Origin of the sequence: uncultured Erythrobacter sp., from assembly GCF_947502395.1 — a bacterium.
In the GTDB taxonomy this organism is placed as follows: domain Bacteria; phylum Pseudomonadota; class Alphaproteobacteria; order Sphingomonadales; family Sphingomonadaceae; genus Erythrobacter.
In genome coordinates, this window is record NZ_CANMZM010000003.1 from 627,924 (window position 1) to 856,215 (window position 228,292).

Sequence of the window (228,292 nt, forward strand, 5' to 3'; positions counted from 1 at the left end):
GGCCTGAGTCGCGTCGATGAGTTCGATGAACAGCTCGAAAAAGAAGAGCAGCGCGCGATTGCGATGGGCAATAGGGATTTTGACCCCGACGCGCGCGCGGGTCAGCTTTATGGCTTTGAGCAGGTGCCCTTCGATGACAGTGGTCGCTTCGTCATGCCGGAGCAGTTCCGCGATCTCGATCTGGCGGGCGATGGCCTTTACTTCCATGGCTCTGGTAAGTTCTTCATGGTTTGGAAGCCCGACGAGCTTGGGCAGATGGGCAATGATTTCCGCGGTGCGAAGGCTGCGTGCAAATCGCAAATGGCCAAAGTGGCGTCGAAAGGGGGCAAAAAATGAATGCGCCCCATATCCCCGTTCTGCTCGATGAGGTTGTTGCCAGCCTGAATCCGATGCGGGCGATGTCGATCATCGATGCGACCTTTGGTGCGGGCGGCTATTCGCGCGCGCTGCTGGAGCGTGGTGCCCGCGTCTTTGGCTTCGATCGCGACCCAAATGCCGTCCGCGATGGTGCGGCCATTGTTGCTGAATTCGGTGGCCAATTGTCGCTTCATCAAGAGCGTTTTTCGCATATGCGTGAGGAGATGGTGCGCATCGGCGTGCCGCAAGTCGACGCGGTCGTCATGGACATCGGGGTCTCCTCTATGCAGCTTGATCAAGCTGGCCGAGGCTTTGCCTTCAGTAACGATGGTCCGCTCGATATGCGGATGAGTCAATCAGGTGAAAGCGCCGCCGATTTCCTCAATACCGCCGATGAGGGCGCGATTGCGGACGTGCTGTACCAATATGGCGAAGAGCGCCAGTCGCGCCGTGTAGCTCGCGCCATTGTCGCTGCGCGCCCGCTCGAGACGACGGGCGAATTTGCCCGCGTGGTGCGCCGCGCTCTGGGTCACAAACCGCATGATAAGAAAGACCCCGCGACGCGCAGCTTTCAGGCGGTCCGTATCCATGTGAATGATGAGCTGGGCGAACTTCGTGCTGGCCTTGCTGCTGCAGAGCTGCTCCTCAAAGCAGGCGGTGTTCTGGCCGTTGTCAGCTTTCACAGCCTCGAGGATCGGCTGGTTAAGCGCTTCTTTAAGTCCGCATCGGGCGCTGGCAAAGCGGTTTCGCGCCACCTTCCTGGAGAGGTTCCCGGCCCTGCGCCGACCTTCACCAAGGTATCCAAGGCCATTCGTCCATCCGAAGCCGAAATCGCGCGCAATCCTCGCGCGCGCTCTTCAATCCTTCGCCACGCCATTCGCACCTCTGCTCCCGCTCAAGAAAGGATGGAAGCATGATCCCTAACGGTTCCCGCATTCGTCAAATGGGTTGGGCTGCGGTTCTCGCCGCCTGTGTTGCTCTGTTCGCGCTTCTCAGCTTTCAGGTGCAGACCGTGCGCAGCGAAGTGCTGCTTGCCGAGCGTGAGATCATTGCGCTTGAACGTGATGTGCTGATGCTGGAAACTGAGTTCCAAACGCGTGCAAGCCAAAGGCAACTTGCCGAATGGAACACGATTGAGCTTGGCTATGAAGCGCCGCGCGCAGACCAATATCTTGAGAGCAACCGTCAACTTGCAAACCTGGGTCAGGATGTCAGGCCTGATGCGCCTGAGCCAATACGTGTGGCGCGCGCTGAGCTCTCGGCTGCGGATGCTGGGCCAAGGGATATGGTGTCACCGGTGACCGGTGCGCCGGTGACGCTGGCCTCGGCAAGCGCTGGTGAGGATGCTGGCGCGATCTTTGCTGATGCTTTTGGTGAGTTCTTGATCGATGCCTCTCCGATCCGGGCAGCCAATGCGCAAACTCCCACGATGCCGTCGGCGGAGCCTGCCGTTTTGCTTGGTGAGGTGCGTGAATGAACGCGCTGGCCCTTTCAGGAGGGCAAGGAAGCTCGACAAGTCGCGCGTCCGCCTTCTTCAGTGGCTCAGATCAAGTACAACCTGACACGGCCGTGCCAACCGGCAGGGTTCATAGTGCGCATCGCCGCTCGTACTTTTTGGTGACGGCGCGCTCACGCCTGCTTTTGCTTATGGGCTGCTTTGCGCTTGTGGCGGTAATTGCGGTTTTGCGGATTGGTTATCTGGGCTTTGTCGGATCAGCACCGACGCAGCCGAGCCTATCCGAAGCGCTCCTGCCTCCGCGCGGTGAGATCGTTGATCGCAATGGCACTCCTTTGGCGCGCAACTTCCCTGCCTACGCCTTGTGGTTCAATCCGAAGGCGATGGGCGATGATGGTGCACCTCTGGTGCGAGAGCCTTCTGAAGTCGCAACTCAGCTCAAAGCAATCTTCCCGGACTTGAATGTTGAACGCACCATTAAGATCCTGTCGTCCGAGCGTGGTGGTTATCTTTTGCGCCGCATCCTGCCGGAGGATGCAAATCGGGTGCTCAATCTGGGCGAAATTGCCCTCGAAGTACCGCGTGAGTTCGACCGCCACTATCCGCAAGGGCGGCTTGGTTCTCACGTGCTTGGCTTCGTCCGCGAGAATGACGAAGGAAAGAACGAGGGCGCATTCGGCATGGAACAGGTGCTTGATGCGCAGCTTTCCTCGGCTGAGCTTCGCGCTGAACCCGTTCCCCTGTCGATCGATCTGAGAGTTCAAGGCGCGCTGGAAGATGAGCTAGGCAAGGGGATGCTCGCAACCGATGCCAAGGGTGCGGCGGGTATTGTGCTCGATGTTGACACCGGAGAGGTCCTGGCCATGGCATCGCTCCCGGCGTTTGACCCCAACCTTTCCGACGCGCACCGTTCGCCCAATATCTATAACCGCGTGACCAATGGGGTGTATGAGCTTGGCTCCACCTTCAAGCCGATCACGATTGCGGCGGCCATTGATGGCGGTGTGGTGCGCAACCTTCGCAAAGAGTGGGATGCGTCGAATGTCGAGATTGCAGGGCGCACGATCCGCGATCTGCATCCCAAGGGCGCAACGCTCAACGTACCGGAATCGCTCGTCTATTCGTCAAACACCGTGACCGCCCGTGTCGCGGATGAACTGGGTGAAGAGACCATGCGCAAGGTCATGCTCGACCTGCAAATGAACGAGCGCCCGCAGATTGAATTGCAGGCCAAGGGTCGTCCACTGTGGCCGCAAGAACTACCCAATGGGAAATGGTCGCGCATCACCAATATGACGGTGAGCTATGGCCACGGTATTGCTGTGACACCGCTCCACCTCGCCAATGCCTATGCGGCGATGGTCAACGGCGGAATATGGCGACCCACGACCTTGCGCAAGCTCGAACCGGGCGAAGCGCCTAAGGGCAAGCGTGTGTTCAAGGCTTCCACCTCCTCGCGTATGCGCCAATTGCTGCGCATGATTGCTATGTACGGCACGGGCCGCAGCGCCGATGCGCCGGGTTACCGCGTTGGCGGCAAAACCGGTTCTGCTGAGAAAGCAGGGCGGGGCGGATATCGCCAAACCTCGCTCATCACATCCTTTGCCGCCGCCTTCCCGATGGATCGACCGCGCTATGTGGTGGTGACGGTGCTAGACGAGCCGCGCGCGACCATTGCTGCTCGCGCACAGCGTACCGCTGCCTTCAACGCGGCTCCCATCGTCAAGGAATTGGTTCCACGGATTGGCCCCATGCTGGGCGTGAAGCCCGATGCCAATCGAGATGTAGACATCTCTGACCTTCGCTATCTGGTGGAGGGTCGCCGGTGAAGCTGGGGGCGCTGATCGAACAGGCGGGGCTGGGAATTGAAGTGCGCGAGGATATCGCGGTCACCGGCTTTGCTATCGATCACCGTAAAGTGGCACCCGGCACCGTTTTTGGCGCGTTTCGCGGCGCAAGGTTTAACGCCGAGGATTTTATTCCTGCTGCGATTGGAGCTGGAGCAGTCGCCATTGTGGCGGCTCCTGAAGCACGAGTGGACGGGGCGCTTCATATCGTGAGTGATGAACCCCGCCAGACTTTCGCAATGCTGGCTGCACAATTCTTCACACCTGCGCCAGAGACCATCGTCGCGGTGACAGGGACGAATGGAAAGACAAGCGTTTCCGAAATGACCCGACAGATCTGGCGCATGTGTGGTGAGCGCGCAGCCAGCATCGGGACACTTGGTGTCACGACACCGGATGGCAGTGTCTCAACCGGGCTCACGACACCTGATATTGTCACATTTCTTTCGAATATGAGCGGTCTGGCGCGCGAAGGTGTGACCCATGTCGCGTACGAGGCTTCGAGCCATGGCCTCTCGCAATATCGCAACGAAGGACTGCGTGTGGGAGCAGGGGCCTTCACAAATCTGAGCCGCGATCACCTCGACTATCACGGCACGATGGAAGAGTATTTCGGGTGCAAGATGCGACTGTTTGCAGAAGTCGTCGAAGACGATGGCCACGCCGTGATCTGGAATGGTGCCGATGCAAGCGAGTGGGCCGCAAGCGCTATCGATAGCGCCAGAGCACGAGGATTGAGTATCTTCACCGTTGGCGAACGAGGCGAGGACTTGCGCCTTCTCAGCCGTGAGGCCACTCAGTTGGGCCAGGTGCTTGAGATCGAACATGCTGGCCAGACCCGCGCGGTTAAGCTTCCACTGATCGGGGCCTATCAGGCGGCCAATGCTCTGGTTTCTGCGGGGCTCGCGCTTGTTTGTGGTGCAGACCCGTCCCAAGTTTTTGACGCGGTTTCGCGGCTTCAACCGGTTCGAGGACGGCTGGAGCGTGCAGTCATGACCGCGTCCGGTGCGCCCGTCTATGTCGATTACGCGCACACGCCGGATGCTTTGGAAGCGGCTATCGCCGCCCTTCGCCCGCACATTGTTGGGCACAAAAACGGTCGTCTGATCGTTGTGTTCGGAGCAGGCGGTGATCGCGACAAGGGTAAGCGCGCCCCAATGGGCGAAGTCGCGGCGCGCAACGCGGACTTCGTCGTCATCACAGATGACAATCCGCGCGGTGAAGAACCTGCGGACATCCGCGCCCAGGTGCTTGCTGGCGCGCAAGGAGCTGCCAATGTGCGCGCAATATCAGGGCGGCGAGAGGCCATCGCAGAGGCCATTGCCGAGGCGGGCGAAAACGATATCATTCTCATCGCCGGCAAAGGCCATGAGCAAGGACAGATAATCGGATCTGGAGACACAATGCAGGTTTTGCCGTTTGACGATGTGGAAGTGGCCCGGGAGTGCGCTGCGGTGCCTGTGCAAGGAGATGCCGCATGAGCGCCGTCCACGCCCTTCTGCGCCAGTGGCCTTCTGATCCGCGAGATGCACTGCCGCTTGCCCTGTGGGATGCCGCTTCGATTGAAGCGGCGACAGGTGGACGCGCAAGCCATGCATTTCAGGCTTCAGGCCTTGAAATGGATAGCCGTGATGTGCGGCCCGGTGATGTCTTTGTTGCTCTCAAAGGCGAAGCAATGGATGGCCACAAGTTCATCCCCGCCGCCTTCGCGAAAGGCGCGGTTGCTGCACTTGTCGACCGACCAGTCGACCATCCCCATGTGCTGGTCAAGGATACGACTGAAGCACTCCATGCCCTCGCCCACTACGCCCGCAACCGGGCTGACGCTGTGCGTATTGGCGTAACGGGTTCGGTCGGCAAAACCGGCGTAAAAGAGGCGATCTTTGCATCGCTCGACCGGTCCAGTCGGGGCGCTGCCCACCGCAGCGTTCGCAGTTATAACAACCACGTCGGCGTGCCGCTGAGCCTTGCCCGCCTGCCTGCACGTTCGAAGTATGGCGTGTTTGAAATGGGCATGAACCATGAGGGCGAGATTGCGCCCTTGTCCGCACACGTTCGCCCTCATGTGGCGCTTATCACCACGATCGCTCCCGCTCATATTGAGAACTTGGGTTCCATGGAGGCGATTGCCGATGAGAAGTCGCAAATCTTCACTGGGCTGATGCCCGGCGGCACCGCAATTATTCCAGCCGATAGCGACTATACTCCGCGCATGATCACCAATGCGCGCAACATGGGTGTGAAGGTGGTGACCTTTGGTCGCAGCGCCAATGCGGATGTGCGCCTGATCGATGCTATTCCGGGTGCCAACGGTGGTTCGCTCGTCACCGCGCAGCTAGGGCCGGGGCACGGCAATGCTAGGGTCTGTTACTCGGTGGCAGAGCCCGGTGAGCACTGGATTTCCAATTCGCTCGGCGTGATCGCCGCAGTTCGAGCTGCGGGCGGTGATTTGGGGGCGGCAGGACTAGCTTTGGCCGAAATGGGCGGGCTCAAGGGGCGCGGCGCTAGGCACAATATCAATGTTTCTGGCGGCACAGCTCTGCTGATCGATGAAAGCTACAACGCCAATCCTACCTCTATGCGGGCGACTCTGAAAGCGCTTGGTCAAACACCTGCACTTCGCCGGGTCGCCGTGTTGGGCACGATGGGTGAATTGGGCGAGTTTTTCGAACGCTTTCATAGGCAATTGGCGGAGCCAATCACTGATGCTCAAATTGACCATTTGATCCTTGTCGGCGAGGGAATGAGTGATTTGGCAGCTGAGTTGAGCAAGAGGCACGCGAAATCACTTGGATTCGTTCCAAGTTTCGAACATTGCGCGACCACCAAAGACGCCATCTCCGTTCTTGGGAAGTTCGGCTTGACAAATGGAGATGTAGTTTTGGTCAAAGGCTCCAACTTCATGGGCCTTGGCGCTCTTGTCACACATTATACGAAGGCGGCCTCATGAAGAGGGCCCAAGGGATCTGAATGCTCTATTGGATCGCAGAATGGTTAGGATTTGAAGGCGCGCTGAACCTCGTGCGGTACCAGACGTTTCGTTTTGGCGCGGCGCTGATGACTGCTCTGATCCTTGGCCTGATCGTCGGCCCCCGCATGATCAATATGCTGCGCGTGCGGCAGGGAAAAGGTCAGCCGATCCGCGAAGATGGGCCGCAAAGCCACCTCGCTAAGCGCGGCACGCCTACTATGGGCGGCCTATTAATCCTCGTGTCACTCGCTCTGTCGCTGCTCTTGTGGATGGACCTCACCAATCCCTTCGTTTGGGCCTGTTTGGCTGTGACACTGGGTTTCGGTGTGATCGGCTTTATCGATGATTATGACAAGGTCACGAAGAACAGCCATGCAGGGCTTTCGGGCAGGGTCCGGTTGCTGTTGGAATTCGTGGTCGCGGGCATCGCGAGCTACATCATTGTCAGCCAGATCAGCACCAGTCTCTACATCCCCTTCTTCTCGTTCGTGGAGATACCGTTGGGGCCGTTCTACTATGTATTTGCTGCCTTTGTGATGGTCGGCGCAGGCAATGCGGTGAACCTTACAGACGGGCTAGACGGTCTGGCGATCATGCCGGTGATCATTGCTAGCGGCACTTTTGCGATCATCGCCTATCTTGTGGGCCGCCCGGACTTTAGCGAATATCTCGGCATTCCGCATGTGCCGGGTGCGGGAGAATTGGCGATATTCTGTGCTGCAATCATGGGAGGGGGGCTGGCCTTCCTCTGGTTCAACGCGCCCCCAGCGGCAGTGTTTATGGGCGACACCGGCAGTCTTGCATTGGGTGGCGCCTTGGGAGCTATCGCAGTCGCTTCTCACCATGAAGTGGTGCTCGCGATTGTTGGTGGGCTGTTCGTGCTCGAGGCGGTCTCAGTGATCGTTCAGGTCTTCTGGTTTAAGCGCACGGGCAAACGTGTCTTCCGCATGGCACCGATACATCACCATTTCGAACAACTCGGCTGGTCTGAGAGTAAGGTCGTGATCCGTTTCTGGATCATCGCCATTGTGCTCGCACTGGTCGGTCTTTCCACTCTTAAGCTGAGGTAGAAAGCCAGACGTGATCACCTCGCCCGCCTTTGCTGACAAACGCTACGCGGTCCTCGGGCTCGCGCGATCAGGTGCGGCAGCGGCGGAGGCGCTTCTGGCAAGCAGGGCGAGCGTCACGGTGTGGGACAGGCAGGATGTTGCGCGCATTCCTTTCGAGGGGCGCTGTGAAATTGCTGATCCGTTGGAGATGGATTTGACTGGGTTCGATGGTCTCGTGGTTTCACCCGGGGTACCTCTCAACACCCATCCGATTAAAGACCATGCCGCCAAGTTCGGCGTGCCTATCATCGGCGATATTGAGCTGTTCACGTTGGCCCGTGAAGACCTTCCTGCCCACCGCGTTGTTGGGGTGACAGGCACCAATGGGAAATCGACCACCGTTGCGTTGGTCCACCATATCCTGCGCTTGGCGGGAATTCCTTCGCTTTTGGGTGGAAACATCGGTGAGCCGATCATGGGGCAAGAACCGCTTGTCCCAAACGAGAACGGAGAGGGTGTCTATGTGCTTGAGCTATCGAGCTACCAGATCGACCTAAGTCATACCCTCGACTGCGAAGTGACTGCGCTTTCCAACATCACACCCGATCATCTCGACCGCTATGACGGCTTTGCTGCATACGCTGCATCCAAAGCGCGCCTGTTTGAGATGCAATCCGCAGATCGCCTGGCGGTCTTCGGATCGCTTGAAGAGCCTGCCGGTGCGATTCATGAGGCCCAGCGCGTTCGCCGCCCCGAAGGCCGCGCCATTGCCGCCAATCTTAAGGCACTTGCCCCGCTTCAAGGCGAATGGCCAAGTCTCCAGGGACCACATAACCTTGAGAATGCAGCCGTAGCGGTGGCGATTGTCGAGGAATTGGGCGTGACGCGCGGACAGTGGGAGCATGCTCTCAAACTCTTCCGTAGCCTGCCGCACCGGATGGAGCTCGTGTGCGAGGAGCACGGCGTCACCTTCATCAATGATAGCAAGGCGACAAACACGGCCTCCTCCGCTCCTGCTCTTGCAGCCTATCCGCCTCGCGCGGATATCCGCCATGGCGCAGCGCGTGTGCATTGGATCGTCGGCGGACTGGCCAAGGAAGATGGGCTGGGTGCGTGTGAAGATATGCTGAGCAATATCGCTGCCGCCTACACGATTGGCGAAGCCGGGCCCCGCTTCGCCGAATTGCTCGAAGGTAAAATCGATAAGGTGGAACGCTGCGAGCTCGCTTGTGAAGCGGTAAGCCGGGCTCGCGACGCTGCACAGCCCGGCGATGTCGTGCTGTTCTCACCGGCCTGCGCCAGCTTTGACCAGTTTCGCGATTACGAAAAACGCGGCGACCACTTCCGTCAGCTTGTCGGCGTGATCGCAGAAGAAGGCGATTGCGAGCCTGCCACATTTCCCAACACCGATGAGGAATACCTCAAGGGAGAGATTGCGTGAGCCTCTCTTATAACGGCACCAATGTTACTTCCGTGCGCGGCGATGCGCGCTTCCATGCACCCGTTGCTGCACCGCGCGGGTTTACGGATCGCGTACTCATCTGGTGGCGCGAAGTCGACAAATGGCTTCTGGGCCTTGTCATTCTTTTGATGGCTCTGGGCACCATTGCGGTTGCCGCGGCATCACCTGCTGGTGGCAAGCAATATGGTGTTGAGGAATTTGCTTTCCTCAAACGGCATGTCGCTTTCCAGGGCATGGGGCTTGCGATGATGATCGGCATATCATTTGCAAGCCGAGAGGATGCGCGAAGGCTGGGCATATTGCTTGCTGTCGTGATGCTGTTCCTGCTTCTGTTGGTACCGCTTATCGGGGCAGAGAAGAACGGGGCGCGCCGCTGGCTCAATGTCGGTATGTCGTTACAGCCGAGTGAATTTCTGAAGCCTGGATTTGCGATCCTGCTAGCGTGGATGCTCTCTTGGCGGATGCGCGACGCGAGCCTACCAGTGCTGGGATATGCGACGCTTACAATGGCGTTGGTTGCCGCGCTTTTGATGCTTCAACCGAACCTTGGGGCGACAATACTCTTCGGCGGGGTCTGGTTCGTTCTGGTGCTGTTGTCAGGCGTTTCGCTTGCCAAAATGGGCGCATTGGTTGCCACGGGAATGGGCGGGCTTACTGCGACCTATTTCCTTTATGACAATGCTCGGCACCGGATCGACAGCTTCCTTGGTGGTGGTACTGCCTATGATCAGGTCTATCTCGCAGAGCGCACTTTGACCGCAGGCGGCTGGACTGGAAGCGGCCTGTGGCTCGGCACACGCAAGATGCAATTACCTGAAGCGCATACGGATTACATCTTCTCTGTCATAGGAGAAGAGTTTGGCTTGCTTGCATGTGCGGTGATTCTGCTCCTTTATGTCGCGATTATCACGCGTGCACTTGTCCGTCTGGTTGATGAGGAGAATCTCTTCGCGCTGCTCGCCAGCGCTGGCCTTGCGACCTTGATTGGGGGGCAAGCCTTCATCAATATGGCGGTCAATCTTCAGCTCTTCCCTTCCAAGGGCATGACCCTGCCGCTTGTGAGTTATGGGGGATCATCCACTTTGGCGGTTTGCCTAACCTTCGGTCTGCTCTTAGCGATTACGCGTCGTAATCCCTTCCTGAAGCGGGAGAGGCCGGGCCTGAAAGACCTGCTCGGCCGCTCTGCGAAGGCTAGCAATTCCAAGGTGCGTACATGAGCAGCGAGACACCAACTGGAGCAAGTCGCCATTTCGTTTTGGCCGCTGGAGGCACCGGAGGGCATTTGATCCCGGCCTTTGCATTGGCAGAGGAGCTGCACGCGCGCGGACATCATGTGGCTCTCATCACGGATGAGCGCGGTGCGAATATTCCGGGCAAGCCCGACTTTCTGACAGCGCACGTTTTGCCGGCGGGTCGCTTTGGTAAAAACCCGCTCAAATGGATCGGCGGCGTTCGCGCGGTCCTCGAAGGGCGCAACATGGCGCTGCGTTTGTTTGAAACGTTTGAACCGGCCGCGATTGTCGGCTTTGGCGGATACCCAGCGTTTCCTGCTCTGCTCGCGGCCAGTGCGGCGAAACTGCCTAGCGTTGTGCACGAGCAGAATGCGGTACTCGGCCGCGTAAACCGATTATTGGCGCGCAGCGTTGACGCAATCGCGACCTCCTATCCTGGGGTTCAGCGGCTAAAGCCCAAATATGCGGATAAGACGCATCTCGTTGGCAACCCGGTGCGCGAAGAGGTGCTTGCCCTTCGCGATGAGGATTTCCCGACGCTGACTGAAGAGGGGTTATTGCGGGTGCTGATCACCGGCGGCTCTCAAGGTGCAAGCGTGCTTTCCGAAGTGGTGCCAGATGGCCTTGCGATGCTGCCGCCGGCGTTGCGTTCGCGCTTGCAGGTGACGCAGCAATGCCGCCCTGAGGATCTGGACGCGGTGCGCGAACGCTACACCAACCACGATATTCCAGCAGAGCTTGGCACATACTTTGAGGATATGAACGAAAGGCTTGCGGGTACGCATTTGTTTATCGGACGCGCGGGTGCATCGACCATTGCAGAGCTAACGGCCGTGGGTCGCCCTGCGATCCTCATTCCGCTCCCCATTGCTACCGACGATCATCAAGCGGCAAACACGGTCGAGATCGTTAAGGCAGGCGGCGCGCGTATGATCCGGCAAGACAAGTTCACCCCAAAAGAGCTCGCCAAGCAAATTCAGGCGCTCGCGCAAAATCCTGGCAGCCTTTCCAACGCTGCCCATGGCGCTTGGAATTGCGGACGGCCCAAAGCGGCCAAGGAACTCGCCGATCTTATCGAAAGCATGGGCGGGATCGATCTGATGGATGTGATCCGTGTGGGTGAGGGCGCTCCCAAGGCGGCAGCCGATGCGACCAAAGCCCAAACCGCCACGCGTGAGAGCGCGGAGGATAAGGCCGCGTGAAGGGGGTCGGGACCGATATCGGCACGATTCACTTCGTTGGCATTGGCGGGATCGGCATGTCAGGCATTGCCGAGGTTATGTGCAATCTGGGCTATGCTGTTCAAGGCAGCGATATTGCCGAAGGGCCAAGTGTTGAGCGCTTGCGCAAACGCGGGATCACGGTCCACATCGGGCACAGAAAAGAGAATGTAGACGGATCGGCGGTGGTCGTGACATCCACCGCTGTGCGCCGCACCAATCCGGAAGTGGCTTGCGCTTTAGAACAGCGCATTCCGGTGGTGCGGCGCGCTGAAATGCTGGCTGAGCTGATGCGCCTAAAATCCACCGTTGCGGTGGCGGGCACGCATGGCAAAACCACCACCACGTCCATGATCGCCAGCCTGCTGGACAAGGGTCAGGTTGACCCAACCATCATCAATGGTGGGATTATCGAGCAATATGGTTCAAACGCGCGTCTGGGTGACAGCGATTGGATGGTGGTCGAGGCCGATGAGAGCGATGGCAGTTTCCTGCGTCTCGATGGGACCATTGCGGTTGTCACCAATATCGACCCCGAACACCTCGATCACTATGGCGATTTCGACGGGGTGAAATGCGCCTTTGTCGAGTTCATTCACAATGTGCCCTTCTACGGCGCGGCGATCCTGTGTGTGGACCACCCAGAGGTTCAAGCGGTCATCGGGGAAGTGCGCGACCGTAAGGTTGTGACCTATGGCTTCTCGCTCCAGGCGGATATCTGCGGGGTCAATGTTCGTCCATCTGATGGCGGCAACACGTTCGATGTGATCGTGCGTCAGCGCGGAGAAGAAGATCGCCGGATCGAGGGTGTGCATCTCCCGATGCCTGGTCGCCACAATGTCCAGAACGCTCTTGCTGCGATTGCGGTGGCGATTGAGATGGGTTGCTCGGACGATGTGATCCGCGAAGGCTTTGGCGGTTTTGGCGGGGTGCGTCGCCGGTTTACCAAGGTCGGTTCGGTTGAGGTCGAGGGCGGCAGTGTCGCAGTGATCGACGACTACGCCCACCATCCAGTTGAAATTCGCGCCGTGCTCGAAGCTGCCCGTGAGGCCGTCGAAAAAGGCCGCGTCATCGCTGTGGCTCAGCCGCACCGATACACCCGCCTGCGCGACCTCATGGAAGACTTTCAAACCTGCTTCAACGAGGCCGATATGGTCTTTGTGACACCGGTTTATGAGGCAGGCGAGGAGCCGATTGAGGGAGTGGATGCCGAGACGCTCGCCGCAGGTCTTAGGTCGCGTGGACACCGTTCGGCCCGGACAACCGCCAGCCAAAGCGACCTTGCAGCCACACTCGCGGAAGAAATTGCACCGGGAGACATCATTGTGTGCCTCGGCGCGGGGGATATCACCAAGTGGGCCGCTACCCTTGGGAACGCTATCTCAGCGATAAGAGAGGCATGAGCTCTCAGATGAATAGCAATCAGCCCTATAAGCAAGCTGGCGACTGGAACGATATGGACGATGGTCGCGCGCCGACTTGCACGGTCGAGGGCAGCGTGGCTGCGCCAGTTCCCACCGACATCGTTCGTGGAAAGCTCACCAAAGATGCGCCATTGGCCAAGCACGTGTGGTTCAAGAGCGGGGGCAATGTCGATTGGTTGTTTGAACCCGCCGATCTGGAGGACCTTAGAACCTTTCTCGAAGCGCTCGACCCCAGCATCCCCGTGATGCCATTGGGCGTGGGCTCCAACATGATTATTCGCGATGGCGGAGTACCCGGGGTGGTCATCAAGCTGGGCGCGCCATTTGCAGACGTCAAAGTGACCGGCGAGACCACTTTGCAAGCTGGTGCTTTTGCTCCTGCGAGCGTGCTCGCCCGGCGTGCTGCGAAGGCCAGCATTGATGGCCTGCGCTTCTTTATCGGCATTCCCGGCTCTGTTGGTGGCGTGACCAGGATGAACGGCGGATGCTATGGCCGCGAGACGTGTGATGTGCTGGTCGATTGCGACGTAATCCTGCCCGGCGGCGAGTTTGTGACGCTTACCAATGCCGACCTCCAATATTCCTACCGCCATTCGGCCCTGCCAGAAGGTGCAGTGGTCGTCGCAGTGCGGTTTGAGGGTTTTCCCGGAGACCCTAAAGAGATCAAGACCGACATGGCTCGCATCTCGAACCAGCGCAAAGAATCGCAGCCCATCGGATCGATGACCGGCGGCTCGACCTTCAAGAACCCGGAAGGCCATTCGAGCTGGAAGCTGATCGATGATGCTGGGCTTCGCGGGTTTACCCACGGCGGGGCACAGGTCAGCGACAAGCACTGCAATTTCCTCATCAATACGGGTACAGCAACCTCGACGGATATCGAGGAGCTGGGCGAGCTGGTGCGCGAGAAAGTCTACGCCAATTCGGGCATTCAGCTAGAGTGGGAAATCCGCCGGGTTGGGCGGCCATGATGGCCCTGAAAGACCCATTGCACGTCGTCGTCCTAATGGGTGGCTGGGCGAATGAGCGGGAAGTCTCTCTCATGTCCGGTGCAGGCATTGCCGATGCGTTGGAGATGAACGGGCACCGTGTGACCCAGGTCGATATGGACCGCGATGTGGCGCAGCGGATTGCCGAGGCCAAGCCAGATGTGGTGTTCAACGCCCTTCATGGAGTGCCCGGAGAAGATGGCAGCGTGCAGGGCATGCTCGACTTAATGGGTATTCCCTATACCCACTCCGGGCTCGCAACCTCTGTCATTGCCATCGACAAACAGCTTACCAAACAGGCGCTCACCCCGCATGGTATTCCTATGCCCGGCGGACGGATTGTGCCTTGTGAGGAATTGCATGCGCGCGATCCGCTACCGCGCCCCTACGTGCTCAAACCTGTCAATGAAGGCTCTTCGGTAGGCGTTGCCATCATCACCGAGGACAGCAATGTCGGCAATCCGATTGCCCGCAGCGCAAAGGGCCCATGGCAGGAGTTTGACAAGCTGCTCGCTGAACCTTTCATCAAAGGGCGCGAGCTGACCACGGCGGTGATCGACGGAGCTTCGGGGGCAAAGGCTTTAGGCGTGACCGAACTCATCATCGAAAGCGGTTTCTACGACTACGAGCACAAATACACCGAAGGGCGTACGCAGCATGTGTGCCCAGCGAAAGTCCCGCCCACAATTGCAGCATTGTGTGAAGACTACGCTCTCAAGGCGCACAAAGTCCTTGGATGTCACGGCACCAGCCGCACCGATTTTCGCTGGGATGAGGAGCTGGGCGAAGAGGGCCTTTTCGTTCTCGAGACCAACACGCAGCCAGGCATGACTCCGTTGAGCCTGGTGCCTGAACAGGCGCGGGCGGCCGACATTGGATATGCTGAACTGGTTGAGCTGATCGTGATGGAAGCTCTGAGGGTTCATGCGGACAAGCTCAAACAACGGGAGGACGCTCATGGCTAGGATCAAGCGTTCGAGCGGCAAGGGCGTTCGCCGCGCGGCCAAGTCGCAGAGCCGTGCCGCCAGCGCGCGCCGCGCCAAGGCAACTACGGGCGGCATAATCGACTCAATCATGGGCGTGCTGCCTTTCACAGAAAAGCAGTGGAGCACGATTTGGCTCACGATGATCATCGGCGGCGCGGTCGGCCTCGCCTTCGTGATAGCCAATCTTGCAGGTGTCCCGGCTATGGCTAAGGCGCAGGTCGCCGTGCTTGCTGCTGACGCAGGCTTCGAAGTCAAACATGTGCGCGTAACCGGCACGGACCGCATGGATGAACAGCAAATCTATGCCCGCGCGCTGGCGCAAAAAGATCGCCCTATGCCAACAGTCGAATTGGAGGCATTGCGCGAGGAACTGCGTGAGCTTCCATGGGTCAAAGACGCGCGCGTTTCGGTCCAGCTTCCCGCAACACTCGTCATCGATATTGTCGAGCGAGAGCCTCATGCAGTGCTTGAAAAGCCCGATCGGCTGATGCTGATCGATGCCGAAGGGGTCGAGTTGGAGCCAGTAGCCAAGGGCAAGACCGGTGACAAGATGCGAATCTTGGGGCCGGGCGCGTCAAAACAAGTCGCGCCGTTAGAGACATTACTCGCGGCGGCTCCTGCCTTAGGCCCTCAGATCGTAGCGGTTGAGTGGGTTGGCAATCGTCGTTGGAATCTAACCTTCAAAAGTGGACAAGTGCTGGCCCTGCCGGAAGGCGCTGAAACCTCTGCCAATGCTTTGGTCAAGTTTGCGCGCATGGATGGTCAGAACCGCTTGATCGGTGGGCAAGTGGCGACCTTCGATATGCGTAGCCCGCCACGGATATACATGCGCGTGCCGGGCCGTGCCGATGCGGTTGAACTGGCCGATAACAGCACAGGGAACCCCTAATGGCCCGCAACAAGACAGCCGCCAAATCTATCCCTTCAAAGGCGCGCCTTGCCAAGGTGCTTGGCGCGGTCAACGTCGGTTCATTCCGGATCTCCGCGATGATCATGGGTGAGACTGAGACAGGTGATCTGGTTGTACTGGGCTCTGGCCATCGAGCCAGCAATGGTGTGAAGCGGGGCTACATCACCGATATGAACGCGGCCACCTACGCCATTCGCGATGCAGTGGAGAGGGCCGAAAAGAATGCGGGCACCAATGTCCAAAGCGTCTGGATCGCCTGTGCTGGTGCAGGTCTCAAGAGCCAGATTTCCAAGGTTGAAATTGATATCGGCGGTCGCCGGATTGAGGAGGAGGATATCGAACACCTCTTGCTCGAAGCGCGCGATCGGATCGACCCGGACGGACGCAGCGTGCTGCACGCAATCCCAGCACATTACACACTCGATGGGGCGCATGGCGTGGCCAACCCGCTTGGCCTTCACGCCGAGCGATTGGGCGTCGATATCCATGTCATGCTCGCCGATGGCGCACCGGTTCGCAACCTCATGGAAGCTGTGCAGAATGCGCATCTTGAGGTTGAGGCAGTGGTCGCGGCACCGCTTGCCTCGGGCTATGCTTGTCTGACTGAGGAAGAACGCGATTTGGGCGTGGCTTTGGTGGAGATCGGTTCCGATGTTACCAATGTTTCGGTTTTTGCCGCGGGCATGCTGTTGGGCCTGAGGTCCATTCCATTGGGTTCTGGTGACATTACCGATGCGGTTGCGGGTGCCTTTGGCATTCGCCGGTTCCAGGCTGAGCGTCTTAAATGCGTCTCTGGTTCAGCCATTGCATCACCCAGCGATCACCGTGAAATGATCCCCGTTCATGGTCCCAACGAAGCCGAAGGCGGCGCTGTTGGAGGGGCCAATGCTCGCGGTGCGGACGATAAGAACCGGATCGCGCGCGCGGACCTTATCTCGGTCATCACCCAGAGCCAATCGCAACTCACCCGCGAGATCGGCAAGGCCCTTAAAGAGCTTGGTTTCGCAGGTGTTCGTGGAGGACAGGTCGTATTGACCGGTGGCGGCGCGGAGCTCGCGGGGTTGGCTGAGTTTGCGCAGAGCGCACTGGCCATGCCCGTGCGCATTGGCCGAGCCTCTGAGCTTACGGGATTGCCCGAAGCCCACGCGACCCCGGGTTTCTCCGGTCTTGCGGGTCTGTGTCTTTATGCAGCAGTGGACCCGGTGGATATCCGCGCCGTGGGCTCCCGCTATAGCAATACGCACGAATTCAGCGGTTCTGTTAATCTGTTCGCCGGGATTTCAAGGCTCTGGCGTGCACTCAGAGAGAATTTTTAGAAATGGCACCGCATTTCAAAGATTTGGCACTTGTTCGTGTAAAAAGATGAAACTTGGTTTTTACATGCACACTGTGGATAATGAAGTATTAACTGTAACGGACGCATCACGAATGTGTCACACACATCTAACCTTGGGGCGGACGTGTATGGATTACACCCTGAGGTCTGGAGGATTAAGGCCATGAGCATCAATATCGGACCAGCTGCGACGGACGAACTCCGCCCACGGATCACAGTGATCGGAATTGGAGGCGCGGGTGGAAACGCGATCTCCAATATGATCGAGAGTGAGATCGAGGGCGTTGAGTTTCTGGTTGCCAATACGGACGCACAGGCGCTCAGCACTTCTCCGGCAGAGACCCGCATTCAACTCGGTCCGGATATCACTGGCGGCCTTGGTGCTGGTGCGCGTCCCGAAGTGGGTAAGGCAGCGGCGGAAGAAACTGTCTCCCAGATCGAAGAGGCGCTCGAAGGCGTCAACATGGTCTTTATCGCAGCCGGAATGGGCGGCGGCACCGGTACAGGCGCAGCGCCCGTTATTGCGGAAGCTGCGCGGCGCAAAGGCGTGCTCACCGTTGGCGTAGTGACCAAGCCCTTCCTGTTCGAAGGTACACGCCGCATGCGTGCAGCCGAAGCTGGCATTGCCGAGCTTCAAGAACACGTCGACACGCTGATTGTAATTCCAAACCAGAACCTGTTCCTTGTCGCCAAGCCAGAGACGACCTTCAAGCAGGCGTTCCAACTGGCTGATGAAGTGCTCCAGCAGGGAGTACGCTCGATCACCGATCTGATCGTCAATCCGGGGCTGATCAATCTCGACTTTGCTGACATCCGCGCTGTGATGAGCGAAATGGGTAAAGCGATGATGGGCACAGGCGAGGGCGAGGGTGAAAACCGCGCACTTAACGCCGCCGAACAAGCCATCGCCAACCCGTTGCTCGACGGTGTGAGCATGCAGGGCGCGCGCGGTGTGATCATTTCGATCATCGGCGGCGAAGATATGACGTTAATGGAGCTCGACGAAGCGGCCAACTACATTCGTGATTTGGTCGATGAAGACGCAAACATCATCTGGGGCAGTGCGTTTAACCCAGACATGGACCAGAAAATCCGCATTTCTGTTGTCGCTACAGGCATTGAACATGCCGCGGGTGCGGAAGCTCCGCGCGCTGTGCCGGCTGCCTTCACAGCCTCACGTCCTCCCAAGCGGCCAGTGCTCGACCTGGTTGGTGAATGCGAAGCTAGCGATGATGCGGCTGAAAAAACGGCTTCTGAATCGCAGGAAGTGCCAACACAAATGGCTTCGCGCATTCCGGCGGTTCCCAGCTCGGCTGCGGGTTTTTCTGAGCCAGAGGCGGAGGAACCAAAGGCATCCGAAGATTCAGAATCAGAACCGTTTGATCTCTCCGGCATGCAGGCTGGGGATGACATGGGCGATTCGGGCGATGACGTTGATGAGATTATCGACCCATTAGCTGGATTGCGCGGTGCCGACGATGAGGACGCGGATTTGATCGTTGGCGGCGGCGACGAAACACTCGACCTAGGCGCTGAATTCCAAGAGGAAGCGGCGCCCGAGGAGGGAACTTCCGTACAGTGGGCGGCCGCTCAAGACTCGACCGACAAATCTGGCGGCGATGATCTTCTTGCTGATGCGGACCGCCTTGCTGAGCGCAATGAGCCAGTTGAAGCCAAGAACGGTGACAGCTCAGTTGATTCCGCACCATCTGGCAGTGATTCAGGCGGCGGCAATTCTGGTGGCGATGGAAATGGTGGTTCTGGCGCGGGTGCGACACTGTTTGAGCGCATGGCCAATCTCTCACGCTCTTCAACCTCTTCTGACGATGAGGAAGATGACGATGATGATGGAGATGACGCGCCCGCCTTGTCGATTCCGCGTTTCCTCGGACGTCAAAACAACCAGTAATGACGAGCGACTGTGTGGTACCCGGTACCTCAGTCCATCGGCTGAGCGATACCATTTGTCTTGATCGCGCCGCGTGATAAGTGAACAGGGCTTTTCGAAGTTCTCCTTCTCCTGTTAACGCCGGTTCCCGTGACACGTTCTCTTACACCTGTTTTTGGCAGTGCCTTTGTTGCCTCGCTGGCTTTGCTATCGTCTCCCACCGTCCACGCGCAAAACTCGACTTCGCGCGAGGTGGTGCAGCCTCTGCCATCTTCCGAAGTGCAAAGGCTCAACCGCGCTCTGTTGGAGCTAGCCCGGAGCCCAAGAAGCGTTCCAGCTCTTCTCGAAGCAGGAGATGCGTCACTCGCAGTCCAAGACCTTGACGCCGCGATTGGCTTTTATGGGAGCGCCGCCGAGTTGGATCCGTCGGACTCGCGCATCAAACTTGGATTGGCGCGCGTGTATCTGCGCTCGGGACGACCGGTAGAGGCGCTTCCGCTCTTGGAAGAGGCACAAAACGCGGGTGCTGCGCGGAGCGATGTTCTGGGCCCGCGCGCCTTGGCCTATGACTTGGTCGGAGATCAGGAGGCGGCACAATCAGCTTACGCTGCCGCGCTTGAGCTCAGCCCGCAAGACGATGAATTGCGCCGCCGCCTTGCCATCAGCCAGGCGATTTCGGGCAATTCGGCCGGATTTCAGGAAACGCTTGCCCCGCTCCTTGAGGCGCGCGATGTAGCGGCATTCCGCGCCCGCGCTTTTGGCCTTGCGATTCTTGGCGAGCAGGAGCGTGCGGAAGGCATCGTCAACAGCGTCATGCCGCCCGATCTGGCGGCACGGATCAATCCGTATCTGGCCTATATGCCGCGACTGACCCCTGCTCAGCAAGCGGCTGCTGCCAATCTGGGCATCTTCCCACGTGCTGCAGATATTGGCCGCGAAGATCCGCGCATCGCTCGTTTTGCTCGTGAGGGCGCAAGTGGGTCTTTGTTGGAGCCCGTAGGTGAACCGCTGGGTGCCCCAGTATCGGAAGTGCCACCCGAGCCAACGCAAACCGTTCAAGACGCAAGTCTCCCTCAAGTTGCGACCCGCGAGACTGGTCAGCCAACAGGAGCAGCCGCACCAGAAACGAGCTCAACTCAGCCTTCCAGCAGCGTTGTCGATGCGTTTGCTGATTTGAGCGGTGCGGAGATGCCGGAAGCGGGACGACCGCAAGATGCGGTCAATATCGCTGAGCTCGATGTTCCGCGCGAGGCGGCGCCGGAACCAGCTGAACCCGAACATCCTCGCCGCATCTGGGTACAACTTGCCACTGGCCGAGATGTAGATGCGCTGGGATTTGACTGGCGACGTTTTTCGCGCCGAGCCCCTGATTTGCTCGGTACCTTTGAGCCGCACGTGACGCCATGGGGTCAAGCCAACCGCTTGCTCGCAGGGCCGCTTGAAAACAACCGTGAAGCGCGTCGTCTGGTCAACGCTTTGAGCGAGAAGGGCATTGAGACTTTCACATTCACAAGCCCAGAAGGTACTGAAATTAAAGTACTTAACTGATATTTTACATTCTTCCCCGGCTTTCTGTGCACAGGGTTTGAACAAGGCAGAGCGGTTCTCCCCAAGACTTGGGGCTGCGGCGGATTGCCAAGTGGGTGTGCGTGCGTGCATTTGTCCATTCGATGCAAAGAAAACCCCCTCTTCCCCTAACCCACGTCATGCGCGCATTTGGATGTCGCCTGTGAGACCTCGCGAACCAGAATTCATCTCTGACGATGATGCGGCACCGATTGAGATGCTCGCCGCTCTTTTTGAAGCGCGCGGATGGGAAAGCGAGGTCGTTTCCGAAGACGAACTTGTCGGAGAGGTTCAGGGCAGCTGGGCAAAATATCAGCTGCGTGCGATCTGGCGGGCAGCGGACAATGTGCTGCAGTTTCTATGTTTGCCCGACATTCGAGTGACTTCCGAAAAGAAACACAGCGCGTATGAGCTCTTAAGTCTCGTCAACGAACAGGTTTGGCTAGGGCACTTTGACATTTGGTCACAAGGTGATGTGCTGATTTATCGACATGGAGCGCTTTTGGGTGATGATGGCATGCTCTCAATCCAGCAGGCACAATCCCTGGTTGAGAATGCCATTGATGAATGCGATCGCTTCTATCCGGCGTTCCAATTCGTACTGTGGGGTGACAAAAGCCCGCGAGCGGCGCTTGATGCGGCGATGGTTGACGCAGCGGGTGAGGCCTGACCATTTTGGGCCCATCAGCCCGGCGCAATTGAAAGGGCTATCATGGGACAGATCAATCACCTTCTGATTATTGGCTGCGGCAATATGGGCGGAGCAATGCTTGCTGGATGGCTTGCGGCTGGCCTCGATCCGGCGCGTTTTTCGATCCTTGATCCGGCGCTTGAAAGTGCTCCTGATGGTGTCGCGCTTTACCGGGATGTGGCACAAGCCGAGGCGACCGGAGGGCACGATGCTGTCCTTTTGGGCTTCAAACCACAGCAGTTGAGTGCGCTCGCTCCGGGGCTCCAAAGCCTTACGGGTGAGGGTGTTGCGGTCTATTCACTGCTTGCAGGGCTGACTCTCGCACAGCTTGAGAGGGCATTCCCAAACGCCCCTGCGCACATTCGGGTGATGCCTAATCTCGTGGCCCGCATAAACAAGTCACCGATCATATTGATTGAAACGGGTCTCTCGGCTGTTGGGCGTGAAAATGCCTTTGTTCATTTCGATCAACTTGGCACAGCGATCTGGCTTGAGAATGAGGCAAAGTTTGACCTGGTGACGGCGCTAGCGGGGTCAGGACCTGGTTTTGTCTATCGCTTTATCGACGCTCTTGCTGAAGCAGGGCGAAGCCTGGGACTCGACGCAGACCAAGCAACTTCGCTTGCTCTGGCCACCGTTGATGGTGCGTCATCATTGGCCGCAAACGCCGAGGTTGCTCCGGGCACGCTCGCTGATCAAGTCGCAAGCCCTGGCGGGATGACCCGCGAAGGATTAAACGTGCTGGACGACGACAAGGCGCTTGTAGAGTTGCTCACCAAAACCCTAAAAGCCACTGCAGAGCGGGGCACTCAACTATCTGCGAGTGCAGATTGATACGCTTTGTTAATTATTAATCGGCCAAATATGAACAACATTCGTCGAATTGGTACTGGTTTCGCTTGAAAACCGCTCGCAAACTGCCAATATTGTGACGTAGAAGGCGCGTATCTCCGCGCTACCATTGGAGACAAAAGGGATCCAAAATGTCTGATTGGAAAGACACGCAGCAATCTCGTTCTGCTTTCGGCTCTGTGCCGCGAGCAGGCGGTGATGTTGCAGGACGCGAAACCTATGATGAAGGTCTGCGTTCCTACATGCTCTCAATTTACAACTACATGGCCTCGGCTGTGTTGCTGACCGGTATCGTTGCGGCGGGCGCCGCGGCAACGGGTCTCGCTTATGCGTTTGCAAGCGGTCCGCTGATGTGGATTGTGTCGCTCGCACCGCTAGGCTTCATCCTTGCGATGAGCTTTGGTCTGCACAAGATGAGTTACGGCACGCTCCAAATCGTGTTTTGGGCATTCGCAACCGTAATGGGTCTGTCAATGTCGACGATCTTCCTGGTGTTCACCGGGGAGTCCATCGCAGTAACCTTCTTCGCAACCGCTGCGGCTTTCACTGGGCTTTCGCTGTTTGGCTACACTACCAAGAAAGACCTGTCGGGCTTCGGCACTTTCTTGATCATGGGTGTGATTGGTCTAATCGTTGCAAGCATCGCCAACATGTTCATTGGTTCGGGCCCGTTGGCTTTCGTGATCAGCGGCCTTGGCGTGCTGATCTTCGCAGGTCTTACCGCCTACGACACTCAACGCCTGAAGAACGATTATCAGTACCTGCGCGGCACGGAGTTCATGGGTAAGGCCGTGATTATGGGCGCAACCAGCCTCTATCTCGACTTCGTGAACATGTTCATGTTCCTGCTCAACTTCCTGGGCAGCCGCGAATAGTGGCCTAACCCAGCACATATTTGTCGAAACACCGGAATGCCCGGAGCCCTACCATAGGCTCCGGGCATTTCTTTTGGCATAGCAAGGCGCGATTAATAGGGGGTTTGGCAAGCTCGTTTGAGCCCAAGTGCATTGAACTCGCGGTGCTGACAGAGCATTATGTCGTGGGTGCTATAAAAGACGGGCAAGGGACAATAACAAAGATATGAAAAAAAAGACCTCCACTTCCGAACTGGCGAAGACAGTCTGTTCACCTGTAAAGATCACCATGGTTGCCGCTGCCGTCTCACTTTTGGGAGCCTGTACAACACCAGCACCTTTGCCTCCTCCTCCGCCGCCCCCTCCTGCTCCGGTGGCGGAGCGTATCCCATATCGTCCATTGCCTCCTGGCGGTGCATCCTATGTGATGCAGATGCCAGAAAAGGATCAATACGGGCAGAGAATGACGATCATCAGCGGCGTTTCAGATGACGAGCAAGTCTGGCACTTCCGTTCTGCCTGGAACGTTGCTGCCTTGAATTGCACAGCGCCACAATATCAACCTATCCTTACTGCTTACAGCGCCTATATCAGCGACCATGCTCGCGGCCTCAAACGCGTTAATGACCGGATTGAGCGCAATTATCGCAACAAAATGGGTGCAAGGCGCGCCGGAATCCTTGAGCGCGAGGAGCGCATGACGGCGGTTTACAACTATTTTGCTCTTCCGCCCGCACGTGCTGGATTTTGCCGCGCGGCTCTTGACGTATCGAACCGAGCTCTTGCGGCACCGCCAAGCGATCCTGTTGCATTCGCCAATGAGAATTTTGATCTACTCACCGCCCCGTTCGAGGCCTTCTTCTCTGATTACGAGCAGTATCAGAATCTTTCTGCGCGCTGGGATGCAGAATATGGCGACCGTTACGGTGCTTCCCAGCCCGGCTGGGTTGCGGTTCAAGAAGCCAGGAGGAACGGTGTGGTCGTGCCGAGCGCGGAAAGCGATCCCGCTTCGACGCTTGCTGAACCGACCTCTGCGGTAGGAGCTGTGTCCGACCACGCGACAGGTGCAGATGTTCCTGTCGTCCCGGTCGAAGAGAATTTCGTTTCGCAGCCCGTCACACAACCAGTCGTTAGCGATGCGCAGGGAAGTGGGTCAAGCTAGGCTGATCCTGCGACGGTCCGATCGGCTTGTCCCGTAGGCCTTATCGGCCTAATGGGAGCCTGTTGTCAGCCCGAGGGGCAGATGCTCTTCGGGTTTTCGAGGCTTTTCTCACATGCACTTTCTTGATCAGGCCAAAGTTTATTTGCAATCGGGCGCGGGCGGACCGGGCGCGGTCTCTTTCCGGCGCGAGAAATACATCGAATATGGCGGCCCGGATGGCGGCAATGGCGGCAAGGGTGGTGATATCGTTCTTGAGGCCGTGGCCGGCCTCAACACGCTGATCGACTTTCGCTATTCGCAGCATTTCAAGGCCAAGCGCGGCGCACATGGTCAAGGAAAGGACAAGACAGGTGCCAGCGCCAAGGATCTCGTGATCGCGGTGCCCGTGGGCACCCAGGTTCTGTCTGAAGATAAGGAAGAGGTGCTCGCCGATTTCACCGAGGTGGGTCAGCGCGAAATCTTCCTGGAAGGTGGAATGGGCGGGCGCGGCAATGCGTCTTACAAAAGCTCCACTAATCGCGCGCCGCGCCAGCATCAGCCGGGCGAACCTTCTGAAGAAATGTGGGTTTGGTTGCGTCTGAAATTGCTTGCCGACGTGGGGCTGGTGGGTCTTCCCAATGCAGGTAAGTCGACCTTTATCAACGCAGTTTCGAACGCGGGCGCTAAGGTTGGACATTATGCCTTTACCACCCTCATTCCTAAGCTTGGCGTGGTGCGTCACAAAGGGCGCGAGTTTGTTCTTGCGGACATTCCGGGCCTGATTGAGGGTGCGGCGGATGGCGCAGGTATTGGTGACCGTTTCTTGGGCCATATCGAGCGTTGCAGAGTGCTCATCCATCTGATCGATATCGCGGGCGAAGATCCGGTTGAAGCCATGCGTGTCGTGCGCGAAGAACTTGCGGCCTACGGTGCTGAACTTGAAGACAAGCCGCAACTGGTGGCACTGAACAAGCTGGACTTGGCAGATGCTGAATTGGCTGAGGCCTTCTCCGAAGAACTCCTCAGAGCCGGTGCGGACAAGGTCTTTACCGTATCAGGTGCAAGCGGGGAGGGGATTGAGGGACTGCTCGACGCAGTGCTTGCGTACCTGCCCGAACGCACTTCGACTGAGACCAAAGCTGTAGAGGTGGAGGAAACGGCTGAGGACGGCGGCGAATGGTCGCCGATCTAAAGCTAATGGCAACAGAGTCATTAAGTGATATTTCTAGGGCCAAGCGACTGGTCCTCAAAGTCGGCAGCGCGCTTTTGGTGCGCGATGGAAAGCCGGACACCGCTCTGATAAGATCGCTTGCCAAGGACTTGGCACAGCTTCGCCTAACCGGTGCTCAGATTATTGTTGTAAGTTCAGGCGCAATTGCTCTGGGGGCATCACGCTTGGGGCTTCCTAAAGGCGGGCGTGCGAGCCTTTCAGATGCGCAAGCGGCGGCTTCGGTTGGGCAAGTGGCGCTCGCCCAGCTTTGGGCCGATGTGCTGGGTGAGCATGATCTGGTGGCGGCACAAATGCTCGTCACATTGGACGATCTCGAAGACCGCCGCCGCTATCTCAATGCGGCTGCCACGCTGGACCGCCTGTTGGAAGCGGGCGCGGTGCCAGTGGTGAATGAAAACGACAGCGTTGCGACAGAAGAAATCCGTTTTGGCGACAATGACCGGCTCGCCGCCCGTGTGGCGCAGGCGGGCAATGCCGATGCGGTGCTGCTGCTTTCGGATGTCGACGGGCTTTATGACAAGCCACCCAACGAAGAGGGTGCGGTTCTGATTGAACGGGTCGAGGGCGTCACACCCGAAATCATCGCTATGGCGACCAGCGACAGTTCGTCAGGCATGGGTTCGGGCGGTATGCTTTCCAAGCTTCAGGCCGCTCGCATTGCTGAGCGTGCCGGGATTGCTTTGGCGATTATCAACGGCACTGAGCCGTCGCCCATCACCCGCGCGGTTGAGGCGAACCGGGGTACGATCTTTCTGCCCGTGCGCAGCGACAATGCGCGCAAGAGCTGGCTAGGCGGACGATTGGCACTGGAAGGCGTGCTGACGGTGGATGCGGGCTGTGTGAGCGCTCTCCAAGATGGGGCGAGCTTGCTTGCTGCTGGCCTTACAGAGGTCGAAGGTGAGTTTGCACGTGGCGCTTTGGTCAGCCTTCACGGTCCCAAGGGCGAACGGCTGGGGCAGGGACTTGTCGAGTATTCTTCTGAAGAATGCCGGGCTATTCTGGGCCTTCAAGGTGGTGAACAAGAGGCAAAGCTAGGCTATGCCCCGCGTGCTGCTGTCGTCCACCGTGATCATATGGTGCATGAATGAGATTGGGCGAATGACTAAAGTAGCAATCACCGGAGCCACTGGATTTGTCGGCAAGGCAACGCTCGATGTCGTTTTGCACAAAGCGATGAAGGTTCGCGCGCTGACGCGCCGTCCTGCTGCGCCCCGCGATGGGGTGGAGTGGGTTTCGGGGGCGCTCGACACCGCCTCTTCTTTGGAAGAGCTCGTCCAAGGTTGTGACGCGGTGATCCATATCGCGGGGCTCACCAACACGCCAAATCCAGGGCGGTTTGAAGCGGCGAATGTCACTGGCACTGCCAACATGCTCAACGCTGCGCAGAATGCGGGACTAGAACGCTTTGTTTTCGTCTCGTCACTATCGGCGCGCAAGCCCGATCTCTCAGCCTATGGCGCCTCTAAGGCTCGCGCGGAGAAGCTGGTGGAGGATAGTGGCCTCAACTGGACCATTGTGCGCCCCCCCGGAGTCTATGGTCCGGGCGACAAGGATTATCTCGACCTCTTCAAAGCGGCCAAACTGGGCGTTGTCCCGGTTCCGCCTGAAGGCGCAAGCTCGCTTATCCATGTTGAGGATCTGGCGCGACTTTTGGTGGCGCTCGTGCCTGCCGATCCTAAGACAAAGGGGCAGATGTATGAGCCATGGGATGACAACGCCTATGGTTATACTCACAAGGAACTGGCCAAGATGATCGGCGAGGCAGTGGGCAACCCCCATGCGATAGCCGCGCCGCTTCCTCCTGCCATCATGCAATGGGGCGCAAAGCTCGATGGATTCCTTCGCGGCGGCAAGGCGAAGCTCACCGAAGACCGTGTCGGCTATATGCTCCACAAGGATTGGGTGTGCGACCTGCGCAAAGCCCCGCCGATTTCGGTTTGGCAAGCGGTTTGGGACGGCGAAGCGGGCATGAAGATGACGGCTGAATGGTACAAAAGCCAAGGCTGGCTTTAACGACGAGCGCGCGCCTTAAAGGAACGGTTCCTCGCCCGGCTTATGGATGCCGCATTCGGTCTTGTCCCAGCCTTTCCAGCGGCCTGAACGTGGGTCCTCTCCGGGCGCGACCTTGTGGGTGCATGGTTCGCAGCCAATGCTTGGGAAACCGCGCGCGACCAGTGGGTGGCGGGGGAGGTTATGCTCTTCGAGGTAAGCGGCGATATCTTCGGCCGACCAATCGATCAGCGGGTTGATCTTGAGGCGACCAGCTGCATCGGAGGTGTCCACCTCAAAACGGGGCAGGTTTGCGCGGGTTGCTGATTGAAAACTCTTGCGACCGGTGACGCTTGCATCGAACTTGGCAAGCGCCTTTTCCAGCGGCTTTACCTTGCGAATTTCGCAGCAACCATCAGGGTCGTAGGACCAGCGAAGGCCCGTTTCATCCTTTTTGGCAAGGTCCGCCTCATCAGGCGTCAGCACTTGCAAATTGGTGAGGCCAAGGCGCTCCACCACCGCATCGCGATATTCGATTGTTTCGGCAAAATGCTTTCCGGTTTCAAGGAAGAGCACTGGGATATTGCGGTCAACTTCGGCCAGAAGGTGAAGCAAAACAACGCTTTCTGCACCAAAGCTGGAGACAGTGGCAACATCGCCAGCCAAAGATCCCTCGATCACCCCCTTGAGCATTTCCTGCGTTGAAGAGCCGCGGAACATGCGATTGAGGCGCACGGCATCGTGCTCGGTAAAGCGGGGGGACACATCGAGAGTGTCGATCTTCCGCTCTTCCATGGCGGCGGGGGATTCTTGCTTGGTCATGGTTCAGCCTCCGTGCCGGATTTGGGGGATTGTCTGGCGGCCATCGATTGTTGCCTGATATACGTTTTCCCAAGTGGCAAAGGCGCGCTTCGCGTCTTCTTCATTGAGGGGTTTGTCGGGCGCAAAGGCGTCAAAACCGCAACGGCGCATGTGGCTGAGTTGGTCGATCCCAACATCGCCCACCGCGCGCAGTTCGCCGGTGAAACCTGCTTCGCGCAGGATGCGGGCTGAGGAATAGCCGCGTCCATCACCAAAGGCGGGAAAGTTGACCTCGATCAGGGCAAGACGATCAAGGAAGGGCAACAGCACACGCGCATCATCGCCTGGTTCAATCCGGACGGCGGTCGCATTGGTCTGATCACAGCAGGAATCGACGGTGACAGCGGCGTGGTCCACCATCTCGTCATTGCGGAAGCGGAATTGCACCTCATCCGGGCTTTTGCCGAGTGCGTTATCCATAAAGCGCCTCCTTAAACGGGGCCATGCCGATGCGGCGGTATGTGTCGAGGAAACGTTCTTCGCCCTCGCGTTGATCGAGATAGACGTCGGTCACTTTGTCGACGGCTTCGATTACACCGTCTTCGGTGAAGCCAGGTCCGGTGATCTTGGCGAGCGAAGTGTCTTCTGCCTCAGAGCCACCGAGGGACAACTGGTAGTTTTCCAGACCCTTCTTATCGACACCCAGAATGCCGATGTGCCCTGCGTGGTGATGCCCGCAGGCGTTGATGCAGCCGGAGATCTTGAGCTTCAATTCGCCTAGCTTTTCAGTCTTGCCCGATGCATCGAAACGCTCAGAGATACGCTGTGCCAGCGGGATTGAACGCGCATTGGCGAGCGCGCAATAATCGAGGCCGGGGCACGCGATCATGTCTTCGATGGTGTCGAGGTTGGGCGAACCTAGGCCAGCGGCCTCAAGCTCAGTCCAAAGCGCGTGGAGATCACCGATCTTCACATGCGGTAGCACCACGTTTTGCGTGTGCATGATGCGCAATTCGTCAAAGCTATACTGCTTGGCGAGCTTCGCCATCAGACGCATTTGATCGCCCGTCGCATCACCTGGAATGCCGCCAACGGGCTTCAATGAGATCACCGCGCTGACATAGCTGTCATGCTTGTGGCGATTGGTGTTGCGATCCACCCACAGAGCAAAATCGGGATCCGAACGGTCCACCTGCTTGGGGCCGTCTTCAAATGCTGGATCGGCGAAGAATGGCTTTATACGCGCGATTTCTTCAAGCGGGGGCTCAACGCCTTGCTCGAGCATATGCGCAAACTCTTCTTCGACCTGACGGACGTATTCGTCGCGGCCCAGCTCATGGACGAGGATTTTGATGCGCGCTTTGTACTTATTGTCGCGGCGGCCATAGCGGTTGTAGACGCGCAAACACGCCTCAGCATAAGTGATCAGCTGATCCAGCGGCACAAACTCGCGGATCATCGGTGCGATCATCGGGGTGCGGCCCATGCCGCCACCGGCATAGAAACGCGCGCCGATCTCGCCCGTCTCATTCTTCACAATCTGCACGCCAATATCGTGAAGGCGCATGGCCGCGCGGTCTTTCTCAGACGCGATCACGCAGATTTTGAACTTGCGCGGGAGGTAAGTGAACTCCGGATGGAAACTCGACCATTGGCGCATAAGCTCGGCATAGGGACGCGGGTCTACCAGCTCATCGTGGCTCGCGCCTGCGAAGTGATCGGATGAGATGTTGCGGATGCAATTGCCGCTTGTTTGGATTGCATGCATCTCAACCTTGGCGAGGTCTGCCAAGATGTCGGCGGTGTCTTCTAGCTTGATCCAATTGTATTGCAGGTTCTGACGGGTGGTGAAGTGGCCATAGCCGCGGTCATATTTGTCCGCGATATCGCCCAGCACGCTCATCTGCTCACTGTTCAAAGTGCCATAGGGGATGGCAACGCGCAGCATATAGGCGTGAAGTTGCAGATAGAGCCCGTTCATCAAGCGCAGCGGCTTGAACTCGTCCTCTGAAAGCGAACCTTCAAGGCGCCGGCGGGCTTGGTCGCGGAATTCCTCGACACGCGCATCGACCATCGCTTGGTCATATGAATCGTATTTATACATTCAGATAATCCAATCCAAAGCTTCGGGGTCTTTGGGTTTGAGAGTGAGGTCAGGCCGCACCGTGGGGCCAAGGGCGCGGATGCGGTCCTTGATATGGGCCGGGCGCACACTGCCATCGGCCTCGCGGGCAGCGTCGATCACGTAGGGCACATTGACGCGAAGGGCGGCTTCTTCTGCGGCGAGCACTTGCTCGGCCGTTTCGCCCGCGTCGGCGGCTGCATCGACATGGCGCGACCAGCCTTCGCCGGTCCACCAGATGACATCGCCGGTTTTCAGATCGTTTCCGGTGAGCACTCTCATTGATGCGTCTCCACTACAATTTGCGCCAAATGCGCGTCTTCGCGCGCCGTCACGTCACCTATGACGATAATGGCTGGGGACTTGATCTTGTGGTCCGAAACGAGGTTAGGGAGACCGGCCAATGGTCCGCGCACAACGCGCATCTCCTTGCGTGCGGCATTCTCGACCACAGCAACGGGAACATCGGGGGTGAGGCCGTCAGTCATAAGCTTTTCAGCGATCTGAGGCGCGGTTTTGACCCCCATATATATCACCAACGTGCGCCCTTTGCCCGCAAGGCCCGACCAATCCTGATCGGAGAGCCCTTTGCACTGGCCCGCAACAAAGCTGACAATGCTGGCTGCGTCGCGGTGGGTAAGGGGGATGCCCGTGGCCGCCGCCATGCCATTGGCCGCAGAAATACCCGGCACAATCTCAACCTTCACGCCGTGAGCCTTGGCAAGTTCGGCTTCTTCGCCGCCGCGCCCAAAGATCAGCGGGTCACCGCCTTTAAGGCGCACTACATCCTGACCATTTTGCGCCAAACGTACGAGCAGCAGGTTGATGTCATCCTGCGGTAAAGTGTGCCGGGCGCGCTTCTTCGCAACCGAGATAAGCCGTGCATCAGGGCGTGTCATGGCCATGACCTCAGGGCTGATGAGGCCATCGTGGACAATCACCTCAGCGCTCTCGATCAAGCGCGCCGCGCGCAGGGTCAAAAGGTCGGGATCACCCGGGCCAGCACCCACAAGAAAGATGGTTCCAGTTTCCATGCCAACCAAATGGCTGGGACATGGAGCGAGTTCCAGCGAGAATGGATTGGGGCGAGCGAAGGAAAGCTTTCGCCCGTAAATTGAAACTCTACTGGGAGGAAGCTTTCCCGCCGCTCATCAGCTCAACAAGCTGGTCCAACTGCTTCGATGAGCGTAAGTGCAGATCGCTTTGCGGGAATGGAATTTCGATATTGTTCTCTTTGAACAACTGCCAAATCCGCATGTAGACCGCAGAACGAATGTTGGCGAGACCGCCCTCTGGGTCCTGAATCCAAAATCGCACCTCAAAATCCACGGAACTGTCGCCAAATGCCATAAGGTTTACGCTCGGCTTAGGATGAGCGAGTACGCGACTTGTCTCGTCTACCGCTTGATAAAGCAGCTTTGTGACCAGATCCAAATCGCTGTCATAGGAAACGCCGACAGGTGCCTTCACCCGAACATCGCGGCTGGAATAGGACCAGTTGACCACTTGGTTGGTCATGAGCAGCTCATTGGGGATGAGATATTCTGTCTGATCACGAGTAATGACCGAGATCGCACGGATGCCGATCTTGCGGATTTGACCAACCGCCTCATTGCCGGATTGGTCGGTGACTGAGATCACGTCGCCGGGCTTTATCGATTTGTCTAGCAACAGCAGGATGCCCGATATCAGGTTACCAAAGGTCTTTTGCAGACCAAAACCAATCGCCAGACCAAAGGCCCCGCCAAAGATCGCAAGCGCAGTTAGGTCGATGCCGATGAGGTCAATCGTAATGAAGAAAGCGACGGCCCAAATGATGATGGTCGCAAGCTTTTCCGCAAGCAGTTGCTGACTGCCATCAAAGGCGGTGACCCGTCCGATCAGGTTTCGCGCCAGCCGGCTGATGAACCACGCGGCTGTGATGACCATGCCGATTGTGGCCAACAGGAACACCACGTCGAACACCGAGATTCGTACATCGCCAACAACCAGGGCCCAGCTATCGAGGGTGCCGATGACCGCTCCGAGCGTGTCGTTTTGTGCCGCGAGCCCTTCTTTCGCTCCTTCCGCAACGCTCACGACGTCTGCTTCGGGAGGAGCTTCCTCTGCAAGGCTCCAAGCCTGAGTTGGGGTTGCTTCCAATTCGGGCGAGGCCTCAACATCGGTATCGGTTGGCGGAATTTCAGGCAAAATGGCGGTCATTAATTGTCCAGTTGGCCGAGTGCTTGTTCAAGATCGGCGATCAGGTTCTCAGGGTCTTCGAGACCAATCGATAGGCGAACCGCCGACTTTGCGCCACAGTTCGTCGGTGGTTTCATCACTGAGCGATCATTGTCGGGATAGATCGGTAGCACAAGGCTCTCAAACCCGCCCCAACTGTATCCTATTCCGAAAATGTCGAGCGCATCAGCGACTTTGCCGCTGGCTTCTGGATCATCGCTTTTGAGCACGAAGCTGAAGAGTCCGCATCCGCCTGTGAAATCTCGCTTCCACAAATCGTGGCCAGGTGCTCCAGGTAACAGGGGGCAGAGGACATGCTCGATCTTTTCGTGGCCGCTGAGCCATTGAGCGATCTTCAAAGCGCTCTGAGTGCTTTGCTCAAGCCGCACCTTCATTGTGCGGAGGCCGCGAGCGGCAAGCGCTGCATCGTCGGGCGAGACAATTTGGCCGAGCTGTTGGGAGGTGAGGCGCAAGGCATTGTACCACCGCTCGCTGGCGCTTGCTGAACCCATCATGAGATCAGAGTGCCCCCCCACGTGCTTGGAGAGGCTCTGCATCACGATGTCGCAGCCGTTCTCGAGAGCAGCAAAGCCAAGACCGCTCGCCCAGGTGTTGTCCATCAGCGTAACGGCTTTCGCATCACGTGCGATGGCAGCCAATGCAGGAACATCGCACACTTCCATAGTCAGGCTGCCAGGACTCTCAAACCATACAGCGCGCGGTTTGGTGTCGGCAACCAGAGCTTCAAAGCCTGCCATATCAAGCGGATCGAAAAAACTGTGAGTAATACCCATCCGCTTAAGCAGGCCTGTCGCCATGCTGCGGGTCGGGTCATACGCGTTGTCGCTCATCAGCAGGTGATCGTCTGGACGCAGCACGGCGAGCAAACACCCCGCGATCGCAGCAACGCCGCTGGGGTAGAGCACGGTCCCGAACGCACCCGGTTCAATCTCGGTCAAAGCGTCTGCTAGAGCCCATTGTGTAGGGGCACCGCGCCTGCCGTAGAAGAACTGGCCATCGTGATTGGCTCCAATCGCGGCTTTGCGTTCTGCTTCGCTTTCGTAAAGATGAGTGGAGGCGCGCCAGACGGGCGTATTGACCACGCGCCCGCTCCACTCTGGCCTCCTGCCAGCGTGAGTGACGCGTGTGCCAGCTCCTTGTGGTCTCTTGTCATCCGAAGTGCTCATTCGGGCCCCTGTTCTTTGGGAGTGTCCGGATCGGCTTCCCATTCCTGCCAACTACCATCATAAAGTCGCACATCGTGCTTGCCTATGAGATGGGCTGCAAACAGCAATACCGATGCAGTGATCCCACTGCCACATGTCGTCACAAGTGGGCGTGCAAGATCGACACGAGCGGCCTTGAACGCGGCGCGGATATCCTCAGGCGACTTGAACGTTCCATCCGCGTTTAAAACTTTACCAAAAGGCAGGTTGAGTGCACCGGGAATGCGGCCATTCTGGCCGCCGTGCACCGGATCGATGCCCGAGCTGAACACGCGATCAGCCGCCCTTGCATCGAGAACTTGAAACTCGCCACTTTGACAATTGGCAAGCATTTCAGCTTTGGTCACCACCTTTGTAGTGTCCTTCAGCGTGCTCGCTTCCGCTGTAATTTGATCGCTAATCCCACAATCAAGCTGTCGCCTTTCGACCCGCCATTTGTTGAGCCCGCCGTCCAGGATTGCCACGTCTGTAAGTCCGGATTGAGTGAGCGTGAACCAGGCACGGGCTGAGGATCTGAGCGCGCTGTCGTCGTAAAGAACGATGCGCGCGCCCGGCTCGGCGCCAAGCTGCGCCAGTCGATCCGCCACTTGGTCCGGACGTGGCAGCGCTGCGGGAACGGGTGATGCGGTGTCGGTCAAAGTCGCGAGATCAAGAAACCGCGCTCCCGTGATATGTCCGATTTCAAATTCGACGTGCGCATCACGACCAGCGGCTGGCAAATGCCGCGAGGCATCAAGCACGAGCAGATCGGTCGCGCCCAATCGATCCGCCAACCAATGCGTTGAAACAAGGCTATCCATCTGCATTTGCATAGGTGTCTTGCTAGACGCACCCGCCTCGTGCGCCAAGCCGCCTTGCGTATTGGGCGGGCTCAACTTTGTTTGATCAGTTGCGCTCGCAAGGGAGGAAGCCCGCCGGGCGGTCCATCAAACATCAGTGGATGCACCCGCGTGATGCTTGATGCGCTAGGCATGCCCACCACGAAAGTCCGTTTCATCGCCGGATGGTCTTGTGTGCCAACTCTGAAATGGATGAGCGGAATCACCACCGGAGTGTTGTTCTGCCTGATCGCGGAAATCTCGCTCATTGGCAGTTGCAGTGTGCCTGTCACCCGCCGGGATTGCTGAGGCGCGAGGCGGTCGATCGTGGTGATGGCGTGCGTTTTGTCGATCGGTGCAGGGCCTGTGGCGCCCTCCTGAGCGCTTGCGAGCTCGCCAGCGATGTTGATTTGTCGTGCGGCAATAGTAGCGCGATTTGTGACCTCCAGGCTGAACTCAACAGACAAGCGCATCAGGCTGCGGCTGGCGTTGATGATGTCGAGGGAAAGGTCGAGTTTGAGTGGCCCGGCTGGCGTAACCGATGGCGCTGGGCTTGAGCTTGAGCGCTGGGGAGGCGTAGGAACGGGAGTGGAAATCGGAGCCGTTGAAGCAACCGCTTGAGCAGGTGCGGGTAAAGTAGGTTCCTTTTCAGCCGGCTGTGCGCTTGTAAAATGCGAATTCTCGCTATTGTCCGCTGCGGGCTCTGGCTCAGGGGTGGACTCTTCTTTATTGGCCGCTGCGTCCTCGCCCATTGAAGCTCGCACGCCTGCAGTCAAGACTGTGGCGGGTGTCTCCAGAGTGCCTTCGGCGGCTCGCTTGCGACGGGAATAGACCCAACCCAGCATGGCTGCGAAAACAGCCATAAGGGCTAACAGTGCGGCGAACACCCCTGACCGTGCACTCAGTCCTTCTAGGATGGGATTGGCGTTGTCTGGCGCACCAGGCGTGGCCGAGGGAACAGGCGAAGCAACCTCGCTTCCCGCCTCATCCACGCTGTACCATCCATCGGCGCTTCGAGGGGCGGTGCCTTCAAGCTCATCTGCGAGCGATTCAAACCCAGGGCCCGCCGCTTCGTCTACCGCTATTCTTGCCCCCCGTGCATCGGCATTGCTCACGTTGGGTTCAACCGGACTCACCGCAGGCAGTTGAGAGGGGGGGGCGTCTGTTTCAGGTTGAGTCTGAGAGGGCGGCACAATTTGACCGGGAGGTGCCTGCGTTGTTCCGGCAGGCGCATTGGTCGCTGTCGGGCTGGGTGCCGGTGCTTGGGGTGTTGCTGGGGGCGTTGCAGGCTCAGAAGTGCTTTCCTGAGACTGTTGCTCTGGAATCACTCGCGGCGCAATTGGCACACCTACGCTCTCATCAATCGGGCCTTGGGGGGCAGGAGTTGGGCTGGGTGTTGGAGTAGGTAGAGTGAAGGTCTCTGCCGGCTGATCTTGTGCCACAATCTGCGTCGGAACTGCAAAGCCATAAAGAGAAGCGGCGCACACTCCAGCTGCCAGCAAGACACGCTGTGAAGCCGAGAAGCGAGACGGCGATGCAAATGAGAGGTTCCGGCGCGTCATTTCATGATCAACTTCATCAAAGTTGCTACATTCGACCTTACTGCGAGCTTAAAAGGAGCCATGCCAAGCGGAGTGAGGCATGGCGCTCTTCTGCCAAGACATAAGCCGCAATGCCCGCGCGTCCAGCTAGCGGCTTGCAACCTGACGTCTTTCGCGGCAACAGCGCGGCATGGAAAGCACACCTCAATCAGACCCGAACGCACCCGCGTTTCTCGGCAAGCAGACCGATCTCCCAGCTTCTCCAGAAGAGGCCGTTCTCGATTACGTGCCCAATCCAAGGACTGGTGCCCTTTACATGGTGCGGTTTGTCTCTCCTGAGTTCACATCGTTATGTCCGGTCACCAACCAACCCGACTTTGCACATTTGGTGATCGATTATGCGCCCGGCGATACGATTGTGGAGTCAAAGAGCCTCAAGCTGTTTCTCGGATCATTTCGCAATCACAATGGCTTTCACGAGGATGTGACCGTTGGGATCGGGCAAAGGCTTGCCGAAGAGATGAAGCCCCAATGGCTGCGTATTGGAGGCTACTGGTATCCGCGTGGCGGCATTCCGATTGATGTGTTCTGGCAAACCGGCGCGCCGCCCGCTGACCTTTGGTTGCCTGATCAAGGTGTCGCGTCCTATCGCGGTCGCGGTTGAACGCTTGAAGGATTAGCCCGCGCGCAGTTCTTCGGCGAGTAGCTTGAAATCCGCCTCCCGCGGTGAGTTTTTGCGCCATACCAACACTATCTCTCGCTTGGCCGTGTCTCCTTCCACGGGGCGCGCCACAACTTCGGTACCGGTCAGAATCCCTGCATCGATTGCCATTTCGGGCAGCATTGTGAGGCCGAGATCATTGTCTACCATCTGCACTAGAGTGTGCAGGGAAGTACCAATCATGCTTGCACTTGCACGCAACTCGCTGCGGTTGCAGGCGGCCAATGCATGGTCGCGCAAACAGTGGCCGTCCTCCAATAACAACAGGCGCCCCTGATCGATCATATCGGGTGGAATCGACGCTGGCGGATCGCGCGGATCGTCTTTGGGGAAGGCGACAAACAGTCGATCATCGCTGATATGCACCCAGTCCGCTTCACCCGTATCAAAGGGAAGAGCGAGCAGCACACAATCAACCCGGCCATGTTGGAGAGAGTCGATTGCATCCTGACTGACCTCTTCGCGCAGCATCAATTGCAGGTCCGGTCGCTCTTTCTTGAGGCGTGGCAACAGGCGGGGGATCAAAAACGGAGCGATTGTGGGGATTACTGACATGCGCAATTGGCCCGAGAGCGGCTTCCCCGCCGCTTGGACGAGGTCCGACAATTCTTCTGCTTCGCGCAGCAGTTTGTTGGCCTTTGCCACCACTTGCTCACCCAGAGCGGTGAAACGCACCACTCGGCGTGAGCGCTCGACCAGTGTCACGCCCAACAGCGACTCGAGCTCGCGAATCCCGGCTGACAGCGTGGATTGTGAGACGAAGCTTGCATCAGCAGCGCGGCCGAAATGACCAGCTTCGTGCAAAGCAACGAGATATTGCAGCTGTTTGATGGTGGGAAGGTAAGTGCTCATGACCCGATCACTCCGCTGCCTGCGATTCTTCCATGCTCGCCTGCATATCGTCGATATGGGTCATCACAAGCTTTCCGTTCTTGACCGCGAAGGCTAGCCTGCCCTCGACCAGTTCAAGCGCATCCTTGCCAAAAACATCATACCGCCAACCGTCGAGCACTTTGAGTTCGCGAACGCCCGCCGCAAGCGCTTCCATCTCGTCAGCGCGGGTGAGCAGTCTTGCCGCCACATCGATCTCACGAGCACGAATTTTTAGGAGCAACTTCAGAAGGTCAGCAACCAAAGCGCCTTCTTTGCCAAGCGGTGCGCCGCGCTTCATCTTTTCAGGCATTTCCGATTTTGGCAGCGGTTCCGCCTCGGCAATGACCTTCATCAGACGTTTGCCAATGTCGTTGTCACGCCAAGCGCTGGAAAGACCGCGGACCTTGGCGAGATCACCCTGTTTTTTGGGTGGGTGAGACGCGATATCAGCGAGCGTTTCATCCCGCATGATACGACCACGCGGGATATTCTTGTGCTGCGCTTCGCCTTCGCGCCACGCCGCCAGCTCTTTGAGACGTCCCAAAACCTGCGGATTGCGCCCCGGTTGACGGATCTTCTTCCAGGATCGGCTGGGGTCAATGATGTAATTGTCGGTGGTCGCGAGCTTTTCCATCTCTGCATCAAGCCAGTTTCCACGGCCTGTTTTGATGAGCTTTTTGAGAATCTTGGGAAAGATTTTGGAGAGGTGAGTTACGTCGCCAATTGCATATTCAATCTGACGCTCGGTCAGTGGACGGCGGCTCCAATCGGTGAAGCGCGCACCCTTGTCGATCTGGATGCCGAGCCAATGGTCAACCAAATTTGCATATCCAATCTGCTCTGATTGACTGATTGCCATCATTGCAATCTGCGTGTCAAACACAGGCTGCGGCGTCTTGCCGGTCATATTGACAATGATTTCAACATCCTGCCCACCAGCATGGAAGACTTTGAGAACTTCATCATTCTCGGTGAGCAAGTCCAGAAGCGGGGTAAGGTCAATGCCGTCAGCGAGCGGATCAATCGCAGCAGCTTCTTCGGTGTTGGCGATCTGCACCAGGCACAATTCCGGCCAATAGGTGTTCTCGCGCATGAACTCAGTGTCGACTGCAACGAATTCGGATTTGGCAAGGCGCTCGCACAATTCAGTCAGCGCCTGAGTGGTTGTTATGAGATCGTGTATTTGCATCGTTCTTCTTGTTTTTGTGAGCGGAGTGCCGCTCTCGGCCCGGTGTGAGCCAAAAATCCATGGGCCTTCGCGACTTGACAAAGTCGAGGCCATGCCCTGTTAGCGCGCCCATATCGCAAGCGGCATTTCACCGCAGGCTCAAACGCCACGCGCCCATAGCGCTATACACGCAAATAGGACAATAATTTAGATGCACGCCTATCGTACCCACAATTGTGCCCAGCTTTCCGCTGACAATGTTGGTGAAACCGTCCGTCTTTCGGGCTGGGTCCACCGCAAGCGCGACTTTGGCGGCGTTCTGTTCGTCGATCTTCGCGATCACTTTGGCATTACCCAGATTGTAGCTGACGAGGATTCGCCCGCTTTGGAGGTGCTTGACCGTCTGCGTGCCGAGTCGGTTGTCACCATCGATGGCGAAGTGAAGGCGCGTAGTGCTGATACGGTGAACCCCAAGCTTGAAACAGGGGACATCGAAGTGTTCGCCCGCGCGATCACATTACAAAGCGCGGCTGAAGAGCTGCCACTGCCGGTTGCTGATGAGCTGGATTACCCAGAGCACATTCGCTTAAAGTACCGCTTCCTCGACTTGCGGCGTGAGACGATGCACCGCAACATCATGCTGCGCAGCCAGGTGATTACATCGCTTCGCAAACGCATGACCGACCAAGGTTTCACCGAGTTTCAAACGCCGATACTGACGGCGTCGTCGCCAGAAGGCGCGCGCGACTTCTTGGTGCCCAGCCGTATGCACCCGAACAACTTCTACGCGCTTCCCCAAGCGCCTCAGATGTTCAAGCAGATGTTGATGGTGTCGGGTTTTGACCGGTATTTCCAAATCGCGCCGTGTTTCCGCGATGAAGACCTTCGCGCAGACCGCAGCCTCGAATTCTACCAGCTCGACTTCGAAATGAGCTTCGTAACGCAAGAAGATGTGTTCCAGGCGCTTGAGCCAGTCCTTGCGGGGACCTTTGAAGAATTCGCAGACGGCAAAACCGTCACCAAATCAGGCGAATTCCCGCGCATCCCTTATGCCGAAGCGATCATGAAGTTCGGCACCGACAAGCCTGACCTTCGCAACCCGCTTATCATCTCAGATGTGACCAGCCACTTTGAAAAATCAGGCTTTGGCCTGTTTGAAAAGATCGTTGGCGGCGGCGGTGTTGTTCGTGTGGTGCCTGCACCAAACACAGCCGATAAGAGCCGCAAGTTCTTCGACGACATGAACAATTGGGCGCGTTCTGAAGGTTTCGCTGGCCTTGGTTATGTCACCCGTAAGGGCGGTGAATTTGGCGGTCCGATTGCCAAGAACCACGGTCCAGAGCGCATGGAAGAGCTTTACAATGAACTCGGTCTTGGTCCGGACGATGGCCTGTTCTTTGCCGCGGGCAAGGAAAAGGACGCAGCCAAACTCGCAGGCGCAGCGCGTACCCAAGTGGGTGAGCAATTGGAGTTGATCGAGCAGGGTTGCTATAAGTTCTGCTGGATCGTCGATTTCCCGATGTTTGAGTATGACGAAGAGGCCAAGAAGGTCGACTTCAGCCACAACCCATTCTCAATGCCGCAAGGCGAGATGGAAGCGCTGGAGACGATGGACCCGCTCGAAATCAAAGCATGGCAGTACGACATTGTTTGCAACGGCTACGAATTGAGCTCAGGCGCAATCCGGAACCACCGCCCGGACATTATGTATAAAGCGTTTGAGCTTGCTGGCTACGACAACGCGACCGTCGACAAAGAGTTCGGCGGCATGATCGAAGCGTTCAAGCTGGGCGCACCTCCGCATGGTGGTTCAGCGCCGGGAATCGACCGCATCGTGATGCTGCTCGCTGGCGAAGAGGCCATCCGCGAAGTGATTGCCTTCCCGATGAACCAGAAGGGCGAGGATCTGATGATGGGGGCGCCGTCCAAGGCAACCCTGGCGCAGCTTCGCGAGCTGGCCCTGCGCGTGGTGGAACAGCCCCAAAAGCCAAACTCGCAAGAGGGCTGAAGGTAAGCCTTCTTCCCCATTCACTGAGGATACACTGCCCCCTATTCAGATTGTTATGGAAACTGAATAGGGGGCAGTGATGTTAAAATGGGCTGGTTTTCTGAAGGCGGCGACGGCGGCGGCTGTGTCGCTTGGTGTGACGCAAGCTGTTCATGCAGAGACGATCACAGTTGAGGGCGTATATGCCGCGCGTGTCGATATGCCCGCCAGCATCGAGCTTGTTCTGATTGATCGCTTTGAGGGCGAGCTTGGACAGGATTTGGAGATTGCCCTGATAGACGCGCTTGGCAACGTCTTCATCCGAGGCGAGCCCTATCTTGACCTGATCACTCCCAATGCTCTCTCCATCGCCGTGGTCGAGGTTGAGGGCAATGATGGCATCGTCACTACCCGATCGTTGGCCCCAGATGCAGAGCTTCGCGGCACGGTTCGCAGTGAAGTGATCGAACAGTGGAGCGATCCCAAGATTGAGCGCGAATGCGTTGCGCGCGATGAGGACGACAAATGCATCGAACGGCGTGAGATAAAGATCGAATGCCGCAAGCTTTCTGTGCGGGTTGATCCTCGCCTACTGCTCACTGGCTCGGGTGGAGAACAGCTCTACTCACAAACAGAATCGCGATTTATTGAGGAGCGATTCTGTGCCGATCACGATGATGTCCTATCAAGCCTTGATATGGAAAATCGGCTGATCAACGACCTCGCAGATGACATTCGCCGCGATTTGGCACCTAGGGAATCTCGCCAAGAGATCCGCGTGATGGAACGCCGGAAGAACCTCCGCAAAGAGGATCGCAGACTGTTTCGAAATGCGGTGAAAGCGACTGATGAGAGTGTCACGGCCGCTTGTGAGGGCTTTCAAGCGCTCGAAGCGACCAATCCTGAGCACGTCTCGGTCCTGTTCAACATCGGCCTTTGCCACGAAAGCTCAGGTGAGCTGAACGCGGCGCTTGATTACTATGCCCGCGCCCTCACTGCGGATCCTGGGCGCGATTATCCCACAGATGGCCTTCGCAGGGTCCGCAGCCGGATCCGCGCCGAAGATCACTTGGCGCAGCGCGCATCGGTCTAGCCGCTCTCTAATCCTGCCAGGAAGGCCTCCACGTTGCGGCCAAGAGCGTCGATATTGTAGCCGCCCTCCATCACGGTGACTGCGGGGAGATCGAGCGTAGCTATGAGCGAGCCGATGCGGCTCATGTCAATAGTAGTCAGTTCGAATGCCGAGATAGGGTCCGCCTCAAATGTGTCGGCGCCGTAACTGATCACGAGGAACTTCGCTCCGAAACCTGAAATCACCTCCAAAGCTCTCTCCAAAGTTGGTCCATACTGCTCCCAAGTCGTCCCACGCGCCAGCGGCTGGTTGAAGGTTGTCCCTTTGCCGTCACCCTCGCCAGTTTCGTCAGCGTGTCCCCAAAAATAGGGGTAATCCGTCTTTGGATCGGCGTGGATCGAGGCAAACAGCACGTCGCCGCGATTGTAGAATATGTCCTGCGTTCCATTGCCATGGTGGTAGTCGACGTCGAGCACAGCCACCGGACCGAGCCCCCGATTGATCGCCGCTTGCGCAGCGATTGCGGCATTGTTGAGGTAGCAATACCCGCCGTAGTAGTCGGTGCCGGAGTGGTGGCCGGGCGGTCGGCACAACGCGAAGGCCTGGTTCTCGCCGACTGTTACCGCATTCAATGCACTCAAGGCGGTCTGTGCGCCCCAATACGCTGCCTCCCAAGTACCGCTAGCAATCGGCGTCGCTGCATCAAAACCATAAGCGCCGAGCTTTCCATCGATCCGCGTAAGATCGAGTTTGCGACGGTGCACGGCTGGGAAGGCATAGCCGATCGCGTCCCCCTCCCGGCCCGCAGCCAGCCAATCGTCATACGCGGTCTGCAAAAACGCGACGTAGTCAGTATCATGCACAGCCAAAATCGGCTCAATCCCTTGATCGTTCGGTTCTTCGACCGCACCAATCGCGTCGAGCATCGAGTCTACCCGAGCAGGACTCTCGGCAAAGTCCGTCCACTCGCCATTGTTGAGCTCGCGTAAAGGGGCATGGGCGGTTTGACGTTTGGAAAAGAAGCGTTTCATGTAGGTTCTGCTCGCATTGAGGGGGCTCGGCCCTAGTAACCACTATGAATGCCCACGCGAAAGAGAGATTATGAGCCTCAACCGCCGATTGTTTCTCGCCGCCAGTCTTGCGATTTCACTCGTGTCGCCGTCACTGCTGGGATGCTCCGCGGAAGCAGAGCCAGGCCCTCCCAAGACCAAGCTTTATGTAATGGGTGTGCTCCATTCGACGCACTTGGAATCGGAAGATTATTCGCTCGAAGTGCTCGAAGCAGCGATCCGCAGGGCCGCGCCCGACGTAATCCTCACAGAAATCCCGCCGGATCGGATCGATCAAGCGATCACAAGCTTTCAGGAGACTGGCGAAATCGACGAACCCCGTACGCGGGTCTTTCCTGAGTACACTGAGGTTGTGTTTCCATTGAGCCGGGAACTGGACTTTCAAATTGTCGGAACAGCTGGCTGGACCCGAGAGATCGCTGACAATCGCCGGGTTGCTCTCCAACGCATTCAGGGCAACCCTGCCCGCGCTGAGGAATGGGCCGAACATCGCGCCGCCAGCCGCCAGTTTGGGCGAGACTTGCGGGGCAGGGGGCGCGACCCGCTGTTTATCCATACGCCGGAATACGATGCTCTCGTGAAGGCGGGGCGCACACCGTATCAGGAGCACTTCGATGCCGATCTTGGACCCGGCGGTTGGACGCAGATCAACAAGGCCCACACTGACCTGATCAACGCCGAGCTCGACAAAATCAGCGGGCAGGGATTCACCGCTCTCGTTACCTTTGGATCAGCGCATAAATACAAGATATTAGAGAGTATCGAGGCGCGCGACGATATCGAATTGCTTGATACACGCGTGTTGTTTGAGTGAGGGGCACATGTAATGCGCTTGATTGAGAATGTTACCTACTGGATTGCCACTGCCTTGATGGGCGCACTGATGCTGTTCGCGGTGCAGATGTATCTTCGTAACCCAGGGGCCATTGCCAGCGTGTTCGAGAGCTATTCCTACCCTGGATATGTTGTTTATCCGCTTGCAGGTGCCAAAGCGGTCGCCTTTCTGGTGATTGCTCTCAACCGCTGGCGCAACCTCAAAGACATCGCTTACGGCGCGTTCTTCATCAATCTGGTGATGGCGACTTACGCTCATATCAACGCGGGCGAGACACCGATCCATGCCTATGTCGGGCTGATCGCGGTGCCATTATCCTACATCTTGAGCAATCGTGTTCGCGGTGAGCCTTCGCGTGATGCTTTCTTGCTGCGAGCCCGTGATGTGGATCGATAAATACCAAAGTCTGCATCTTGACTTGCGCTCATTACAACCGACCTCTAGGGGCAAAGGATAAGTTTCAAACCCCACAGTTTAAGAGGGATAAACATGAGCGATACTGCAACCCGCGTGCAGAAGATTGTCGTCGAGCATCTCGGCGTCGAAGGTGATAAAGTTACTCAGGAAGCAAGCTTCATCGATGATCTGGGCGCAGACAGCCTCGATATCGTTGAGCTCGTAATGGCTTTCGAAGAAGAGTTTGGTGTGGAAATTCCCGATGATGCGGCTGAAAAGATCGCAACCGTTGGCGATGCGACCAAATTTATCGAAGAAACACAGAGCTAAATTTCAACAGGGTTAAGCCCAGAGGGGCTGATGCCTTCAGATTGCCTGTCGGATGATAGGTGACTGACCGACAGGCCCGGGCCCTTTTCAAAAGGGCCGCCGGGCCTGTAGTGTTTTTGGGATCAATTTATGCAACGCCCTTGGACGGGCATGGAGTGTTGAATGCGCCGTGTTGTTGTCACCGGTCTGGGTCTTGTCACACCGCTTGGCGGGGATGTGGAGACCTCTTGGAAAAACCTCATCGCGGGCGAAAGCGGGGCGGGTCCGATCACCCGTTTTGAGCCTGAGGGGCAGAAATGCACTATCGCTTGCGAGGTAAAGGGCGAGGACCACCCATGGGGTTTTGATGCGGACAAGCGCGTTGATGGCAAGATTCAGCGCCAAGTGGACCCCTTCATTGTCTTTGGCATTGATGCAGCTGGACAGGCTCTAGAAGACGCTGGCCTGACCGACCTTTCAGACGAAGAGAAGGAGCGCGTTGGCTGCTCCATCGGTGCTGGCATTGGTGGTCTGCCAGGGATCGAGAAAGAATCGGTCAATCTGCATGAGCGTGGCCCGGGCCGGGTTTCCCCGCACTTTGTTCACGGCCGGCTGATCAATCTGGTCACGGGTCAGGTGCAGATCAAATACGGCTTTATGGGCCCCAACCATGCGGTTGTGACGGCGTGCTCAACCGGTGCACACTCAATCGGCGATGCCGCGCGCATGATCGCAATGGATGATGCAGACATTATGGTCGCGGGCGGCGCAGAGAGCACTGTGAATCCACTCGGGATCGCTGGCTTTGCACAAGCACGCGCGCTCAACACCAGCTTTAACGACCGCCCGACCGAGGCGAGCCGTCCCTATGACAAAGACCGCGAGGGCTTTGTGATGGGCGAGGGAGCTGGTGTTGTGATCCTCGAAGAATATGAGCACGCGAAGGCACGCGGCGCGAAAATCTATGCCGAAGTGACCGGTTATGGCCTGTCGGGCGATGCCTATCATGTCACTGCACCGCATCCTGAGGGCAAAGGTGCTGAGCTGGCGATGCGCATGGCTTTGAAGAAGGCAGGGCTTGGTCCGGGCGATATCGATTATGTGAACGCGCATGGCACCTCGACCATGGCTGACACGATTGAACTTGCCGCAGTGAAGCGCGTTCTGGGTGAAGGGCTCTCCGGTGCCTCGATGAGCTCTACCAAGAGCGCGATCGGTCACCTTTTGGGCGGTGCTGGCGCTGTGGAAGCGGTGTTCTGTATCCTTGCCATGCGCGATCAGATCGTTCCGCCCACGCTCAATCTGCACAATCCAGATGAAGGCACTGAAGGCATCGATCTTGTGCCTTTGAAAGCGAAGAAGCGTGAAGTGAAAGCTGTGCTCAACAACAGCTTCGGGTTTGGCGGGACTAACGCTTCGATCATCATGCAGAAGGTCGACTAGGCGCATGAAAGCGCTCGGCTGGGTCGTCGGGCTGGGTCTTGCGGTTTTCGCCGCAGGGGCTCTCCTGCTTGGCACCACGCTGATGGGTCAAGCCAAGGTAGAGGCGGAAACGCCCTTCCTGATCCCCGCAGGCTCATCGCTGACCTCTGTGGCGCAAAATTTGGAAGAGGCAGGTCACATTACGTCGGCGGACGGGTTCTTGCTCTCTGCGCGTATCTTCGGCTCTTCCGACCCCATTCAGGCGGGCGAGTTTGAGCTAAAGCCCGGTATGAGCCAAGGTGACATCTTGAAGATGTTTCAATCCGGCGATGTCATCCGCCGCTTCATCACGATCCCCGAAGGCATGCCCAGCGTGCTCGTGTGGGAGCGGTTGATGGCAGAGGAATTGCTCACGGGCGAGGTGGACGTGCCTCTCGAGGGTTCGATCTTGCCCGATACCTATTCCTATGAGCGCGGCCAATCACGCGCGAGCCTCATCGAGCAGATGCAAGGCGCGATGGATCTCTATTTGGCGGAAGCTTGGGTAGAGCGCAGCGAGAACACCGCAGTCGACACCATGCGCGACGCACTGATCCTTGCAAGTGTGGTTGAGAAGGAAGTGGGCACTGCTGCGGAACGTCGTACTGTCGCAGGGTTGTATTCGAACCGGGTGCGTACCGGCATGATGCTTCAGGCCGATCCCACCATCATCTATCCCATCACCAAGGGTAAGCCGCTGGGCCGCCGCATTCGCCAGTCGGAGATCGCTGCGGTGAACGGATATAACACCTACACCAAGGTTGGCCTGCCCGATGGTCCGATCACCAATCCGGGACGCGAGACCATTGCAGCGGTGCTCAATCCGGAGGTTCACAACTACCTCTTTATGGTGGCCGATGGCACCGGCGGGCATGAGTTTAATGAGACGCTGGCCGGGCATAATGAAGCCGTGGGCCGCTGGTTCGCCTTGCGCAGGCAACGCGGCGAGATGGATTAGCTCTGGCCGTGGCGAGACCCTTTATTGTCGCTGCGACGCTTCCTCCCGACATCCAAAGCTGGGCAGAGGGTCTGCGCCGTGCGCACTACCCGCCCGAGCGCAATCATTTGCATGCTCACGTGACCATGTTCCACTCCTTCGCGCCTTCGCTGTTTGAGGAGCTCAAGGACTACCTCCCCATGGTGGCTCGCGAGTTCGCGGCACCTGATGGGGCGGTCACCGGGGTAATGGACCTTGGCAAGGGCACCGCTATCGCGCTTCAGAGCGAACCCCTGCTTGCCTTGCGTGCGTTAATCGCAGAGCACTTTCACGGCAATCTTACGGCCCAAGACCTCTACGAACCGCGCCCCCACATCACGATCCAGAACAAGGTAACCAAAAGCGAGGCGCGCGCGCTTCAAGCTAAGCTCGCCCCGACAATCGAGCTGCGCCGCTTTGCTTTTCCAGCTTTGGAGTTACACCTGTATCAAGGCGGCCCTTGGGATCTAATCAAGACTTGCGCGTTTCGTGGAAGCGAGTGTTTGTAGTATAACTAGGAAATCGGTTGGACCTCAATAGAGGGTTTAGGGGTAACTGCATGGAATTGAGCGCCGTTTTTGGTTGGATGGCAGCGGCCACGCTGATTGCCGCAGTGCTGGCCCATCAGGTGCGCTCGATGCGCATTTTCCTATTGGCTGGTGGCGTGTGTGCTGCTGTACATTTTGTGGTTACTGACGGGCAGGGTCCTGAATTCTACGCAGCGATCGCATTTGTGGCTGTGAATGCGGCGCGCCTGTACCAATTGTGGGCGCGTGCGCGCGGTGGATCAATGACCCGTGAAGAGCAGGAATTGTTCGACCATGTGATGCGGATCGAGGATCCGTCGAAACAAAATCGGCTGCGCGACCTGATGCAATGGCGGGATGTCGAAGCCGGTGAGGTCCTCATCGAGCAGAACCAGATTGACCCGCCGCTGATCTACATTGCAACGGGCCGGGCCTCAATCAAGCGCGACGGGCAATTGGTCAATGAATGCGGCGCGGGCGAATTTGTGGGTGAGATAAGCCATATTTCGGGTGAAGGGGCAAGCGCCACCGTGGCGGTGGTTCTGCCTATGCGCATGGCTCAACTTGACCGTGATGCACTTGCGCAATTGACTCAAAGTCTGCCTGAGATCGGCCGCGCGGTGGACAGCGCTTTTAACCGCAGTTTGGCTGTCAAAGTCATCCGAATGAATGAAGCGATCGAAGAAGCGCAAAACTGAGGTTGACCAAGGGGACCACCCGCCCTAAATCGCGCGCTCGCTTGAGGCGATAGTCTCGCGATTCCTGTTTGGTGTTGAACCAATGGGAACCCTTTTTGGGGCGGAGTAGCTCAGGTGGTTAGAGCAGCGGAATCATAATCCGCGTGTCGGGGGTTCAAGTCCCTCCTCCGCTACCACATTTCGTCGTCGAAATAAGCCAAGCGTCCTTTGGACCTCCCGGCGAAGTAGGAGCTCAAGGTTTGACGTTTACATTTAGTTCGTATAGGAACAAAATAGTTCGTATGTGAATTAAATGTGATGACTTCTCCAAAAGTCTTTTACCTGCTGCAGAAAGCGCATAGCGCGTTATTCCGAGCGTCCGATGGTTTCCTCAAAGAACACACTGGACTTTCCTCGTCACAACAAGCTGTCCTGCTTTTGCTGCGCAAAGAGGGTGACCTTCAAATTTCGGTCATCGCCGACCATCTTGGCATGAGCAGGTCGAGCCTAAGCGGCCTCATCGATCGCATGTCGGCGAAGGGCCTCGTCACAAGGCGACCCAATGACGCTGACGGCCGAAGCTTTGAAATTCACATCGAGGAGGCGGGCCTGCAATTGGTTGGTGCCACTGTACTCGATACCAAGCGAATGAATGCTGCGCTGCTTGAGCCTTTTTCTAACGAAGAGCGCGAGACCATAGAAAGATTCCTCACGCATGTGGCCATTAACGCCGAAACGATTGTGAAATCCAACAACTCCCATCCGACAAAGGAAACAGCCAAGTCATGACCGATCATATTCAGATATCCACCCAGGACCGCGTTACGTTTCTGACGATTGCGCGGCCCGACAAGAAGAACGCGATTACGCAAGACATGTACGCGGCAATGGCAAAGGCCATTGAGGACTATGATCGCACAGACGACGCGCGTGCTTTTATCATCACCGGCGAGGGCGATATGTTCACAGCCGGGAACGATCTTCAGGATTTCTCGACCGACGATTCCGGCGATGCAGAGCCGCCCGTTGCCCGGTTCTTGCGCGCTGTCCGAGATTGTGAAAAGCCGCTCATTGCAGCAGTCAATGGCCCGGCAATCGGTGTTGGGCTGACGATGCTCCTGCATTGTGACCTCGTGTACGCCGCGCGCTCAGCGACGTTCGGAGCGCCGTTCGTCAAGCTAGGTCTCGTGCCTGAAGCAGCCTCGTCATTATTGCTCCCGGCTGCTGTCGGGATGGCTGTGGCGAACGATATTCTGCTTGCTGGGCGGACGCTTACTGCAGATGAAGCGGTAAGTTTCGGTCTTGTCGCACGCGTCTTTGCTGACGATGAACTGGCAAGTGCGGTTCAGAAGATTGGGCAACATGTCGCCGCGTCTGCGCCCAATGCGCTTAAATTCTCGAAACAGCTGATCCGTGGCAATCGCACAGAGATTGAACAACAAATGGAGGACGAAGCGAAACTGTTTGTGGCTCAGCTCAAGTCGCCCGATTTTCGAGAAAGCGTTGCGGCGATGATGGAAAAACGCCAACCTGTATATGCGTGAACGTTTCGCTTGAGCGGACAAATAACTCACTAAAAGGTGAATGATGACCAAACATATCCTCGTTACAGGCGGTTCTTCCGGGATAGGTGAAGCCTGCGCGCATGCAGCCGTGGCTGCGGGCCATAAGGTGGCACTGGCTGCAAGGTCGACCGACAAGCTTGACGCTTTAGTAGGCAAGTTGGGCGAGGAAAATGCACTCGCAATCAAATGCGATGTGACTAAGGTTGAAGAGCAGCAGAAGATGTTCGACGCGGTGGTGGACCATTATGGTTCGCTTGACGTGGTGTTTGCCAATGCTGGTCTGGGAGCGGCAGCGGTAGGCACTGAAAACGGCATCATCGACAATTTTCACGAGATGATCATGGTCAACAACTTTGCAGTGACTGTTACTGCAAAGCTGGCGATCCCTCACCTTCGAAACAGCAAGGGGCATCTGGTGCTCACGGGGTCGCAGGGCGGGCATGTTGCACTTGCCGGGTCCGTTTACAGCGCGACGAAGTGGTTCATTCGCGGGTACGCAAAAAACCTCGCCAATGAACTTGTTCCGCATGGCGTGCGTGTAACGAGCATCGATCCAGGAATGGTTGAGACACCATTTTTCGACAACCCGCAGCCGCAAGCGTTGCGCCCGGAGGATATCGCGAAGGCATTTCTCTATGCGATCGAAGCACCGGAACATGCGCGGATCGCCGAAATTGAAATAAATCCGATGGTCGGCGCCCACAATGCATGATGAGGGCCTGATAGCGGAGTGTGCGAAGGAGTGACATGAATGACTGGAACCGAGAAGTCCTCTCTAGTCGTTGTCGATCCCTACAACGACTTTCTCTCGGTCGGTGGCCGCGCATGGCTGCTCAATCGTGCCACGCTGAACGCTCACAATACCAATGCAAATATAGGGCAACTGCTCGAGCATGCCCGTTCGATTGGTGTCCCGGTCTGTTATGCGCCGCACGCCCGGTATCGTAAGGGATTGTTCGACCATCGCAAATATCTCAATCCTTCACTTTATCTGGCGCGGTTCTTCCGGACGTTCGATGCCAAAGGGTGGGGAGGTCGCTTCAAAAAAGGTCTGGAACCGCGGCCCGGCGAATTCGTCGCAAAGGAGCACCTTGTGTCGAGTGGCTTCGTTGGAACAGATTTGGACGATCATCTGAAACACGAGGGTGTCGATCACATCATCTTGTGCGGATGCCTATCAAATACATGTATTGAATCGACAGCACGCAGCGCAATTGAGCTCGGTTATCGTGTCACGATCATTGTTGATGCGCTCGCGGCGATGTCTGAAGCAGACCACGATGCGGCGGTTACATCAGGTTTCCCAATGTGCGCGCATCATGTGACGAGCGCTGAAGATTGGATAAGTGAGAAACGGCAATGATTGCTCGTTTCGTTGATTGGTTCGGTCGCGCGCTGACCAATCGGAATACTCGCAGCTATGGGCCGCATTCCGAATCTGACACAGCCGTCCTTGTCCTGTGTCCGCAGGTGGATGTCTTCGCCGAGAACGGGGCATTGTCTCAGCTTTGCGAGGTTCGGCCAGACGTGAATGAACTTACTGAATTCCTGAAGGTTAGTCGAGAACGAGGGTGGCTGATCATTCACTCGCCACTGTCATGGGGTGAAGCGACCGAGAACACGTCGGTTGGTTCGACACACTACATCAATGAGATTCGGCGAGCCGGTATCTTGAAAGCAGGAGAAGTCGGCACTGAGCTGGCCGATCAATTGTGCGAGGAAAGCGATATAGTCTTAGCTGAGCGTCACGGTCTCAATGCCTTCTTCAATTCGAAATTGCTGGAGGTCTTGCGGCATAACGATCGAAGCCGTCTGATCGTCGTGGGCGGGGTTGTGAACGCAGATGTCGATTCTTCTGCTCGTTCGGCTGTTGAATACGATCTCCATACGACCGTGGTTGGCGACCTTGTCTCGGCATTTGATAGGACGAGCTATACGGCGACTTTGGAAACGACGCTTCCCCGTATCGTGCACTGTGTGCTCAACCGAAATCAGGTGTGCCAATCATAGGAGAGAAGCAGAGAGCAGTCCGTCTGCTCCCTGCTTTATGTCCCCGTTATTCGTGCAGACCGAGGCAGCGGTCCTTCTTCGCCTCATCGACTTCGGATTGCTCTGAGGGCAATGTGCGAAGAATGCTGGTCAGGCGTGTTCGATCCATGAGCTCGCCGCCGAAAATCACCGCGCTGATGTCGCGCGTAGCCGATATATCTTCCAGAGGGTTGGATGAGAGCAGCAACAAATCTGCGATCTTGCCCGTTGAAACGCCGCCGAAGTCATCTTCGCGATCGAGGTAGGTGGCTGGAGTGCTAGTCGCGGCGCGCAAGATGTCCATCGGTTCAATCCCGGCCTCCGCAAATCTAGCCATTTCCTCGTGAAGCGAAATGCCGGGTATGATCATTGTGTCGTTGGCATCGGTGCCAATCATGACAGGTACATCAACATCAATTGCACGCTTGGTGAGCTGAAGACCATGCTGATAATACGCTTCATATTCGGGAAGCCGCTCGGCGTTCTGACCAGCCGTTTTGTCGAGATCGCGCTGCCAATCGTTGAGGACAAATGCGCTCATCAACACCATGCAGGGGTTGTTTCTGTATTCATCTTGATCCGCGCGAAAATCGAGTTCGCGTGTACCGTGGGTCGGCACATAGTGCGTGGCATTGTTGGCCAGTTTCGAGAGCAGCGCATCGCAACGCTCAGGATTGAAACCAGTTACAGACTGGACGCGCAGATCATCTTGCTTGGGCCAGCCGGCTTCTGTTTCACCATTCAACATGGCCATGTTGCCTGAGCGATAAACAGGGCCGAAATCGCTGCAATCAGTTAGAATGTCTCGCGCATGCTCGATGGATCTCTGGCCAAGATCCGAAGCCTCAGCGGTGCTGACAAAAATCGGCAAATGTCCAGAAACCTCAAGGCCGAGCAGCGATGCTTCTTCGAGCATTGCCCGATAGGCATCGGGGTGAAATCTGTCGTATGTCTTGATGAGGTCGACCCCGCGTTGGTGGAGACTATTCGCGATTGAACGGCCTTGTTCAGCTGTGATCGGTGAGTAGGCCGGATCGGGGTCTTCGGGCAGCTGCCAAGTGGGCGCACTCTGGACGATTGCACTGGACAGGCGCAGCAACCGCGGGCCGGTAATCTCACCTGCCTCGATCCGGCGCGCATAGTCTCGCATTTCATCGATGCACAGAAAGAGCTCACCGCGCGGCTCCCAGCAATCCGCGCTCATGTCGCGCACGCCGGTTACACCATTGGCTATAAGGAGTTTGAAGGTGTCCTCTGTCACGGGACGGACGGCCGTGTGCACATGCATGTCCATGAGGCCGGGGATGAGAAATTTCCCGGACCCGTCCACGACGTGCTTTGGTTCCAATGCATTCGCCCGGCTGTCGCCTTCTATCGCAACAATCCGGCCGGCATTGATGGTCACGTTGCGGTTAGCGCTCACGCTTCGCTGCTCAGGATCTATGACGGTCACGTTCTCGATCACCAGATCGACCGGCATCGGTGCCGGAAGGGTCGAAACCACGCTCGGTTCCCGGTCGGAGCACGACGAAAGCACCAGAAGAGCTGCGATAGTGATGATTTTTAGGTGCAATCTAAATTCCTTCGGTCTTTATGGTGATAGTTGGCGTTGACGGGGTTCCCGCGTTCTATTTGTTGTTCAGATTGTCTTTGAATTTGGCACCGACAGGCAATGTTTCACCGGTTTCCAGCTCGATTTCGCACTTGCCCTGGCCCAGTGTTCTAACACCGCGGATTAGCTTCCGTCTCACCAGATACGATCGGTGAATACGCACGAAATCCACAGTGCCAAGCTCTTCGGTCAATGCCGATATGGTGTGCCGCAAGTGTAAGACCCTCTGTCCGGTGACAATCTCGAGATAGTCCCGATCGGCGCTCGCATAATTGATCTCATCGGCGAATACTCGCACCTGCTCATTGCCGGACTTGAACCACACGACACGCCGCTCTTCAGTTTGTTCACGCTCGGCTCTAAGTCGCTCGACGAGCTGTTGCAGCCGCGCCGTGCGTTCGTCTAGCGACTTTAATCGGATGCGCTCACGCGCACGGGTCAGTGCGTGGGAGAGCCGTTTCTCAGAAAAGGGTTTGAGCAGATAGTCTGTGGCTCCATGCTCGAACGCTCGAGCAGCATAGCTGCTGAAGGCGGTAACGAAAATTATCTCTGGCAGTTCGGGCAGCTCAAGCAAGCGTGAAGCGACGTAAAAACCGTCGCCGTGAGGCATTTCTATGTCGAGTAGTACAACAGACGGAGTCTTGTTCCGGATCCTTTTGATAGCCTGTTCGCCATCTGATGCCTCGCACACAATTTCCACCTCGGGAATCATCTCGATCGCGTTGGCGATACGGGTCCGCGCAAGGCGTTCGTCATCCACAATTGCAACTCTAAGCATGATCGGTCGAGCCTGCGGGTAGCCATATCGCGACCGCTACTCCGTATGGGTCACGGTCAGTTACAGTCATCTTTGCATCATTGCCATACAGCAGTTGGAGCCTTCGTCGAAGATTGCGAAGGCCGGTTCCCGTGCCCCGTGGGTCAGGTTTACTCATCCCTGGGCCGTCGTCTTCAACGATCAGGACGAGCTTGTCCTGCTTCACAGCGCACTCAAGAGAGACGTGCACGGTGCGGCTGACCTTCGCCACCGCATGTTTGATAACGTTCTCTAGAAGAGGTTGCAGCAGGAATGGCGGGACCGGGACTGATTTGGCATTGTCGTCGATTGTTTCGGCAATCTCTAATCGATCCTCATACCGCACATATTCGATAGCAATGTAAGCGTGAACCGATCCCAGCTCCTCCTCAAAAGGAATCAGATCGCCATCTTCGGTTTCAAGCGAAAAGCGCAGAAAATCGCTTAGCATGAGGACCGTTCGCTCAGCTTCTGCACGACTTCCTTCTGAAATCAATGCGGAGATCGAATTGAGGGTGTTGAACAAGAAATGCGGGCTGAGCTGATGACGTAGCGCCGCAAGCTGCGCATCTCGAGTAGCGCTTTCACGGGCGAGCGCAAGACGCTGCTGTTCGGCGAGCTCCCGTCCAAAGTGGATAGCAATGAATCCCATAAAAACCGAACTCACGATGGGACTGTCATAGATGATTCCATTGCGGAAAAGTGGCAGGAATTCCGCCGCTGCAAGACCAGGGTAGGGCGGGAAAGCCAAATAGACCGAGACACCTACAGCCGCATGAATGAGCAGGGTCAAAAGACCGATGCAGAATACCAGCAGCCAACGAAATCTTGGCAAGCGGCCAATGACCAAGAAGGAGAGCACCCCGGCGCCAAAGCTAAGGCTCGCTGAAAACACATAGGTCGAAACGCGTTGTGGCAAGTCCAGAGGCAAAGAGCCTTCGAACATCGAGATACCGACATAGATCGCGAGCATGCCAGCCCAAACAGCAAAGCTAACCAGCATCAGAGGTCTGAATAGAGACTTTTCGATCATCGCAGATATTTCATGCACAGCCCTGAATCGATCAGCGGCGAGACGAGGTGCCATGCCTGATCTTGTACTGCTTTTCCAACGATTAGGTCGCAGGTTTCCGAGATTTGGTCGCATGATCCAACCATGCGCAGCTACGGCGCGCGGCTTGTTTGTCGCAGCAAAACGATTGTTTGTCGCCACGCTCACACAGCCATCAAGCTCTAGTCGCATTTCATCTCGCCTTTATCGCAGCGCGAATAGCGTAGGCTTTCCAATCAGAGATCTTGAGGCCCAAGCGATCAGCCGCAACGTAGTGGCCAGATCGTCGGATCTGAAATGAGGATGGGTACCATGATGAAATCGACGAAGCTTCTTTCGACCGCGCTCAGCGCAAGTTTTGCACTTTTTGGGCAAGCGGCCTTGGCTCAGGTAGTTCTGGATGAGGCTCCCGAACCTCCGGCGCAAATCGATCCGGACCAGATGATCGAGAGCCAGTTCATCTCTGACCCAGATGCCGCGCTTGTTGTTGAGGATGGAACACTGGTCGTGACAACACCGTTCTTCCCAGGCTTTGAATTCGGTGTCTTTCTGGCGGGTGAGAATAACTCGGCAACTCTAGAGCAGGGTGGTCAGATTTTGTCAGAAACCGATGTAGGCTTCGGCTTGGTTTCAACCGCACCTGGAAGCTCGCTAACGGTCGCTGGCGAGATCATCGCTACGGGAACCGCCGGCGGGGGCGTGTTCGTGCAGGCCGCAACGCCGAACACGGTCGATGTGAAAGAGACGGGCGTGGTCTTCACTTCTGGCAACCAAGCTGCAGCAATTTCGGCATTTGGTTCTGGCAACCTGATCACGGTCGATGGCAGGCTGCAAACGCAAGGCATCGAGGCGTCCGGCGTCTTGGTGGGGTTTGGGACCGACATCGTCGTCAATGTCGGACAATCTGGACAAGTTTTGATCGAGGGCGATTTTTCACCGGGCCTTTCGACCCTGTTGAACCCGGTTGATAGCGATATTCGATTTAACAATGCCGGATTGGTCCAGACCTTCGCCAATGCGGCACCCGGCGTCGCGCTCGCTACTCCAGGCGCAAGCATAGAGAACAGCGGCGTGATAGCGACCGTTGGGGGTGGTTCACCCGGTGTCCTGATGACGCAGAGCAATGTGAGTGTGACCAATAGCGGAACCATCATCACGACCGGTGGCACCTTCGATGCGAATATTGAAGAGCTCGTCGGCCTCGCCACCGCAGGAACCGGAATCACTCCAACGACAATCCCGTCCGCAGGTGTGTTTATCGGGAACGGCGGCAACCAGGTTACCAACAACGGATCAATCACTTCCACCAACGGACCCGGCATTTTCACCAGCGCAGACTTTGCTGCGGTCACCAATTCAAGTTTCTTCGGAGCAGGTGACGCGTCGCTTGCGATTTCAATTACGAACACTGAGACAGGGCTCATCGAGGGCGGCACTGTCGCGATCCAGGGCAGCGCTCTGATCGAGGATGTTACAAACCTAGGTGCGATCGTCGGTGATGTTATACTGGATGCCGGCAATGACAGCTTCACTCTCGCGCTGTCGACCGGTTCAGTGAGTGGCTCAATCGACGGCGGAGATGGCACTGATGCGCTTACTCTGATTGGCGGCGGCTCCTTTGACGGAACCAGTCAGACGGGTTTTGAAACCCTTACGCTTTCAGGCTCTGGAGTTCAGATACTTTCGGGTGACTTCGGCACATTCACATCAGTGCTGGCCGGAACCGGCGTAAGCGTCAGGCTTGAAGATGGGGCCGTGATCGGTGCCACTGATACCGCGATTTTTGAAGCCGGTTCAATACTTGGCGGAACGGGGACAATTGCTGGAAATGTCACTAGTGACGGCTTCGTCGACCCTGGTGGTGCCGCAAATACATTGCCCGGTGAGTTGACTATCGGTGGAGATTTCACCTTGTCTGAGAATGGGGCATTGCTGGTTTCACTTTCCGGCTCGAACGTGGATGCTCTGATTGTAGGCGGCAGCGCTAATCTCCTGGGCGCGCTGATGATCACGCCCGGCACTGAAACGAACTTCGGCGCGCTACCAACGCAAGTTGCGGTCGTTGAGACTGGTTCTGGCGTGAGCATCACGGACCTTTCTGCTCAGTCGTTTTCTGATGGCGTGCTTTCTCTGGTGGCTACGCCGGTGATCAGCGGCGATGACTTGCTGCTTCAATTCGCAGTGGCATCTGATTTCGCTAGTGTTGCCGGAATCGATACGAACGCACTCGCCGTTGCTGGCGCACTAGACAGCACCTTCGCTGCATCGCCCGCGGGAGGTGAATTCACGACGGCCGCAGGAGTGGTTGGCGCAATGGTTGATGAGAGGGCTCTCGATAGCCTCTCTCCTGAGTTTTACGATGTGGTTGCTCGCGCAAGTGTGCTCGCGTCTGGGAAAGCATCGGATCAGGTTTTCGATCGCACATCAAACTTTCATCAGGGCGGTAAGTCGGGCCTCTGGGTCGCGGTCGGCTATGAGGGTTTCGATCGCGATGGTTCAGTTGTTTTTGAATATGAGATCGACCAGTTCAATGCTGCGCTGGGTGTGGATGTCGATTTAGGCGCTTTGGCAGTGGGTGCCGCATTGACATACGCTAGCAGCGATCTGGAGGTTGCTACCAGCTCCGGAGCTGATGCCGGAGACTTCGATTCTTTTGGGATCGTTGTTTACGGCTCGACCACAAATCCGTCGGGTTTCAATGTAGAGGCTGCGCTTGGCTATCAATCCGCAGATGCCGATACGATCCGGGATACTGCTTTCTCCGGTTCTGATGGTAGGTTTGTTGCCGATACCGGATCCGACATCTTCTCAGCTGAAATCCGGAGCTCTTATCTGCTCCCAATTGGAGAGCGCCTCACATTCAAGGGATGGCTGGGACTCGATTTCGTTTCCTTAGGGGGCGACAGTTTTGATGAGACTGGAACGGGGGCTTTTGCTCTCTCCGTCGACGCGCAGTCCTATGAAGAGTTTGGCGGGACTTTGGGTTTTGATTTGATTGGGCAATTCGGCACCGAGAGCGCACCGGTGCAGCCTTACCTAGGTGGTTCCGTCCGGCGCATTTTCACCAGTGAAGGCCCGCTTTTCAACGGTAGCTTCCTCTCCCCACCCGCAAACACCTTTTTGGTAGAAGGAGATTTCGATCGTACAGAGTACGGCTTGCGAGCTGGGCTATTTGCGACTGTCTTGAATGGCGCAGCGAGTGTTGGGCTTGGCTATCAGGGAACATTCTCTGACGACAACAATGCCCACCTTGGCTCGGTGACTCTGATCCTGCCATTCTGAATGGTCAGTGTGATTGCAGCAAAGCCTCTCTTGCTGCAGTCACACCGATTCAGCGTTCGGGCACAAATGGTGATGGCGTTGCGAAAGTAGGGGAGATTTCTGCGACTGACATTGGCGGGCCAGGGTGGTGGTAGACCAGCGCCGAAAGACCGATCCATGCGGAAAACATGATTGCATAGGGCCAGCGACGTGGCCAAAGTTCAGCAACAACCAGTGTCGCAGCTGCTGTTCCTCCCAAAGCAATCAAGGCAGAGCTCGCGGCGAAGGTGCCCGTTCCGGTGAGCGCTGCTTGGATTGCAATGCTAGCCCACTGCGCTGGCAGCAAAGCCAAGAGCCAATCGGGAAGTGCGCCAGGCTCTGCCCACGCGGTTATCAGAATAGCTGCTTCGCCCGCGACGACAAACACGGCAACCAGCCAGCCTTTCACGCCGACTGAACGTGCAAAGAGGGCACCTCTGGCAGCGAAGCTTATGCTTGCGGCGGCAAAGGCAATCCCGATCGAAGACGGGTGCGAAAGGAATGGCATTCCAAGCCCGAGCGCAATCACTGTGAGGCACGATCCAACCAAAAGTGCCAGAATGACACCGTTCCAAAAGCGTCCTGACGCAGCTGCTGCGATCATGCCAGCACCCATCAACCCAACCGCCATGATGGGACCAGCAGAAAAGACAATCATTGCCGGTGTTGATCCATTGGCGAACAGAAGCATCGCGCCGACTGGCAGAAAGGCACCAGCAAGCGCAACGGTCAGCCAGGCCAAGATCGGCCACGTGATGGGCGGAGACTGCAGTTCAGGTGCCATGATAGGACAGTGGTTTAAGCACCACGCAATGTCGAGCGTGATCGATCAAGTGCGCACTGTTCAAGACCTTGCAGTCCCGAACAAACCGGTCACGTATCCCTGAAGTCTCAGCCGCGTTTTTCGGAGGTGGAATTGCTGACGCAACTAAACGCTTTAGCTAGAGACATCCCTCGATAGTTCACTTGACCTATAGACTATCGGTACGCGCTGCGCTTTGGTTTAATCCATTGACGCATGGAGGGTTGTGGCCTGTCTTCATGGATAAGCCCATTCTGCTGTCAAACCCCCTTTCGATGCTCGCAGAATGAGCAAGGCAATTGAGTTTAGGAGTGTCAGACAGCCCGAAGATACCGATCATTGCAACAATTGAGGGTGCGTCACTTCGCCCCTGCCTCTCGTGTTGACCGATCTGGCCAGCTGGACCTTCAGCGCAGGGGGCTTAGAAAAAAGAGCATGAGCATCACTTCAAAGATCCGCGGACTTGTCCGGTGGCCCTCAAGGCGGGAAGGCATTTCCCTTTTCCTGCTCACTGTCTTTATGGTGGTGGGAGTGCCTTTCGAGCCCTATGATTGGTTGCAGCAATCCATATCTGCTTCCGCAAACTCCAAGCCTTATGAAGGAGATGGTGTGGTCATAGCGATTGACGCTGAGACCGAAAGTGAGCTGCCAACTAGGGTTTGGTCAAAATCCGATTTGGCGGCGCTACTTAATGGAATAGCTAAGCATTCACCCAAGCGGATCGTGATTGCCAAACAATACTTTGATGAGAGCAATCAGTCAGGTTCTGCCGAGCTTATCAGCGCATTGGCTGCATTGCCTCAAAAACCAGCCTGGTCAATTGACCTGGCTCCAGAGGATGTCAGGGAACTGTCTGAAGACGCGGAACTGGTCTCGGGCGGCGGCTTGGCAGATGCTTCGACATGGTTTGCGCCTGAGATTGCCGAGCACGTAACTCCAGCCGTGATTGTCTTTCAAGAAAGGTGGTTTGCGCCGATTTATGGCCCTTATCTTGTAAAAGTTGCTCATGGCATTGTTCCGAGTGCGGCCAATGTGCTCTCCGAGATTAAGACACCACCGCAAAATGCGGTTTTCCCGATCGACCTTAGTTATGATCCCAAGACCGTACCAACAATCAGTGCCGCTGATGTATTGAATGGTGAGATTGCTGCGTCTCAGATCCGAGGGAAGAACATCGTCATCGGTTTCACAGACGTGCTTGGCAGGGATACGCGAGCAACTCCTCAAGACGCATATACATCCAATGCAGCACTCACGATTCTTGCCTCGCAAACGCTGATAGACGGCCCGCCTCTCGCCTTGGACTGGGTTCCATCGTTCGTTCTTGCACTTGTGGCCGTCTTGTTATGGTTGGTCCTTCGCAGGCCTTATGGACGCTGGATCGCGCTGACCACACTCTTCGTTATTGCTCTTAGCCCGTTCTTTCTTGAGAGGTTTTTGATCTTTCAAGGCACATCCCAAGGTGTTTTCCTGATTCTGATCGTTGGGACCGCCAAGTTTTGGCAGCGCGGTCGTGAAGCCGTGCAAATCTACCGGAGTGCCGCTGAGGCCAAGTCGCAGTTCTTGGCTCAGGCGAGCCATGATTTGCGGCAACCAATCCATGCGATTGGCCTTCTCGCCGATAGGCTTTCACAATCCGATTTGTCCGCCGAACAACAGGAAATTGTGACGAAGATATCATGGTCAGTCGATAGCGCACGCCGGATGTTCCGAGCATTGTTGGACATTGCAGCAATTGAAAGCGGCACTTTGCAGAAGGAAGAAAGCTCGGTCTCCGTTAATGAGCTCCTTGCGGAGCTGGATAGTCAGAATGCTCTTGCCGCAGAGCAGGCAAATGTGGTCTTGCGTCTCGTGCCTTCAGATATGGTTGTAAAAACAGATCGTGCCTTGATTGGCACGATGCTCCAGAATCTTGTTTCCAATGCAATCAGATATTCCCCCGGTGGAAGAATTGTTGTCGGCTGTCGCCGGAAGGTTAGTGGTATCTCTTTCTGGGTCGTCGATAACGGGCGAGGCATTTCGGCCGATGAAATGGAGAATGTGCAAAAGGAGTTCTACCGTTCGGCTAAACGATCAAACCTAAGTACCGTCAACAAGGGTCTTGGTCTTGCAATCGTAAATAGGTTGGCTGACATACTGGGGCTGCGCTTTGATCTACAATCGAAGCTGGGCAAAGGCACAAAGGCTTCAATCAACGGTCTGCAAGTCATTCGCGTAGCAACAAGTTTGGATGTGGCTTCCACTGATCTCAAACTCCCGTTGGCAGGTCTGCGTGTCGTTTTGGCCGACGATGATCAGGAAACGCTCGATTCAACTACAGAGGTCTTACAAAAGTGGGGATGCGAGATTAGCGCGTACTCTGAGCTGCCTGCCAAGATACCCACGTGCGATATCGTTCTTAGCGACTTTGATTTTGGGTTTGGAGGTACACTGGCGGACCGTGGCAATGTCGTCAGTACAATTGATGTCCTCGGAGCTAAGCTGATTGTCGTCTCAGGACACCATCCAGAACAAATCCGTGAGCACATGCCTGACCATGAAGGTCTGATTCTCACCAAACCTCTCAGAGCCGCACAACTGCGCTCTGCTCTAATGTCATTACGGACATCAAACTCCGATGCCTAGTACATCTTGGCTAGTGTATCTCATGCAATGCTGTGTATTCTTCTCCTGTGCCGATCAGAGATGATCGGACGAATCGAACGGACTGGAGAGTAACGTTGAATACACTAGACATTCAGCCATTAGTCGACGCTGAAATTGATTCAGTCGTTGGCGGCACGGTATCGGGATCGGAACCGATTGGCTTTTGGGACGAGTGGAGGCCACCTTGGTGGGGCGGCGGTGGAAGTAACAACCCTCCTATGGATTACCCAAACTAGCCATAGCATAAAACAAAAAGGGCCGCTTTTGCGGCCCTTTTTTTGCGCGCGTTTGGAACGCTCAAACGCCGTACTTCGTCGCCATTGCTGCGGCTGCTGTGCGGGTCTCTACTTTCAGTTCGCGCAAAAGCGCTGAGACGTGGATCCGCACTGTGAAGGGAGATATCCCAAGGTCCTTCGCAATCTGCTTGTTCGAATGCCCTTCTGCGATCCCTCTTAGCACGTCGAGCTGTCGCGGAGTGAGGCTTGAGAACTGTGAAACAGAAGTCGCTCCCTCAAGCCCTCCGGACGCGCTCACATTGACGAATTCACCATCCATTACCGCGAGGATGCCGTCGCGAATCTGATCCTGGCTCGCGGCCTTGCTGATAAATCCATCGACCCCGGTCGACATGATGTGGTCGGTTGAGCGGCGATCGTCTGCCATCGAAATGATGACGATCGAGGCTAGGGGATATTTGGTGCGCAGCTGTGGGACGGCCTTGTCGATGTCCATTCCTGGGAAGCGCAGATCGAGCAGGAAGAGTTGCGGGTCGCCGCCAGCAACTGCCACTTCCATCAACTCTTCATAGGTGCTCGCGTGTTCGACCAATATCTCTGGATCAATTTGCCGCAGGATTGTCTCAACGCCCTCACGAAAGATCGGATGATCATCCGCGACGAGCATTCGCTGCTTAGCAGCCGGGTTCTGGCGCTGAACTCTCAATTCATAAAACTCCTATTGCGCCCTAACCCTGCCTCGCCTGCGCGCGCATTGCCATAGTCCATCCACACTATAGGCCCATTCCTAGTCAAGCGAGCTAATCAAATTAGCCTAGCTCCAAAATTCTAGTGTGCTCCAGCTAGGCCGACGAAGCTAGCATGGATCATCTAGGGCACTGTATCTATTGTGAAAATTCTTATTTGAGCGATTATTGATGTATCAGCAAGACGCTGACCACGACAAAGGAGATGAAGGATGGATACTGCATATGGGACCGCGCCAAATGCTGCGGAAGTCCAGTTGATGCTGGTCGGCGCAGCAGGGCTTCCGGAAGAGCCGATGCTCGACGACCTGAGCGACTTTCCTGACGAGTTTGACGAAACATCGCGGTGGGATTTCGGAATCCCTGAGTAAACCTACCCCCTGCGTATCAACTCCCCAATTGATCGCATCCACACGTTGAACTGAATGGATTTGGCACGGTGCTCGTTTCCAGGGTCACTTGGCAATGATGCACAGGCCCATCCAGTCCGGGCTGCAAAGTCCCTTCAGTCAGCGTGAGAGGTCGGAGGCGTCCAAGCGTGACGCTTCTACGGCTCCGACCTCGCCCAATTCGAACGACCAGCATGGCGGCGAGTGCGCTGTGACTGGCCCAAAAACCAAAGGCGCTTTCCGCGTTTTTGGATGCGAGGAAACTCGCCCTTTGTGAGCACTCGAAACGTTGGAGAATGAAGATGAAGACCTTGAACATGATCGAGCTGAACCAAGTTGCTGGCGGCTGTGTGGATTTTCCCGATGACGGCACCGGTGGTCCCCTTGGCCCAGTTACAATTCCAGGCGGCGGCATGCCTGGCCCAACCGATCCCATCGGTCCTCAACCTGAACCATCCGATGATCCAGTCTGGCTTCCCGGTTCTGGCTTCCAGCTTTGATCTGTGACCCTTTGGGCGGAAGCCCTGCTTTTGACCTTTTTTGCAAGGACCCAAGACAATGAAGACTCTGACAAAGAACGAAACTGAACACGTTGCAGGCGGCCTGCCATTTATTGCCTTGCCGACCGTAATCACTGCGATCCCGGTGCGCCCCACACCCAAGCCAGCGAACGAGCCGGTTCCGGCCAATGTGGGAGCTGAACAATGAGCGGCGTGATCAAGGCGCTCAGAGCGCGTGACGTCGCAGCGGTGAATGGTGGGGCAATCACCATCCTTCATGTGCCTGCTGGGCTCGCAGCTGCTGCAGCAAAAGCCGCTGAAGAGGCGAAGACGAAAGCTTCTTCGATCTCGTCCACCAGCGAGTAACTGCGGCGGTCCGCCGCGGTCGAAAACCGCAATACCAGTCAAGGATATCGCTTCGACAGTCGAACTAGGGGCGATTCCAAAGAAATTCCTGACGTAGATCGCGCGTTTCTGGAAGCGGGGAAGATGTGTGCCGGTTCCCCGCGCCAGCCAACCTATGGAGACCTTAAATGTTAAACATGAACCATGATGCCTTTGCTCAAGGTGCAATCGTTGAGCTTAATTTTGGTGAACTCGAAGAAGTTAACGGTGGGGGTCTGCCGCTTGTCATCGGGCTCGCAATTGTAGCTGTTGCAATCAAGCCTGTGGCCACAGAGTTCGCAAAAGGCTTCGCCGACGGCATGGTCGAGGGTTTCACCGACGACGAGTAAGCCTTCAAGTCTGTCACAAACTGACTTTCGAAATTTGAAGAAAGAGAACTACAAATGAGAAATCTAGACGCACATGAGATCGACTTTGTAAGCGGAGCTGATTGCTGCAAGTCCGTGAAAGAAGCAGGGCATAAGCTTGGAAAAGACTTTGCAAATTGGCTTGAAGACGTAGCCGAAAAGGTCGGCGAAGGACTGGAGAAGCTTGCCGAGGGGCGTGATAACGGCTTCCAGTAATCTAGCCTCCATGCGCCGTGAATCGATGCGCCTCATGAAGATGGGGCGCATCATTTTGTTCCAGCATTGCAGCACCGTAAGGCATCGCAGTCGCGCGATTGCCCTAACTCACTTGCACTATTCCGCTTTCTTGCCGAACGCGGCTAGGTGATAACCGGTACAAAGCAAAGCAAGAGCAAGGTGCAACACGTCGCATGACGGCATTATTCCGATCAGAGGTTCTCAACCAAAAGAAGGACCGCTTGTCCGGCGAGGTTTCAATCGCTGTGCCCATGCCGTGGCAGGTGATCGGCTATTTGATCTTTGGCAGCGTCGTGGTCGCTCTGATCTTTCTCAGCCTTGCAAGCTATTCTCGCGTCGAAACAGTAACCGGTGTGGTCGTCCCTGACAGGGGCGTTGCTTCAATCATCCCGACGCGCGGCGGAACCATTAGCGAGATCATGGTCGAAGATGGGGATCGGGTTGAGGCTGGCACCACTCTCGCCGCTATCCGGGCCGAAGAAGACAGCGCATCGGGCCTGTCAGCCGCGGCGATGACCGAACAGGCCATCGCTCAACAGGACGCGAGTCTCGCCGCCCAACTCGCTGCGTCTCAGCGCTCTGCCGCGGCGCAACGCAGCCAGATCGCGGTGCAAGTTGCCGGACTTCGTTCAGAGATCGACCAACTGCGTTCTCAGATCACTCTGCAAGAGAACCTTGTGGAGTCTGCGCAAGCAAACCTGGACCAGGCCCAAAGCGTCGCCGAACGCGGTTTCATCAGTCAGGTTGATTTGCAGCGGCGTCAGGATGAACTTTTTTCGCGCCAGCAACAGCTCGCCCAATTGCAGCAATCGCTGACTTCAAGACGGGCAACGCTCGCGGAAATCTCGACCAGTTCCGCCAATATTGCGGCGCAAGCCGAAAGCCAGGCCGCGAGTATCGCTGCCTCCAGAGCGCAAGTCGCTCAGCAGGCGGCGGGCAATGAGGGTGCCCGCTCTTATGCTCTGACAGCCCCGATCACCGGCACTGTGACCGCGCTCACCATGCGCAGCGGCCAAAGGGTGAATCCCCAAAGCCAGCTCATGGCAATCGTGCCCGAAGGCGCAACATTGCGCGCTGAACTCAACGTTCCGAGCCAAGCCATCGGCTTTGTGAAGGAGGGGCAGGAGGTCAGGCTCGCGATTGATGCCTTCCCGTACCAGCGCTTTGGCACTGTGATTGGTAAGGTGCGCACAGTCGCGACGAGTGCGCTCGGCCAGCAAGTGGGGAACGGGGCGGTCATCTCTGTTTATCCAGTCGTGGTGGAGCTTGAGGAGACCCAAGTCACCGCTTTTGGCCGCGAGGAAATGCTGGTGCCGGGGATGACGCTAACCGCCCGGATTGTCACCGAAAATCAGTCGCTGATTGAGTGGCTGTTTGAACCTCTCTTTGCTGTGCAGAAACGATAATATGGAACTCGACCTTGGCTTTATGACGCGCAGCAAAGTGCGTCTGGTGCGGCAGACGGAAGTCGCAGAATGCGGGCTCGCCAGCCTAACGATGATAGCCAATTACCATGGCTTTGATGTCGATCTTGGCACAATGCGCCGCAAGTATTCGCCTTCACTAAGAGGGGCACCGCTTCGTGCGCTGATCAACCTCGCAGACCAGATCGGGCTCACGCCAAGGGCGGTCAAATTGCCTCTGGAGGAGCTTCAAAACCTGCACTTGCCAGCGGTCTTGCACTGGGATCTCAATCACTATGTGGTGATCGAGGCGGTGAAGGGAGGCAAGGCACTCATTCATAATCCTGATGGGCGCTCGATATGGATGCCGCTTTCGGAAGTGTCGGACCATTTTACTGGGGTCGCACTTGAACTCCGCCCGAGCAACGACTTCGATAAGAAGACCCTGCGTGAAAAACTGAGGCTGTCGCAATTGTGGCAGAGCATGACGGGCTTGAAGCGCGCTTTGGTTCAAATCCTGATATTGAGCCTCGTGCTTCAGGCCTTTGTGCTGGCTTCGCCCTATTACATGCAGATCGCTATCGATAACGCGCTTCCCGCGCTCGATAATGATTTGCTGACAGTTCTCGCGATTGGCTTTGGGCTGTTCACATGCATCAATGTGATTGCGAGCCTACTACGATCTTTCGTCCTGCTCACTGCCGGAACGAGCGTGGGTTATGGCCTTGCGACCAATATTGCGAGGCGTTTGTTCCGCCTTCCCATCGAGTGGTTTGAGAAGCGTCACACTGGTGACATTCTCTCGCGCTTTCAATCGATCATGCCGATCCAGAACCTCCTCACACAAGGAGCGGTGGCTGCATTGGTCGATGGTGTGATGGCGATCTTCACGCTGGCTTTGATGTTCTTCTATAGCCCGCTGCTGGCTCTTGTCACGATCATTGCCTTCGCGCTCTATGGGGCAGTGCGTTTCGTCAGCTTCTCGTTCCAGCGTGAGGCCGAAGAAGCAACGATCATCACCGGCGGCAAAGAGCAGACCACCATGATCGAGACTTTGCGTGGCATGGTGACCCTGCGCTTGTTTGGCCGTGAGACCTTGCGACACGCATTGTGGCAGACTCGCTTGACCGACAGTGTGAACTCGAATGTGCGCCTTTCTCGTATTGGGATTTGGCAAGGCTCAGCCAATCTTCTGATCTTCGGGATCGAGAATATTCTGACCATCTGGCTTGCGATTGGTTTTGTGATTGAAGGTGCAGGCTTCAGCGTCGGCATGGTCTTTGCCTATATGGCTTACAAGAACCAGTTCATCGGCAAGAGCGCGGCGCTTATCGATCAGGCGATCCAGTTCAAGATGCTGGGCCTCCATTTGGAGCGGTTGTCCGATATTGCTCTGTCGGAAGAAGATCGCAGCTTCCAAGTGTCGCCGGAGACCGAAATACCGCTGAACGGCAAGATCGAATTGCGAGATATTTACTACCGCTATTCGCCCAGCGATCCCATGGTTCTGCAAGGGGTGAATCTCACAATTGAGCAGGGCGAACATGTTGCGATTACCGGGCCTTCAGGCGGCGGAAAGTCGACTCTTCTCAAGATCATTTTAGGGCTGGTTGAGCCGGAATCGGGTGAAGTCCTGATCGACGGGATCCCGCTCCACCGCTTTGGCTATAAGAGCTTCCATCGCCAGATTGCAGCCGTGCTTCAGGAAGACAGCCTGTTTGCGGGATCTTTGGCTGACAATATCGCGCTGTTCGATGATGAAGTGGACATGCAGCTCGTGATGGGCGCAGCAGCTGCTGCTTCAATTCACGAAGACATTGCCGCGATGCCGATGCAATATGAGACCCTGATCGGCGATATGGGATCGACGCTATCGGGAGGTCAGAAGCAGCGCGTGTTGCTGGCCCGCGCACTTTATCGCAGACCCAAGATACTGCTGATGGATGAGGGCACTGCACATCTTGATGCACAGCATGAGGCTGCCGTGAACGCAGCGATCACGCAGATGGGTATCACCCGCGTGATTATCGCTCACCGCCAGGAAACGATTGCTGCGGCCGACCGCACCTTGGTGATGACTGGCGGTAGGTTTCAAGAGGCGAGTTAAGCCGCCTGCGCCTTTGCAAAGCCAATGAATTGCGCTCGTTGCCCAAACACGAAGCGGTTCGTGAGGAGCGCCACCGCAATCGATGAGAACAGCACAAAGACCATCACGTCGATGTAATGCAGCCAGTCGAACCCGAGGTAGCGGTAATAGGTTGTGCCGCCCCAGATGTCCCGGTCCGTGTAAAGGAAGAAGGTGTGGAAGGCGTAGATGCCAACCCCATACACAAGTCCAGCCACGGCCGCGCGCGCATCCATATTGCGGAACAAAAGAGCGGCAGCAAAGGCCGACAGGATTGGCATGGAAAGCAGTCCGTTTAGCTGCTGCAAGAGGTCAATAATGCTATCAGCATTCGCGTACAGCGGGACCAGTGCAATCGATAGGATCATCGCGCTGATCCCGACTCTGCGATTAAGCCGCACGACATCGACATCGGGGTTGATAAATTTGCGGTGAAAGTCGACCGACCACAGCGTGATCGTCGCGTTCATGACGGCGGAATAGGTGGTGAGCACGGCTGCCGCGATCATCGCGGCAAAGAGTCCACTGGTCCAGCTTGGCAAGACCTGATCGACCAGCATCCCATAGGCCTGGTCGCCCACCCCTCCGAAGAGTTTGTACGCGACAACGCCAGGCACAACCACAATGGGTGGAACGATCAGAACTCGGATGATTGCAGCGGCCATGATCCCCTTCTGGGCCTCTTTTACATTGGGCGCGGCGAGGGCTTTTTGCGTGATGTTCTGATTGGTCGACCAATAGAAGATCTGGATGAAGATCATGCCAGTGAAGAGCGTGTGCCAGGGGATCTGGGAGTTGTTATCGCCCACCATCGATAGCCGCTCAGCCGGAATGCCTGAGAAATCAAAGCCGATTGCTTGCACAGCTAGGAATACCACCACAAGCGCCAGACCCAGAATACCGATGCCGCTGTAAGTATCGAGCACCGCCACAGCACGAAGGCCGCCAAGGATCGCGTATGCTGCGCCAACAATCGCGAAAACGCTCGCAATGATGATCAGACCGTTATCAATTCCAAACAGTCCTTCACTCGGTGCGATGCCAAAAAGCGACTGGATAAAGAGCGAGCCCGAATAGATGACGGCAGGCAAGTAGATGAAGATATTGCCCGCCAAAAACAGTCCGGAAATAACCGTACGAATGCTGCCACCATTGTACTTTTTTTCAAGAAGCTCGGTCACGGTGGTGCAATTGTTGCGGTAGTAAATCGGCACAAACACAAAGGCGAGCAGCATAAGGCCAATAAACCCTGCGATCTCCCACCAAGCGAGCAGGAACATTTGTGCGCCGTTCATGCCCACAAGCTGATCGGTTGAGAGGTTCGTAAGAGTAATGGCGCCGGCCACGAAGAACCAACTCAATCCACCACCAGCGAGGAAGATTTCCTTGTCAGCCGATGCATGGCTAGCCGCTTTTGCAGCTGAAACCTTCGCATAGGTGAAATAGGCAAGGGCGGCCATCAGCCCAAAGAACACAGCGACCTGTACGACGTTCATATTGTTCTATTTCTCCTTAACGCGCTCAGCGCAGCGCTTCTGGCGCTTTAAGTGCGGGCGCACTCTTTCAACTCAGTTGAAACGCATCAAGGCCTTGGGGAAAACAATTTTCACCTTTGAATTGGGCGATCTCGTCAAAAATCTACGATGGATGGCAAAACACTGCTTTCACAACTCCGCCAATTCAAGCAAGCAGTGACTAAGACGGAATGGCTTATTGGAAGCTGCTTGGATGGAATATGTGGATGGGTGAAGACCCAAGACCGGTGTTGATTGAAGAAGGCTTCGTTACCCTGTCAGGGGGAGGGGTATGCGTCATCATCGAAGCTATTGAAGGCGAGGGGCCCAAAATCGCATTCTCCGGGCCTGAGATCGCGCCCGTAAAGCCAACTGAGTTGAAGTCCCTTTCCGCTTGGCAATATGTCCATGGTGGCCCTTCGGAGGACCGGCCACTAACCCTTTCGAATGAGCTTGGCATCGGAACTCTTGCTCCTCCAGGGCTCGTTGCCAGCCGCGATGGAGAGGATTGGGCAGTCGATCTTCGGGTCGAAGAGATTCGCCCAATAGGTGAGGGCCGGGTGCAGATTCGCTGCGTTGATAAAACGTGTGCGATTGCGGCGATTTACAATTTGCAGATTGGCTCCGACACAGGGGTTCTTACCTGCAATACCCAGATTCAAAACTTGGGCAATGATGTGCTCACACTCGATTGGTGCGCTGGAATGTGCCTTCCACTCGATACGCGCCTGAGCGAGATCATCGCATTCTCAGGGCGCTGGGCAGGGGAATTCCAAACCGAGGAGATCGGCGCTTTTCAAGGTAGCTTCGTGCGTGAAAACCGGGCCGGACGAACGAGCCATGAGTGCTTTCCGGGTCTGATCCTGAAAACACCGACGACCGATGAGACTCAGGGGCTTGCTTGCGGCTTTCATCTGGGTTGGAGCGGCAATCACCGCTCGCTGGTGGATCGCTTGCCCGACGGTCGCTCTCTCTTACAGATGGGAGAATTGCTGTGGCCGGGTGAAATTCGGCTTGCCGGAGGAGAGTCCTATCAATCGCCCGATCTCCTCGCGACGTGGTCGAACGAGGGTGTCGGCGCAGTAAGTCATGCTTTCCACACGCATCTGACGCAGGAGATTCTCGACCGTCGCACCGCATCGAAACCACGCCCGGTTCATTTCAACACGTGGGAGGCGGTCTATTTTGCGCATGATCAGGATCGGATCATCGAGCTTGCCGAGTTGGCTGCCTCCGTTGGAGCAGAACGCTTTGTGCTCGACGATGGCTGGTTCGGTGCGCGGCGGAATGATGCAGCTGGCCTTGGCGATTGGTGGGTCTCATCAGATGTCTACCCGCAAGGGCTCCATCCCATAGTCAACAAAGTGCGCGAATTGGGCATGGAGTTTGGCCTGTGGTTCGAGCCCGAAATGGTCAATCCAGACAGCGACCTCTACCGTGCGCATCCGGACTGGATGCTAGGTGCGCCAAGTATAGACCCAATCGCATTCCGCAACCAGTTGACCCTCGATCTTAGCAAGACTGAGGTTGCGGATTACCTATTTGAGAAGATTGGATCCCTCACCCAAGAATACCAAATCGACTACATCAAGTGGGATATGAACCGGGATTGCCATCACCCAGGGAGTGACACGCGAGCGGCCATGCATAGGCAAACGCTGGGTGTTTACCAGCTCATTGACCGGCTGCGTGCGGCATTCCCACGGCTTGAGATTGAGAGCTGTTCGTCCGGTGGAGGAAGGGCTGACTACGCCATCCTTGAACGCACCGACCGGATATGGACTTCAGACAACAATGATGCGCGCGACCGCCAGCAGATTCAGAAAGGGGCGTCCTATTTCTTCCCATTGCGAGTGTTGGGGAGCCATGTGGGGCCCAGGAAATGCCACATTACCCGGCGGCGTTTCTCGATGGAGTTCCGCGTAGCAAGTGCGCTCTTTGGCCATATGGGGCTAGAGCTCAATCTTCTGTTAGAAAGCGAAGCGGATAGGGCAGCGCTCACGAAAGGCATTGCGCTCTACAAAGAGTATCGTGAACTTCTCCACACGGGCTCGCAGCACCGGGTCGCATCAGCGGCTCACGCCAATGTCATCGGTGTGGTTTCGCCGGAGTGTGATGAGGCGCTGTTTAGCTATGCTCTTCTGGAATCGCGGCCTCGAACAGCGCCGGATCGGCTGTTCTTCGTTGGCCTCCATGCCAAGAAGGACTACCGCGTTACGATAGTTTGGCCGCTCACTGATCCGTCGATTACCCAACCCTCGATCGTTCAGATGAACGATTTAATGGACAAGGGCGCTGTTTTCTCTGGCGCAGCCTTGATGGAGTTCGGTATGCAAACCCCACCGCTTCATCCTGACAGCGCCGTGATCTACCACCTTCAAGAGGTCTAATGTCCGACATCCCTTCTTTCGATCTGCTGATAGTCGGCGGAGGTATCAATGGCGCGGGCATTGCTCGTGACGCAGCTGGGCGCGGTCTCAGGGTGCTGCTTGTTGAGAAGAATGACTTGGCCGCCCACACGTCAAGCGCTTCGACAAAGCTGATCCATGGCGGGCTTCGGTATCTTGAGCATCTTGAGTTTCGCCTGGTGCGCGAAAGCCTGATCGAGAGGGAGCGCATACTTATGATCGCGCCGCACATCGTGTGGCCGATGCGCTTTGTTCTGCCGCACGATAAAGGCCTGCGGCCCAAATGGATGCTGCGGCTGGGGCTGTTCCTGTACGACCATCTGGGCGGACGAAAGCTGCTGCCGGCAACCAAGACGATCAATCTCCGCGAAGATCCTCACGCCAAGGTGCTTGAGGATCGCCTTGTTAGTGGGTTTGAATATTCCGATTGCTGGGTTGAAGATGCGCGGCTTGTGGTGCTCAATTGCATGGACGCAGCCGAGCGTGGGGCGACGATCCGGACTCGAACCGAATGCATAGGGCTCAATCGTGAGAATGGATTGTGGCGCGCGACGCTTTCGAGTGCAGCGGGCGAGGAGGAGGTGCGCGCGAAGACTGTCGTCAACGCGGCTGGACCGTGGGTTGATGCGGTCCTTGGCAAGTCGGGCACGGGAAGTGAAGAGGACAATGTGCGGCTTGTGAAAGGCAGCCATCTGATCTTCCCCAAGCTGTTCGACCACGACCGTTCCTACATCTTCCAGAACCGCGATGATCGGATCATCTTCGCCATCCCTTATGAGCAGGACTATACGCTGGTCGGCACGACGGACGTTCTGTTCACTGGGAATCCGGGCGAGGTGCAGATTTCCGACGAGGAGAAACGTTACATCTGCGATGCGGCGAACGAGTATCTGCGCACCGATGTCTCGCCGGATCAGGCGGTGTGGGATTATGCGGGTGTGCGACCGCTCTACGATGATCACAAGTCCGACAATTCAACCGTGACGCGCGATTATGTGTTCGATCTCGATGAAGAGAACGGAGCGGAGATCTTGTCCATCTTTGGTGGAAAGATCACCACCTATCGCAAACTTGCTGAACACGCGCTTCAGAAGCTTGAATTGGACATCAAATCGAGCTGGACGGCGGATGCGGCGCTTCCTGGTGGTGACTTTGATCCCATGCAATTTGATCGAGTGCTGGGTGATCTCCAGACGCAGTACCCTTGGGCGGAAAGGCCAATGTTGCGCCGGCTTCTGCGGGCCTATGGGACGCGGGTTCACACTATGTTGGACGGCGTGACGAGCGCCAATGGTCTTGGTGAACACCTTGGTGGCACCCTGTACGCGCGCGAACTTGAGTATTTGTGTGAGCATGAATTTGCGCGCGAGGCCGAGGATGTCCTTTGGCGACGCAGCAAGCTTGGCCTCCATCTGGATGATGCAGCCCAAGCGAAAGTCGCTTCCTGGTTCGCCAATCACGAGACCGCGCAGTGAGTGAAGCAATCGTACTGCCTCGTTCTATCGGGGGTAAGTCGATCTATATGCGCGAGCACCGCAAGTCCGATGGGCGGATGTTGCGGCTTTACGGGCATGAAGCGCATCGTCTTTCACCAAGTCCTGAGGCCGCTGACCCCATCGCACAGGGCGGTGAGGTGCGGTTCCACCCGTTGCGTTCCGAATGGAATGTCTATGCCGCGCACCGCCAGAACCGCACATTCAAGCCATCCCTGGCCGACGACCCCCTAGCGCCAACGATCAAGGGTGGGCCTGCTACCGAGATTCCCTTCGCCGATTTCGAACTGGCGGTTTTTGAGAACAAGTTTGCCGCCTTTCATCATTCGGCAGTCAATGCGGCGAACCTTACAGGGATCAACACCGAACCTGCCAAAGGGGCGTGCGATGTGGTCGTCTATGCACCCGATTCCGCAGGAAGCCTCCACACAATTGGGCAAGACCGTCGCCAGGTTTTGATTGCTGCGCTCATTGATCGGTATCAGGCGCTTTTCAACGCGGGATGCAATTATGTTCTCCCGTTTGAGAACCGCGGCGATGAAGTGGGGGTCACACTCCACCACCCACATGGCCAGATCTACGGCTTTGAGCGTGTTCCAGTGACCCAACAAAGAGCGATTGACGCATTTGCAGAAGGCTACGACTTAAGCGCCGAGATTGCCGCTGTCATGCCCGACTATGGTTTGGGAGCTGAGGGTGGAGTCGCCGCTTTCGTACCTCGTTTTGCACGCTTTCCCTACGAAGTTTGGCTTGCCCCTCAACATCGCCGTGAGGGCCCCTGGGATTGCAGCGATGAAGAGCTTGAAGGTCTCGCCTATTGGTTGGGCGAGATCACACGGCGCTACGATGCGCTGTTTGAACAACCTGCGGCAACGATGATGGCCTTCCACGCTGCGCCCAAGGGGGGCTCGGAGGGCTACCACTTCACCGTGCAATTCTATCCGCTTTTGCGCGCACCAGGACGCGTCAAATATCTCGCTTCGGTTGAGCAGCACACCGGTACGTTCACGGTCGATGTAATGCCAGAGACGGCTCTCCAAGCCTTGCGAGAGGTGTGAGATGAGAGGCACTGCAAGCGCTCCAGGCCGGGTCAACCTGATCGGCGAGCACATTGACTACAACGGCGGAACGGTTCTGCCAGCCGCCTTGTCAGTTGGCGTGACCGTTGAACTGGAACCGCGCGATGATGACCGGGTGCTCCTTGTCGCTGATCAATATGACGACCCGGTCGAGCGACTTATCAGTGAAGAGGCTAGCGGTGATTGGTCCGACCCAAGCGTCGGAGCGCTGCGAGAAGCGCGGGCTCTTGGTCTTATCAATGCTGGTGCAAGCCTCACCATTCGTTCCAATATTCCGCAAGGCGCTGGACTCTCATCCTCGGCAGCGCTCACAGTCGCGATCTTGAAAGCGGCGAGAGCTGCGGGAGGCGTTGGCCGACCGGATGATCAAGAAATCGCCCTTGCTGCGCGCAGGGTAGAGAATGATTATCTTGGGGTTCCGTGCGGCATCATGGACCAGTTTGCTGTGGCGATTGCGAAACCAGGCATGGCGATGGCGCTCGACACAAAGTCGCTCCAATACCATCTTCTGGATCTCCCGCAGGATCACACATTTGTGGTCATTCATTCAGGCGTGTCGCGCAAGCTCACCGACGGACGATATAAGACTCGCAAGATCGAATGCGATCAGGCGAAAGCGTATTTTGGAACCGACGACCTTTGCCATTTGGATCCAGACGCAGTTCGCTCCTCTGACCTTGATGCGACTATTCGAAAACGAGCTCTCCATTGCGCGACCGAGCATCGCCGGGTGCTTGCCACTGTTGAAGCCTTGAAGGACAAAGACACTGCGGGAGTGGGCGATCTGATGAACGCGAGCCACGTTTCCATGCGCGATGATTTTGAGATGTCGCTTGAGCCTATCGACGCGCTTGTGGACGACGCCATGAGCACCGGTGCATTGGGTGCGCGCCTTACAGGCGGCGGCTTTGGAGGATGCATCACGGCGCTAGTCGCCAATGAAGGCAAAGATGACTGGCTTTACGAGCTTCTCAGGCTCCACCCAAGAGCGAAGTTCATCTGCGGAGCATAGTAGGCCTTTCGTCAATAATGCATCTTACTCTCAAGTGTTGATCTCCTTTTCAACTCCGTTACACAAGTAAATAACACAAGACTAATGGGAAGTTGGTGCTTTGCACACGCTAGAAAAAACTCAAACTCTCTCCAGATTTCTTGATTGTAGCGATCAGTCCGCGTCAATCCTGGCGCAGGCTGTGCGTCCGGCCCAGTTTAAGTCGCGCAGCATTCTGTCTCACCAAGGCGAAGATTGCACAAGCTTCTGGCTCATTCTTGATGGCACCGTCCAGTTGAGAGCCATTTCCTTTGAAGGCCAAAACACAGTGATCTCTTCATTTGGGCCGGGAGAAATCATTGGTGCTTTTTCTGATTCGCAGTCTTTCAATTACGATATCTGTGCCCTCAGCTCATTAAGCACTCTTGAGATTTCTGGTGTCCAATTGGCAAAGATCGTGCGCGAGCACAGCGATATCGGCGCTGGCCTTTCTCGCATTTATGCGGGGCAATTGGACGTAGTGCTGGATCGCTTTTCCTCGCGGGTTGCGCTTTCAGCAATGGGTCGATTCTATAAGGAACTTCTGCGCTGTGCCGAAGGTCTAGACACTGTGTCACCGCCTCCTGTGGTGACGGCTCTTGCTTTGGTTGCCCAAACTACGCGGGAAACAGGTTCGCGCGCCTTGAGCAATCTTGAAAGGCGAGGGATCATCGAAAGACATCCCGATCATCTCAAGATTGTCTCACGAGGAATGCTCGAGGATCTTATTGTCTAGCGCGGCCTAGACTATTGCCGACCAGATAGAAGCGTGCCCTGACAATGTCTGGATTTCACCCAATTCCTCAATGCGAAGGGCCGGGCGAACGATCTTTGCAATCATCGCCGATTGAAGCCCCATCTTGACCTTGGCCCGGTGATTGGCCCGCGCAAGTCGTTCCATTCGTTCGCTCAGCCCATCCCAGATCCGGTGTGAGTCCGGCAGTCCAAGGTGCACCGCCAAAGTGGTATCGGTGTGCTGTGAACAACTTAGGGCAGCATCAATGACCCTCTCCATTGTTCCGCGCCAGATCAGCCCATTTCCTTCGACCACCTCACTCAGGCCGTAACGCTCAGCAACCGGTCCAAGAGCTTCCGGATCATTGGTAAGTACGAGGCCAGAAAGCGATGCTCGCTTGTCTTGTCGGTTAGGAGCAACAGGCCGCAGCTTAGTGCCTTGAACCTCGCAAACAGGTAGACCGGCTGCGGACCAAAGCGCGAGGCCGAGAGCATTCGAATGGCCAGATTGAGGCCAAACCATTGCATGTGCTCGACTGCGCAATGCTTCTGATTTGCGCAATGATTGCCCCATTGCAACGAGCTGGGTCACAGTTTTCGCTTCGCCGTTAGAGAGCTGTGTTTCCGCAATAGCGCTCGGCAGAGTTTCCACCAGCGCTGCGTTGGCAATGGCTCTGTGGAACCGCCGTTCCCAATCTGCCCCATGCGGCGCAAACACGTCCCGCCCCACATCATCAGGTTCGAAGGGGAAGGTCAGTGTTAACTCCGCTCCGCATTCGAGAGCTTGCTCGGCAAATAGAAGATCGGGCACACTTAAGAGCCCGCCAAAGCCGTAGCCAGGTGAAAGGTCTTCCAGCGACGATGCAATGGCTTTGACTGCATCGCTTGCGGTGTCGATGGCTTCTGCTGGCGTACTCTCATTTGACACAAAGTTGACGCTGCAAGGCACACGAAACGGCTCTAGCCACAAGGCTTCCTCGCCTTGGGCCTCGAGAATTCGGTCAAACTGCCCAAGGGTCGCGGCTTGGTCCTCATGTGCGAAGGGCAATCTCTTGTAGGCTAAAGCAAGTGCCGCTGTTGCCTGATCCATCTGCCGCAGCAGCAAGTGAGCTTCAGCCCGCGTTGCCTCACGCCAGTATGCGGTTTCCCCTTCATTTGGGTCGTTCTCGATCAGCTGTAAGACATCTTGCGCAATCCGTCCGGCGCGGGCGTGATCACCGGCGAAGCATGCAAGCGCCGCTGCATTGATCAGGGGATAGCTGTCTTCGCCAAGCGCGTTGGCAGCAAGATAGGCGTCCGAGGCTTGAGAGTAGAGGCGGTTGCGCTCATCTCCGCTCGCTCTTCTGGCAAGATCCTTTAGCAAGCGTCCCTTGAGGGTGAAAACCTTCGGATCGTTTTCAACTTTGCTCAGCCCACTCGACTGAAACAGTGACCAGGCCCGCACTGGGTTTCCAGCGCGGGCAAGGGCAAGAATGGTCTGATGGGTTGGCGTCATGGGCGATTGCCTAGCGCTGTGACTCAACCAAATCCGCCGGGATGACGTACATCGGGGTCGATTATGATTGGAATGTAGTATTTTGGCCTTGGCCTGCCAGTTGGCTTCTTCTTTCGACCGGTCAAATCCAAATGGATGTTGAACGCTTTGGGCGAGTTCACGCTATTGGTGTCGCCACCACCACTGCCACCACCTTTTTGCGTGATGGGATCTGTCGGATCCACTATAAAGTATGCGAACCTGCAGTTATCCCTTTTGTCCTTTTTCTGCTTGTATTGAAGTACCCTTGTCGGATTTTCGAGAGTACCGTTTTCCGTGAGGATCCCGGATGACAGGAATGCGCCGCTATATTCCTTGCTAGTCGAGATGGCAGCACCGCTGCGGTTAAATTGGAGATTTGCATTCTTTGAGACGGAAAGCATAATCAGCTGAGGCTTCTCAGCAGAGATTGAAAGATGCGTTTCTCTTGGATGCTCAGGCTTTCTTATTCGGTTTGTGGATTTAATCCTCGAGTCATCAGGATCCTGATGAAATGCCTCTTGCAGGATTGTTGCAACGTTCGCCGCCGAATCTGGAAGAACAGAAAATTCATCACGTTGCTGCGTGTATTTCAGGCGCCATCCCCTTGCAGTCATAAAGAGCTCCAGGCGAAGCCATACCGCTCGTTTGACATTTGACAGGTTTAGATTTGAAAGCTCCGTTTGAGGAACTTTGAAGCCTTCAAATTTGCTGGCTTCTTCTCGGGCGCTCTCATAATCTTGCACCTTCTGGTTAAATGCGAGCATCGTTTTCTGGAGGTCGGCGCTAAAGATGTCGAAGTCTTTATCCCCACGCATAACTGCCTTGATTTCCTCCTCAGAGAAGGGCTGTGGTGCCCCAGGCAGGTCCAATTCGGAAAAGCCAAATCTACTAGCCATAGCTAACCCCTTAATTTTGCGATCATTTCAAGTTTCAATTTCCAGGCCGCATTTTCCGGATCGCGTTGGACCAGTTCCTCAGCAACCGACTGGGCGCGAGCCAGCCGTTTGTCGGCAGCACGCGTGTCGCCGACATCAATTTCGTCTTCAGCCAGCGCAATCTGCGAGGCCAACCAAAGGTCCTGCCAGTCGCGGTTCTCGGGATCGCGTTCCAGCAACATTTCTGCGTGCTTTTCGCCCTCAAGGCGTGCTGTTCTTTCTTCGGTAAGTTCGCCAAGGCCTGCATGCGTCTCTGCAAGCCAGGCATAGCGGTTCGCAATGTCGACCAAGTGTTTAGGATCTTCGGGTTTCAAGGATGAAGCCTCTAGAAACAAATCGAGCGCTGACCTGCACTGCGTTTGCGCTGATTTCATATCTCCATCGCGCAGCACTTCGAGCGTACAAAGGTTGCCTTCTCCATAGGCGGCCTCAGATACCCATTCGGCTTTGGAAGAGTCTGCCTGATACAGCCTTGCTGTCAGGTCGCGATAGGATGACCACATTGCCTGTGTGCGATCCAGATCATCAGCTGCATAGGCATGATAGCCAACCCAGTAATTGCTCTGGGCATGTTCAAAGATGCGATCCGGATTCTCAGGATCTGCAGAAAGTCCTGCTTCAGTGCCGCGAAAGGCTTCAGCCAAGATCTCACCTGCCTTGGTTCGATCACCACCTTCGAGATGAAGCTCATCTTCTCCGATGGCATGGAGCACTGTTGCCCGCTGAGAAAGGCTTTCTGGTGAGAGACCTTTCAGGTCCTCTTGGGCTTTGTAGTAGGCTAGAGCACGTTCGTTGGCGCGCCTCATAACGTCCAGCCTGCCAACCCCCTTCAGCTCCGTCCGCAACTCACCAACCAAATAGCCAACGACGTTCTCGGCTTCGGCCTGTTGGAACTGCGCTTCATTGCGCGCTTGGAATGCGACGACTGCCATGGCCATCATACATAGAGCGAAGACCCCCACTGCGCCCGTGACGGCCATCACGCGGGTCGTTTTGCGTTGGCTATCGCGCTGGATCAGTGCATCGAGGGGTACATCAACAATCCCAGCAACCAGCTTGAGAAATCCAAGCTTCCAGCCATCTCCCTCTTTCCTGAGGTCTGCGGCGAGCGGTTCCACGCCATCCTCAAGCAAGGCGGGTGGAAAAGCATCTGCAGGTTCACCTTCAACAAGAGCTGCGAGTATGGGCCTATCGGGGTAAAAGCTGCGAAAATACTCGATCTCGCGTTCCACCCACTGTGAAGCTTTTGCCTGGGGGGAACACACGACGACCAAGACCTCAGTTCGCTCCAAAGCGGATTTCACCGTGGTCGACAGGTCCTGCGCAACTGCAAGATACTCACGGTCTCGAAAGATCCGCCCAAGGTCGCGCGGGTGAGAGTTTTGTGAGGCGATTTCACCAAGACCTTTCGGTAGACGATAGGTCTCAAGTTGGGAGTGCAACCGGCGCACCAGTCGCGCATCACTATGACTGTAGCTTATGAAAGCTCTGAAGCTGGCTTGCGACCATTCAACTTTGTTTTGTTCTACCATCGGACTGTATTACGCCACCCCGTCAGATGTGTGTGGTGCAATAAAGGCCGAAACTAACTCACGAGCAACAGAAAATTGTTCTTGCACCAATGCTTGGCTTGCATGTTTAGATGCTTATCAAGGTTTTGAGTGTTCCAACTTACTTGGACCATCGCAGTAATATGCTGGATGTGGAGCTCTGATTATGCGGCATTTGTCACTCATCCATCATGGCCACCAGAACCTCTGAAGAGATTATGCCATCCGAGAAGCAAACGGAATCAATCATGTCTCTCGTACAGCCTTGCCGTGGGCATTCTGTTTCTCAGCAAGCTTTTGACGGAATGAAGCTGATGCAGCCCGGATTCTAGGTATAGACCCGCACTGGAAGACTTGCACATCAGTCTGCGCGCAGCGGTCCCAGAATCAGCGGCAAAGGCGGCATGCACCGATTCGAAATCAGAAGCAGCTCGGCCCTAACTCGACTGACACAAACTAACTGTCTCGAAACTGGTTCGACCGGTCTCGGACTGATTTGACTAACCGAGACAGCTACCGCAAGTCCCGTGCGCTCGGGTTATTGCGCAAAAGGAGAGAAGGCTTGGTCGACAACGACACGTTGAAGGTCGTGGATCAAATCGATGGTCACGAAAATTTGGAACTCACAGACTGGGACGGGTCGGAGGATAATCTACAATCCCACGCTCAAAGTGAGCAAGATTACGAACAGTGTGGGGAGACGACGAACAAGGCCGCGCTTGCCGCTGTCTCTACGCTGGCATTGGCGACTGCTGCCTGTGGCGGGGGAGGAGGCTCGGGAGGCTCGGCCGCACCACCTCCAATAGGGGGAGGAGGAACTCCAGCCCCGACTGTCCTTACCCCACAGAGTGATGTCGAGGCTGCACGTTTTGCATTGAGAGCGGGTCTGTCGGTTTCTCCTGGCGACATTTTGGAGATGCGCTCGGAAGGATACGAGCGTTGGCTCGATAACGAGATCAATCAAACGAATGAACGAAGCGCTGAGCAGTTCCTATCTGAGCTCGGTTTTGAAACCGTCGATGAGGAAGAATGGTACTTCCGTTCTCCGCCCGGTGACTACATGATCTGGAACCAACTGCTGACCGGGCGCAATTCGGTGCGTAAGCGCGTCGCGCTAGCGCTATCGGAGTTCTTCGTTGTCTCAGCTTCCGCTAACCTCAGGGTCTGGCCCAGCACTGCCATTGGTGCCTACTGGGACCTTCTGAAAGAAGAAGCGTTCGGCAATTTCCGAGATCTGCTCGAAGCGGTCACACTTAACGCGGCCATGGGAATTTTTCTCAACACTTTTGGCAACAGAAAGGCGAATCCCGACTCTGGACGTGTTCCAGATGAGAACTTTGGTCGTGAAGTTATGCAGCTGTTCTCCATCGGTTTAGTCGAACTCGATATCGATGGGACCGAGCGGCTCGATGCTTCGGGCAATCCAATTGAGACATACGGCAATGAAGATGTGACTGGAATTGCTAAGGTCTTCACCGGTTATCACTATAGTTACGAAGGCAATATTACCTTCCAGAGTCCGGCGAACCGACCCAATCTAGACCTCCCTGAAGCCCGGCTTTTGCGCAACCCAATGACGGCGGACAATAGTCTTCATGTGCCCAACCGTAGTGATCAGCATTCCCGCCAGGAAAAGAGCTTCCTCGGTGTTACGATACCCTCAGACACTGGGCCTGAGGAGAGCCTCAAGATTGCTATGGATACTCTCTTCAATCACCCCAATGTCGGTCCGTTTTTCGGTAAACAAATGATTCAGCGGCTTGTGACGAGCAATCCGTCGCCTGCGTATGTGCAGCGGGTGGCCGAAACCTTCAATGACAATGGCCAAGGCGTACGCGGTGATTTGCAGGCAGTGTTTAAGGCTGTTCTACTCGACGATGAGGCGTTGTCAGAACAATCGCTGGAAGACTCGACCTTTGGCAAATTGCGTGAACCCATGTTGCGTTTTGTCCAGTGGGCGCGGACGTTTGGAGCCCGATCAAAGAGTGGTGCTTGGTTGATTCCGAATCTTGTGAACCGCTCCACCCGCTTGGGCCAGTCTCCGTTGCGTTCGCCTTCGGTGTTCAATTTTTTCAGACCTGGTTTCATTCCAGCCAATACACAAACTGCCGAAAGGGGGCTGCTCGCCCCGGAATTTCAACTCGTGAACGAGACGACAGCGGCCTCCTATGTCAATTTTATGGAGCGCACGATCAATGGCGGCGGATTTTGGCTCTCTGATGTAGAAGTGACTTACGAAGATGAACTCGAAATTGTCGATGATACAGAAGCATTGCTTGACCGGTTAGATTTGCTGCTGGCTGCGGGTCAATTGTCTAGTGAAACTCGAAGTACAATTGCAGATGCCCTCAATGCGGAGGGAGTGACTGCGACAAGCAGTGAGGAAGATAAGCTCGCCCAGGTCCACCGCGCCATACTCTTGGTGATGGTTTCAAACGACTATCTGGTTCAGCGCTAAAGGAGGCGAGACAATGTTTCACATTGGAAAATCAAACGAAATTACTCGTCGTGCCTTTATGCACCGGTCGAGTCAGTTGGCCGTGATGGGAGCAGCGTCCGGCTATGCGATGGGGCTGGCGGGGCTAAGTGATGCGGCCGCTTTTGATAGCTCTGGTGGATATAAGGCGCTGGTGTGTGTCTTTCTTTTGGGCGGCAACGATCATGCTAACACACTGATCCCATTCGATGTGCCTAATTACAACCGCTATTCGAACATTAGAGGCGGTCTGCCAGCAAACGGCGGGATTGCCATTGCGCGGGATGCACTGGCAGGGCAGGTTCTCAACCCGTTACAAGAGCAAACGCTCACTGACGATATGCAGCTGGCGCTTGCGCCGACAATGCCCCGATTGAAGGCGCGGTTTGACCAAGGGGTCATGGCGCCCCTGCTCAATGTTGGGCCCTTGATTGCGCCGATTACGCGCCAACAATTTGACAGCGAGGATCTGGTCAGTTTCCCAAGGCCGGCCAATCTATTCTCGCACAATGACCAGCAGTCGACCTGGCAATCGGGCTCTCCTGAAGGATCGGTCTCGGGCTGGGGTGGGCGGATTGGCGATCTGGCAGCCAGCAGCAATACCAATTCGATGTTCACCGCGATCAACGCTTCGGGTAGTGGGGTGTTTCTTTCTGGCGACCAGACCCAACCATATGGCATATCGTCCAACGGGGCGATCACCGTGAGGGCATTGAATCGAAGGCTTTACGGCTCGCAAGCAGCTAGTGATGCGCTTCGGACTTTGCTGACGGCAGGTACTGGCCATGTCTTTGGTAATGACTACGCCATGGCGAACGCGCGCTCAATCCAGTTCTCTGGTTTCATCAGCGATGCGCTCGAGAATGTCAGCCTTAACACCGACTTTGGGGACGGCAGCCTTGCCAGCCAACTTAAGACTGTCGCGCAACTGATTGCTGCGCGCGGATCACTTGGCGTAACGCGGCAAGTCTTTCTCGTCGCAACGGGCGGGTTTGATAATCACGATGGCTTGATCGGCACGCATGAAGGGCTGTTGGCAAGCGTCGACACCGCGCTCGATGCGTTTTACCAAGCGATGGAGGAAGTCGGAGTGGCGGATCAGGTGACTGCATTCACTGCCTCTGATTTTGGTCGCACGCTTGCCTCCAATGGTGATGGATCGGACCACGGGTGGGGTGGACATCACCTCGTATTGGGCGGTGCGGTCAATGGTGGCCAGTTCTACGGTACAGCCCCCACGATTTCGATTGATGCCGATGACCAAGTGGGACGAGGAAGGCTACTTCCTTCAACGTCAGTTGACGAATACTCGGCTACTTTGGCCAAATGGCTGGGGGTCGAAGCGAGCGAGATCCCGTTGGTCTCCCCCAATATCGGTAATTTCAACTCGCCGGATCTTGGCTTTATGCGGGAGGCAGTGCCGGCCGGGTAGCCGCAGAGAATTTGAGGGCGCGCCGCGCCGCGCCCTTTGGTCTCAGCAAAGAATTTCTGCGTGAGATGCCAGAAGTGACTTTTTGCACATTGTTGGATCGGGCGGGTCGCTATTCCCTGCTCATGGGCCATGAGTTCCTGGCCCAAGCGACCCGAAGCCTGGCTCCCCGTTTTTTTCGGGGAGCTTTTTTTTGCGCTTCTCAAGGCACTGAAGTTCAGCCCCAATCAAATGTCTTCGCACTGGTCCATCAGGCCGTTGATGTCCGGAATGACAAGGCTTCTGCCCTTTTTTCGCAAAAGGCCAAGCGTGGTGAGTTCGCTGATCGCGCGAGTGATGGTTTCGCGCTGACCACCAACCGTGGCCGCCCATTCTGCATGGGTCGGCGGATTGCACAGGATAATCTCATCTTCCTCGCCATCCTGCGCCATCGCAGTGCGAATGAGCTCGGTATAGAATCGCATTTTCACCGAGCTTGCCGTGGTCTCATAAATCCGATTGGAGAGATCTCTAATCCGCGATGAGAGGTCGCGTAACAGTGCTTGGGTCACGCTCGGCAACTCCACCATGAGTTCACGAAAGGCCGCTCCGCTGAGACGACCCATGACGACCTCAGAGAGCGCAACAATGTTGACCGAGCGTGGCTGTCCATCGAAAACCGCCAGTTCTCCGACGTAAGAGTATGCCGGTAATCGCCGATAGCTTATCTCGCGGCCAGCGAGCGAATAACGGTTCGCAAGAGCTTGTCCTTCGAGCAATAGAAACACGTCGGTGTCGTGCGCTTCGTGGGCGATTATCGTCTCCCCGCGTTCGAATCGCACCAAAGATACCTTGTTCAATACAGTTTGTAGATCTTCGTCACTGAGTTCTTCAAAGATGCTGAACTCGCGCAGCTTTTCTTCAATATTATTGTCTGCTGTCATGTATGAGTCCCCGTTTATCGCGAGCCGACTTGCCAGACCCCCTCAAACTGTGAAAGAGTGCCTGTGGGTAGTAAAAGAGGGGGAGCTAAGTGTCCAATGTTGCTGGAAAAGCTTATGGGATGATAGTCATCACCCCTTTGGCAAAACGCCTTGGGTGGACAAACAAATGGGTGTTCCGCTTTGGCCGCAGCTTCCCCAGAACATTGGCGGGGCTGATCGGGCTTAAGTTTATCCATTTTGCGCGATGGGTGATTATTCCCAAAGATGCATGGCCCACGCTTTGTGAAGACAAGGAGAAGCTTGACCGGGATACCATGCTGTTCCTGTCGAACTTTAATGGAACCTGGGATCAATATATCGACGCATTTTCGGACGGCATTCCGACAGGACTTGACCTGTTTTGGTACAAGAATGCTCGCTACCCGGGCTCTGTCCCCATCACCCCATTCAAGGACTATATTCGGGCAAATCAGATCAATTGCGACTTCTACTACAATGCGACGCCGGGGGCAGCATACCGCGATATTGTGTCAGCCTTGCGGGTCAAACGTGCGTTGCTTGAACTGGAAGAGGTGTATCGTGACCCAGACACTTCGTCAGAGGAATTCGCGCACGCCTATCGGACGAAATTGAAGCACATACAGAATGATCTGACCACGCAAGGGTTCTCACCCGTTGCTTCGATTTCGACAGACGTGGCCGAAGAGCATCGTCAGCAATTCAACGCGCTGCAGAACACCTTCAACGAAGCCTGGCTCAAACAGTACAACACGGGGGAGGATGACAATGCCAAGCATTGACGGCGGATACTATTTCCTCACCGTACTTGTGCCTGTTCGGCGGGCTTGGAATGCAGGTGAAGAGGACGGCCGCGCCGCGCCCATTATCGAACTCCGCAAAACGCTGGCGCAGTTGCCAACGGCGATGCAGACACCTGGTGCCCACGAAAGCGGTGAGATCAGTGCGTTTTCCAGGTCCACACGCACTCATTTTGCCCGTTTTTCGGTGATCGACCGCCTTGGCTATAACGGGTATGAAGCGGCCGACCCTGTGCTGGACACGCTGGGCCTTGCCACACCGTCCGTTGCCCGGACTGAGCTTGAAAGCCCTTACCTGCTTTTCGCAGCCGAGTTTGATGCTCCGAGCGGCTCTCGAAACTATGATTTAGCCGTGTACTTGCGCGAGTTGTGGGAGGTCATGGAGGATGATCTGGTTAAGGTTTTCTCCAATTGCGTCGCCTTTGATAAGGGCTCAGTTACGACCGCTGCCGAATTCATCGAATACATCAAGCGCTGCGAGCTTGAGACAACGATGCCGTTTAATTTCTATTGGGCCGAACCCCCAACGAGCCTGCCGACACTCACGCTCAAAGGTCTGGCGATTGGGGCTGGGCTCACAGGTCTGGCCATGGGGGCGTTGTTTTGGTGGCTGTTTAGTCCCTACAACCCCATCGGCCCACTCGGCTATTGGTGGGCGCTCATTCCAGGCGCGATTGCCGCTATCGGTGGTGCGATTGGCTTTGTTGCTATGCGATTCAAGAAGTACGGCGACCGGGCATTTCCAACTCCGCCCGATGGAGATTTGATCTCCGTCCTTAAGGGGCTGCATTTGCAGAACACATTTGGGCAATTCGTGATCGACAACCAGGGGGCAGGGGAGGCCGATTTGCACAAGGCTTTCGGGGAGTATCTTGATAAGAATGAGCCGCAAAAACCAGAACCGCGCCATCCGGCAGGGGAGGTGTTTGGATGACTCAGGCTGCCGATAATGAGCGCATTGCGCTGCGACTCGCTGACATTCAGGGTAATATCCTCAACGCCTACGGCAAGCAGGGCTTTCCCAAAGGCAGAGCGATCTTCTTGCATGTCGACAACGGCAAGAAGGGCCGCGAATTCCTTGAGGAGTTCTATGACCGTGTCACGACAGCCGTTCGCTGGAAAAGCGACAATCCCTATGCTCCCAAAGCAGAAACCAGTGCATCCGAAAGGCCACCGGTAACACTCAACTTTGCGTTCACATTCAATGGGCTTGTTGCGCTTGGCGTGCCGATTAAAACCCTTTCAATGATGCCCGCCGAATTCCTTCAGGGGATGCGCGCGAGGGCGCCTATTTTGGGAGACACCTTGCCCGACGGTGCACTCGACCGCTGGGACGAGGTCTGGAAGCACGAGGCGCAAGCGGGAAGCGACAAGGCTGTGCACATCATGGCTTTGCTCAATTCCAATATGGACCCAGCCACAGGTGAGCCTGTTCCGGAAATGGAAGAGCTTACCAACCTCATTCGCAACCATTGCAATGATGGCGGGGTGCGTATCCTAACGGGTCATGGCGTGGGCGAAGCCGACTACCAGGACATGAGTGCGCGCCTGATCCAGGATGCTGAAACCGGGCAATTCAAGCCTGTGCCTCTTGAACACTTCGGATTTGTCGACGGCATCAGCGATCCCGTCTTTGAAGGTCAGTTCCTGCCTGCAAATGAGGAAGAACGTAAGGTCGGCAATGGCAAATTCACTGGCGAGCTCAAAACTCAGGAAGAGGTCGAGAATCCCGACAACTGGGCTCCATTGGCCACCGGTGAATTTCTTCTGGGCTATCCTGATGAAGCCAAGGAAATGCCGCCTGCCGCGCTGCCCAATCTTTTCAGTACCAATGGTACATTCATGGCTTACCGCAAGCTTGAGGAAAACGTGGAGTCGTTCCACGAATACATCGACAACACCGTCCCTGAATTCGCCAAGGTTTATGGCATCGCAGATCAGGACGAAGCGCGTGCGACGCTTTTCGCCAAATTCTCTGGTCGCTGGCAAGATGGCGTGCCTTTGGCACTCGCCCCCACTTACGCTGACTGGATAACCTTTAACGAGCAACATCAAGATGATGTGACGCGGCGCCCTTTACTTTCACGCTTCATATACGGCGATGACAAGGATGGGGCAGCGTGCCCGGCAAGCTCGCATACCAGACGCGTCCATCCGCGCGATATGCTGGGACCTGGCGATGCTAGTGGAACAATTCTAGTGAACCGGAGGCGCATTCTGCGGCGCGGGCTTCCCTATGATGCCACCAAAGACAGCAAGCGTGAGCGAGGTATTGTGATGCTCATCTGCTGCTCCAGCTTGGAACGGCAATTTGAGTTCGTCCAGCAACAGTGGATCAACTACGGCATGGATTCGAATGCCGGTAACGATACCTGTCCGATGTTGGGAGTCCGGCAAGACGACAAGTTGAAATTCGTGATCCCAAATGATCCCGAAGGCGAGGGCGCGCCCTACATTTGCTCTAACCTTCCACAGTTTGTGGAGACTAAGGGGGGAGCTTACTTTTTCGTGCCGAGCATGACGAGCCTCAGAATGATCGCCATTGGGATGATCGATCCGACCTGAGTTGGCTTAGTCGTAAAGCACCCAGAGGTTTTCAGGGAAGGGCCCCAATTTTGTCATCTTCCCTTCTTTCCCCGGAGCGCGGCGGACATTGTCACGCTTCAAAAGGGCTTTGAATGTCTGGGTGATTTGTGCGCGGGCAAGCGGCGCACCAATGCACCAATGCAGACCAAATCCCAAGAGCATTGAGTTGGTTTGCTCGCGGTGTGGATTGAACGTGCCTGGGTCTTCGACACGCCGGGGATCGTGCATCGCCGATTGGGTCGAGACGATCATGTTGGTCCCCTTCGTAATCAGCTTTTCGCGCCGCGTACCTGCAGCGACGACAAAATCCTCGCCTGCAACACGGAACGGTCCAGGGTTGATCGGCCAAAAGCGCATCGCCTCAAACAGGCACCCCGCCAAGAGATCGTCATCATCTGCGATTGCGGCAGCACGGGCCTGCCTCATCCAATCGGGATTGCTCAACAGCAACTCCAATACATGTCCTGACGCCATTGTATTGGTTGGCACAAAGCCTGTGATCATCCCTAGCATGATTGCCCGCAGGACGTTGTCAGGCATGGCCTCGGGCGCTTCTTTTTGCCGCTGAACAAAACGCGCAATGATCGTGTCTTCGGTTGGGCCAGCTTGCGCTCTGTCAATTGCTTCATCGACGATTGGGCGGACCAAAGCGGCCGCTGCAAAGGCCGCTTCCTTGATCTTGGGATCGTTCGCAGGATCGCCAAACATGTAGCTGCTCATCGCTATCGTCCAGCGCGCGAAACCCGCCTTGTCTTCGACCCTTAGGCCATAATATTTTTCGCAGATCAGAATGGGAATTAAGATCAGTAATCCTCCGATACCATCGATCTTTCCCTCCCCTTCGTTCACCAAGCGATGCGCTTCCTGATAGGAAAAGGGTGCGATAATCGCGTCATTGTCCTCGGGTGGATATACCCGCATGATCTCATGATGCATCGCCTGGTATTCGTCACTATCGGCCATGCCGAGGACGAAATTCGGGCCAGCGGCCAAGTCTTTCATCTTAGGCCCAAAAGGGGTGGCAACCGCTTTGTCGTTTTGCATCGCCTCCGCAACATCGTCAAAGCGCGTTATGGCCGCCCATCCGAAAAGGTTTGGGATCGGCCACCAACGGCGCAAGAACTTAAAAACCGCTAGTGGATGGCGGAAGAGATAACTCGTGAACCGAGAGACGAACCCGTCGGACTGCAACAGCGTAGGATCAAATCCATTGTCGGTGCGACTATGGCCCGTTGCCGAAGAAGCACCCTGCGGCTCACCTCGCGAAAGCGCGGCTACATTGCCCATATTGTCCCCCCCTTTAGATCGCAATTCAATACTTTAAAGTCACGAATAGATGTTCACGCCGGTAGTTTATCTGAGATCCCGTAGTTTTCCCATAGTTGGGAGTTCAATTTTGAACAAAGCACAGCATTTTGATCACTGGTCCAGTTTCTTGCCAGCCGCGCAGCCTCACTAGCATCGTCGAGCTTATTGTCCTTGTGGTCCAAAACCGCCTTAAGGCCATAATACTCGCCAAACATATGATACATGCCGTACTCAACCGCGGTCTCAATCGACCAGACATTGGCTTCTCTGGCTTTGTCCAGATTTCCCTGAGCAAGCCATGCAAGACCCTCCCAATGTTTGAACGTTGGCTGGTAAACAATACTGCGTGTTAGGCGATAGCCCTCAATCGCCTCTGCCAAGTTTTGGGCCGCATTCGGTGCGCCGCGTAATGCTTCATAATGGGCAAGGAACACCTTCAAGGTGAAAAAGAAATAGGGGATGTCATTCTTCTCACTCAGTGCAATATGCTCCAGATAATCCTGCTCTAACCCGTCAAAATCTCCCTGCATCAAGCGGCTATAGTTGCGCCCGACGGCAGCAAATGCCCGAGTATAGGGTTGACGGATCGCGTTGGCGCGTTTGGTGGCGGATTGATAGAGATTGGTGCTCAGCGCGTTTTCCTCGAGATAGATCGAGGCCATCGCGGCATAAGACTGCATGGCGACAATCAAATCATCGGCGACGATTTCTTCAGCAATGGAATCGCCGAGTTGGCCAAGCAGTTCGATGCCACTCAAAAGATCATCGACGCTCTGTTTGTAGTTGCCCAATGGGAAGCTGGCGATGCCACGGCTGCGATAACCGATAAGACGCCAAACATCATCTTTAAACTCCTCCCCCAAAGAGAGCATTTCCGCGCCGCGTTCTTGTGTGGCCTGAATTCTGCTTAGCTGCAGGTCGTAGGATTGTTGCCCATGCATTGATGCCAGCAATTTGGTTCTGTCTCCGCGTTCTTCCGCCAGGTGGCGGGCCTTCGCAAAAATCTCACCAGTTTCAGGGTTGGCATGCCCTACATGTGCCAACAGCACCTTTCCGAGGGTCAAAAGCAGGTCGAGCTCAAGCCTTGCTCGCTCGCGTGGGTCGCCGACTTGATTAATCAGCTCAAGCCCTCTCCTAAGCCGCGCTTCAGCCTCGCTCATGGCGAACACCCTCATGGCGTCCTGTCCTGCCAACAACCAATAATGGATTGAGCGCGCGGGCAGATCAGCTTCCAGGGCATAGTGCGCCCAACGTTCTGCATCTGTTGGATTATCGGCCCTCTCATCCTGCTCCAATGCCTCTAATAGGCGGGCGTTGTATTCGCGTCGTTCTCCTCGAACGAGAGTGGAGTAGGCGATCTCCTGAATCAGCACGTGACGAAACTGGAAATGCTCTGCATCTTCCGAAAGCGGCACCGTCATGCCCGAATTGAGCAATGTGTCGCAGCCGCGCTCGATAAGAGGCGATAAGTCTGGAGCGACCTTGGCAAGGTCGTCCTTTGTGAATTCGCGCCCAACGACAGAGGCGATTTGCGCGATGCGCTTGGCTTCCCCCAATTGATCAAGACGGGCAAGAAGCGAGTCTTGCAGCGTTTCAGGCAGCGTAAAGGTTGATTGCAATTCGAAGCCATCGGCCACATTGCCCGGGACGTGGGCATCGGAATCGAGGATTGCCTTGGTCAATTCCTCAACAAAAAGGGCGATACCGCCAGACCGTTCAGTGATCGCATCTACCATGGATGCCGAGGCCTGCGCCCCGAGTACTTGATTGATGAGCTCGCGGGATTCATCGCTGGTGAAGGGGGGTAAGGCGATCGTGTCGATGCTGCTGGAAACTTCCCAGGTCTCTTCGATCTCTGGTCGAGCGGTCATAATCACCAAAACACGACCAAGATCGCCACGCGTCAGGGTCTTTTCGACCAAGGCGCGGGAGCTTGGATCGGCCCAATGCATATCCTCAATGACGACAACTGCGGGTTGCCTTTCAGACAGCAAGTCGATCTGATGGATAATCGCATCAATAGTCGCGGTACGCAGCTGGTTTGATGTCATCGCCAGCACCTCTTCAGGTGCCTCGGCGTCGAGCCCGATCAATCGGCAAATCAGGTGCCGATCCAGCTCACTCGTTCCCGGTGCAAGGCGCAAATCTAGCGCTTCGAGCGAGGGGGAAGACTGATGATCGCTCGCCCCAGCTATGCTTCTAAACCTTGAAATAAAGGGGCGAAGCGCTGCTTGTCGGCTGTGGGGGGCACAAAAGCAGGGAATGAAGACGACATTGGAGTGGTCGAGCGAGTTGACGAAATCCGCAACGAGCCGTGATTTGCCCACGCCAGCTTCTCCAACGACCATACAGGTTTTGCCGATTCCCTCGAGGGTCTGGTCCCATTTTTTCCGGAGCGCCGCTGTTTGTGCTTCACGTCCAATCAGCGTGGAGCCGCCTCCCCGCAGAGCGTGGAAACGGTCGTTTTCGCTGCGGGCAACAACACCAAAAGCCTGGACGTCATCGGTAAAGCCCTTGGCCTCGATGATCCCGAGGTCATCAAGCTGGAACAGGCCGCCGACTAAGCGTCTTGTGGTTTCCGCAATAACACATTGATTTGCCTTGGCGTACGACTGAAGCCTTGCAGCAAGGCTAGTGACACGGCCGGCGGCGCTATTGCCAGTGTCTCCGTCCTCAATGCGACCCACAATGCTTGTGCCGGTTGCAATGCCCACCCGCGCTTCGGCTTTTTCGCCATTGGGCAGTGTGATCTTTGAAACCGCTTCGATCAGAGCAAGGCCTGAAAGGATCGCGCATTCGGCCGCATCTTCGCGCGCTACCGGATAGCCGAAATAGATTATCCCCCCATCACCAACATGTGCGCCCACGAAGGCATCGAATGGGCGCACGGCGGAGGAGGCCACACTGTGAAAATTGGCGATGGCCTCTCGAAAATCCTCTGGCTCAACGCTGGTTGAGAGCTCTGTTGATCCGACCAGATCGTAAAAGAGGACGGTAATTTGGCGCCGTTCCGTTTCCGGAGCCGTTCTTGCCTTTTGAACGGCGTCAAGCTTCGTTCCGCAGTTACTGCAGAACTTGTGCCCTTTGAGACGTTCGTTTTGGCATTGCCCGCAGCCCATGCGGCCTGAATAACGGGCAAAGCCGTGGTTCAAAAGCGCTTTTTTCACAGCTGACGTTGGCAGATACTGCTCATGACCTTGGCAGTTGCTGGCGCAGTTGCGACCGAAGGCTTTTGCCAAAGCGGCGAGCTCGATCTTTGGGGGGCCATCGCAAGCGTTTCAGGCAACAGGCGCATGTGTCAGGCGTACAAGGGCACTGGCCCACGGGGATGTTCGCTAGAACACGCCACGCACGCAAGAAATATGCAGTTTTCCTACGCCCCTCGGCGCTGCTACCCAGCAGTCATGCGTTGTTCTTCCCTCAAGTCACTAATCGCTTTTCTCGATCAAAATCTGCATAACTGATCGAGAGGATTTTAACCCTTAGACAGTGTCTCAAGTGTCTCAAGCGGCCCGGAACGCACCCTCGCGTGCACACCGTTTTTTATGCAAGACTTGACTACCAAACGGCCACTCACCTCACCACAAATGTCTATCCAGCACCATATTGACCCGGCCCAATCTACGATTTGCTGCCCTAGCGCCCTAATTCGCTTGGCCTCATGCACTGGCGAGGTGCACCGGATGCGGTTGAGGCGGGGAAAGCGCATGAAGAGATCGGATCTACGGAGCTTGCAGGAGCAAGCGCTGTCCAATCCAATGGGATTGTGGCCATCCAGTTTTGACATGTCAGGGAAATGGTGCCGGCTGCAGGAGTCGAACCCGCGGCCTGATGATTACAAATCAACTGCTCTACCAACTGAGCTAAGCCGGCCCATTTTCGTGCGTGAGCAAGGTAACTGCACGCGCCGCATTACTGCGAAAGCGCCCGCTAGCCGCAAAGGGTATGCGATGTCCAGCCCACTTTTGCAGGAATTGGCAGAACGGCATCATTCATTCATCGAAGAACCCCTCCGATACAGTCAAATGCTCTTGTAAAATCTATCCTAAAGATACATCTTAACTGCTTACCAGGGACGGGACATGGACGAACTGCATCAGAAAGAATTGGTCTTTGAGCGCAACGAGAAATCAAAGGGCGTAGCATACATCCTTTGGCTGTTCTTTGGTTGGTTGGGCGTCCACCGCTTTTACGCAGGGAAGACCGGCTCGGGCCTCGCCCAGCTGTTGCTTTCCCTCTCGGTCGTTGGGCTTGCAGTTACGATCTTGTGGTGGTTGGTGGATGCATTTTTGATCCCTGACATGATCAATCAGCACAATTTGAACGCGATCGATATGATCTATGGGAATGAGCCTCCAAAGCCCGAACCGGAGGCAGCAAAACGTCAGCTTCCGAACGAAATGGACAGTCGGCGCCAAGCAATGCTCAATGACCTGAAGCAAACAGGCTACAAGAAAGAACGTCGCGACGATATTACTCGGCTTTATAGGTAGTTGCGCCCGAAGACGCATGTCTGCGCAGATCAGAATGCGCCGAAAGTCCAACCCTCTGTCCACGCAATCTCGGCGGTAAGCGCGCGTGGTTCCCAGCGTTCTGGTTCTTTTGCAGCTTTGCGCAGCCAAGCAGCCGTCAGGAGCGCGTCGGAGGAATGATCGTCGATCTCACCGATCTCGTCCACGGGTGGGCAGCCAAGCGCTTCGAGGGCTGAGTTCAGGTCGGCATAGGTAAGGAGCTTGGTGCGCGAGCCACTTTTGGCCGCGGCCTCGCGTGAGGCAAGACCAGTGTAAATTTCGACTAGCATAGAGCCGCCCTTGCGGACGCGCCGATCAGGCACTTTATCCATCGGCCAGACTGGGAGATGCCCGCGCAACTGGTGCAGCATGCGCATGCCGGTAAGCGAGCTCTTGCCCACTTGCGCGGCTCCCACAAGGTTGAAGTTGCTCACGGGACGACATTTCTGACGCCACTGGGCAATTTCGGCTTCGCGAAAGCGGCCCTGCCGACTGATGGCTTGAGGGAGGTGGAACCGGTCCCCCTCATCCTCTTTGCCATGACGGAAGTATCGCCTCGCATCGGGGTGTTTCACAAAGCTGTTTGCCCCCAGATGTGGCTCTGCATCGCAAATGGCATCGATCAAAGCCCAGAGCTTTTTCGCATGGCTTGGGCTTCGGTCCCACCCGGGAAAGAACGCGCCGCAATCGTTGAAGGGTAGGCTGATGCCAAGATCTATCCCCACCAGTGTATTGACTGGCAAGTCATCGCGCAGGATCTCGAGCACATCTTGCCGGGAGAAACCGCCTTTGGGAGGCTCGACCAAGACCGGTGCCTCTCCTTGTTTGGTGGCAAGGGCTAGAGCAATGCCCTTGTGACGTTCGCCTTTGGCACCCGACCAATCGATGGCGAGGAAGTGGTCAAACTCTCTCATGAACGCTCAGTCCTAAGCTTGTTCCAATAATCGATCCGCTCCCTGACCTTGCGTTCAAAGCCGCGCTCGACGGGCTCGTAGAAGGTTTGCGGGGACATTTCCTCAGGCCAATAATTGTCACCTGAGAAGCCATCTTCAGCCTCATGGTCGTAGGAATAGCCCTCACCATAGCCGATGTCTTTCATCAGCTTTGTCGGAGCATTGAGGATGTTGGCGGGCGGCATCAGGCTTCCGGTTTCGCGGGCGGATTTGAACGCAGCTTTTTGCGCGGCGTAGGCAGCGTTCGACTTGGGGGCGGTAGCGCAATAGAGGCAGGCCTGAACAATCGCGAGCTCGCCCTCGGGACTTCCCAAGAATTGATATGCGTCTTTCGCAGCCAAGCATTGAGTTAGGGCTTGCGGATCCGCCAGGCCAATATCTTCGCTCGCAAAACGCACGAGGCGTCGAAGCACATAAAGTGGCTCTTCTCCAGCCGTCAGCATGCGCGCCATGTAATAGAGCGATGCTTGCGGGTCTGAGCCACGCATGGATTTATGCAGCGCGCTGATGAGATTGTAATGCCCGTCGCGGTCCTTGTCGTAGACAGCCACGCGGCGTTGCAAAAACACGCTGAGGGCTTGCGGATCAAGCGGTTCGGTCAACTTTGCATTGTAGAGCGTCTCCGCCTGTCCAAGCAGAAAGCGGCCATCTCCATCTGCGCTGGCGATTAGAGCCGCGCGCGCATCATCGGTAAGGGGGAGGGGCCCTTCCAAGCCTTCCGCCTTGGACATGAGCGCCCCCAACGCCTCATGGCTTAGCCGTTCGAGGATTAGTACCTGTGCACGGCTCAAAAGCGCTGCGTTAAGAGCAAAGCTTGGGTTTTCCGTCGTCGCGCCGACCAGAGTAACCGTGCCACGCTCAACAAAGGGCAAGAACCCGTCCTGCTGTGCGCGGTTGAAGCGGTGGATCTCGTCCACAAAGAGCAGGGTCTTCTGTCCGGCAGCAGCCACCTTGTCGGCTTCGGCAAAGGCCTTTTTCAGATCAGCGACCCCCGAGAACACAGCACTTATTGACTGAAAGCGCATGCCAACGCTTGCGGCGAGCAACCGAGCGATACTGGTTTTGCCGGTGCCAGGCGGCCCCCACAGGATCATGCTGGCAAGTTTGCCTGCCGCCACCATACGCCCGATGGTGCCTTCCGGGCCGGTCAGATGCTCTTGACCTATCACTTGCGAAAGGTCGCGAGGGCGCAGACGGTCGGCCAGCGGTGCATCGTCACGCGGGTGCCGTTCACTCGCCGTAGGGGCCAGAGGTGCGTCATTTTCAAACAAATCAGCCATTCGCAGACGGGCATAAGCCGTTCATCGGGAAATGCCACAAAACAGACCATCCCCCCTTGAAGTGATAGGTCAAAGATATATCTTTATTGCCATAAGAAGTATCAGGAGTGTTCTAAATGACTTGGAATAATAGAAATGGCGGCTGGGAAAAGCTTGGCCCAATGATCGCTATGATGGCAGCGTCAGCTGCTTCCGACTGGGACAGTGGCGAGCGTCGCACGCGCCGCAAGTCCAAGGAATGGCACGACGGGGCCCAACGCCGCAAGCGCCGTGGCCGCATGTTCGGCACAGGTGAGCTTCGCTTGGCCCTCCTTGCTCTGATCGCGCGCGAATCGCGTCATGGCTACGAACTGATCCGCGCGATCGAAGATATGACCGGCGGTAGCTATGCTCCCTCTCCGGGTGCGGTCTATCCGACCCTGCAAATGCTCGAGGAAGAAGGGCGGATTAAGCCTGCCAAAGCGAAGGCGAGTGATGATGGCGAAGGTGCGAGCAAAAAGCCCTTCAAAGCGACCAAGTCAGGCAAGGCCGAGCTTGAAGAGCGCGCCGATGAGGTTTCAGAACTGATGGAACGCCTAGGTGAGCATGGTGAGCGCACAGAGAAGATTAAACAAAAGTCTCCAGACCTTTTCCGCGCGATGAGCAACCTTGGCAGCGTCCTCAAGAACCGCGCACGTGCTGGCAAGCTTGACCAAGCTGCAATGAACGAAATCGTCGACATTATTGATGAGGTCGCCAAGCGCATCGAGCGCATGTGATCTCACGCAGATTTGCTCTTCGGGGCTTGAAAGTTTACCCCTCTCCCTGGACGAAAACGTTTCAAGGGGAGGGGAGACTCATGGAAACGATTGGCGACACAGGCGTAAAGACACCCTGGCATCTCTGGGTTGTCGGCGTACTTACTCTGCTGTGGAATTCGCTAGGTGGCTTTAGCTACACGATGACACGGCTTGGCATGCTTGAGAACCTGGGCATGGGTGAAGTGGAGATCGCCTATTTCGCTTCCGCGCCGGCATGGTCAAACTTTTTTTGGGCGCTAGGTGTTTGGGGCGCAATCCTGGGCTCGATCTTGCTTTTGCTGCGCTCACGCTTCGCGTTTTATTCGGTCGCAGTCGCCATCATTGGCCTAGTTGGCTCGAACATCTGGCAATATGGTTTAAGCAATGTTCCAGAAAGCCTCGCCAGCCCTACACTGACAATCCTGGTATGGATTACGACCTTGTTCATGCTTGTCTATGCGCAGCGCATGGCGAAAGCCGGCGTGCTTCGCTGATCTAGCCTGCAAGTTTTACCGAGGATTTGGCAGCTTCGGCCTCTTGCAGCGCGCGCCTGTCTTGGACCAAGCGAATGTAGGTATCGGCGACGACCTGGTTGATCGACTCCCAACTGTATTCGAGGCTGCGCTCCTCGCCCGCTTTGCCATGTGCGTGGCGAAGATCGGCATCGGTGCAATAGGGAGCAATCGCCTCAGCTAGACCATCGCTATCTGGAACTTCGGCGCCTTTCTTTCCCTTGAGAGGGATGAGCCGGCCTGTCTCGCCGTCTTTAACAAGGCTTGATGCGCCGGTTGCTCCGGCCGCAATCACTGGCAGACCACTTGCCATGGCTTCAAGTGTCACATTGCCAAAGGTTTCGGTCACGCTTGGGTTGAAAAAAATATCTCCGCTTGCAAGTGCGTTTCCAAGATCAGTGCCAGTCTTAAACCCGGCAAATATTCCTCCAGGAAGTGCTCCTTCAAACCAATCGCGTGCGGGGCCGTCACCAATCACCAGCACTTTGTGCGGGACTTGGCGCTTGCGCAATTGAACAATCGTCTCGGCAAAAACGTCGAGCCCTTTCTCCATCACGAGGCGGCCCAGGAAAACAATCGCAACGTCATCATCAGCGAGGCCGATCGAACGACGCCACTCCATATCGCGCTTTTCCGAAGCGAAAACCGACCGGTCCACTCCCCGTGACCAAAGCGCGATATCATCGTGCATCTTCATCGCCAGAAGCTCATCAATCATGCTTTGCGAAGGCGCGACCAACGCATCGCAGCGATTGTAGAAGCGCTTCATGATCTTGACGATTGGCTGCTCAAGAAATGCCAGATTGTAATAGCGCGGGTATGTCTCAAACCGTGTGTGGACCGATGCAAGAACAGGAATATCGTACTCTTGTGCCCACCTCAGCGCCGCGTGCCCCGACGGGTCGGGTGAGGAGACATGCACGATATTGGGCTCAAATTTCACCAAGTCACGTTTAACCGCACTCCCCAACCACAAGGGCAGACGGTATTCGCCGCGACCTTTTACGGGCATTCGCACATTGGGCACATGAACGACGTCGCCAGTTGGCTCAAAGTCGGGCTCCGCGACGGTCGGCGAATAGACGCGCACCTTCGCACCCTTGCCAAGCAGTGTGCCCACCAGGCGATTGAGTGCCTGATTCGCACCATCGCGGGTGTAGTTATAGTTGCCACTAAACAGGGCAATGCGAAGGTCAGAAGTCTGCATGGAGAACTTTACTTAGAAGAATCAGCGCGGCGTTACCATACTCAACGAGTTTGGCACCAATGTTCATTGACAGGAAATGTGCGATCTCTACATGCGGCTCCGGGCCACGCGGTCCCAACGCCGCGCGAGCTCTCTGTAAGGAGAGAATACATGACTGACTACGCACGTGGGCTCTTGCACGAGCCACCGCTCAAACCTGAGCGTCCTCAATTTTCTTCCGGTCCAACGGTTAAATTCCCGGGCTGGTCCCTAGACAAGCTGAAAACAGATTCGCTGGGTCGCTCGCACCGTTCAGCGCTTGCCAAAGGCCGCCTGAAATATGCGATTGATCTGACGCGCGAGTTGCTTGGCATTCCAGACGACTACCTCGTCGGCATTATGCCAGCGTCTGACACGGGCGCTCTCGAAGCGGCCATGTGGAACATGCTTGATCCTGCACGCCCGGCATCGGTCGCTGCGTGGGAAAGCTTTGGCAATGTCTGGATTCAGGATGCGGTAAAGCAATTGAAGCTTCCCAACCTGCAAACGCTGACTGCTGACTATGGCGAGATTCCTGATCTCACCACCATCCCTCAGGCGAACGATGTTGTCTTCACCTGGAACGGTACGACCTCTGGCGCGACGATCCCCAACACCGACTGGCTCGAAGAGGGCCGCGAAGGGATCACCATCAACGACGCCACCAGCGCGATCTTCGCGATGGAAATGGACTGGGCAAAGCTCGATGCGACCACCTTCTCTTGGCAGAAGGTTATGGGCTCAGAAGCTCAGCACGGCATGCTTATCCTTTCACCCAAAGCGGTAGAGCGGATTGAAAGCTATGACCCTGATTGGCCGCTGCCCAAGCTCTTCCGCCTTAAAAAAGGCGACAAGATCAACAAGGGCATCTTTGAAGGCGCGACCATCAACACGCCTTCGCTGCTTGCGACCGAAGATTATATCGCGGCGCTTGAGTGGGCGAAGTCCATTGGCGGCCGCGAGGCTCTGTTTGAGCGGGCGAACACCAACGCGAAAATTGTCAAAGAGTGGATCGAAGCCAAGCCTTGGTTGAAGAACATGGTCTCTGACCCTGCCAAGCGCACCAACACCGGCGTTTGCATGCAGTTCACCGGCGATTGGTACGAAGGTCTGTCGGCTGAAGATCAGGCTGCGGTGCCTAAGAAGATCGTCAAGATGCTCGAAGAGCGTCACGTTGGCTATGACTTCAATGGATACCGCGATGCGCCGCCTTCGCTTCGTATCTGGTGCGGTGGAACACTCGAAGCAGAAGACATTTCACGTCTGCTGCCCTGGATCGAGTGGGCCTACGAAACCGTCAAGAACGGCTGAGCCAATTATGCGAGCCCCAGCGAAGGCTGGGGCTTCCCTCAATCAGTGACTAGCCGCATGAGGTCCCAGCCTTCGCTGGGACTCGCGAAGGAATATACCATGAAACCCAAAGTACTCATTTCCGACAAAATGGACCCCAATGCAGCGCGTATTTTCGAAGAGCGCGGCTGTGAGGTTGACGTAATCACTGGCGAAACGCCCGAAGAACTCAAAGCACGTATTGGCGAATACCACGGTCTTGCGATCCGCTCTTCGACCAAGGTCACCAAAGAAATCCTCGATGCCGCCACCAATCTCAAAGTGATTGGCCGTGCTGGTATAGGTGTGGACAATGTCGATATCCCATATGCCAGTGGCAAAGGCGTTGTTGTGATGAACACGCCGTTTGGCAACTCGATCACCACCGCCGAACACGCGATTGCGATGACTATGGCGCTCGCGCGTCAGGTGCCACATGCGAACACGCGCACCCAGGCGGGCGAGTGGCCCAAGAAAGACTTCATGGGCGTCGAACTCACGGGCAAGACCTTTGGTTTGATAGGTGCAGGCAATATCGGCTCAATCGCAGCCAGCCGTGCACAGGGCCTTAAAATGAAAGTTATCGCTTACGATCCCTTCCTCACCGAAGATCGTGCACTTGAACTGGGTATCGAGAAGGTCGATCTCGACACGCTTCTCCAGCGCGCTGATTTTGTCTCGCTCCACACTCCGCTTACTGATGAGACCCGCAATATCCTTAGCCGCGAACGCCTCGAGGGGGCGCGTCCCGGCATTCGCATCATTAACTGCGCACGGGGAGGCTTGATCGACGAGGCGGCGCTTAAGGACTGCCTCGAAAGCGGCCAAGTTGCTGGTGCGGCCCTTGACGTGTTTGCAGAAGAGCCTGCCAAGGACAATCCGCTGTTCGGCGCGCCTAACTTTATCTGCACGCCGCACCTCGGTGCCAGCACGACAGAGGCGCAGGTCAATGTCGCGTTGCAAGTTGCCGAGCAATTGAGCGACTACCTCGTCAATGGCGGCGTTACGAACGCCCTAAACATGCCTAGCCTTTCCGCAGAAGAAGCACCCAAGCTTAAGCCTTACATGGCCCTTGCTGAAAAGCTGGGGAGTCTTGTCGGGCAACTTGCACACGGCAATCTGACTAAGATCAGTATTGAGCGCGAGGGTGCTGCGGCTGAGCTTAATGGTAAGCCGATTACCGGCGCGGTTCTGGCGGGTTTTATGCGCCGTTATTCCGACACGGTAAACATGGTCAATGCACCATTCCTCGCCAAAGAACGCGGGCTTGAGGTCTCAGAAATCCGCCAGAACCGCGAAGGTGCCTTTAACACGCTCATTCGCGTCTCAGTTGAAACTGACCAAGGCACGCGCTCGGTCGCTGGCACGCTTTTCGGTAACGAAGCACCGCGCCTGGTCGAGATTTTCGGTATCGGGATCGAAGCTGAACTTGATGGGCACATGCTTTACGTCGTCAATGACGATAAGCCGGGCTTTATCGGCCGCATTGGTACGCTGCTTGGAAATCACGGCATCAATATCGGTACCTTTAACCTTGGTCGCCGAGATGCAGGCGGCGAGGCGGTACTGCTGCTGAGCCTTGATAATGCCCTGGCGTCAGAGGTATTGACGGAAGCGGAAGGCCTTGAAGGCGTGAAGATGGTCAAAGGGCTCAGTTTCTAACGCCTCGATCAAAAAACCGCTCGTGCTGAGCTTGTCGAAGCACCGCACTTTCTTCTAGTGCGCTGTCTCAATGACAAAGACGGCCCTTCGACAGGCTCAGGGCGAACGGAAATTGCATAGATGACCCAAAACACCGACCTCCTGCCAGAGGGCCTCGAAGATCGACTGCCCGAAAGCGCCCCGCGGATCACAACCGCGATGCGAGCCTGTCTCGATGCTCTTGATGCCCATGGCTATGACCGAGTGCAGCCGCCGCTTCTCGAATTTGAGAGCTCGCTCGCCAGCCGTATGGAGGGTGTTCGGACCCGCGATATGTTTCGCTTTGTCGATCCGGCGAGCCTTCGTACCCTGGCGCTTCGCAGCGATATCACCCCACAAATCGGGCGCATTGCAGCAACCAGCATGAAGGACGCACCGCGCCCGCTTCGCTTGGCCTATTGCGGTGATACTGCACTGATCAAAGCAAGCCAGTTGAACCCTGCGCGGGAGCGTTTGCAGCTAGGTGCAGAGCTGATTGGCGCAGATACCGTCGAAGCCGCCGCTGAAAGCGTGGTGACGGCGATTGCCGCGCTTAGGGCAGCTGGGATTGCAGGTATCTCCGTCGATTTCACTTTGCCAGACTTGGTGGCGACTTTAGCGAGCGGCGACCCGTCCTTTGATGCAGACACGACTGATGCCATCCGCCGTGAACTTGATACGAAAGATGCGGGAGGCCTTAAGGCAGTAGGCGGAGAGGCATTCCTCCCATTGCTGTACGCTGCGGGACCTATCGATAAAGCTCTTGCAGTTTTGCGAGAATTTGATGTGAGCGGTGCGCTTACTACCCGACTTGGCGGCCTTACCGCCATTGCCGAGCGCGTGGGAGAGACGGCTCGAGTGTCCCTGGATCCGACGGAACGGCACGGCTTTGAATATCAAAGCTGGTTTGGTTTTACCCTCTACGCAGAGGGACTACGCGGAGCGATTGGGCGCGGCGGAACTTATCGTATTGGCGGCACCGAAGAGGCGGCAACTGGTTTTACGCTCTACCTTAACGCGCTCGCACAAATCGCCCCACAACCAGATCCGCAGCCGATGGTTTATCTGCCAACTGATCACGAACCAGCAATCGCGGCGCAGCTTCGGCAAGAAGGTTGGCGCACCAAAGCACAGCTTGGTGAAGGCGAAGACCCGGCAGCGCTGGGCTGCACGCATAGGCTGGACGGAGCGACCGCTGTCGCGCTCTTGTAGTCCCCTAGTTGATGCTACTCTACCGATGCGGATACACTCCGGATGGAGCAATCAAGCTGTCATTCAGTCAAAAAACGCTATAGGTTTGGCTGTCTGGTAACCTTTTTGTGTGCACGGTGGCTGCAATGATCACTTTTCGAGCTTCCCTTTGGGCCTGCGTTGGGCTTGTCGCTATCACCGCCACTCCTGCGATTGCAGCAGTTGACGAGTACTCCATTGAACCCTCGCAACGGCTCGACATCAACCTTGACGTGTGCTCAGCGGAAAGCCAGCTCGCCGTACGCGGCGACAGCGGGACCGACCTCGATTTTGAGGTGATTTCGCCAAGTGGTGCCATGCTTGTCTCCGATGCCGGAATTGACGACTATCTCAGCCTTGTTCTTGAAAATGAGAGCGAGGATTGCAGACAATTCAAGCTGTCGGTCTCTAATCTGGGTGACGAAAAGAACGACTTCACCGTTATGCTTGAGCCGATCATGGCAAGCTCCACGCGGGTGAAGAAGTACATCGTTCAGGGCGAAATGACAGAGGTCCACGGGTTCAAAGCCTGTGGCACGTCCGCTAGTGTGAGCGCGCGCGGAGATGGCGATACGGATCTTGATTTCATCGTTCGAAATTCTGACGGAGGGATCGTCCATGAGGATGCAGGGACAGGCGATCAAACCACCTTTGAACTGGCGGGTCTGCTCTCTGATTGTGAGATGTTTGAGATCGAAGTCACGAACCTCGGCGGCGTCTATAATGCGATGATGCTGGTGGTTGAGCCAAAAGGCCTTGAGACGGTCGAGTTTGCCGGAACAGCGCCCGCAACCAGCCTTGCCGCAGCGGTCGCCAACGGTGTAGGTGGCGAGCCGCACACCGTTGAAGCGGAAGGAAGTGGGCCGGGTACATACAAAGCGAGCGCCAACACCCAGCTGATGGTCAACCTCCCAGTCTGCGGTGTTCGGCGTCTTGAAGTGCGCGGCAGCGGGGTGAGCGATCTCGACTTTACTTTGGCTGACAGTGAAGGCGCTGAGGTGCACACAGACATGGACTTGTCCGATGTGACATTCAAAACGTTGGAGCCGAGTGGCGAATGTGAGACCTACAGGCTTGCGGTCAACAACATCGGAGCCACCGACAACTCATTTGAGGTTGCGCTCATTGATCCGTCCACGCGTGTGGGGGATTTGGGGCAGGGCGAATATTTGATCGATGCGAGCGCATCGACAAAATTCCCGCTTCAGATCTGTGCTGAAACCAGAATCAGTGCGCGCGGAGAAGGACGCACTGATCTTGATTTCGATGTGACCGATTCAAGTGGCAACTCGATGCACTCAGACTATGACCTTACTGATGCAACCGAATTCACGATTGATCCAAAGGGCGCGTGCAAGGATTACCAAATCAGTGTGAGCAATCTGGGCAACACCAATAACATGTTGACGATTGCCTTTGGAGAGGCAGCAGTCGACCCTCGTAAGCAAGATGGCCCGTTTGTCGTAGGTCCCACACAGCCAAATTCAGCGATCGCAAGACCCGGACAAATCGCTGGTTTTCGCAAAGGTCTTGGCGGCGAAAACGCGGAGTTAAACCGCAACATCTCGCTTATGAACCGAACTGGGGAAGCTCTTGAGAGTCTTTATTGGTCCAATTCTGCGACTATGGGTTGGGGCAAGGACAGGCTTGCGACAGCCTCGCTCGCTCGCAATCAGCAGTGGAACATTGAAGTCACCGACGGTTCGGAGGCCTGCATATTCGATTTCAAGGCTGTTACGACAAGCGAACGGGTGATCGAAGTGGGCCAAATCAACGTGTGCGAAGAATCCGCTGTGACCTTTGAATAAAGGCGGGCAACTCTGTACTGCACGCTTGCTCTTAAATGCCTGAACGCCTACTGACGCGCCCGCAATAACTTCCACAATTCTCCGACATAGAAAGCTAAAGGTTTCATGGCCAACGTCACCGTGATTGGCGCCCAATGGGGCGATGAGGGCAAAGGCAAGATCGTCGATTGGCTCGCTTCACGCGCTGATGCTGTTGTCCGTTTCCAAGGTGGTCATAACGCTGGCCACACCTTGGTGATCGATGGCGAAGTGTACAAACTATCGCTTTTACCATCGGGCATTGTCTCTGGTACAATGAGCATGATTGGCAATGGCGTTGTGCTCGACCCATGGGCCTTGCGCGATGAGGTCGCCAAGCTGGAAGGCCAGGGCGTGGAAATCACTGCCGACAATCTGGCGGTTGCCGACAATTGCCCGCTGATCCTCCCGCTTCATCGTGATCTCGATGGACTTCGGGAAACACAAGCAGGCAAGGGCAAGATCGGGACGACAGGTCGCGGCATCGGCCCAGCATATGAAGATAAGGTGGGCCGCCGCGCGATCCGCGTGTGCGACCTCGCCCATCTTGATAGTCTCGAGCCGCAATTGGACCGGCTCTGCGCGCACCACGATGCTCTGCGAGCGGGCTTTGACCAGCCACCAGTGGATCGCGAGAGGCTGCTCGAAGAATTGCGCGATGTGGCACCATTCGTGCTCCGGTTCGCACAGCCCGTTTGGAAGCGTCTCAAGAAAGTGCGCAAGGCAGGCGCAAAGATCCTGTTTGAGGGCGCGCAAGGCGTGCTCCTTGATGTTGATCACGGAACCTATCCTTTTGTTACCAGTTCCAACACGGTCAGCGGCACAGCCGCTTCTGGAAGCGGGCTCGGTCCCAATTCCACTGGCTTTGTTCTCGGTATCGTCAAGGCCTACACCACCCGCGTTGGCAGCGGGCCGTTCCCGACCGAACTAAACGATGAGGTCGGGCAGGGCATTGGCGAGCGCGGCCATGAATTTGGCACTGTCACCGGCCGTCAGCGTCGTGTCGGCTGGTTCGATGCAGTTTTGGTGCGGCAAACGTGCTCAATCTCTGGCGTCACAGGCATTGCTCTGACCAAGATTGACGTGCTCGACGGGCTTGAAACGGTCAAAATCTGCACCGGCTACCGTCTGAATGGCAATGTCTACGACTACCTCCCCACTCACGCCGCTGATCAGGCTGTGGTAGAGCCGATCTATGAAGAGATGGAAGGTTGGTCTGAGAGCACCGCGGGCGCGCGCAGTTATGCAGATTTGCCCGCCAACGCGATCAAATACATTCAGCGTGTTCAGGAGCTTATCGAATGCCCGGTAGCGCTCGTCTCTACCAGTCCCGAGCGCGATGACACGATCCTGATGCGCGATCCTTTCGTGGACTAAGGGCACCCTTGCTAAAAGAGTCCTTGCCTGGGACGTGCGATAACAACCCCAATTGCAGCGAACAGCGGTGGTGAGTACAACCGTTCACTATGCAGCGCCTACTTGTCCTCTTTATTGCTCTTTTGCTCGCATCATGTGCGGGTCAGAATCGTGGACAAGGACCTCGTGATCTCGGTGCTCGCTCCTCTGAAACTCCAGCAGCATCAACCAATCGAGGTCCCGCCTCGCGTTCTGTCGGGCGCGGAGGGCAATCGCGTTATGGACCGATTGCCGATTATCTGATTGTCGACAAATCCGAGCGCCTTTTAGTCGCTTATGAGAATGGCAAACCCATCCGCGCATACCGTGGTCTACAATTTGGGGATGCGCCAAAAGGGCATAAGCGTTTTCAGGGCGATGAGCGCACTCCCGAAGGCATTTACCGGATCGATTGGCGTAACCCGCAAAGCCGCTTCCACCTGTCCTTGCGCATATCATACCCCAACGACAACGACCGCGCCTTTGCGTCGCAATATGGTCGATCACCGGGCGGGGATATCTTCATCCACGGGCAGCCCAACCAGTTGGTCTCTGGCCGGATGCGAGGGGATTGGACCGATGGGTGCATCGCGCTCTCTAATGATGAGATTGAAGAGCTATGGCGTATCGTGCCCGACGGTACACCCATCGAAATTCGGCCTTAGTCTTGTTGCTTCTCTTCTGAGAGAAGGGCCACTTGCACCTGCAAGCGCTTAATCTCGCGCAGGATCGTAAGCATGTTCATCCGGGCAAACATCCATTCCTTTGCGAAGCCCATAAGCACGATCAGCGTCAGAGCGAGTATCGCCCACAAGGTGTGCTCTACTGGGTGGCGCGTGTGTGCGACCTGATAGAAGGCATAGAGCAGCCCCATACCAAGCACAAAGGTGAAACCAAACAACAGCTTCGCCCAGCCGCCCAGCGGTCCTTTCCATGTGTCGCCGATCTGTTGAAACATCCCGCGATCGGCATCAAGGTTGGTAAGGAACGCATAGTCGTCCTGATCAAGTGCCTCTGAAATTTTGTCATCGATTTCGGCCATTGCCTTCTCCTTTATGTGCTGGGCCCCAAGGCATCTTTGAGTTTGCGCCGGGCGTTGAATATGCGGCTTTTCGCAGTGCCTTCGGGGATCTGCTGAACCTGAGCGATCTCGCGCAGAGTAAGCCCTTCAACAAAGTGCAGATGCGCTGCCACGCGCAAATCTGGCGTAAGGCTCGCGAAAGCCTGAGTGATGGCTGCCCGCTCGCTTTGGGTTTCGGGTTTGGTTTCCGTGTTGGTCGCAAGGCAATCCATGGCGCTGCGCTCGCGCAGTGACTTGCGAACATACTCCGATCCGCGCCGATGAAGCACGGCAAAAGCGTAGGAGCGAAACCTTGAAGGATCGCGCAGCCTTGAAAGACCTTTGAAGATCGCCAGCCAGCATTCTTGCGCAAGGTCCAACGCCGCCTCGTCTTCCATCCCATAACGCCTTGCCGCGCGGGCGAGACGCGGGTTCCAACGTTGGTATAACCTCACGGCTGCCTGGCGGTCGCCGTCTCTCGCCATCATGACAAGCCATTCGTCATACAGAGCCGCAGAAGCGGGCTGCTCCACACACGATTGCTTGCGATGGGTTGGCGAAAATTTGGTCATCACAGCAGTAGTCGCCCTAATCATGCGGATTGTTCAATCTTTGCCTGAAAAAACCGGCGCAAGGTAGAAAGTCTTGACTTGATCTTTGTTTGTTCTATTTTTGTTTCTACTAGATAAGGGGGCGAGTCGATGTCTAACTCTGAAAACACAACGGAAGACTTTTCTTATGACACCGCGCGAGACGCCGCTCGACTTCCAGCCCGCGTAGCGATTTATGCCGACCGGGCGAGTGTTCGCGCAGAGATCGCAGAGGATTTGAGCGGCGCAGGATTTCGGGCCATCGAAGCAGGCGCATTGAGTGACCTGCTTGACGGACCAATCAGTCTGCTTGGAGATGTGGTTTTGGTCGATTGTCCCTACCTTGATCCGTCGAGCTTGGCGGCACTCGTGCGGCTCGACATGCGGATCTCGCAGGCCGGAGCGCAATTGATTGTTAGCACTTCGCTTGAAGCGCTGGACTGTGTGTTCAGTGCGCTTGATCATTCGAACCCGCAAATCTTGGTCGGGCCAAGCCGTGCGGAGCGATTAGTCGCAGTGGGCAGCACGCTCTCGCAAATCAGCAATGCGCGGGTCCGCGAGATGACCGAGGAGGACCGGCTGAGCCTCCTATATCTGTCGCGTCAGGTTGATGCGATCGCGCATGAGCTTGATAGGCTCTCGGGTCCACATGGCCAGGTCCAAAAACCGTCGGACCGTAAGCTTTCTGACTTCAAACAGGACTTCCGTGGGCCAGAGGCTAATCCGCTCCTAAACTCAAATGCGCAAACTAAGGAGCCACAGGCAACCTTGCCTGACCCTGGAACTGTGCGCGCGTTGATCGCTCGCCGGCAGGCGCGAATAAAGTTCTTCGAAGGGGAGCTGTTTGCTGACCCTGCTTGGGACATGCTGCTCGATCTCACTGCTGCAGAAGGCGAAAATCAACGCGTTTCGGTTACCAGCCTGTGTATTGCTGCGATGGTCCCTGCAACCACGGCTCTGCGCTGGATCAAACAGCTGGTTGATAGCGATGTGTTCATGCGCATGGCTGATCCAAGTGACAAGCGGCGGGCCTTTATCGCACTGACAGATCAGTCTCGTGAGGCGATGGCGCGCTATTTTGCAGAGATCGAAGTGCCTTTTCGCCAAGCGGCTTGAGACAGCGCGAATCGTCCTCTTTGGTGCGGGCCCACTTCTTCCCCCAGACGCTTGGGCTCGCACCAACTTTCATTCAGGCTGAAGAGCGCTGGAGCCTAAGCGTTTCGTAGAACGACGGTGAGGCCACCTTGCTTGGCCTCCGCCTCCGTTAGGGAGCATCGACCGCTCTCGCAGCTTGCACTTTTCTCGCACACAACCCGAACCGCATCGGCTCTAGAGCGGGCGAGGATTTCGGATGAGATCGTGGAGTCGGCGCAGACGATATCAGCCTCTCCCAAAAGTCGTGCCTGCTTGATCGTTAAATCCTCTGGATCTTGGCTTGTGACCGTAAATGTCTCTTTGTGTACTGCTTTCGTCTGGACTGTACCCTTAAGCCAACCCCCAACCCGATCAACGGACTGGGACGCCATGGCGTCAAGCGCACCACCTTCGCGCAAAGCATTGTCAAGCGCACGCCGTCTGTCGCCACTGTCAGGATAGATCTCGTGAAGCGCCGGGCGGGCCGCAAACAGTTTTCGCGCCAAGTCTCCAAGAGAGCGGGGCAATATCCGCTCGAGCCTGAGCCGAATATGTTTGGCAAGACCAGCTGATGCGCCGCCAGTGCCAACCGCAATCAGCACCGGGTTTCGATCCAGAATGCTGGGAGTGGTGAAATCGCACAACTCTGGGCGGTCAACCACATTGACCAGCATTCCCGCGCAGCGAAGATTGACCGCCGCAACCTCGCATGCCTTGGCATCTTCGTATGCCACAAAGGCGATGCGTATGCCTTCGTCGATGGCGCGCTGCTGGTCATCTTCAATGATTCCACCAGCGCGCTCAACCAGCCTTCGCTTGGGCTCAGCCGCCGCACCTTCTCCCAGAACCAGGACGCGCTCGCCGGAAATCTTGTGGAACAAGGGAAGGCTGGCGAGTTCGCTCATCGCAGTCGATCAATCCAGCCATTCAGGCACGCGTTCTGCGTCCATAATTGCGCTTGCATCGATCCGGTCAGCAACCACCGCGAACTTGTCTCCGTCGACCAAAACCTCGGCAACAAAGCCGCGTGAATTGTAGGAGGAGGCCATCGTTGCGCCATAAGCGCCCGCGGTGCGGAAAACGGCCAAGTCGCCTGTCTCAAGCTTGTCGCACAAGCGGCCCATGGCAAAGGTGTCACCGGTCTCGCAGATCGGCCCGACAATGTTGGCGGTCATGTCTGTGCCTTTGGGTTGGACGGCGGTGAAATCGTGATAGGCTCCATAGAGGGCGGGGCGCGCCAAATCGTTCATGGCCGCATCGACAATCACAAAGGGGTCTTTGATCCCGCGTTTGACCCGCACGACGCGGGTCAGAAGCACGCCGGCATTGCCCGCAATCACGCGGCCCGGCTCAAAGATCAGTTTGACGCTCCAATCCTTGGTCATGCGGGCAACCATTGCGCCATATTCAGCAGGGCTAGGGAGTTCTTCGCCTTGTTTGTAAGGCACACCAAGTCCACCACCAAGATCGACGTGAGTGATGGTGTGGCCCGCACCGCGCAAAGATCTGATCAGTTCGTCAATCTTCGCAAAGGCATTTTCCAACGGAGCAAGATCAGCAAGTTGACTGCCGATATGCACCGCGACTCCGCGCAGTTTGACCCCTTTTTCATTCGCGAGCTTGCCAAAGATCTGACCCGCTTCGGTTATGGGCACGCCAAATTTGTTGTCGGCTTTGCCGGTTGAGATTTTGTCATGCGTGCCAGCGTCGACATCCGGATTGATGCGTAGGGTACAACGCGCTTCCATTCCCATTTCTCGGGCAACTTCCGCGAGCTCAAGGCCCTCTTCCTCGCTCTCGATGTTGAATTGGCCAATGCCTGCTTCGAGCCCTGCAGCCAATTCAGTGCGCGTCTTCCCCACGCCTGAAAACACTACATTCTCAGGCGCGATCCCTGCTGCCAAGGCTCGGCGCATCTCTCCAACAGAGACGACGTCGGCGCCATAACCTTGGCGTTGCAACACCTTGAGCACAGCTAGGTTTGGATTGGCCTTCACCGCAAAGGCGATCAGCTTTTCTGGGACATCGTCCAGAGCCTCGCGAAAAACGCGAGCGTGGCGTTCCAATGTTGCGCGCGAATAAACATAGACAGGCGTGCCCACTTCGTCGGCAATGCGCGGCAGCGGCACGTCTTCGGCGTGCATCACGCCGTTCGTAATAGTAAAATGGTCCATGAGAGGTGGGTGTCTTCAGTCAGGGGGTAGATCAAAAGGGTCGTCTTCGCGCTCTTCCGAGCGCCGGCGCAACTCAACGCTGCGCTCCGGGGCGGCGAGTGTCGGCAGCTCGAGCAATTGCTCGGCATCGGGACGCTCACTTTCTCCGAAGGGTGTTGTGGTCATATCACTGCTTGCAAGCGGCTCTAGCGGTGCGCGCGCGCCGCAGGCTGCAAGCGTAACTCCAAGTGCCAAGATCAGCACAGATTTGACAGACTTGACCATTAGTCCTCCATCTCGAGCTCTTTTCGAGCCCGTTTCACTTGCAAACGTACCTGTTTTGGAGCGGTTCCGCCATAGCTTGCTCGCGCGGCCACTGAGGCATCAACACTGAGCGCCGCAAATACGCTTTCCTCGATCCGGTCATCAATGGCTTTGAGGTCGGCCAAAGGCAGCGCGTCCAGGGCGACGCCTCGGCTCTCGGCGAGTTTGACGGCTGCGCCAGTGATATGGTGCGCCTCGCGGAAGGGAATGTCAGCTTGCACTACCAACCAATCGGCAAGGTCAGTCGCGGTGGCATATCCCAGCTCGGCTGCCTCACGCATGCGCTCGGTTCGGAACGTTGCGCCCTCAATCATGCCAGCCATAGCCGCAATGCACAGATCGAGCAGACCAGCGGCTTCGAACACCGGTGGTTTGTCATTTTGCATATCCTTGGAATAGGCGAGTGGTAGACCCTTCATCGAGATCATTAGCGATGTCGTGCAACCTGCAATGCGCCCGGCATGACCGCGTACCAATTCCGCAGCGTCGGGATTTTTCTTCTGCGGCATGATCGAGCTGCCGGTCGAAAGCGCATCGGGCATCCGCACAAAGCCATAGGGCTGACTCGCCCAAATGATGAGTTCCTCTGCAAGCCGCGAAAGGTGGAGCGAGCATTGGCTTGCTGCCATAAGATAATCGAGTGCGAAATCGCGGTCAGAGACGGCATCAAGGCTGTTATGGGTTGGGCCATCAAAGCCAAGCACTGCCGCGGTCATGTCGCGATCAATCGGGAAGCCCGTGCCCGCAAGCGCAGCGCTCCCCAAGGGACAAAGGGCCAACCGCCGTCGAGCGTCAGCAAAACGATCCCGGTCACGCGCGATCATCTCGTAATATGCCATCAGGTGATGACCGAGCGTCACGGGCTGCGCGGTTTGCAGGTGTGTAAACCCGGGCATGATTGACGACGCGTTCTCATCTGCCCGCGTCACCAGCGCCACTTGCAGCGCCTTCAGCCCGGCATCCACGCGGTCGATTGCATCGCGCACCCATAGCTTGAAATCGGTTGCTACCTGATCGTTGCGGCTGCGCGCTGTGTGTAGCCGACCAGCTGCAGGCCCGATCAATTCGGCAAGGCGCGCCTCCGTCGTCATGTGAATGTCTTCGAGGTCCCAGTCCTCTGGCACACCGTGCGCTTCGTATTCAGCCGCGACCGCGTCCAACCCTCGAGCAATCGCCTCGGCGTCCGCTGCGCTCACAATATCTTTCGCTGCGAGCATAGCGACATGGGCTTTGGACGCGGCGATATCTTGCCGCCAGAGCGCCTTGTCGAATGGGATCGAGGCATTGATTTCGCGCATAATCGCGCTAGGTCCGTCCGCGAAACGTCCGCCCCACATCGCATTTGATTGGGTATTGTCTTTGGAGTCGCTCATGATCCGCCGTAATTCACTTCCGCTTGCTCTTTGCTGCTTTGCTGCTCTGGCCCTTGCCGGGTGCGATAGTGGCGCTGAGACACCTGCGCAAGAAAGCGCTGCTTCATCGGGTGAAAATGATGCTCCGCCTCCACCACAATTGCCGGGCCAGATCGTGCGCGCTTTTGCGGGCACAGAGCTTCCCGCGCTTCAATTTAGCGACCCCGAAGGCAATACACTTGACCTCGGACAACTAGACCAACCGGTGCTGGTGAACCTCTGGGCGACCTGGTGTGTGCCCTGCGTGGTGGAAATGCCAGCGCTCGATCAGCTAGCAGCGGAAATGGAGGGTGAGGTGAGGGTGCTTACCATCAGCCAGGATAATCGCGGTGCTGAGGTGGTAATCCCGTTCTTCGAGCAGCGCGATTTTCGCTATCTGGAGCAATGGCTTGATCCGCAAAACGATCTTGCGGTGGCGTTCTCGGACGGCGGATTGTTGCCTGTGACGGTGCTCTTCGATGCAGAGGGCAAAGAACTACTGCGTGTCGCTGGTGGTTATGAGTGGGATAGCGAAGAAGCGATTGCTCAGGTTCGGGAAGCACTAGCGGAAGGGTAGTGTTTGCTGAACCACACCCCTCCTTTGCGGTCGGGAGAGTTTTGGCTAAAATCACGCCCCGCATGATTTTGTGTCGCAAAACTCTGGTGGGCGATGACAGGCTCGAACTGCCGACCCTCTCGGTGTAAACGAGATGCTCTACCAACTGAGCTAATCGCCCCAACCAGTGTTCCGCTCCAGCCCATTTGGCTGGTCGGAGCGCGCCACCTAAGGGGCAAGCGCGCTCCGGTCAAGACCATCTTCGATGGTTTATGCGAAAGGCCCGCTTTTTAGCGGACCACGTCCATCTCATCGATCAGCACTTGTGCGCCGTCGACCTTCTCCATCACCCACAGCATATAGCGCGAATCGACGTGGATTGAGCGCGTAGTGCGCGGGTCGAAGTCCCAGTCCGAGTTTACACTTTCGAACGTGCCATCGAACAGCAGGCCGACGAGTTCGCCTTGCGCATTCAAGGTGGCTGAACCGCTGTTCCCGCCGGTCACATCGAGGTCAGACATGAAGTTGACCGGAACCGAACCGATGGAATCAAGCTCGTAGGAGCCATAATCCTTCGCCTCAATTGCATCCAACTGGCTTTGTGGAGAGTTGAACGGTTCTTTGCCGGTGTCTTTTTGGGTAATCCCTTCAAGGCTGGTGAAGGGCATATAGGCCATTCCGTCAAACGGTGATCCACCCATCACATTCCCAAATGTGATGCGCAGGGTTGAGTTGGCATCGGGGTAGGGCAGGCCTCCTTCTTCGCGCTGCCAAGCGGTAATTGCCTCCATGTAAGCTGGGCGAAGAGCCAACGCGCGTCCACCGCGCTCTTCCGCCGCATCCTCAAGACCGCGCTCATATTCATACAAAGCGACCGCGAGTTTCACGAAGGGATCGTCGCTGGCTTCGATTGTCGCAGCATCGGCCTCCATCATGGCCAAACGGATTTCGCCGTCGCCAAGCGTGGTGCCTTCGTAATAAGAAGCGAGCAGGGCATGAAGGTCATCGACCGTCGTGTCGGCGGTAAGGCCCAGGGCCTGATCGAACACGGCGACCCGCTCTTCAGCAGGTTGGCCAAGATAGCCAGTAAGGAAGAGCGTCCACTCCGACTGGTCGACCCGAGCGTCATAGCGCCGATCGAGCGCTTGCAAGCCTTGACGGAAGAAGGTCATGTCGCGTTCCTGATAGCCGGGCTCACGCTCTGCATCGGGAAGCTCGCGTTCCTTCGATAGGCGGTAGAGGCGCTGCGCTGCGGAGAGCAAAGCAGGGCGGGTAGCGTTGTTGTACCAGAAGTTGGTGCGCGAGGCGGTCGCGCTTTCGACCGATAGCTCGGAAAGGGCTTCGATCGCGGGAGCGTAGTCTGCGCGCGCTTCGTCAGCTGCGATCCAATCGGCAAGAGCGGCTTCTCGCGCTGCTCGACGGTCCACCAGACCGACACGGCGTGCGCCATCGATTTGACCGCGCAGGTTTTTCTCAAAGTTGTTGAGACCGGCTAGGCGGCTCTCATATTTTACCCGTGCATCTGACCCTTCAGGAGCGGCGTTCTCGATCGTCTGAATCCAGCTGGTAAGCAGGCCTTGGAAAGTCGGATAAGTCCAACCGAACGTGTTCTGAACCTCTGCCAGCAGCGTGTAACGATTGGTGGAGCCAGGATAGCCTGCGACCATTACAAAGTCGCCATCGTCCAGACCAGCTGCGTTCACTTTAAGGTGGTGTTCTGGCGCGTAGGGGACGTTGTCTTCGCTAAAGTCTGCGGCGGAGCCATCGGGTGCGACATAGGCGCGGTAGAAGGCGAAATCGCCCGTATGGCGCGGCCACTGCCAGTTATCGATGTCGCCGCCATATTTGCCGATGCTATCGGCTGGCGCGTAGACAAGACGCACATCGCGCACTTCTAGGCGCTTGATGAGGGTGTATTCCGCGCCGCCGTAGAAGCTGGCGACGAGGCATCGGAAGCCGGGCTCTGCCTCGCATTCGGCAGTGATGTCTTTGCGGCGTTGCTCAATGGCGGCGTAGCGGTCGACCGGCGACATATCCAAAGTGCCTTCGCGAACACGATCCGTCACATCGGTCAGTTCAGTTGTCACATAGATCCGGCTTCCCGGAGCCGCTGGAAGCTCATCACCCTTTGTGCCTGCAAGAAAGCCGTTCTCAAGGTAGTTGTTCTCAGCGGTCGAATTGAACTGCACCGACCCGCGCGCGCAGTGGTGGTTGGTGACCACGAGACCCTCTGCCGACACAAAGCTTGCCGAACACCCGCCCAGCGAGATCACCGCACCCATTGGAAAGCCGGTGAGGTCGGTCAAATCGCTTGGGTCAAGCTCAAGGCCCGCTTCCTGCAATTGGTCTGCAATGTCAGGCAATTGGGCGGGCGTGAACATGCCCTCTTTGGCAAGGGCAGGAGCAGCGAGCGCGCTGCTCAAAAGCAGGGCGGCGGAAAGAAGTTTGGTGGCTTTCATGAAGTTTCCTCATCCCGGAACAAAATTGCTTGAGCGGGTGCTAAGAGCAATCAAGCGTGGTTGCAAACGGATTGCCCCCTATTCGCACATTGAAAATGTCACGGTGCGCGCTAAATGGCGTCCAACTTTGATGTAACACTATATCATCGCTGGCAACAGTCGACATGATGGAACCCGAGAATGAATGAGCAAACCTCCAGTTTTACTGGCACCAAGCTACCCGTAACCGTGCTTTCCGGCTTCTTGGGAGCGGGCAAGACCACTTTGCTCAACCACATTCTCACCAATCGTGAGGGCAAAAAGGTCGCGGTGATCGTCAACGATATGTCCGAGGTGAATATCGATGCAGATCTTGTGCGCGGAGGCGAGGCGTCCTTGTCGCGCTCTGAAGAGCAGCTGGTCGAGATGACCAACGGCTGCATCTGTTGCACGCTTCGCGATGACTTGCTCAAGGAGGTTCGCACGCTCGCTGAGGATGGACGGTTCGATTATCTTGTAATCGAAAGCACGGGGATTTCAGAGCCCTTGCCAGTGGCCGCGACCTTTTCCTTCCGCGATGAAGCGGGGGAGAGCCTGGGCGATGTCTCGCAGATCGACACTATGGTGACGGTGGTGGACGCGGTGAACCTTCTTGCTGATTATTCCAGCGACGATCTCTTGGCGCATCGGGGTGAGACTGCGGGCGAAGAAGATGATCGGAGCCTTGTTGCGCTGTTGGTTGAGCAGATTGAGTTTGCCGATGTCGTGATCGTCAATAAGGCCGCCGATGTCAGTCCTGCGCAGCTTGCTATGGTCAAAAAAGTCGTGGCTTCATTGAACGCTGATGCGAGGATCATCGAATCCAATTACGGCCAAGTCTCTCTTGATGACGTGGTGGGCACTGGCCTTTATGACGAGGAACAATCCGAACAGCACCCGCTATGGCTCAAAGAACTCTACGACTTTGCCAGCCACCGTCCGGAGACCGAAGAATACGGCGTTGAAAGCTTCGTTTACCGTGCGCGTGCTCCTTTTGACCCAGCCAAGCTCTATGCCTTCCTCACCAGCGACAATCTCGACAAGGTGATCCGTGCCAAAGGTTACTTTTGGACCTCCACCCGCACTGAGTTCTTGGCCGAACTCGCAATCGCAGGGCGCCAGAAAAGCGTCTCGCGCATGGGCATGTGGTGGGCCGCAGTTCCCAAAAACCAATGGCCGGTGGATGGCACATTCGAAGAGTTCGTCTCCAAAAACTGGGACCCCATCTGGGGCGATAGGCGGCAGGAAATCGTCTTTATCGGGATTGATATGGATCAGGCGAAAATCACCGAGGCTCTGGATGCAGCGCTGGTGCCGGCGCAAGGCTACACACCCGAAGAGTGGGAAGGGATGGACGACCCGTTTCCTGCTTGGAGCGAGCCCACCGTTCAACCTGCGTAAGGTTGCTATAAAAAACCCGGTTGCCAAGGCGCTTTTGAACCCTCAAACATCTCGCCAAAGAGAAGAGAGGGATATTTCATGGCGCTTACAACGCTCACATATTTGACCACCACCCAATTCGGTTTTGGTGCGCTTGAGCTTTTGCCCAAGGAAATGAAGAACGCTGGTATCACCAAGCCGTTTATCGCGACTGATGCCGGGCTGGTGCAGGTTGGTATCGTTGATACGGTTAAGGCGGCGATGGGCGTAGATTCGGTTGTCTTTGATGAGACCCCCGGCAACCCCACCGAAGAAGCGGTCAAAAAGGCGCTCGCTCTCTACGAGGCCGAAGGATGCGATGGGATTATCGCGCTAGGCGGTGGTTCTTCAATGGACCTTGGCAAGGCGGTTGGATTGCTTGCAGCATCCGGTGGCCCGCTTGAGCAATATGACCCGCTTCAAGGCGGCGCGCGCAATATCAAAGGCATGACGCCGCTGATCGCTGTGCCCACCACGTCAGGCACGGGCAGCGAGGTTTCGGTTGGCTTCGTGATCATCCTTGAAGATGGGCGCAAGATGACCTTTGCGAGTCCGCATTTCATCCCGAAAGCTGCGGTTTGCGATCCGGAACTCACCATGGGCCTGCCGCCGATGATGACAGCGGCGACCGGTATGGATGCGATCACGCACTGTATTGAGGCGTTTCTCACGCCGAATGTGAACCCTCCTGCAGAAGGCGTTGCCTTGGATGGTCTGTGGCGCGGAATGCAGTATTTGCCGCGCGCCGTGAAAGATGGATCAGACCGCGATGCGCGCTGGCATATGATGATGTGCTCGACCGAAGGCGCGTTTGCCTTTGTGAAGGGTTTGGGCGCAGTTCACGCTATGAGCCACGCGGCTGGCCGTATTCGCCGCCTGAACCCGCACCACGGGACATTGAACGCGGTGTTCCTCCCCGAAGTGCTGCGTTTCAACGAGAGTGAGTGCGGCGAGAAATACGCGCGCCTTCGTCAAGCCATGGGGTTAGAACCGGGCGCTGATATTGCTCAGGCGATTGCCGACTTAAATGCCCAAATCGGCATCCCAAGCGGATTGGCCGAAATGGGCATTGTCGAGGACGACATCGCCGAAATGGTCGAATATTCGCTCAAAGACTTGGCTGCGCGCGGCAATCCACGCCGCGCTTCCGCGGAAGACTTCGAAGCAATGATTCGAGCCTCGATGTGAGGAGTTATGCGCTTGCCCAGGGTCCCGTAATCGCAAGGGTCTTGGTCGGCGCATAGGCGTTCACAAACATCGTCTTGCCATCGGGTGAGAAACACGCGCCAGCAGGCTCGGTCTGCACGGTAAGGCGCGCCAGTTTATAAGGGCGCCCGTCAGGCGTGACCCCGCGCAGGTGGTTGTCGACCACTTCTGTGTATTGGTCTTCGCAGACCACCAAATGCCCATTGGGCGCAACGCACAGATTGTCGCCATAATTGAACTGGTCTTCGCTCTCGCTCTCAAAGAACAGTTCAAACCGATCAGGCGCGCCGCCGCGGCCTGGCACAAGGCGAAAGATCTGGCCCAGCTTTTTGACACCGCCGCTGGTGGAGCACATGTAAAGCTCACCATCGCCCATATGCAGGCCTTCGCCCCGAGCGATAACCGCCGCGCCCGCCGTTGCTGCGCGTGTGCGCAGGTCGTTCTTAGGCGCTTCGACATCATCGAGATCAATCCAGCTCACAGCAAAGCTAGTGCCCAAAGGCATTGTGTTCGCGTCCCAATTGCGCGTGTCAGCGGGACCGTTTTCGATCACCATGGCCTGCAACTTGCCACCTTCGGAAAGCTTGCCGGGCACCTTTGGAATGAAGCGATAAAAGACCGAGTCGTTCATATCCTCGGTCTGGTAAACATAGCCGGTTTCCGGATCGACGCAGGCGGCTTCGTGGTTGAAACGGCCCATGGCGCGAAGGGGTACAGGGTCCACCAGGCCCGTCGCTTCACCGGGCACTTCGAAGGTCCAACCGTGATTAACTGCAAGCCCATCGCCAAAACGCTGGCCAGGGCCAGTGGGCGCTTCTTCACAGGTCAACCAGCTGCCCCAAGGGGTTACGCCGCCCGAGCAATTGCGGATCGTGCCGCCAAGGGTGCGGAATTGGCGTTTCACTTCAAGGGTCTTAGCGTCGAGCACGATATTGGTGGTGCCACCGGGAGTGATTTCTCCATTCCAAGTGCCATAGCCTTTGGCGATCGGACCGCCTGGGCCATCAGTCGGGATAAGCTCGTGGTTGCGCACCAGAGCGATCTCGCCATTGCCGATATCGAGGCAGCCCATACCGTCGGCTTTGTCAGGAACGGTGCCGCCATCGCTCATCGCATCGCCAAGGCTTGAAAGGACGCGGTAGGAAAAACCCTCTGGTAAATCGAGAATGCCATTGGGATCCTGAACCAAGGGGCCGTAGTCAGTGAAGCTCGAAACAGAGCCGGTGCTGGCCGAGGCGAGTCCAGCGCCTCTGGTTGAACACCCGCTTGCGATGAGAGCCGCGAAGGCGCTGCTTGTGGCGGTGAGGAATTGGCGACGATTGCCATTTGTGTTCAGCATTTGTGACATGTTCTGGAGCATCCCCTATCTACGCTAACAATATGGGATTGGATGAAGACAATTGCACGACAATTTGCGACTAATCCCCGCCAATCTGCGACAATTCTTGTTGGCCCCATCTAGCCTGGGCGCGAATCCCATAATCGATAGAATACCCCGCCTTCGTCATAACCCGTCAGTTCGAGGACCCCGCTGACCGTGATCACATTGGTACGATCTGTGTCGAAGGGGATGGAGGCCATCACCTCGATGAATTGCATCGGCGCCGCGTGAAAGTGGAATGGGCAGCCCGGCGGATATCCAAGAAGAACAAAACGCTTTTGCTTTGAGCCCACCTGGAGCGGGTCCATCCAGCCAGACACTTTGATCCGCTTACCTTCAAGAGCGCGCTGCTCCCGCGTGAAGAGCGGGTAGGAGACCAGATAGCCGGCCTCATCAGTGCGAGTGACTTCTTTTGCTGCCTCCAAAAGCGACCATGAGGTGCCGCCGGCTGGGGTGGGCGCAGGCTTCCAAATGTCCTCAATTGCAGCGCCTTGCTTGGGATCAGGCGGATTGGCCAAGTCATTGAGTGCAGAGCCAGAAGCCCTTGCTTTCGCCTGATTGACTACGGAGACGGATTTTGGAGTTGCGTCAGTCTCACTGGCGAAGTGTAGGAATGTTTGGACGCCGACAAGGGTCAGGGCAGCCAAAATGCCGACCCGCCAAGTTACCATTTTGAGTGTATCACTTTTCTTCATTCTCAACTTCTTGCCAATACGCGCGCTGGGTCAATCCTGTACACTTGGGCAGCAGGGATCAAGGCGGCCAAGGCACCGATTGCGATGACAGCAAGGATCAAGAATGCCTCTCCCGATACCGGCGCCCATGCGGTTAGCCCAAGATCGGTCAAAGTCGCAAATTGGCTTCGCACAATCCCAATAAGGGCATGTGCGCCGATCCATCCGGCGACTGCGCCCACTGCCGCCGCGATCACCCCTTCCAGAATTACCGTTGCGAAGACCTGAATGGGAGAGGCTCCCATCACCCGCAACAACGCCAGGTCACCTTCGCGCCCGCGCGCCATATTGAGGAGCGCCACAAAGATGGCAAGCCCGCCGGTCGCAGCGAGCAGCCACGCAAAGACGCGAATGCCTTCAATGCTTGCGTCTAGCAGTTCCAGCAGCCGTGCGGTTTCAATCGCAGGGACTGCGGCTTGCATCTCAGTCAGTCGGTTGACCATGGCTGGCACGCGAATGGCGGCCGATGCATTGCGGTATGTGACCAGCAGAGCGGTTAGGTCCGGTTCAAGGCTGGGTATATGGGATTGAGGCGCGCTAGCATTTGTTGTTTCGCCGTTATCATGGTCATGGCTCTCTTGATCTTCTTCAAGGTGGTCATGGGAAATCCCGTGCACGTCCCATACGCTTTCGACCGATGTGAGGATGAGGCGGTCCGCGACCGTTCCGCTTGGTGCCAGAATGCCCACGGTTTCAAACGGAGCATGGTCGTGCCCTTGTCCATCACCATTTCCGTTCGCGAACCCATGATTACCGATAAACCTCTGACCCAGTTGCGCACCGGTTTCTTCCGCCACTCTTGAACCAATCACCGCCTGCATAGGACCATCGAATTGAGCCCCCTCGGCCAATTCCAGACTATAGCTTTGCGCAAATGTTGCGTCGGTTCCAACGATCCGAAATCCGCGGAAATTGTCGCCAAGCGCCAGCGGGACCACGCGCGAAACGGCAGGGTTGCTTCGCAGCCTATCGAGGCTGTTATGGGGAATATTGCCTGTCGGCTGATCGATGTGAAAGATGCTCGAGAGGATTAGCTGCAAAGGCGATCCCTTCGCGCCCACCACAAGGTCTACACCAGCGGCATCGCGCTCAAGCCGCTCGCGCGCTTGCTCACCGAATTGCAGGAGCAATACGAGCATCGCGACCGAAATGGCGAGCAGGAGCACATTCAGTGCCGTGGTCAGTGGCCGGTCACGCAAATAGGCAAGGGCAAGCGATATCATCCTGTCACCTTCCCATTTTCAAGCATCAGTGTGCGACCGAACTGCGAGGTTAGCCGATCATCATGCGTTGCAATCAAAAGACTTGCACCAGCGCTGCGAGCCGCCTCGATCAGCATTTCAGCAACAACCTTTGTGTTGCCCTTATCAAGCGCGGAGGTTGGCTCATCTGCGATCAAGAGCTTGGGTGAGACTACCAATGCCCGCGCAATGGCGGCGCGCTGTGCTTCACCTTGACTCAGCTCAAAGGGGCGCGCCTTCGCGCGATGATTGATGCCCAATTGTTCAAGAGTTTCATCGACTTTTGCCGCGTTTTGGACACCATTAGCGAGTCTTTGTGCCAGCAATAAATTGGCACGCACGTTTAGTGCGGACACCAGTCGTAGGGTCTGAAAGATAATGCCTATATGAGCCTTGCGGACCCCATCGTGCACTGGCTGATCACCTAAGGTGACTGTGCCGCTATCCGGCGTTTGCAACCCGCAAATGACGTTGAGAAGGCTCGACTTGCCAGACCCTGATGCTCCCAAGAGTAGCGCTTGTTCACCAGAATCGAGCACTAGGCTCACATCTCTCAATACACGCGTATCGCCATAGGAAAGACCAATGCCAGACACTTCAAGTTGCATGGTCAGCTGGTCCGATTCGTCACTGTGGGTGAAATGGAAGGATGAATCATAGGTGCATGGGTTCGCTCATCGCGCGGAAATAATAGGGGGCAAAGCGCAATTTGCAACGCGCTCTCCGGTGAGTTCAGACATACTTGGGGTGGCATTCTTGGGGGTGGCATTTCTGGCCGCCTTCCTTCACAGGGTCACCATTAGCGATTGACGCTCGTCCGCTTGCCTCATAAGGACGGGCGTCTTTGCTAACGGATGTTACAACATATCATGGAGCTTACTGTCAAAAGCGATAGTGCCGCAACTGCGCTCAGCGCCTTGTGCATTCTGCACTGCCTCGCTTTGCCTCTGCTAGCGAGCACGATGCCTTTCCTGACGGTTGTTGCTCATGCAGAATGGTTGCACTGGCTGTTTGCTGGGCTTGCGGCGATTATTTCGGCTAGCGTTCCGTTCCGCGATGTATTGGCCCGAACGGCGAGCTTTCTGGTCCCAGCTGGGCTTGGGATCACATTCTTGGTTGCAGGCCTTTTCGCCGAAACGCTCGGCACAAGTGAAACCATCCTCACCGTTATCGGCGGGCTTTTGGTCGCCTTTGCGCATGTCCGCCGCATTATCGTGCATCGTTGAGCACCAATTTGAACAGCGGTATTCCTCGGCTCTTAGTTCTTGGCACCGGAGGAACAATTGCCGGTAGCACGGCTAGCGCAACGGGTGGCTCATATGCAGCAGGCGGACTTAGCTTAACCTCGATGCTTGGCGACTTGGCTGGGCTTGAGCTTTCTGCTGACCTCATTCCCAAACCCATCGCGCAAATCGGCTCGCAGGACATGGGCTGGGATGTGTGGGATGCGCTGCATAAAGAGATTGTTGCGGCGCAAAGTTATCCTGAAATCGACGGGGTGCTTGTCACCCACGGCACTGATACGGCTGAAGAAACCGCATATCTCCTTGATCTCACACTAGCGGTGGACAAGCCGGTGGTGCTCATCGGCGCAATGCGGCCAGCAGGCGCGGTTGGGGCCGATGGGATGCGCAATTTCGCCAATGCGGTGCGGGTGGCTTCTGACCCGGATGCCAGTGGGCGAGGTCCGCTACTGGTGATGGGCGACACGGTGTTTGCGGCCAAAGATGTGCGGAAGGCGGCAACCTCCAGCATTGATGCTTTCAAAGGCTATCCAAGGGGGCCTGTTGCGCGGGTAACGCCGTCCAGCCTTGATTGGTTTGGCGGTGCGACGCGCAAGGGTGAGTTTGCGCGATACCAGTGGCCCGAGGCTCTACCGCGTATTGCAATCCTGACAGCGGGTGCAGGGATGGATGCAAAGCCAGTGGAGGCGCTCTTGAGCATTGGCTGCAAAGGCATTGTGCTTGCCGGAATGGGGCAGGGTAATGCGCCCGAATGCGTGCTTGATGCGTTGGGGGAAGCGGTGAAGAGCGGCGTGCCTGTCGTGCGATCAGCGCGCGTCGATGAAGGGCTGGTCGACCGCAATGTCGAGGTTGACGACGATGCCTATGGCTTTGTGGCGGGCCGCGCGCTTGGTCCTGCCAAGGCGCGCATCTTGCTCATGGTGCTCCTCGCAAATGGGGTGAGCGACAGAAGCGAAATTCAGGCCGCATTTGACCGCGGTTGATGCGTTGCTCGCGGCCCACACCAGAGTGCAGGCCGCGAACACCTAGTTCCAATTAACCCCAAGGCGTGACGAGGTACTTCTCGCCCGTTTTCATCTGACGATAATCAAGGATCGCCTCCTTGGTCAGCATGCCTTCAAGATCAACTTTCGCCTTGTAGCTAGACGCAAATGTGGTGCCCAGGTTCTCGAGAACGCGGGTACGCATACGCACAACTGTTTCCATGCCAGCCTTAGCAAGGAATGGGGTGAGCAGCCATCCAGCGACACACCATTGGAGGCCATAAGACGGCGTCAGAATGGTTGGGTTCTGGAGGTCCAGACGGCCATATTGATACATCTTCTTGTCTTGGTTCGAGCCGTAGCGTGAGTATTCATCCATTTGGCTCGCCGCGACCTGCTCCATGGCTTTGAGGACGGTGTCAGTGTTCTGGCCGCCGCCAATCGGGTCGAAGCCAAGGAAGGCACCTGTTTCGGCAATCGCTGCACGAAGTTGCTTCATGTAATCATCGTCAGATGAGTTCACGACATACTTTGCGCCTTGTGATTTCAACAGGTCCACATGCTCTTGGCGACGCACGATATTGACGAGCTTGAGGCCGTCTTCCTGACAGATCTTGTTGAGCATTTGGCCAAGGTTTGAGGCGGCTGCCAAGTGGATGATCGCATCGTGGCCTTCCATCTTCGCGGTCTCGACAAAGCCAAGCGCGGTCATCGGGTTCACAAAGGAAGACGCGCCTGTCTCGCTCGAATGATCGCCCAGCGGTAAGCACATCATCGCATCGGCGATGGCATATTGGCTAAATGCATGGCCCGGTACGCAAGCAACGCGTTGGCCCATAAGCGCTTTTGCCATATCGCTATCGCCCGTGGCGACCACGGTGCCCGCACCTTCGTTGCCCGCTTCCAGACGCTGACCATGACGGCCGCGCTGACCGGAGAGGAAGGGCTCAGGCATGTCAGCGACAACTTTGCCAGTTGAGTATTCGGCGTTTTCAAAGTCAGCGGCGCTGGTCAGGATCGCAAGGTCCGACGGGTTGATAGGTGCTGCTTCCATTTTGACCAGAACTTGGTTGCCCTTGGGCTCTGGGAAGGTCTCTTCGCTCACTTCGAGGGTGAGTTTGCCTTCTGCTGTAAGCGTCGTGAACAGCTGTTTACCGGTGGTCATAAGTCTCTCTCCAATGTGGGATTATTCGGTCGGTTTCTGGTCTGGGTGCTCTCTGGGTGAGAGCTCAAGAATGGTGGCCATTGTAGCCCAGACCGCGAGTGTGGGTTGCAATTTGGGAACTTTGGTGAGCGAAAACCACTCTTCCGCCAGTTGCGGCAGAAAATAAATTGCGATGGCCGTGCTTAAGACGCTGAACAAAGTAAAATCACTGAGCGCTATGGATTGGATCATCATGACGATAAGCGCGCTGATGACGAGCAAAGCCACAAAGTCGAAGATGGGCAAGTTTTCACCTCCCACCAGAACAAAGCCAAGCACCGCGCCAAAAACAATGTTCAGCGCGTTCAGTCCAGCGCGATAATCGCCGTCGGTCATTCTCGAATTGGTGGGAAACTTGTACCAATTGGCCATCAGATGCCGTGCTCCTCTGGATAAATCGCCTCTACGAAATAGAGACCATGTGGCGGCGCGTTAAGCCCTAATTCTTGGCGATCTTTTGCCGCTAGGGCACGGCCGATTTGCGCCTCGTCCCACGTGCCTTGGCCCACCAATTTGAGGCATCCGACCATGGACCGAACCTGATGGTGAAGGAAGCTTCGGGCGTGTGCATAGATTCGCAATTCATCGCCCTCGCGCTCCACATCAAGCCGGTCCAAGGTCTTCACCGGATCATTCGATTGGCAATGGGCAGAGCGAAAAGTGGTGAAGTCATGAAGCCCCACAAGGCTTTGCGCGGCGCGGTGCATCGCCTCTGCGTCGAGGGGCTGGGCGACATGCCACACTTGGTTCTTGGCAAAAGTCAGCGGCGCACGGCGGTTGCAAATGCGATAGACATATCGCCGCTCCACACAGCTAAACCGCGCGTGCCAATCATCGGGCACGATCTGGCAATCAAGGATCGCAATAGGATGAGGGCGAAGATGCGCATTGATCGCTTCGGACAGGCGGAACGGGTCGATATCTTTCTCAAGGTCAACATGGGATCGCATAGCCAGCGCATGAACGCCCGCGTCTGTCCGTCCAGCGCTATGCAGGGTAATGTCCTCACCCGTAATCCTGTGCAGCGCATCCTCGATCGACTGCTGCACAGAAGGCCCATGCTTCTGCCGCTGGAGTCCGTGGAACGGTGTCCCGTCAAATTCTATGGTGAGCGCGTAACGGGTCACTTGAGTACAGTCCCAGGTGCAGCTGGTCGCCCGCGCAGATACTCTTCGCGGTCCATCGCCGGTTTGCCGGCCCGTTGCAGCCTAAGGGGGCGGATTGCGCCCGACCCGCAAGCGATGGTGAATTCCGCGTTCAGTACTTCGCCAGGTGCGCCTGACCCGTCGGCCTTTTCCGCCAAAAGCAGCTTCACCCGCTGATCGTCCACTTCGAACCAAGCACCCGGGAAAGGAGCGAGCCCTGCCACATGGCGAACCAGTTCGCTTGCAGGCCGAGACCAATCCATGCGTGCCTCGGCCTTGTCGATCTTGGCGGCATGGGTGGTTAGGGCATCATCCTGGGCGACGGGAGGATAGTCATCAAGGTCGCTCAAGACCTCCACCATCGCCTCAGCGCCCATTTGCCCAAGTTCGGTGAACATCTCGCCCGTAGTCTTGGTCCCAATCGGCGTCTTCATAATATGCCGCATGGGTCCGGTATCGAGCCCGGCCTCCATCTGCATAATCGTAACGCCCGTCTCCTCGTCCCCCGCCATAATCGCGCGGTGAATGGGCGCAGCCCCGCGCCAGCGCGGCAGGATCGAGGCGTGGATATTGAGACAGCCGTGCGTCGGTGCATCGAGCACCGCTTGCGGCAAGATCAGACCATAGGCCGCGACCACCGCAATATCGGCATCCAAAGCCGCAAATTCTCCTTGCGCCTCTTCATTCCGCAGCGATTTGGGTGAACGCACCTCAAGACCCAGCTCCTCAGCCTTTGCCTGAACCGGGGAGGGGCGCAGCTTTTTTCCACGGCCCGAACGGCTTGGCGGCTGGGTGTAAACGCAGGCAATTTCATGGCCAGCATCGTGCCCAAGTTCGTGTAGGGCCGCCAGCGCGGGCACCGCAAAATCGGGCGTTCCCATAAAAACTATGCGCATAAGGGTGTGCGTGAACCTTTGTGAATTGACACGTTCGCCCTATCTCCCCCCACATGGCATCGCAAGAGATCGAAGCTCTATCCTCCGCGCTTGCTCGTCTGCCGGGCCTGGGCCCACGCAGCGCGCGGCGTGCTGTGCTGTGGTTGGTGAAGAACCGGGAACAGGCCTTGCCAGACTTACTTGAGGCGCTGGATGGGGTTTCCCAATCGCTTGTCGAATGCGAGACCTGCGGCAATGTTGACACGACAAACCCTTGCAGCATCTGCGCCGACCCACGCCGTGATGCGAATAGCCTTTGCGTGGTTGAGGATGTCGCCGATGTCTGGGCTTTGGACAGAGCGAGACTGTTCCAAGGGCGCTATCATGTCTTAGGTGGGAAGCTATCTGCGCTCGATGGCATTGGTCCCGAAGACCTCAACATTGCCGCACTTTTGGAGCGCGTATCTGAAGGCGAAATCGACGAGGTGGTCCTCGCCATGAACGCAACACTCGAGGGGCAAACCACCGCGCATTACCTCGCCGAGCGGCTGGAACAGCATAAAGTGCGCATAACGCAGCTTGCTCATGGCCTACCGGTTGGTGGGGAACTCGATTATCTCGATGAAGGAACCTTAGCGCAGGCTCTCAGGGCAAGAAGGCCTGTTGGATAGAAGGCCTGCGGAGTATTTGATGCAAGACACAATTGATTGGACAAAGAGAAATGACACAAACACCCAGCCCCCTTTTTTTAGTCGTTCAAGCGATTGAAGAGAAAGGCCATGTCGCGGCGATCTTCTTGCGTGGCAACGCCAACTATATGGTCGAAAGCATAACCAGTGACCCGAATTTGCCGGGCCTGTGGATTTGCACCGGTACAAAAGGGCATAAGATCATTATTGACGAATCCTGTGTGACATCCGTGGTGGAACACGAATCTCAGCCTTAGCCGCCACGCTGGGCAAAGCCGATCAGTTTGATCGAACTCTTGCGCTTGCGAGCTGCGCCTGCCCGCACTAAATTGAGAGTATGGCTATCCGCGAAATCATTGAAGTGCCGGACCCCCGGCTCAAACTTGTGTCCGAACCCGTCAAACCGGAAGAGTTCAACGACGACTTGAAACTGCTCGTCGAAGACATGTTTGAGACCATGTATGCTGCCCCTGGCATCGGCCTGGCAGCGATTCAGGTTGCGATTCCAAAGCGCCTGCTGGTCATTGATTTGCAAGAGCCCGATATGGACGCGGAGCCGATAAAGGATGAGGACGGCAACGAACACCCTCCGATCAAGAATGACCCGCGCGTCTTCGTGAATCCAGTCATCACGCCTGAGACAGAGGAAATGTCGACCTTCCAGGAAGGCTGCTTGTCCTTGCCGGAGATTTACGCCGATGTGGACCGCCCGGCGTCGTGCATGGTTGAGTATCAGGACCTTGATGGCAACTCCCACAAGGAGCACCTCACCGGCATGATGGCGACCTGCATTCAGCACGAGATGGACCACCTCGAGGGGATCGTCTTTATCGACCACCTGTCGCGTTTGAAGCGCAATATGATGCTGAAGAAGCTGAGGAAGCTGAGGGCGGCGTAGCTTTTCGGGGATATCCTGCAAAGCGCTGGTGTTCCATTTATGTTCCATGCTATAAGTAAGCATGGATAATGCAACTCTTATCATCATAGTTTTGGTAGTTGGCTTCGCTCTTGGGGGCGGAGCGGCATGGTTTTTTGCCTCTCGGCTTGTCGCTGAGCTGCGCGAACGACTTGCAACGAGCGAAGACGAGACAAAGGCGCTCGATGAGAAGTTTCGCCGCGCGGCCACAGACCTTGCGACCATGTCTGAACGGGCAGGGCGCGCGGATGGCTTGGCGGATGAGCTTGCCAAGGCAAACCAAGAACGCGCACTTCTGGCTCAGCGTTTGGCCGCAGAAGAAAGCAGCAAGCGGGAACGCGAAAAGGCCTTTGAAGAGCAAAAGCGTTTGCTCGGCCAAGCGCGCGAGGAAATGACCAATCAGTTCAAGGCCGCCGGAGCAGAGGTCCTGCGCCAGAACCAAGAGGCTTTCCTGCGCCGAGCTGAAGAACGCTTTAAGCAATCCGAGGAAACGGGCGAGGCGAAGATCAAGGCTCTGCTCACTCCCGTGGGCGAAAAGCTCGCGAATTACGAAAAGCAGGTCAGCGAGTTAGAGGCCAAGCGCACCGATGCTTTTGGCCAATTGCAGGGCCTCATCCAATCCATGCGAGAGGGGCAGGAAGAGGTCCGACGCGAGGCTCAGCGTTTGGGTAATTCGCTCACCAACGCTCCCAAAGCGCGAGGCCGCTGGGGAGAGAGGGCTTTGCAAAACCTGCTCGAACAATGCGGGTTGGCCGAGCATACCGACTTTATGATGGAGCATTCGGTTGAAACCGAGGAGGGGCGGCTTCGTCCCGATGCGATCATCAATGTGCCGGGGCAAAAGAAGCTGGTCATCGATTCCAAAGTCTCGCTCAACGCCTATCAGGCGGCGTTCGAGGCCGATGATGACGACACGCGCAAACGTGAGTTGGACGCGCACGCAAAGTCCATGCGCAATCACGTCCAAACCCTGGGCGCGAAAAGCTATCAAAGCCAATTTGAAGAAGCGCCCGATTACGTCATTATGTTCATTCCAGGGGAACATTTTGTGACCGCCGCTTTGGACGCCGATCCGACCTTGTGGGACTTTGCCTTTGAACGCCGGGTCTTGCTCGCAACGCCGACCAATCTGGTAGCCATTGCTCGGACCGTTGCGCAGGTCTGGCGGCAGGATGGCTTGGCGCAAGAAGCCCAAGAGATCGGACGTATGGGCGCGGAACTCTACGGTCGTCTGGAGACTGCCGCCTCGCATCTGAAGCGTGTTGGCGGTGGGCTTGAAACAGCGGTAAACAACTACAACAAATTCGTCGGCAGCTTTGAACGCAATGTCTTATCCTCAGGCAAACGCCTCGCCGAAAAAGGTGTCGAGATTGGCAAGCGTGAAATTGAAGAAGTGCCTTTGGTTGAGAGCGCACCGCGCTACAATGCGGCGGATGCGGCGGATGCGGCGGATGCGGCGGATGCGGCGGATGCGGCTGAGGCTGGGGCGGATGAGGGGGGCGACGAGCAGTCTGCTTTCCCGGCGCTCGAAGAGAAGCGCGACGCTGCCGAGTAATTCTCGAGCCGCAGTCTGCGCTTTGCAGCGAACGCAAAACTGCTAGGCATGCACCATGCCCCTGCGCTGGAAAATTCCTGTCTTAAGCCATGCAGTCTATTCCGTATGGAAACTGGATGCAGCGCGCAAACTCGCCATGATCGAGGACTGGATCGCATCAGGCGAGCGTTTACTCGAAGTCGGCTCGGGTCCGGGAAGCGTGATCGATGTGTTTCGCGAGGCTGGCCACAATGTGACCGGGCTCGACATTGCTGACAATGCGTTCTCCCCTGACCTTGTGCCGGTGGTATACGATGGAGCGCGCATGCCTTTCTCAGATCGAGCGTTTGATACTGCGCTCATTCTGACCACGCTCCATCATACACCCGACCCGGATCATATCATCCGCGAATCTGCCCGCATCGCACGGCGTGTCATCATTATCGAAGATGTGTTCGAGACACGCTTGCAGGAGCGCTACACCAAGCTAACCGACAAGCTCACAAACTTCGAATTTTTCGGCCACCCCCACACCAATAGAAGCGATCAAGGCTGGCGCGAGAGCTTTGAGCGCATGGGGCTGGAGCTGATGCACGCCAAAGTGCACAGGCTGCTCAAGCTCTATCAGCAGGCAGTCTATGTGGTGGAACCGCGTGCTTAAGCGCTGAGAGAATCTAAGACTTCATAGGCCAATACCGCGCCCGCAACGGCGGCATTGAGCGAGTCCGCGCGGCCCTTCATCGGCATGGTCACCCGCAGATCGCATTCGGCTTCATAAACCTCAGGAAGCCCCTGTGATTCGTTGCCAACCAAGATGAAGCACGGGGATTGATAGGGCGCACCACGGTAGGGCACAGCATCTCGCAAGCTGGCGGCCACAAGTTGACCAGAGCCGCCGCGAAGCCAAGGCACAAACTCCTCCCACCGAGCCCGCGCAAGCCCTTGGGTGAACACAGCGCCCATGCTCGCCCGCACGGCTTCCGTGCTAAAGGGATCGGCGCAATCATCAATCAAGATCAACCCACCAGCGCCCACTGCATCGCCCGTGCGCAGCATGGTTCCCAAGTTTCCCGGATCGCGCAAGTCTTGCGCGATCAGCCAGATATCCGCGTCACTTCGGTCAAGGGAGCCGAGTGCGGTGTCAAACTCATCGAACACCCCAACAACGCTTTGTGTGTTCGATTTGCCAGTGATCTTGGAGAGAATGGCGGGCGTTGTGGTGATTACCTCACCGCCAGCGGTCTCAACTTCGCCCTCCAGACCGTCGAGGAGCGGGTGAGGGTCGCGGTTCTCCGCCATCACAAGACTACGAGGGATATTACCAGTGCTACGCGCATCTTCGAGAAGTCGCAGACCTTCGACCAGAAACTGCCCGGCGCGTTTGCGCAGTTTCTTTTCCCGCAGGCTGCGCAGGTACTTAACGGTTGGATTGGAATAACCTGAGATGTGCTTGCGCATCTGCGCTCCGCCTTACTCTTCGCCAAAGCCGTCTTCGACGAGCGCGACGAGCTCGGTCAGCACATTCTCGGACTCATTGCCGTCGACGATCAATTCGATGTTGTCGCCTTTTGCCGCACCGAGCATCATCAATCCGAGAATCGAGCCACCCGCCGCTTCGTGGCCATCCTTTGCGACCTTGACCGCCGCGCCTTCAGGTAGAGCAGCGACGGCACCTACGAATTTGGCACTAGCCCGGGCATGAAGCCCACGCTTATTCACGATGGTGACGGTTTGTCGCAGCTCCCCCATCGGTGCGTCCTAACTCCCGCCGCTTGCAACGCGCGGCGGATTGTCTGCTCCCAGAAGTTCGCTGGCAACGGTGATATAATTGCGACCGGCGACCTGCGCGGCCTCAACCGCTTCGCTCACCGTCATATTCTTGCGCGCTCCAGCCAGGCGAATGAGCATCGGGAGGTTGATTCCAGCGATGACCTCCACCTGGCCTGCATCAAGCAATGATATGGCCAGATTCGAAGGCGTGCCGCCAAACAAATCGGTAAGGATAATGACACCGCGCCCTCCATCGACCTTCTCAATCGCATTGGAGATATCTGAGCGGCGCCGCTCCATATCATCATTGGGGCCGATGCACACCGTCTCAACGGCCGGTTGCTCGCCGACAACGTGTTCCATTGCTTCGACAAATTGGTCCGCGAGGCGGCCATGGGTTACCAGGATCAAACCGATCATGCTGCGAATTCAGTCCGTTCGTACCGAGCGACCAGCGCCCAAAGCGCACATCGCATCACCTAACACTAGCACCACCATCCGTTGCGATCCTTTAATCCCTATCACGGCATTACCCCTCAGAAGGACCCTCTTTACCGCCTTCAATTGTGTCCGTTACACGTGACTTCAAATTGCGGTGGCGGACAGTGGGCGAAAACCCAGCCTCGCGCAAGGCCTGTGCCATGCCTTCCGCAGTAAAGACGGAACGGTGTCTACCTCCGGTACAACCAAAGGCGACATGAACGTAAGCTTTCCCTTGAGCATGGTAGCGGGGAAGGACAGTCAAAAGTAGCGCGTGGATCTGTTTAAAAGCCTGGGCAAAGGCAGGGTCTTTCTTGATATGCTCGCCCACTTCACGGTCTTGCCCGGTCCTTTCGCGAAGCGCTTCAACCCAATGCGGATTGTCGAGAAAACGCATGTCAAAGACGAGGTCTGCAAGCGGAGGCATGCCGCGCGCAAAGCCAAAGCTTGAGACGGTTAATCTGGGCTCTGCCTGAAGCTCTTTGTCAAACAGAGTGCGCACTTGGGTTTGCAGGTCGTTGGAGGAGAGCTCGCTGGTGTCAATCACCACTTCAGCCCAGCGCCTTAACGGTTCGAGCAATTCGCGCTCAGCGGCGATCCCATCATGCACGGTGTTTTCCTGCGCCATGGGATGCCGCCGGCGGGTTTCGTTGAAGCGCCGCTCCAACTCGGTCGACTTGCAATCGAGAAAAATGAAACTGAGCGCGAGGTCGCTGCGCTTCTCCATACGCATAACAAGGGAAATGATTTCACCAGGAACAAAGCCGCGCGTTCGCGAATCAAAACCGATAGCAAGCGGTGCGCGTGACACTGCGTCGTCGTTACTCGCGCTGTTGCCTGGCTCACCTACGAGCCGCTCCAGCATGCGGATGGGAAAGTTGTCGATTGTCTCCCATCCCAGATCTTCGAGCACGGCAAGCACCGTCGATTTGCCTGCGCCGGCAAGGCCAGTGACGAGCAACAGCCTTTGACGCGAGTCGGATTGGGCAGGCGGTACAGTCATACTATTCCGTCTTATTCCTCCTTTGCCAGTAAGAAGGAAAGCAATTTGTCGTCGCTAGCCAAAGTGAAGCCCGTGCTTTGCCAATGCCAATTCCGCTCTGACAGCAGGAACCAGCGTGTCTGGATAGAAGGGAAGGTAGGGCACATTGACGCCAAGAATATCCCGAAGGGGAATAACATCCGGTAACCGCTCTCCCCCAACACGAAGCGAGAGAATGAGGCTAAGCGGGCGGGGTTCAGACAATGGGAAATTGAAGAGTCCAACGCCGCGCAGCTCCAGAAGGCCCTCGATATTGGGGGGAGGGCTCGCAATGAGGCGCTTGCCGCTTCGGGTGAGCGTCACGCAGTCATCGCCGATCAGTTGTGCGCCGCGGTCAATCAGAGCCAGCGCTAGTGAGGATTTACCGCTGCCCGGCGGCCCCTCAATCGCCAAAGCCACATCGCCAATTGCTACGGCGCTGGCCGAGAATAGACAGTGAGTTTCATCGGTCACAACGCATCCCCTTGATCACGCGTTACTCGGCAGCGGGAAGCTGCAAACGCAGGCAGGCTCCTTGCTCCCCACCCGGCCGAGCCTCTGCGACCAGCGAGCCATCATGCGCCTCAGCAATGGCACGTGCGATAGCCAAGCCAAGCCCTGAATGGTTGCCAAAATCTTCATCGTCAGGGCGGATCGAGTGAAAGCGTTGGAACACTTTTTCGCGTGAATCTTCAGGGATTCCGGGTCCGGCATCGCACACGGTTAGTGTGACGCAATTGCCATCATTGTCGACCATGACCTCGATACCCGCGTCGGGCGGAGAAAAAGAGACCGCATTGTCGAGCAAGTTCTCCACCACACGTTCAAGCCTCGCGCCGACTCCCAAGACATCTGCCTTAAACCCTCGCGTTTCGAGTTCGATTCGGTGGTCGTGGTTCTCAGAACGATTTTCGCGGCTGCCGATGATGGCACGGACCAGGTCTGCCATGTCGATGCGCTCACGCGTTGCTCGGCTCATTTCGGCATCGATCCGGCTGGCATCGGAAATCTCACTCACCAAGCGATCGATTCGGCGCACATCGTGGGTTGCGATCTGTTCGAGCTCGCGCCTTGTATCAGCGTCTTGCACTTTTGGCAGAGACTCCACAGCGCTCCGCAAGCTTGCGAGCGGGTTCTTAATCTCATGCGCTACGTCGGCCGCAAAACTGTCGACTGCGTCGATTCTCTGCCGCAGCGCCAAAGTCATGTCAGACACCGAGCGAGCAAGTTGACCAATCTCATCCTTGCGCTCTGGAAGGCGGGGCACCTCAACATCGCGCTCGCGCCCAAGCCGTACACGTTGAGTCGAGCCGGCAAGCAACTGCAGCGGTGAGACAATGGTGCGCGCAAGATAGAGTGAGAGCAGGGCAGAAGCGCCGAGCACAACAAGCACAGCCGTGATCAAGGCGGTGCGCGCTGCCCGGACACTTTCGGTAATGTCAACTGCATTGCGCACAGTCAGGAGGGTCGCCCCATTGAGACCAACCGGCGCAGCGGCCGTGATAACAGGGGTGCCATCGAGCCAGCGATAGAGGCGGATTTGGCTGAAACCCTCTTCGCGCGCTTGCACAAGCTCGGGCCAGGCATCTGCTGTTTGTCCTTCGGGCTCCACGAAATCGGGAACGGGTTCAGCGCTGACGATCGTATCGACCATCCGGTCAAGCCAGCGCGCGAGATCCTGTTCCCGGCTATCATTGGTTATGTCTTCAAGCACGAAAGCGGGTTCATCGAGTGCAAAGCTGTCTGCCCAGAGGAGACCTTCGGCGTCGAACATGCGCATGCGCATGCCCTGTTCTTGACCGATCTGAACAAGCAATGCCTCCTGCCTCGCCTTGGTGACCCCTGCCAATGCCTCGGCCGTAATCTGTGCTTCGATCCGCGCCAGTTTGAAGCGTTCGTCGATTAACTGAGTGCGATAGGTGTCGAGATAGAACAATCCGCCAGAGAGCAGCGCTAGCGGCAGAATATTCACCACCAGAATGCGCGCTGTGAGTGAGAATCGCGTAAACAGACCTGGCCGCTCAATCGCCTGACCTATGGCCTGCGTGATCGGTGGTCGCGGCTCGTTGTTGGTCTCTGCGCTGATGCTAGCCATCGGTAAAGCTGTAACCTGCGCCGTAAAGCGTATCGATTGCACCGAAGGTAGGATCCACGCTGCGGAATTTGCGGCGCATACGCTTAATATGGCTGTCTACGGTACGGTCGTCGACGAAGACATCGTCAGGGTAAGCGGCATCCATTAACTGGTTTCGGCTTTTGATGACTCCGGGCCGCGCCGCGAGCGCTTCGAGGATCAGAAACTCGGTCACGGTGAGGCTGACGGGTTTTTCGTCCCATTTCACGTGATGGCGCGCTGGGTCCATGAACAGCCGGCCGCGATCAATGTTGGCATGCGCGGTTTCGCTGGTGGAGGTGGTTTGCCCAGCTTCGCGTACAGGATCAGCACGGCGCAAAATTGCGCGGATGCGCGCGGTAAGGAGCCTGAGACTGAAAGGCTTGGCAATGTAATCGTCCGCGCCAAGCTCAAGGCCGACCTCTTCGTCAGCCTCGTCATCCTTACTGGTGAGGAAGATAACAGGAAGGGCGGAGTTCGCGCGCACACGGCGCAGCAATTCAAGGCCATCCATCTTTGGCATTTTTATGTCGAACACCGCCAAGTCAGGCGGGTTATCGAGTAATGCCTTCAAAGCGGTTTCACCGTCAGAGTAGAGGCGCGTGACAAAGCCCTCGGCCTGAAGAGCAATCGAGACTGTGGTTAGGATATTCCGATCATCATCGACCAGGGCGATTTCGACAGATTCGGAGGGCGCGCTTGCTTCGCCCAAGGATAGGCCAGGGGCATCGTTCTGTGTGGTTTCGTGCAGATCGCCTGCCATTCTGGCCCGTCCTTGTTTCGATTAATTCAGCAAGGGTAGCGCCATGCACCACGAGAAACAATGAAGCTGATTATTCCTTCATGCGCGGACTTCACAAAATATGTGAAGGACGAGGACAGGCCGAATTTGTCCAGACATCTGCTAGCTTGATCATAGGATTCAGGACTCTCGCGCAGGTGCGAAAAGGCGATGCGAGTGAATGCTGCGATGCAGCGTAGTGATGGGGGTTTGACGGCGTGAATGTGCGGCTTTATGCGCATCCCCACCATCGGGATCGGGTAAATTCAACGACTCGCCAGCACGGCAAAGTGCTGTCGGGATCTGCAGCCGGATCACTCGATGCATACGTATGCGTAGCCTAAGCGCAGAATGCGAAGCCGTCTCAGGAGTACCCACGTTGATCCCCCTTGCCCAGCCTCTTACCTCACAAGGCATTGAAACCCCTGCAACCATCCACTCTAACCTTGGCACTTCGGCTCTTGTCGAAGCGTCTGTCAGTGCGGGTGAGGGCCATCTTTCGAAGCATGGCGCATTGGTTGTGAAGACCGGCGCGAAGACCGGACGCAGTGCGAAAGACAAGTTCATCGTTCGCGATGCCACCACTGAGGACACCGTTTGGTGGGGCAAGGTCAATGCCAGTATGACGCCCGAACACTTTGCCAACCTCAAGGAAGATTTCCTGAGCGCGGTTGCGGGCAAAGAGACGCTCTATGTCGCTGACTTGTTCGGCGGGTCACAGCCAGAGCACCGCGTCAACGTCCGTGTGATCAATGAGCTTGCCTGGCATAATCTGTTTATCCGCACGATGCTGGTGCGCCCGAGCGCCGAAGAACTATCGAACTTTGCGCCGGAATACACGATCATCGATCTTCCCAGCTTTAAGGCCGATCCCGCTCGCCACGGCACCAATTCAGAAACTGTGATTGCAGTAAACCTCACCGAGAAGCTGATCCTGATCGGCGGCACGCGTTACGCTGGTGAGATGAAGAAGTCGGTTTTCGGCATTCTCAACTATCTGCTGCCGACCAAAGGCGTGATGCCGATGCACTGTTCGGCCAATATCAGCGCAGATGGCAAGACGGCAGTCTTCTTCGGCCTGTCCGGCACGGGCAAGACCACGCTTTCAGCGGACGCATCGCGCACGCTGATCGGTGATGATGAGCACGGTTGGTCAGACACGGCGGTCTTTAACTTCGAAGGCGGTTGTTATGCAAAAATGATCCGCCTCAGCGAAGAGGCAGAGCCCGAGATTTACGCCACAACAAAGATGTTCGGCACCGTGCTCGAAAACGTGGTGATGGATGAACAGACCCGCGAGCTTGATTTCGACGACAACACGCTCGCCGAGAACACGCGCGGCGCCTATCCGATCAATTTCATACCTAACACATCAGAGAAGAACCTCGGCCCTGCACCAAGCAATGTAGTGATGCTCACTGCCGATGCGTTCGGTGTGCTGCCTCCAATTGCTCGGCTGACACCGGATCAGGCAATGTATCACTTCCTTTCAGGCTACACAGCGAAAGTTGCTGGCACTGAGATCGGCGTGACCGAACCGGAAGCGACGTTCTCAACCTGTTTTGGCGCGCCCTTTATGCCGCGCCACCCAAGCGTTTACGGCAACCTCCTTAAAGAGCGCATCGCCAAGGGCGGCGTTCAGTGCTGGTTGCTCAACACCGGATGGACCGGCGGAAAATATGGCATCGGCAACCGCATGCCGATCAAGGCGACCCGTGCTCTGCTCAATGCTGCGCTCGATGGCAATCTTGATGGTGTTGAATTCCGTAAAGACCCCAACTTTGGCTTCGACGTGCCAGTTCATGTACCTGTCCTTGCTGAAGCAGGGATTGATCAGACGATCCTCGATCCGCGTAGTACATGGGCAGACAAAGCCGACTATGATGCGACCGCCGATAGGTTGGTGCGTCTGTTCATCGACAATTTCGCCGAATTCGAAGCACACGTTGACGAGGGTGTCCGCCAAGCGGCGCCTGCAGGAGTGGTTGCGGCCTAAACCATATACCAGTTTCCGAGCTGGAGAGGGGAGCCCCGCTTGGTGCGCTTGTAACAAGGTGCATCAAGCGGGGCTTTTGCTTTGTTTTGGCAAGCCTTTGAGGCACACTCTCGTCAACGATTCGATACGGGAGAAGAATGATGAGCATGCTGGACGGACTTTTGAAGCAGGTGGCCGGTTCGCCTGACACCGTTGCGAGCCTTGCTGAGCAGGTTGGCCTCGACCAAGGCATGGTTGAAAAAGCCGTCGCCGCTCTTGGCGCTTCTCACCCGGAAGAAGGCGATACGGTTGAGCTTGCTGCGCAGAAAACTGGACTCGATGCTGGGGCGCTTTCTGGTATCGTCTCGCAATTGGGCGGTGAAGGAGCGCTTGGTGATCTTGCCGAGAAACTTGGCGGCGATTCCAATCTTTCCGGCATCATGGGAATGCTCGATCGCGATGGCGACGGGAATCCGCTGGATGACATTGCTGACATCGCCAGCGGCCTGTTCGGCAAAAAATAAGACCAAAAGCGAGAGAGGGGAAAGCCGATGAGCCTCGCAGCCATGCTTCAACAAACGGGTGCCATTTCTTCTATGGCGCGCGAACTGGGTGTCGATGAGGGAACTGCCAAGACGGCTGCAGGTGCGCTCTTGCCAGCGATTGTGGCAGGCATGGGGCGCAGCGCCACTGGTGGAACCTCGACGCCTGACCCGCTTGGCGGACTCGGCAGTCTCGCTGGAGCAATCCTGGGCGGAGGCGGCGGCCAAAGTGCGGCTGGTGGCGGTCTTGGCGGCTTGATCGGCGGCGGATTGCTAGACGCGGTGCTTGGCTCAAGCCCAACACCGACTCAGCCCGGCAATGATATTCTCGGCAACATCTTTGGCAGCAAAGATGTGAGCCGCTCGGTCGCCGGCGAAGTTGCTGGGATGACCGGACTTGACGAGGGCATGCTCAAGAAGATGCTGCCCATTTTGGCGATGGCGGTGGCTGGCTACATGGCTAAGGAGGCTGGCAACACCGCATCGCACGGCGCAGGCGGTCTCGGCGGTATTCTTGGCTCAATCGTCGGTGGAATGATGAGCCGCTGAGCGACTGCTAGAGGGCTGCGCTTTACCGCAGCCCGTCGAGATAAGACCAGATACGACTCACCACGACTGACCCTTCGCCTACGGCGCTGGCCACGCGTTTGACCGAGCCTGAGCGGACATCGCCTACTGCGAAGATACCGTCTGTCCCGGTCTCAAATGGGCTTTGCCTGCCCGCATCGGCTCCGGTGATGACGAACCCCTTTTCATCGGTATCGACGAGGCCACCCAGCCATTCGGTGTTGGGAGCAGCGCCGATCATGATGAAGAGCGCGCGGGTATCGATCTGACGTTCGCCCTCTGGCGATGTGAACGTCACACCTTCAAGCCAATCGCCCCCGTGCAGCGCAGTGACGGTGGTCTGATAGTGAATGGTCACCCGAGGGTCGGCTTCGAGGCGTTCGGAAAGATAACTCGACATGGAGGCTGCAAGGCTTCCAGAGCGCACCACCAGATGCACATGTGCAGCCGTGCGACTCAGATACATTGCTGCCTGCCCGGCCGAATTGCCACCACCGATTACCACTGCCTCGGTCTTAGAACAAAAGCGCGCCTCCATTTCTGTTGCTGAATAGAACACGCCTGCACCTTCGAGCTGTTCAAGTCGATCAAGCGGCAACCTGCGGTATTGGACCCCGGTGCTAACCAGGATCGACTTCGCGCAGATTTCATCTCCATCATCCAGCGTTGCGCAAAAGCCGCCATCCTCGCGTTGCGCAAGCCCGACGACACGGCGCGGCATCACAAAGCGTGTGCCGAATTTCATCGCCTGAATTTGCCCGCGCCATGTGAGATCTGTGCCGCTGATCCCTGTCGGAAAGCCCATGTAATTCTCGATCCGGCTAGATGTGCCCGCTTGTCCGCCGACCGCCGTGTCTTCGATCACCAGAGCATCAAGCCCCTCGCTGCCGGCATAGACTGCCGCTGCAACCCCTGCGGGCCCTCCTCCGACAATCAACAAGTCGAAATCGCGTTGGGCACAGATGTCGAGGTCCAGGCCCAAGAATTGCGCCACCTTGCGCGGAGTGGGATCTTCCAGCTTGGTGTCGGTCCCGACGATTACGCCCGGCTCGTGATCCAGAATATTGCAAGCCGCCAGCGTTTCGCTGTCACCATTTTCCATGTCATAGCTGGAGAACGGGATGCGGTTGCGTGACAGAAAGCGTTCCACCTCCTGCACCTTGGCATCGCGATCCGCGCCAATCACTTTGACCGATCCGTTTGAGAGCTCGAACTGCCTGCGTCGCCGAGCCGCGTAAACCGTCAAGATGTGATCGGAAAGCTCAGGAACACGGCTCATCAGCTCAAGCATTTCCTCGCGCGGTGCCTCGATTACTCGCGTATCGCAGGTCGCCCGCATCCTGAGGTAGTGTGTGCCTCGGTTGAGGAATGCGATCTCACCCATAAATTGGGTGGGGCCCAGCGATGCGTCCAGCAAACGTTTCCCCGTATACTGATCCACCACCTCAATCTCTCCGTCGAGGACATAGACGAATGTGTCCATCCGATCGCCAATATCGGCAACGATAGTTCCAGCCGGATAGGTTTTTTCTTCTCCGAACTCGCAGATCGCAGCGACATGAGAATCGGCGAGTGGCACTCTCCGCATCGTTTCAAGGTCATTACCCAAGTGTTCCATTGCGAGCGCCTCCTGATTGCTGTCGCGGAACTACATAGGAATTAGGTTTAGTAAAATCAGGGGTGAGGACGGTGACCGACAAAAAGAAACGCCGCCGAACCCTTGCATTGGTGCGGCGGCGCTTTGGATATTCTGCCTATCCCCCGCTGCCCCCGTGAACTGGCGCGGCATTGGGCGAATGGATTAGTCTTTAAGATGTGGAGGAACGATGCCGCCCGCTGCAGCCATTTGCTCGATCACCGCTTTGTGCAATGCAATGTTGTCTTCAGCGGTACCAGAGTAGTCATCATTCCCCAGTTCAATCGCGAGCGCTTTGCGATTTGCATAGCTCGGATCAATCCGAACCAGCTTCATCAGATCGACAATCGAAGTCTGCCAATTGAGATCGTCAGAACCCGGAATGGCCGCGATCCGGGTTTCTACCACATCGGTGGTGATGGCTGCGCGTTCCTTCTTGGCGGGCGCTGCTGCAGGAGCTGCCGCAGCTGTTTTGGTCTCTTCCTCTTCGTCAGAACCGAAAATCGCGTTAGAAATTGAACTGAAAATACCCATGAATCCCTCCTTGAACCTTGCGCATAGGAAGCTAGCCGTCCAATCCCTCCTTTGCCAGCGCAATTACAACATGTGACATAAGGGCGGATTTAGTCAGCGATGACCGATTTGGTGTTCTCGATAGTGATGCTCGCCGCGATCCTCTTGCTTGTCGGTGCCTTTCTGTATTGGCGACGGACGGGTGAGGTGAAGCAGCCTGCTCTCATGGTGATTTTGGCGCTTATTGCGATCAGCAATGTTCTCATCTGGACGATCCCTACGCCTGAAGGGACGGCGCCCGTCGACTTGGTTGAAGGGGCCGGAGCGGATTAGTACCCCGGCCGCCAACTTTGCGTCTTAGTCAGGGATGGTCCAGTTGACCGAGCTGGAGAAGGTTCCTGCTGTCGCTTCGCCATCTGAGCCCTTGGCGGGATTGAACACGGCTCGCTCTTGAATGAGGTTGCAGGTTGCACGGTCTAGCTCGGTATGACCGGTCGAGCCTGTGATGGTGCAGCTGCTCACTTTTCCTCTGGCGTCGACCTCCAGAGTGAACCGCGCCGTGCCGGTCAATTCGCGCCTGATCCAGCTGCTGCGATAATCGGAGGTCATGATCCAATTGCCAGGATTGCCTCGCGGGCTGGCTCTGACAGGGTCGAGCATCGGTTCGATCGGCGGAAGGACAAAGTCCGCGATCCCTGTGCCAAGAGTGGTTCCGGTGTCGATGCCATCGAAAGTGCCTATGGGCCCGCTTGACCCCAGCTCAAACTCCAAGTCACTTTCCGGTCGTGTACTGGTAAACTCCGGTTCACGCTTGCTCTGAGTATTCGCGGGGGAGGGGGGGAGATCCGACTCGACTATCTCTGGGGTAATGACGACATCAGGAATGTCGGTTGCTTCTGGATTTGGGACGGGTGGGACGATGACTTGTTTCACTGCGAGTCCCAATACGAGGATCGCACCGAAGGTTGCGGGGACGCCCATTGCGCCAAGTGCGGCGAGGGGGTTGGGGCGCCTTGCGGTGGTCGCGTAACTCATGAACTTTCTCCTCTCATGATTTGCGATGAGTGGAGGCTGATAGGAGTTATTGCGAGTGACAAGCAATAACGAGTTGCAAAGCGCGACCCATCGCACGATGCAACCCGTTGCAATCAAATACTAAATTGCGAATTGCCGGGTGGCCACGCAGACGTAAACCACCGAACTAACTCACTTAATCGGACAATCCGGCGACAGGCGGAAATTGAGATAATTGTCCACGCTGCCCATCATCTCTTCGATTTCATTCTCAAAGAAATGGTTTGCGCGTGGGATCTCATCGTGATGGATCGTGATGTGTTTTTGTGTGCGCAGTTTGTCGACGAGCTTTTGGACAGCGCTCGGCTGGACCACTGTGTCGGCCGCCCCTTGCACAAAGATGCCCGAGGCGGGGCATGGTGCAAGGAAGCTAAAGTCGTACATATTGGCCGGCGGCGCGACGGAGATAAACCCGCGCACTTCTGGGCGACGCATCAAAAGCTGCATGCCGATCAGAGCGCCGAAGGAATACCCCGCGACCCAGGTTTGCTGCGCCTCGGGATGGATCGATTGGACCCAATCAAGCGCGCTTGCCGCATCGGAAAGCTCGCCTATGCCATTATCGAACGACCCTTGGCTGCGGCCCACACCGCGAAAGTTGAAGCGCAGGGTTGCAAAGCCGCGATCGGTGAAGGTCTTGTAAAGCCGTTGAACAATCCGGTCATTCATCGTGCCGCCGCCTTCTGGGTGGGGATGAAGGATCATCGCGACAGGAGCACGGGGACGAGGTGGCGGCGAAAAACGCCCTTCGAGACGGCCCTCGGGGCCGGGAAAGATGACGGATGGCATCAAATACCCTTTATGAAATGAGTTGCGCTGTAGCACCGGCTGGTGCCAGCGGTTGTCGGCTCTATATAGGCACTTAACGCAATGTGCAAATTATTGAGAATTATTCGCAATAAGGGTGATGATTGACCAACCGAGTGTATCTTGATCACGCTGCGACATCGCCGCTTCGCCCCGAGGCGAGGGCAGCGATGGACGAGGGCCTTGCGCTATGGTCAAACCCTTCAAGCCCGCATGCTGAAGGGCGCAAGGCCAAGCAGATGCTCGAAGATGCGCGGGCTCGGATCAAAGCATCGCTCGACTGGGACGGTGAAGTGATCTTCACCAGTGGTGCAAGCGAGGCCCTATGGATCGCTCTCAATCGTGCAAAGGCCACGCGCCGAATTGTCAGCGCCGTAGAGCATGACGCAGTGTTTCGCGCGGCGCCTGATGCGAAGATATCCAAGGACGAAAGCGTGTTTGACACGGATACGCTCCTGGCGGTGCAGCATGTCAATTCCGAGGCCGGTGTCATCAACCCAGTCTCCGCAATGCGCGAGACGCTCAAATCAACAGGAGCGATTCTACTCTCAGACTGCGCGCAATCGGCGGGCAAGCTGACCCTGCCGGACGCGGACTTGCTGGTGGTTTCGGCTCACAAGCTGGGCGGTCCGATCGGGATTGGCGCGCTGCTGGTGCGTGATTTCAACCTGATCGAACCGATGGGAGGGCACGAGCGCGGATACCGCCAGGGGACCGAGAATATGCCAGCTGCGCTCGGCTTTGCGAGCGCGCTTGAGGCGGGTGAATGGACGACCACAGCGGAAGAGCGGGCAAACTTCGCCAAAGAATTGGGCGATGACCTTCTCACCTTTGGCGATCAGACCGATTACATCTTCGCGCTCGCCCACCCTTCGATCAGCGCGCAAGCTCTGTTGATCCGGCTCGATGGACAAGGGATTGCAGTCTCTGCCGGAAGCGCGTGTTCTTCGGGCACGCTCAAGAAGAGCCGGGTGCTTGATGCCTTTGGCGTGAGCGATGTGGTGGCAGCGCGCACAATCCGGGTTAGTCTTGGGTGGAATACGACCACGGCAGAACTCGACCGATTCTTGGAGGCATGGAAATCACTCGCCTGATTTGTCACTGCGAGGAGCCGCAGGCGACGCGGCAATCCAGCCTAGCAGGGTGCGGCGCTCTGGATTGCTTAGCTTTGCTCGCAATGACGCATATAATGGTAGTTCAATGATCTATCTCGATTACCAAGCTACTACACCGCTCGCCCCTGAAGCCCGTGAGGCGATGCTAAGGCACCTTGAGGGTCCAGATGGCACCGGCTTCGGCAATCCCCACAGCGCGCATAAACTCGGTCGACAGGCCGCGGCTGCAATTGAAGTCACGCGCGAGAAAGTCGCCGCGCTCTTCCCCCACGGCGGTCAGGTGATCTTCACCAGCGGGGCAACCGAAGCGCTCAACACGGTTTTGCGGGGCACGACCGGTGACGTACTGACCTTCGCAACCGAGCATTCTGCCGTGCGCGATGGGAAAGGGCCCGTGAACGCGGAAGGGCGCGACTTCGACATCTTGCCAGTGCAACATGATGGTATAGCGGACCTCGACGCACTGGATGCAGCCGTGAACACCAACACCAGGCTCATCGCTGCGATGGCGGTCAACAACGAAATCGGTGTCACCCATCCCTTGGGTGACATTGCCGCGATTGCCCGGCAGCATGATGCCCTGATGTTGGTGGATGGCGTGCAAGCTTTTGGACGGGTCAACCTGACTGATTGCCCGGCGGACTTCATCGCTATGTCTGCTCACAAGATCCACGGCCCGAAGGGGATAGGGGCCTTGTGGCTGCGCGAGGGGACAAGTGTCGATCCACTCACCTTCGGTGGCGGGCAGGAAGCCGGGCTTCGATCCGGCACATTGAGCCCTGCGCTTATCGCGGGACTGGGCGCGGCTGCAGCGCTTGCACAATCTCGGATGGAGGAGGACGCTGCGCATGTCGAAACGCTGTGGGCCCGCGCGTGCGAGCACTTCGATCACTGGACCCTTAACGGCAGCGCCGATGAGCGCTGGCACGGCAATATGAACATTCGCAAAGACGGGCTCGATGTCGCGCGCCTTATGTCGGACTGCCGCGACATTATGTTCTCCGCAGGAAGCGCATGTGCAAGCGGCACTGGACGCCCAAGCCATGTGCTTAAGGCCATCGGGCTCACTGATGTTCAGGCGAAAAGCTCGATCCGGCTGGGCTGGGGGCGTTACACCACGCTAGAAGACATCGACGAGGCTGCCAAGACGATCTTAGCTGCCGCAAAAGATCAAGAGCTTTGGGACTGATTTCATGACAATCAAAGTGACCTTTATCGATCCCAAAGGATCGCCTGTGGCATGTGAAGGCGAGGTGGGAGACAATTTGTTGAAGCTTGGTCAGGCTGCCGGGCTCCCGCTTGAAGGGACGTGCGAGGGGCAGATGGCGTGCTCCACTTGTCATGTGATTGTCGCGGCGCAATGGTTCGATAAACTCGGCGAGGCTTCCGAAGAGGAAGAGGACATGCTCGATTTTGCAGCTGGCGCTCGACGCACCTCGCGCCTGTCATGCCAGATTGACCTTACCCAAGAGATGGACGGTTTAACCGTCAGCGTTCCGGGCGAAAGCCACGATGCAAGAGGCCTGTAAGAAGCTCAGCTAAGGAGCCCAATGAGGGGCCGCGAGCTTCTGAAGACGGGAATTATAACGATCCTGTCTGAATAGGCGATTAAGCCAATCCTAAACAGTGGTAAAATTTCCCAATCCTTGTGTTTGGGCCCACTTCGCGTGTCTGGCTGATGTGTAAAAACCCCTAAATTCTGCCGTTTTTCGAGTTTGGCACGGTGTCTGCAAGGCAGTTGGCATACAGCGGAAACAACCCGCAAATGACCAAAGTAACCTTATCAGACCGGAGACCGAACCATGACCAACACACTGAACAACTTCGCCGCAGCTGCTTTCTCAATCATCGTTTCAACTAGCCTGCTTGCCTACGCAATCGTTCCGGCAAGCCCCACAATATTTGCTTAATCTCAAGTACCACAAACGCACTCACTTAAAGGAAATTCAAAATGACTATCGCTCAAAACAACCTTCTCGCCGCAGCCTTTTCAGTCGCAGTGACCGCAAGCCTGCTCGCCTACGCTATCCTTCCAGCAAGCCCCGCTGCTTTTGCCTAATTGCTGGTAAGATAAAGCTCTAAATCAAAGGCCCCTTACAATGACCATTGCCACTAATAACCTCCTCGCCGCTGCTTTCTCAGTTGTTATCTCGGCTAGCCTGTTTGCCTATGCCATCGTACCCGCCAGCCCACTTGGTTTCGCCTAATCGCTGACGGGTTCCGGAAGCCCCCGACCATAATGCCGGAGACCCAAAATGCCCCGAACCAATACCCTCTTCGCCGCCGCCCTTTCCGTCTTCTCAACCACCGCAGTCTTTGCCTCCGCGATAATCTTAGGGAACCCCGGCATCCTCGCTTGATCCGCTAAAGGCACACAACAGTCCCCTTAAGGGCGCATCGGCTCCTCTCCCCTATGGCCGATGCGCCCCTTTTTCTGGGGCTCGCGCATTGCTTCATTCATTCGAAAATTTGGATGTGACGCGGGAGAACTATCGCTGTTAATCGTCAGAGAGTTCCGCGCTGAGGTCATTCAACGCTTCATCCAGCTCGATACTTTGACGCACCTTCTCGATCACTCTCCAGGGAGCCATCGGGAGCAGTTGTTTCGCGCGTTCGCCGTCATTCGACAACAGCACAAAGGGTATATGCAAGTCGTGGAGATGCTGTGCGATTGCAGTGCTTGGACCGTCCAGCAATGTGAAGTTGAGGGTAGCGCAGTCCGGTCTGGCATCTGCGATCATCTCTTTCGCCTGGTCAGTAGATCGAGCGATGCCTGCCACGATGTGGCCTGCATCCTCCACGGTGTAGGAGATGTCTCGGGCGATCAGAACATCGTCTTCTATGATCAGAACTTTGAGCGCCATTCATAATACCTTCCTCGTGGCTGTGCCGCATTGGCCGGTCCGAAGCGCCAATTGCTCCAGCTCAGAGGTACCACCCTTTCGTTATTGAAAATTCCGCAATTCATTCAAATTTGTCGAAATCCTGTACATTTTTTTGCAACTCATATCAGTCTATCTATTCCTGTGGAAATGCCTCTCCCGCACCAAGCGATGGCTTGCTAAGCGGGATGCATGGCTGATCCCGCGACTACTGACGAAACAGATCCGTTCGATGCGATTGTCGATGCGCCTTTTGATGCGGCGTTGTCTGAACGTTATCTTGTGTATGCGCTCTCGACGATCACCGCGCGTTCGCTTCCTGACCTTCGCGATGGGTTAAAGCCGGTTCATCGGCGGCTGTTGTGGACGATGCGCCAGTTGAAGCTTTCGCCGGACAGCACCTATAAGAAATCTGCCCGCGTTGTAGGTGAGGTGATCGGTAAATATCACCCGCACGGCGATACAGCGGCCTACGACGCGATGGTTCGCCTCGCTCAGGATTTCTCACTCAGATACCCTCTCGTGCAAGGGCAAGGGAACTTCGGCAATATCGACGGCGATAATGCTGCGGCCTATCGCTATACCGAAGCCCGCCTGACCAAGACTGCGATCCAGCTGATGGAAGGGCTGGACGCAGGCACGGTTGACTTCATCCCGACATACAATGGCGAGGAAGAAGAGCCGGAATTGATGCCGGGGCTCTTCCCCAATCTCCTCGCCAATGGGGCCAGCGGGATTGCGGTGGGCATGGCGACCAATATCCCGTCGCACAATGCCGCCGAAGTGATTGATGCGACGCTTGAACTGATCGACAATCCGCATGTCGAGCATGAGCGCCTGATGGAGTTGATGCAGGGGCCAGATTTTGCAACCGGCGGCCAGCTGGTGGATAGCTCTAAGGTGATTTCAGAGGCTTATCGCACCGGCCGCGGGAGTTTCCGTTTGCGCGGTGTGTTTAACGCGCCAGAGGCCGAGAAGTCCGAGGATCAGGCGGCTGGGATCGAGCGCCTTGGCGGCGGGCAATGGCAATTGGTCATCACCGAAATCCCGTACCAAGTGCAGAAGGGCAAGCTGATCGAGCAGATCGCTCAGGCGATTGCGGATAAAAAGCTGCCCATTCTCGACGACGTTCGCGACGAGTCAGATGAGAGTATCCGGATCGTGCTGGTCCCGCGCTCGCGCAATGTGGACCCTGATTTGCTCAAAGAGAGCATCTTCAAGCTTACCGACATGGAGACCCGCTTTGGTCTCAATATGAATGTCCTGGATGCGACGCGCACACCCATGGTGATGGGGCTGAAGGAGCTACTCCAGAACTGGACTGCCGCGCAGATCGAGATCCTTCAACGCCGAACACAGCATCGCCTCGACCAGATTGCGCGGCGTTTGGAACTGGTCGAAGGCTACATCACAGCCTTCCTCAATCTTGACCGGGTGATCGAAATCATCCGTTACGAGGATGAGCCCAAGCAAGTGATGATGGCCGAGTTCAAGCTGACTGATCGCCAGGCCGAAGCTATCCTCAACATGCGCCTGCGGTCTTTGCGCAAGCTTGAGGAGATGGAACTGCGCACAGAGAAGGACACACTTCTCAAAGAGCAGGACGAGCTTAACAAGCTCCTTGAAAGCCCTGCACGCCAGCGCACGCGCCTTAAGAAAGACCTGCGCGCCATCCGCAAGGATTATGCCGAGGACACTGCCCTTGGCGCACGCCGCACACGGATCGAAGAGGCCGCGCCTGCGGTTGAATTCTCGATGGATGCGATGATCGAGAAAGAGCCTGTAACAGTGATCCTATCCCAGAAGGGGTGGATCAGAGGCGCGAAGGGTCACGTCGATCTGGACCAAGAGTTCAAATATAAAGAAGGCGACGCGCTTGCCTTCATCCTCCACGCGCAAACCACGGATAAGCTTCTGATTGCGGGGTCTGATGGCCGGTTCTACACCCTTGGGTGCGACAAGCTTCCTGGTGCGCGCGGCTTTGGTGAACCGGTTCGCAATATGATCGACCTTCCATCCGAATCCAGCATCGCTTCAATGTTGGTGCACAAGCCCGAAGGCCGGCTGCTGCTCGCATCCAGCATCGGTAAGGGCTTTATCGCAGAGACCAAAGAGCTGATTGCGGAGACTAAGAAGGGCAAGCAGGTGGTGAACCTTAAGGGCGACGCCAAATTGCAAGTGATCCGCGAGATTCCCGAAGGGCATGATCACGTTGCAGCGGTCGGTGAAAACCGCAAACTGATCGTCTTCAATATGGAAGAGATGCCCGTGATGGCACGCGGGCAAGGCGTAATGCTACAACGTTATCGTGATGGAGGTCTGTCCGATGCGACCACATTCACCCTTAACGAAGGGCTGAGCTGGCAAATGGGGGGGTCGGGAGAGCGCACGCGCACCGAGAGCGAGATTTGGCAGTGGAAGGTCGCGCGCGGTGCCGCTGGACGCATGCCTCCACAAGGGTTCCCCAAGAACAATCGGTTCTAGGGCGCTTTGTTCTGCGCGCGCCCATCCGGACGCGTTTCCTCGCTAGACGTCCTCCGCTTCGTTACGCTTCGACTCCACCCTTGCAACTCGCTCCGCGAGTTGATTGTCCCCAAACAAAAGCCGCGGCCATCATCCCCGATGGCCGCGGCTCTGAAGGAGGCCCCCGCTGGGAAGGCCCTTGCAGATTGTCAGCAATGCCTAGCCACCTTGGACGGCCGCCATGATGTCAGCGAGATTGGCGCGCGCGACCAGTTGATCCTCGGCATCGAGCGCGAAGAAACCGCGTGGTAGTGTCACAAGACCAACATCGTCATTGGTGACCACCACGTTGGCTGCATCAAGCTCGCTGATGGTGCCGAGTGGCATTGCATCGGCGGTAATGACAGCGGAGCCGACGGTCAAAGCAGCATTGAGTTTAGCGGCGGCTTCGGCTTCGGCAGCGGCTTGAGCTTCAGCCGCAGCTTCAGCCTGAGCCATCTGTTGGTCCATCAGGCCATTGACTTGAGCCTGCGTCGCGTTGATCGTCCATTTGCCTTCGCGCTCGGCGAGCAAGTTAAGCGGCAGCGGAGCCTTGTGCTTACCGGTGTCGATTGTGACGGTCGTGCCGTCATTGCTTTCCACAGTACCGACTGGAGCGTCATCATTACCGAAAACGGTCGCGCCAACGTCTTGTGCGTTTGCTGCGATTGGGGTTGCGGCGATAGCTGTGGCGAAGAGTGCCAGTTTTGCAAATTTCATTCTTCAGTTCACTCCAGTTAGTTCCAAAAATCGAGAGGCACCACGGCCGAAAGCGAGCGTGGCGCGGGCGCGGCGACAGAACTGCATTCTGGCACGCAGCCGTCTTGCAGGTCAGCAACCGTGGGAGCACACACTTTGAACGAATGTCCAAAATACGCGGTGGTCCCCGTAAGAGGTGAGGGCTCGTGTGGCAAGCCAGCGACCGAAGCCTATCCCTAATCCGCCGCTCGTGAAGCTCGCCTTAACGTAAACGTCAGCCTTCTTTGAGGACGCTGTCCAGGATTTGCGCAACCCTGCTGGCATCAGGAAAGCCCTCGGCTATCCAGGACTTCTCGACCGTTTGCAGGAACCGAGCAACCTGTGGTCCAGCGGCGACACCGCGTTCGACAATGTTTCCACCTTTGAGGGGAAAGATGGGCGGTTCCCAGCCCTCGAGTGGGCGTGCATCGTGTCCGAGCAAGAGCAGTCGGTCGACCGCGAACGGAACAGTAAGCTGATAGGCCAGAGCTTGGGGTGCGTCGGCGTCCGTTCCTTGCCTTTCTGCAGCTGAAACAAGCCGCGCGCGTTGAGCCTTGGACAGTCTCAAGCGCGCAGCGATGCCTTCGGCGACATCGGGAGACGGCGGCAGGAGCGCTGCCAGTCTGCGGATGGGATCAGGAGCAATGGACTGCTCAGCCTCACACTCGATGAGCTTGTGCAGGGCCCTCACATGAGGAGCGCATGACTCTGGCAGTATCACAGGCAGAACACCACGCTCGAACATGCGAGCGACTGTCTCGCCCGGATCGGGAAGGGTCAGAAGGCGCAAAAGCTCGTCCGCCACGCGTTCTCGGCTCAGGCCTTTGAGTGTGGCTGAAAGCTCCGCGCACGCCTCTTCTGCCACGGGATCGAGTTCAGCGCCGAAACGTGCTTGAAAGCGATAGTATCGCAGGATCCTGAGGTAATCTTCAGCGATCCTCGCGCGGGCATCGCCAATAAAACGCACTCGGCGTGCGGTAAGGTCATCTAGCCCGCCAAAATAGTCCGAAATCTCAAGTGTTTCCGGGTGGGCGTAAAGTGCATTGATGGTGAAGTCGCGTCTTGCCGCGTCCTCGTGCCATTCCTTTGCGAAGGCAACCGTCGCTCGTCTTCCATCGGTGGCGACATCGCGGCGCAAGGTAGTGACTTCAAACACTTCTTTCGTCCCATCACTCAACGAAACTATGGCGGTGTTGGTGCCGTGCTCGATTCCAGTGGGGACAATTGCGATGCCCGCCTTGTTGCACCGCTCAGCAACCTCATCAGGTTCAAGGGTGGTCGCGCAATCGATGTCTTTGACCGGAAGTCCGAGTAAGGTGTCACGGACAGCTCCTCCGACCCATCGCATATTGTCAGCGCCAAGCGCTGTCACCAGCGCCTCGGCCCCTTCGCCTTTCGGCCAGTCTGCGATTTGAAGTGTGTTCGGCATCAAATAACCCGCTCATCCTGAGCCTGTCGAAGGATTGCCCTTCTTTCCGGTATTTAGGCCTATAATGAAGTTCAGCCCTTCGACAAGCTCAGGGTAGCCGGGTCATAAAAGAGCTTTGACATCAATCCGCCGCCCCAGATTGGCAAGGATCGCGGCAGTCACGCCCCAAATGCGAAAACCCTCATAATCCAATTCCAGATAGCGGCGCATCTGGCCCTTCCAGAAAACCTCTTGGGAGGTCCAGCTTGACCGTTCCAGAAGCAGAGAGAGCGGTGCTTCGAACCATGCTTCCACTTCGGTGGGGTTGGGGGTGAGGGGCAGATCAGGCGGCACCACACCCAGAACCGGGGTGACATGAAACCCTGTGCCGGTGGTGTAGAGATCGCTTGTTCCGATGACGCGGACTGCATCGCGGGGCAGGGCGAGTTCTTCCTCCGCCTCGCGCAGGGCAGTGGTGATCGCGTCTTCGCCCTCATCGCATTTCCCACCTGGAAAGGCGACTTGCCCTGGGTGATCGCGCATGTCGCTCGGGCGCTGGGTGAGGAGAACACCTGGTTCAGGGCGGTCGGTCACAGCTATCAGGACGGCTGCCGGAGTTTCCCGCCCGTCTTCGGTCAGATTCGGGTCGGTCAGCTGGTCCGTCAGGTTCTTCGCATGGCCCTCTTGATAAAGGTCGCTGAGTTTCTCGAACAAGGGCATCAAATTTCAGCTCTTCAAGGAAAACAGCGCGCCCTGGCTGGAGACGATCCAATCATCGCCGCCAGTTTCAAGCGCGATTTCAGCCAGTTGCGTATAAGTTGAGCGGTTCAGCCGTGCTTCGAGCCCACGCCGCACATGAAGGTAAATCGCTGGCGTTTCGGGATCGCCCGCCACGCGCAGCTGATTATCAGGCCCTGCTACGACCAAATCATCGGTGTTGAGACGAAATGCAAGATCGCCATGCTTGGAAACGCAATCGACCGCAATGAAGGCTGCGTCTTCGACCTCGATGGTCAGTTTTTCAAACGGCGTAACCAGATGGTGCTGACCCTTGTCATCGCGGGTGAGCAGACCGGAAAATGCGCGCACCATTGCGGGCCGTCGAATGGGGTCACCCTCGTGATACCAACTGCCGTCGGCCGCGATCCGCATAAAGCTATCGCCCTGCTTTTGCGGGTCCCAGTTCTCAACCGGAGGAAGCTTTCGTTGTTCCACCTGATCAGCGATTTCGGAGAGGCTGAGTTCAGCCAGATAGGGAGGAGGCTCGTAGGGCATAGTCGCAGGAGGCGATGGCAGAACGTGAGGGCGTAGGAAAGAGCCTTTCCGATTCTATGGGAGCATTACGCCGTCCATGGCCCCAACATTCCCTCTGCGGGCATCTGAGAAAGCGCAGCACCGCGCGCGAGCAGCCGCCGCGCTTCATAAGAGCCGGGGCAGCCCCAGCCACCGGTCATGCGGGCACTAAAGCCCCAGCGTCCATAGTAATCCTCATCCCCGATCAGCACCTGCGGGAAGACGGGCGATCCTTCGCTTGCCATGCGCGCTTCGGCATCGAGCATCGCCATCATCAGGCCAACGCCAAACCCTTCGCCCTGCCGCTCAGGAATGACGGCGACAGGGCCGACCATCACCAATGGGACGCGCGCGCCGCCCTTGGTTAGGAGGCTGACCGGATAACACTGGATCGTGCCCACCAGCATTTCGTCGGCATCAAGCGCCGCAAAACTCAGCGCTTCAAGCCATTCCATCCCTTCGCGAATTCGGTAAGCGGTGCGCGTGTGGCGATCCTCACCAAAGACACGATCGAGCACTTCCTCGATCATGGCAGGCGGAACCGCTCCCAAAGGGACTAGAGTGGCTGCATCAGACATAGATGCGGGCGGCTAGGCGCTTTGCGCCGCCTTGCCAAGCCTACATCGAAAGACGCATCACATCGCCTTCGTCAGTGGCGATCCAAATGCTGCCGTCATCGGCAATGTCGAGCGAGCGTACGCGGCCTTCAATCGGATAGCGTGCAGCCTCTTTCGCGGTCTCACCATCGATCTCGACACGGACAACCGCTTTGCTGGAAAGGCCCGCGATCAACGCGTCACCCTGCCAATCGGCGAACATCTCACCCTTGTAGAATTGCATGTCGCCCGGTGCGATTACGGGGGTCCACCATATAGCGGGCTTTTCAAAGCCATCATCGGCGCTGTGGTCGGTGATTGGGTCGCCATTGTAATGCTCACCATATGAGCGGGTGGGCCAGCCGTAATTGGCTTCACGCTTCACAAGGTTGAGTTCATCACCGCCCGCAGGGCCATGCTCAACATCCCACAAACGGTTTTCTGCATCCCAGTCCATGCCAAGAATGTTGCGGTGACCCCATGACCAGATTTCACTGATCGGTCGAGATTCGCCTTCCCAAGGATTGCCTTCGGCTGGAGTTCCATCAAGGTTCAGACGCAGGATCTTCCCGAGCGCACTGCCGCGATCTTGCGCCGGATCAAGCTTCTGTCGATCGCCGCTTGCAACGAACATATATTGTTCGTCTGGTGAGAAGCTGATGCGGTGTGAATAGTGCCCGCGACCCGTGACCTTTGGCCATTGCCGCCAGATAACTTCCAGACCTTCGACTGCGCAATTGTCCATGGTGGGGCAGGCAAGGGTGCCTTTGCCAACCACCGCGCCGCGGGTATCTGCTTTGCCGAATTCGGCCCAGCTTAGATAGATCGTGCGGCCATCGACACTGTCCGAAGTTTCGCTTGGCAGGAAAGCGACATCGCCAAAGCCGCCTTGGCCGCCGAAGGCGACCTCAGGCGCGCCTGCGACAGTCGCCGTGGCTCCGGTTGCGGTGTCCATGACCTTGAGTACGCCCTCTTTTTCGGTGATGAAAAGCATGTTTGTACCCGGCGCGAATTCAATCGCCCAAGGTCGCTCAAACTCGCCCATCTCGGCGATGGTCATTTCACCTGAAGAGGCCTCAGCCGCCGCGCTTTCCCCATCTTCTGCATTGGCGCAGCTTGCGAGTGCGAGCATGGGGAGTGAGGATAGGACTGTCATTTTCGAAAGAGTGTTCATGGCCCAAGAAACTCCTGATCTCAAAATTGGTGCCCAACCTATCGTAATCGGGGTCGATGAGGCGGGGCGGGGACCTTTGGCCGGACCAGTGGTGGCCGCCGCAGTCGTTCTGGGAGAGCAGATACCGGCGGGTGTCGCAGATTCCAAGAAGTTATCGGCCAAACGTCGGGCTGCTCTCGACAAGGAACTGCGCAGCGGCTGCCAATGGGCGGTTGCGGTAGTGGAGCCGAGCGAGATCGATACGCTCAATATTTTTCAGGCGACCATGGAAGCGATGACTCGCTGTGTGAACGACTTGGCCGCGCAGTTTGACAGTTCGCCCGAGATTGTCTTGATCGATGGCAATCAAACGCCAGAGCGTCGATGCGCCGATTGGTGTTGGCCCGCACGCGCCATTGTTGGTGGGGATGGGATAGAACCAGCGATCAGCGCCGCCTCGATTATTGCCAAGGAATGGCGCGACAGGTTGATGGTCGAAGCAGCCGAAGCGCACCCGCAGTACGGCTGGAAGCGCAATAAGGGCTATGGCACGAAAGAGCATATGGAGGCCCTTCGCAAACACGGACCAACGCCCCTCCATCGTCAGAGTTTTGCCCCGGTCGCCCAAGCGCGCTTGCTTTAGCGGCTCAAGGCTTTACGCGCGTACGCCATGTTAAATGCGATCCTTTTGAGCCTCGCTGGCCTTGTGGGCTTGGCTGTGGGCGGAGAACTCCTGGTGCGCGGTGCGGTCGGCATTGCGCAAAAGCTTGGCGTATCAACGCTTTTTACCGGGCTGGTGATCGTCGGATTTGCGACCTCCATGCCAGAAATGGTGGCAAGCGTTCAGGCCAGCCTTGCCGGGTCCCCAGAGATTGCCTGGGGAAATATCGTCGGGTCCAACCTTGCGAATACGCTCCTGATCCTTGGGGTGTCAGCCTTGGTTGCTCCAATCGTGCTGACTGGAACCGGCCGACGCGATGCCGTGGTTGCTTTGGCGGCGACGCTGCTCCTGTGGGGGCTTGTGCTGTCAGGCTACGGTGCGCGGTGGATCGGCTTTGCGCTGCTGTTTGGCATCATCGCCTATATCGTGTGGCGCTATCGTCACCCTGGGGCCGCCGCTGCTGAGGAACAGGATGAAGAGGGGCCACAAAACGGCGTGATTGCGGGACTGCTGTTTGTCGCAGGGCTGGGCATACTCGTGCTAGGCGGAAATGCATTGGTGACCGGCGCAATTGATCTTGCGACGATCTTTAAGGTTCCTGAGACAGTCATTGGCCTGACGGTGGTCGCTGTTGGCACCAGTCTGCCCGAACTTGCCGCCTCGATCGCCGCGGCCTTGCGCGGCAAATCGGCGTTGGCGCTCGGTAATGTCGTGGGCTCGAACATTTACAACATTCTGCTGATTGGCGGAGCGACGATGAGCATCGCGCCGGTTGCGCTTCCGGCAGAGCTTGCCGGTCTGCAAATGGCGCTCCTCACCGCCAGCGCCGCCGCGCTTCTGGCGCTTTTGTGGTTTGCCAAGAGCATTGGGCGGACGCTGGGCGCGGTATTGCTCGCTGCCTTTATCGCGAATGTCGTTCTGGTGTTTGCCTAGGGTCAGGAGCCCTAAGCCCTAGCGCTGCTTATCCCTTTTAGGTTTGCCCTTATTGGGGTTGCTTTTTTTGCTCTTGAATGGGCCCTTTTTCTTATTATCCGACTTTGGCTTGCCCGAGTTCGGACCTCCGAATGGTTTCCCACTTTTCGGCTTGCCCTCTGATCGTTCACCGCGTTCAGAAACAGAGCGTTGTTTGCCCTCGTGACTCTTTTCACCTTCCCACTTGCCGCCTTCACGTTTCCCACCATGTCCTTTCCGGAAAGGCTTGGCGTGGACCCTCGGACCACCGTTCTTGCGGTTCTGACGCGCTTCCATGCGCGGGCCTTCAGCCGATTCCTCGATAGAGATCGCGTCCTGCTGATCTTCGCTATCGGCTGTGCGCTCAATCGTTGCGGAGAACTTGGCCGCAATCGCGCGCGGTATTTGGAACCAGCTTTCCTCTTGTCCCAGGCGGATAGCGCCAATCTCATTGCGCGTAATATGCCCGCGTCGGCAGATGAGCGGGAGCAGCCAACGGGGTTCTGCATTCTGCCTTCGGCCAATACCCATCTTGAACCACACAACATCTTCAAAGCCAGGACGGTGACGCTCGGTCTTCGCTTTCTGACGCGCTTCGGGTGTATTGGCGAGCAGCTCTTCGGGGGCTGGAAGTTTGGCCCGGTGGACCGCAACAAGAGCCGCAGCGATGTCCTCGGCGGGCAAACGCTCCATCAATTCCTTTGCAATGGCGCGATCGTCGTCCTCATGCTCAACCTGTTTTGTGAGCGTTTCCATCAACCGCGCGTGATCCTTCTTGCGGATTGCCTCTGGCGTGGGCGCATCAAGCCATTTCGCTTCAATCTTTGCGCCACGCAGCATGCTCTCAACGCGCCTGCGCCGGTTGTAAGGAACGATGATCGCCGCCGTGCCCTTTTTGCCCGCGCGCCCCGTTCGGCCAGAGCGGTGCTGCAAAGTCTCCGCATCGCGCGGCGTCTCTACATGGATCACGAGGCTCAGGGTCGGCAGGTCGATCCCGCGCGCTGCCACATCGGTTGCCACACACACGCGCGCACGCCGATCCCGCATCGCCTGAAGCGCCTGATTGCGTTCGGATTGCGAGTGCTCGCCAGACAAAGCGACCACGCCAAATCCACGGTTTTGCAGGGTGGCGTGCAGCCTCCGAACGCTTTCGCGCGTTGCGCAGAAACAAATCGCCGATTGCGCTTCGTGAAACCGAAGGAGGTTGACCACCGCGTTTTCAATCTCCGATGGGCCAACGGTGATCGCTTCATAACTGATATCGCCATGCCCACGCTCTTGTCCTTTCAGGGTGAGGCGCAAGGCATCAGATTGGTAGCGCTCGGCCAACCGCTGGATCGCGCGCGGCATTGTCGCCGAGAATAGCAGCGTCCTCCGCGTTTCGGGTGTTGCGTCAAGGATTTCCTCAAGATCATCGCGAAAGCCCATGTCGAGCATCTCGTCCGCCTCATCGAGCACCAGCCCGACAAGATCAGAAAGATCGAGGGACCCACGCTCAATATGATCGCGCAATCGACCCGGCGTGCCCACGACAATCGCAGGGCCAGAACGCAGCGCGCGCCGCTCCTTGCTGGCATCCATGCCGCCGACGCACGTGGCGATGCGAAGCCCGGCTTTTCCGTAAAGCCAGCCCAATTCGCGGCTAACCTGAAGCGCAAGCTCGCGCGTGGGCGCAATCACCAAAGCTAACGGGCGCTCGATCAACGGCACGCTGCTGAGATTGGCGAGCAATTGATCCGCCAGCGCAATACCGAAGGCAACCGTCTTGCCTGAACCCGTCTGCGCAGAGACGATCAAATCGCGGCCCTCTGCCTCAGGGGCAATGACAGCGGCTTGGACCGATGTCGGTTCGCTATAACCACGTTCGGCCAAGGCTTCGCCCAAAACGGGCGGGAGATTTTCAAAAGACATAGAGTTTCGCTTGAATGAAAGCGCGAAAGGTTCGCGGGCAGTGAAGAGGGCATGAGATAGGCGCACCCTATGCACCGTGTTCACGCGGGCAGCGACAGGTTCCAGTCGCGCACTTGGGGGAGCCTATAGCGGCAAGATTACGCTTTGGCTTGTTCTATTTTTGGAGCGCTGTGACGGGAAGCGAGAGGCGCGCTTCTTCAAGCTTCAGCCGGCTTGCTTTGTGCCACTCTGCCTTTGGTCTTCAATGCTTGCCAAAGCCAGCAATGCGCCGACTATCGCTATATTCTTGAAGAAAAGCGAGAGTTCAAGGGCTTGGACTTCTCCAGACATTTCCCAGAACCGGTGGAACAGGACGTTTGTGGCAAGAGTGAATACCGCGAGCCCTAGGGCGGCCCATCCGGCAAATCGGGTGCCCAGTGCGAGCGCAAGGCCAAAGATCAACTCAAGATCAATTGTTCCGACCAAGAACAGCAGCGGGGGCGTGAGGATTGTCGCTTCGATTGTCGCAAGGGTGGTATCGAAATTCAGGATCTTGTTCACCCCGCCCAAGATGAAAAGCGAGGCCAACCCCGCTCTTCCAATGGCGTAGAGAATGCTGCTGGTTTGGTTTGTCATGTCAGTTTGCAGCTATTCCCTGTTGGGTGAGGGTGACTGTGTTCACCCATTCGTGAATCTCGGTGATCTTGTGATCTTCGTCGAGAGTGATTTTGAATACATATCGGTTGCGATAGGGTGCGCCCGTTGCCTCAAGCCGCAGATCGCCATTGGCTTCCATCCAGACGGTCTTTCCATCGTCACCCACGCTGTAAGTCCTGTCAGAGAACACGATGTTCTCGTAGTTCTGAGTGACGAGGCTGAAATACGCGACAGCCGGGAACGTGCGGATCGAGGCATCGTCGGTCTTGCCCGATGGGTTGAACATCGCATGGATCGGCGCGCCTTCGACCATATGGGCCTGAGCCGAGGCCAGATCTTCGGTAGCAACCGCCTCGAACAAGGGAATTACGACGGATTGCACGGGATCGGCATCACCGGTTTCGGCGAATGCGGCAAATGGGGTCGATGCGGCAAGAACCGCGGCAGTCAGTTTGAGTTTGAGCATTGAGGGGGTCCTTTGAGGCTGGTAGAGGAAGAAAGGAATCAATTGTACGATATTCGTAGTATATAATACGAAAGTCGTATTACAAGGGGATTGTCCGTTCCGATGGCAAATGACCACGCCGCGCGCCTTCACTCGCATATCAATTCGCTCATCAACCTCTTTCTGGTGAACGAGCAGAGCTTTCCCTCGGCTCAGGGCCGGATGCGCTACAGTCCCCTGGATTTTCAGACAATTCGGTTTGTCAGCACCAATCCCGATTGCCCGGCTAAAGCGATTGCGGATGCATTGGGCGTTGCTCCTACCACGCTGCAATCGGCTTTGGATCGGTTGATTCGCAAGGGATATCTGGAGCGCGGTCCTCACCCGCAAGATGGGCGTGCCAAGGTCCACCGCCTTACCCCAGACGGGCTAGAGCTTCGCGCAGCAATTGAGGCTCAGGATCTTGAGAACATGCAGTTCCTGCTCGATCCACTGACTGCGCGCGAAAGAGAGACGTTGCTCAAAATCATGGAAAAGGTGAGCGCCAAGGTCGATGCGGAGGCCTAACCTTCGCGCTCTTTTGCGAATTCGGTAGCGATTGAAGCTATGAACGCAATTCTGCGATCAACTGTCGGAAGCGACAGTATTGATGCGAGTTCTATTGCCAACTCTCAAAACGCGAGGCGTCCGGCATGTTCAAATCAGTTTCAATTGGCCTCTTACTTCTTGGATTGGGCATTAGCGTGCCCGTCACTGCTCAAACCAATGGCAATTCCTACCTTCAAGAGGCAAACCAGCTCACACCTCAAGATGAGCAGGCGATCCGCCAGGTGATTGCACGGCTAAACCATGCCTTGGATGCCGAAGACTACTCACTCTATGGAAGTTTTTTTGCCGATGACGGCGTGTTCGTGTCCGGATTTGGAGATGCAGTCGGCCCAGGCAACGTGGCAAAAGCACTAGAGCAAGTGCGCCCCTTTATTAGCAATCGTCGGCACTCCGCGAGCAATCTTGTCATCAGCGGCGATAGCGAACAGGCTATTGTCACGTCCTACTTGATCGTTTTTGAGCGGGTTTCATCGCTTGAGTATGTCGGTTCGGCGGTGAACGTGGACACATTGGAGAAGCGTGACGGAGTCTGGAAAGTTGTGCGCCATGATTCAACTCTCGATCCTGCCACCCAAAAGTACATCGAAGAGCTGATGTCGGGTGAGAGCGGTGGCTAACGCATTAGGCTACACAAGAAAGCCGGAGCTCGAGTCCTCCGCGCAACACCCCCTACATCTTGAGTCCCGCTTTTGCGGGCGGACTCAAGATTGTGTGGGGCCCCGTTTTGTTCCTCGGTTCACTTAGGGGCGTTTACGAAGCATTAACCATAAGGCCTCAGAAACTAAGCGCTTGACGCGGAGTCCAAAGGGACTCATCCCCTGTGGATAAGTTTGACGGTACCTTTTTTTGGGGCAGATTATGGGCGTGATGGAAACAACAAAGCAGCGAACAAAACGCGGGGCAAAAGCCACCCCGCAGGACGTGCGCGGGCTCCTGCCACTCGGGCAAATCCTCGATGGCGATTGCATCGAAGCCATGCGCTCTTTGCCCGACAATTCCATCGATCTTGTCTTCGCAGATCCACCCTACAATCTGCAGCTTGGCGGCGACCTCAATCGTCCCGATGGTTCCGAAGTGGACGCGGTGACTGACCATTGGGACCAGTTCGATAGCTTCCGTTCTTATGACGAGTTTACAAAAGCTTGGTTGATTGAAGCGAAGCGAATTCTGAAGCCTGACGGCGCCCTTTGGGTGATTGGCAGCTATCACAATATCTACCGTGTCGGCGCAATCTTGCAGGATATCGGCTTTTGGATTCTCAACGATATCGTGTGGCGCAAGACCAATCCGATGCCCAACTTCAAAGGCACGCGCTTTACCAATGCACATGAGACGCTCCTTTGGGCCTCGCAGGGAGAGAAGTCGCGCTATCATTTCAACTATCGCGCGATGAAAACGCTCAATGACGAGCTGCAAATGCGCTCCGATTGGGTGCTACCGATTTGTTCAGGCAATGAGCGGCTCAAAGAGAACGGCTCCAAAGTTCATCCTACGCAAAAGCCGGAAAGCTTGCTCTACCGCGTGCTCCTCGCCACTACAGAGCGAGGGGACGTTGTGCTCGATCCTTTCTTTGGAACGGGCACAACCGGTGCGGTGGCCAAGCGTTTGGGCCGAGAATGGATCGGCTGCGAGCGTGAGGGCACTTACCGCAATGCGGCGCTCAAACGCATTGAAAAAGAACTGCCACTCGATGAAAGCGCGCTCACCACAATGCAATCAAAGAAGGCCGCCCCGCGTGTTGCCTTTGGTGCTGTGGTCGAAAGCGGGCTGATCAAACCAGGTTCGCAAGTGTTCGACAAGAAGCGCCGCTGGACCGCGACCGTGAGGGCAGACGGTTCGCTTGATTGCAATGGTCAGGTGGGCTCAATCCATGGCCTTGGCAAAGACCTCCAAGGCGCGCCAAGCTGCAATGGCTGGACCTTTTGGTACTATGAGGATGGCGGCGAGATGAAGCCGGTCGATGCCGCACGCGAACTCTACCGTCTCGCGAACGAGGACTAGCATCCTACACAAAAGGCGCTTCATCGAAAACCATGAATCGTTATCGCCTGCCTTGCACGGCTCGCCGATCCTGTAGTCAACCGTTCAGATTACCTCTTCGTAATTGCGTGATCCCTCGCGCAATCCCCTAACTCTCGCGCGTGGGTTTAGGAGAAGAGAAGACCCATGAAACACCTTTCAAATCTCACCTTCGTTCCGGTTGTTATGGCCGCCATTGTTGCTGTCCCCGCGGCTGCACAAGACGGCGCACAAGAAGGCCCATACATTGGCCTTAGCGGCGGTGTCTCGCTGCCCAGTGACAGTTCCAATTCAGGCACATTCGATGCAGGCGTTCCCGAAACCGATGACTTTGGTTCAATCCCGGAGGGCACCGATCTTGCGTTGGAAACTGACTTTGACACTGGCTACACGATAAGTGGCCAAGCCGGATATGCCTTTAACAATGGCTTCCGCGTTGAGGTCGAAGCCGCATATTCCGAATATGACGTTGATAGCCACGAGGGGCTATTGGTCGGCGGGGCCAATATCGACGGTGTTGATTCCGCCGTTCTCACGCGCGGCCCGGCCGACGCGGGCAATCCAACCGTTGGAGACGTGCTTGCCGATGGGCAGGGCGATGTCTCCAATTTCGGCGTGTACGGCAATGTCTTCTACGACATTCAAACTGGCAGTGGGTTCAAGCCCTATGTTGGCGCTGGCGTCGGCTATCAGTGGGTGGATGTTGATTATGCGCCATCCGGCGTGGAGGTCGGCGACGACGATGATGGTGTCTTTGCCTATCAATTGATGGCCGGTGCGAGCTATGCGGTGACGGACACCGTCGAGCTTTTTGGACAGTACACTTTCCGCGACACGACAGAGGATGCGGACATTCCTCTTACCCTGTTGCCCGCCACTCTGGGTGTTGAAAGCCAACAGTCGTTGCTTACCGCTGGAGTGCGCGTGCGATTTGGCGGCTAAGAGCCCAGTCTCATTCAAAGCGAAAGGGCCGTGCAGGGATGCGCGGCCCTTTTTCGATGGGCCCAAGGCAGGGGGTAATTGAGGGTGGCTTCTGTCCTACAAGCCACCGCTTTGCTAAAGCCCATGGCCATGCATCAAACAGGCTCCTTTACGACCGCTTCAATGGCGATTTAGGGCCGAAAAACCTTTTGCCTTTAGACAGTGTCTCAAGTGTCTCAAACCGGAAGAGATCAGAACGCTTATGAGCTCCAATATTTATCTTCACCCAGTTGGCCTTGCGCTTGGTCCACAAAGCGAATCCACCGGGGACGGTCCAGGAGCGATCCGGCTCGCTGGCACGATGGCCTATGCCAGCCGCTTTGTGCTTATCGTGCGCGAAGAGGGAAAGGTAACGCACCGCCGGGTCTTCGGCTTAAGTGATGCAGCTGAAGCTTTGGATGAACCTGGAGGGACGCTGGCCCGCGAAGCGCAAGTGCAGTGGGCGAACCTTCAAAAGGTTCACGATCCCTTGCCATTGGGGGAGCGCACCGTCCGCCTCGATCAGCCACAGGTCATGGGTGTGCTCAATGTAACACCAGACAGCTTTAGCGACGGTGGCGAATGGCTAGAGAAGCCCGATGCAGGGGCGGCCCATGCGGCGGCAATGCTCGAAGCCGGCGCATCCATCATCGACATTGGCGGAGAAAGCACGCGGCCAGGAGGCAACGCGACCTTTGAGGGTGATGAGATTGATCGGGTAGTCCCGGCGATTGAGTATTGCGCACAAATGGGCGCTGCGATCAGCGTCGATACAAGGCGGGCGGGCGTGCTGGAGGCGGCGCTTGGCAAGGGGGCGCATATGGCCAACGATGTCTCTGCCCTGCGTTATGACCCACGCATGCTCGAGCTAGTCGCGAGTGCAAAATGCCCGGTCGTGTTGATGCACGCTCCGGGGACCGGCGAAGACTTGCATTCGTTAGAGGGCTTGAGCGGAGGCGAATACAAGGATGTGGTGAGCGATGTGTTCGACACACTTCATCACCAGCGCGCCAAGGCGATTGCTGGCGGTATTGCGGAGGAGCGGATCATGATCGATCCGGGCATCGGCTTCGGCAAATCTCTTGCTGATAACCTTTTACTTATCAATGCTTTACCGCTTTTCCATGCATTGGGAAGTCCGCTGCTTGTCGGGCTAAGTCGCAAGCGCATGATCGGCGCGCTGAGCCGTGAAGAGCCCCCGCATGAGCGGCTTGGTGGATCGATTGCCTTGGCCATGGCGGCAATGAATGCTGGCGCGCATATGCTGCGGGTGCATGACGTGCCTGAGACGGTTCAGGCGCGCAATGTATGGCGCGGGCTGCGCGATGCGGCTCTGACCGACTTTAGCCTGCTGCCGGGTATGTGATTGCCGTTAGAGGGTGAACCCGCCGTCGCTAACCAATACATGGCCAGTGATGTTGGAGCCCGCATCGCTGAGCATGTAGAGGATGGTTCCGGCTATTTCCTCTGAAGTTGCAAAGCGTTGATTCGGCGTTGTCTTGGACATGCGCTTGATGGTTTCCTCGCGGCCAATCGCTTCGACAGAGCGGTTGAAGTCGTCTCCGCCCTCCCAGATGGCGGTGTCGACCCCGCCCGGAGCGATGGCATTGACGCGGATGTTGGCGGAGGCGTTCTCCATCGCGGCAATGCGAGCCATGTGTGCGACGGCGGCTTTGGCAGGGCCATACGGGCCAATGCCGGGAACTGGCTTCACACCGGTCGAGGAGCCGGTGACAACCACGCTGCCGCCGCTGCCCTTTTCATTGGCCTTGATCGCTCGCAAAGCGGCGCGCAGCGTCAGGAAGGCCCCATCGAGGTTCACATCCATAACCCTGCGCCACTCGGCGAATTCGAGGTCTGCCACCTCGCCAAATCCACCGATCCCAGCGTTGACGACAGCATGATCGAGGTCAGCAAGCTTGGGCTCCAGCCCGTCCCACAAGGCTTCATCGGCGACGCTTCCTTTGATGGCTTCAACTTCGCAGTCGAGGTTGAGTGCAGCGAGCCCCTCGGCATCAACATCGACGAGGAACAGCTTTGCCGCTCCGCGTTCTGCAAAGAGCTTCGCACAGCCAGCGCCAATGCCCGAAGCTGCGCCTGTAACGAGTGCCGTGCGGCCGGCGAAGTCTTTGAGAGTGGTCATGACGAGCGCGCTAGAACCCGCTTCGCCAATGATCAAGCATCCGATCTTTTGCGCTGCTCTGGAGTCATTTCTAACAGCAGGAAATCAGGGGTAAAAACGGCTCACCGCAAAGGTCGAAAAAAGATGTAACCAAGTTCGAAAAGGGGGCGAACCCATGCACGAGGCGCGTGTGAGAACGGCGTGTCTTGATAGTCCCCGAACGTCCTCAGGAGTTTTTACATGACCTTTACCTCTTCCCACCGCATAGCACTGACCCTCGTTTCTGGCGCAGGTGCGATCGTCCTTCCAATGACATCCGCAGCCGCTCAGGAAGTTGACGGCGGGGTTTATGTTCGCGGTGGAGTGGGCATCACTCTGCCCAGTGATTTTGATCTTGATGGTATTCAAGCCCCCGAAGGCCTATCGCCTGGCGTTGCTGGTGCCCCCGCCAATGTCGACATCGACCTCGACAGTGATGTCACGCTCTCGGGAGCTATTGGCTATCAACTTCCGACCGTTCTGTTCGGCGCTATCCAGCCCAGCTTTGAACTTGAGTATACCTATGCCAGCCCCGGCGTTGACGGTGGTAGTTTTAACGGCGGCGACCAGACCTTCGGAGGTGAGGTTGATGTTCAGACATTCACTGTGAACTATCAGGCCGATATCATCCATTCGGATAACCAGCGACTGACCCCGTTCTTTGGCGGCGGCATCGGGATCGCTGATGTAGACAGCAGTGTTGCATATTTCCCGGCAACCGCAACCGCGCCAACCTTCACTGTGGCCGACGACGACACAGCGTTCGTCTATCAGGGTGATATCGGTCTTCGCTATGATGTCACAGATGCGATCGCATTGGATGCTCGAGCACGATATCAGAGAGTGGATGGCGTTGATCTTGAGCGCCGGTTCATCGGCGGCGGTGCGAACGATTTCAGCTCGGATCTCTCAGGTGATTACGAAACTGTCAGCTTCGTCGCAGGAGTTCGCTATAACTTCTAAGCGGTGCCTGGCTGGCTAAGCTGCATTGTCGATGCCGAGGTCGCTCAGCTTGCGATAGAGCGTAGAACGCCCAATCCCAAGCCGTCGGGCGACCTCGGTCATCCGTCCTCGATAATGACCGATGGCCAAGCGGATCACATCGGCCTCGATCTCTTCAAGCGGGCGCAGATTGCCGTCCTCTGTGTAGAGCATCACACCTACACCTTCATGCTGAGCCGAGCGGGTCGAGCATTCTAGTTCACCGATCATTTCGGAAAGCTGTGGGAAGCTGTCGGCGGTCAGCGTATCGCCCTCGCAATAAACGGCCGCCCGGAACAGGACAGATTGCAACTGACGCACGTTGCCCGGCCAGTCATATGCGGCAAGGAGCGCAAGTGCGCTGTCAGAAATTGACAGATGCGTCAGACCGGGTTGCTCACCAATGCGGGTGAGAAAATGCCGGGTGAGGGCCGGGATATCGCCGGTGCGCTCTCGCAAAGGTGGCAGTTGCACGCGGGTGGCACCGAGCTTGCCTGCGAGGGCTTTGTCAAACACACCGCCATCGACAAGCTGCTGGAGGCTCATATTGCTGGCTGACAGAATACGGACATCGACGCGGAAGCCGTGAGCGGCACCAACCGGGCGCACGATACCGGTCTCAAGCCCATCAAACAGGCGCTCTTGTACAGCTATGCTCAGCCGATCGATCTCGTCCAAAACAAGAGTGCCACCATCGCAATGCTGAAGCGCGCCGATCTGACGGTCAAAAGCACCGGGGAAGGCGTTGGGCTCGTGGCCGAACAACACAGATTCGATAGAGTTTGGAGGAACGCTAGCGATATTGACGATGCGCAGAGACTCTTTGGAGCGCGGTGACGCGGCATGCATGGCACGCATCAGCATCTCTTTCCCGGTCCCGCTTTCGCCTTCGATTAGCGAGTGGTTGTGACCTCGGGCCGCCTTGGCGGCTTGCGCGAGAGCGGTACGAAACGGCGGTGCCGTGCCGATCATCGCGTCGAAATCGAGGCTCGCCGACATCTTCTCGGTCAGTGGAGCAAGCTCATCGCGTGGTGCTTCTCTCGTGGTGACCGCGCGCAAGGCTTCCATCAGCCGGTCAGGAGAGACTGGCTTCACGAGATAGTCACTGGCCCCCGCACGCATCGCTTCGACCGCAAGCAAAGGAGAAGCGCTGGTGGTAAGCATGAGAATAGGGAGTGCAGGTCGACGCTCTTTAAGCTCGGCTATAAGCGAACATGCATCATCGCCTGGGACCCATTGATCGAGAAGGATAGCAGAAAGCTGCATCCCTTCGCGTGTGCCCAGCATTGCGATGGCAGTCTCCGCATCACTGGCAACGACCGTGCGCCAGCCGTCACGCGCGGCGATTGCAGAAATCAAGCGACTTTGGGCGGGCTCATCATCGATGAGCATGACGATGCGCGTATCGAGGTCCGATTCGTCGTGCAAATCTGTGCCACCCGCACGAGCGTCATCGGTGTGTACGCCCGACAAATACTCAGGGTGTTCATCGCTTTGCGCCATATATTCGGCCCTGATTCCTTCAAGCCCCGGCCATCGCCCCGGGGTGAGACGTGTTGTTGGCATAAAGGAGGCGGGTAAAGACGGAATTAAGGCTGTTGCGAGTTGTCACTCTTCAGACCATTCTCTGTTCGGTTCGGAACAACAAACACCCGTGATGGGTTGAGCAAGTGCTTGCCCTTCGATAGTGGGCTACGGGAACAAATGACGAGCGATCACATTCCATTCGCAACACTGTTCGATTTGGGGCGCGATTGAAGGATCGTTCGAGGGAAAGTTAGCTAAAGGGACAAGTTACAATGTCGGTCAATGATATGGATCACGCACGCTCCACATACGCGGGCTTTATGGGAGCGCTCAAATGGGCAATTCCGCTCATCGCGATCATCACATTTATCGTCATTGCGCTGATCGCGCCGTAAAGGCGCAGCCTCAATGAAAATTGCTGTTCTGAAAGAGCGTGCCGCTGGCGAAATGCGGGTGGCTGCGACCCCTGAAACGGTGAAGAAATTCATCGCTTTGGGCAATGAGTTTGCGGTCGAGAAAGGCGCTGGCCTTACTGCCTCGATTCCCGATGAGGCCTATGCTGAAGCGGGGGCCACGGTCGGAACGGCTGCTGCGACCGTCAAGAGCGCAGACATTGTACTGGGTGTGCAGGCTCCCGAGGTCGCCAATCTCAAGGGTGCCAATGCCGGCGCCTGGGTAGCGGCTCTATTCGGCCCATTTCAGAACGGCGATCTGCTGGATGCCTATGCCAAAGCGGGTTTCGAAGCGCTTTCGATGGAATTCATGCCGCGCATCACCCGCGCGCAGTCGATGGATGTTCTTTCGAGCCAGTCCAACCTCGCAGGCTACAAGGCCGTTTTGGCCGCCGCGGATACCTATGGCCGCGCTTTCCCAATGATGATGACAGCAGCTGGCACGGTTCAGGCCGCGCGATGCTTTATCATGGGCGTGGGCGTCGCAGGCCTTCAAGCCATCGCGACGGCGCGGCGCTTGGGAGCGCAGGTTTCGGCGACAGACGTGCGCTCAGCCACTAAGGAACAGATTGAAAGCCTTGGCGCGAAAGCGATTTTCGTGACCGAAGTCGAAGGCATCGAAGGCGAAGGTTCGGGCGGTTACGCCACCGAGATGAGTGATGAGTATAAGGCCGCGCAAGCCAAGCTTGTCTCTGAGCACATCGCCAAGCAGGACATTGTGATTACCACCGCCCTGATCCCAGGCCGCGCGGCGCCCGTGCTGATCACGGACAAGCAGATCGCTACGATGAAGCCGGGCAGCGTGATCTATGACTTGGCCGTTGCCCAAGGCGGCAACGTCGAAGGCTCTAAGCCAGACAAAATTGTCGAGAAGCACGGTGTGAAGATCATCGGCTACTCCAATACGCCTGCGCATCTGGCAGCAGATGCATCGGCGTTGTTCGCGCGCAATCACTACAACTTCCTCTCCGCATTTTGGGACGCCGAGACCGGCAAGCCTGAACTCGACGAGGAAATCGGCGATGCGATCCGTCTGACAAAGGGTGGCGAAATGGTGAACGAGAGGCTTCAGGGGTGATGGCGGCCATGTGGCCTTTCATTCTGCCTGGGGCGCTTCTTGCCAGCGCCGCAGCCTGCGCAGGGCCGGGGGAAACTGTCCCAGTGCTCTACACCTATGACGATGTGATTAGTGGTGCTCAACTGAGGGCTGAGGCAGGTGTGGTTATCGGAGCGATCTTCAACCCTTGTGGTACGACCCCGGCGATGCAGCCGACCATTGATCGGTTCGAGCTGTTTGTTGAGAGCCTTCCGGCAGAGGCACAAAAACTCGACATGGCGATTGCCCGTGCGGACTATGACTATCAGATGTCGCTCGTTGATATCGCTTGTCCGGATTTCACGGAGCAGGAAACTCTTGAATACGAAAAACTCGAAATCTCAGTAGCTAACAGCGTGCTTGATAGAATGGATCGGCTGGTGACGCCTGTATCCGGACAGGACAAATAATGGACTTTATCTCAATCCTATCCATCTTCGTGCTGGCGTGTTTCGTCGGTTACTATGTGGTGTGGTCGGTGACACCCGCATTGCACACGCCTTTGATGGCTGTGACCAATGCGATTTCTTCGGTGATTATCGTCGGCGCGCTTATCGCAGCGGCTGAGGCGACGAGCCCGCTTGCCAAGTGGCTGGGTCTTGCTGGCGTGGTGATGGCCTCGATCAATATCTTTGGCGGCTTTGCCGTAACGGAGCGAATGCTCGCCATGTATAAGAAGAAGGAGAAGAAGTGATGAGCTTCTCGCTTCTCGCAGCTTCTGCTGAATTCGCTCCGGTGGAGTGTGTTGCCGACTGTACACCAGAGCAATGGGCGGCCCAAGGACTGCTTCATGGCCCGATGCAAGAGTCTGTGGCAGCACTCGCCTACCTTGCAGCAGGCGTCTTCTTCATCCTTGCGCTTCGTGGGCTTTCATCGCCAGCTTCAAGCCGTGCGGGTAACCGTAATGGCATGATCGGTATGGCGATTGCTCTGGTGACGACGCTGGTCACCCACGACATTGCCAACATTGTCGAGATCGGGATTGCGATTTTCTTGGGCGCAATCATTGGCGTCACTATCGCGCGTAAGATCGCCATGACGGCAATGCCTGAACTGGTTGCGGGCTTTCACTCGCTTGTAGGCTTGGCGGCTGTGGTCGTCGGCCTTGCAGCGTGGCTTAACCCGGGTGCATTTGGCATTCTGGACGAGGCTGGTCAGATCCTTGTCGTGAGCCGCGTGGAGCTGGGACTTGGCATCGCAATCGGTGCGATTACTTTCTCAGGTTCGGTTATTGCCTTCTTGAAATTGTCGGGCCGGATGAGTGGTTCTCCCATCCTCTTGCCACTTCGACACTTCATCAATCTGGGTACGCTTGCCGCGATCCTTGGCTTGATCACAGCCTACGCTCTGAGTGGCGCTGGCGGTCCGGGCGAAGGAATGTTGATCATCTGGATCACCATTCTTGCTTTCCTCATCGGTTTCCTCCTCATCATCCCGATTGGAGGCGCGGACATGCCAGTCGTTGTCTCCATGCTGAACAGCTATTCCGGCTGGGCGGCAGCGGCCATGGGCTTTACCCTGGGCAACAGCGCCATGATCATAACCGGCGCGCTTGTCGGCTCATCGGGTGCGATTCTTTCCTATATCATGTGCCGCGCCATGAACCGCAGCTTCATTAGCGTGATTGCGGGTGGCTTTGGCGCGGATGCGAGCGCTGGCGGCGGCGGAGAGCCCCGCGAGCAGCGTCCATACAAGCAGGGTAGCGCCGACGACGCAGCATTCATGCTGGAGCAGGCCGAGAAGGTCATTATCATCCCCGGCTATGGTATGGCGGTGGCACAGGCTCAGCATGTGCTGCGCGAAATGGCAGATGCGCTCAAAGAGAAGGGCGTTGAGGTCAAGTATGCAATCCACCCTGTCGCTGGGCGGATGCCGGGTCATATGAACGTGCTTCTGGCAGAGGCGAACGTGCCTTATGACGAAGTGTTTGAGCTTGAGGACATTAACTCAGAGTTCGCGCAAACCGATGTCGCCTTCATCATCGGCGCAAACGACGTGGTTAACCCAGCGGCGAAAACCGACAAGAGCTCGCCAATCTACGGCATGCCCGTTTTCGATGTGGACAAGGCCAAGCAGGTCTTCTTCATCAAGCGCTCTATGGGCGGCGTAGGCTATGCTGGCGTCGATAACGATGTGTTCTACATGAACCAGACCGTGATGCTTCTGTCTGATGCCAAGAAGATGGTCGAAGAGATCGTGAAGGCGTTGGACTGATTATGGGAATGCGGCTCCTCGGTATTTTGGTCGCTATAGCCCTGATCGGTGCGGGCGTATGGGCCTTCACCCGCGACGGCGGGATATTGCAAACCGTTACGGAGGAGCGCGTTGAAGGCGCTCTGCTTGCCAACGGTATGCCACTACCGATGGCGGAGTGTATGGCGCCGCGCCTCACGGAGAGGCTCAGCATTGAGCAACTGCAGAAGCTGGAGAAGCTTGGCCCTCAAGGCGGTGAAGCGGTCATACCCGAATCCCGCTCAGAAGCCATCGCACGCCTTCGCCGGGTCGAAGACAGCGAGGCGGTCTCGGCGCTCATAGGCACTGCCACCAGCTGCGGCATCGAGCTCATTGGCAAGACATTGTAGGCACTCCGCGCTTGCATTCTCCCGATCGCTTGGCAAACTGCTAGGTGAAGAGGGAGATACATCACATGATCAGGATTTCATTGGCCGCAGTCTTGTTGGCGACAGCTGCTCCTGCACTGGCTGAAACGCACACCATCAGCCCAGGTGACGGCGCGCAAGAACGCCTGCAAGAGGCGCTAATCTTGGCTGAGCCCGGTGATGAAATTGTCCTTGAAGAAGGACGCTATACTCTGCTCGACGGCCTTAGCCTTGACGTTGATAATGTGACCGTTCGAGGCGCCGGTATGGACGGCACAGTGCTTGACTTCACCAATCAGGCTGGAGCGGGTGAAGGTCTGTTGGTGACCTCAGATGGTGTGACCTTGCGCGATTTTGCGATGGAAAACCCAAAGGGTGACGGGATCAAATCCAAAGGCGCGGACAACATCGTCTATCACGCCATTCGGGTCACTTGGACCGAAGGGCCCAAGCCGACAAACGGTGCCTATGCGATCTATCCGGTGGAAAGCACCGGGGTGCTGGTCGACGGTGTGATCGTATCGGGCGCGTCGGACGCGGGCATTTACGTCGGCCAATCGAGCAAGATTACCGTCCGCAACTCAATCGCTGAATACAATGTCGCCGGAATCGAGATCGAAAACAGCCGCGACGCCATTGTCGAGAACAACATAGCGCGCCACAACACGGGCGGCATCTTGGTGTTCGACCTTCCCGGCTTACCGGTAATGAACGGCGGCAATGTCATCGTGCGTCAGAATCTCGTAACAGAGAATACGACACCCAATTTCGCGCCTCCAGGAAACATTGTGGCTGGTGTTCGTCGCGGGACCGGCATCATGGTCATGGCCAATGAGAACGTTTGGGTCGAGAACAACGCGTTGGAAGACAATCCAACCGCGCCTTTCATGATCGTCGCCTACACACAGCAGTTCTCCGATGAGCGCTACAATCCCTACCCCCGCAATGTCGTGATCGGTGTGAATGCCGTGGACCGCGGCGGTTATGAACCTGATCTCGACGGTGGTGAGGCGATTGCTCAGGCCTTTGGAGGTGAGCTTCCGCCAATCCTTTGGGATGGCCTAAGTGATCCCGAGCGCTCGGCACTCTATGTTACCGGCGGAATTCCGGGATGGACCCTCAACCTGCCGGAGCAAGGCAAAGGCTTGGGCGGAGCCAATCCCGCTCCTCTTGATGCCAAGACCGCTCCCGAAGACTGGGACAAGAGCGGGGTTGGCGCGCCGACAGAGCTTGAAACTCGCATCTGATGCGAGGGATTGGCTTTCTTCTTGCAGCTTCGGCTGCGCTTGCGGCATCGGTGGTAGCGCAAGCGACTGGCATACCGAAGCCCATGGTCAATGATGAAGTGGTCACGGGTAAAGGTTTCCCGCGCACCCTTGGAGAATTCGGCTTCTTTCAGGATTATGGTGCGCGTGAACCGTCCGATTTCGTCCACCCGTATGAGCTCAATACGCCGCTCTTTTCGGATGGCGCGGAAAAGCTGCGCTACATCTATGTGCCCGAAGGTGCACAGATGAATGCCGATGGGGAAGGCCTGCTCAAATTTCCTGTAGGCTCAGCCATCATCAAGACCTTTGCATTCGGTGAAGGTGACGAACAGCGGTTCATTGAGACGCGCGTGCTGCTGCACCGCTCGGACGGATGGCTCGCGCTCCCATACCGTTGGAATGAAGAGCAGACCGAGGCAAAGCTGGCTTTGGCTGGCGGACGGGTGCCGCTCACCACGCCGTCGGGTGAGGAAATCAGCTATCGCATCCCCAACAAGAACCAGTGCAAGGCATGTCACTCGGTCGATGGCGAGGTTATTCCCATTGGTCCCAAAGCGCGGAACCTCTCGGGCGAATGGCTTGCCTCGATGCATAAACAAGGCTGGCTCGACCAGGTGGCTGAGGGTGCAGATACGCTACCTCTGTGGAGTGATCCCAGCGCCTCAACAGACGCGCGCGCGCGGGCCTATCTCGATCTGAATTGCGCCCACTGCCACCGTCCAGGCGGCGGCGCTTCCAATTCAGGGCTCGACCTCAGCTGGGAGCAACAAGACGCTTTCGCTATTGGGATCAACAAGCCGCCAGTTGCAGCAGGGCGCGGGGCAGGGGGGCTGCTTGTCTCCATCGAGCCCGGCAAGCCTGAAAAATCTATTCTGGTGCACCGCATGAACTCTAATGAGCCGGGTGTTGCTATGCCTGAACTTGGACGTTCCACGGTCGACAAAGAGGCCGTCACGCTCATTCGCGATTGGATCGCGCAAATGGATCAAGGGACAGAATAATGAAGTGGGTTTTGCGCATTTTGGGCGTCCTTGTCGCGCTGTTGGTCGTCGTCTTTCTCGTCTTCCGCGTGCCAGATACAGACCGCGATGCAATGCGCGCCAAGTACGGCGGTGAGCCCTCACAATTTGTAACCCTTGCGAACGGACAAGAAGTGCATCTACGCGATGAAGGCCCGCGCGACGCTTTGCCGATCATTCTGCTCCATGGGTCCGCCGCTGACCTGCACACATGGCAACCCTGGGCGGATGGTCTTAGCTCAGACTATCGCGTCATCCGCTATGATCAGATTGGGCATGGCCTTACCGGCCCGGCGGTGGGGGGAACCTACACGCTTGCCGATTTTACTGGTGACGTCGAACGGATCGCCGATCACCTTGGCTTGGAGCGTTTTGTGCTTGGTGGAAACTCGATGGGAGGATGGGTCACTGCCGGGTACGCGCTCGAGAATCCTGAACGCCTTGCAGGCATTGTTCTGGTCGACGCGAGTGGATCACCTGTTCGGAGAACGAGCGGCTCGGGAGGCAACACCGGATTCTCGATCGCTACCACACCGGTTCTGAACCAGGGGATGCGCTTTATCACCCCACGCAGCATTATCGAGCGGAGCCTATCCCAGAGCGTTTCCAACCAGGAAATTGTCACCCCTGAGGCGGTAGACCGCTATTGGGAGTTGCTGCGCTATCCGGGCAATCGAGCGGCCACTATTGATCGCTTTGCCACAAAGCGCGTGGTTTATTCCGATGAGGATATTCGCAGCCTGACGATGCCAACGCTGATTTTATGGGGCGAAGAGGATGCTCTGACGCCGGTAGAAGCAGGGACATGGTATCACAAGCGCCTGCCAAGTTCCTCGCTCATCGCCTATCCTGGGATCGGACATTTGCCGCATGAAGAGGCGCCTGAAGCGACGCTGACAGATCTCAGAGCATGGCTGAATACTTTGGAGCCTGAGGTTCCTTAACCGCACACTTACCATCTAACGAACTAATTTTGCCAGATTTCTAACGTGCTATGGACGGATGCACGCATGGATCGCTACACCCATTGTGCACTGCAGTGAGAATCGAGGGAAAGCTCTCTTGCGAAAATTGGGCATGATTGGTGGGATGAGCTGGGTCTCAACCCGCATTTACTACGACCGGATCAATCGTATCGTACAACGCCGTGCGGCCCCTATGGCCTCGGCGCCTTTGCTGATTGAGAGCCTCGATTTCTGCCAGCTTTACGCGCTGCGGGAGGACAAGGAATGGCAGCGCGCCAGCGATATCTTGAGTGAGAGCGCCAAGCGGCTTGAAGCGGCAGGGGCTGAAGCTTTGATCATCAACGCCAACTCCATGCACAAACTTTATGATGAAGTCGCAGCTCAGGTCGATGTTCCGATCCTTCATATTGCAGATTACGTTGGCAAAGCACTGAAGACAGCGGGCTGCAAGAGCGCGGCTATTTTGGGCACGCGCAACGTTATGACTGAAAGCTTCTATCGCAAGCGGCTGGTCGCTCAGGGTGTCGACTTGCTCCCGCCGAATATGACCAATGTCGAGATCATGGATAAGATTATCTATGACGAATTGATGGTGGGCAAAGTCACCCGCGATGCCGAGCGTGCGATGAAAACGATCATAACCAACAAATCGCAAGATGGGGCCGAAGCGATTGTCCTTGCGTGCACTGAGCTTGACCTGATTGTGGACGTCGATGCCAATGTTCTGCCCGTTTTCGATTCAACCCGCATTCACTGTGAAGCGGCCGCGAATTGGATTCTGGAGTAGGTCACGGTGAATTAGCACTCGCCCTGTCGCTCGCAAAGAACATTTGGCCGCATCTACACTGAGGGTGGGGTGCATGTTTAGTTTCCGCCGCTTACCCGGAATCCTGTGCTTGTCATCATAATGAAATAGACAAGCTTGGGTCTTCGGGTCGCGCCGATGACCCGAGAGCTGCAAGGCTCTTGGGGCCGCTTACCACCCCCCCATTGCACCCGGTGAGCGGTCCCATTTTTTTCAGTTACACCCTCTGAATCGATGCAGATTCAGCAAGCAGTTGATGCTGTCCACGACAATCCTTGTTAGTTGCCGATCTGTTCTGGTTGAGCGACGTTGGTCGCTCACCTAAGCGATAGAGCTGTGACTATCCGCGCTGCCTTTGCTGCTGACCCATTTGCCCATGGTGGACGTGAATTTGAGGGGGCGCTGAGGAGCCCAGCTTCCGCCGGATCGCAGATTGGCGAAAGGCGGGGGCCACGCAGCGATTTCCAGCGCGACCGAGACCGGATTATCCACTCTATGAGCTTTCGCCGGCTCAAATCGAAAACTCAGGTTTTCATCGCACCAGATGGTGACCACTACAGAACCCGCCTGACCCACACGATTGAGGTTGCGCAGATTGGCCGTGTGCTGGCGCGCGCTTTGGGCGTTGATGAGGACCTGACTGAAGCGCTGTGCCTTGCACATGATCTGGGACATCCGCCCTTCGGCCACGCTGGCGAAGATGCCTTGTCAGAGGCGATGGCCGACTTCGGAGGTTTTTGCCACAACGCGCAGACCCTTCGCACGGTCATGCGGCTCGAAAGTCCCTATCCCATGCACGAGGGGCTCAACCTGACATGGGATCTTCTTGAAGGCCTTGCCAAACACAATGGACCGATAACACAGCCCAATTGGGCACTGGCTGAGCTTGATGCAGCTTTTCCCCTGGACCTTGCCACTTGGCCTTCGATTGAAGCGCAGATTGCTGCGGTTGCCGATGACATCGCTTACGACAATCACGACATTGATGATGGCCTTCGCGCAGGTTTTCTGACTCTAGATGAGCTGATGGAGCTCGATTTCCTCGCGAACCAGTGGCGCTCGGTCGAAAAACGCTTTCCAAACGCACCGCAAGACCGCCTCTTGCGCGAGCTTGTTCGGGATCAAATCGGATTGATGGTCAATGATGTGCTTGAGCACACAAGAGGTTCAACAGCAGGGTTCGAATCAGTCGCACACATTCGCTCTGCTGATAGGCAACTGGCGGGCTTCTCACCCGAAATGGCGGAGCAGGAGCGAAAGCTAAAGGCCTTTATGTACCAAAAACTCTATTACCATCCTGAGCAGGTTTCCGCTGCTGGTCACGCGCGAGAGGTGGTCGCAAAGCTGTTCGCCGCCTATTCGCAAGACCCGTCCACTATGCCACGAGAATGGCATGACCGGCTTCCCGAAGCTGAGCCGCGACGCTCAAGGATGATCGCCGATTTCATAGCCGGGATGAGCGACCGCTTTGCAATGCAAGCTTGCGCAGAGCTTTATGGTGATGTTCCCGAAGGCCTTATCAATGTCTGATGCAATCAACGCCGCCAACGAACCGGTTCGTGTCGGTCTTGTCGGCGCGACTGGGCTGATCGGCCGCCGCCTTATCGAGATCACGAGTGCAGGCGATGAGATGCGCATGGTGGGCATTGCCCGGCGTGAGCCAGTCTTGCCCAAAGGAGCGAGGGTGGAAATGTTCGTCGCCGATGCGGCCAAATGGGGCGAGGTGCTCGAAGCGATCAAACCGCGCGCCTTGATTTGCGCCTTGGGAACGACCTGGCGCAAAGCGGGCCGCGACGAAGCCGCGTTTCGCGCCGTCGATTATGACCTTATCGTCACTACAGCTGAAGCGGCTCAAAAGGCGGGGGTTCAGAATTTCGTGATGGTGAGCTCTTCGGGCGCCAATCCCAGGGCGAAGAGTTTTTACATGCGCACCAAGGGCGAAACCGAACAGGCAATTTCTAAAGTGGGCTTTAAGCGAGTTGATATATTGCGTCCTGGGCTACTGAAGGGTTCGCGGAAAGATGACCTGCGCCCGCTTGAAGCCATCGCGCAGATCGCCAGCCCCTTGCTTGATCCGATTTTGCCCAGCCAATGGCAGGGCTATCGTTCGATCAACGCTGACCTCGTCTGCGAAGCGGCGATGGGCCTGGCGATGCGCAAGGCGGCAGGGCGTTTCATCCATGACAATAACGCAATCAAGCGCGCTGCACGAGATTGGCGCGCTAAGCATTCTGCCAAGACCGAATAGAGGGGGGCCGAATGGACTGGGGTCTGATATTTAACTCAGTGAACCTATTGGCCCTCATTGCGTGGGCTGCTTTGATCTTTCTCCCACGCTGGCCTGCGCTTTTGTCGGCTATTCTCTACATCGGTATCGGACTCCTGTGTCTGATCTACATGGTCGGCCTCGGTTCGGTTCTGACCGGGCTGGTGCCTACGGACAGCGGAGGAGCCGACTTCACGACGATTGAGGGGGTGCGTGCAATTTTCGCGAGCGATGTAGGTGTCACCATAGGTTGGACGCATTATCTGGCGTTCGACCTGTTCGTGGGGCTCTGGATTGCACGCGATGCTGACGGGAAGTTCATCTCTCGCATTATTCAGGCTCCGATTTTGTTGATGACTTTCGTCGCAGGGCCGGCCGGGCTGCTCGTTTGGCTCATGGTTCGTGAGCCTGCTGCCCGTGCTCAGGGTCGCTGGAACTGAATTGTCCGCTGTCCCGATTATGTAAAAACATGGACGAATGCTTCGGTAGATGCTTAATCACCCGCCCAGGCTAAGGGAGGGAGAGACGAAGCATGGCTGGAGAGACTCATCAAGATCTTCAATCTTTCGATGAATTCATAAAGCATTGGGCGAGTGTTAGCCCCAATCAGATTGCGCTCGAGATGGGGGAGCGGGCAACGACCTATGGCGAAGCCGAGGTTTTGACGCGCCGCATCATTGCTTTGTTCAAAGAACATGGCGTGGGTCCGGGCGACCGTATCGCATGGCTCGGCAAGAATTCGGACCGCTTTTTCCTGCTGCTGCACGCGGCTGCGCGCAACGGAGTGGTGATTGCCCCGATTGGGTGGCGGTTGGCCCCACCTGAGGTCACCTACATTCTGCAAGACACCGGCACCAAAGTTCTGTTCGTTGAAGAGGACTTCATCGACACAGCAAACGAAGTGACGGGCGTGATGGAAAATGCACCGCGCGTGCTTGAAGCAGAAAGTGCGTTTCGGAGCGCTCAAGCCCTTGACCCGGCCGAGTTTGAGCCTGCTGACAAAGACGACGCGATCCTCCAGCTCTACACCTCAGGGACGACGGGTAACCCGAAAGGAGTTGCTCTTTCGAACCGCAACATGTTCGCCTTGCGAAAGCCCGGCCTTGATGCATCTCTGCCTTGGCAAACCTACTATGAAGATGATTGCATCCTTGCGGCCATGCCTTGCGCACACATTGGTGGCACTGGGCTTTCTGCAGTAGCAATGTCAGCAGGAATTCGCGCTCAGGTCCTCCCTGAGTTTACGCCCGATGGCGTGCTCCGCGCGATCCAGAATGGGGCGACGCATATGTTTCTTGTGCCTGCAGCCATTCAATTCGTGATCCAGCATCCCTTGGCGAAAGAGACGGATTTCTCAAACCTTCGCTACCTTATGTACGGGGCCGCACCCATGCCACTAGAATTGCTTAAGCAAGCGGTGGCGACGATGCCACAAGCTGGTTTTTTACAAGTCTATGGCATGACCGAAACTTGCGGCACTGTCACAATGCTTCCGCCGGAGGACCACTCGCTAGAGGGCAATGAACGGATGCGCTCTGCGGGGAAGGCTGTCCCTGGAGTTGAGGCTCAGATTCGAGACAAAGAAAACAAAGAGGTGCCGCGCGGTGAGATTGGCGAGATTTGCATCCGCTCGCCCTCCAACACCGCAGGATATTGGAAGCTTGCGGAGGCGACCGCAAAAACAATTGATGCGGCAGGTTGGCTCCACACAGGCGATGCCGGGATCATGGATGAAGATGGATACATCTACATACAGGATCGGATCAAAGACATGATCATCTCAGGCGGAGAAAACGTCTATCCTGCTGAAGTCGAGAGCGCGATCTATGGCCATCCGGCTATCGCGGAAGTGGCTGTGATTGGTATCCCGTCGGAGCAATGGGGCGAAGAGGTCAAAGCCTGTTGCGTGCCAAAGCCGGGAATGGATATCGATGCGGGTGATGTGATCGCCTATACGCGTGAGCGGATCGCAGCATTCAAAGCACCAAAGAGCGTCGACGTGATTTCGGAAATGCCGCGCAATGCCTCGGGCAAGATCCTGCGGCGACAACTGCGTGCTCCCTATTGGGAAGGGCAGGACCGGCAAGTTTCCTAAGAACGCCTAGCCTGCGATGAAAAGACATGCCCCTGCCACTTTGCGCAATCGCGAGGCAATTGCCGAAGTGCTTTCAGAAGAGCTGCCTGAAAAAGGAACAGTGCTCGAAATCGCAAGCGGATCTGGCGAACATATAGTATTCTTTGCGAAGGCGTTTCCCCACCTGCAATGGCAACCCAGTGATGTGACCCCCGATGCTTTGCTCTCGACTAGGGCATATACAGAGGAATATCAGGGAAATAACCTAGGTGTTCCTACACAGATCGATGCCCGTTTGCCCAAAGTGTGGGCAATTCCGAGTGATGTTGCCGCAACCTTGTGCATCAACATGCTTCACATATCTGCCCATGTATCGTGCAATGGTCTGTTTGAAGGCAGTGCAAGAGCCGCTGCCCAAACGAAAAGCGCATCAGGTTTCCCCCTGATCCTCTACGGCCCATTCTTTGAGCAGGGGGTGGAGCCGACTGAATCCAACCTTGCCTTTGATTTGAGCCTGAAGGCACGAAATCCCGAATGGGGTATTCGTCATGTTGAAAAAATAGACAGCATCGCCCGTTCGCAAGGATTTGAACGCACCGCGCGACATGAAATGCCGGCCAATAATCTGATGCTGGTCTATCGCGCCCAATAAATGCGCAGGATGGGTGAGCGACCTAAGTCACTTACCATTGATGACTTCTTCGCCCGTTCGACCAACAGATTCGATGTCCTGACCGACACCTTGCACGGTGTTGCATGCAGCTGTTGTAATAGTGAGCGCGCCCAGCACGATGGTGAGAATGGCTTTGCGGGTCATAGAGGTTCTTTCCTTGATGCTATTAGGCGGTCCGGCTTTCGACGTTTTGGCTTGAGAGGGCAATTCTGTGCTCGCGCCATGCGATGAGTAACCCCGCACCCACGATGAGTGGAGCGCCAAGCCATAGATTGGGCGAGGGCGAGCGATCGAATATCGTAAATCCGTAATAGGTCGCCCACAAGAGTGCGGTGTAATCCATCAAGAGGATCACACCTGCCGAGCCAAACCTGAGACTTGTCGTGAGGAGCAATTGCGCAAGCGCCCCACACAGGCCCATTGCACCGATAATTGCCCACGTCTCACCGCTGTGCGGCACATAAACAAAGGGTAGAGTCAAAGCCAAAGCGGGGGTTGATAGCAGGGTAAACCAAAAAACGATGCTCCATGGGCTTTCAGTCTTGTTAAGGTCCTGAAGCTGGAAGCTGATGAGCGCCACCAGGAAGGCCGCGATAAGACCGATGGTGGCGCCAAACGGCTCAATCCCCGCGCTTGCCCCAATACCAAAGCCGGGTTGAGTTAGGACGAGCACACCTGCAAACCCCAATGCCACCGCGCCCCAACGAAATTTGCCGACACGCTCTTTGAAAAGCAGCACCGCAAGGATCACAGCGAAGAAAGGCGCAGTGAAGTTGATCGCTGTTGCTTCAGCCAAGGGCAGCAAGACGACCGCCCCATAGACGAAGAACATACCAGTGATACCAGCAACGGCGCGCCCGCCATGTGCTTTCAAACGTTTTGTTCTGATGTCGTCGAGCTTGCCCATTGCGGCGAGCAGCACGGTGATCGCGATCAGCGTGATAAACTGCCGCCAAAACACAAGCTCGGTGAGTGAAGCCCCGCGTTCGCTTGCGAGTTTGACCAGCATGGACAGGGTCGCCAGCGTTGCTGCCGCGGCAAGTCGCAGGCCAAGCGCTAAAAAGGGGCGAGGGCGGGCGACTGATCCATCCATTGCTAGGACGGCTTTAGGCGTTGTGCGTGATTGCGCAATCCTTGCGTGGAACTGTGAGGACCTTAAATGGGCGCGGTTATGGAGTTCATGAACCCACTCACCTTTGCAAGCGATGCAGCGCTATTGGCCGTGGCGGGTCTAGCGTGCTGGGTCTTGGCGGGGGTCTGCTTGTTAATGGACAAAAGGCGCGAAAAGTACCGTTCGGTTGACCGGCTTGAGCGGGTCGGATTTGTGCCGTGGACGGGGCTGTTTTTGGGGCTAGCCATTATTGGAGGTGGATGTCTCGCGATGAGCTTGCCGGTTGTGTTGGGGAATTTGTAGCAACTCGTGAGTCCCCGTGTCGGCGGGGATGTCGAAAACCTAGGAGCTAGCCTGAGGGATTTCCCCGCTATCGCGCGGACTTAGGCTTCATTACAAGCACGCCTCGAGGTACGCCTGATCAAACCCGAACTGGCGGGCTTTCTCCAGCGTATACGGACGCAGGCCGCTTGAGCGGAATTCGCCCATGATCTTGCCGTCTTCGCTCTCGTCGAGATACTCAAACTTGAACAGGTTCTGCGTCACGATCACTTCGCCTTCCATCCCGATGACCTCGGTGATGTCAGTGGTACGGCGCGAACCATCGCGCAGACGCTTCACCTGAACGATCAGGTCAACCGATTCTGCAATCTGGCGTGAAATGGCTTCTTTCGGGATCTTGATGTCGCCCATCAGGATCATGTTTTCCATACGGCCCAGACACTCACGCGGAGAGTTAGCGTGAAGCGTACACATGGAGCCATCGTGGCCCGTGTTCATAGCAGCGAGAAGGTCGAAACATTCAGCGCCACGAATCTCACCCAGGATGATCCGGTCAGGACGCATACGCAGGGCGTTCTTCACAAGGTCACCGATCGTAATCGCGCCTTGCCCTTCAAGGTTAGGCGGACGTGTTTCCAATGGCAGCCAGTGTGGCTGTTGCAGACGAAGTTCGGCCGCGTCTTCGATTGTCAGCACGCGCTCGCCCGGGTCAATCATCTTTGACAGGGCGTTGAGCATGGTCGTTTTACCAGAACCCGTACCGCCTGAGATAACGATGTTAAACCGGCACGCGCCCGCGATTTTGAGGGCGGTACACATCTTCTCTGACATCGAGCCAAATTCCTTGAGCATATCCAAGGTGATCGGCTTTTCGGAGAACTTACGAATGGAGATCGCGGTGCCGCGAAGCGACAGCGGTGGAACGATGACGTTTACACGAGAGCCGTCCTTCAAGCGAGCATCAGCAAGCGGCGTGGTTTGGTCGACACGACGGCCAACCTGGTTCACGATACGCTGTGCGATCTGGAAAAGGTGTTGCTCATCGCGGAACCGGATCGGCGCGATAATCAGCTTACCCTTTTTCTCGATATAGGTCTGGTCCGGACCGTTGACCATAATATCAGAGACATCGGGGTCGGTCAGAAGCTCTTCGAGGGGACCAAAGCCCAGAAGCTCGTCGATCAGAACTTTCTCGAGAGCAAATTGCTCGCGGCGGTTCAGTGTGACCTTAAGCTCGGCCAGCACTTCCATGATGATTGGGCGGAATTCTTCGGACAGCTCTTCTTTGGTGAGCGTCGCCGCCGCTTCCGGGTCAACGCGTTCAAGAAGGCGCGGGAGAACCTGTTCCTTAATCTTGTGAACGCTTGCCTCAAAGCCGCCCGCATCCGCCTCAGAGGAGTGGGTTGCATTCATGCGCTCGGTCAGGCGATCCATCGCATCGGCGGTTGTGCCACCTTTAGAGGATTTTGGCGGAGGAGGGGCGCTGGATTTCGCAGGCTCCGCGCTGCCGTCATTTGGAAGCGGTGGGAACTGCTCACCGCCCTTTTCATCCTCGGCTTTCGAGTTGCCACCTTTCATCGGCCGTGCAACGCCAAAGGCAGGTTTCGCGCCGGGCCTCATACCGCCCGCGCCACCTTTTTTGCCAAATGCGCTCATTTATTCTGCCCCCGGGCTCGATTTGGTCACATATGCGCAATCGCGAACTATCACGAACAGCGCCTCTCGGAATGTGGTGAATAATTTGGAAACCTTAATTTTTCGCCAAAGATAGCAAGAGGTTTTGAAAGCTCCGTCCTCAAGGTTTGCGATCACGGAGCATCCGGCGAGCTTCTGCGCGTTTTTCGATAGGTCCTGCATGACCGTGGGTAACGCGACGGCTGCCCTTAATTTAAATGCGAAATCCTGTTTAAGGGAATGTTGTAGGGCCAGTGCGCCCACGCAGTAAAGGAACGCGGTGTTGGGGCAGATTTCCTCTTCCGAATTGGTCAATGGACTAAAGGCTAAGTGCCATGCGGCCTTGCAAGAGGTCATGCCAAAAGCGGATGTCCAAGGCGTGCCCTATGCGCTTGTTGACTATCCCTTTTACGCAAATATCGGCGACAGCGCGATTTGGGTGGGCACTCGCAAATGGCTCGAAGAACACCACGGCGCGCCGCCAGCCTATGTGTGCACGACCTTCGATCTGAGCACTTCAAAACTTGATAGTCTGGTGCGAGATGGCCCCATCTATATCAAGGGGGGTGGCAATTTTGGTGATCTATATCCTGCCCACCATCGCTTTCGCTTTGAGCTGGTGAGGCGGTATGGTTCACGCGTGGTGCATCTGCCGCAATCGCTTCATTTCGACAGCGATCAGGCCTTTGAAGACACGAAGGAGCTGGCGCATTGCGGTGGAACTCTCATGGTGCGTGATCATCCCAGTTTTGCTCTGGCTGAGGGCCTTGGGTTTGAGCCGCTTTTGGTGCCAGACGCAGCCTTTTACTTAGGGCCACAGCAACGTATTGGAGTGCCTGACCGCGATCTTCTGGTGCTTAAGCGCACAGACCGCGAAGATACGGGCGATGCGATTTCTGGCGTCGATTGGGGCGGTGAGTTCCCGATGACTTGGGCCTATGCGGCGGTGAAGTCCGCTGTTCGCGAAAAGCGCCTTTCGAAGCTGGCAGCCTTTGACGAACTTACTGCTATGCGGGTGAGCCGCGGCTTTGCGATGCTTTCACGCGGGCGCGCCGTGGCGACCGATCGCCTTCACGGCCACATCATGAGCGTTCTTTTGGGCATACCGCACTTCGTCTCAGACAATTCGACTGGCAAGCTCACCGCATTTGGTGAGGCTTGGACTTTTGAGGCCGGGTTTGCCCATAGGCGCACCGCACTGTCCACGATTACACGGGCTGAGGCGCAAGCGATTGCGCAATGATCCCTAAGGTCACAATCACACTCACACGGTATGCGGAACCTGACGCACTGGTAAGCCGAGCAATTGTGGGCGCGCTGGCTCAGGAGGGTGTGAGCGGCGAAATCCTGTTTTTCGATCAGAATGTTTCTTCGACATTGAGCGTCAGCGATTTCAAATCCGGCACGCTTACTTTGAAGGTCGTACGCGGGGCGCTGCGAAGCCTGTCTGATGCGCGCAACGCAGCGATTGGTCAGGCGCGCTATGACACTATCCTTTTCCTCGATTCCGATGCGGTGCCCGAAGCAGGCTGGGCAAAAGCGATGGCCGAAACGCTTAGCCACCCAAAGTGCGCGGTTGCTGGAAGTCGGATCGAACCAGGCTGGCCTGCACCACCTCCGCCATTTGCGAAAGCGCGCGCGCTGCTTGATCAATACTCGCTTCTCGACCTTGGGCGCGAGCGACGTGTTGTGAACAAGGTGGTGGGCGCAGGCTTTGGAATGGACCGGGCAAAACTTCCTAAAAACTTCAAGTTTGATCCAGATTTAGGTCGACGCGATGGGCGGCTATTTGGCGGTGAGGAAACCGACTTTTGTAAGCGTGCACAGGCACTTGGCTACGAAGTGCAATACTGTGGGAAGGCAGCTGTCACCCACCTTATCCAGCCCGAGCGCATGGCGTGGGGCTGGATTGCAAAGCGCATGATATATGCTGGATATGGCCGAGCGCAGCAGGGCGGGGCGCCCAGCCCCTCAAGAACGCTTGAGCTTGCTGATTACCTGTTCATGCCGTTTTACCTGCCACCTTATGCGGCCGGATGGGCGTGGGGAAGGTTTGCCAAATGGCGCGAGCGATCAGGCTGAGGGTTCAAGTTTTGGGGGTGTACGCCAGAATTCGGCAAGGCCGATATTGAGTGCTGAGCGCGATGCGGCGGCAAGTAAGCAACCTCGCAAAGCAAGGCCCAGCGCGACCGCATCGTGACATCGTCAATATGGTCGAAGATTCGTAGATCGTGCAATGGCGAAGACAGATTTCGGCGCTGTTTGTCCGCACTTGATGCCGTTGATCGTAGTAGGACTGAGCTGGGTTTGTCAGTGGCACCGCCATGCTTTCGCAAGTTCCATTTCCATCGGCGAACTTAATGCTGCCGAAGATCCACTGTTGAGGAATTGTGTTTTAGGTCTGCTTGGCTTGGTCACGTCGTCTTGGAGGCACTGGCAAATAGCTTGGGTTGATATCAAGCACCGTGATGGTCATCACCAGCAGACCAACGCTTCGGGCAGTGAGCCCCAAGGCGACGGCGACTGCGGCGCCTGTCATGCCATAGATCGGGATCAAGACAGCGGCGAAGCCTGCTTCAACAATGATCCCTAGACCCAAGCATTGAAACGCTTTGCCGGTGTTTTTCGTCATCGCCAGCAATTCCGCACCTGGACCACAAGCGGCCTGAATAATCCGGCCAGCGACTAAGAACCAAACAAGGGGTGCCGCTTGGATAAACTCGTCTCCAAAAAGCCAAAGTAGCAGCGGTGCACCTAATCCGATAGCGAGCCCACCCAAGGCAATTGCCAATGTAGCTGCAAGCGTGTGCTTGCGGGCAAGGTATTCGATTCTAGTGGTTTCACCTTCGGCGTACAGCGCTGAAATCTTCGGATTAAATGCAACGCTGAGGGCATAAAGGGGTAGCATTAGGAGCATTGAGATCCGTGCAATCGGTTGAAACAGGCCGACCGCTTCAGGACTAGCGAGCAATGCCAGCATGAGGGTCGCGAGCTCCAGTTGAAGGATCGATGCAAGGTGAATGCCCAAGAAGGGGAGCGCAGCGCGGTCCCACTGCTGAGGGGCTGCGGTTTCAGCACCGTCAGACTCTTGTGAGGCTATCTCAGGACGTCTCACGCTTGGAAATGCGACAGCTAAGGCGATGACGGCTGTTACCATGTAAAGCCCGATGAAGATCGCACTGCTGACTTGGGCGAATAACGCTGCAATGATCAAGGCTATGACCAACAGGGCAGGGCGAATGACCTCCCCAGGGGCCACGCCCCAAAACGGCCGACCTAGGCCCAGAGCCATTCCGCGGAACAGCTGGATCGCAGCCAGTATAGGAATTGCAACAAGCAGTGGCATTGTGAGCTGCCAATTGAGCTCACCAAGCAAATAGCGCCCGGCAACATAGGCGCCGGGCAATACTAATACACTGACAGCCATGATGCGAGTGATCGCATGTTTCAGGAAGCTTTTTCTAATGCCGAATTGGTTTAGTTTCATACAGCGCGCAATTTCGGCCGTGGCAAAGGGCCCGTAGCCCATAAGCGCCACGGCTGCTGCGATCTGTGCGATGGCAAGGAGCAATGTGACCACGCCATACTGCTCTGCGCCAAGCAGACGCGCTGCAATGACGGCTTGCACAAACATAAGAGCAAGTCCGGCCAAGCGAAGGACAAGGCCGATGATCGACCCGGCCGCTACGGGGCCGTTGAGCACAGCTTTGCTGCGGGAAAGGAAGGTGCCTAACGGCATGAGGCGTAGACCTCAGTTGTTTGTTCAGCGACACGGCTCCACGAATAGTGGCTTTGCGCTAGTTCTTGCGAACGGGCGAGAAACTGTGCGCGTTCGCATGGATCTTGGTCCAAGACTTCGGTGATCTTGGCGGCCCAGCTTTGCGCATTTCCCGCTTCGATCAGGTGGCCGGTTTCCCTGTCCTGCACCGCATCGCGCAGCCCGCCTGTGTCGGCAGCAAGCACTAGCCCTCCGGCACTTGCAGCCTCGCAAGCGATAAGACCGAAGCCCTCAAATTCTCCGTTGCCGCGTTCAATATTGGGAACAATAACGCAGCCAGCCTGGGCAAAGAGGAGTGCCAATTCACCCTGAGGTTTACGGCCCAGAAACTCGACCTGGGGATGACCGAGAGCAGCTGCCTCGCTCTTGTCCCATACCGTGCCGACGACAGTTATTCGCACGTCTTGGGAAAGCAGCGGCAGAACTTCATTGACGAACCAGCTAAGACCCTTCTGAGTGATAAGCCGCCCCGCGAAGAGCAGTTGTTTGGGATCAAATCCAGCCTGCGGGTTGCCGCGAAGATCAGTCGCCAAGGGGACCACTGCGCTGCAATCCCAACCGATTTCAGTAAGCCGCGTCTCGGTCGCACGCGAATTGGCGATTACCTCCGCCCGTGTGAGCAAGTGAGATCCGATCGAAAGGTAGAGGCCGTAAAGCATGCCCTTTACTCCTCCGCGAGCTGCATAGGACACATCTGTCCCATGGGCAGAAAGGACAAGTGCCGCACGCGGGAAGAATGCGGCAGCCATCAGCGCAAGCGGCCATATTGCCATGTCGCCTATGTGTACGATTGCGGGAGCGTTTTTTAGGCGGAATAGTCGCCCAAGAACGGTAAACGGAAACAGCAGCAACAACCACGCGCTTGGCGGTTGGCCGTCGTCCTGCCCTTCCAGGGCAATCACATCGACAGCACGAGCCTTGGCGAGCTCTTCAGTCAAGCGCTCGCAATAGGTCTCCATCCCGCCAACCGCAGGACCCCATTTACGCGTTATGAAAAGGACCCGTTGGGTCTCTCTTTCACTAGGCGTGATCGCGGCTGGTTGAAACTGGACGGAAGCCATTGCTCAATAGCCCGAGTAAAGGTCGAGAAATGTGATGTCGCTCGCTTGCGGAGTGCCTGCTGCGGCCCAGCGCAACGTCACGATGCTGTTGCCGGTGTTGGCAAGATCGTATGACTGGCGTTCGAGCGCGACTACGCTCCCTGGCTCATAGACGTGGCCATCAATCCTGATCGCACCGCCTTCGACGCGGTACGCGCCCGGTACTGCCACCAATTCGGCCACACGCTCCGAGCCGCCATCCAGTTGCTTTCCAGCTACCATGACAATGCCTGCTTGCTGGATGTAATTGTCTCGTAAGAGCGCCGCATCCTTTGGCAGAAGCCTCTCGCCAATTGGCTCATCAGAAAACGCGTTGCGCAATGTAAGACTGTTGGAGAGAATGAGGGGGACGGGCTGAGCCATAATGGCCTGAGAATAGATGGGCTCACCGCGCGACAGATAGTTGTTGAGTGCCCAGCCAGAGGCGAACTGTGGAACGGCCCGCGGGAAATCCCCGATCATTCCGCTTTCGTCGATGTAAGCGACTGGCTCTGGAAAGGCGGAATTCACAAGGTTCTGAACCGCTGCCTGATTGGTTTGCACGCTTCGCGGCTCCATCAAGAAAAGCGCTACGGCATTGAGTGTGAAAATCGCAGTCAGAGCGAGCGCTCCATAGCGTTTCGCGGCGATCTTGATCACAGGCGCCAGCGCCACTGCGACTGGCGGCAGGATGAAAGCGAAGAAATAGGGGTAAGAATTGAAATAGATCGCCGGCCAAAGGGCAGGGAGCGCGAGCAGGGCTAGCGGCGTTTTTTGCGCTGACTTGGCTTTGAATAGCCAGACCGCGAAGCCGATCAGAAGCACAGTGAAAACAGATGCCATCGCGGATTGACGCACCCAATGCATGTGCTGTGGGAAGACACCGCCACCGAACATGCGATCGAATGAGCCGCTGAGCGTCCGTCCGAGTGATGTCAGCGCATCGGGCATGGTCAGAGCCAGCAACCCTAGGCCCAAAACACCGGCAAATGGTGCAACCCAGATCCAGCGCTTCAAATCTTCCCAGCGCAGCACCACCAACGCCAGAAATGCGGGCAGGTACAAAACGACTTTGATCGTCGCGACAAAGGCGAGGGCGGTGAGCACACCCATTATTGGTAGAGTTGCCGGACGCAGTTCTCGATGAAGTCCAACCGCGAGGGCGGTCATGACCAGCGAGGCGGCAATGACATCGGCTCGCAGCGCCAAGCCTTGGGTGAAGGCATAACCTGCGGTTGCATAAGCAAGTCCACACAAAACCGCGGTCCTGAAGTCTGTGAACTTGGTCGCCGCTGCAACGATTGCGCCCACAAGCAAAAGCTCGAAAGGAATAATTAGAGATCGGATCAGCTGGATATTTTCAATGTTCGAGCCGCCTAGTGACGGCACCCAGCTGAATAGCGGTACGAAAGGGCGCTGAAGCAGGCTGCCTACATCCTCGCCGCGCCATGCCGCATGGATCTGGCTGAAGTGATAGAACTCGTCCCAATTGATGCTCTTGGTGAAAGCTAAAGCCAATTGGAGACACAGCACAAGGCCGAGCGCAATGATGGCAACGCGTGCAGTGTTGTCAGCGTTTTCTGAGGGCCTCAACCAGCCTTGAAGAGCAATTCCAGTCACGAAGCCTTCCGTTGTTCGGCAAATTCGGCCGTGAACTCGGGTGTTTCGTCGGGCTCGGCCTTCTCTTTCTTTGCGAGCTTGTCCTCTATCCGGCGCAGCTTCAGCATATTGGCTTCGAGAAGCTTACGATTTGTGGCGATAAGGTCAGCTAGAATACCAAGCACCGTCACCAGCACGCCTACTGTTAAAAGCGCACCGCCGATGACCAGCGACTGGATGTGGCCTTGGCTGTCGCCATTGAAGAAGAACCACAGGAAGCGCGCGATCGGGAACAATCCCAAGAGCGTTGCCATCATGCCAAGGCCAACAAACACACGCAGGGCGTTGAAGGTCGTGTAGGCGCGCAGGATTGTTACTCCCGTTTGCTGGATAAAGCGCGGGATCGACTTGAACAGACGCGAGGGGCGTGTGGCGGCATGCGTGCGGATGGGCACGCTAGTGATCGCGAGCCTCTTGCGACCGGCCTGGATCAGCATGTCAGTAGTGTAGCTGAAGTCAGTGGTAATGTTGATACGCTGCGCTGCATCCCGGCTGATCGCGCGAAACCCGCTCACCGCATCGGTGATATCGGTCGCAGAAAGCGTGCGGACGACATAGGAGCCAAGGCGCTGGAGTATACGCTTGCCTGGGCCAAAATGCGCATTCTTCCCAACAGAACGGTCACCAATGCAAATATCCGCCTCGCCAGCGACAACGGGTGCGACAATCTCGGCGATGTCTGCACCTTCATATTGGCCGTCAGCATCAGTATTGACGATTACGTCGGCGCCTTCTGCCAAGCATTTGTCGATCCCACTTCGGAATGCTTCCGCCAGCCCGCGATTGCCTCGGTGACGTACAATGTGCTGCACTCCCCAGCGTCGGGCTACGCCGCTGGTGTCGTCCGTGCTGCCATCGTCGATAATGCAGTATTCGATTTCGTCGACACCCGGCATGCTGCGCGGCAGCTTGGCCAGAGTTTCAGGCAGGACCTGCGCCTCGTTAAGGCAGGGTATCTGGATGATGAGCTTCATGGTTTCGTTCTTGCCCCTAAAAGACGCCCTTTGCGCATTGCGCGCGCGCCTACTGTTCTGAGCGGTGCTAACGGGGGGTGTTTAAGCAATCGTAAACCATAATTGAGAAGGTCAGAGGTTTATTGCGTGCCGGATCGACAAAAATTGGCCTTTCAAGGTGCGATTGCGCTTCAAGTCTTGTTCAAGCCTTGTAAGTAAGGGACGCATTCGGCTTGGCGCAAAAGTCGCGTCACAATCCAAAGGGGATCAAGCAACAAATGTGCGGTATTATCGGGATCGTGAGCTCATCGGGTGTGGCGGACCGGCTGGTCGATGGCCTCAGGCGTATGGAATATCGCGGTTATGACAGCGCCGGGATTTGCACACTCCATGATGGTAAGTTGGTCCGACGGCGCGCTGAAGGCAAACTCTTGAACCTGGTCGGCGTGCTTGAGAAGGAGCCCGCACCCGGTACAACGGGGATTGCGCATACTCGATGGGCGACCCACGGCGCGCCTACGGCCGCTAATGCTCACCCGCATGCGACGGGTGAAGTCGCGATCGTGCACAATGGAATTATCGAGAACTTCAAAGAGCTTAGAGCCGAATTGGCCGACGCTGGCCGCAGTTTTGAAAGCGAAACGGATAGCGAGGTTGTGGCTCACATGGTTTCTGCTCAAATCGAAGCTGGCCTGGAGCCTGAAGATGCAGTCAGGGCTGTGCTCCCGCGACTGCGCGGCGCGTTCGCGCTCGCGATTACATTTCGCCAGCATCCCAATCTCTTGATTGGCGCACGCTTGGGCTCACCACTCGTCGTTGGCTATGGTGAGGGAGAAATGTTCGTGGGCTCCGACGCCCTTGCGCTAGCCCCGCTGACACAGCAGATCACCTATCTCGAAGAGGGTGACTGGGTGGTTGTGCGCCAAGAGAGCATCCAGGTTTTTGACGAGCATGGCAAGGCGATAGACCGCCCAATTCAGGCCTCAGGCGCGTCTGCTGCCGCGGTGGAAAAGGGCAATTATCGCCACTTTATGCAGAAAGAAATTTTTGAGCAGCCCACGGTCGTGGCTCAGACGCTCAGTTCCTACTTGAGACGCGAGGACGTTTCGGTCGCGCTCCCACAGTTTGATTTCGATCTCTCCGCTATTCGCCGCCTTACAATTGTCGCTTGCGGTACATCCTACTACGCTGGACTTGTTGCAAAATATTGGTTCGAGCAGTTTGCACGGGTGCCGGTCGACATCGATGTCGCAAGTGAGTTCCGTTACCGCGATCCAGTGCTCGAAGAGGGCGGTCTGGCACTGTTCATTTCGCAGAGCGGTGAGACCGCAGATACGCTGGCTGCGCTTCGCCATTGCAAGGCGGAGGGCCAAGTCATCGCCGTGGTGGTCAATGTGCCCACCAGTTCGATGGCGCGCGAAGCAGACTTGCTTTTGCCGACTCATGCTGGCCCTGAAATCGGCGTTGCCTCGACCAAAGCCTTCACCTGCCAATTGGCCGTGCTAGCGGCTTTGGCGGCGCACATGGCGGTCAAGAAAGGCCGCCTTTCGCGTGAGGAAGAGCGGGAGGTGGTCAAGCACCTCCTCGAAGCGCCCGCAGCGCTCAACGAGGCCCTCAATCATGACGATGATATTGCTGCGATGGCGCCCTTGTTTTCGCAGACCAGAGATGTGCTCTATCTGGGGCGAGGGCAGGACTTCCCGCTCGCACTTGAAGGTGCTCTAAAGCTCAAAGAAATCAGCTATATACACGCGGAAGGTTACGCTTCAGGTGAGATGAAGCACGGCCCCATTGCGCTTATCGATGATGACGTACCTGTGGTGGTCATCGCGCCTTCCGGGCCACTGTTTGAGAAGACCGTTTCCAACATGGAAGAGGTTCGCGCTCGCGGTGGAAAGGTCGTCTTGATCTCGGATGCTGCTGGTATTGCCGAGGCTGGCGAGGGCTGTTTGGCCACGATTGAGATGCCCGTTGTGCACCCGTTGATTGCACCGCTCGTCTATGCAGTTCCAGTGCAATTATTGGCCTATCACGTGGCGGTGGTTAAAGGCACAGACGTTGATCAGCCGCGCAATCTCGCCAAATCGGTGACGGTCGAATAGGGTCTGAAATCAGGCAACTTTCGCGCTAAAGAATTGTTTGGCGAACCTCCACGGCTTTACCGTGTCATAACCTTTGCGGGTTAACCACGTACGCGTGAGCGACCAAAACACCATCACTGCACCTTCCGTCGAGGAAGAATTGCCAGTCTCAGCTGTTCTGGGTCTTTCCGACAAAGAACGGGCAGATTGGCCGCGTTTGCGTGGACTTGAACAGCAGGATCTCAGTCGGCTCACGTTCCACCGTGCCTACGCTCATGCGTTGCTCGCACTATTTGTGGCTCAGATGTATCTGAGTGTTGTCGAACCGATTTGGATTGGTGCTTGGTTCGCAGCGCTGATAAGCGTCCAGTTCTACGGGATGCGATCTGATCGCAGTCATCAGGGCAATCCAGAGAAAGGTGTGAGCCATTCTCAGTATCGCACACACTCGATGATGACGATCACCTCCGCCGTGCTGTGGTTGGTGCCGCTCCTCGGATTTGCACCCTATGGGCCGCGTGAAAGCGCCATTACCATCATGATCATCATCGGTTTGCTCATGGCAGGCCGGGTCTATTTCTATACGACAACCCCGTTCAATATGGTGATTGCAACCGCCATCAATGGACTTGGGACTTCAATTCCATTCATAGCCGCCGGGGACTGGGCAGTGGTGGGTGGCATCCTTCTGTTCACGATTTGCACGATGCTGGGCGCAGTTGAAGTTGGCCGGGCGCATATGAACGCTCGCATCGCCGAAAGCGTCATCGCCGAAAAGGAAGAAGTTGTTTCGCTCCTCCTGCGAGAGTTTGAAGAGAATGAGGCAGACTGGCTCTGGGAGATTGATACCCGGCGGCGTTTGCAATCGGTCAGTCCACGCTTCGCTTTTGCGCTCAATGCGTCAGACGCAGAGGTGGAGGGTAAACCGCTCTTGGCGCTTATCGCAGGTTCCAAATGGGAAAGCGGCGATTTCCCGCCCAGTCTCCACGAACTGGCTGAAAAGCTTCGTAACCGGGAGAATTTCTCAAACCTGTTCGTACAGGTCTCCATCAAGGGCGTGGATCGTTGGTGGGAGCTGTCAGGCACGCCTATTCGGGATGAGCGAGGCAAATTTACGGGATTCCGCGGCGTTGGATCGGATGTTACCGAACAGCGAGAATCCTCTGAGAAGATCGAATATCTTGCTCGTTATGACACTCTGACATCGCTACCCAATAGGCTTATGCTAACGGAAGCTTTGGGTGATGCGCTTGAATATGCCCAGCATTGGCGCACCCGATGCGCGATGATGATGATCGACCTCGACCGGTTCAAGGCCGTGAACGATTCGCTTGGTCATATGACTGGCGATAAATTGCTCGCACAGGTTTCGGTGCGGCTTCAGGCTCTGATGGGCGAGAATGCGATCATCGGGCGTCTTGGTGGCGATGAGTTTGCCGTCGTGATTCGAGATGCGAGCGATCTCAACTACCTCCAGACACTTGGACAGCGCGTCATCTCCACTCTGTCTGAACCCTATAAGGTCGATAATCATACGCTGTATGTGGGTGCGAGCGTTGGCTCAGCCATCGGCCCGCGAGATGGGAACACGGTCGAAGAGTTGATGCGCAACGCTGACCTGGCCCTTTATCGGGCCAAGGATGCAGGCGGCGGTGAGCACTGCCGCTTTGAGCCCAATCTCCATGCTTCAGCGGAAGAGCGTCGCCAGCTTGAAGTGTCTTTGCGCAACGCGCTCGGGCTCAACGAGTTTGTTTTGCACTATCAGCCGGTCGTTGATGCACGCAGTGGGAATATCGTGAGCTTTGAGGCGCTTGTGCGCTGGAACAGCTCTGAGCATGGCTTTGTCAGCCCGGGCAAGTTTATCCCGCTCGCCGAAGACACACGCCTGATTGTGCCGATCGGAAAATGGGTGCTTCGTCAGGCCTGTTTCGAGGCGCGCAATTGGCCCGACCATGTGAAGGTCAACGTCAATGTATCGCCTGAACAGCTACTTGAACCTGACTTCCATCAAGAAGTGGTCGATGCTCTGTCCGCGACTGGTCTGAGGCCAGAGCGGCTTGAGATCGAGGTGACCGAGAGCATCTTTATGCGTGATGCAAGCATAGCGCGAAACGCCCTCGAGCAGGCGATGGCGCTGGGTTGCTCGATTGCACTTGATGATTTCGGGACGGGGTACTCCTCACTCGGATATCTGCGCAAATTGCGCTTCTCGACGATCAAGGTCGACCGGACCTTTGTTCAAGGTGCCTCACAAGGAAGCAGCGAAAGCCTTGCAATCATCAATGCCGTTGTCGCGATGGCGAAAAGCCTCGATATGAGCACAACCGCAGAAGGGGTGGAAAGCGCAGAAGAGGCCGAGCTGATCCGCAGTCTGGGTTGCGACAAGATTCAGGGCTTCTATTTCGGACGACCCATGGCATGCGAAGAAGCACGGCGCCTGTTTAACAACAAAAACGGTACGGGGCCGAAAAGGCTGAGAGCTTAAGGTTGGGACTTAGGCAGCGACGAGGCTGCGGATCACATTCTCGAACAAGCCGCGGCCATCTTTTCCACCAAGCGACCGATGCGCAGCGGGTTCAATCGCACGTTCGGGGTGCGGCATCATACCGAGAACACGTCCATTTGCGCTAAGCACTCCGGCGATATTGCGGCGTGAACCATTCACGTCCTTAAGATAGCGAAAGGCGACACGGCCTTCAGCTTCGAGCGCATCGAGAGTGGCTTCGTCGGCAAAGTAATTTCCATCGTGGTGCGCGACAGGGATGCGCAATTGCTGCCCAGCCTCAAACCCTTGGGTGAAGACTGAAGCAGTGTTGGCAACTTCCAAATCGACAGTGCGACACACAAAAGTCTGGCCTGCATTGCGCATAAGAGCGCCAGGCAAAAGGCCGCTTTCGGTCAGCACCTGAAACCCATTGCACACGCCTAGCACCGGAACACCGCGCTCGGCTGCATTGATGACCGCGCGCAAGACCGGACTGCGGGCTGCCATTGCGCCGGAGCGCAGATAGTCGCCGTAGGAGAATCCACCGGGCAAGGCGATGAAGTCTAAACCATCGGGAAGCTTGGCATCGCCGTGCCATATCCGGATCGCCGGCACACCCGAGACAGCCTCAAGCGCTACCGCCATATCGCGGTCGCAATTGGAGCCGGGGAAGGTAACAACGCCTGCTCGAAAACCCATCAGGCGGGTTCCTTCGCATCACCGAGGCGTTCGATCGCGTAATCCTCAATCACCATATTGGCGAGCAATTGCTCGCACATCTTGGTGAGAGTTTCATCCGTCGTGCCCTCTGCCACATCCATTTCGATCATCCGGCCGATGCGCACATCTTCCACGCCTTCAAAGCCGAGACCATCAAGCGAATGATGCACCGCGCGCCCCTGCGGATCCAGCACACCGGGCTTGAGACGAACAAGGATGCGGACTTTCATGGGACGGTTTACCTCGCGCTGAGACTGGACTCGAGCACGCGTATAGCGTTTCGCTCGTCGTGCGCAATCGTGTGGATCGGCGCAATCACCCACGGCATCGGCCGGCAGGGGGCCCAATGGTGGGCTCTTGGGGACGAGGGGCTTGGGAAATCACGTGAATCCGATTAGCTTTTCTGAGACAGGGGGGATGCAAATGACCCCTTGTAAGGCTGGCAGGAGGCGATCTGTCAGCCTTTATCTTGCATCTCATCTGATTGCGCGATGATGTCGTCATCGGACGAATCCGAATCCGGCAGAACCAGAAACTCGACTGCGTTTTCAGGCTGAAGATATTGCTGAGCTACCTTGCTTAAATCCTCCGCCGTAATGGCGCGGAGCGTCTCAGGCCCTTTGAACCAGCGTTCAAGCCTGTGGTTTTCACTCTGCGCTCTGTCGGCTAGCTGCACCCATCCGCCAAGTGATTTGAGCGCATTGTCGTAGGCTTCAAGCAAGGGTTGGCGCGCCCGTTGGATCAGGTCGGGATCAATCGGCTTCTCGCGCAAGTCCGTGACCATTGCGGCGATGGCACTTCGGGCGGCATTCACTTCACTTACTTCAAGCGAAGCGGTGAGCGTGAAAGTGCCATACCCCGGATAAACATTACTCATTGAGCTTGAGGCGGTGGGTGAATAGGCTTGACCAAGCTCTTCACGAAGGCGGTCTGTGAGTTCGATTCGGACCATTCGTGCGAGCAAAGAGAGACTCATCTCTTCGACAAAGCTGCTGTCATCATTGGTCGGCCACACCATTCGCACCAATGCCTGATCAGCTTCGCCTTCGTGGGTGAGTATTTGCTGCCTACGGTTAGAGGTGAACTCGCGTGTGCGTGCCTCCTCGCGGACTCGGAATTCCGGTTCGCGCGCAGGCAATGCGCCCAGAGTCGCGGCAACAGCCGTGATGGCTACGTCTTCATCAAAATCACCTACCAGTGAAAGTTCTATCGCTCCCGCAGTGAGCCGGTCGCTGATCGCCCGATCAAGGCTATCATAGTCGAGCGCAAAGAAGGCTTCACGCGGCTGTAGGCTGAAGCGCGGATCGCCGTCCGAAAGGATTGCGCCAGCTGCATTTCCGTAAGCGCGAAAGGGGGTGGCATTGAGAGCTTCAAAAAAGTTATCGATTCCACGCCTGAACTGCTCGATCCCCTCAACGCGATAACCCGGATCGGTAAGGGCGGCGGTGAGCAATTGCATTTGAAGGCCAAGGTCGCGCGGCGTGGTTGCCCCAGTGAAGCTAAACGCATCCGCGGTGTTGGATGCGCTAAAGTCGACGCTCCGTCCGGCAAGGATTGTCTGCAATTCATCCCGGCTGTGCTTGCCTAACCCTCCGGCAGACAGCGAGCCGATCAAATAGGTGCGCAAGGGATCTTCGCGTGTGTTCAAAAGCGAGCCGCCATCGAGCAGCAATCGATAGGCGATACGATCTTCGCGAATATCAGTGGTCTTGAGCGTCAGCCGCACATTGTTGGCAAAGGTGATGTAGCGAAAACCCAGTCGCTCATCGCGCGCATCCAGCATGACCTGTCCCGGCGGACCAAAATCGGTGTAGGCGAAGGCTTTGTTGCCCATGTCTTGCATTGGTGCAATGGGCAGGGCCATCGCTTCTGCAAATGTCGCTCGCAAGGCGTCCACGCCGCCTTCAGGCCTGTTCCGACCCTGGAAACGGATCAGCGGGGCATCAACTGAGATCAGCCTATTGCGAAATGCACTGAGCACCATTTCGGGTGTGATCTCGCTCTCAAACTCTCTGAAAAGTGAGAGTTGGAAATCCGGAGTGGTCGGCACACTGTCGTCGGACACGAGGTTGAGCGCAGCGCTGGCAAAGAGGCTGTTCGACCGTGTTTCAGCGCCCGCTACCCGGTTGTTGAGCGCGGTGCGGATATTGGCGAGTTGTTCATCCACCTCGGATGGGGTGAAGCCATAGACTGCCGACTCATGCACGCTTTGCACCGCGGCAAGCATTGCCTCGCGCCATTTGCCGTCTTCGCTTGCCAATGAGAGTGTGTTGGTGCGCGCATCTTCGAAGATCGAGCCTTCTGAAAAGCGCGCTGCACGAAATGGCGCATCGGCGGAGCGCGCCAAGCGAGCCAAACGTCTACGAATTATCCCGAAGGCAATCCCGCGAAGGAACCCTTCCTTGCGCACCGCGATTGTATCGGGTTCATCAATATAGGGCGCGAGCATGGTTACGGTGAGGCTCTCAGATAGCGCGGGATCAAGGAAAACATCGCTTTCGCCCTCGCGGGTGATATCAACCGGACCGCTCACTGGATCAGATGGGGCAGCAGCAGGTGCCCAATCGGAAAAGTGCGATCTTATCGCCGCCTCCATTGCCGCGACTGGGAAATCTCCGACTATGACAATGACTGTGTTGGAAGGTGTGTAGGTGCGTTCATAGAGCCCGCGAAGATCCGCTGCTGTCGCGTTCTCGATCACTTCCAGAGTACCAATTGGTAGGCGCTGTGTGTAGCGCGCGCCGGGTGAGATGAACTCAAACCCATCCTCTCTCGCGCGCTGCGAAAACCCTCGACGATCTCGCCGCTCGGCCAGTATCACGCCGCGCTCACGTTCAACCGCATCGGGCGCAATCGTAAGCTCGCTCGCCGTTTCGCGCATCAGCATCATCGCAGTGTCGAGCAGCTCGGCATCATTGCGCGGAAGATCGAGCATATAGGTGATTGCTTCGAAACCAGTCGATGCATTGGTGTCCGCGCCAAAGGCCAATCCTTCGCGTTCGAGCAGGGGGATCATCTCGCCTTCGGGAATATTGGTCGAGCCGTTGAAGGCCATATGTTCCAGAAAATGGGAGAGGCCGCGCTCACTATCGGTCTCATCCAGTGATCCAGAATCGATCCGCATTCGTACAAGTGCGGTGCCCTCGGGCGTTGCGTTTTCACGCAGGATGTAGCGCATTCCGTTTTCAAGCTTACCGAACACAAATCCCGGATCGACCGGCACGTCGCTGGTTTCAAACGGCCAATCTGGTTCTGCGGATTTGGCCTCGCTTGCATCAGATGCGGCACTTTGGGCAAGCAGCGGGGCACCGTGGGCAAGTGGCGAAAGCAGGAGTAGAGCAACGGCGACAGCGCGGTTTGCAAAATTCATTCGGTTATTGCGTCTCTCAATCTTCTTTTCCAGAAAGCCAGCTTAGAGGGTTAATCGCGTTTGTCAGGTGGAATCTTATTCCCGCGGAATGAACGCTCAATCGCCCGACATTGCCGGAAGCTCTTCCTCAAGAGTAGCCGGGTCATCAAGCGCTTCGCGAATGAGCACAAATTCAACCGGGAACGGAAAGGTTGAGACCTTCACGCCAAGGTTTCCATCTGCCCGCAAAGTGAGCTGTGCATCGCCATTCAATAGAATATCGCGGCCAAGATAGCTCCCTGCAGCCTCGCGCCTCATATCGGTCATGGTGACCTGCTCAGGCTCCACCCGGAAAAGCAGAGCGTGGTTCCATCCATCGACAGCGAAGGCGCGTCCGCGCTCGATCCGCAGGCGCTTGTCATTGGTGGAAATGCGCCACACGCCATCAATCGGCAAAGGCGCGCCAAGGTCGATTGCATAGCGGCCGGGAAGGGCGGCCCCTAGGGATATGATCCAGGGTTTGTCACTGTTGAGCTCTCCGCCGGTCGCCGTGGGATCGAGCAATTGCGCGATGTTGGCCTTGGCAAAGCTTGCATAAGCACCTTCAGGAAATTGCGTGAGATATGCGCGATAGGACTGCACACTGTCTTGTGCGAGGGCCTCTAGCCACACTTTCTCGTTGAGCAATGTATGCTCAGCCGCCGTAATGCCTCGGCCAGCTGCGATGGCATCGGTGGCGCTGGCGAAATTGACCAGTTCGGGCTGTCCATTGTTTGAGGGGCTGGAGGAATTGAGCGAGGCGAGCCACTGCATTTGCGTATCTGGACCGTCCACCAGAAACAGAGGCTGCCCGGTCATCGATGCTGAGATGAAAGGCCGCTGTTCGCCGTCGGTCGCCTCCAGCACATCATCGCGGACCATCCCGCCGAGCAATTGTACCGGTAGGCCCGGCTGCACAATCCGGCGTGCCAGCGCGAGAGCAAACGGTGAGTTTCCATCTGCCCCATCAAAGGCAAAGGCTCCGGGCGCTGCGGCGTAGATCACCAGCATGTCGTCTACTTCCAGTGGGGCGAGCCCGCGCGAGATGCTGCGATTGTCACCCTGCCAGCGGCTTGCGAACGGGTTGTTGCGGCAGGCATCAAGGATGGCGATACGCAGTCTTGCACCTTCAAGCGTATCGAGCACGCGGCCAAGCTCTATCGCTTCGAAAGGCATGTCCTTCTCCGCAGCGAGAGTGGCGCTGGTCGGGAGAAGCCAGTTGCGACCTTTGCTCTCAACCCCATGCCCAGCGTAATAGACTAGCGCTGCATCCGCTCCGTCGGCAAGCTCGCGAAAATCGCGAAGCTTTGCCATGAATTCCGGCTGGTCTAGGTTGCTGGCGAGTTCGACCGTGTCGAAGCCAATCTGGCGCAGGGCTCCTGCCACCAGAACGCTATCAGCCTCAGGATTGGCGAGTTGAGAGGTGTGTTCATAGTCGGAATTGGCAATGACGAGCGCAACCTTTTGCGCCCAGGCCGTGCCTGGCATGGCGCAATACAGTGCCGCCAAAAACACCCAAATCCTCAATAAGGCTCTCAATGCCATTCCCCCCTAGTCACGCGAGGATAGGCGATGCGCAGCGCGCGTCTAGCCCTAACCCTCAGGCTCGGGATTGACGGTACAGAGAGGCGATGAATGCGCCCTGAGTTATTGACCAGTTGCTATTTCTTGACTGGCGGCGTGCCGCGTAGGCGTGAGCGATGGCTGGACATATCCAACACTTCGCCCGGGCCAGTATCTTCCTGCTGTAGCAGGCCAAGGCGACGAGCAACTTCGCGGTAGGCTTCTTCCTCGCCGCCCATGTCGCGGCGGAAGCGGTCTTTATCGAGCTTTTCGCCGGACGCCATGTCCCAAAGTCGGCAGCCATCGGGGCTAATCTCGTCTGCAAGGATCACCCGGCTGAAATCACCATCGAAGAGGCGGCCAAATTCCAACTTGAAATCCACCAAGCGAATATCGATGCCAGCAAACATGCCGCAAAGGAAATCATTGATGCGGATCGCCATGGAAGAAATGTCCTGCATCTCCTCAGGGCTCGCCCAGTTGAAGCAGGCGATGTGCTCCTCCGCAATCAGCGGGTCGCCAAGCGAATCATCTTTGTAGTAATACTCGATCAGCGTGTGGGGGAGGGGCTCACCCTCTTCGAGACCCAGGCGCTTGCAGATCGAACCCGCCGCAACATTGCGCAAGACCACTTCGATCGGAATGATCTCGACCTGCCTTACCAATTGCTCGCGCATATTCAGGCGGCGGATGAAGTGTGTGGGGATGCCAATATGCGAAAGGCGGGTGAAGACATGCTCGCTAATGCGATTGTTGATCACGCCTTTGCCGTTGATCGTGCCCTTTTTCTCCGCGTTAAACGCGGTCGCATCGTCCTTGAAGTATTGGATGAGCGTGCCTGGCTCAGGACCCTCATAAAGGATCTTGGCCTTGCCTTCGTAGATTTTGGAGCGGCGGGACATGCGTGATGAGTTCCCTTATCTTTCAGCGTGGTGCCCGGGGGCGGAATCGAACCACCGACACGCGGATTTTCAATCCGCTGCTCTACCCCTGAGCTACCCGGGCATTCGCTGCAGCGACGAGGCTAAATAGGCACCCCGGCGAGCAAATGAGAGCGGCGCTATGGCGTGGCTTTGGCGACTTGGCAAGAGGGAAAAGCGGTGGATTTCCGGTTTTGCGATTATTCTTGGCTCTCCCAATCGATGCGCGCGATTTGCTCGGGGTCCACTGGCTCGCCCGGAACAGCGTATCCATCACCAAACCACTGTGCCAGATCGCGGTCCTTGCAGCGTTGCGAGCAGAAGGGTGTGAACTCCTTCGTGCGGGCGCGTTTGCAGATAGGGCAGGGCTTTGCAGATTTGGTCATTGAGACAGGATTTGCGCACTCGGCGCTTCAAGCGCAAGAGCCGGATTGGTCTCTATCCGCACTTCGCGCCCTGTTCGCCTGGCCAGTTCGTCGAGCCATTCGGGCTTGAGTTTGGCCTTAAGTGCAGGGTGAACGCTAAGGAGCAGGGTGGGGCCGATGCCTTCTGCCCTCTCAGCCACTCGTAACGCGAAACGTGCGCACATGCCGGTTCGCGAGGTTGCAAATCGGTGGAGCAGTGATGGTCTTTCCAATCGTGCGACGATTTGGACAAAGCCAAAACCGTTCATTGCCGTGCGCTCGTGGGGCCAGTCTTCGAGCGTCTCTGCCAAAGCAGCATCGACGGCGCGACGATCAACCTTTGCTTCAAGACTAGGGAAATCGATCCCGATATTGCCGCCCAAATCAAACCAATGAAGCGCCTTGGCGATGGTAGGAATAGCAGCAAGGGCGAGTTCGCGTGGGGACAAGTCACCGTCCACATCCACCACCGTCATGCCCGGCGTGACAGCGCACAGAATCTGCCCGCCGGCAAATGGGATCGCACCGGAAGATGCAGCGTGCCAGACCTCCTCCCATGCGCCTGTGTCAAAGCGATGCATTGATGAGCCATGGTCGGCAGGCTCTTCGCCCCCACCATCGCGGACCCAGCGCGTTTGTGGGAGTTTCAATCGGCCTCGCTCGGCAATGGCTGCACGGGTGATGCGAACTTGTCCGGTAAGCCCCTCGGTGGCTTCGCGCGGCAGTTGGTCCACCAATGCCTCTCGTCCGTTCTCAAGGGTCACCGTGCCGCGTTTGGCGCCGCTTGCCTTGTGGGAGAGCTGAGCCTTGTGGACCTCGCCTGCGGTGAGTTCGCCGGGCCATTGGATCTTGGCGGCGATGATTTCGCCCGCGTCGGTAAGGAGCTTACGGGTTTCACCGATACCCTCTTCGACCAGCCACTCTGAGTTTGGGCTAGGCAATGTCAAACCCCGCCGCTTTCAGCAGCGCACGCGTTTCATAAAGCGGCAGGCCCATCACGCCCGAATGGCTGCCTTTCATCCATTGGATAAGCGCCTCGGCTTGGCCCTGGATCGCATAGCCGCCAGCCTTGCCGCGCCATTCGTCGCTAGCGATGTAACCGTCGATTTCTTCGCGAGAGAGGTTCTTGAACCGCACCACATTCTCATTCAGGCGCTCGCGGGAAGACCCATCGGGAGCACGCAGTATTACGCTGGAGAGCACCACATGCCGTCGCCCGGAAAGCAGCTTGAGGCAATCGCGCGCCTCGTTCTCTTCCTCAGTCTTGGGCAATATTCTGCGGCCAGCAGCTACCACTGTGTCACCAGCGAGCACAAATCCCGGCGCGGCAACTGCCAGCGCCTTCTCTCGCCCCATGCGCAAGGCATAGTCGCGTGGGCGCTCATCTTTGAGAGGGGTTTCATCAATCTCGGCGGGTGTCACCGCGTCGGGCACGATGCTAAGGCGCGCCAAAAGGTCTCGCCGTCGGGGCGATGCTGAGGCCAATGTCAGATGAGGCGCGCTCATAGGCGCACCGAATTATTGCGGGCCGGGACCGCCGCGGCCCGGCATAAAGCGATAGGTGATGCGGGCTTTGGTAAGGTCATATGGCGTCAGCTCGCAGAGCACTTCGTCACCCACGAGCACGCGGATACGGTTCTTGCGCATCTTGCCGGCCGTGTGACCCAGCACTTCGTGGCCGTTCTCAAGCTCTACCCGGAACATCGCATTGGGCAGCAGCTCGACGACGCGCCCGCGCATTTCGAGAAGTTCTTCTTTGGCCATGTAATTCCTGTTTCTTGTTTCTCTGCCGCGACAAGGTGAATGCCGCTGGCTGTTTATCGTCTTGCGCGCGCCGTTTAGCGATGGTGAGAACAAAATGGAAGCCTCGTGCGTTAATGGCGCAAATCGCATCAAAATGAGCGACTTCTGCATCACAATCTAAGGCGCATTCGTTCCTGCTGGTGCAAACCGATACAAAGAGCCGCATTGTTGAGCGGTGAAAACTCTTCAAAAGGGCCAGAATGAACGTCTCTCGTGCATTTCGATCTGCAGCCTTGGCGGGCGTTGCCACTTGCGTGTTCATTGCTCAGCCGTCGTCGGCCCAAGATTCTGAAACTTCTGCAGACCAGTCCTCGAAGGCTTCTGAAGGGAGTGGTTCGAGCGACAATGCTGGCACAATCATCGTTGAAGGACAGAGACTTCGCGGGCAGCTTGACGTTGAGCAGGCCCCTATTCTGGAGCTAGGCGAGGAGGAAATCGCAGCGGAAGGCGTCGCATCGATTGCCGATCTTGTGACGCAAATCAGCGCACAGACAGGCTCATCGCGCGGTCGAGGCGGAAGCGGGCGGCCCATCATCCTTGTAAACGGTATTCGGCCGGGATCATTCCGCGAGCTTTTCCAGTACCCGCCAGAAGCGCTCAACCGGGTGGAAGTCTTTCCGGAAGAGGTGGCGCAACGCTTTGGTTTTTCGCCTGATCGCCGCGTTATCAACCTTATTCTGAAGGACAACTATCGCAACGCGGAGGTTGAATTCGAGTTCGAAGGGCCCTCACGCGGCGGCAATTATACCCGCGAACAGGAGCTAGGCTTCCTTCAGATCACCAATGGCGCGCGAGCGAATGTCAATCTGGAAGCAAATGATACCTCGCTCCTGACCGAGGATGAGCGCGATATCCTCCAGACACCCGGATCAATTTCAGACATTGCGGGCGATCCTGGTCAAGCGCCTTTTCGATCGCTGATTTCAGATAGTAGAGCCCTTGAAGCCAATGTCAGCTGGGCAAAAGCGTTCCTCGACAGCGGGACGGCTGTGTCCGCCAACGTATTCTATGAACGCCGCGATGCCCGCGCTCTCCAAGGGCTCAATACGGTTTTGCTGACAGATGCAGCGGGCAATAGCGCACTTCGCACTTTCGGTGAAGAAACGCCGATTGAACAGACCGTTGCTATTGATACGTTCTCCGCGTCAGGATCGGTCAACACCCCAGTCAACGCATTCCGGCTAACGTCGACTTTCGATGCCAGTTTGAGCGAGTCTGAAACGCGGTTCGATCAATTGTTCGACGCAAGTGACCTTGTGGCTTCTGCTTTGACCGGTGATTTGGCGATTGATGCGGCGCTCCCTTCGAGCATTCAAACCGGTTTCGATGTTGCAAATCGGCGCACGATCACGGCAGAAACGCTCACCACCTTGCGCGGGCCACTTGCCTATCTGCCTGGGGGGGAGCTCAATGCGACTTTTGACATTGGCGGAAACTGGCAACGCATCGAAAGCGCTGACACCAGGACGCAAATCGATGTGGGGCTTACGCGCCGCGTCGCGACCATCGGCACCAATCTCAACATTCCGATCACCAGCCGCCGCGAAGGTTTCGCGGATGCGCTGGGCAGTTTCACGCTCAACCTCAACTTGCGCGCAAGCGATCTGTCAGATTTCGGAACCTTGGGAAGCTACACCGCTGGTCTGACCTGGGCTCCCTTTGGTAATCTCGACTTGTCCGCGACGTACATTGAGCGCGAAGTTGCCCCTTCGCTCAACGCATTAGGCGATCCGCAGATCGTCAACTTCAATATTCCAGTTTTTGATTTTGTGAATGGTGAAACGGTGCTCGCCGATGTCACCACAGGCGGCAATCCGGACCTGATTGCTGAAACCCAGCGCGATTGGAAATTCGCCGCCAATTGGGAGCTTCCCTTCTGGCAAGGCGCGCGTTTTCAGGTCGAATATATCCGCAACCGGTCCGATGATGTGGTGAGCGCATTTCCTCAGATCACTCAGGAGATCGAAGCCGCTTTTCCTGATCGCATCACGCGCGATGCTGGCGGCACTTTGATTGCTCTGGACCGTCGGCAGGTAACATTCGCAGAGACGCGGGCAGACCGGCTTAATTTCAGCCTCAACCTTCGAGGTACGATTGGTGGCGGACAGCGAGGCGGGCCCCCCGGTGCGCGTGGCGGGAGGCCTGGCGGTGGTGGTGGCCCTCCTCCCGGAGCGGGCCGTGGAAGGCTGAGCGGAGGACCGCCTGCTGCAGCCGCTGCGAGCCAAAGAGAAGGTCGCCGTGCGGCCTTTATGCAGTTCCGTGAACGAATTTGCGCCGCTGACGGCCTTGAAGTGCTCACGCGCCTAGCCAACGCGATTGCGAGGGGTGAGGATGTGTCAGCGATCATTCCTGGCGGCGGCTCGCCGCGCTTGATGCGCATGGTGGAACGCATGAAGGGCGAGGATGGTCAGATTGATCCCGAACGCCTCGCCGCGATGCGTAACCGCATTTGCAATATGGATCCTTCCGCCATGCGAGACGGACCGCAAGCTGGTCCTCCCGGTGCGGCACCTGGTGATAGGCCCTCTGGTGCCCCCGGCGGTCCACCCGCTGGCGCTATGGGTGAAGGCTTCGCCGCCTTCCGAATGCTTGTTTGCGCCGAGGATGGAGAAGCCAAGCTCCGCGCGCTTGTGGCCCGGATTGATCGCGGTGAGGATATCTCTGATACGATCCCCGGATTTGACCCGAATATGGCTGGCTTCATGATTGATCGCCTGCGCGGCGAGGATGGAGAGCTTTCATCGGAGCGCATCGCCGGGATTCGTGCACGGTTCTGCAACGCTGATGGCGAGGGAACTGCTCAAGGCAGGCCAGGTGGCGGTGCCTCACGCGGCGGACCTCCGGGCCGAGGCTTCAACCCGCTCGCCCGCCGCAATTTCTCCGGCTTCCGCTATTTTGTGTCGCTCAACCACACGATCGAGCTCGACAACGAAATCTTGATTGCGCCGGGCCTGACCCCGCTCGACCAATTGGATGGGGAATCCACCAATGCCTTTGGTCTGCCACGCCACACCGCCCGGCTTGAAGCAGGGATATTCGGGCAAGGAGTAGGGATGCGGCTATCGGGCCGCTACACAGGCTCCACCCGTCTCGATGGATCGGGTTTGCCGGGCAGCACGGCCATCTTCTTCAACGATCTGGCCACCTTTGATCTTCGTCTGTTCGCCAACATCGATGAGCTTACCGGCAGCGAAAGCCCGATCCTTAAGAACGTCAGGGTCTCCCTGCGGGCCGACAATATTTTCGACGGTCAGCTAAGGGTCGTTGACGAGAGCGGTGACACGCCGATCAACTTCCAACCGTTCCTTATCGATCCAGTCGGGCGTTTTATCGGGATCGACATACGGAAGCTGTTCTAAAGCCCGGCAGTCAGACCCAGCCATCTGTGAGCTTGGGGAACATCCAGCTCTGGTAGGGGGATGCTTCGAACGGTGCCCACTCTCCCTCGGCCTGTGCCAGACGGTCGGCCATGGCAATCATCACGCTTGGGTTTACGCCTAACCCAAGGTGGCTTGCGAACACGCGGATGTTCTCGGTCGGAGCGCCGCTCCCCTTCTCAGGGTCTTGCACACTCCCGCGCCAGTGAACCACACCATCGGTTTTGGTTAGGATTGAGGTCGTCGGGACCGGGGGAGCGATGTCGAGGCCGAGGAATTGCCCATCGCGAATTTCCTCAGGCTCATTGCCATTAAAGAATTCGAACAGGCGCGAGGCGTTGGTATGCGCGCGATCGTCGGTGATCGGGCTGCCAAGGCTCATCACAAGGCGAACCTTATCGGGCCGCAATTTTGCTAGCTCTCGAGCCAAAACGCCACCAAGACTCCAGCCGATAAGCGAGACTTTGCGCCCGCTTTCATCAAATAGCCGATCAAGCTGATCTTCTAATTTCTGAATCAGTTCTTCGTTCACTCGGACATTGCGGCCCGAGTCCCAGCCATGCGCATCATAGCCAAGGCTCTTCAATAGCCGACGCATGGGGCCGGTTGAGTTGTTTGTGGCCATAAAGCCGGGCAACGTCATGACGCTGTGGCCATCACCCTTGGGTAATGTGCTCAAATAGGCTCTTGAAGCGAAAAACGCGCCGAACTCGAAGACAGCGCGTCCCTCTGACAATGCCAGCAAGGGATGCGGTGCGCGCGCAGTTGGCACGGGAACTTCGTTCCATGACCTTTCATCGTCGACCACGATACTTCCCGGCATAGGTGGGAAATCGCGAAAGGTGGGTAAGCTCGCCATTATTTGCTCTCCTCAGCGATGCGCTTTGCCGACGCTTTGGCCGGCTTGCGTTTGGCCGGAGATCCCTTTCTGGCCTTGCTGGTTGTTGGTTTGGCAGCCGATTTGCGTGCTGCCGCTTTACTTGTGGTTTTCTTCGCTGTTGCGGACCTGTTGGTTACAGTTTTGCTCCCGGCTTGCTTGCGCTTTGGCTTAGCAGGGGGTGCCTTGGCTGCCACCACTTCAACCGCCTTTGCGGCTGTCAACATCTCATCAAAGCTGTCTTTCAGGCACTGTGAGTAAAACTCAGGATCGGGCATGATATCGCGGCATGCGGTGAAGCTGATATAGGCTTCGTCGCAATAGGATTGCACCACGTGAGCAAGGCCAAGGCCATCGGTGAGGCAGATCAGCGACAGCGCCATGCTCTCCATCTTTGCGCCGGCCGAATAGATCGGGATAGGCGGGCCGGGCACATTGGTCACAACCGTGTTGAATGGCATAGCGAGCTTATGCGCGATGCTGATCCGGCCAAACAATTGCGCGCCCAACGCCATGTAAAGGAGCGGATTGACCTTGGAAACTTCGGTCATGGTGCGTGCGCCGATTGCATTGGTCATCGCTTTGGAGTTGCTGGTGCGGCCAAAGACGAAAGCGAGACGCTCTGCCGGGTCTGAGATGTGCGTACCCAAAGGCGCAATCATGGCGGAGACCTGATTGCCCATATCGCTTTTCTCGTCTGAAGAGCGCACCGATATCGGCGCCATGGCGGTCATGGTTGCTTTGGGAAGATCGTTCTTCGCGGTCAGATATTTGTGCAGCGCTCCACCAATAATTGCGAGCGCAACATCGTTGACCTTGGTGTTAAGGTCCGGTGCAAGCGCGCGGATCGCCTTGAAATCTTTCAGCGGGAAGCGCTGTCCCTCAACCACACGGTGCGAGGAGATGGATTTGTTGAAGCGCGTGCGAGGTGGCACATAATCGCTTGTCACCTTGAATTCGCTTGTGATCAGCCCCTTGATCGCATTGGCGACACCCGGGACAGCTTGCGCCGCGACTTTTGCCTGTTTCAACGGGTTGATCAGACCGTTGATGTAAGACTTGCCGAGCAGCTCCATCGGACCCGGGATCTTCTCCGGCTTCCAATCATCGGGCTTGTTTGGTGGAGGCGCATGAGGGGCGAGGGTGTGGATCGCCTCCATCAGGTCAATTCCGCTCATCCCATCGATTGCGGCATGGTGCACCTTGGTCACGAAGGCGAAACAGCCTGGCGGATACCCTGGCACATTGTCGAGCCCCTCGACCACGGTAAACTCCCAAGGCGGCCTGTTTAGATCGAGCGGCCGGGCATGAATTCGCGCGGTCTGGATACACAACTGCCGCCAATCACCCGGTTTCGGCAAGGCCACATGGCGCAGGTGATACTCCAGATCGAAATCCGGGTCCTCGATCCAATATGGATAGTCGAGATCGAACGGTACGCGCACCAAACGCTGGCGCATGGTCTTGGACAGCTGTAAACGACTGCGGAAGAATTCAAGAATGTCTTTGAACCGGACAAACCCGCCCGGAGCTGTTTCAGGATTATAAATCAGCAGATTGCCGATATGCATTGGCGAATTGGGCGATTCCATCGCCACAAAGGATGAATCCATGCCCTGCAACTGCTGCAAAAGGTCTCTCCTCGTACCCTGATCTGACTTGGCCTTATGAGCGACCATTAACGACTAGGCTAGGCAGATATGTCACGGGATACAACCTGACGTTCACGTCAGGCGCTGAGTTATTGCAAAATTGATGCAGCCTTATTTATGGCCAAGGGCCTCTGCACAGGCGACCCCGCTCGCCCATGCCCATTGAAAATTGTAGCCGCCAAGCCACCCGGTGACATCCACCGCTTCTCCGATAACGTAGAGCCCGGGAACGCTCTTCGCCTCCATGGTTTTGCTCGAAAGTTCGTTTGTGGAGATGCCGCCGATAGTGACCTCTGCCTTGGCAAAACCCTCTGTGCCGGAGGGAGTAAAGCGCCAATCCGCGAGTTTCTGGCCCGCCGCTCTAAGCGTCTTGTCCGAGATATTGCCCAGTTCCGTATCAATTCCTAATCGTTCAGCCAGTGCGTCTGCCAAGCGGTCTGGAAGATGCTCTCGAAGGGCGGATTTGAGGCCAGCACGAGGACGATCGCGTTTGAGCTCCAGCAGCCAATCGACGTCGGCCTGTGGCAGGAATGTGATCCCAACTTCTTCACCCGGGTGCCAGTAGGACGAGATTTGCAAGATCGCGGGGCCAGAAAGCCCTTTGTGGGTGAAAAGTGCGGCTTCATCGAAGCTGGCTTTCCGCTTGCCGTTGCCAGCGCGAGCGGTGACGGGGGCGGAAACCCCCGACAGTTCCCGGAATAGAACGTCTTCTCCGCCAAGGGTGAGTGGAACAAGGGCAGGGCGGGGCTCGACGACTTTGAGGCCGAATTGCCGCGCGAGATCGTAGGCAAAACCGGTCGCACCCATCTTGGGGATGGATGGGCCGCCGCTTGCGATGACCAATCGGGGAGCGGTGAAGTTTTGGCCTGAAGCAGAAACAGCGAATGCGTCTCCATCTTTCACCACTGCGCTCACAAAGGCGTCGCAAAGGATGTCAACGCTTTCCCCACACTCATCGAGAAGCATCTGAACGATCTGCTTGGCTGACCCATCGCAAAAGAGCTGTCCCAGGGTTTTTTCATGCCACGCAATGCCGTGAGCATTGACGAGTTCGATGAAATCTTGCGGGGTGTAGCGGGCGAGTGCCGACTTGGCGAAATGCGGATTGTCGGAAAGGTAGTTGGCAGGCCCGGCATCCACATTGGTGAAGTTGCAGCGCCCACCGCCGGAAATCAGGATCTTCTTGCCGGGCTTATCGGCCTTCTCAAGCACTACGACGCGAAGGCCGCGCTTGCCGGCTTGGGCTGCACACATCAGGCCTGCGGCGCCAGCGCCAAGAATGATTGCGTCGTAATGCTCCATTTCCCGCCGATAGGGGTTCGCTCACACATTGCCAATGGCCGGGTGCTGGCCCTATCTAGGCCGCATGCCGAATGCGAAAGCCGGAAGTCCCCACAACCCCGATGGTGCTGAGCGCTTTAACGAGGAGCGAGCGGCCTACACGGTGGCCCGCGCGCAACCCAATTTGGAAGCGGGGGTTGCGGCGATCCGCGAGGTGGTTGCGACACTCAAGCCAATACCCGGTGTCTACCGCATGCTCGATGCGCGGGGCGATGTGCTTTATGTCGGCAAGGCGCGCAGCTTAAAGGCGCGGGTGGTGAACTACACTCAGGTCAACCAGCTGACCAATCGGCTCCAGCGCATGGTCTCACAGTGTCGGTCTATGGAGATTGTGACCACCAATTCCGAGGCTGAGGCGCTTCTGCTCGAGGCGCAGTTAATCAAAAGGTATCGCCCGCCTTTCAACGTGTTGCTGCGCGATGATAAGAGCTTTCCTTTCATCCTCCTGCGCGCTGATCATGAGTTTCCGCGTATCCATAAGCACCGCGGCGCAAGGCGGGCGAAGGGGAATTACTATGGCCCCTTTGCGAGCGCGGGCAGCGTCAACACCACACTTAATGCACTTGAGAAGCTCTTTCTTCTAAGGTCTTGTACAGACAGCTTTTTCAACAATCGCAACCGGCCCTGTTTACTTTATCAGATCAAGCGGTGTTCGGCTCCATGTGTGGGCCGGATCAGCGGGGAGGACTACGCGGCGCTGGTGGGGCAAGCCAAGGACTTCCTCGCGGGCAAATCCTCCAAGGTTCAGGCTGACCTTGAAAAGCAAATGGCCAAAGCTGCCGAAGGCTTGGACTTTGAAACGGCCGCGATTTTGCGCGACCGCCTGCGCGCTGCGACTTTCATCCAGGGCTCTCAAGCGATCAATGCGAAGAGCGTGGGTGATGCCGATGTCTTCGCGCTTCGGTCCAACGGCGGGCAGATGTGTGTGCAGGCTTTCTTCATCCGTGGTGGACAGAACTGGGGGCATCGTGCCTTCTTCCCTAGCCATGTGAAGGATGTGGAAGAGGACCAGGTCCTCGCCAATGTGATGCTGCAGTTTTATGAAGAAGTGCCGCCGCCGCCCAATGTTTTGGTGGATCGGAAGCTGCTTGAAACCGAATTGATCGAGGCCGCTCTCTCTGAGCTTGCCGAGAAGAAAGTTGCGATTTCCATCCCCCAACGCGGAGACCGCCGCAAGCTTATGGCGCAGGCCGAGCGCAATGCCGTAGAGGCGCTCGAAAGGCGGCTCGCTGAGAGCGGAACCAAAGCCAAAGTCCAGCGCGAGCTTGCCGAATTCCTCGAGTTGGGTGAGCCACCCAAGCGTATTGAAGTTTACGATAACAGCCACATCCAAGGCGCAAAGGCGGTGGGCGCGATGGTTGTCGCCTCGCCCGAGGGCTTCGAAAAGTCACAATACCGCAAGTTCAACATCAAGTCCGCTCAGACCAATGACGACTTTGCGATGATGCGCGAGGTGATGGAGCGGCGCTTTACGCGTGCGATGAAGGATGACCCCGACCGTGAACGTGAAGGGGTTTGGCCTGATCTCGTGCTGGTTGATGGAGGGAAGGGACAGCTTTCCAGCGTGATGGAGGTACTGGGCGAGCTCGGCATCGAAGACCTACCAGTGATCGGCATCGCGAAGGGCCCGCATCATGGTCGCGAAGGGCGCGAGATATTCCACTTCCCGGACGGGCGCGAGAAAATGCTCCCAACCAATTCGCCCGTGCTGTTTTACGCGCAGAACCTGCGGGATGAAGTCCACCGGTATGTCATTGGCGCCCACCGCGCCAAACGTTCCAAGGCGATCACAGCCTCGCCGCTGGATGAGATCCCAGGCATTGGCCCGGCCCGCAAGCGCGCGCTGCTCCTCCATTTCGGCACGGCGAGCAAGGTGCGAGCGGCCGCACTCGAAGACCTACAACGCGCGCCGGGTGTTAGTGACGCTGTGGCGCGCACGATCTATGATTTCTATCATGCGGGGGGATGAGGGATGCAAAGCAACATGCGTTAGCTTTGCGCATCACTCTATCGTTCAAGAACGGGAAAACTCCTCAATCCCCAGACACCACGTGCCCGTTTGCCACCGTCCTTCATTTGCACTTCTGCCGTTCCACATGCGCTGCTCATGGCATCAGAGACAGGCGCGAGTTCAGGCATCCCGTCAATGGCAGCTGCAACAATTAGCCTTGTGTCTGTATCGTTAAAGCCTGCCTCGAAAACCCCGTTTGCGATGCTTCTGCAGAACCGCAGCAGGGTCGCGTCGCGCGCTTCCTCTGCATCTGTATCGGCCGCCGGATTGTCGCGAAAATCGTCTGAAGCGAGGAAATCCTTGTACCATTGCTGATCGTTGATGAATTGTTGCACCGTTTTGTTGGCGGCCATTTCAAATGCAAGGATCGACCCAGTTGTCGGATCAGTCGAAGAGCCCTGGGTGCAGAGATCTCTCGTGCTGAACATGGAGGTTCGTGGACAGGCTAGGCTTAGCCAATATGAAAGGTAAATCGGATCCCGATTTCGGGTTAATCTGCTGCCGTTTGTCGAGCGTGGGTTGCGGTTATGTGAGGTGATTTCAAAAGGCAGTTGGATGATGATTTGGATTCGCCGGTTTTTGTACCAGCTATCGAGGTTGAAACCATCCTCTACCGTCTCATCGAAACTCCTGTCGAACAGCGACCCCCCTATCTCGTTGATGGCATTTGATGTCTTTGTGAGCTGTTCCGCGTTGATCGAGGTCAACAGCGTTGATGAGGGAGCAACCAGTTTCACGGCATCTTGAACGGCCTGAAGAACTTCTACTGCTCCGGTATAACTTGTGCGAAACGAGTGTTGGGCGCGCGCCTTCACATTCAATGTTGTATTTGAATTGACCCTGAAGAATGTCTGATCGAGTCCGTTATTCCGAATATTTGTCGTATATTCAACGCCGTTCTCTCCTTCCTCATTGTATTTAAAGCTGGCGAGAGCGATCGGAATGCTGACCGTTGGCGCGGCCATTTCTATCTGAAGTGAATGCGATGTTTCGATTACGCGGTCGGAGAAGAGACGGGCAATCCAGCCCCTGCCTTCGAGCGAATAGACCCGCTGACCGTCGTAGTGAAAGATGGCACCAGGCTCTACCACCCAGCGAGTGTAATTGCCTGCTAATGGGTGCTTATCCTCAGCAAGATTAGCCGTCTCGCAAACATTCGTCGAGATGTATCCCGTAGCGCGGAAGCCATTTTGTAGATTGGCATAAGAAGTCGAGGTGTTGTTGCTCTCTGCGGTGGCGTTGCACAGTGCTGTAGCTTCGCTATCCACCCCCCGACTGCCCACTTCCGCAGGCTCCGCGGACAATGGTTGATGAATAAGAGTAAACAGGATCGAAAAGCTAAAAATCTTTATTGATTGAGGCTTTCCCATAAATCTCCCCTGGAAAGAAAAGCATATCTCTCCATGAGTATATCGAGAGAGCAGTGTATTGCAACGCAAATTCAAGCTCTTCCAATCAAAAGGCCCGGCACCACAATTAAGTGTGCCGGGCCTTTTAGTGCAAATAGAGTGTTTTTACTTAGGATAGATCCAAGTGCTGCCCCGCGCGAGGTTTTCGCTGGCGAAGGCCCAGTTGAGCTTCCCGTCGACCACAGCGTCAAGGTAGGCTGGGCGCGCATTGCGGTGGTCGATGTAATAGGCGTGCTCCCACACATCGATCGTCAGAAGCGGGTTGAAGCCGCTGTCCGCAAGGGTGTCGCCATCGTGGGTTTCTTCGATGGAAAGCGCGCCATTTTTCTCGGCGAGCCATACCCAGCCGCTGGCGAAGTGGCCTGCGCCGCGCGCTTTAAGCTGAGCTTTGAGTTCGTCAACCGATCCAAAGGCTGCGTCGATCTTGGCTTTCAGGTCGTCCGAAGGCGCAGTTTCCGAACCAGCCATCGAATGCCAGTAGAACGCATGGTTCCAAGTCTGCGCTGCATTGTTGAACAGGCCAGCGTTTGAGCCGCGGGCGTCTGCAACAACCGTTTCAAGTGCGGCGTCGTCATGAGCGGTGCCGGCGATGGCAGCGTTCATTTTGTCGACATAGGCCTTGTGGTGCTTGCCGTGGTGGAATGACAGGGTCTCTGCCGAGACAGCGGGGGAAAGCGCATCGTCGGCATAGGGAAGGTCGATTAGTTGAAAAGCCATTTCGGGTGTCTCCTGCGTTGGATTTGACCGCTGCATTAGCCAATGCGCGGTGGCAGGGAAAGCCGCAATTCATTGTTTCAATTCGCAACAGGTGCGAAGTTTGGACAACAAAGAATGGAAAAAGCAGTTTTGGGTCTTGGCCCAACTCAAGACATTTCCTTACGCGCCCCAATATGCGTCCGAAGCGAGAAGACACCGCATTGGCGGTCAATCCCGATATTGGTAGAGTTGCTCAGAGGGTTAGGGCAGTGTGCCGCAAGGGCGGTGTGTATTTGAGCGCAGAGACTAAAAACGGGCATGAGGCCAAGTCTGTCGTTCGCGTATCGCCTGAAGACGTTCTGGGTGTGATGGCGCGCCGACTGGCGTGAACATCCATTCAGACGCCTAAGGCCGTCGCCCGAAAGCCTGCATCTTTCCGCAACTGAGCATGCTCCACCCAGGTAGCATGTACCCCGCTTGAGATCTTGTGCGGCAGTCGTGCGCGGGCGATTGGGCCTTTGGTCACATCGCTGGCGTCGAGAATGGCAAGCTCGGAACTGCCAGAGTTCTCATCGATCAGGAATGTGACGAGATAGCCATCGTCCTCAGCAGATGAACCTTGGCGTGGTATCATGGGGCTCTCGCTGGCATAAACACCCTCAGGCAAGGTGAAGACCTGCTCTTCGCCCGTCTCGGTGTCGTGACGGACATAGCCGTTGAACAGGAACCAACCAGGCCGCGTGGTGGTCGACCAGATGTAGCGGCTCTTCTCCATCAGATAGGCAGGGTTGATCATCCCAAACTCGACAATTCGATCCGAGAGGCGTTCTTCGCGGGTCTCACCCGTTGTGAGGTTGAAGCGCCAACGGTGGAGGCGTGACTGGAAGGAGTGTTCATCCACATAGGCCATCATGTGACTGTATTCGCCCGTCTCTTCGATCGGGTCGGGCATGGGTTTGTCCTGATAATACCCTTCAAGCACTACTTCATCGCCATCTTCCCAGGCATTGGTCCAGTGGAGAACATAGGTGGGAGAAGCTTCGAACCAACGGATGTCCTCGGGTTGACCATGGCGCGGAATCAGAGCGAAGCGCGAAGGCACTCCGTCATGAATACGCGCCGCGTGGATCTTGCGCTCAAGAAGATCGGCGTCCCAGAACAGCGGCATATCGTTGAGAATAGACCAGTTCTTGGTGATCGCCATGTCATGCGGGAGACGCGGGCCGGGGAGGGGAATGGGTACGTAATGCGCTAGTTTTCCAGCCCGGTCGACCACGCCATAATGCATGTAGGGTGCATATTTGGAATAGTTGAAGAACATGAGCTCGCCGGTCTCTTCATCAACCTTTGGGTGAGCCGACACGCCATCTATCGGCCCCCAGGAAGCCTTGCCCAGGTTCTCCAGCGTCACTGGGTCCATCTGCCACGCCTCGCCGCATTGGTAGAGCGTTGCGAGAGCGACACCCGCATGGACGATAATATCGGTGGAGCCTGTATCCTTGAGCCCCTCATGCGCGCCAAAACCGGGGCGTTTCGAAGTGCCATGCGGATCCATGAGCCCGCCCCACAACGCACCGCCGGCGATCTGTTCTTCGGCAAAGCAATGGGTGCGGATGAAGCGGTTGCGATAGCTTGCCTTGCCGCCCGAGATATTGACCTGATGCACCATTCCATCTCCATCAAATGGATGGTGGCGGCCCAGCGGCTGGTGCACCGGGTTTTCCGTATTGCGCAGATAGATCCCGTCGATATCCTCAGGAATAGCGCCTTCGATCACCTCGAGCTCTTGCGTCTCCACCTCTTCATGCAGCGGGGCCCACGGTCCGTTTAAATAAGGGTGGTTCGATGGCTCAAGTGTGGTTTTGACCGGTGGCTGGCGTGTGATCTGCATGTTTGGCTCCTGCGCACCACCGTAGCCAAGAGGCGTGGCAAGACAAGGGGGGCAGTCACCCCATGATGATATGCGGCAAGAAGCGGGCGAGGTCGCGGGTGATCGGGCTTGCGTCTTCGCGAATGGACATGCCAGCTGGGTCATCGCCGACCACCCAGCTGCCAATTACCGCGTGATTGTCACCCGAGCGCGCGATGGGCGCATAGCCTTGGATGATATGGCCCTCTGCGCCGTAACCCTCAGTAGGCCCATCATGGCGGGTTTCTCCGTCGAACAAAGCGATATCCGCCCCCTCGCGGCTGAAGAAAGGCTTGGTCACATGGGGCTGAGCCTTAAGTTCGCGTGCGCCCTCTGTTCCTGGGAAGAAGGCGGGGATCAGATTGCGATGCCCTTGGTGACGCTGCCACAGGAGCGGCAGGATCGCCTTGTTGGAGAGGATCGCTTTCCACATGGGCTCGATGAAGTTGCACGATGATCCCGCGAGTTGGCTTGCGCTCTCTTCCTGGATCATGTCCTCCCATGGGTAGAGCTTGAACAAAGCCCCGATGCGATATCCCTCATGGTCCAAAAACTCGCCTTCATCGTCGACCGCGATCTTTTCGATATCGACAAAGCGTGTCTCAAGCCCCGCTTGCCCTGCGACATCCTCAAAATAGGCGACCGTTGCGCGGTCCTCGATATGGCTTTCAACCGCGGAGAAATGGCACAGGCTTCCCGGCGTCAGTATTTGCGCAAACCGTTCAACCAATGCCTCATGCAGCCGATTGAACTGGTCAGTGCTTTCCGGAAGCTCTCCCAGCGCGATCATGTCTTCCAGCCACTTCCACTGGAAGAAAGCGGTTTCATACACGCTTGTCGGCGTATCAGCGTTGAATTCAAGCAGTTTGGCTGGGCCATCCCCGGTATAAGCGAAGTCGAACCGACCATAGAGCGAGGCATCGCCGCGTTTCCAGGAATTGGCAATCGGGTCCCACATGTCGCGCGGGATCGCGAGAGCTTCCATCATCTGTTGGTCGTGACAGGCATCGTCCACAAGACTTAGGCACATGGCGTAAAGCTCGGTTGTAGGATCCTCGATCTCGTCTTCGACTTCTTGCAAAGTGAACTGCCAGCACGCGCGCTCATCCCAGTATAGTTCGCCATCAACATGATGAAAGACAAAGCCATTGGCAGCCGCAATTTCCTGCCAATTCGGCCTTTCGGGAAGCGTTTTGCGCAGCATCAGCGAGCCCTCATTCGATCAATTTACCCAATATCCACCTTACGATAACCTTTTTGGCTTAGGGGGAAACTCTGGAGACGAAACTCTCAGGGGAAAGTAGTAAAAATGGCTGCAAACCGTTCAAAACGATCGTCGTCAGTAAAGCTGACAACCATGGCGGCATTGAGCTCGGGCGCGATGCTTAGCGCGTGTGGGGGCGATCCTGCACCGGCCGCTCAAGCAGCGGCTGCGGATGGCCCGAAAGATGTTGAACTCCAAGTCTATGAGAATGTCTTCGCTTGCGCGAAGGCGACCGGCAAGACCACCGATGAATGCGAAGAAATGCGCGCTGAGGCCCAGAAAATCGCGGCTGCCGACGCGCCCCGCTTCGAAGCCAAGGAAGACTGTGAGGCCGTCTATGGCCCGGGGCAGTGCGTTCAAGAAAACCCACCGGCGGAAGAACAAACCTCTGGTCGCCGTTCGCACTACTCGGGTTTCATCGTCGCTTGGTTCTCCACCAAGAAAGATGGTCGAACGGGCCCTCTCTACAAAAGCACAGCAGGCGGATATCAGACCGCCAACGGCTCGCGTCTCGGTTACGGCGGTCAGCCTGGCAAATATATGGCATCTGGCCGGGCAATGGAGCGCCCAAAGAGCGTGCCCAAGGTAAAGCCTGCCTCGCAAATGGCCCGTGCTGCCGGTTTTGGCAAGCCGGGTTATGGCAAGAAAGATGCAAACTTCGGTCGCAACAAGGCGTCCGGTGGGGGCATTTTTGGCGGCTCTTCAAGCCGCAGCAAGGGCGGTTGATCCGCTCTTCCGTTTAAAACTTTGATCTGAATCAATGCAACAAGGCTCCATGGTCGCATAATTCTCTCTCAACAAAGGGAGACAAGCGATGAAGAGCATTCTGTTGCACGTTGATGGAGATCAATGTTTCGAGGCACGTATGCAGGTCGCGCTGGATTTAGCGCGCGCTGGCGGTGGCCATATCACCTGTCTCCAATCGGTCAGCTACGAGGTTTTCGCGCCAGGTGACTTTTACGGCAACGCAATGGCCGCGGCGATGCCTCGCATCAAAGAAGCGGCCGCAGAATTGCGCGCCAAGGTCGAGGAAGACCTTTCCAACGAAGATGTCTCTTGGGAGTGGCGTTTTCAGTATGGCATGGCTGAAACCCGACTGCTCGAACAATCGTCTTTGCATGATGTGATCCTTGTGGGACCGCATGACATTGGCGAAGAGGGCATGCGCGGTCCTTCGGCAATGGCGGGTGAGCTTGCGATTAAGGCACCTGCGCCGGTTCTGATCGTACCGGGTGACACCAAGCGACTGAATACACGTGCTCCTGTGCTGGTCGCGTGGAACGGCACTGCGGAATCGTGCGTGGCCATGCGTGAGTCGCTTCCATTGCTTGCTCTGTCGAACAAGGTGTATCTTGCGACCGTGGCTGAGCCAGGCGAGCAAGAGCGCTTTGAATTCCCGGTCTCTGAGGCCGCGAAGTATCTGGAGCGGCATGGGATCAAAGCAGAGGTGGTGGAGATACCGCCCGGCAAGGCGAGCATTGCCGACACGCTCTTCTCGGCAGCCGAAATGCGCGAATGCGGCGTGCTTGTGATGGGGGCCTATGGCCACTCACGGCTTGCCGAAATGCTGATGGGCGGTGTGACCCGCCGCGTGCTGAGCAATCCAAAGATCCCGGTCCTGTTGGCCCATTAACCCGGAATGTCAGCAGACCGGACGGAGCCAGCCGAGCTTTCCTACAGGAGCTCGGCTGGTTAGTTTCTGCCTGCCGTGATCTGACACTGTGTGAATTCACGGCGTGAGAACGAGAGAAGCGAAAGTTGACACATTGTTTGCTCTGGAAGGCGGTAAAGCTCTAAAAAAACCGATATTTGTGAGGGATCCCGATTTTGTCTCAAACAGCGGGTTCGCTGTGTCATTTTGCCGGCTTTTTAATCCGGCGCCTGACCATGCCTTCTTGAGCGGCGCTGGCGATGAGTTTGCCGTTCTGATCGAAGATGCGCCCTCGGTTAAAGCCGCGCCCGCCGCCCGACCATGGGCTGTCGGTTGCATAGAGCAGCCAATCATCGGCGCGCGCATCCTGGTGGAACCACAGCGTGTGATCGAGGCTGGCTCCGACAAGCTCGCCGCGCATCCATGACAGGCCATGGGGAAGCGCGCTGGTGCCGAGCAGGGTGTAGTCGCTGGCATAGGCGATTACCGCACGGTGGAGTGCCGGGTCATCGGGAAGGGCGCTTGCCGCTTTGAACCAGCTGTGGGCGCGCGGCTCTTTGCGTTCGGAGTTCATCCAGTGGAGCTTGTCAGTGGTGCGCATTTCGATTGGGCGGGGTCGCAGAGCAAGGGCACGCTGGGCATCGGAGACTTTGTCACCCATCATGTCGATCATGGCGCGGCGCACTTCCATGTCGGGCTTGAGGCTTTCGGGATCCTCGACCTTGGGCATGGGCGAATCGAGGTGCTCTAGGCCTTCTTCCGGGGTCTGGAAGCTTGCCGTGAGGTTGAGAATGGGCGTGGCGGTGCCGTCGTCATTCTCTTGAGACGCGACAACGCGGCGGTTGGAAAAGCTGCGCCCGTCAAAGTCGCGCTCAATGCGGTACTCGATTGGAGTGCCCTCGCGCCCACCGCGCAGGAAATAGGCGTGCAGACTGTGCGCGGACTTGCCCTCGGTCACGCTGGCTTGAGCGGCTTGCAGGGCCTGCGCGATGACCTGGCCGCCGAAGACGCGGCCAACGCCGCCTTTTTGTGGGGAGCCGATGTAGATGTCAGTTGCGGCCCGCTCGACGGTGAGAAGCTGGACCAACTCATCGACGATCCGGGCGTAGTCTGGTGTGTCTCTCATGGCGTGCCCCATGCGCATGGGCGCGCGGCTTGGTCAAGATTGAGGTTGCTAGCCGGCCAGGCCAGCTTTGCGCAGAACGCGAAAACCGAGCGATTTAGCGCGGTTGGTCTGCGGCCAGCGGCTCGGGGCTTTGGGGGTGAGACCAAACTTGCGCAGAATATGATTGAAAGCGCGCGTCTCGCTCTCAGCATAGCTCCATTCGGAGCGCCAAGTGATAGAAAGTGAGACCGAACTTTGCGGGCCATTGCGGACAAAATGCGGTGCCATGACAGGAACATAGACTGCTTCGCCGGGCTCAAGCGGGAAGGTCTGGGCTGCGTTCATGAAACTCTCATCCCAGGAAAGCTCACGCGGGCCACCAGTGTGATAGCCTTCGTGAACTTCATCAGCGGCAAAGCGCGCGTCTCCAGCGGGAAACTGGGTCATGGTCTTGGACCCACGGATCTGCAGGAGGATGTTGTGCTCTGGGTCAAAATGGTAGGGTGTGACCGCATTGGGGCTAGAGATGAAGATGTATGCTTGCGGCGTCAAAAGCGCGCCGGTCTTGGCTTCGATCTCTACGCTAATCTCGTCGAGAAGGCTGGTGAGCAACGCTTTGTAAGGCGCAGCCTGTTCGACATTCTTGAGCACCGCCCAGCTGTTGCTTTTGGCCACTTGCCGGATGGTTTCAGCGATAGTGAGGCCGTTCGATCTCGGCTTGCCATCAATGCCAATTGGCAAGTCGCCGCGATTGTATTCTACGCTTGTGTCGGGAAGCGCCTCGGCCAGTTCGGCCAAGGCATCCAATTCAAGCAAGCAATGGTCGCCAAGGTGATGTCGCAGGCGGTGCGGGCCCTCAGGATAATGCTTGGCGAAGGTCTGGCGCCCGTCATCGTCGAAGGTCGAGCGCTGAACCGATGCAAGACCGAAGGAGGGAGAATGCGCATTCATGAGTCAGCTCCGTCCACGTGTTTCATATGCCATCAAAGCGCGTGCCGTGAAGCGGCGCAGCGGACCTCCAATGGCGATATTGCGACTTACAAAGCTGCGCTTTTCGCGCCAGATGCGCTCAATCATGGAATGGCCTTGCACCGCGCAGCTGTCAGTCCAGTCGACACCAGGACGATTCAGTAGCGAAAGGTTTTCAAGCTGCAAAAGAAGACCGGGCGAGAAGCGTGCGTAGTCCTCGTCGAATGCAGTCTTAAAGCTGTAAGCACCGGGAAGTGTCAGGAAGTTGGCAAGCATAGCAATCGGTTTGCCATTGAGCCTCAATGCGAGCCGCTCGAGACGTTCAGCATTGGCCGCACCGCAAAGCGTATCGGCGAAGAAGGCATATGTGGTTTCGTCGGCCTTGAGCGCGGAACCTGCATCGCCTTTCCAGCCAGAGGCCTCAAGGGTCAAGAATTGCTCGATCCAAGGTTCGACTCCTTGCGTACCTTCGAGCCGCTCGAATGTGAGTTCGCCCAGTTCAGCAAGCCGATTGCGTTGTCGACGCAGTTCCTTGCGCTTCTTGGCACTCATCGCTTCGGCGAGATATTCCTCGGCGCTCATATCAGAGGCGAGCATTGCGCGTTCCTCGCGCTCCACGATCGATGTGGCGCGGGAAGTCTCTTCGAGGACGGATGTAAGCGCCTGATTGAGTGGACCATGTTCAGGAAGGCCGGGAAGGTGCAGCAACATTGCTGGGCCGGGTTCAGCATCGAGGTGTCTGAGTAAGGCCCTCCAAAAGCCGTTCTCACACCCTTTGGCAACCAACGGCGCGCCGCAGAATGCGTTGTCGTGGAGCCATGTGCTCACATGGGGAAGGGGGTGGCCATAGTAGTCATTGGAATGAACCAGGGGCAGGAGGCCTACCAGACTTTGGCCGCGCCAGTAGGTCGCAATCTTGCAGTCATTTCCGCTTGCGAACTGCTCCAACGAGGAGCTTGCGAACCACTGTTCGAAAAAGGGGTTGGGCTCGGATGCTCGCGAGGCAAGCGCCTTCCATTCGTCCACAAGTCCTGCGGAGTCGACAGTTGCAACATCCAGCACTTGCAGCCGCTCTTCCAAGCCACATGCCCCGGTGAAGGGCTTTGTGAAATCCGAAAGACTGGGCGCTGTTGCGAGATACATCCTACCATCCCCGAAGGCGCGAGCCTGATTGCACCTGATGCAGCAATGGTAGGGGGCAATTACGCGTTAACGCTACAATTCTCTGCAAACCTGTTCTGGGTGGTTCACATCGGGACAGTCAGGTCAGCGAATACAAAGAACCCCGCCTGAGGATCGCTCAAGCGGGGTTCTCAAAGCCCAATATGGCAGGAGTGCTTAGTGCGCGCCAGCCAATGCAGCGAGCAGAAGCAGCGCCACAATATTGGTGATCTTGATCATCGGGTTCACGGCCGGGCCTGCGGTATCCTTGTAAGGATCGCCAACAGTGTCGCCGGTTACAGCGGCCTTGTGAGCCTCTGAGCCTTTGCCGCCGTGATTGCCGTCTTCGATGTACTTCTTCGCATTGTCCCATGCGCCGCCGCCAGCGGTCATGGAAAGCGCGACGAACAGACCACCCACGATCACGCCCAGAAGCAGAGCGCCAAGCGCTGCGAAAGCGTTGTCTTGGCCTGCAAGGAAATAGATCACGAAGTAAGTCACAATCGGTGCCAGCACTGGGAGCAGTGATGGAACGATCATTTCCTTGATCGCGGCCTTGGTCACAAGGTCCACCGTACGGGCATAGTCAGGACGGCTTGTGCCTTTCATGATGCCCGGATCGTTTGCGAACTGGTCACGCACGTCGACAACAACGTCGCCAGCAGCACGGCCCACAGCGGTCATGCCCATCGCACCAAACAGGTACGGGAGCAGTGCGCCAAGCAGAAGCCCGACGATCACATATGGGTTTTCAAGGCTAAAGTTGACCTCAGCCTCAGGGAAGAAGAGGCGAAGGTCGGCGGTGTAAGCGGCAAACAGCACGAGTGCTGCAAGACCGGCAGAACCGATGGCATAGCCTTTGGTCACAGCTTTGGTGGTGTTGCCCACAGCGTCGAGAAGGTCGGTCTTTTCACGAACGCTCGCGTCAAGCTCAGCCATCTCAGCGATACCGCCAGCGTTGTCGGTCACCGGACCATAAGCATCAAGCGCCACAACCATGCCAGCAAGAGCAAGCATCGCGGTTGCACCAAAGGCGAGACCGATAAGGCCTGCGAGTTGGTACGCACCGATGATCGCCGCGATGATGACGATTGTTGGCAGAGCGGTCGATTCAAGGCTGATCGCAAGACCCTGGATCACGTTGGTGCCGTGGCCCGTTTCCGAAGCCTTGGCAATTGAGCGCACCGGACGGTAGTTCGTGCCAGTGTAATACTCGGTTATCCAGATGATGATACCGGTCAGCGCGAGGCCAATCAGCGAGCAATAGAACAAGGCCCGGCCAGTGAACTCGATACCGCTTGGACCTGCGCCCAATACCGTGTTCATGTCTGCGCCAACCGTGCCAAGAGCATGCGCTGTGGCGAACCAAATCAGCGGGATTGCCAGAACGGCTGTGACGATGAAGCCTTTGTACATCGCGCCCATGACATTTGTGCCATTGCCGAGACGGACAAAGTAAGTGCCGATGATCGAGGTCACGATACACGCACCGCCGATCAGAAGCGGCAATGCCATCATTGGCAGGAGCATCTCGCCCAATTGCTCAGAGAAAAGCAGAGCGGTCAAAACCATCGTTGCACCAACGGTCACAACATAAGTCTCAAAGAGGTCGGCGGCCATACCAGCGCAGTCGCCTACGTTGTCGCCTACGTTATCGGCGATGGTCGCAGGGTTGCGGGGGTCGTCCTCCGGGATCGAGGCTTCAACCTTACCGACGAGGTCAGCGCCAACGTCAGCGGCCTTGGTGAAGATACCGCCGCCCAAACGCGCGAAGATCGAAATCAGGGACGCACCGAAGGCGAGGCCGACAAGACCGTCGATTACGATACGGTCGTTTGGCGTAAGTCCCATCGGGCCAACAAGCACGTAGAAGAAAACGGCAATCGCAAGCAGTGCGAGACCTGCCACCAGCATGCCGGTAATAGCGCCTGCGCGGAAGGCGATGGTCAGACCTTGCTGAAGGCCGGTTTCAGCCGCAGCAGCCGTACGAACGTTCGAACGGACCGAAATGTTCATACCGATGTAGCCAGCCACACCCGAAAGAACAGCGCCGATCACAAAGCCGACGGCCGGTACAACGCCGAGGAACAGGCCGACGACAACCGCAGCGACCACACCGACGATACCGATCGTGGTGTATTGACGGTTGAGATAGGCCTGCGCGCCTTCTTGAATTGCGCCCGCAATCTCTTGCATTTTCGCATTACCAGCGCTGGCTCCCAGCACTTGGCGGCTGGTGATGACGCCGTACACGACGGCAAGAAAACCCAGCCCAATTGAAATGAGTATTAAATCCACGGAAGTATCCCCTCTCAAAGCGTGGAAAGATGCTGCAGGTTTTCCTGCTCGCACCATTGACGTAAGGGCCGCGACCATAGGCTCTGTTGTCAAGGGCGCAAGCGCCAATGCAATTATTGCGGGGAAGATGTGCCGGTTTTGGAAATCGGACGGGTTTTAGGAGACTTCAGCCGTGCTGGTAACCGAGGCCATCAATGCTCATAACTGGGTGCTCATCCAACATCAGGGGCGCAATGCTTAGCGGTCTTGTCTGTCCAATCCGGGTTGCCTTGATCGGAGTGTCTGCCCCTGCTCGAAGAGTGAATAGCAGTTCGTAGTCATCGCCCCAACGCATAGCGTCCTCACGTCGTTGTACGTCAGCAATGGGAACAGCACTGGTCTCTATTGCAAGCGTGACGCCACTCGCTTTCGC

Annotated in this window: 217 protein-coding genes and 4 tRNA genes (2 of these 221 only partly in view); 125 read left to right on the top strand and 96 right to left on the bottom strand. The window is 56.7% G+C overall.

Annotated elements, in window-relative coordinates; genetic code table 11:
* The 24 genes from Q0778_RS14215 to Q0778_RS14330 form a co-directional block, all read left to right on the top strand.
* Positions 1-336 carry the 3' portion of an MraZ N-terminal domain-containing protein gene (locus Q0778_RS14215; protein WP_298301693.1) on the top strand. The gene continues 165 nt to the left of window position 1, outside the view, so the window shows 336 of its 501 coding nt (coding positions 166-501); its start codon lies beyond the left edge, outside the window; its stop codon occupies positions 334-336.
* A complete protein-coding gene (rsmH, locus tag Q0778_RS14220) occupies positions 333-1,274 on the top strand; it encodes a 16S rRNA (cytosine(1402)-N(4))-methyltransferase RsmH (RefSeq protein ID WP_298336960.1) in 942 nt (313 codons plus the stop codon). The genes Q0778_RS14215 and rsmH overlap by 4 nt, the downstream gene beginning before the upstream one ends.
* Positions 1,271-1,834 carry a hypothetical protein gene (locus tag Q0778_RS14225; RefSeq protein ID WP_298336961.1) on the top strand — a complete coding sequence of 188 codons (564 nt, stop codon included), beginning with the start codon at positions 1,271-1,273 and terminating at the stop codon, positions 1,832-1,834. The genes rsmH and Q0778_RS14225 overlap by 4 nt, the downstream gene beginning before the upstream one ends.
* Before the next feature lie 170 nt (positions 1,835-2,004).
* Complete coding sequence (locus Q0778_RS14230) at positions 2,005-3,642, top strand: penicillin-binding protein 2 (RefSeq protein WP_298337704.1); 1,638 nt, start codon at positions 2,005-2,007, stop codon at positions 3,640-3,642.
* Entirely contained in the window at positions 3,639-5,141 is a 1,503-nt protein-coding gene (locus Q0778_RS14235) for a UDP-N-acetylmuramoyl-L-alanyl-D-glutamate--2,6-diaminopimelate ligase (protein WP_298336962.1), read from the top strand. Before Q0778_RS14230 ends, Q0778_RS14235 begins: the two co-directional genes overlap by 4 nt.
* Positions 5,138-6,610: a UDP-N-acetylmuramoyl-tripeptide--D-alanyl-D-alanine ligase gene (gene murF / locus Q0778_RS14240; RefSeq protein ID WP_298336964.1), complete on the top strand. Its 1,473-nt coding sequence runs from the start codon at positions 5,138-5,140 to the stop codon at positions 6,608-6,610. Before Q0778_RS14235 ends, murF begins: the two co-directional genes overlap by 4 nt.
* 20 nt (positions 6,611-6,630) lie before the next feature.
* Positions 6,631-7,701 (top strand): phospho-N-acetylmuramoyl-pentapeptide-transferase, encoded by a 1,071-nt coding sequence (mraY, locus tag Q0778_RS14245; protein ID WP_298336966.1) that lies wholly within the window; start codon positions 6,631-6,633, stop codon positions 7,699-7,701.
* A gap of 10 nt (positions 7,702-7,711) precedes the next feature.
* A complete protein-coding gene (murD, locus tag Q0778_RS14250) occupies positions 7,712-9,121 on the top strand; it encodes a UDP-N-acetylmuramoyl-L-alanine--D-glutamate ligase (RefSeq protein WP_298336968.1) in 1,410 nt (469 codons plus the stop codon).
* A gap of 32 nt (positions 9,122-9,153) precedes the next feature.
* Entirely contained in the window at positions 9,154-10,359 is a 1,206-nt protein-coding gene (locus Q0778_RS14255; RefSeq protein ID WP_298303353.1) for a putative peptidoglycan glycosyltransferase FtsW, read from the top strand.
* A complete protein-coding gene (gene murG / locus Q0778_RS14260; RefSeq protein WP_298301709.1) occupies positions 10,356-11,576 on the top strand; it encodes an undecaprenyldiphospho-muramoylpentapeptide beta-N-acetylglucosaminyltransferase in 1,221 nt (406 codons plus the stop codon). Before Q0778_RS14255 ends, murG begins: the two co-directional genes overlap by 4 nt.
* The gene (gene murC / locus Q0778_RS14265) at positions 11,573-12,997 is read left to right on the top strand and encodes a UDP-N-acetylmuramate--L-alanine ligase (protein ID WP_298336970.1); all 1,425 of its coding nucleotides are present in this window, start codon (positions 11,573-11,575) and stop codon (positions 12,995-12,997) included. Before murG ends, murC begins: the two co-directional genes overlap by 4 nt.
* Before the next feature lie 8 nt (positions 12,998-13,005).
* Positions 13,006-13,989, top strand: a complete 984-nt coding sequence (gene murB, locus Q0778_RS14270) for a UDP-N-acetylmuramate dehydrogenase (RefSeq protein WP_298336972.1) — start codon at positions 13,006-13,008, stop codon at positions 13,987-13,989.
* The gene (locus tag Q0778_RS14275) at positions 13,989-14,972 is read left to right on the top strand and encodes a D-alanine--D-alanine ligase (protein ID WP_298303355.1); all 984 of its coding nucleotides are present in this window, start codon (positions 13,989-13,991) and stop codon (positions 14,970-14,972) included. Before murB ends, Q0778_RS14275 begins: the two co-directional genes overlap by 1 nt.
* Positions 14,965-15,882, top strand: a complete 918-nt coding sequence (locus Q0778_RS14280) for an FtsQ-type POTRA domain-containing protein (protein ID WP_298336975.1) — start codon at positions 14,965-14,967, stop codon at positions 15,880-15,882. Before Q0778_RS14275 ends, Q0778_RS14280 begins: the two co-directional genes overlap by 8 nt.
* On the top strand, positions 15,882-17,219 hold the full coding sequence (gene ftsA, locus Q0778_RS14285; RefSeq protein WP_298336977.1) for a cell division protein FtsA: 1,338 nt from the start codon (positions 15,882-15,884) through the stop codon (positions 17,217-17,219). The genes Q0778_RS14280 and ftsA overlap by 1 nt, the downstream gene beginning before the upstream one ends.
* A gap of 183 nt (positions 17,220-17,402) precedes the next feature.
* Complete coding sequence (gene ftsZ, locus Q0778_RS14290; protein ID WP_298301721.1) at positions 17,403-19,148, top strand: cell division protein FtsZ; 1,746 nt, start codon at positions 17,403-17,405, stop codon at positions 19,146-19,148.
* Between the two features lie 129 nt (positions 19,149-19,277).
* On the top strand, positions 19,278-20,675 hold the full coding sequence (locus Q0778_RS14295) for a tetratricopeptide repeat protein (RefSeq protein ID WP_298336979.1): 1,398 nt from the start codon (positions 19,278-19,280) through the stop codon (positions 20,673-20,675).
* Between the two features lie 172 nt (positions 20,676-20,847).
* On the top strand, positions 20,848-21,363 hold the full coding sequence (locus Q0778_RS14300) for a YbjN domain-containing protein (RefSeq protein ID WP_298301725.1): 516 nt from the start codon (positions 20,848-20,850) through the stop codon (positions 21,361-21,363).
* 42 nt (positions 21,364-21,405) lie between these two features.
* Positions 21,406-22,218, top strand: coding sequence for a pyrroline-5-carboxylate reductase dimerization domain-containing protein (locus Q0778_RS14305; RefSeq protein WP_298336981.1), 813 nt, complete (start codon positions 21,406-21,408; stop codon positions 22,216-22,218).
* A 149-nt stretch (positions 22,219-22,367) separates the two neighbouring features.
* Complete coding sequence (locus Q0778_RS14310) at positions 22,368-23,111, top strand: Bax inhibitor-1/YccA family protein (protein WP_298301729.1); 744 nt, start codon at positions 22,368-22,370, stop codon at positions 23,109-23,111.
* Between the two features lie 205 nt (positions 23,112-23,316).
* Positions 23,317-24,252, top strand: coding sequence for a hypothetical protein (locus tag Q0778_RS14315; RefSeq protein ID WP_298336983.1), 936 nt, complete (start codon positions 23,317-23,319; stop codon positions 24,250-24,252).
* A 112-nt stretch (positions 24,253-24,364) separates the two neighbouring features.
* Positions 24,365-25,423, top strand: coding sequence for a GTPase ObgE (obgE, locus tag Q0778_RS14320; protein ID WP_298336985.1), 1,059 nt, complete (start codon positions 24,365-24,367; stop codon positions 25,421-25,423).
* Between the two features lie 5 nt (positions 25,424-25,428).
* Positions 25,429-26,550: a glutamate 5-kinase gene (gene proB / locus Q0778_RS14325; protein WP_298336987.1), complete on the top strand. Its 1,122-nt coding sequence runs from the start codon at positions 25,429-25,431 to the stop codon at positions 26,548-26,550.
* A gap of 10 nt (positions 26,551-26,560) precedes the next feature.
* Positions 26,561-27,475: an NAD(P)H-binding protein gene (locus Q0778_RS14330; RefSeq protein WP_298301737.1), complete on the top strand. Its 915-nt coding sequence runs from the start codon at positions 26,561-26,563 to the stop codon at positions 27,473-27,475.
* 15 nt (positions 27,476-27,490) lie between these two features.
* Here the strand turns inward: Q0778_RS14330 and Q0778_RS14335 are convergent, their stop codons facing one another.
* The 9 genes from Q0778_RS14335 to Q0778_RS14375 all read right to left on the bottom strand — a co-directional run bounded on the left by Q0778_RS14335 (position 27,491) and on the right by Q0778_RS14375 (position 36,200).
* The gene (locus Q0778_RS14335) at positions 27,491-28,273 is read right to left on the bottom strand and encodes a phosphoadenylyl-sulfate reductase (protein ID WP_298336989.1); all 783 of its coding nucleotides are present in this window, start codon (positions 28,271-28,273) and stop codon (positions 27,491-27,493) included.
* A 3-nt stretch (positions 28,274-28,276) separates the two neighbouring features.
* A complete protein-coding gene (locus Q0778_RS14340) occupies positions 28,277-28,732 on the bottom strand; it encodes a DUF934 domain-containing protein (RefSeq protein ID WP_298301742.1) in 456 nt (151 codons plus the stop codon).
* The gene (locus tag Q0778_RS14345) at positions 28,725-30,356 is read right to left on the bottom strand and encodes a nitrite/sulfite reductase (protein ID WP_298336991.1); all 1,632 of its coding nucleotides are present in this window, start codon (positions 30,354-30,356) and stop codon (positions 28,725-28,727) included. The genes Q0778_RS14340 and Q0778_RS14345 overlap by 8 nt, the downstream gene beginning before the upstream one ends.
* Positions 30,357-30,656, bottom strand: coding sequence for a DUF2849 domain-containing protein (locus Q0778_RS14350; RefSeq protein WP_298301746.1), 300 nt, complete (start codon positions 30,654-30,656; stop codon positions 30,357-30,359).
* Positions 30,653-31,408 (bottom strand): uroporphyrinogen-III C-methyltransferase, encoded by a 756-nt coding sequence (gene cobA, locus Q0778_RS14355; RefSeq protein ID WP_298336993.1) that lies wholly within the window; start codon positions 31,406-31,408, stop codon positions 30,653-30,655. The genes Q0778_RS14350 and cobA overlap by 4 nt, the downstream gene beginning before the upstream one ends.
* An 88-nt stretch (positions 31,409-31,496) precedes the next feature.
* Entirely contained in the window at positions 31,497-32,576 is a 1,080-nt protein-coding gene (locus tag Q0778_RS14360) for a mechanosensitive ion channel domain-containing protein (RefSeq protein ID WP_298301751.1), read from the bottom strand.
* Positions 32,576-33,781, bottom strand: coding sequence for a cystathionine beta-lyase (metC, locus tag Q0778_RS14365; RefSeq protein ID WP_298336995.1), 1,206 nt, complete (start codon positions 33,779-33,781; stop codon positions 32,576-32,578). Before metC ends, Q0778_RS14360 begins: the two co-directional genes overlap by 1 nt.
* Complete coding sequence (locus Q0778_RS14370; RefSeq protein WP_298336996.1) at positions 33,778-34,632, bottom strand: sulfurtransferase; 855 nt, start codon at positions 34,630-34,632, stop codon at positions 33,778-33,780. Before Q0778_RS14370 ends, metC begins: the two co-directional genes overlap by 4 nt.
* A gap of 59 nt (positions 34,633-34,691) precedes the next feature.
* On the bottom strand, positions 34,692-36,200 hold the full coding sequence (locus Q0778_RS14375) for a hypothetical protein (RefSeq protein WP_298336998.1): 1,509 nt from the start codon (positions 36,198-36,200) through the stop codon (positions 34,692-34,694).
* A 169-nt stretch (positions 36,201-36,369) separates the two neighbouring features.
* Between Q0778_RS14375 and queF the strand changes: the two genes are divergently transcribed.
* The gene (queF, locus tag Q0778_RS14380; RefSeq protein ID WP_298301761.1) at positions 36,370-36,843 is read left to right on the top strand and encodes a preQ(1) synthase; all 474 of its coding nucleotides are present in this window, start codon (positions 36,370-36,372) and stop codon (positions 36,841-36,843) included.
* Positions 36,844-36,855: 12 nt separating this feature from the next.
* Here the strand turns inward: queF and Q0778_RS14385 are convergent, their stop codons facing one another.
* Complete coding sequence (locus tag Q0778_RS14385) at positions 36,856-37,752, bottom strand: hydrogen peroxide-inducible genes activator (RefSeq protein WP_298337000.1); 897 nt, start codon at positions 37,750-37,752, stop codon at positions 36,856-36,858.
* A gap of 7 nt (positions 37,753-37,759) precedes the next feature.
* Positions 37,760-38,962 (bottom strand): ribonuclease D, encoded by a 1,203-nt coding sequence (rnd, locus tag Q0778_RS14390; protein ID WP_298301765.1) that lies wholly within the window; start codon positions 38,960-38,962, stop codon positions 37,760-37,762.
* A 190-nt stretch (positions 38,963-39,152) separates the two neighbouring features.
* Here rnd and aspS point away from each other — a divergent pair, with 190 nt between their 5' ends.
* Both aspS and Q0778_RS14400 read left to right on the top strand, forming a co-directional pair.
* On the top strand, positions 39,153-40,949 hold the full coding sequence (gene aspS / locus Q0778_RS14395; RefSeq protein ID WP_298337002.1) for an aspartate--tRNA ligase: 1,797 nt from the start codon (positions 39,153-39,155) through the stop codon (positions 40,947-40,949).
* 79 nt (positions 40,950-41,028) lie between these two features.
* On the top strand, positions 41,029-42,021 hold the full coding sequence (locus tag Q0778_RS14400) for a tetratricopeptide repeat protein (RefSeq protein WP_298337004.1): 993 nt from the start codon (positions 41,029-41,031) through the stop codon (positions 42,019-42,021).
* Here the strand turns inward: Q0778_RS14400 and Q0778_RS14405 are convergent.
* Positions 42,018-43,031, bottom strand: a complete 1,014-nt coding sequence (locus Q0778_RS14405; protein ID WP_298337006.1) for a histone deacetylase family protein — start codon at positions 43,029-43,031, stop codon at positions 42,018-42,020. The genes Q0778_RS14400 and Q0778_RS14405 overlap by 4 nt on opposite strands.
* A gap of 70 nt (positions 43,032-43,101) precedes the next feature.
* On the opposite strand from Q0778_RS14405, the gene Q0778_RS14410 reads away from it, so the two are divergent.
* The 13 genes from Q0778_RS14410 (at position 43,102) to Q0778_RS14470 (ending at position 51,826) form a co-directional block, all read left to right on the top strand.
* Complete coding sequence (locus Q0778_RS14410) at positions 43,102-43,884, top strand: hypothetical protein (protein WP_298337008.1); 783 nt, start codon at positions 43,102-43,104, stop codon at positions 43,882-43,884.
* 12 nt (positions 43,885-43,896) lie between these two features.
* Entirely contained in the window at positions 43,897-44,301 is a 405-nt protein-coding gene (locus Q0778_RS14415) for a DoxX family protein (protein WP_298337009.1), read from the top strand.
* Between the two features lie 93 nt (positions 44,302-44,394).
* Positions 44,395-44,631 (top strand): acyl carrier protein, encoded by a 237-nt coding sequence (locus Q0778_RS14420; RefSeq protein ID WP_298301776.1) that lies wholly within the window; start codon positions 44,395-44,397, stop codon positions 44,629-44,631.
* Positions 44,632-44,793: 162 nt separating this feature from the next.
* Positions 44,794-46,053 (top strand): beta-ketoacyl-ACP synthase II, encoded by a 1,260-nt coding sequence (gene fabF / locus Q0778_RS14425; protein WP_298301778.1) that lies wholly within the window; start codon positions 44,794-44,796, stop codon positions 46,051-46,053.
* Positions 46,054-46,057: 4 nt separating this feature from the next.
* Positions 46,058-47,029, top strand: a complete 972-nt coding sequence (gene mltG, locus Q0778_RS14430; RefSeq protein WP_298337011.1) for an endolytic transglycosylase MltG — start codon at positions 46,058-46,060, stop codon at positions 47,027-47,029.
* An 8-nt stretch (positions 47,030-47,037) separates the two neighbouring features.
* Positions 47,038-47,556 carry a 2'-5' RNA ligase family protein gene (locus tag Q0778_RS14435; protein WP_298301782.1) on the top strand — a complete coding sequence of 173 codons (519 nt, stop codon included), beginning with the start codon at positions 47,038-47,040 and terminating at the stop codon, positions 47,554-47,556.
* A 50-nt stretch (positions 47,557-47,606) separates the two neighbouring features.
* Positions 47,607-48,272 carry a cyclic nucleotide-binding domain-containing protein gene (locus tag Q0778_RS14440; protein WP_298301784.1) on the top strand — a complete coding sequence of 222 codons (666 nt, stop codon included), beginning with the start codon at positions 47,607-47,609 and terminating at the stop codon, positions 48,270-48,272.
* A 99-nt stretch (positions 48,273-48,371) separates the two neighbouring features.
* Positions 48,372-48,448: transfer RNA gene (locus Q0778_RS14445), tRNA-Met, on the top strand.
* A 121-nt stretch (positions 48,449-48,569) separates the two neighbouring features.
* Complete coding sequence (locus tag Q0778_RS14450; protein WP_298301786.1) at positions 48,570-49,040, top strand: MarR family winged helix-turn-helix transcriptional regulator; 471 nt, start codon at positions 48,570-48,572, stop codon at positions 49,038-49,040.
* A complete protein-coding gene (locus Q0778_RS14455) occupies positions 49,037-49,795 on the top strand; it encodes an enoyl-CoA hydratase (RefSeq protein ID WP_298337014.1) in 759 nt (252 codons plus the stop codon). The genes Q0778_RS14450 and Q0778_RS14455 overlap by 4 nt, the downstream gene beginning before the upstream one ends.
* A 40-nt stretch (positions 49,796-49,835) precedes the next feature.
* Positions 49,836-50,528, top strand: a complete 693-nt coding sequence (locus Q0778_RS14460) for an SDR family NAD(P)-dependent oxidoreductase (RefSeq protein WP_298337016.1) — start codon at positions 49,836-49,838, stop codon at positions 50,526-50,528.
* A gap of 39 nt (positions 50,529-50,567) precedes the next feature.
* Positions 50,568-51,179, top strand: a complete 612-nt coding sequence (locus Q0778_RS14465) for an isochorismatase family cysteine hydrolase (protein ID WP_298337018.1) — start codon at positions 50,568-50,570, stop codon at positions 51,177-51,179.
* The gene (locus tag Q0778_RS14470; protein WP_298337020.1) at positions 51,176-51,826 is read left to right on the top strand and encodes an isochorismatase family protein; all 651 of its coding nucleotides are present in this window, start codon (positions 51,176-51,178) and stop codon (positions 51,824-51,826) included. The genes Q0778_RS14465 and Q0778_RS14470 overlap by 4 nt, the downstream gene beginning before the upstream one ends.
* 46 nt (positions 51,827-51,872) lie before the next feature.
* Here Q0778_RS14470 and Q0778_RS14475 read toward each other — a convergent pair whose 3' ends face one another.
* From Q0778_RS14475 to Q0778_RS14485, 3 genes are read right to left on the bottom strand one after another with little or no spacing between them, the layout of a single operon-like run.
* On the bottom strand, positions 51,873-53,417 hold the full coding sequence (locus Q0778_RS14475) for an amidohydrolase family protein (protein WP_298337022.1): 1,545 nt from the start codon (positions 53,415-53,417) through the stop codon (positions 51,873-51,875).
* A gap of 55 nt (positions 53,418-53,472) precedes the next feature.
* Positions 53,473-54,234, bottom strand: coding sequence for a LytTR family DNA-binding domain-containing protein (locus Q0778_RS14480; protein ID WP_298337023.1), 762 nt, complete (start codon positions 54,232-54,234; stop codon positions 53,473-53,475).
* Positions 54,227-55,339 (bottom strand): histidine kinase, encoded by a 1,113-nt coding sequence (locus Q0778_RS14485; protein ID WP_298337025.1) that lies wholly within the window; start codon positions 55,337-55,339, stop codon positions 54,227-54,229. The genes Q0778_RS14480 and Q0778_RS14485 overlap by 8 nt, the downstream gene beginning before the upstream one ends.
* A gap of 276 nt (positions 55,340-55,615) precedes the next feature.
* Between Q0778_RS14485 and Q0778_RS14490 the strand changes: the two genes are divergently transcribed.
* Positions 55,616-58,585 (top strand): autotransporter outer membrane beta-barrel domain-containing protein, encoded by a 2,970-nt coding sequence (locus Q0778_RS14490; RefSeq protein WP_298337027.1) that lies wholly within the window; start codon positions 55,616-55,618, stop codon positions 58,583-58,585.
* 49 nt (positions 58,586-58,634) lie between these two features.
* Here Q0778_RS14490 and Q0778_RS14495 read toward each other — a convergent pair whose 3' ends face one another.
* Positions 58,635-59,387 (bottom strand): hypothetical protein, encoded by a 753-nt coding sequence (locus Q0778_RS14495; RefSeq protein ID WP_298337029.1) that lies wholly within the window; start codon positions 59,385-59,387, stop codon positions 58,635-58,637.
* A gap of 453 nt (positions 59,388-59,840) precedes the next feature.
* On the opposite strand from Q0778_RS14495, the gene Q0778_RS14500 reads away from it, so the two are divergent.
* Positions 59,841-62,030: an ATP-binding protein gene (locus tag Q0778_RS14500; protein WP_298337031.1), complete on the top strand. Its 2,190-nt coding sequence runs from the start codon at positions 59,841-59,843 to the stop codon at positions 62,028-62,030.
* A 318-nt stretch (positions 62,031-62,348) separates the two neighbouring features.
* Here Q0778_RS14500 and Q0778_RS14505 read toward each other — a convergent pair whose 3' ends face one another.
* The gene (locus Q0778_RS14505) at positions 62,349-62,993 is read right to left on the bottom strand and encodes a response regulator transcription factor (RefSeq protein WP_298337033.1); all 645 of its coding nucleotides are present in this window, start codon (positions 62,991-62,993) and stop codon (positions 62,349-62,351) included.
* Between the two features lie 252 nt (positions 62,994-63,245).
* Between Q0778_RS14505 and Q0778_RS14510 the strand changes: the two genes are divergently transcribed.
* From Q0778_RS14510 to Q0778_RS14545, 8 genes are all read left to right on the top strand, one after another.
* Positions 63,246-63,404, top strand: a complete 159-nt coding sequence (locus Q0778_RS14510) for a hypothetical protein (protein WP_298337035.1) — start codon at positions 63,246-63,248, stop codon at positions 63,402-63,404.
* A gap of 320 nt (positions 63,405-63,724) precedes the next feature.
* Positions 63,725-63,922, top strand: a complete 198-nt coding sequence (locus tag Q0778_RS14515; protein WP_298337038.1) for a hypothetical protein — start codon at positions 63,725-63,727, stop codon at positions 63,920-63,922.
* A 58-nt stretch (positions 63,923-63,980) separates the two neighbouring features.
* Positions 63,981-64,130, top strand: a complete 150-nt coding sequence (locus Q0778_RS14520; RefSeq protein ID WP_298301820.1) for a hypothetical protein — start codon at positions 63,981-63,983, stop codon at positions 64,128-64,130.
* Entirely contained in the window at positions 64,127-64,288 is a 162-nt protein-coding gene (locus tag Q0778_RS14525) for a hypothetical protein (protein ID WP_298301822.1), read from the top strand. Before Q0778_RS14520 ends, Q0778_RS14525 begins: the two co-directional genes overlap by 4 nt.
* Before the next feature lie 167 nt (positions 64,289-64,455).
* Complete coding sequence (locus Q0778_RS14530; RefSeq protein ID WP_298337040.1) at positions 64,456-64,656, top strand: class IIb bacteriocin, lactobin A/cerein 7B family; 201 nt, start codon at positions 64,456-64,458, stop codon at positions 64,654-64,656.
* A gap of 54 nt (positions 64,657-64,710) precedes the next feature.
* The gene (locus Q0778_RS14535; RefSeq protein ID WP_298301827.1) at positions 64,711-64,890 is read left to right on the top strand and encodes a hypothetical protein; all 180 of its coding nucleotides are present in this window, start codon (positions 64,711-64,713) and stop codon (positions 64,888-64,890) included.
* A gap of 194 nt (positions 64,891-65,084) precedes the next feature.
* Positions 65,085-66,317 carry an HlyD family efflux transporter periplasmic adaptor subunit gene (locus Q0778_RS14540; RefSeq protein WP_298337042.1) on the top strand — a complete coding sequence of 411 codons (1,233 nt, stop codon included), beginning with the start codon at positions 65,085-65,087 and terminating at the stop codon, positions 66,315-66,317.
* Position 66,318: 1 nt separating this feature from the next.
* Positions 66,319-68,421, top strand: coding sequence for a peptidase domain-containing ABC transporter (locus tag Q0778_RS14545; protein WP_298337044.1), 2,103 nt, complete (start codon positions 66,319-66,321; stop codon positions 68,419-68,421).
* Here Q0778_RS14545 and Q0778_RS14550 read toward each other — a convergent pair.
* Positions 68,418-69,935 carry an SLC5 family protein gene (locus tag Q0778_RS14550; RefSeq protein ID WP_298337046.1) on the bottom strand — a complete coding sequence of 506 codons (1,518 nt, stop codon included), beginning with the start codon at positions 69,933-69,935 and terminating at the stop codon, positions 68,418-68,420. The genes Q0778_RS14545 and Q0778_RS14550 overlap by 4 nt on opposite strands.
* Before the next feature lie 209 nt (positions 69,936-70,144).
* On the opposite strand from Q0778_RS14550, the gene Q0778_RS14555 reads away from it, so the two are divergent.
* The 5 genes from Q0778_RS14555 to Q0778_RS14575 all read left to right on the top strand — a co-directional run bounded on the left by Q0778_RS14555 (position 70,145) and on the right by Q0778_RS14575 (position 76,699).
* Positions 70,145-72,343 (top strand): alpha-galactosidase, encoded by a 2,199-nt coding sequence (locus Q0778_RS14555; RefSeq protein WP_298337048.1) that lies wholly within the window; start codon positions 70,145-70,147, stop codon positions 72,341-72,343.
* Positions 72,343-73,836 carry a glycerol-3-phosphate dehydrogenase gene (glpD, locus tag Q0778_RS14560; RefSeq protein ID WP_298337050.1) on the top strand — a complete coding sequence of 498 codons (1,494 nt, stop codon included), beginning with the start codon at positions 72,343-72,345 and terminating at the stop codon, positions 73,834-73,836. Before Q0778_RS14555 ends, glpD begins: the two co-directional genes overlap by 1 nt.
* Positions 73,833-74,912: a galactose-1-phosphate uridylyltransferase gene (locus Q0778_RS14565; protein WP_298337052.1), complete on the top strand. Its 1,080-nt coding sequence runs from the start codon at positions 73,833-73,835 to the stop codon at positions 74,910-74,912. Before glpD ends, Q0778_RS14565 begins: the two co-directional genes overlap by 4 nt.
* A 1-nt stretch (position 74,913) precedes the next feature.
* Positions 74,914-75,945 carry a galactokinase gene (gene galK / locus Q0778_RS14570; RefSeq protein ID WP_298337054.1) on the top strand — a complete coding sequence of 344 codons (1,032 nt, stop codon included), beginning with the start codon at positions 74,914-74,916 and terminating at the stop codon, positions 75,943-75,945.
* A 181-nt stretch (positions 75,946-76,126) separates the two neighbouring features.
* Positions 76,127-76,699: a Crp/Fnr family transcriptional regulator gene (locus Q0778_RS14575; RefSeq protein WP_298301844.1), complete on the top strand. Its 573-nt coding sequence runs from the start codon at positions 76,127-76,129 to the stop codon at positions 76,697-76,699.
* A gap of 6 nt (positions 76,700-76,705) precedes the next feature.
* Here the strand turns inward: Q0778_RS14575 and Q0778_RS14580 are convergent, their stop codons facing one another.
* From Q0778_RS14580 to Q0778_RS14590, 3 genes are read right to left on the bottom strand one after another with little or no spacing between them, the layout of a single operon-like run.
* Complete coding sequence (locus Q0778_RS14580; protein ID WP_298337056.1) at positions 76,706-78,193, bottom strand: tetratricopeptide repeat-containing protein; 1,488 nt, start codon at positions 78,191-78,193, stop codon at positions 76,706-76,708.
* A gap of 23 nt (positions 78,194-78,216) precedes the next feature.
* A complete protein-coding gene (locus Q0778_RS14585) occupies positions 78,217-79,110 on the bottom strand; it encodes a hypothetical protein (RefSeq protein ID WP_298337058.1) in 894 nt (297 codons plus the stop codon).
* Between the two features lie 2 nt (positions 79,111-79,112).
* Positions 79,113-80,681, bottom strand: coding sequence for a toll/interleukin-1 receptor domain-containing protein (locus tag Q0778_RS14590; RefSeq protein WP_298337059.1), 1,569 nt, complete (start codon positions 80,679-80,681; stop codon positions 79,113-79,115).
* Between the two features lie 580 nt (positions 80,682-81,261).
* On the opposite strand from Q0778_RS14590, the gene Q0778_RS14595 reads away from it, so the two are divergent.
* Both Q0778_RS14595 and Q0778_RS14600 read left to right on the top strand, forming a co-directional pair.
* Positions 81,262-83,157, top strand: a complete 1,896-nt coding sequence (locus Q0778_RS14595; protein WP_298337061.1) for a DUF1800 family protein — start codon at positions 81,262-81,264, stop codon at positions 83,155-83,157.
* A 13-nt stretch (positions 83,158-83,170) separates the two neighbouring features.
* The gene (locus Q0778_RS14600) at positions 83,171-84,607 is read left to right on the top strand and encodes a DUF1501 domain-containing protein (protein WP_298337063.1); all 1,437 of its coding nucleotides are present in this window, start codon (positions 83,171-83,173) and stop codon (positions 84,605-84,607) included.
* A gap of 224 nt (positions 84,608-84,831) precedes the next feature.
* Here the strand turns inward: Q0778_RS14600 and Q0778_RS14605 are convergent, their stop codons facing one another.
* Positions 84,832-85,527, bottom strand: coding sequence for a Crp/Fnr family transcriptional regulator (locus tag Q0778_RS14605; RefSeq protein ID WP_298337065.1), 696 nt, complete (start codon positions 85,525-85,527; stop codon positions 84,832-84,834).
* Positions 85,528-85,646: 119 nt separating this feature from the next.
* Between Q0778_RS14605 and Q0778_RS14610 the strand changes: the two genes are divergently transcribed.
* Genes Q0778_RS14610 through Q0778_RS14620 form a run of 3 tightly spaced genes read left to right on the top strand, consistent with a single transcriptional unit; the run spans position 85,647 to position 88,910 of the window.
* A complete protein-coding gene (locus Q0778_RS14610) occupies positions 85,647-86,327 on the top strand; it encodes a hypothetical protein (protein ID WP_298337067.1) in 681 nt (226 codons plus the stop codon).
* Positions 86,314-87,279, top strand: coding sequence for a hypothetical protein (locus Q0778_RS14615; RefSeq protein WP_298337069.1), 966 nt, complete (start codon positions 86,314-86,316; stop codon positions 87,277-87,279). The genes Q0778_RS14610 and Q0778_RS14615 overlap by 14 nt, the downstream gene beginning before the upstream one ends.
* On the top strand, positions 87,276-88,910 hold the full coding sequence (locus tag Q0778_RS14620; protein WP_298337071.1) for a hypothetical protein: 1,635 nt from the start codon (positions 87,276-87,278) through the stop codon (positions 88,908-88,910). Before Q0778_RS14615 ends, Q0778_RS14620 begins: the two co-directional genes overlap by 4 nt.
* A gap of 6 nt (positions 88,911-88,916) precedes the next feature.
* Here the strand turns inward: Q0778_RS14620 and Q0778_RS14625 are convergent, their stop codons facing one another.
* Positions 88,917-90,218, bottom strand: a complete 1,302-nt coding sequence (locus Q0778_RS14625) for a cytochrome P450 (protein WP_298337072.1) — start codon at positions 90,216-90,218, stop codon at positions 88,917-88,919.
* Between the two features lie 53 nt (positions 90,219-90,271).
* Positions 90,272-93,478 carry an AAA family ATPase gene (locus Q0778_RS14630; protein WP_298337074.1) on the bottom strand — a complete coding sequence of 1,069 codons (3,207 nt, stop codon included), beginning with the start codon at positions 93,476-93,478 and terminating at the stop codon, positions 90,272-90,274.
* 422 nt (positions 93,479-93,900) lie between these two features.
* Between Q0778_RS14630 and Q0778_RS14635 the strand changes: the two genes are divergently transcribed.
* Positions 93,901-94,023, top strand: coding sequence for a hypothetical protein (locus Q0778_RS14635; protein WP_298337077.1), 123 nt, complete (start codon positions 93,901-93,903; stop codon positions 94,021-94,023).
* A gap of 13 nt (positions 94,024-94,036) precedes the next feature.
* On the opposite strand, the gene Q0778_RS14640 is transcribed toward Q0778_RS14635, so the two are convergent.
* Positions 94,037-94,112 (bottom strand) — tRNA-Thr (locus tag Q0778_RS14640).
* A 209-nt stretch (positions 94,113-94,321) separates the two neighbouring features.
* Between Q0778_RS14640 and Q0778_RS14645 the strand changes: the two genes are divergently transcribed.
* Positions 94,322-94,732, top strand: coding sequence for a TM2 domain-containing protein (locus Q0778_RS14645; RefSeq protein WP_298337080.1), 411 nt, complete (start codon positions 94,322-94,324; stop codon positions 94,730-94,732).
* 29 nt (positions 94,733-94,761) lie between these two features.
* Here the strand turns inward: Q0778_RS14645 and Q0778_RS14650 are convergent, their stop codons facing one another.
* Entirely contained in the window at positions 94,762-95,664 is a 903-nt protein-coding gene (locus tag Q0778_RS14650; protein ID WP_298337082.1) for a hypothetical protein, read from the bottom strand.
* Complete coding sequence (locus Q0778_RS14655; RefSeq protein WP_298337084.1) at positions 95,661-96,983, bottom strand: replication-associated recombination protein A; 1,323 nt, start codon at positions 96,981-96,983, stop codon at positions 95,661-95,663. The genes Q0778_RS14650 and Q0778_RS14655 overlap by 4 nt, the downstream gene beginning before the upstream one ends.
* Before the next feature lie 116 nt (positions 96,984-97,099).
* Between Q0778_RS14655 and Q0778_RS14660 the strand changes: the two genes are divergently transcribed.
* Together Q0778_RS14660 and Q0778_RS14665 are read left to right on the top strand one after the other, a co-directional pair.
* Positions 97,100-97,741 (top strand): PadR family transcriptional regulator, encoded by a 642-nt coding sequence (locus Q0778_RS14660; RefSeq protein ID WP_298337086.1) that lies wholly within the window; start codon positions 97,100-97,102, stop codon positions 97,739-97,741.
* Positions 97,742-97,821: 80 nt separating this feature from the next.
* The gene (locus tag Q0778_RS14665) at positions 97,822-98,256 is read left to right on the top strand and encodes a hypothetical protein (protein WP_298337088.1); all 435 of its coding nucleotides are present in this window, start codon (positions 97,822-97,824) and stop codon (positions 98,254-98,256) included.
* Between the two features lies 1 nt (position 98,257).
* Here the strand turns inward: Q0778_RS14665 and Q0778_RS14670 are convergent, their stop codons facing one another.
* Positions 98,258-99,481, bottom strand: a complete 1,224-nt coding sequence (locus Q0778_RS14670) for a glycosyltransferase family 1 protein (protein WP_298337090.1) — start codon at positions 99,479-99,481, stop codon at positions 98,258-98,260.
* A 150-nt stretch (positions 99,482-99,631) separates the two neighbouring features.
* On the opposite strand from Q0778_RS14670, the gene Q0778_RS14675 reads away from it, so the two are divergent.
* From Q0778_RS14675 to Q0778_RS14700, 6 genes are all read left to right on the top strand, one after another.
* On the top strand, positions 99,632-100,810 hold the full coding sequence (locus Q0778_RS14675; protein WP_298337091.1) for a phosphoserine transaminase: 1,179 nt from the start codon (positions 99,632-99,634) through the stop codon (positions 100,808-100,810).
* Between the two features lie 99 nt (positions 100,811-100,909).
* Positions 100,910-102,490, top strand: coding sequence for a phosphoglycerate dehydrogenase (gene serA / locus Q0778_RS14680; RefSeq protein ID WP_298301875.1), 1,581 nt, complete (start codon positions 100,910-100,912; stop codon positions 102,488-102,490).
* A gap of 120 nt (positions 102,491-102,610) precedes the next feature.
* The gene (locus Q0778_RS14685) at positions 102,611-103,720 is read left to right on the top strand and encodes an ATP phosphoribosyltransferase regulatory subunit (RefSeq protein WP_298301877.1); all 1,110 of its coding nucleotides are present in this window, start codon (positions 102,611-102,613) and stop codon (positions 103,718-103,720) included.
* A gap of 125 nt (positions 103,721-103,845) precedes the next feature.
* A complete protein-coding gene (locus Q0778_RS14690) occupies positions 103,846-105,546 on the top strand; it encodes a hypothetical protein (protein WP_298337093.1) in 1,701 nt (566 codons plus the stop codon).
* 105 nt (positions 105,547-105,651) lie between these two features.
* Entirely contained in the window at positions 105,652-106,941 is a 1,290-nt protein-coding gene (locus Q0778_RS14695; RefSeq protein WP_298301881.1) for an adenylosuccinate synthase, read from the top strand.
* Positions 106,942-107,030: 89 nt separating this feature from the next.
* Entirely contained in the window at positions 107,031-107,624 is a 594-nt protein-coding gene (locus Q0778_RS14700) for a L,D-transpeptidase family protein (protein WP_298337095.1), read from the top strand.
* Here the strand turns inward: Q0778_RS14700 and Q0778_RS14705 are convergent.
* Entirely contained in the window at positions 107,621-108,001 is a 381-nt protein-coding gene (locus Q0778_RS14705) for a DUF6768 family protein (RefSeq protein ID WP_298337097.1), read from the bottom strand. The genes Q0778_RS14700 and Q0778_RS14705 overlap by 4 nt on opposite strands.
* 11 nt (positions 108,002-108,012) lie before the next feature.
* Complete coding sequence (locus Q0778_RS14710) at positions 108,013-108,591, bottom strand: sigma-70 family RNA polymerase sigma factor (protein WP_298337099.1); 579 nt, start codon at positions 108,589-108,591, stop codon at positions 108,013-108,015.
* Positions 108,592-108,720: 129 nt separating this feature from the next.
* On the opposite strand from Q0778_RS14710, the gene Q0778_RS14715 reads away from it, so the two are divergent.
* Positions 108,721-109,725 (top strand): MarR family transcriptional regulator, encoded by a 1,005-nt coding sequence (locus Q0778_RS14715; RefSeq protein ID WP_298337101.1) that lies wholly within the window; start codon positions 108,721-108,723, stop codon positions 109,723-109,725.
* A gap of 95 nt (positions 109,726-109,820) precedes the next feature.
* On the opposite strand, the gene Q0778_RS14720 is transcribed toward Q0778_RS14715, so the two are convergent.
* Genes Q0778_RS14720 through argH form a run of 4 tightly spaced genes read right to left on the bottom strand, consistent with a single transcriptional unit; the run spans position 109,821 to position 113,557 of the window.
* A complete protein-coding gene (locus Q0778_RS14720) occupies positions 109,821-110,648 on the bottom strand; it encodes an NAD(P)-dependent oxidoreductase (protein WP_298337103.1) in 828 nt (275 codons plus the stop codon).
* A gap of 9 nt (positions 110,649-110,657) precedes the next feature.
* Positions 110,658-111,917: a diaminopimelate decarboxylase gene (gene lysA / locus Q0778_RS14725; protein ID WP_298301893.1), complete on the bottom strand. Its 1,260-nt coding sequence runs from the start codon at positions 111,915-111,917 to the stop codon at positions 110,658-110,660.
* 15 nt (positions 111,918-111,932) lie between these two features.
* The gene (locus Q0778_RS14730; RefSeq protein ID WP_298301895.1) at positions 111,933-112,181 is read right to left on the bottom strand and encodes a hypothetical protein; all 249 of its coding nucleotides are present in this window, start codon (positions 112,179-112,181) and stop codon (positions 111,933-111,935) included.
* Positions 112,181-113,557, bottom strand: coding sequence for an argininosuccinate lyase (gene argH, locus Q0778_RS14735; RefSeq protein WP_298337707.1), 1,377 nt, complete (start codon positions 113,555-113,557; stop codon positions 112,181-112,183). Before argH ends, Q0778_RS14730 begins: the two co-directional genes overlap by 1 nt.
* 34 nt (positions 113,558-113,591) lie before the next feature.
* Here argH and Q0778_RS14740 point away from each other — a divergent pair, with 34 nt between their 5' ends.
* Positions 113,592-114,188 (top strand): TlpA disulfide reductase family protein, encoded by a 597-nt coding sequence (locus Q0778_RS14740; RefSeq protein WP_298337104.1) that lies wholly within the window; start codon positions 113,592-113,594, stop codon positions 114,186-114,188.
* An 84-nt stretch (positions 114,189-114,272) separates the two neighbouring features.
* Here the strand turns inward: Q0778_RS14740 and Q0778_RS14745 are convergent.
* Both Q0778_RS14745 and Q0778_RS14750 read right to left on the bottom strand, forming a co-directional pair.
* Positions 114,273-114,348: transfer RNA gene (locus tag Q0778_RS14745), tRNA-Val, on the bottom strand.
* 109 nt (positions 114,349-114,457) lie between these two features.
* Entirely contained in the window at positions 114,458-116,626 is a 2,169-nt protein-coding gene (locus tag Q0778_RS14750) for a S46 family peptidase (protein WP_298337106.1), read from the bottom strand.
* A 180-nt stretch (positions 116,627-116,806) separates the two neighbouring features.
* Here Q0778_RS14750 and Q0778_RS14755 point away from each other — a divergent pair, with 180 nt between their 5' ends.
* Together Q0778_RS14755 and Q0778_RS14760 are read left to right on the top strand one after the other, a co-directional pair.
* A complete protein-coding gene (locus Q0778_RS14755; protein ID WP_298337108.1) occupies positions 116,807-118,045 on the top strand; it encodes a GTP-binding protein in 1,239 nt (412 codons plus the stop codon).
* Positions 118,046-118,123: 78 nt separating this feature from the next.
* Positions 118,124-119,251: an iron-containing alcohol dehydrogenase gene (locus Q0778_RS14760; RefSeq protein ID WP_298337110.1), complete on the top strand. Its 1,128-nt coding sequence runs from the start codon at positions 118,124-118,126 to the stop codon at positions 119,249-119,251.
* 4 nt (positions 119,252-119,255) lie between these two features.
* Here the strand turns inward: Q0778_RS14760 and Q0778_RS14765 are convergent, their stop codons facing one another.
* The 4 genes from Q0778_RS14765 to Q0778_RS14780 form a co-directional block, all read right to left on the bottom strand.
* Positions 119,256-120,608, bottom strand: a complete 1,353-nt coding sequence (locus Q0778_RS14765) for an alkaline phosphatase PhoX (RefSeq protein WP_366519550.1) — start codon at positions 120,606-120,608, stop codon at positions 119,256-119,258.
* Between the two features lie 119 nt (positions 120,609-120,727).
* A complete protein-coding gene (locus tag Q0778_RS14770) occupies positions 120,728-121,345 on the bottom strand; it encodes a hypothetical protein (protein ID WP_298301909.1) in 618 nt (205 codons plus the stop codon).
* Positions 121,346-121,347: 2 nt separating this feature from the next.
* Positions 121,348-122,607 (bottom strand): ABC transporter permease, encoded by a 1,260-nt coding sequence (locus Q0778_RS14775; RefSeq protein ID WP_298337114.1) that lies wholly within the window; start codon positions 122,605-122,607, stop codon positions 121,348-121,350.
* Positions 122,604-123,233 carry an ATP-binding cassette domain-containing protein gene (locus tag Q0778_RS14780; RefSeq protein WP_298337116.1) on the bottom strand — a complete coding sequence of 210 codons (630 nt, stop codon included), beginning with the start codon at positions 123,231-123,233 and terminating at the stop codon, positions 122,604-122,606. Before Q0778_RS14780 ends, Q0778_RS14775 begins: the two co-directional genes overlap by 4 nt.
* A gap of 246 nt (positions 123,234-123,479) precedes the next feature.
* Between Q0778_RS14780 and Q0778_RS14785 the strand changes: the two genes are divergently transcribed.
* The gene (locus Q0778_RS14785) at positions 123,480-123,851 is read left to right on the top strand and encodes a MerC domain-containing protein (protein WP_298337118.1); all 372 of its coding nucleotides are present in this window, start codon (positions 123,480-123,482) and stop codon (positions 123,849-123,851) included.
* The gene (locus Q0778_RS14790) at positions 123,848-124,852 is read left to right on the top strand and encodes an asparaginase (RefSeq protein ID WP_298337120.1); all 1,005 of its coding nucleotides are present in this window, start codon (positions 123,848-123,850) and stop codon (positions 124,850-124,852) included. The genes Q0778_RS14785 and Q0778_RS14790 overlap by 4 nt, the downstream gene beginning before the upstream one ends.
* A gap of 52 nt (positions 124,853-124,904) precedes the next feature.
* Here Q0778_RS14790 and Q0778_RS14795 read toward each other — a convergent pair whose 3' ends face one another.
* Genes Q0778_RS14795 through fmt form a run of 4 tightly spaced genes read right to left on the bottom strand, consistent with a single transcriptional unit; the run spans position 124,905 to position 128,097 of the window.
* Entirely contained in the window at positions 124,905-126,017 is a 1,113-nt protein-coding gene (locus Q0778_RS14795; RefSeq protein WP_298337122.1) for a zinc-binding dehydrogenase, read from the bottom strand.
* Positions 126,018-126,038: 21 nt separating this feature from the next.
* Positions 126,039-126,428: a hypothetical protein gene (locus Q0778_RS14800; protein WP_298301921.1), complete on the bottom strand. Its 390-nt coding sequence runs from the start codon at positions 126,426-126,428 to the stop codon at positions 126,039-126,041.
* A complete protein-coding gene (truA, locus tag Q0778_RS14805; protein WP_298337124.1) occupies positions 126,428-127,183 on the bottom strand; it encodes a tRNA pseudouridine(38-40) synthase TruA in 756 nt (251 codons plus the stop codon). Before truA ends, Q0778_RS14800 begins: the two co-directional genes overlap by 1 nt.
* On the bottom strand, positions 127,180-128,097 hold the full coding sequence (gene fmt / locus Q0778_RS14810; RefSeq protein WP_298337126.1) for a methionyl-tRNA formyltransferase: 918 nt from the start codon (positions 128,095-128,097) through the stop codon (positions 127,180-127,182). The genes truA and fmt overlap by 4 nt, the downstream gene beginning before the upstream one ends.
* Positions 128,098-128,150: 53 nt before the next feature.
* On the opposite strand from fmt, the gene recR reads away from it, so the two are divergent.
* The 5 genes from recR to Q0778_RS14835 all read left to right on the top strand — a co-directional run bounded on the left by recR (position 128,151) and on the right by Q0778_RS14835 (position 131,876).
* Complete coding sequence (recR, locus tag Q0778_RS14815) at positions 128,151-128,747, top strand: recombination mediator RecR (protein WP_298301927.1); 597 nt, start codon at positions 128,151-128,153, stop codon at positions 128,745-128,747.
* A gap of 50 nt (positions 128,748-128,797) precedes the next feature.
* The gene (locus tag Q0778_RS14820) at positions 128,798-129,022 is read left to right on the top strand and encodes a hypothetical protein (protein WP_298337128.1); all 225 of its coding nucleotides are present in this window, start codon (positions 128,798-128,800) and stop codon (positions 129,020-129,022) included.
* An 80-nt stretch (positions 129,023-129,102) separates the two neighbouring features.
* Positions 129,103-129,663, top strand: coding sequence for a peptide deformylase (def, locus tag Q0778_RS14825; protein WP_298301931.1), 561 nt, complete (start codon positions 129,103-129,105; stop codon positions 129,661-129,663).
* Positions 129,664-129,724: 61 nt separating this feature from the next.
* Positions 129,725-131,236, top strand: coding sequence for a DNA recombination protein RmuC (gene rmuC, locus Q0778_RS14830; RefSeq protein ID WP_298337130.1), 1,512 nt, complete (start codon positions 129,725-129,727; stop codon positions 131,234-131,236).
* Between the two features lie 55 nt (positions 131,237-131,291).
* The gene (locus Q0778_RS14835; RefSeq protein WP_298337132.1) at positions 131,292-131,876 is read left to right on the top strand and encodes a class I SAM-dependent methyltransferase; all 585 of its coding nucleotides are present in this window, start codon (positions 131,292-131,294) and stop codon (positions 131,874-131,876) included.
* Here Q0778_RS14835 and Q0778_RS14840 read toward each other — a convergent pair.
* The 7 genes from Q0778_RS14840 to Q0778_RS14870 form a co-directional block, all read right to left on the bottom strand.
* Positions 131,873-132,673, bottom strand: coding sequence for an RNA methyltransferase (locus Q0778_RS14840; protein WP_298337134.1), 801 nt, complete (start codon positions 132,671-132,673; stop codon positions 131,873-131,875). The two genes, Q0778_RS14835 and Q0778_RS14840, sit on opposite strands and share 4 nt — an antisense overlap.
* A gap of 12 nt (positions 132,674-132,685) precedes the next feature.
* Positions 132,686-132,964, bottom strand: coding sequence for an HPr family phosphocarrier protein (locus tag Q0778_RS14845; RefSeq protein WP_298301941.1), 279 nt, complete (start codon positions 132,962-132,964; stop codon positions 132,686-132,688).
* Between the two features lie 9 nt (positions 132,965-132,973).
* Positions 132,974-133,405, bottom strand: coding sequence for a PTS sugar transporter subunit IIA (locus tag Q0778_RS14850; protein WP_298301943.1), 432 nt, complete (start codon positions 133,403-133,405; stop codon positions 132,974-132,976).
* A 109-nt stretch (positions 133,406-133,514) separates the two neighbouring features.
* Positions 133,515-134,468 (bottom strand): RNase adapter RapZ, encoded by a 954-nt coding sequence (gene rapZ, locus Q0778_RS14855; protein WP_298301946.1) that lies wholly within the window; start codon positions 134,466-134,468, stop codon positions 133,515-133,517.
* A gap of 54 nt (positions 134,469-134,522) precedes the next feature.
* Entirely contained in the window at positions 134,523-134,960 is a 438-nt protein-coding gene (locus Q0778_RS14860) for an HPr kinase/phosphatase C-terminal domain-containing protein (protein ID WP_298337136.1), read from the bottom strand.
* A 22-nt stretch (positions 134,961-134,982) separates the two neighbouring features.
* Entirely contained in the window at positions 134,983-136,581 is a 1,599-nt protein-coding gene (locus tag Q0778_RS14865) for an ATP-binding protein (protein WP_298301950.1), read from the bottom strand.
* Complete coding sequence (locus Q0778_RS14870) at positions 136,574-137,362, bottom strand: response regulator transcription factor (protein WP_298337138.1); 789 nt, start codon at positions 137,360-137,362, stop codon at positions 136,574-136,576. Before Q0778_RS14870 ends, Q0778_RS14865 begins: the two co-directional genes overlap by 8 nt.
* 349 nt (positions 137,363-137,711) lie before the next feature.
* Here Q0778_RS14870 and Q0778_RS14875 point away from each other — a divergent pair, with 349 nt between their 5' ends.
* The 3 genes from Q0778_RS14875 (at position 137,712) to Q0778_RS14885 (ending at position 140,446) form a co-directional block, all read left to right on the top strand.
* Positions 137,712-139,376: a phosphoenolpyruvate carboxykinase gene (locus Q0778_RS14875; protein ID WP_298337140.1), complete on the top strand. Its 1,665-nt coding sequence runs from the start codon at positions 137,712-137,714 to the stop codon at positions 139,374-139,376.
* Positions 139,377-139,513: 137 nt separating this feature from the next.
* A complete protein-coding gene (locus Q0778_RS14880; protein ID WP_366519551.1) occupies positions 139,514-139,879 on the top strand; it encodes a hypothetical protein in 366 nt (121 codons plus the stop codon).
* A 27-nt stretch (positions 139,880-139,906) separates the two neighbouring features.
* A complete protein-coding gene (locus Q0778_RS14885; protein ID WP_298337142.1) occupies positions 139,907-140,446 on the top strand; it encodes a DUF937 domain-containing protein in 540 nt (179 codons plus the stop codon).
* 22 nt (positions 140,447-140,468) lie between these two features.
* Here Q0778_RS14885 and Q0778_RS14890 read toward each other — a convergent pair whose 3' ends face one another.
* Complete coding sequence (locus Q0778_RS14890) at positions 140,469-142,082, bottom strand: cyclic nucleotide-binding domain-containing thioredoxin-disulfide reductase (RefSeq protein ID WP_298337144.1); 1,614 nt, start codon at positions 142,080-142,082, stop codon at positions 140,469-140,471.
* 183 nt (positions 142,083-142,265) lie between these two features.
* A complete protein-coding gene (locus tag Q0778_RS14895; RefSeq protein WP_298301959.1) occupies positions 142,266-142,634 on the bottom strand; it encodes a DUF3597 domain-containing protein in 369 nt (122 codons plus the stop codon).
* A 99-nt stretch (positions 142,635-142,733) separates the two neighbouring features.
* Here Q0778_RS14895 and Q0778_RS14900 point away from each other — a divergent pair, with 99 nt between their 5' ends.
* On the top strand, positions 142,734-142,946 hold the full coding sequence (locus Q0778_RS14900; protein WP_298337146.1) for a hypothetical protein: 213 nt from the start codon (positions 142,734-142,736) through the stop codon (positions 142,944-142,946).
* A gap of 24 nt (positions 142,947-142,970) precedes the next feature.
* Here the strand turns inward: Q0778_RS14900 and Q0778_RS14905 are convergent, their stop codons facing one another.
* Together Q0778_RS14905 and Q0778_RS14910 are read right to left on the bottom strand one after the other, a co-directional pair.
* A complete protein-coding gene (locus tag Q0778_RS14905; protein ID WP_298337148.1) occupies positions 142,971-143,648 on the bottom strand; it encodes a TonB family protein in 678 nt (225 codons plus the stop codon).
* A gap of 171 nt (positions 143,649-143,819) precedes the next feature.
* Positions 143,820-144,476: an alpha/beta hydrolase gene (locus tag Q0778_RS14910; RefSeq protein ID WP_034959385.1), complete on the bottom strand. Its 657-nt coding sequence runs from the start codon at positions 144,474-144,476 to the stop codon at positions 143,820-143,822.
* Positions 144,477-144,598: 122 nt separating this feature from the next.
* On the opposite strand from Q0778_RS14910, the gene Q0778_RS14915 reads away from it, so the two are divergent.
* The 6 genes from Q0778_RS14915 to Q0778_RS14940 all read left to right on the top strand — a co-directional run bounded on the left by Q0778_RS14915 (position 144,599) and on the right by Q0778_RS14940 (position 147,816).
* Positions 144,599-145,588 carry an aminotransferase class V-fold PLP-dependent enzyme gene (locus Q0778_RS14915; protein WP_298337151.1) on the top strand — a complete coding sequence of 330 codons (990 nt, stop codon included), beginning with the start codon at positions 144,599-144,601 and terminating at the stop codon, positions 145,586-145,588.
* Between the two features lie 106 nt (positions 145,589-145,694).
* The gene (locus Q0778_RS14920) at positions 145,695-146,798 is read left to right on the top strand and encodes a cysteine desulfurase family protein (protein ID WP_298337153.1); all 1,104 of its coding nucleotides are present in this window, start codon (positions 145,695-145,697) and stop codon (positions 146,796-146,798) included.
* 4 nt (positions 146,799-146,802) lie between these two features.
* On the top strand, positions 146,803-147,138 hold the full coding sequence (locus Q0778_RS14925) for a 2Fe-2S iron-sulfur cluster-binding protein (RefSeq protein ID WP_298301971.1): 336 nt from the start codon (positions 146,803-146,805) through the stop codon (positions 147,136-147,138).
* Positions 147,139-147,411: 273 nt separating this feature from the next.
* Positions 147,412-147,519, top strand: a complete 108-nt coding sequence (locus Q0778_RS14930) for an enoyl-CoA hydratase (protein ID WP_298337155.1) — start codon at positions 147,412-147,414, stop codon at positions 147,517-147,519.
* A gap of 41 nt (positions 147,520-147,560) precedes the next feature.
* Positions 147,561-147,668: an enoyl-CoA hydratase gene (locus Q0778_RS14935; protein ID WP_298301973.1), complete on the top strand. Its 108-nt coding sequence runs from the start codon at positions 147,561-147,563 to the stop codon at positions 147,666-147,668.
* 40 nt (positions 147,669-147,708) lie between these two features.
* Positions 147,709-147,816 (top strand): enoyl-CoA hydratase, encoded by a 108-nt coding sequence (locus Q0778_RS14940; protein ID WP_298301975.1) that lies wholly within the window; start codon positions 147,709-147,711, stop codon positions 147,814-147,816.
* A gap of 291 nt (positions 147,817-148,107) precedes the next feature.
* On the opposite strand, the gene Q0778_RS14945 is transcribed toward Q0778_RS14940, so the two are convergent.
* Entirely contained in the window at positions 148,108-148,473 is a 366-nt protein-coding gene (locus Q0778_RS14945) for a hypothetical protein (RefSeq protein WP_298301977.1), read from the bottom strand.
* A 210-nt stretch (positions 148,474-148,683) separates the two neighbouring features.
* Between Q0778_RS14945 and parC the strand changes: the two genes are divergently transcribed.
* Positions 148,684-150,975, top strand: a complete 2,292-nt coding sequence (gene parC, locus Q0778_RS14950) for a DNA topoisomerase IV subunit A (RefSeq protein WP_298301980.1) — start codon at positions 148,684-148,686, stop codon at positions 150,973-150,975.
* A gap of 198 nt (positions 150,976-151,173) precedes the next feature.
* Here parC and Q0778_RS14955 read toward each other — a convergent pair whose 3' ends face one another.
* The 6 genes from Q0778_RS14955 to Q0778_RS14980 form a co-directional block, all read right to left on the bottom strand.
* Positions 151,174-151,713, bottom strand: coding sequence for a hypothetical protein (locus tag Q0778_RS14955; RefSeq protein ID WP_298301982.1), 540 nt, complete (start codon positions 151,711-151,713; stop codon positions 151,174-151,176).
* Between the two features lie 253 nt (positions 151,714-151,966).
* Positions 151,967-153,160, bottom strand: a complete 1,194-nt coding sequence (locus tag Q0778_RS14960; RefSeq protein WP_298301984.1) for a CCA tRNA nucleotidyltransferase — start codon at positions 153,158-153,160, stop codon at positions 151,967-151,969.
* 102 nt (positions 153,161-153,262) lie between these two features.
* The gene (locus Q0778_RS14965; RefSeq protein ID WP_298301986.1) at positions 153,263-153,859 is read right to left on the bottom strand and encodes a CoA pyrophosphatase; all 597 of its coding nucleotides are present in this window, start codon (positions 153,857-153,859) and stop codon (positions 153,263-153,265) included.
* A gap of 6 nt (positions 153,860-153,865) precedes the next feature.
* A complete protein-coding gene (locus Q0778_RS14970) occupies positions 153,866-154,414 on the bottom strand; it encodes a DUF1285 domain-containing protein (RefSeq protein WP_298337157.1) in 549 nt (182 codons plus the stop codon).
* A 65-nt stretch (positions 154,415-154,479) separates the two neighbouring features.
* Positions 154,480-155,010 (bottom strand): N-acetyltransferase, encoded by a 531-nt coding sequence (locus tag Q0778_RS14975; protein WP_298301990.1) that lies wholly within the window; start codon positions 155,008-155,010, stop codon positions 154,480-154,482.
* A gap of 40 nt (positions 155,011-155,050) precedes the next feature.
* Positions 155,051-156,202: a PQQ-dependent sugar dehydrogenase gene (locus Q0778_RS14980; protein ID WP_298337159.1), complete on the bottom strand. Its 1,152-nt coding sequence runs from the start codon at positions 156,200-156,202 to the stop codon at positions 155,051-155,053.
* Here Q0778_RS14980 and Q0778_RS14985 point away from each other — a divergent pair.
* Together Q0778_RS14985 and Q0778_RS14990 are read left to right on the top strand one after the other, a co-directional pair.
* Positions 156,201-156,824, top strand: coding sequence for a ribonuclease HII (locus Q0778_RS14985; protein WP_298301994.1), 624 nt, complete (start codon positions 156,201-156,203; stop codon positions 156,822-156,824). The two genes, Q0778_RS14980 and Q0778_RS14985, sit on opposite strands and share 2 nt — an antisense overlap.
* A gap of 27 nt (positions 156,825-156,851) precedes the next feature.
* Complete coding sequence (locus tag Q0778_RS14990) at positions 156,852-157,775, top strand: calcium/sodium antiporter (protein ID WP_298301996.1); 924 nt, start codon at positions 156,852-156,854, stop codon at positions 157,773-157,775.
* Positions 157,776-157,793: 18 nt separating this feature from the next.
* On the opposite strand, the gene Q0778_RS14995 is transcribed toward Q0778_RS14990, so the two are convergent.
* From Q0778_RS14995 to Q0778_RS15005, 3 genes are all read right to left on the bottom strand, one after another.
* Positions 157,794-159,704 carry a DEAD/DEAH box helicase gene (locus Q0778_RS14995; protein ID WP_298301998.1) on the bottom strand — a complete coding sequence of 637 codons (1,911 nt, stop codon included), beginning with the start codon at positions 159,702-159,704 and terminating at the stop codon, positions 157,794-157,796.
* A 204-nt stretch (positions 159,705-159,908) separates the two neighbouring features.
* Positions 159,909-160,319, bottom strand: coding sequence for a DoxX family protein (locus tag Q0778_RS15000; protein ID WP_298337160.1), 411 nt, complete (start codon positions 160,317-160,319; stop codon positions 159,909-159,911).
* Between the two features lies 1 nt (position 160,320).
* Positions 160,321-160,806, bottom strand: a complete 486-nt coding sequence (locus Q0778_RS15005) for a hypothetical protein (RefSeq protein ID WP_298302001.1) — start codon at positions 160,804-160,806, stop codon at positions 160,321-160,323.
* 102 nt (positions 160,807-160,908) lie between these two features.
* Between Q0778_RS15005 and Q0778_RS15010 the strand changes: the two genes are divergently transcribed.
* The 5 genes from Q0778_RS15010 (at position 160,909) to folP (ending at position 165,739) form a co-directional block, all read left to right on the top strand.
* Positions 160,909-161,352, top strand: a complete 444-nt coding sequence (locus tag Q0778_RS15010; protein WP_298302003.1) for a MarR family winged helix-turn-helix transcriptional regulator — start codon at positions 160,909-160,911, stop codon at positions 161,350-161,352.
* Positions 161,353-161,477: 125 nt separating this feature from the next.
* Positions 161,478-162,011 (top strand): nuclear transport factor 2 family protein, encoded by a 534-nt coding sequence (locus Q0778_RS15015; protein ID WP_298337162.1) that lies wholly within the window; start codon positions 161,478-161,480, stop codon positions 162,009-162,011.
* 241 nt (positions 162,012-162,252) lie between these two features.
* Positions 162,253-163,395, top strand: coding sequence for a site-specific DNA-methyltransferase (locus Q0778_RS15020; protein ID WP_298337165.1), 1,143 nt, complete (start codon positions 162,253-162,255; stop codon positions 163,393-163,395).
* A 165-nt stretch (positions 163,396-163,560) separates the two neighbouring features.
* A complete protein-coding gene (locus Q0778_RS15025; RefSeq protein WP_298337168.1) occupies positions 163,561-164,355 on the top strand; it encodes an outer membrane beta-barrel protein in 795 nt (264 codons plus the stop codon).
* Between the two features lie 241 nt (positions 164,356-164,596).
* Complete coding sequence (gene folP / locus Q0778_RS15030) at positions 164,597-165,739, top strand: dihydropteroate synthase (protein ID WP_298337170.1); 1,143 nt, start codon at positions 164,597-164,599, stop codon at positions 165,737-165,739.
* A gap of 6 nt (positions 165,740-165,745) precedes the next feature.
* Here folP and Q0778_RS15035 read toward each other — a convergent pair whose 3' ends face one another.
* Entirely contained in the window at positions 165,746-166,516 is a 771-nt protein-coding gene (locus Q0778_RS15035) for an SDR family oxidoreductase (protein WP_298337173.1), read from the bottom strand.
* Positions 166,517-166,735: 219 nt separating this feature from the next.
* On the opposite strand from Q0778_RS15035, the gene Q0778_RS15040 reads away from it, so the two are divergent.
* Positions 166,736-167,497, top strand: coding sequence for an outer membrane beta-barrel protein (locus tag Q0778_RS15040; protein WP_298302018.1), 762 nt, complete (start codon positions 166,736-166,738; stop codon positions 167,495-167,497).
* Between the two features lie 15 nt (positions 167,498-167,512).
* On the opposite strand, the gene Q0778_RS15045 is transcribed toward Q0778_RS15040, so the two are convergent.
* Positions 167,513-168,907, bottom strand: a complete 1,395-nt coding sequence (locus Q0778_RS15045) for a sigma-54 dependent transcriptional regulator (protein ID WP_298337712.1) — start codon at positions 168,905-168,907, stop codon at positions 167,513-167,515.
* Between the two features lie 407 nt (positions 168,908-169,314).
* Between Q0778_RS15045 and Q0778_RS15050 the strand changes: the two genes are divergently transcribed.
* From Q0778_RS15050 to Q0778_RS15120, 15 genes are all read left to right on the top strand, one after another.
* Positions 169,315-169,437 carry a hypothetical protein gene (locus Q0778_RS15050; RefSeq protein ID WP_298302020.1) on the top strand — a complete coding sequence of 41 codons (123 nt, stop codon included), beginning with the start codon at positions 169,315-169,317 and terminating at the stop codon, positions 169,435-169,437.
* A 13-nt stretch (positions 169,438-169,450) separates the two neighbouring features.
* Entirely contained in the window at positions 169,451-170,572 is a 1,122-nt protein-coding gene (locus tag Q0778_RS15055; protein WP_298337176.1) for an NAD(P) transhydrogenase subunit alpha, read from the top strand.
* A gap of 8 nt (positions 170,573-170,580) precedes the next feature.
* Complete coding sequence (locus tag Q0778_RS15060) at positions 170,581-171,000, top strand: hypothetical protein (RefSeq protein ID WP_298337179.1); 420 nt, start codon at positions 170,581-170,583, stop codon at positions 170,998-171,000.
* A complete protein-coding gene (locus Q0778_RS15065) occupies positions 171,000-171,284 on the top strand; it encodes an NAD(P) transhydrogenase subunit alpha (protein ID WP_298302026.1) in 285 nt (94 codons plus the stop codon). The genes Q0778_RS15060 and Q0778_RS15065 overlap by 1 nt, the downstream gene beginning before the upstream one ends.
* Positions 171,285-171,388: 104 nt before the next feature.
* Positions 171,389-172,804 (top strand): NAD(P)(+) transhydrogenase (Re/Si-specific) subunit beta, encoded by a 1,416-nt coding sequence (locus Q0778_RS15070; RefSeq protein ID WP_298337715.1) that lies wholly within the window; start codon positions 171,389-171,391, stop codon positions 172,802-172,804.
* 2 nt (positions 172,805-172,806) lie between these two features.
* The gene (locus tag Q0778_RS15075) at positions 172,807-173,172 is read left to right on the top strand and encodes a hypothetical protein (RefSeq protein WP_298302029.1); all 366 of its coding nucleotides are present in this window, start codon (positions 172,807-172,809) and stop codon (positions 173,170-173,172) included.
* Positions 173,173-173,237: 65 nt separating this feature from the next.
* Positions 173,238-174,437, top strand: coding sequence for a parallel beta-helix domain-containing protein (locus tag Q0778_RS15080; protein WP_298302031.1), 1,200 nt, complete (start codon positions 173,238-173,240; stop codon positions 174,435-174,437).
* Positions 174,437-175,459, top strand: coding sequence for an SO2930 family diheme c-type cytochrome (locus Q0778_RS15085; protein ID WP_298337182.1), 1,023 nt, complete (start codon positions 174,437-174,439; stop codon positions 175,457-175,459). The genes Q0778_RS15080 and Q0778_RS15085 overlap by 1 nt, the downstream gene beginning before the upstream one ends.
* Positions 175,459-176,421, top strand: a complete 963-nt coding sequence (locus tag Q0778_RS15090; RefSeq protein ID WP_298337185.1) for an alpha/beta hydrolase — start codon at positions 175,459-175,461, stop codon at positions 176,419-176,421. The genes Q0778_RS15085 and Q0778_RS15090 overlap by 1 nt, the downstream gene beginning before the upstream one ends.
* Positions 176,422-176,539: 118 nt before the next feature.
* Positions 176,540-177,229 (top strand): amino acid racemase, encoded by a 690-nt coding sequence (locus Q0778_RS15095; protein ID WP_298302040.1) that lies wholly within the window; start codon positions 176,540-176,542, stop codon positions 177,227-177,229.
* A 354-nt stretch (positions 177,230-177,583) separates the two neighbouring features.
* Complete coding sequence (locus Q0778_RS15100) at positions 177,584-178,777, top strand: deoxyguanosinetriphosphate triphosphohydrolase (RefSeq protein ID WP_298337187.1); 1,194 nt, start codon at positions 177,584-177,586, stop codon at positions 178,775-178,777.
* On the top strand, positions 178,770-179,495 hold the full coding sequence (locus tag Q0778_RS15105) for an NAD(P)H-binding protein (protein WP_298337190.1): 726 nt from the start codon (positions 178,770-178,772) through the stop codon (positions 179,493-179,495). The genes Q0778_RS15100 and Q0778_RS15105 overlap by 8 nt, the downstream gene beginning before the upstream one ends.
* Positions 179,496-179,506: 11 nt before the next feature.
* Entirely contained in the window at positions 179,507-179,953 is a 447-nt protein-coding gene (locus Q0778_RS15110) for an ABA4-like family protein (protein ID WP_298337193.1), read from the top strand.
* Positions 179,954-180,045: 92 nt separating this feature from the next.
* A complete protein-coding gene (locus Q0778_RS15115; RefSeq protein WP_298337197.1) occupies positions 180,046-181,608 on the top strand; it encodes a long-chain-fatty-acid--CoA ligase in 1,563 nt (520 codons plus the stop codon).
* Between the two features lie 16 nt (positions 181,609-181,624).
* Positions 181,625-182,239 carry a DUF938 domain-containing protein gene (locus Q0778_RS15120; protein ID WP_298337200.1) on the top strand — a complete coding sequence of 205 codons (615 nt, stop codon included), beginning with the start codon at positions 181,625-181,627 and terminating at the stop codon, positions 182,237-182,239.
* Between the two features lie 27 nt (positions 182,240-182,266).
* Here the strand turns inward: Q0778_RS15120 and Q0778_RS15125 are convergent, their stop codons facing one another.
* Complete coding sequence (locus Q0778_RS15125; RefSeq protein WP_298302060.1) at positions 182,267-182,404, bottom strand: entericidin A/B family lipoprotein; 138 nt, start codon at positions 182,402-182,404, stop codon at positions 182,267-182,269.
* A gap of 22 nt (positions 182,405-182,426) precedes the next feature.
* Positions 182,427-183,353 (bottom strand): DMT family transporter, encoded by a 927-nt coding sequence (locus tag Q0778_RS15130; RefSeq protein ID WP_298302063.1) that lies wholly within the window; start codon positions 183,351-183,353, stop codon positions 182,427-182,429.
* A 66-nt stretch (positions 183,354-183,419) separates the two neighbouring features.
* Here Q0778_RS15130 and Q0778_RS15135 point away from each other — a divergent pair, with 66 nt between their 5' ends.
* The gene (locus Q0778_RS15135; protein WP_298302066.1) at positions 183,420-183,674 is read left to right on the top strand and encodes a hypothetical protein; all 255 of its coding nucleotides are present in this window, start codon (positions 183,420-183,422) and stop codon (positions 183,672-183,674) included.
* Between the two features lie 90 nt (positions 183,675-183,764).
* On the opposite strand, the gene Q0778_RS15140 is transcribed toward Q0778_RS15135, so the two are convergent.
* On the bottom strand, positions 183,765-185,309 hold the full coding sequence (locus Q0778_RS15140; protein WP_298337203.1) for a CpaF family protein: 1,545 nt from the start codon (positions 185,307-185,309) through the stop codon (positions 183,765-183,767).
* Positions 185,310-185,610: 301 nt separating this feature from the next.
* Here Q0778_RS15140 and Q0778_RS15145 point away from each other — a divergent pair, with 301 nt between their 5' ends.
* The gene (locus Q0778_RS15145) at positions 185,611-186,570 is read left to right on the top strand and encodes a polysaccharide pyruvyl transferase family protein (protein WP_298337206.1); all 960 of its coding nucleotides are present in this window, start codon (positions 185,611-185,613) and stop codon (positions 186,568-186,570) included.
* A complete protein-coding gene (locus Q0778_RS15150; RefSeq protein WP_298337208.1) occupies positions 186,567-187,409 on the top strand; it encodes a glycosyltransferase in 843 nt (280 codons plus the stop codon). The genes Q0778_RS15145 and Q0778_RS15150 overlap by 4 nt, the downstream gene beginning before the upstream one ends.
* Before the next feature lie 313 nt (positions 187,410-187,722).
* On the opposite strand, the gene Q0778_RS15155 is transcribed toward Q0778_RS15150, so the two are convergent.
* Genes Q0778_RS15155 through Q0778_RS15170 form a run of 4 tightly spaced genes read right to left on the bottom strand, consistent with a single transcriptional unit; the run spans position 187,723 to position 192,817 of the window.
* Positions 187,723-189,066 carry an oligosaccharide flippase family protein gene (locus Q0778_RS15155; protein ID WP_298337211.1) on the bottom strand — a complete coding sequence of 448 codons (1,344 nt, stop codon included), beginning with the start codon at positions 189,064-189,066 and terminating at the stop codon, positions 187,723-187,725.
* On the bottom strand, positions 189,057-190,166 hold the full coding sequence (locus Q0778_RS15160) for a glycosyltransferase family 4 protein (RefSeq protein ID WP_366519552.1): 1,110 nt from the start codon (positions 190,164-190,166) through the stop codon (positions 189,057-189,059). The genes Q0778_RS15155 and Q0778_RS15160 overlap by 10 nt, the downstream gene beginning before the upstream one ends.
* Positions 190,167-190,169: 3 nt before the next feature.
* Complete coding sequence (locus tag Q0778_RS15165; protein WP_298337214.1) at positions 190,170-191,804, bottom strand: hypothetical protein; 1,635 nt, start codon at positions 191,802-191,804, stop codon at positions 190,170-190,172.
* On the bottom strand, positions 191,801-192,817 hold the full coding sequence (locus tag Q0778_RS15170; RefSeq protein WP_298302089.1) for a DPM/DPG synthase family glycosyltransferase: 1,017 nt from the start codon (positions 192,815-192,817) through the stop codon (positions 191,801-191,803). Before Q0778_RS15170 ends, Q0778_RS15165 begins: the two co-directional genes overlap by 4 nt.
* A 257-nt stretch (positions 192,818-193,074) precedes the next feature.
* On the opposite strand from Q0778_RS15170, the gene glmS reads away from it, so the two are divergent.
* Together glmS and Q0778_RS15180 are read left to right on the top strand one after the other, a co-directional pair.
* Entirely contained in the window at positions 193,075-194,898 is a 1,824-nt protein-coding gene (gene glmS, locus Q0778_RS15175) for a glutamine--fructose-6-phosphate transaminase (isomerizing) (RefSeq protein WP_298337217.1), read from the top strand.
* Between the two features lie 94 nt (positions 194,899-194,992).
* Positions 194,993-197,362 carry an EAL domain-containing protein gene (locus Q0778_RS15180; RefSeq protein ID WP_298337220.1) on the top strand — a complete coding sequence of 790 codons (2,370 nt, stop codon included), beginning with the start codon at positions 194,993-194,995 and terminating at the stop codon, positions 197,360-197,362.
* A 9-nt stretch (positions 197,363-197,371) separates the two neighbouring features.
* On the opposite strand, the gene purQ is transcribed toward Q0778_RS15180, so the two are convergent.
* The 10 genes from purQ to infA form a co-directional block, all read right to left on the bottom strand.
* A complete protein-coding gene (gene purQ, locus Q0778_RS15185; protein WP_298302098.1) occupies positions 197,372-198,061 on the bottom strand; it encodes a phosphoribosylformylglycinamidine synthase subunit PurQ in 690 nt (229 codons plus the stop codon).
* The gene (gene purS / locus Q0778_RS15190) at positions 198,061-198,312 is read right to left on the bottom strand and encodes a phosphoribosylformylglycinamidine synthase subunit PurS (protein WP_298337226.1); all 252 of its coding nucleotides are present in this window, start codon (positions 198,310-198,312) and stop codon (positions 198,061-198,063) included. The genes purQ and purS overlap by 1 nt, the downstream gene beginning before the upstream one ends.
* A gap of 227 nt (positions 198,313-198,539) precedes the next feature.
* Positions 198,540-201,452, bottom strand: a complete 2,913-nt coding sequence (locus Q0778_RS15195; RefSeq protein ID WP_298337229.1) for an insulinase family protein — start codon at positions 201,450-201,452, stop codon at positions 198,540-198,542.
* Positions 201,453-201,548: 96 nt separating this feature from the next.
* Positions 201,549-202,958: a caspase family protein gene (locus tag Q0778_RS15200; protein ID WP_298302108.1), complete on the bottom strand. Its 1,410-nt coding sequence runs from the start codon at positions 202,956-202,958 to the stop codon at positions 201,549-201,551.
* Positions 202,959-203,131: 173 nt separating this feature from the next.
* Positions 203,132-203,935, bottom strand: a complete 804-nt coding sequence (purC, locus tag Q0778_RS15205; RefSeq protein ID WP_298302112.1) for a phosphoribosylaminoimidazolesuccinocarboxamide synthase — start codon at positions 203,933-203,935, stop codon at positions 203,132-203,134.
* A gap of 28 nt (positions 203,936-203,963) precedes the next feature.
* Positions 203,964-204,038 (bottom strand) — tRNA-Phe (locus tag Q0778_RS15210).
* 115 nt (positions 204,039-204,153) lie between these two features.
* Positions 204,154-204,339: a DNA gyrase inhibitor YacG gene (gene yacG / locus Q0778_RS15215; protein ID WP_298302114.1), complete on the bottom strand. Its 186-nt coding sequence runs from the start codon at positions 204,337-204,339 to the stop codon at positions 204,154-204,156.
* Positions 204,336-205,298: a ribonuclease gene (locus tag Q0778_RS15220; RefSeq protein ID WP_298337231.1), complete on the bottom strand. Its 963-nt coding sequence runs from the start codon at positions 205,296-205,298 to the stop codon at positions 204,336-204,338. Before Q0778_RS15220 ends, yacG begins: the two co-directional genes overlap by 4 nt.
* Positions 205,291-205,863, bottom strand: a complete 573-nt coding sequence (locus Q0778_RS15225) for a Maf family nucleotide pyrophosphatase (protein WP_298337237.1) — start codon at positions 205,861-205,863, stop codon at positions 205,291-205,293. The genes Q0778_RS15220 and Q0778_RS15225 overlap by 8 nt, the downstream gene beginning before the upstream one ends.
* Before the next feature lie 12 nt (positions 205,864-205,875).
* Positions 205,876-206,121 (bottom strand): translation initiation factor IF-1, encoded by a 246-nt coding sequence (gene infA, locus Q0778_RS15230; RefSeq protein WP_007163491.1) that lies wholly within the window; start codon positions 206,119-206,121, stop codon positions 205,876-205,878.
* A 239-nt stretch (positions 206,122-206,360) separates the two neighbouring features.
* Between infA and Q0778_RS15235 the strand changes: the two genes are divergently transcribed.
* Positions 206,361-209,519 carry a hypothetical protein gene (locus Q0778_RS15235; RefSeq protein ID WP_298337240.1) on the top strand — a complete coding sequence of 1,053 codons (3,159 nt, stop codon included), beginning with the start codon at positions 206,361-206,363 and terminating at the stop codon, positions 209,517-209,519.
* Positions 209,520-209,529: 10 nt separating this feature from the next.
* Here the strand turns inward: Q0778_RS15235 and Q0778_RS15240 are convergent, their stop codons facing one another.
* From Q0778_RS15240 to Q0778_RS15250, 3 genes are all read right to left on the bottom strand, one after another.
* On the bottom strand, positions 209,530-210,396 hold the full coding sequence (locus Q0778_RS15240) for an alpha/beta fold hydrolase (protein ID WP_298337243.1): 867 nt from the start codon (positions 210,394-210,396) through the stop codon (positions 209,530-209,532).
* Positions 210,396-212,027: a wax ester/triacylglycerol synthase family O-acyltransferase gene (locus Q0778_RS15245; protein WP_298337246.1), complete on the bottom strand. Its 1,632-nt coding sequence runs from the start codon at positions 212,025-212,027 to the stop codon at positions 210,396-210,398. Before Q0778_RS15245 ends, Q0778_RS15240 begins: the two co-directional genes overlap by 1 nt.
* A gap of 150 nt (positions 212,028-212,177) precedes the next feature.
* A complete protein-coding gene (locus Q0778_RS15250) occupies positions 212,178-213,368 on the bottom strand; it encodes an NAD(P)/FAD-dependent oxidoreductase (protein WP_298337248.1) in 1,191 nt (396 codons plus the stop codon).
* 64 nt (positions 213,369-213,432) lie between these two features.
* Between Q0778_RS15250 and uvrC the strand changes: the two genes are divergently transcribed.
* On the top strand, positions 213,433-215,376 hold the full coding sequence (gene uvrC, locus Q0778_RS15255) for an excinuclease ABC subunit UvrC (RefSeq protein ID WP_298337251.1): 1,944 nt from the start codon (positions 213,433-213,435) through the stop codon (positions 215,374-215,376).
* Positions 215,377-215,414: 38 nt separating this feature from the next.
* Here the strand turns inward: uvrC and Q0778_RS15260 are convergent, their stop codons facing one another.
* Together Q0778_RS15260 and Q0778_RS15265 are read right to left on the bottom strand one after the other, a co-directional pair.
* Entirely contained in the window at positions 215,415-216,788 is a 1,374-nt protein-coding gene (locus Q0778_RS15260; RefSeq protein WP_298337254.1) for a hypothetical protein, read from the bottom strand.
* 144 nt (positions 216,789-216,932) lie between these two features.
* Positions 216,933-217,544: a superoxide dismutase gene (locus Q0778_RS15265; protein WP_298337257.1), complete on the bottom strand. Its 612-nt coding sequence runs from the start codon at positions 217,542-217,544 to the stop codon at positions 216,933-216,935.
* A 173-nt stretch (positions 217,545-217,717) separates the two neighbouring features.
* Here Q0778_RS15265 and Q0778_RS15270 point away from each other — a divergent pair, with 173 nt between their 5' ends.
* Entirely contained in the window at positions 217,718-217,912 is a 195-nt protein-coding gene (locus Q0778_RS15270; protein ID WP_298302143.1) for a hypothetical protein, read from the top strand.
* Between the two features lie 8 nt (positions 217,913-217,920).
* On the opposite strand, the gene Q0778_RS15275 is transcribed toward Q0778_RS15270, so the two are convergent.
* Together Q0778_RS15275 and Q0778_RS15280 are read right to left on the bottom strand one after the other, a co-directional pair.
* Complete coding sequence (locus tag Q0778_RS15275; RefSeq protein WP_298337260.1) at positions 217,921-219,414, bottom strand: carotenoid oxygenase family protein; 1,494 nt, start codon at positions 219,412-219,414, stop codon at positions 217,921-217,923.
* A gap of 55 nt (positions 219,415-219,469) precedes the next feature.
* A complete protein-coding gene (locus Q0778_RS15280; protein WP_298337263.1) occupies positions 219,470-220,636 on the bottom strand; it encodes a glutathionylspermidine synthase family protein in 1,167 nt (388 codons plus the stop codon).
* Positions 220,637-220,789: 153 nt separating this feature from the next.
* On the opposite strand from Q0778_RS15280, the gene Q0778_RS15285 reads away from it, so the two are divergent.
* Complete coding sequence (locus Q0778_RS15285) at positions 220,790-221,422, top strand: DUF1190 domain-containing protein (RefSeq protein WP_298337266.1); 633 nt, start codon at positions 220,790-220,792, stop codon at positions 221,420-221,422.
* An 88-nt stretch (positions 221,423-221,510) separates the two neighbouring features.
* On the top strand, positions 221,511-222,329 hold the full coding sequence (locus tag Q0778_RS15290; protein WP_298302155.1) for a universal stress protein: 819 nt from the start codon (positions 221,511-221,513) through the stop codon (positions 222,327-222,329).
* 220 nt (positions 222,330-222,549) lie between these two features.
* Here Q0778_RS15290 and Q0778_RS15295 read toward each other — a convergent pair whose 3' ends face one another.
* From Q0778_RS15295 to thiL, 5 genes are all read right to left on the bottom strand, one after another.
* Positions 222,550-223,473 (bottom strand): acyl-CoA thioesterase II, encoded by a 924-nt coding sequence (locus Q0778_RS15295; protein ID WP_298337269.1) that lies wholly within the window; start codon positions 223,471-223,473, stop codon positions 222,550-222,552.
* A 48-nt stretch (positions 223,474-223,521) separates the two neighbouring features.
* Entirely contained in the window at positions 223,522-224,403 is an 882-nt protein-coding gene (locus tag Q0778_RS15300; protein ID WP_298337272.1) for a cupin-like domain-containing protein, read from the bottom strand.
* Positions 224,404-224,406: 3 nt separating this feature from the next.
* Positions 224,407-225,564 (bottom strand): GNAT family N-acetyltransferase, encoded by a 1,158-nt coding sequence (locus tag Q0778_RS15305; protein WP_298337275.1) that lies wholly within the window; start codon positions 225,562-225,564, stop codon positions 224,407-224,409.
* A gap of 195 nt (positions 225,565-225,759) precedes the next feature.
* A complete protein-coding gene (locus tag Q0778_RS15310) occupies positions 225,760-227,880 on the bottom strand; it encodes a sodium-translocating pyrophosphatase (RefSeq protein ID WP_298302172.1) in 2,121 nt (706 codons plus the stop codon).
* Between the two features lie 166 nt (positions 227,881-228,046).
* A protein-coding gene (thiL, locus tag Q0778_RS15315) for a thiamine-phosphate kinase (RefSeq protein WP_298302175.1) crosses the window boundary here: on the bottom strand, positions 228,047-228,292 show its final stretch. The gene runs 585 nt beyond the window's last position; only the last 246 of its 831 coding nucleotides appear in the window; its start codon lies beyond the right edge, outside the window; the stop codon is at positions 228,047-228,049.

Excerpts from the sequence above, each read along its gene's own strand:
- Q0778_RS14975 (WP_298301990.1), bottom strand. The coding sequence starts at position 155,010 with ATGTCTGATGCAGCCACTCTAGTCCCTTTGGGAGCGGTTCCGCCTGCC.
- Q0778_RS14440 (WP_298301784.1), top strand. The coding sequence starts at position 47,607 with ATGGAATTGAGCGCCGTTTTTGGTTGGATGGCAGCGGCCACGCTGATT.
- Q0778_RS14905 (WP_298337148.1), bottom strand. The coding sequence starts at position 143,648 with ATGAGTTACGCGACCACCGCAAGGCGCCCCAACCCCCTCGCCGCACTT.
- Q0778_RS15060 (WP_298337179.1), top strand. The coding sequence starts at position 170,581 with ATGTGGCCTTTCATTCTGCCTGGGGCGCTTCTTGCCAGCGCCGCAGCC.
- Q0778_RS14480 (WP_298337023.1), bottom strand. The coding sequence starts at position 54,234 with ATGCTTAGAGTTGCAATTGTGGATGACGAACGCCTTGCGCGGACCCGT.
- purS (WP_298337226.1), bottom strand. The coding sequence starts at position 198,312 with ATGAAAGTCCGCATCCTTGTTCGTCTCAAGCCCGGTGTGCTGGATCCG.
- Q0778_RS14415 (WP_298337009.1), top strand. The coding sequence starts at position 43,897 with ATGCGCTTGATTGAGAATGTTACCTACTGGATTGCCACTGCCTTGATG.
- Q0778_RS14510 (WP_298337035.1), top strand. The coding sequence starts at position 63,246 with ATGGATACTGCATATGGGACCGCGCCAAATGCTGCGGAAGTCCAGTTG.
- Q0778_RS15045 (WP_298337712.1), bottom strand. The coding sequence starts at position 168,907 with ATGCTCATCGATGATGAGCCCGCCCAAAGTCGCTTGATTTCTGCAATC.
- Q0778_RS14775 (WP_298337114.1), bottom strand. The coding sequence starts at position 122,607 with ATGATATCGCTTGCCCTTGCCTATTTGCGTGACCGGCCACTGACCACG.
- Q0778_RS15070 (WP_298337715.1), top strand. The coding sequence starts at position 171,389 with ATGCAAGAGTCTGTGGCAGCACTCGCCTACCTTGCAGCAGGCGTCTTC.
- rmuC (WP_298337130.1), top strand. The coding sequence starts at position 129,725 with ATGGATAATGCAACTCTTATCATCATAGTTTTGGTAGTTGGCTTCGCT.
- Q0778_RS15270 (WP_298302143.1), top strand. The coding sequence starts at position 217,718 with ATGCGTCCGAAGCGAGAAGACACCGCATTGGCGGTCAATCCCGATATT.
- folP (WP_298337170.1), top strand. The coding sequence starts at position 164,597 with ATGAGCTCCAATATTTATCTTCACCCAGTTGGCCTTGCGCTTGGTCCA.
- Q0778_RS14310 (WP_298301729.1), top strand. The coding sequence starts at position 22,368 with ATGTCTGATTGGAAAGACACGCAGCAATCTCGTTCTGCTTTCGGCTCT.
- Q0778_RS14525 (WP_298301822.1), top strand. The coding sequence starts at position 64,127 with ATGAGCGGCGTGATCAAGGCGCTCAGAGCGCGTGACGTCGCAGCGGTG.
- Q0778_RS14650 (WP_298337082.1), bottom strand. The coding sequence starts at position 95,664 with ATGAGAGAGTTTGACCACTTCCTCGCCATCGATTGGTCGGGTGCCAAA.
- Q0778_RS15235 (WP_298337240.1), top strand. The coding sequence starts at position 206,361 with ATGAACGTCTCTCGTGCATTTCGATCTGCAGCCTTGGCGGGCGTTGCC.
- aspS (WP_298337002.1), top strand. The coding sequence starts at position 39,153 with ATGCACGCCTATCGTACCCACAATTGTGCCCAGCTTTCCGCTGACAAT.
- Q0778_RS14875 (WP_298337140.1), top strand. The coding sequence starts at position 137,712 with ATGCGTAGCCTAAGCGCAGAATGCGAAGCCGTCTCAGGAGTACCCACG.
- Q0778_RS14655 (WP_298337084.1), bottom strand. The coding sequence starts at position 96,983 with ATGGCTGATTTGTTTGAAAATGACGCACCTCTGGCCCCTACGGCGAGT.
- Q0778_RS15010 (WP_298302003.1), top strand. The coding sequence starts at position 160,909 with ATGGCAAATGACCACGCCGCGCGCCTTCACTCGCATATCAATTCGCTC.
- Q0778_RS15160 (WP_366519552.1), bottom strand. The coding sequence starts at position 190,166 with ATGGCTTCCGTCCAGTTTCAACCAGCCGCGATCACGCCTAGTGAAAGA.
- Q0778_RS15000 (WP_298337160.1), bottom strand. The coding sequence starts at position 160,319 with ATGACAAACCAAACCAGCAGCATTCTCTACGCCATTGGAAGAGCGGGG.
- Q0778_RS15015 (WP_298337162.1), top strand. The coding sequence starts at position 161,478 with ATGTTCAAATCAGTTTCAATTGGCCTCTTACTTCTTGGATTGGGCATT.
- Q0778_RS14470 (WP_298337020.1), top strand. The coding sequence starts at position 51,176 with ATGATTGCTCGTTTCGTTGATTGGTTCGGTCGCGCGCTGACCAATCGG.
- Q0778_RS15115 (WP_298337197.1), top strand. The coding sequence starts at position 180,046 with ATGGCTGGAGAGACTCATCAAGATCTTCAATCTTTCGATGAATTCATA.
- Q0778_RS14900 (WP_298337146.1), top strand. The coding sequence starts at position 142,734 with ATGACCGATTTGGTGTTCTCGATAGTGATGCTCGCCGCGATCCTCTTG.
- Q0778_RS14885 (WP_298337142.1), top strand. The coding sequence starts at position 139,907 with ATGAGCCTCGCAGCCATGCTTCAACAAACGGGTGCCATTTCTTCTATG.
- Q0778_RS15150 (WP_298337208.1), top strand. The coding sequence starts at position 186,567 with ATGATCCCTAAGGTCACAATCACACTCACACGGTATGCGGAACCTGAC.
- Q0778_RS14770 (WP_298301909.1), bottom strand. The coding sequence starts at position 121,345 with ATGAAGAAAAGTGATACACTCAAAATGGTAACTTGGCGGGTCGGCATT.
- Q0778_RS15035 (WP_298337173.1), bottom strand. The coding sequence starts at position 166,516 with ATGACCACTCTCAAAGACTTCGCCGGCCGCACGGCACTCGTTACAGGC.
- Q0778_RS14360 (WP_298301751.1), bottom strand. The coding sequence starts at position 32,576 with ATGACCGCCATTTTGCCTGAAATTCCGCCAACCGATACCGATGTTGAG.
- Q0778_RS14760 (WP_298337110.1), top strand. The coding sequence starts at position 118,124 with ATGGCGCTTACAACGCTCACATATTTGACCACCACCCAATTCGGTTTT.
- Q0778_RS14670 (WP_298337090.1), bottom strand. The coding sequence starts at position 99,481 with ATGCAGACTTCTGACCTTCGCATTGCCCTGTTTAGTGGCAACTATAAC.
- Q0778_RS14755 (WP_298337108.1), top strand. The coding sequence starts at position 116,807 with ATGAATGAGCAAACCTCCAGTTTTACTGGCACCAAGCTACCCGTAACC.
- Q0778_RS14765 (WP_366519550.1), bottom strand. The coding sequence starts at position 120,608 with ATGCTGAACACAAATGGCAATCGTCGCCAATTCCTCACCGCCACAAGC.
- proB (WP_298336987.1), top strand. The coding sequence starts at position 25,429 with ATGGCAACAGAGTCATTAAGTGATATTTCTAGGGCCAAGCGACTGGTC.
- Q0778_RS14420 (WP_298301776.1), top strand. The coding sequence starts at position 44,395 with ATGAGCGATACTGCAACCCGCGTGCAGAAGATTGTCGTCGAGCATCTC.
- Q0778_RS15155 (WP_298337211.1), bottom strand. The coding sequence starts at position 189,066 with ATGCCGTTAGGCACCTTCCTTTCCCGCAGCAAAGCTGTGCTCAACGGC.
- Q0778_RS14820 (WP_298337128.1), top strand. The coding sequence starts at position 128,798 with ATGACACAAACACCCAGCCCCCTTTTTTTAGTCGTTCAAGCGATTGAA.
- Q0778_RS14300 (WP_298301725.1), top strand. The coding sequence starts at position 20,848 with ATGTCGCCTGTGAGACCTCGCGAACCAGAATTCATCTCTGACGATGAT.
- Q0778_RS14995 (WP_298301998.1), bottom strand. The coding sequence starts at position 159,704 with ATGTCTTTTGAAAATCTCCCGCCCGTTTTGGGCGAAGCCTTGGCCGAA.
- Q0778_RS14610 (WP_298337067.1), top strand. The coding sequence starts at position 85,647 with ATGATAGTCATCACCCCTTTGGCAAAACGCCTTGGGTGGACAAACAAA.
- queF (WP_298301761.1), top strand. The coding sequence starts at position 36,370 with ATGGAAAGCACACCTCAATCAGACCCGAACGCACCCGCGTTTCTCGGC.
- Q0778_RS14385 (WP_298337000.1), bottom strand. The coding sequence starts at position 37,752 with ATGAGCACTTACCTTCCCACCATCAAACAGCTGCAATATCTCGTTGCT.
- Q0778_RS14615 (WP_298337069.1), top strand. The coding sequence starts at position 86,314 with ATGCCAAGCATTGACGGCGGATACTATTTCCTCACCGTACTTGTGCCT.
- Q0778_RS14335 (WP_298336989.1), bottom strand. The coding sequence starts at position 28,273 with ATGACCAAGCAAGAATCCCCCGCCGCCATGGAAGAGCGGAAGATCGAC.
- Q0778_RS15085 (WP_298337182.1), top strand. The coding sequence starts at position 174,437 with ATGCGAGGGATTGGCTTTCTTCTTGCAGCTTCGGCTGCGCTTGCGGCA.
- Q0778_RS15300 (WP_298337272.1), bottom strand. The coding sequence starts at position 224,403 with ATGAATGCGCATTCTCCCTCCTTCGGTCTTGCATCGGTTCAGCGCTCG.
- Q0778_RS14870 (WP_298337138.1), bottom strand. The coding sequence starts at position 137,362 with ATGGCAGGCGATCTGCACGAAACCACACAGAACGATGCCCCTGGCCTA.
- Q0778_RS14980 (WP_298337159.1), bottom strand. The coding sequence starts at position 156,202 with ATGAACACTCTTTCGAAAATGACAGTCCTATCCTCACTCCCCATGCTC.
- Q0778_RS14230 (WP_298337704.1), top strand. The coding sequence starts at position 2,005 with ATGGGCTGCTTTGCGCTTGTGGCGGTAATTGCGGTTTTGCGGATTGGT.
- Q0778_RS14635 (WP_298337077.1), top strand. The coding sequence starts at position 93,901 with ATGCACTGGCGAGGTGCACCGGATGCGGTTGAGGCGGGGAAAGCGCAT.
- rapZ (WP_298301946.1), bottom strand. The coding sequence starts at position 134,468 with ATGACTGTACCGCCTGCCCAATCCGACTCGCGTCAAAGGCTGTTGCTC.
- Q0778_RS14930 (WP_298337155.1), top strand. The coding sequence starts at position 147,412 with ATGACCAACACACTGAACAACTTCGCCGCAGCTGCTTTCTCAATCATC.
- Q0778_RS15105 (WP_298337190.1), top strand. The coding sequence starts at position 178,770 with ATGTCTGATGCAATCAACGCCGCCAACGAACCGGTTCGTGTCGGTCTT.
- Q0778_RS15025 (WP_298337168.1), top strand. The coding sequence starts at position 163,561 with ATGAAACACCTTTCAAATCTCACCTTCGTTCCGGTTGTTATGGCCGCC.
- Q0778_RS14315 (WP_298336983.1), top strand. The coding sequence starts at position 23,317 with ATGAAAAAAAAGACCTCCACTTCCGAACTGGCGAAGACAGTCTGTTCA.
- Q0778_RS14920 (WP_298337153.1), top strand. The coding sequence starts at position 145,695 with ATGATCTATCTCGATTACCAAGCTACTACACCGCTCGCCCCTGAAGCC.
- yacG (WP_298302114.1), bottom strand. The coding sequence starts at position 204,339 with ATGACCAAATCTGCAAAGCCCTGCCCTATCTGCAAACGCGCCCGCACG.
- Q0778_RS15290 (WP_298302155.1), top strand. The coding sequence starts at position 221,511 with ATGAAGAGCATTCTGTTGCACGTTGATGGAGATCAATGTTTCGAGGCA.
- Q0778_RS14845 (WP_298301941.1), bottom strand. The coding sequence starts at position 132,964 with ATGGGGGAGCTGCGACAAACCGTCACCATCGTGAATAAGCGTGGGCTT.
- Q0778_RS14750 (WP_298337106.1), bottom strand. The coding sequence starts at position 116,626 with ATGAAAGCCACCAAACTTCTTTCCGCCGCCCTGCTTTTGAGCAGCGCG.
- Q0778_RS15285 (WP_298337266.1), top strand. The coding sequence starts at position 220,790 with ATGGCGGCATTGAGCTCGGGCGCGATGCTTAGCGCGTGTGGGGGCGAT.
- Q0778_RS14490 (WP_298337027.1), top strand. The coding sequence starts at position 55,616 with ATGATGAAATCGACGAAGCTTCTTTCGACCGCGCTCAGCGCAAGTTTT.
- Q0778_RS15265 (WP_298337257.1), bottom strand. The coding sequence starts at position 217,544 with ATGGCTTTTCAACTAATCGACCTTCCCTATGCCGACGATGCGCTTTCC.
- Q0778_RS14665 (WP_298337088.1), top strand. The coding sequence starts at position 97,822 with ATGGAAACGATTGGCGACACAGGCGTAAAGACACCCTGGCATCTCTGG.
- Q0778_RS15200 (WP_298302108.1), bottom strand. The coding sequence starts at position 202,958 with ATGCCAGGCACGGCCTGGGCGCAAAAGGTTGCGCTCGTCATTGCCAAT.
- argH (WP_298337707.1), bottom strand. The coding sequence starts at position 113,557 with ATGTGGGGCGGACGTTTCGCGGACGGACCTAGCGCGATTATGCGCGAA.
- Q0778_RS14370 (WP_298336996.1), bottom strand. The coding sequence starts at position 34,632 with ATGCAAATGCAGATGGATAGCCTTGTTTCAACGCATTGGTTGGCGGAT.
- Q0778_RS14695 (WP_298301881.1), top strand. The coding sequence starts at position 105,652 with ATGGCCAACGTCACCGTGATTGGCGCCCAATGGGGCGATGAGGGCAAA.
- Q0778_RS14890 (WP_298337144.1), bottom strand. The coding sequence starts at position 142,082 with ATGGAACACTTGGGTAATGACCTTGAAACGATGCGGAGAGTGCCACTC.
- Q0778_RS14405 (WP_298337006.1), bottom strand. The coding sequence starts at position 43,031 with ATGAAACGCTTCTTTTCCAAACGTCAAACCGCCCATGCCCCTTTACGC.
- murB (WP_298336972.1), top strand. The coding sequence starts at position 13,006 with ATGAATAGCAATCAGCCCTATAAGCAAGCTGGCGACTGGAACGATATG.
- murG (WP_298301709.1), top strand. The coding sequence starts at position 10,356 with ATGAGCAGCGAGACACCAACTGGAGCAAGTCGCCATTTCGTTTTGGCC.
- Q0778_RS14730 (WP_298301895.1), bottom strand. The coding sequence starts at position 112,181 with ATGGTCAAGTCTGTCAAATCTGTGCTGATCTTGGCACTTGGAGTTACG.
- Q0778_RS15225 (WP_298337237.1), bottom strand. The coding sequence starts at position 205,863 with ATGAGCGCGCCTCATCTGACATTGGCCTCAGCATCGCCCCGACGGCGA.
- Q0778_RS14275 (WP_298303355.1), top strand. The coding sequence starts at position 13,989 with ATGGCCCTGAAAGACCCATTGCACGTCGTCGTCCTAATGGGTGGCTGG.
- Q0778_RS15250 (WP_298337248.1), bottom strand. The coding sequence starts at position 213,368 with ATGGAGCATTACGACGCAATCATTCTTGGCGCTGGCGCCGCAGGCCTG.
- Q0778_RS14780 (WP_298337116.1), bottom strand. The coding sequence starts at position 123,233 with ATGCAACTTGAAGTGTCTGGCATTGGTCTTTCCTATGGCGATACGCGT.
- Q0778_RS14535 (WP_298301827.1), top strand. The coding sequence starts at position 64,711 with ATGAGAAATCTAGACGCACATGAGATCGACTTTGTAAGCGGAGCTGAT.
- Q0778_RS14700 (WP_298337095.1), top strand. The coding sequence starts at position 107,031 with ATGCAGCGCCTACTTGTCCTCTTTATTGCTCTTTTGCTCGCATCATGT.
- Q0778_RS14850 (WP_298301943.1), bottom strand. The coding sequence starts at position 133,405 with ATGATCGGTTTGATCCTGGTAACCCATGGCCGCCTCGCGGACCAATTT.
- glmS (WP_298337217.1), top strand. The coding sequence starts at position 193,075 with ATGTGCGGTATTATCGGGATCGTGAGCTCATCGGGTGTGGCGGACCGG.
- Q0778_RS14710 (WP_298337099.1), bottom strand. The coding sequence starts at position 108,591 with ATGACCAAATTTTCGCCAACCCATCGCAAGCAATCGTGTGTGGAGCAG.
- Q0778_RS14940 (WP_298301975.1), top strand. The coding sequence starts at position 147,709 with ATGACCATTGCCACTAATAACCTCCTCGCCGCTGCTTTCTCAGTTGTT.
- Q0778_RS14540 (WP_298337042.1), top strand. The coding sequence starts at position 65,085 with ATGACGGCATTATTCCGATCAGAGGTTCTCAACCAAAAGAAGGACCGC.
- Q0778_RS15140 (WP_298337203.1), bottom strand. The coding sequence starts at position 185,309 with ATGAGCGCATTTGGCAAAAAAGGTGGCGCGGGCGGTATGAGGCCCGGC.
- Q0778_RS15295 (WP_298337269.1), bottom strand. The coding sequence starts at position 223,473 with ATGAGAGACACACCAGACTACGCCCGGATCGTCGATGAGTTGGTCCAG.
- Q0778_RS14455 (WP_298337014.1), top strand. The coding sequence starts at position 49,037 with ATGACCGATCATATTCAGATATCCACCCAGGACCGCGTTACGTTTCTG.
- Q0778_RS15275 (WP_298337260.1), bottom strand. The coding sequence starts at position 219,414 with ATGCAGATCACACGCCAGCCACCGGTCAAAACCACACTTGAGCCATCG.
- Q0778_RS15050 (WP_298302020.1), top strand. The coding sequence starts at position 169,315 with ATGTCGGTCAATGATATGGATCACGCACGCTCCACATACGCGGGCTTT.
- Q0778_RS15005 (WP_298302001.1), bottom strand. The coding sequence starts at position 160,806 with ATGCTCAAACTCAAACTGACTGCCGCGGTTCTTGCCGCATCGACCCCA.
- ftsA (WP_298336977.1), top strand. The coding sequence starts at position 15,882 with ATGGCCCGCAACAAGACAGCCGCCAAATCTATCCCTTCAAAGGCGCGC.
- Q0778_RS14600 (WP_298337063.1), top strand. The coding sequence starts at position 83,171 with ATGTTTCACATTGGAAAATCAAACGAAATTACTCGTCGTGCCTTTATG.
- Q0778_RS14375 (WP_298336998.1), bottom strand. The coding sequence starts at position 36,200 with ATGACGCGCCGGAACCTCTCATTTGCATCGCCGTCTCGCTTCTCGGCT.
- fmt (WP_298337126.1), bottom strand. The coding sequence starts at position 128,097 with ATGCGCATAGTTTTTATGGGAACGCCCGATTTTGCGGTGCCCGCGCTG.
- Q0778_RS14500 (WP_298337031.1), top strand. The coding sequence starts at position 59,841 with ATGAGCATCACTTCAAAGATCCGCGGACTTGTCCGGTGGCCCTCAAGG.
- Q0778_RS14280 (WP_298336975.1), top strand. The coding sequence starts at position 14,965 with ATGGCTAGGATCAAGCGTTCGAGCGGCAAGGGCGTTCGCCGCGCGGCC.
- Q0778_RS14955 (WP_298301982.1), bottom strand. The coding sequence starts at position 151,713 with ATGAAATTTGCAAAACTGGCACTCTTCGCCACAGCTATCGCCGCAACC.
- Q0778_RS14720 (WP_298337103.1), bottom strand. The coding sequence starts at position 110,648 with ATGAGCGAACTCGCCAGCCTTCCCTTGTTCCACAAGATTTCCGGCGAG.
- Q0778_RS14305 (WP_298336981.1), top strand. The coding sequence starts at position 21,406 with ATGGGACAGATCAATCACCTTCTGATTATTGGCTGCGGCAATATGGGC.
- Q0778_RS14935 (WP_298301973.1), top strand. The coding sequence starts at position 147,561 with ATGACTATCGCTCAAAACAACCTTCTCGCCGCAGCCTTTTCAGTCGCA.
- Q0778_RS15245 (WP_298337246.1), bottom strand. The coding sequence starts at position 212,027 with ATGGATTCATCCTTTGTGGCGATGGAATCGCCCAATTCGCCAATGCAT.
- Q0778_RS15090 (WP_298337185.1), top strand. The coding sequence starts at position 175,459 with ATGAAGTGGGTTTTGCGCATTTTGGGCGTCCTTGTCGCGCTGTTGGTC.
- Q0778_RS14585 (WP_298337058.1), bottom strand. The coding sequence starts at position 79,110 with ATGGCTAGTAGATTTGGCTTTTCCGAATTGGACCTGCCTGGGGCACCA.
- Q0778_RS15305 (WP_298337275.1), bottom strand. The coding sequence starts at position 225,564 with ATGTATCTCGCAACAGCGCCCAGTCTTTCGGATTTCACAAAGCCCTTC.
- Q0778_RS14550 (WP_298337046.1), bottom strand. The coding sequence starts at position 69,935 with ATGAACGTCGTACAGGTCGCTGTGTTCTTTGGGCTGATGGCCGCCCTT.
- Q0778_RS14945 (WP_298301977.1), bottom strand. The coding sequence starts at position 148,473 with ATGGCGCTCAAAGTTCTGATCATAGAAGACGATGTTCTGATCGCCCGA.
- Q0778_RS14605 (WP_298337065.1), bottom strand. The coding sequence starts at position 85,527 with ATGACAGCAGACAATAATATTGAAGAAAAGCTGCGCGAGTTCAGCATC.
- Q0778_RS14590 (WP_298337059.1), bottom strand. The coding sequence starts at position 80,681 with ATGGTAGAACAAAACAAAGTTGAATGGTCGCAAGCCAGCTTCAGAGCT.
- glpD (WP_298337050.1), top strand. The coding sequence starts at position 72,343 with ATGTCCGACATCCCTTCTTTCGATCTGCTGATAGTCGGCGGAGGTATC.
- Q0778_RS14705 (WP_298337097.1), bottom strand. The coding sequence starts at position 108,001 with ATGGCCGAAATCGATGACAAAATTTCAGAGGCACTTGATCAGGACGAC.
- Q0778_RS14690 (WP_298337093.1), top strand. The coding sequence starts at position 103,846 with ATGATCACTTTTCGAGCTTCCCTTTGGGCCTGCGTTGGGCTTGTCGCT.
- uvrC (WP_298337251.1), top strand. The coding sequence starts at position 213,433 with ATGCCGAATGCGAAAGCCGGAAGTCCCCACAACCCCGATGGTGCTGAG.
- Q0778_RS14835 (WP_298337132.1), top strand. The coding sequence starts at position 131,292 with ATGCCCCTGCGCTGGAAAATTCCTGTCTTAAGCCATGCAGTCTATTCC.
- Q0778_RS14880 (WP_366519551.1), top strand. The coding sequence starts at position 139,514 with ATGATGAGCATGCTGGACGGACTTTTGAAGCAGGTGGCCGGTTCGCCT.
- Q0778_RS15280 (WP_298337263.1), bottom strand. The coding sequence starts at position 220,636 with ATGCTGCGCAAAACGCTTCCCGAAAGGCCGAATTGGCAGGAAATTGCG.
- parC (WP_298301980.1), top strand. The coding sequence starts at position 148,684 with ATGGCTGATCCCGCGACTACTGACGAAACAGATCCGTTCGATGCGATT.
- Q0778_RS14965 (WP_298301986.1), bottom strand. The coding sequence starts at position 153,859 with ATGCCCTTGTTCGAGAAACTCAGCGACCTTTATCAAGAGGGCCATGCG.
- Q0778_RS15130 (WP_298302063.1), bottom strand. The coding sequence starts at position 183,353 with ATGGATGGATCAGTCGCCCGCCCTCGCCCCTTTTTAGCGCTTGGCCTG.
- Q0778_RS14340 (WP_298301742.1), bottom strand. The coding sequence starts at position 28,732 with ATGGATAACGCACTCGGCAAAAGCCCGGATGAGGTGCAATTCCGCTTC.
- Q0778_RS14925 (WP_298301971.1), top strand. The coding sequence starts at position 146,803 with ATGACAATCAAAGTGACCTTTATCGATCCCAAAGGATCGCCTGTGGCA.
- ftsZ (WP_298301721.1), top strand. The coding sequence starts at position 17,403 with ATGAGCATCAATATCGGACCAGCTGCGACGGACGAACTCCGCCCACGG.
- Q0778_RS15125 (WP_298302060.1), bottom strand. The coding sequence starts at position 182,404 with ATGACCCGCAAAGCCATTCTCACCATCGTGCTGGGCGCGCTCACTATT.
- Q0778_RS15170 (WP_298302089.1), bottom strand. The coding sequence starts at position 192,817 with ATGAAGCTCATCATCCAGATACCCTGCCTTAACGAGGCGCAGGTCCTG.
- Q0778_RS14685 (WP_298301877.1), top strand. The coding sequence starts at position 102,611 with ATGACCCAAAACACCGACCTCCTGCCAGAGGGCCTCGAAGATCGACTG.
- Q0778_RS14785 (WP_298337118.1), top strand. The coding sequence starts at position 123,480 with ATGTTACAACATATCATGGAGCTTACTGTCAAAAGCGATAGTGCCGCA.
- Q0778_RS14485 (WP_298337025.1), bottom strand. The coding sequence starts at position 55,339 with ATGGCACCTCGTCTCGCCGCTGATCGATTCAGGGCTGTGCATGAAATA.
- Q0778_RS14460 (WP_298337016.1), top strand. The coding sequence starts at position 49,836 with ATGATGACCAAACATATCCTCGTTACAGGCGGTTCTTCCGGGATAGGT.
- mraY (WP_298336966.1), top strand. The coding sequence starts at position 6,631 with ATGCTCTATTGGATCGCAGAATGGTTAGGATTTGAAGGCGCGCTGAAC.
- Q0778_RS14400 (WP_298337004.1), top strand. The coding sequence starts at position 41,029 with ATGTTAAAATGGGCTGGTTTTCTGAAGGCGGCGACGGCGGCGGCTGTG.
- Q0778_RS14910 (WP_034959385.1), bottom strand. The coding sequence starts at position 144,476 with ATGCCATCCGTCATCTTTCCCGGCCCCGAGGGCCGTCTCGAAGGGCGT.
- Q0778_RS14465 (WP_298337018.1), top strand. The coding sequence starts at position 50,568 with ATGACTGGAACCGAGAAGTCCTCTCTAGTCGTTGTCGATCCCTACAAC.
- Q0778_RS15110 (WP_298337193.1), top strand. The coding sequence starts at position 179,507 with ATGGACTGGGGTCTGATATTTAACTCAGTGAACCTATTGGCCCTCATT.
- Q0778_RS14225 (WP_298336961.1), top strand. The coding sequence starts at position 1,271 with ATGATCCCTAACGGTTCCCGCATTCGTCAAATGGGTTGGGCTGCGGTT.
- Q0778_RS14450 (WP_298301786.1), top strand. The coding sequence starts at position 48,570 with ATGACTTCTCCAAAAGTCTTTTACCTGCTGCAGAAAGCGCATAGCGCG.
- Q0778_RS14345 (WP_298336991.1), bottom strand. The coding sequence starts at position 30,356 with ATGTATAAATACGATTCATATGACCAAGCGATGGTCGATGCGCGTGTC.
- Q0778_RS14675 (WP_298337091.1), top strand. The coding sequence starts at position 99,632 with ATGACTGACTACGCACGTGGGCTCTTGCACGAGCCACCGCTCAAACCT.
- Q0778_RS14520 (WP_298301820.1), top strand. The coding sequence starts at position 63,981 with ATGAAGACTCTGACAAAGAACGAAACTGAACACGTTGCAGGCGGCCTG.
- Q0778_RS14990 (WP_298301996.1), top strand. The coding sequence starts at position 156,852 with ATGTTAAATGCGATCCTTTTGAGCCTCGCTGGCCTTGTGGGCTTGGCT.
- Q0778_RS14970 (WP_298337157.1), bottom strand. The coding sequence starts at position 154,414 with ATGCCCTACGAGCCTCCTCCCTATCTGGCTGAACTCAGCCTCTCCGAA.
- Q0778_RS14350 (WP_298301746.1), bottom strand. The coding sequence starts at position 30,656 with ATGAGAGTGCTCACCGGAAACGATCTGAAAACCGGCGATGTCATCTGG.
- Q0778_RS14530 (WP_298337040.1), top strand. The coding sequence starts at position 64,456 with ATGTTAAACATGAACCATGATGCCTTTGCTCAAGGTGCAATCGTTGAG.
- galK (WP_298337054.1), top strand. The coding sequence starts at position 74,914 with ATGAGAGGCACTGCAAGCGCTCCAGGCCGGGTCAACCTGATCGGCGAG.
- rnd (WP_298301765.1), bottom strand. The coding sequence starts at position 38,962 with ATGCAAATACACGATCTCATAACAACCACTCAGGCGCTGACTGAATTG.
- metC (WP_298336995.1), bottom strand. The coding sequence starts at position 33,781 with ATGAGCACTTCGGATGACAAGAGACCACAAGGAGCTGGCACACGCGTC.
- Q0778_RS14645 (WP_298337080.1), top strand. The coding sequence starts at position 94,322 with ATGGACGAACTGCATCAGAAAGAATTGGTCTTTGAGCGCAACGAGAAA.
- Q0778_RS15020 (WP_298337165.1), top strand. The coding sequence starts at position 162,253 with ATGGGCGTGATGGAAACAACAAAGCAGCGAACAAAACGCGGGGCAAAA.
- fabF (WP_298301778.1), top strand. The coding sequence starts at position 44,794 with ATGCGCCGTGTTGTTGTCACCGGTCTGGGTCTTGTCACACCGCTTGGC.
- Q0778_RS15065 (WP_298302026.1), top strand. The coding sequence starts at position 171,000 with ATGGACTTTATCTCAATCCTATCCATCTTCGTGCTGGCGTGTTTCGTC.
- Q0778_RS15195 (WP_298337229.1), bottom strand. The coding sequence starts at position 201,452 with ATGAATTTTGCAAACCGCGCTGTCGCCGTTGCTCTACTCCTGCTTTCG.
- murF (WP_298336964.1), top strand. The coding sequence starts at position 5,138 with ATGAGCGCCGTCCACGCCCTTCTGCGCCAGTGGCCTTCTGATCCGCGA.
- Q0778_RS14410 (WP_298337008.1), top strand. The coding sequence starts at position 43,102 with ATGAGCCTCAACCGCCGATTGTTTCTCGCCGCCAGTCTTGCGATTTCA.
- Q0778_RS14660 (WP_298337086.1), top strand. The coding sequence starts at position 97,100 with ATGACTTGGAATAATAGAAATGGCGGCTGGGAAAAGCTTGGCCCAATG.
- Q0778_RS15075 (WP_298302029.1), top strand. The coding sequence starts at position 172,807 with ATGGGAATGCGGCTCCTCGGTATTTTGGTCGCTATAGCCCTGATCGGT.
- Q0778_RS14545 (WP_298337044.1), top strand. The coding sequence starts at position 66,319 with ATGGAACTCGACCTTGGCTTTATGACGCGCAGCAAAGTGCGTCTGGTG.
- recR (WP_298301927.1), top strand. The coding sequence starts at position 128,151 with ATGGCATCGCAAGAGATCGAAGCTCTATCCTCCGCGCTTGCTCGTCTG.
- Q0778_RS14495 (WP_298337029.1), bottom strand. The coding sequence starts at position 59,387 with ATGGCACCTGAACTGCAGTCTCCGCCCATCACGTGGCCGATCTTGGCC.
- Q0778_RS14330 (WP_298301737.1), top strand. The coding sequence starts at position 26,561 with ATGACTAAAGTAGCAATCACCGGAGCCACTGGATTTGTCGGCAAGGCA.
- rsmH (WP_298336960.1), top strand. The coding sequence starts at position 333 with ATGAATGCGCCCCATATCCCCGTTCTGCTCGATGAGGTTGTTGCCAGC.
- Q0778_RS14580 (WP_298337056.1), bottom strand. The coding sequence starts at position 78,193 with ATGACGCCAACCCATCAGACCATTCTTGCCCTTGCCCGCGCTGGAAAC.
- Q0778_RS14740 (WP_298337104.1), top strand. The coding sequence starts at position 113,592 with ATGATCCGCCGTAATTCACTTCCGCTTGCTCTTTGCTGCTTTGCTGCT.
- def (WP_298301931.1), top strand. The coding sequence starts at position 129,103 with ATGGCTATCCGCGAAATCATTGAAGTGCCGGACCCCCGGCTCAAACTT.
- cobA (WP_298336993.1), bottom strand. The coding sequence starts at position 31,408 with ATGGAAACTGGAACCATCTTTCTTGTGGGTGCTGGCCCGGGTGATCCC.
- infA (WP_007163491.1), bottom strand. The coding sequence starts at position 206,121 with ATGGCCAAAGAAGAACTTCTCGAAATGCGCGGGCGCGTCGTCGAGCTG.
- serA (WP_298301875.1), top strand. The coding sequence starts at position 100,910 with ATGAAACCCAAAGTACTCATTTCCGACAAAATGGACCCCAATGCAGCG.
- Q0778_RS14795 (WP_298337122.1), bottom strand. The coding sequence starts at position 126,017 with ATGACCACCGGTAAACAGCTGTTCACGACGCTTACAGCAGAAGGCAAA.
- Q0778_RS14800 (WP_298301921.1), bottom strand. The coding sequence starts at position 126,428 with ATGGCCAATTGGTACAAGTTTCCCACCAATTCGAGAATGACCGACGGC.
- Q0778_RS15240 (WP_298337243.1), bottom strand. The coding sequence starts at position 210,396 with ATGGCGAGCTTACCCACCTTTCGCGATTTCCCACCTATGCCGGGAAGT.
- Q0778_RS15080 (WP_298302031.1), top strand. The coding sequence starts at position 173,238 with ATGATCAGGATTTCATTGGCCGCAGTCTTGTTGGCGACAGCTGCTCCT.
- Q0778_RS14625 (WP_298337072.1), bottom strand. The coding sequence starts at position 90,218 with ATGGGCAATGTAGCCGCGCTTTCGCGAGGTGAGCCGCAGGGTGCTTCT.
- Q0778_RS14620 (WP_298337071.1), top strand. The coding sequence starts at position 87,276 with ATGACTCAGGCTGCCGATAATGAGCGCATTGCGCTGCGACTCGCTGAC.
- Q0778_RS14865 (WP_298301950.1), bottom strand. The coding sequence starts at position 136,581 with ATGGCTAGCATCAGCGCAGAGACCAACAACGAGCCGCGACCACCGATC.
- Q0778_RS14555 (WP_298337048.1), top strand. The coding sequence starts at position 70,145 with ATGGCTTATTGGAAGCTGCTTGGATGGAATATGTGGATGGGTGAAGAC.
- lysA (WP_298301893.1), bottom strand. The coding sequence starts at position 111,917 with ATGGACCATTTTACTATTACGAACGGCGTGATGCACGCCGAAGACGTG.
- Q0778_RS14960 (WP_298301984.1), bottom strand. The coding sequence starts at position 153,160 with ATGCCGAACACACTTCAAATCGCAGACTGGCCGAAAGGCGAAGGGGCC.
- Q0778_RS14515 (WP_298337038.1), top strand. The coding sequence starts at position 63,725 with ATGAAGACCTTGAACATGATCGAGCTGAACCAAGTTGCTGGCGGCTGT.
- Q0778_RS14895 (WP_298301959.1), bottom strand. The coding sequence starts at position 142,634 with ATGGGTATTTTCAGTTCAATTTCTAACGCGATTTTCGGTTCTGACGAA.
- obgE (WP_298336985.1), top strand. The coding sequence starts at position 24,365 with ATGCACTTTCTTGATCAGGCCAAAGTTTATTTGCAATCGGGCGCGGGC.
- Q0778_RS14840 (WP_298337134.1), bottom strand. The coding sequence starts at position 132,673 with ATGCGCAAGCACATCTCAGGTTATTCCAATCCAACCGTTAAGTACCTG.
- Q0778_RS15040 (WP_298302018.1), top strand. The coding sequence starts at position 166,736 with ATGACCTTTACCTCTTCCCACCGCATAGCACTGACCCTCGTTTCTGGC.
- Q0778_RS15260 (WP_298337254.1), bottom strand. The coding sequence starts at position 216,788 with ATGGGAAAGCCTCAATCAATAAAGATTTTTAGCTTTTCGATCCTGTTT.
- Q0778_RS15055 (WP_298337176.1), top strand. The coding sequence starts at position 169,451 with ATGAAAATTGCTGTTCTGAAAGAGCGTGCCGCTGGCGAAATGCGGGTG.
- purQ (WP_298302098.1), bottom strand. The coding sequence starts at position 198,061 with ATGGGTTTTCGAGCAGGCGTTGTTACCTTCCCCGGCTCCAATTGCGAC.
- Q0778_RS15120 (WP_298337200.1), top strand. The coding sequence starts at position 181,625 with ATGAAAAGACATGCCCCTGCCACTTTGCGCAATCGCGAGGCAATTGCC.
- Q0778_RS14985 (WP_298301994.1), top strand. The coding sequence starts at position 156,201 with ATGGCCCAAGAAACTCCTGATCTCAAAATTGGTGCCCAACCTATCGTA.
- mltG (WP_298337011.1), top strand. The coding sequence starts at position 46,058 with ATGAAAGCGCTCGGCTGGGTCGTCGGGCTGGGTCTTGCGGTTTTCGCC.
- Q0778_RS15135 (WP_298302066.1), top strand. The coding sequence starts at position 183,420 with ATGGGCGCGGTTATGGAGTTCATGAACCCACTCACCTTTGCAAGCGAT.
- purC (WP_298302112.1), bottom strand. The coding sequence starts at position 203,935 with ATGTCCCGCCGCTCCAAAATCTACGAAGGCAAGGCCAAGATCCTTTAT.
- Q0778_RS14715 (WP_298337101.1), top strand. The coding sequence starts at position 108,721 with ATGTCTAACTCTGAAAACACAACGGAAGACTTTTCTTATGACACCGCG.